The sequence below is a fragment of the Methylobacterium sp. E-012 genome (assembly GCF_057836545.1).
The window spans coordinates 113,071-333,238 of the sequence record NZ_JBYQEY010000001.1 but is presented as its reverse complement, the minus strand read 5'-3'; the positions used below and the strand labels follow the sequence as shown (position 1 = coordinate 333,238).

General features: G+C 71.5%; 211 protein-coding genes, 2 tRNA genes, 2 other RNA genes and 3 pseudogenes (1 of these 218 cut by a window edge). 122 read left to right on the top strand and 96 right to left on the bottom strand.

The annotated features are described in order from the left end of the window. Positions 1 to 44: 44 nt before the first annotated feature. The 4 genes from AC3IF1_RS01590 to AC3IF1_RS01575 all read right to left on the bottom strand — a co-directional run bounded on the left by AC3IF1_RS01590 (position 45) and on the right by AC3IF1_RS01575 (position 3,013). Complete coding sequence (locus AC3IF1_RS01590; RefSeq protein WP_489215334.1) at positions 45 to 353, bottom strand: BrnA antitoxin family protein; 309 nt, start codon at positions 351 to 353, stop codon at positions 45 to 47. Beyond that, entirely contained in the window at positions 346 to 618 is a 273-nt protein-coding gene (locus tag AC3IF1_RS01585; protein ID WP_243971107.1) for a BrnT family toxin, read from the bottom strand. The genes AC3IF1_RS01590 and AC3IF1_RS01585 overlap by 8 nt, the downstream gene beginning before the upstream one ends. 92 nt (positions 619 to 710) lie before the next feature. After that, positions 711 to 932 carry a YbdD/YjiX family protein gene (locus AC3IF1_RS01580; RefSeq protein WP_243971109.1) on the bottom strand — a complete coding sequence of 74 codons (222 nt, stop codon included), beginning with the start codon at positions 930 to 932 and terminating at the stop codon, positions 711 to 713. Between the two features lie 8 nt (positions 933 to 940). Further along, positions 941 to 3,013: a carbon starvation CstA family protein gene (locus AC3IF1_RS01575; protein WP_489215331.1), complete on the bottom strand. Its 2,073-nt coding sequence runs from the start codon at positions 3,011 to 3,013 to the stop codon at positions 941 to 943. A gap of 216 nt (positions 3,014 to 3,229) precedes the next feature. Here AC3IF1_RS01575 and AC3IF1_RS01570 point away from each other — a divergent pair, with 216 nt between their 5' ends. From AC3IF1_RS01570 to AC3IF1_RS01560, 3 genes are read left to right on the top strand one after another with little or no spacing between them, the layout of a single operon-like run. After that, positions 3,230 to 3,427: a DUF3311 domain-containing protein gene (locus AC3IF1_RS01570; protein ID WP_243971113.1), complete on the top strand. Its 198-nt coding sequence runs from the start codon at positions 3,230 to 3,232 to the stop codon at positions 3,425 to 3,427. After that, positions 3,417 to 4,907 carry a monocarboxylate uptake permease MctP gene (gene mctP / locus AC3IF1_RS01565; protein ID WP_489215329.1) on the top strand — a complete coding sequence of 497 codons (1,491 nt, stop codon included), beginning with the start codon at positions 3,417 to 3,419 and terminating at the stop codon, positions 4,905 to 4,907. Before AC3IF1_RS01570 ends, mctP begins: the two co-directional genes overlap by 11 nt. A 53-nt stretch (positions 4,908 to 4,960) precedes the next feature. Continuing rightward, positions 4,961 to 5,830, top strand: a complete 870-nt coding sequence (locus tag AC3IF1_RS01560) for an NAD(P)-dependent oxidoreductase (RefSeq protein WP_489215327.1) — start codon at positions 4,961 to 4,963, stop codon at positions 5,828 to 5,830. Positions 5,831 to 6,070: 240 nt separating this feature from the next. Here the strand turns inward: AC3IF1_RS01560 and miaA are convergent, their stop codons facing one another. Beyond that, positions 6,071 to 6,985, bottom strand: a complete 915-nt coding sequence (gene miaA, locus AC3IF1_RS01555) for a tRNA (adenosine(37)-N6)-dimethylallyltransferase MiaA (RefSeq protein WP_489215325.1) — start codon at positions 6,983 to 6,985, stop codon at positions 6,071 to 6,073. A gap of 14 nt (positions 6,986 to 6,999) precedes the next feature. Between miaA and serB the strand changes: the two genes are divergently transcribed. Beyond that, on the top strand, positions 7,000 to 7,893 hold the full coding sequence (gene serB, locus AC3IF1_RS01550; RefSeq protein ID WP_489215323.1) for a phosphoserine phosphatase SerB: 894 nt from the start codon (positions 7,000 to 7,002) through the stop codon (positions 7,891 to 7,893). Here serB and AC3IF1_RS01545 read toward each other — a convergent pair. From AC3IF1_RS01545 to AC3IF1_RS01515, 7 genes are all read right to left on the bottom strand, one after another. Continuing rightward, positions 7,841 to 8,338: a DUF1640 domain-containing protein gene (locus tag AC3IF1_RS01545; protein ID WP_489215321.1), complete on the bottom strand. Its 498-nt coding sequence runs from the start codon at positions 8,336 to 8,338 to the stop codon at positions 7,841 to 7,843. The genes serB and AC3IF1_RS01545 overlap by 53 nt on opposite strands. Positions 8,339 to 8,690: 352 nt before the next feature. Then, entirely contained in the window at positions 8,691 to 10,229 is a 1,539-nt protein-coding gene (locus tag AC3IF1_RS01540; RefSeq protein WP_243971124.1) for a Do family serine endopeptidase, read from the bottom strand. Between the two features lie 115 nt (positions 10,230 to 10,344). Further along, a complete protein-coding gene (hflC, locus tag AC3IF1_RS01535; RefSeq protein WP_489215318.1) occupies positions 10,345 to 11,310 on the bottom strand; it encodes a protease modulator HflC in 966 nt (321 codons plus the stop codon). After that, entirely contained in the window at positions 11,307 to 12,488 is a 1,182-nt protein-coding gene (gene hflK, locus AC3IF1_RS01530) for an FtsH protease activity modulator HflK (RefSeq protein WP_243971128.1), read from the bottom strand. The genes hflC and hflK overlap by 4 nt, the downstream gene beginning before the upstream one ends. 371 nt (positions 12,489 to 12,859) lie before the next feature. After that, on the bottom strand, positions 12,860 to 13,351 hold the full coding sequence (locus tag AC3IF1_RS01525; RefSeq protein WP_489215316.1) for a dihydrofolate reductase: 492 nt from the start codon (positions 13,349 to 13,351) through the stop codon (positions 12,860 to 12,862). Beyond that, entirely contained in the window at positions 13,348 to 14,142 is a 795-nt protein-coding gene (locus AC3IF1_RS01520) for a thymidylate synthase (protein ID WP_489215314.1), read from the bottom strand. Before AC3IF1_RS01520 ends, AC3IF1_RS01525 begins: the two co-directional genes overlap by 4 nt. A 64-nt stretch (positions 14,143 to 14,206) precedes the next feature. Further along, positions 14,207 to 15,052, bottom strand: coding sequence for a CPBP family intramembrane glutamic endopeptidase (locus tag AC3IF1_RS01515; protein ID WP_489215312.1), 846 nt, complete (start codon positions 15,050 to 15,052; stop codon positions 14,207 to 14,209). Between AC3IF1_RS01515 and ssrA (AC3IF1_RS01510) the strand changes: the two genes are divergently transcribed. Together ssrA (AC3IF1_RS01510) and AC3IF1_RS01505 are read left to right on the top strand one after the other, a co-directional pair. Further along, positions 15,044 to 15,426, top strand: a transfer-messenger RNA (tmRNA) gene (gene ssrA / locus AC3IF1_RS01510). The two genes, AC3IF1_RS01515 and ssrA (AC3IF1_RS01510), sit on opposite strands and share 9 nt — an antisense overlap. Positions 15,427 to 15,492: 66 nt before the next feature. After that, on the top strand, positions 15,493 to 16,119 hold the full coding sequence (locus AC3IF1_RS01505) for an SspB family protein (RefSeq protein WP_489215310.1): 627 nt from the start codon (positions 15,493 to 15,495) through the stop codon (positions 16,117 to 16,119). Between the two features lie 380 nt (positions 16,120 to 16,499). Here AC3IF1_RS01505 and AC3IF1_RS01500 read toward each other — a convergent pair whose 3' ends face one another. Continuing rightward, positions 16,500 to 16,691 (bottom strand): hypothetical protein, encoded by a 192-nt coding sequence (locus tag AC3IF1_RS01500; protein ID WP_489215308.1) that lies wholly within the window; start codon positions 16,689 to 16,691, stop codon positions 16,500 to 16,502. A gap of 171 nt (positions 16,692 to 16,862) precedes the next feature. After that, complete coding sequence (locus AC3IF1_RS01495; protein WP_489215306.1) at positions 16,863 to 18,251, bottom strand: cytochrome P450; 1,389 nt, start codon at positions 18,249 to 18,251, stop codon at positions 16,863 to 16,865. A 120-nt stretch (positions 18,252 to 18,371) separates the two neighbouring features. Between AC3IF1_RS01495 and fumC the strand changes: the two genes are divergently transcribed. The 6 genes from fumC (at position 18,372) to AC3IF1_RS01465 (ending at position 22,386) form a co-directional block, all read left to right on the top strand. Beyond that, a complete protein-coding gene (gene fumC, locus AC3IF1_RS01490) occupies positions 18,372 to 19,781 on the top strand; it encodes a class II fumarate hydratase (RefSeq protein ID WP_243971141.1) in 1,410 nt (469 codons plus the stop codon). Between the two features lie 63 nt (positions 19,782 to 19,844). After that, complete coding sequence (locus AC3IF1_RS01485; RefSeq protein ID WP_489215303.1) at positions 19,845 to 20,048, top strand: DUF4169 family protein; 204 nt, start codon at positions 19,845 to 19,847, stop codon at positions 20,046 to 20,048. Continuing rightward, positions 20,045 to 20,290, top strand: coding sequence for a ribbon-helix-helix domain-containing protein (locus AC3IF1_RS01480; RefSeq protein WP_243971144.1), 246 nt, complete (start codon positions 20,045 to 20,047; stop codon positions 20,288 to 20,290). The genes AC3IF1_RS01485 and AC3IF1_RS01480 overlap by 4 nt, the downstream gene beginning before the upstream one ends. An 81-nt stretch (positions 20,291 to 20,371) precedes the next feature. Further along, positions 20,372 to 20,989, top strand: a complete 618-nt coding sequence (locus AC3IF1_RS01475) for a ParB-like protein (protein ID WP_243971146.1) — start codon at positions 20,372 to 20,374, stop codon at positions 20,987 to 20,989. 255 nt (positions 20,990 to 21,244) lie between these two features. Then, positions 21,245 to 22,177 (top strand): penicillin-insensitive murein endopeptidase, encoded by a 933-nt coding sequence (mepA, locus tag AC3IF1_RS01470; protein ID WP_243971148.1) that lies wholly within the window; start codon positions 21,245 to 21,247, stop codon positions 22,175 to 22,177. 50 nt (positions 22,178 to 22,227) lie between these two features. Beyond that, positions 22,228 to 22,386: a hypothetical protein gene (locus AC3IF1_RS01465; RefSeq protein ID WP_243971150.1), complete on the top strand. Its 159-nt coding sequence runs from the start codon at positions 22,228 to 22,230 to the stop codon at positions 22,384 to 22,386. A gap of 3 nt (positions 22,387 to 22,389) precedes the next feature. On the opposite strand, the gene msrA is transcribed toward AC3IF1_RS01465, so the two are convergent. Continuing rightward, positions 22,390 to 23,046, bottom strand: a complete 657-nt coding sequence (gene msrA / locus AC3IF1_RS01460) for a peptide-methionine (S)-S-oxide reductase MsrA (protein ID WP_489215300.1) — start codon at positions 23,044 to 23,046, stop codon at positions 22,390 to 22,392. Positions 23,047 to 23,203: 157 nt separating this feature from the next. Between msrA and AC3IF1_RS01455 the strand changes: the two genes are divergently transcribed. Continuing rightward, positions 23,204 to 23,716 (top strand): PAS domain-containing protein, encoded by a 513-nt coding sequence (locus tag AC3IF1_RS01455; RefSeq protein WP_489215298.1) that lies wholly within the window; start codon positions 23,204 to 23,206, stop codon positions 23,714 to 23,716. Positions 23,717 to 23,729: 13 nt separating this feature from the next. Here the strand turns inward: AC3IF1_RS01455 and AC3IF1_RS01450 are convergent, their stop codons facing one another. Further along, positions 23,730 to 24,050: a PetM family of cytochrome b6f complex subunit 7 gene (locus tag AC3IF1_RS01450; protein ID WP_489215296.1), complete on the bottom strand. Its 321-nt coding sequence runs from the start codon at positions 24,048 to 24,050 to the stop codon at positions 23,730 to 23,732. 197 nt (positions 24,051 to 24,247) lie between these two features. Between AC3IF1_RS01450 and AC3IF1_RS01445 the strand changes: the two genes are divergently transcribed. Further along, complete coding sequence (locus tag AC3IF1_RS01445) at positions 24,248 to 24,925, top strand: HAD family hydrolase (RefSeq protein WP_489215294.1); 678 nt, start codon at positions 24,248 to 24,250, stop codon at positions 24,923 to 24,925. A 395-nt stretch (positions 24,926 to 25,320) separates the two neighbouring features. Then, the gene (locus AC3IF1_RS01440; protein ID WP_489215292.1) at positions 25,321 to 25,608 is read left to right on the top strand and encodes a hypothetical protein; all 288 of its coding nucleotides are present in this window, start codon (positions 25,321 to 25,323) and stop codon (positions 25,606 to 25,608) included. 49 nt (positions 25,609 to 25,657) lie between these two features. On the opposite strand, the gene AC3IF1_RS01435 is transcribed toward AC3IF1_RS01440, so the two are convergent. Then, positions 25,658 to 26,380 (bottom strand): invasion associated locus b family protein, encoded by a 723-nt coding sequence (locus AC3IF1_RS01435; RefSeq protein WP_489215290.1) that lies wholly within the window; start codon positions 26,378 to 26,380, stop codon positions 25,658 to 25,660. 106 nt (positions 26,381 to 26,486) lie between these two features. After that, positions 26,487 to 26,768: a hypothetical protein gene (locus AC3IF1_RS01430; protein ID WP_243971161.1), complete on the bottom strand. Its 282-nt coding sequence runs from the start codon at positions 26,766 to 26,768 to the stop codon at positions 26,487 to 26,489. Positions 26,769 to 26,889: 121 nt separating this feature from the next. Between AC3IF1_RS01430 and AC3IF1_RS01425 the strand changes: the two genes are divergently transcribed. Next, entirely contained in the window at positions 26,890 to 27,051 is a 162-nt protein-coding gene (locus tag AC3IF1_RS01425; RefSeq protein ID WP_489215288.1) for a hypothetical protein, read from the top strand. A 773-nt stretch (positions 27,052 to 27,824) separates the two neighbouring features. Beyond that, positions 27,825 to 28,319, top strand: a complete 495-nt coding sequence (locus AC3IF1_RS01420) for a DUF305 domain-containing protein (RefSeq protein WP_489215286.1) — start codon at positions 27,825 to 27,827, stop codon at positions 28,317 to 28,319. A gap of 269 nt (positions 28,320 to 28,588) precedes the next feature. On the opposite strand, the gene AC3IF1_RS01415 is transcribed toward AC3IF1_RS01420, so the two are convergent. Both AC3IF1_RS01415 and AC3IF1_RS01410 read right to left on the bottom strand, forming a co-directional pair. Beyond that, on the bottom strand, positions 28,589 to 29,269 hold the full coding sequence (locus tag AC3IF1_RS01415) for a peptidoglycan-binding domain-containing protein (protein ID WP_489215284.1): 681 nt from the start codon (positions 29,267 to 29,269) through the stop codon (positions 28,589 to 28,591). A gap of 27 nt (positions 29,270 to 29,296) precedes the next feature. Beyond that, positions 29,297 to 31,189, bottom strand: a complete 1,893-nt coding sequence (locus AC3IF1_RS01410) for a PAS domain-containing sensor histidine kinase (protein ID WP_489215282.1) — start codon at positions 31,187 to 31,189, stop codon at positions 29,297 to 29,299. A gap of 295 nt (positions 31,190 to 31,484) precedes the next feature. Here AC3IF1_RS01410 and AC3IF1_RS01405 point away from each other — a divergent pair, with 295 nt between their 5' ends. Next, positions 31,485 to 31,790, top strand: coding sequence for a hypothetical protein (locus AC3IF1_RS01405; protein ID WP_489215280.1), 306 nt, complete (start codon positions 31,485 to 31,487; stop codon positions 31,788 to 31,790). 11 nt (positions 31,791 to 31,801) lie between these two features. Here the strand turns inward: AC3IF1_RS01405 and AC3IF1_RS01400 are convergent, their stop codons facing one another. The 4 genes from AC3IF1_RS01400 to AC3IF1_RS01385 all read right to left on the bottom strand — a co-directional run bounded on the left by AC3IF1_RS01400 (position 31,802) and on the right by AC3IF1_RS01385 (position 34,540). Then, a complete protein-coding gene (locus AC3IF1_RS01400; RefSeq protein ID WP_489215278.1) occupies positions 31,802 to 32,932 on the bottom strand; it encodes a DUF2336 domain-containing protein in 1,131 nt (376 codons plus the stop codon). A 155-nt stretch (positions 32,933 to 33,087) separates the two neighbouring features. After that, positions 33,088 to 33,441 (bottom strand): hypothetical protein, encoded by a 354-nt coding sequence (locus tag AC3IF1_RS01395; RefSeq protein WP_243971172.1) that lies wholly within the window; start codon positions 33,439 to 33,441, stop codon positions 33,088 to 33,090. 71 nt (positions 33,442 to 33,512) lie between these two features. After that, positions 33,513 to 33,974, bottom strand: coding sequence for a GNAT family N-acetyltransferase (locus tag AC3IF1_RS01390; RefSeq protein WP_243971174.1), 462 nt, complete (start codon positions 33,972 to 33,974; stop codon positions 33,513 to 33,515). A gap of 38 nt (positions 33,975 to 34,012) precedes the next feature. Further along, positions 34,013 to 34,540: a cupin domain-containing protein gene (locus AC3IF1_RS01385; RefSeq protein ID WP_243971176.1), complete on the bottom strand. Its 528-nt coding sequence runs from the start codon at positions 34,538 to 34,540 to the stop codon at positions 34,013 to 34,015. 204 nt (positions 34,541 to 34,744) lie between these two features. Between AC3IF1_RS01385 and AC3IF1_RS01380 the strand changes: the two genes are divergently transcribed. Beyond that, positions 34,745 to 34,930, top strand: a complete 186-nt coding sequence (locus AC3IF1_RS01380; protein ID WP_489215275.1) for a hypothetical protein — start codon at positions 34,745 to 34,747, stop codon at positions 34,928 to 34,930. Between the two features lie 49 nt (positions 34,931 to 34,979). Here AC3IF1_RS01380 and AC3IF1_RS01375 read toward each other — a convergent pair whose 3' ends face one another. Continuing rightward, the gene (locus AC3IF1_RS01375; protein ID WP_243971180.1) at positions 34,980 to 35,483 is read right to left on the bottom strand and encodes a Ros/MucR family transcriptional regulator; all 504 of its coding nucleotides are present in this window, start codon (positions 35,481 to 35,483) and stop codon (positions 34,980 to 34,982) included. 396 nt (positions 35,484 to 35,879) lie between these two features. Between AC3IF1_RS01375 and AC3IF1_RS01370 the strand changes: the two genes are divergently transcribed. After that, complete coding sequence (locus AC3IF1_RS01370) at positions 35,880 to 36,290, top strand: PaaI family thioesterase (protein ID WP_243971182.1); 411 nt, start codon at positions 35,880 to 35,882, stop codon at positions 36,288 to 36,290. A gap of 48 nt (positions 36,291 to 36,338) precedes the next feature. Here the strand turns inward: AC3IF1_RS01370 and AC3IF1_RS01365 are convergent, their stop codons facing one another. Next, positions 36,339 to 37,043, bottom strand: coding sequence for a glutathione S-transferase family protein (locus AC3IF1_RS01365; protein WP_243971184.1), 705 nt, complete (start codon positions 37,041 to 37,043; stop codon positions 36,339 to 36,341). 168 nt (positions 37,044 to 37,211) lie between these two features. Here AC3IF1_RS01365 and hemF point away from each other — a divergent pair, with 168 nt between their 5' ends. Then, complete coding sequence (gene hemF, locus AC3IF1_RS01360; RefSeq protein ID WP_489215272.1) at positions 37,212 to 38,144, top strand: oxygen-dependent coproporphyrinogen oxidase; 933 nt, start codon at positions 37,212 to 37,214, stop codon at positions 38,142 to 38,144. Positions 38,145 to 38,154: 10 nt separating this feature from the next. After that, complete coding sequence (locus AC3IF1_RS01355; protein WP_243971188.1) at positions 38,155 to 39,273, top strand: ATP-dependent DNA helicase; 1,119 nt, start codon at positions 38,155 to 38,157, stop codon at positions 39,271 to 39,273. A 781-nt stretch (positions 39,274 to 40,054) separates the two neighbouring features. On the opposite strand, the gene AC3IF1_RS01350 is transcribed toward AC3IF1_RS01355, so the two are convergent. Then, positions 40,055 to 41,392, bottom strand: a complete 1,338-nt coding sequence (locus AC3IF1_RS01350) for an NRAMP family divalent metal transporter (protein WP_489215269.1) — start codon at positions 41,390 to 41,392, stop codon at positions 40,055 to 40,057. Positions 41,393 to 41,632: 240 nt separating this feature from the next. Between AC3IF1_RS01350 and AC3IF1_RS01345 the strand changes: the two genes are divergently transcribed. The 7 genes from AC3IF1_RS01345 to AC3IF1_RS01315 all read left to right on the top strand — a co-directional run bounded on the left by AC3IF1_RS01345 (position 41,633) and on the right by AC3IF1_RS01315 (position 49,591). Beyond that, positions 41,633 to 42,046: a hypothetical protein gene (locus AC3IF1_RS01345; RefSeq protein WP_489215267.1), complete on the top strand. Its 414-nt coding sequence runs from the start codon at positions 41,633 to 41,635 to the stop codon at positions 42,044 to 42,046. A 557-nt stretch (positions 42,047 to 42,603) separates the two neighbouring features. Further along, positions 42,604 to 42,680 (top strand) — tRNA-Arg (locus tag AC3IF1_RS01340). Between the two features lie 853 nt (positions 42,681 to 43,533). Beyond that, complete coding sequence (locus AC3IF1_RS01335; RefSeq protein WP_489215265.1) at positions 43,534 to 44,349, top strand: FAD binding domain-containing protein; 816 nt, start codon at positions 43,534 to 43,536, stop codon at positions 44,347 to 44,349. Next, a complete protein-coding gene (locus AC3IF1_RS01330) occupies positions 44,346 to 47,051 on the top strand; it encodes a molybdopterin-dependent oxidoreductase (RefSeq protein ID WP_489215263.1) in 2,706 nt (901 codons plus the stop codon). The genes AC3IF1_RS01335 and AC3IF1_RS01330 overlap by 4 nt, the downstream gene beginning before the upstream one ends. Continuing rightward, positions 47,048 to 48,004: an antibiotic biosynthesis monooxygenase gene (locus AC3IF1_RS01325; protein WP_489215261.1), complete on the top strand. Its 957-nt coding sequence runs from the start codon at positions 47,048 to 47,050 to the stop codon at positions 48,002 to 48,004. The genes AC3IF1_RS01330 and AC3IF1_RS01325 overlap by 4 nt, the downstream gene beginning before the upstream one ends. Before the next feature lie 277 nt (positions 48,005 to 48,281). Further along, entirely contained in the window at positions 48,282 to 48,494 is a 213-nt protein-coding gene (locus tag AC3IF1_RS01320) for a hypothetical protein (protein ID WP_489215259.1), read from the top strand. Continuing rightward, a complete protein-coding gene (locus AC3IF1_RS01315) occupies positions 48,491 to 49,591 on the top strand; it encodes a YeiH family protein (protein WP_243971201.1) in 1,101 nt (366 codons plus the stop codon). The genes AC3IF1_RS01320 and AC3IF1_RS01315 overlap by 4 nt, the downstream gene beginning before the upstream one ends. A gap of 15 nt (positions 49,592 to 49,606) precedes the next feature. On the opposite strand, the gene AC3IF1_RS01310 is transcribed toward AC3IF1_RS01315, so the two are convergent. Together AC3IF1_RS01310 and AC3IF1_RS01305 are read right to left on the bottom strand one after the other, a co-directional pair. Further along, positions 49,607 to 50,044: a GFA family protein gene (locus AC3IF1_RS01310; protein ID WP_489215257.1), complete on the bottom strand. Its 438-nt coding sequence runs from the start codon at positions 50,042 to 50,044 to the stop codon at positions 49,607 to 49,609. Positions 50,045 to 50,196: 152 nt separating this feature from the next. Continuing rightward, complete coding sequence (locus AC3IF1_RS01305) at positions 50,197 to 50,634, bottom strand: Ros/MucR family transcriptional regulator (RefSeq protein ID WP_489215255.1); 438 nt, start codon at positions 50,632 to 50,634, stop codon at positions 50,197 to 50,199. Positions 50,635 to 51,063: 429 nt separating this feature from the next. On the opposite strand from AC3IF1_RS01305, the gene AC3IF1_RS01300 reads away from it, so the two are divergent. The 4 genes from AC3IF1_RS01300 (at position 51,064) to AC3IF1_RS01285 (ending at position 52,803) form a co-directional block, all read left to right on the top strand. Then, positions 51,064 to 51,453 (top strand): hypothetical protein, encoded by a 390-nt coding sequence (locus tag AC3IF1_RS01300; RefSeq protein WP_489215253.1) that lies wholly within the window; start codon positions 51,064 to 51,066, stop codon positions 51,451 to 51,453. Positions 51,454 to 51,639: 186 nt separating this feature from the next. Continuing rightward, positions 51,640 to 52,056 carry a cupin domain-containing protein gene (locus AC3IF1_RS01295; protein WP_489215251.1) on the top strand — a complete coding sequence of 139 codons (417 nt, stop codon included), beginning with the start codon at positions 51,640 to 51,642 and terminating at the stop codon, positions 52,054 to 52,056. A gap of 115 nt (positions 52,057 to 52,171) precedes the next feature. Beyond that, positions 52,172 to 52,432 carry a hypothetical protein gene (locus tag AC3IF1_RS01290; RefSeq protein ID WP_243971211.1) on the top strand — a complete coding sequence of 87 codons (261 nt, stop codon included), beginning with the start codon at positions 52,172 to 52,174 and terminating at the stop codon, positions 52,430 to 52,432. A 179-nt stretch (positions 52,433 to 52,611) separates the two neighbouring features. Then, on the top strand, positions 52,612 to 52,803 hold the full coding sequence (locus AC3IF1_RS01285) for a hypothetical protein (protein ID WP_243971213.1): 192 nt from the start codon (positions 52,612 to 52,614) through the stop codon (positions 52,801 to 52,803). A gap of 26 nt (positions 52,804 to 52,829) precedes the next feature. Here the strand turns inward: AC3IF1_RS01285 and AC3IF1_RS01280 are convergent, their stop codons facing one another. Continuing rightward, positions 52,830 to 55,781 carry a bifunctional [glutamine synthetase] adenylyltransferase/[glutamine synthetase]-adenylyl-L-tyrosine phosphorylase gene (locus AC3IF1_RS01280; RefSeq protein ID WP_489215248.1) on the bottom strand — a complete coding sequence of 984 codons (2,952 nt, stop codon included), beginning with the start codon at positions 55,779 to 55,781 and terminating at the stop codon, positions 52,830 to 52,832. A 337-nt stretch (positions 55,782 to 56,118) separates the two neighbouring features. Between AC3IF1_RS01280 and chpT the strand changes: the two genes are divergently transcribed. From chpT to AC3IF1_RS01235, 9 genes are all read left to right on the top strand, one after another. Next, positions 56,119 to 56,829: a histidine phosphotransferase ChpT gene (gene chpT, locus AC3IF1_RS01275; protein ID WP_243971216.1), complete on the top strand. Its 711-nt coding sequence runs from the start codon at positions 56,119 to 56,121 to the stop codon at positions 56,827 to 56,829. A gap of 102 nt (positions 56,830 to 56,931) precedes the next feature. Then, complete coding sequence (locus tag AC3IF1_RS01270; RefSeq protein ID WP_489215246.1) at positions 56,932 to 59,655, top strand: hybrid sensor histidine kinase/response regulator; 2,724 nt, start codon at positions 56,932 to 56,934, stop codon at positions 59,653 to 59,655. Between the two features lie 43 nt (positions 59,656 to 59,698). Then, the gene (locus AC3IF1_RS01265) at positions 59,699 to 60,193 is read left to right on the top strand and encodes a chemotaxis protein CheW (protein ID WP_243971220.1); all 495 of its coding nucleotides are present in this window, start codon (positions 59,699 to 59,701) and stop codon (positions 60,191 to 60,193) included. Between the two features lie 11 nt (positions 60,194 to 60,204). Next, entirely contained in the window at positions 60,205 to 60,597 is a 393-nt protein-coding gene (locus tag AC3IF1_RS01260; RefSeq protein ID WP_243971222.1) for a response regulator, read from the top strand. A 51-nt stretch (positions 60,598 to 60,648) separates the two neighbouring features. Further along, positions 60,649 to 61,836: a chemotaxis-specific protein-glutamate methyltransferase CheB gene (gene cheB, locus AC3IF1_RS01255; protein ID WP_489215243.1), complete on the top strand. Its 1,188-nt coding sequence runs from the start codon at positions 60,649 to 60,651 to the stop codon at positions 61,834 to 61,836. Further along, entirely contained in the window at positions 61,833 to 62,699 is an 867-nt protein-coding gene (locus AC3IF1_RS01250) for a CheR family methyltransferase (RefSeq protein WP_489215241.1), read from the top strand. Before cheB ends, AC3IF1_RS01250 begins: the two co-directional genes overlap by 4 nt. Before the next feature lie 165 nt (positions 62,700 to 62,864). Further along, complete coding sequence (locus AC3IF1_RS01245) at positions 62,865 to 63,494, top strand: hypothetical protein (RefSeq protein WP_243971228.1); 630 nt, start codon at positions 62,865 to 62,867, stop codon at positions 63,492 to 63,494. 121 nt (positions 63,495 to 63,615) lie between these two features. Next, complete coding sequence (locus AC3IF1_RS01240; RefSeq protein WP_489215239.1) at positions 63,616 to 64,644, top strand: asparaginase; 1,029 nt, start codon at positions 63,616 to 63,618, stop codon at positions 64,642 to 64,644. Positions 64,645 to 64,649: 5 nt separating this feature from the next. Next, complete coding sequence (locus AC3IF1_RS01235; protein WP_489215237.1) at positions 64,650 to 65,180, top strand: isochorismatase family protein; 531 nt, start codon at positions 64,650 to 64,652, stop codon at positions 65,178 to 65,180. Between the two features lie 16 nt (positions 65,181 to 65,196). On the opposite strand, the gene AC3IF1_RS01230 is transcribed toward AC3IF1_RS01235, so the two are convergent. The 15 genes from AC3IF1_RS01230 to AC3IF1_RS01160 all read right to left on the bottom strand — a co-directional run bounded on the left by AC3IF1_RS01230 (position 65,197) and on the right by AC3IF1_RS01160 (position 85,214). Further along, positions 65,197 to 65,793, bottom strand: coding sequence for a sigma-70 family RNA polymerase sigma factor (locus AC3IF1_RS01230; RefSeq protein ID WP_243971233.1), 597 nt, complete (start codon positions 65,791 to 65,793; stop codon positions 65,197 to 65,199). Next, positions 65,790 to 66,032 carry a NepR family anti-sigma factor gene (locus AC3IF1_RS01225; protein WP_489215235.1) on the bottom strand — a complete coding sequence of 81 codons (243 nt, stop codon included), beginning with the start codon at positions 66,030 to 66,032 and terminating at the stop codon, positions 65,790 to 65,792. Before AC3IF1_RS01225 ends, AC3IF1_RS01230 begins: the two co-directional genes overlap by 4 nt. Before the next feature lie 752 nt (positions 66,033 to 66,784). Next, complete coding sequence (locus AC3IF1_RS01220) at positions 66,785 to 67,327, bottom strand: c-type cytochrome (protein WP_489215233.1); 543 nt, start codon at positions 67,325 to 67,327, stop codon at positions 66,785 to 66,787. Continuing rightward, on the bottom strand, positions 67,314 to 68,555 hold the full coding sequence (gene soxC, locus AC3IF1_RS01215) for a sulfite dehydrogenase (RefSeq protein WP_489215231.1): 1,242 nt from the start codon (positions 68,553 to 68,555) through the stop codon (positions 67,314 to 67,316). The genes AC3IF1_RS01220 and soxC overlap by 14 nt, the downstream gene beginning before the upstream one ends. Positions 68,556 to 68,659: 104 nt before the next feature. After that, positions 68,660 to 69,601, bottom strand: coding sequence for an NAD(P)-dependent oxidoreductase (locus tag AC3IF1_RS01210; protein ID WP_489215229.1), 942 nt, complete (start codon positions 69,599 to 69,601; stop codon positions 68,660 to 68,662). A gap of 442 nt (positions 69,602 to 70,043) precedes the next feature. After that, a complete protein-coding gene (locus AC3IF1_RS01205) occupies positions 70,044 to 71,141 on the bottom strand; it encodes a protein-glutamate methylesterase/protein-glutamine glutaminase (RefSeq protein WP_489215227.1) in 1,098 nt (365 codons plus the stop codon). Further along, on the bottom strand, positions 71,138 to 71,983 hold the full coding sequence (locus AC3IF1_RS01200; protein WP_489215225.1) for a CheR family methyltransferase: 846 nt from the start codon (positions 71,981 to 71,983) through the stop codon (positions 71,138 to 71,140). Before AC3IF1_RS01200 ends, AC3IF1_RS01205 begins: the two co-directional genes overlap by 4 nt. Before the next feature lie 22 nt (positions 71,984 to 72,005). Further along, on the bottom strand, positions 72,006 to 72,479 hold the full coding sequence (locus tag AC3IF1_RS01195) for a chemotaxis protein CheW (RefSeq protein WP_489215223.1): 474 nt from the start codon (positions 72,477 to 72,479) through the stop codon (positions 72,006 to 72,008). 138 nt (positions 72,480 to 72,617) lie between these two features. After that, entirely contained in the window at positions 72,618 to 74,684 is a 2,067-nt protein-coding gene (locus tag AC3IF1_RS01190) for a HAMP domain-containing methyl-accepting chemotaxis protein (RefSeq protein ID WP_489215221.1), read from the bottom strand. A gap of 73 nt (positions 74,685 to 74,757) precedes the next feature. Beyond that, a complete protein-coding gene (locus AC3IF1_RS01185; protein ID WP_489215219.1) occupies positions 74,758 to 76,686 on the bottom strand; it encodes a methyl-accepting chemotaxis protein in 1,929 nt (642 codons plus the stop codon). A gap of 182 nt (positions 76,687 to 76,868) precedes the next feature. Further along, positions 76,869 to 78,785, bottom strand: coding sequence for a methyl-accepting chemotaxis protein (locus tag AC3IF1_RS01180; RefSeq protein WP_489215217.1), 1,917 nt, complete (start codon positions 78,783 to 78,785; stop codon positions 76,869 to 76,871). Positions 78,786 to 78,967: 182 nt separating this feature from the next. After that, positions 78,968 to 81,136: a HAMP domain-containing methyl-accepting chemotaxis protein gene (locus AC3IF1_RS01175; RefSeq protein ID WP_489215215.1), complete on the bottom strand. Its 2,169-nt coding sequence runs from the start codon at positions 81,134 to 81,136 to the stop codon at positions 78,968 to 78,970. A gap of 18 nt (positions 81,137 to 81,154) precedes the next feature. Beyond that, positions 81,155 to 81,616 carry a chemotaxis protein CheW gene (locus AC3IF1_RS01170; RefSeq protein ID WP_489215213.1) on the bottom strand — a complete coding sequence of 154 codons (462 nt, stop codon included), beginning with the start codon at positions 81,614 to 81,616 and terminating at the stop codon, positions 81,155 to 81,157. Continuing rightward, positions 81,616 to 83,724, bottom strand: coding sequence for a chemotaxis protein CheA (locus tag AC3IF1_RS01165; protein WP_489215211.1), 2,109 nt, complete (start codon positions 83,722 to 83,724; stop codon positions 81,616 to 81,618). The genes AC3IF1_RS01170 and AC3IF1_RS01165 overlap by 1 nt, the downstream gene beginning before the upstream one ends. A gap of 374 nt (positions 83,725 to 84,098) precedes the next feature. After that, positions 84,099 to 85,214, bottom strand: a complete 1,116-nt coding sequence (locus tag AC3IF1_RS01160; protein WP_489215209.1) for a methyl-accepting chemotaxis protein — start codon at positions 85,212 to 85,214, stop codon at positions 84,099 to 84,101. A gap of 447 nt (positions 85,215 to 85,661) precedes the next feature. Here AC3IF1_RS01160 and AC3IF1_RS01155 point away from each other — a divergent pair, with 447 nt between their 5' ends. Beyond that, complete coding sequence (locus AC3IF1_RS01155) at positions 85,662 to 85,955, top strand: STAS domain-containing protein (protein ID WP_489215207.1); 294 nt, start codon at positions 85,662 to 85,664, stop codon at positions 85,953 to 85,955. A gap of 23 nt (positions 85,956 to 85,978) precedes the next feature. Next, entirely contained in the window at positions 85,979 to 86,344 is a 366-nt protein-coding gene (locus AC3IF1_RS01150; protein ID WP_489215205.1) for a response regulator, read from the top strand. A gap of 343 nt (positions 86,345 to 86,687) precedes the next feature. Here the strand turns inward: AC3IF1_RS01150 and AC3IF1_RS01145 are convergent. Both AC3IF1_RS01145 and AC3IF1_RS01140 read right to left on the bottom strand, forming a co-directional pair. Continuing rightward, positions 86,688 to 86,762, bottom strand: a tRNA-Thr gene (locus AC3IF1_RS01145). 324 nt (positions 86,763 to 87,086) lie between these two features. Next, positions 87,087 to 87,275, bottom strand: coding sequence for a hypothetical protein (locus AC3IF1_RS01140; protein ID WP_243968552.1), 189 nt, complete (start codon positions 87,273 to 87,275; stop codon positions 87,087 to 87,089). 249 nt (positions 87,276 to 87,524) lie between these two features. Between AC3IF1_RS01140 and AC3IF1_RS01135 the strand changes: the two genes are divergently transcribed. Continuing rightward, the gene (locus tag AC3IF1_RS01135; protein ID WP_243968554.1) at positions 87,525 to 87,836 is read left to right on the top strand and encodes a hypothetical protein; all 312 of its coding nucleotides are present in this window, start codon (positions 87,525 to 87,527) and stop codon (positions 87,834 to 87,836) included. Positions 87,837 to 87,860: 24 nt separating this feature from the next. On the opposite strand, the gene AC3IF1_RS01130 is transcribed toward AC3IF1_RS01135, so the two are convergent. Further along, entirely contained in the window at positions 87,861 to 89,390 is a 1,530-nt protein-coding gene (locus AC3IF1_RS01130) for a trypsin-like peptidase domain-containing protein (RefSeq protein WP_489215202.1), read from the bottom strand. 271 nt (positions 89,391 to 89,661) lie between these two features. Between AC3IF1_RS01130 and ssrA (AC3IF1_RS01125) the strand changes: the two genes are divergently transcribed. Beyond that, positions 89,662 to 89,832: a transfer-messenger RNA gene (ssrA, locus tag AC3IF1_RS01125) on the top strand. Positions 89,833 to 90,097: 265 nt separating this feature from the next. Here the strand turns inward: ssrA (AC3IF1_RS01125) and AC3IF1_RS01120 are convergent. The 3 genes from AC3IF1_RS01120 to AC3IF1_RS01110 form a co-directional block, all read right to left on the bottom strand. Next, positions 90,098 to 90,382, bottom strand: coding sequence for a hypothetical protein (locus AC3IF1_RS01120; RefSeq protein WP_489215200.1), 285 nt, complete (start codon positions 90,380 to 90,382; stop codon positions 90,098 to 90,100). Between the two features lie 77 nt (positions 90,383 to 90,459). After that, positions 90,460 to 91,104 carry a hypothetical protein gene (locus AC3IF1_RS01115; RefSeq protein WP_489215199.1) on the bottom strand — a complete coding sequence of 215 codons (645 nt, stop codon included), beginning with the start codon at positions 91,102 to 91,104 and terminating at the stop codon, positions 90,460 to 90,462. Between the two features lie 5 nt (positions 91,105 to 91,109). Continuing rightward, a complete protein-coding gene (locus AC3IF1_RS01110) occupies positions 91,110 to 91,745 on the bottom strand; it encodes a glycosyltransferase family 29 protein (protein ID WP_489215197.1) in 636 nt (211 codons plus the stop codon). 121 nt (positions 91,746 to 91,866) lie between these two features. On the opposite strand from AC3IF1_RS01110, the gene AC3IF1_RS01105 reads away from it, so the two are divergent. Next, on the top strand, positions 91,867 to 92,820 hold the full coding sequence (locus AC3IF1_RS01105) for a glycosyltransferase family protein (protein ID WP_489220299.1): 954 nt from the start codon (positions 91,867 to 91,869) through the stop codon (positions 92,818 to 92,820). Here AC3IF1_RS01105 and AC3IF1_RS01100 read toward each other — a convergent pair. Both AC3IF1_RS01100 and AC3IF1_RS01095 read right to left on the bottom strand, forming a co-directional pair. Next, entirely contained in the window at positions 92,808 to 94,013 is a 1,206-nt protein-coding gene (locus tag AC3IF1_RS01100; protein WP_489215195.1) for a glycosyltransferase family 4 protein, read from the bottom strand. The genes AC3IF1_RS01105 and AC3IF1_RS01100 overlap by 13 nt on opposite strands. After that, positions 94,013 to 95,053 (bottom strand): glycosyltransferase family 4 protein, encoded by a 1,041-nt coding sequence (locus tag AC3IF1_RS01095; protein WP_489215193.1) that lies wholly within the window; start codon positions 95,051 to 95,053, stop codon positions 94,013 to 94,015. The genes AC3IF1_RS01100 and AC3IF1_RS01095 overlap by 1 nt, the downstream gene beginning before the upstream one ends. A gap of 60 nt (positions 95,054 to 95,113) precedes the next feature. On the opposite strand from AC3IF1_RS01095, the gene AC3IF1_RS01090 reads away from it, so the two are divergent. The 7 genes from AC3IF1_RS01090 to AC3IF1_RS01060 all read left to right on the top strand — a co-directional run bounded on the left by AC3IF1_RS01090 (position 95,114) and on the right by AC3IF1_RS01060 (position 103,658). Further along, positions 95,114 to 97,165 (top strand): HAD-IIB family hydrolase, encoded by a 2,052-nt coding sequence (locus AC3IF1_RS01090; RefSeq protein ID WP_243965310.1) that lies wholly within the window; start codon positions 95,114 to 95,116, stop codon positions 97,163 to 97,165. Beyond that, positions 97,155 to 98,042, top strand: a complete 888-nt coding sequence (locus AC3IF1_RS01085) for a glycosyltransferase family 2 protein (protein WP_489215190.1) — start codon at positions 97,155 to 97,157, stop codon at positions 98,040 to 98,042. The genes AC3IF1_RS01090 and AC3IF1_RS01085 overlap by 11 nt, the downstream gene beginning before the upstream one ends. Before the next feature lie 22 nt (positions 98,043 to 98,064). Beyond that, positions 98,065 to 99,189, top strand: coding sequence for a glycosyltransferase (locus AC3IF1_RS01080; RefSeq protein ID WP_489215188.1), 1,125 nt, complete (start codon positions 98,065 to 98,067; stop codon positions 99,187 to 99,189). Between the two features lie 142 nt (positions 99,190 to 99,331). After that, a complete protein-coding gene (locus tag AC3IF1_RS01075) occupies positions 99,332 to 100,279 on the top strand; it encodes a glycosyltransferase family 2 protein (RefSeq protein ID WP_489215187.1) in 948 nt (315 codons plus the stop codon). Continuing rightward, positions 100,276 to 101,334, top strand: a complete 1,059-nt coding sequence (locus AC3IF1_RS01070; protein ID WP_489215185.1) for a glycosyltransferase — start codon at positions 100,276 to 100,278, stop codon at positions 101,332 to 101,334. Before AC3IF1_RS01075 ends, AC3IF1_RS01070 begins: the two co-directional genes overlap by 4 nt. Positions 101,335 to 101,725: 391 nt before the next feature. Continuing rightward, a complete protein-coding gene (locus AC3IF1_RS01065) occupies positions 101,726 to 102,364 on the top strand; it encodes a hypothetical protein (protein ID WP_489215183.1) in 639 nt (212 codons plus the stop codon). Beyond that, complete coding sequence (locus AC3IF1_RS01060) at positions 102,333 to 103,658, top strand: DNA-packaging protein (protein ID WP_489220298.1); 1,326 nt, start codon at positions 102,333 to 102,335, stop codon at positions 103,656 to 103,658. Before AC3IF1_RS01065 ends, AC3IF1_RS01060 begins: the two co-directional genes overlap by 32 nt. 174 nt (positions 103,659 to 103,832) lie before the next feature. On the opposite strand, the gene AC3IF1_RS01055 is transcribed toward AC3IF1_RS01060, so the two are convergent. Continuing rightward, a complete protein-coding gene (locus AC3IF1_RS01055; protein ID WP_489215181.1) occupies positions 103,833 to 104,735 on the bottom strand; it encodes a hypothetical protein in 903 nt (300 codons plus the stop codon). Positions 104,736 to 104,765: 30 nt separating this feature from the next. On the opposite strand from AC3IF1_RS01055, the gene AC3IF1_RS01050 reads away from it, so the two are divergent. From AC3IF1_RS01050 to AC3IF1_RS01040, 3 genes are all read left to right on the top strand, one after another. Continuing rightward, on the top strand, positions 104,766 to 106,010 hold the full coding sequence (locus AC3IF1_RS01050; RefSeq protein ID WP_489215179.1) for a phage portal protein: 1,245 nt from the start codon (positions 104,766 to 104,768) through the stop codon (positions 106,008 to 106,010). 358 nt (positions 106,011 to 106,368) lie between these two features. Beyond that, the gene (locus AC3IF1_RS01045; RefSeq protein ID WP_489215177.1) at positions 106,369 to 106,875 is read left to right on the top strand and encodes an HK97 family phage prohead protease; all 507 of its coding nucleotides are present in this window, start codon (positions 106,369 to 106,371) and stop codon (positions 106,873 to 106,875) included. 42 nt (positions 106,876 to 106,917) lie between these two features. Beyond that, complete coding sequence (locus tag AC3IF1_RS01040) at positions 106,918 to 108,210, top strand: phage major capsid protein (RefSeq protein WP_489215175.1); 1,293 nt, start codon at positions 106,918 to 106,920, stop codon at positions 108,208 to 108,210. A 54-nt stretch (positions 108,211 to 108,264) separates the two neighbouring features. Here AC3IF1_RS01040 and dps read toward each other — a convergent pair whose 3' ends face one another. From dps to AC3IF1_RS01025, 3 genes are all read right to left on the bottom strand, one after another. Further along, a complete protein-coding gene (gene dps / locus AC3IF1_RS01035) occupies positions 108,265 to 108,810 on the bottom strand; it encodes a DNA starvation/stationary phase protection protein Dps (protein WP_243973982.1) in 546 nt (181 codons plus the stop codon). 126 nt (positions 108,811 to 108,936) lie between these two features. Then, positions 108,937 to 109,860, bottom strand: a complete 924-nt coding sequence (locus AC3IF1_RS01030) for a S1 family peptidase (RefSeq protein ID WP_489215173.1) — start codon at positions 109,858 to 109,860, stop codon at positions 108,937 to 108,939. 548 nt (positions 109,861 to 110,408) lie between these two features. Continuing rightward, positions 110,409 to 111,155: a S1 family peptidase gene (locus AC3IF1_RS01025; RefSeq protein ID WP_489215171.1), complete on the bottom strand. Its 747-nt coding sequence runs from the start codon at positions 111,153 to 111,155 to the stop codon at positions 110,409 to 110,411. A 27-nt stretch (positions 111,156 to 111,182) separates the two neighbouring features. On the opposite strand from AC3IF1_RS01025, the gene AC3IF1_RS01020 reads away from it, so the two are divergent. From AC3IF1_RS01020 to AC3IF1_RS00975, 10 genes and pseudogenes are all read left to right on the top strand, one after another. Continuing rightward, on the top strand, positions 111,183 to 111,746 hold the full coding sequence (locus AC3IF1_RS01020) for a head-tail connector protein (RefSeq protein ID WP_489215169.1): 564 nt from the start codon (positions 111,183 to 111,185) through the stop codon (positions 111,744 to 111,746). Positions 111,747 to 111,769: 23 nt separating this feature from the next. Further along, positions 111,770 to 112,123 (top strand): head-tail adaptor protein, encoded by a 354-nt coding sequence (locus AC3IF1_RS01015; RefSeq protein ID WP_489215167.1) that lies wholly within the window; start codon positions 111,770 to 111,772, stop codon positions 112,121 to 112,123. Further along, positions 112,120 to 112,536 (top strand): DUF3168 domain-containing protein, encoded by a 417-nt coding sequence (locus AC3IF1_RS01010; RefSeq protein WP_489215165.1) that lies wholly within the window; start codon positions 112,120 to 112,122, stop codon positions 112,534 to 112,536. The genes AC3IF1_RS01015 and AC3IF1_RS01010 overlap by 4 nt, the downstream gene beginning before the upstream one ends. Positions 112,537 to 112,547: 11 nt before the next feature. Next, on the top strand, positions 112,548 to 112,958 hold the full coding sequence (locus tag AC3IF1_RS01005; protein ID WP_489215163.1) for a phage major tail protein, TP901-1 family: 411 nt from the start codon (positions 112,548 to 112,550) through the stop codon (positions 112,956 to 112,958). Between the two features lie 4 nt (positions 112,959 to 112,962). Further along, positions 112,963 to 113,280: pseudogene (locus tag AC3IF1_RS01000) on the top strand (gene transfer agent family protein); the annotation flags it as partial. Between the two features lie 141 nt (positions 113,281 to 113,421). Beyond that, positions 113,422 to 113,772, top strand: coding sequence for a phage tail assembly chaperone (locus AC3IF1_RS00995; RefSeq protein WP_489220297.1), 351 nt, complete (start codon positions 113,422 to 113,424; stop codon positions 113,770 to 113,772). A 14-nt stretch (positions 113,773 to 113,786) separates the two neighbouring features. Next, positions 113,787 to 114,359: a phage tail tape measure protein gene (locus AC3IF1_RS00990; protein WP_489215161.1), complete on the top strand. Its 573-nt coding sequence runs from the start codon at positions 113,787 to 113,789 to the stop codon at positions 114,357 to 114,359. Between the two features lie 40 nt (positions 114,360 to 114,399). Next, the gene (locus tag AC3IF1_RS00985; RefSeq protein ID WP_489215159.1) at positions 114,400 to 115,041 is read left to right on the top strand and encodes a phage distal tail protein, Rcc01695 family; all 642 of its coding nucleotides are present in this window, start codon (positions 114,400 to 114,402) and stop codon (positions 115,039 to 115,041) included. Between the two features lie 130 nt (positions 115,042 to 115,171). Then, entirely contained in the window at positions 115,172 to 116,047 is an 876-nt protein-coding gene (locus AC3IF1_RS00980) for a DUF2163 domain-containing protein (RefSeq protein WP_489215157.1), read from the top strand. After that, positions 116,044 to 116,598, top strand: coding sequence for an NlpC/P60 family protein (locus tag AC3IF1_RS00975; RefSeq protein ID WP_489215155.1), 555 nt, complete (start codon positions 116,044 to 116,046; stop codon positions 116,596 to 116,598). The genes AC3IF1_RS00980 and AC3IF1_RS00975 overlap by 4 nt, the downstream gene beginning before the upstream one ends. Here AC3IF1_RS00975 and AC3IF1_RS00970 read toward each other — a convergent pair. The 3 genes from AC3IF1_RS00970 to AC3IF1_RS00960 form a co-directional block, all read right to left on the bottom strand. After that, entirely contained in the window at positions 116,529 to 116,813 is a 285-nt protein-coding gene (locus AC3IF1_RS00970; protein ID WP_243968974.1) for an addiction module antidote protein, read from the bottom strand. The genes AC3IF1_RS00975 and AC3IF1_RS00970 overlap by 70 nt on opposite strands. Further along, complete coding sequence (locus AC3IF1_RS00965) at positions 116,813 to 117,112, bottom strand: type II toxin-antitoxin system RelE/ParE family toxin (RefSeq protein WP_489215153.1); 300 nt, start codon at positions 117,110 to 117,112, stop codon at positions 116,813 to 116,815. The genes AC3IF1_RS00970 and AC3IF1_RS00965 overlap by 1 nt, the downstream gene beginning before the upstream one ends. A 70-nt stretch (positions 117,113 to 117,182) precedes the next feature. Next, positions 117,183 to 118,340, bottom strand: coding sequence for a methyl-accepting chemotaxis protein (locus AC3IF1_RS00960; RefSeq protein WP_489215151.1), 1,158 nt, complete (start codon positions 118,338 to 118,340; stop codon positions 117,183 to 117,185). A gap of 239 nt (positions 118,341 to 118,579) precedes the next feature. On the opposite strand from AC3IF1_RS00960, the gene AC3IF1_RS00955 reads away from it, so the two are divergent. Continuing rightward, positions 118,580 to 122,476 (top strand): baseplate multidomain protein megatron, encoded by a 3,897-nt coding sequence (locus AC3IF1_RS00955; RefSeq protein ID WP_489215149.1) that lies wholly within the window; start codon positions 118,580 to 118,582, stop codon positions 122,474 to 122,476. Positions 122,477 to 122,491: 15 nt separating this feature from the next. Further along, positions 122,492 to 123,748 carry a DUF2793 domain-containing protein gene (locus AC3IF1_RS00950; RefSeq protein WP_489215147.1) on the top strand — a complete coding sequence of 419 codons (1,257 nt, stop codon included), beginning with the start codon at positions 122,492 to 122,494 and terminating at the stop codon, positions 123,746 to 123,748. A gap of 4 nt (positions 123,749 to 123,752) precedes the next feature. Here the strand turns inward: AC3IF1_RS00950 and AC3IF1_RS00945 are convergent, their stop codons facing one another. Beyond that, on the bottom strand, positions 123,753 to 124,307 hold the full coding sequence (locus AC3IF1_RS00945) for a GDSL-type esterase/lipase family protein (protein ID WP_489215145.1): 555 nt from the start codon (positions 124,305 to 124,307) through the stop codon (positions 123,753 to 123,755). Between the two features lie 130 nt (positions 124,308 to 124,437). On the opposite strand from AC3IF1_RS00945, the gene AC3IF1_RS00940 reads away from it, so the two are divergent. From AC3IF1_RS00940 to AC3IF1_RS00845, 20 genes are all read left to right on the top strand, one after another. After that, positions 124,438 to 124,947, top strand: coding sequence for a phage tail tip lysozyme (locus AC3IF1_RS00940; RefSeq protein WP_489215143.1), 510 nt, complete (start codon positions 124,438 to 124,440; stop codon positions 124,945 to 124,947). 150 nt (positions 124,948 to 125,097) lie between these two features. Continuing rightward, positions 125,098 to 125,535 carry a hypothetical protein gene (locus AC3IF1_RS00935; RefSeq protein ID WP_489215141.1) on the top strand — a complete coding sequence of 146 codons (438 nt, stop codon included), beginning with the start codon at positions 125,098 to 125,100 and terminating at the stop codon, positions 125,533 to 125,535. A gap of 37 nt (positions 125,536 to 125,572) precedes the next feature. Continuing rightward, positions 125,573 to 125,932 (top strand): hypothetical protein, encoded by a 360-nt coding sequence (locus tag AC3IF1_RS00930; protein ID WP_489215139.1) that lies wholly within the window; start codon positions 125,573 to 125,575, stop codon positions 125,930 to 125,932. A 1-nt stretch (position 125,933) separates the two neighbouring features. Beyond that, positions 125,934 to 126,155, top strand: coding sequence for a hypothetical protein (locus AC3IF1_RS00925; protein ID WP_243968990.1), 222 nt, complete (start codon positions 125,934 to 125,936; stop codon positions 126,153 to 126,155). A gap of 189 nt (positions 126,156 to 126,344) precedes the next feature. Beyond that, entirely contained in the window at positions 126,345 to 126,716 is a 372-nt protein-coding gene (locus AC3IF1_RS00920; protein WP_489215136.1) for a PepSY domain-containing protein, read from the top strand. Positions 126,717 to 126,751: 35 nt separating this feature from the next. Next, entirely contained in the window at positions 126,752 to 127,429 is a 678-nt protein-coding gene (locus AC3IF1_RS00915; RefSeq protein WP_489215134.1) for a response regulator transcription factor, read from the top strand. A gap of 2 nt (positions 127,430 to 127,431) precedes the next feature. Further along, on the top strand, positions 127,432 to 128,586 hold the full coding sequence (locus AC3IF1_RS00910; protein WP_489215132.1) for a 2-methylaconitate cis-trans isomerase PrpF family protein: 1,155 nt from the start codon (positions 127,432 to 127,434) through the stop codon (positions 128,584 to 128,586). Between the two features lie 241 nt (positions 128,587 to 128,827). Further along, entirely contained in the window at positions 128,828 to 129,319 is a 492-nt protein-coding gene (locus AC3IF1_RS00905) for a DUF2335 domain-containing protein (RefSeq protein WP_489215130.1), read from the top strand. After that, complete coding sequence (locus AC3IF1_RS00900; RefSeq protein WP_243968998.1) at positions 129,316 to 130,734, top strand: ATP-binding protein; 1,419 nt, start codon at positions 129,316 to 129,318, stop codon at positions 130,732 to 130,734. Before AC3IF1_RS00905 ends, AC3IF1_RS00900 begins: the two co-directional genes overlap by 4 nt. A 166-nt stretch (positions 130,735 to 130,900) precedes the next feature. Next, on the top strand, positions 130,901 to 132,391 hold the full coding sequence (ccmI, locus tag AC3IF1_RS00895) for a c-type cytochrome biogenesis protein CcmI (RefSeq protein ID WP_489215127.1): 1,491 nt from the start codon (positions 130,901 to 130,903) through the stop codon (positions 132,389 to 132,391). A gap of 170 nt (positions 132,392 to 132,561) precedes the next feature. Further along, positions 132,562 to 133,065, top strand: a complete 504-nt coding sequence (ccmE, locus tag AC3IF1_RS00890) for a cytochrome c maturation protein CcmE (protein ID WP_243969004.1) — start codon at positions 132,562 to 132,564, stop codon at positions 133,063 to 133,065. A 10-nt stretch (positions 133,066 to 133,075) separates the two neighbouring features. Next, positions 133,076 to 135,076: a heme lyase CcmF/NrfE family subunit gene (locus AC3IF1_RS00885; protein ID WP_489215125.1), complete on the top strand. Its 2,001-nt coding sequence runs from the start codon at positions 133,076 to 133,078 to the stop codon at positions 135,074 to 135,076. Positions 135,077 to 135,318: 242 nt separating this feature from the next. Then, the gene (locus tag AC3IF1_RS00880) at positions 135,319 to 135,732 is read left to right on the top strand and encodes a cytochrome c-type biogenesis protein (RefSeq protein ID WP_243969031.1); all 414 of its coding nucleotides are present in this window, start codon (positions 135,319 to 135,321) and stop codon (positions 135,730 to 135,732) included. Positions 135,733 to 135,829: 97 nt separating this feature from the next. Continuing rightward, positions 135,830 to 136,486: a glutathione S-transferase family protein gene (locus AC3IF1_RS00875; RefSeq protein ID WP_489215123.1), complete on the top strand. Its 657-nt coding sequence runs from the start codon at positions 135,830 to 135,832 to the stop codon at positions 136,484 to 136,486. A gap of 316 nt (positions 136,487 to 136,802) precedes the next feature. Beyond that, positions 136,803 to 137,276, top strand: a complete 474-nt coding sequence (locus AC3IF1_RS00870) for a formate dehydrogenase subunit gamma (RefSeq protein ID WP_243969009.1) — start codon at positions 136,803 to 136,805, stop codon at positions 137,274 to 137,276. Next, entirely contained in the window at positions 137,273 to 138,832 is a 1,560-nt protein-coding gene (locus tag AC3IF1_RS00865; protein WP_243969011.1) for a formate dehydrogenase beta subunit, read from the top strand. The genes AC3IF1_RS00870 and AC3IF1_RS00865 overlap by 4 nt, the downstream gene beginning before the upstream one ends. Before the next feature lie 9 nt (positions 138,833 to 138,841). Continuing rightward, complete coding sequence (fdhF, locus tag AC3IF1_RS00860) at positions 138,842 to 141,703, top strand: formate dehydrogenase subunit alpha (RefSeq protein ID WP_489215120.1); 2,862 nt, start codon at positions 138,842 to 138,844, stop codon at positions 141,701 to 141,703. 4 nt (positions 141,704 to 141,707) lie between these two features. After that, positions 141,708 to 142,001, top strand: coding sequence for a formate dehydrogenase subunit delta (locus AC3IF1_RS00855; RefSeq protein ID WP_243969015.1), 294 nt, complete (start codon positions 141,708 to 141,710; stop codon positions 141,999 to 142,001). A 570-nt stretch (positions 142,002 to 142,571) separates the two neighbouring features. Next, on the top strand, positions 142,572 to 144,233 hold the full coding sequence (locus AC3IF1_RS00850; protein ID WP_243969017.1) for an OFA family MFS transporter: 1,662 nt from the start codon (positions 142,572 to 142,574) through the stop codon (positions 144,231 to 144,233). 96 nt (positions 144,234 to 144,329) lie between these two features. Continuing rightward, positions 144,330 to 145,247, top strand: coding sequence for a LysR family transcriptional regulator (locus AC3IF1_RS00845; protein WP_489215117.1), 918 nt, complete (start codon positions 144,330 to 144,332; stop codon positions 145,245 to 145,247). Positions 145,248 to 145,256: 9 nt separating this feature from the next. Here the strand turns inward: AC3IF1_RS00845 and AC3IF1_RS00840 are convergent, their stop codons facing one another. The 7 genes from AC3IF1_RS00840 to AC3IF1_RS00810 form a co-directional block, all read right to left on the bottom strand. Next, on the bottom strand, positions 145,257 to 145,385 hold the full coding sequence (locus tag AC3IF1_RS00840) for a hypothetical protein (RefSeq protein ID WP_279598148.1): 129 nt from the start codon (positions 145,383 to 145,385) through the stop codon (positions 145,257 to 145,259). A gap of 199 nt (positions 145,386 to 145,584) precedes the next feature. After that, positions 145,585 to 145,752 (bottom strand): 50S ribosomal protein L33, encoded by a 168-nt coding sequence (rpmG, locus tag AC3IF1_RS00835; RefSeq protein WP_058192064.1) that lies wholly within the window; start codon positions 145,750 to 145,752, stop codon positions 145,585 to 145,587. A 106-nt stretch (positions 145,753 to 145,858) separates the two neighbouring features. Beyond that, a complete protein-coding gene (locus tag AC3IF1_RS00830; protein ID WP_489215114.1) occupies positions 145,859 to 147,046 on the bottom strand; it encodes an MFS transporter in 1,188 nt (395 codons plus the stop codon). Further along, positions 147,043 to 147,726, bottom strand: a complete 684-nt coding sequence (locus AC3IF1_RS00825; RefSeq protein ID WP_489220296.1) for an NUDIX hydrolase — start codon at positions 147,724 to 147,726, stop codon at positions 147,043 to 147,045. The genes AC3IF1_RS00830 and AC3IF1_RS00825 overlap by 4 nt, the downstream gene beginning before the upstream one ends. Positions 147,727 to 147,742: 16 nt before the next feature. Beyond that, a complete protein-coding gene (locus AC3IF1_RS00820; RefSeq protein WP_489215112.1) occupies positions 147,743 to 148,201 on the bottom strand; it encodes a DUF983 domain-containing protein in 459 nt (152 codons plus the stop codon). Positions 148,202 to 148,224: 23 nt separating this feature from the next. Beyond that, positions 148,225 to 150,546 carry a ribonuclease R gene (rnr, locus tag AC3IF1_RS00815; RefSeq protein ID WP_243965326.1) on the bottom strand — a complete coding sequence of 774 codons (2,322 nt, stop codon included), beginning with the start codon at positions 150,544 to 150,546 and terminating at the stop codon, positions 148,225 to 148,227. Between the two features lie 133 nt (positions 150,547 to 150,679). Next, on the bottom strand, positions 150,680 to 151,018 hold the full coding sequence (locus AC3IF1_RS00810) for a hypothetical protein (protein ID WP_489215109.1): 339 nt from the start codon (positions 151,016 to 151,018) through the stop codon (positions 150,680 to 150,682). A 117-nt stretch (positions 151,019 to 151,135) separates the two neighbouring features. Between AC3IF1_RS00810 and ydiJ the strand changes: the two genes are divergently transcribed. Both ydiJ and AC3IF1_RS00800 read left to right on the top strand, forming a co-directional pair. Continuing rightward, positions 151,136 to 154,219: a D-2-hydroxyglutarate dehydrogenase YdiJ gene (ydiJ, locus tag AC3IF1_RS00805; RefSeq protein WP_489215107.1), complete on the top strand. Its 3,084-nt coding sequence runs from the start codon at positions 151,136 to 151,138 to the stop codon at positions 154,217 to 154,219. After that, the gene (locus AC3IF1_RS00800; RefSeq protein WP_489215105.1) at positions 154,216 to 155,112 is read left to right on the top strand and encodes a ketopantoate reductase family protein; all 897 of its coding nucleotides are present in this window, start codon (positions 154,216 to 154,218) and stop codon (positions 155,110 to 155,112) included. The genes ydiJ and AC3IF1_RS00800 overlap by 4 nt, the downstream gene beginning before the upstream one ends. A 133-nt stretch (positions 155,113 to 155,245) precedes the next feature. Here AC3IF1_RS00800 and AC3IF1_RS00795 read toward each other — a convergent pair. Then, a pseudogene (locus AC3IF1_RS00795) lies at positions 155,246 to 155,578 on the bottom strand (DDE-type integrase/transposase/recombinase); the annotation flags it as partial. A 319-nt stretch (positions 155,579 to 155,897) separates the two neighbouring features. On the opposite strand from AC3IF1_RS00795, the gene motA reads away from it, so the two are divergent. Both motA and AC3IF1_RS00785 read left to right on the top strand, forming a co-directional pair. Next, positions 155,898 to 156,761, top strand: a complete 864-nt coding sequence (gene motA / locus AC3IF1_RS00790; protein WP_489215103.1) for a flagellar motor stator protein MotA — start codon at positions 155,898 to 155,900, stop codon at positions 156,759 to 156,761. A gap of 22 nt (positions 156,762 to 156,783) precedes the next feature. Then, complete coding sequence (locus AC3IF1_RS00785; protein ID WP_489215101.1) at positions 156,784 to 157,644, top strand: flagellar motor protein MotB; 861 nt, start codon at positions 156,784 to 156,786, stop codon at positions 157,642 to 157,644. A gap of 387 nt (positions 157,645 to 158,031) precedes the next feature. Here the strand turns inward: AC3IF1_RS00785 and fghA are convergent, their stop codons facing one another. Next, complete coding sequence (fghA, locus tag AC3IF1_RS00780) at positions 158,032 to 158,865, bottom strand: S-formylglutathione hydrolase (protein ID WP_243965337.1); 834 nt, start codon at positions 158,863 to 158,865, stop codon at positions 158,032 to 158,034. Between the two features lie 133 nt (positions 158,866 to 158,998). Continuing rightward, on the bottom strand, positions 158,999 to 160,147 hold the full coding sequence (locus AC3IF1_RS00775; RefSeq protein WP_243965339.1) for an S-(hydroxymethyl)glutathione dehydrogenase/class III alcohol dehydrogenase: 1,149 nt from the start codon (positions 160,145 to 160,147) through the stop codon (positions 158,999 to 159,001). Positions 160,148 to 160,396: 249 nt separating this feature from the next. Here AC3IF1_RS00775 and AC3IF1_RS00770 point away from each other — a divergent pair, with 249 nt between their 5' ends. Together AC3IF1_RS00770 and AC3IF1_RS00765 are read left to right on the top strand one after the other, a co-directional pair. Further along, positions 160,397 to 161,521 (top strand): FAD-binding domain-containing protein, encoded by a 1,125-nt coding sequence (locus AC3IF1_RS00770; RefSeq protein WP_489215098.1) that lies wholly within the window; start codon positions 160,397 to 160,399, stop codon positions 161,519 to 161,521. A 429-nt stretch (positions 161,522 to 161,950) separates the two neighbouring features. After that, positions 161,951 to 164,605, top strand: a complete 2,655-nt coding sequence (locus AC3IF1_RS00765) for an MHYT domain-containing protein (RefSeq protein ID WP_489215096.1) — start codon at positions 161,951 to 161,953, stop codon at positions 164,603 to 164,605. Between the two features lie 426 nt (positions 164,606 to 165,031). On the opposite strand, the gene AC3IF1_RS00760 is transcribed toward AC3IF1_RS00765, so the two are convergent. Continuing rightward, entirely contained in the window at positions 165,032 to 166,006 is a 975-nt protein-coding gene (locus AC3IF1_RS00760) for a GlxA family transcriptional regulator (RefSeq protein ID WP_489215094.1), read from the bottom strand. Between the two features lie 119 nt (positions 166,007 to 166,125). Between AC3IF1_RS00760 and AC3IF1_RS00755 the strand changes: the two genes are divergently transcribed. The 3 genes from AC3IF1_RS00755 (at position 166,126) to AC3IF1_RS00745 (ending at position 168,684) form a co-directional block, all read left to right on the top strand. After that, entirely contained in the window at positions 166,126 to 166,938 is an 813-nt protein-coding gene (locus AC3IF1_RS00755; RefSeq protein WP_489215092.1) for an SDR family NAD(P)-dependent oxidoreductase, read from the top strand. Positions 166,939 to 167,024: 86 nt separating this feature from the next. Continuing rightward, a complete protein-coding gene (locus AC3IF1_RS00750) occupies positions 167,025 to 167,951 on the top strand; it encodes an alpha/beta fold hydrolase (RefSeq protein ID WP_489215090.1) in 927 nt (308 codons plus the stop codon). A 118-nt stretch (positions 167,952 to 168,069) separates the two neighbouring features. Then, positions 168,070 to 168,684: a DUF302 domain-containing protein gene (locus tag AC3IF1_RS00745; RefSeq protein ID WP_489215088.1), complete on the top strand. Its 615-nt coding sequence runs from the start codon at positions 168,070 to 168,072 to the stop codon at positions 168,682 to 168,684. An 11-nt stretch (positions 168,685 to 168,695) separates the two neighbouring features. Here AC3IF1_RS00745 and AC3IF1_RS00740 read toward each other — a convergent pair. The 5 genes and pseudogenes from AC3IF1_RS00740 to AC3IF1_RS00720 all read right to left on the bottom strand — a co-directional run. After that, positions 168,696 to 169,034: pseudogene (locus AC3IF1_RS00740) on the bottom strand (acetyl-CoA C-acyltransferase); the annotation flags it as partial. 115 nt (positions 169,035 to 169,149) lie between these two features. Beyond that, positions 169,150 to 169,692 (bottom strand): TetR/AcrR family transcriptional regulator, encoded by a 543-nt coding sequence (locus AC3IF1_RS00735; protein WP_489215086.1) that lies wholly within the window; start codon positions 169,690 to 169,692, stop codon positions 169,150 to 169,152. Positions 169,693 to 169,911: 219 nt separating this feature from the next. Then, positions 169,912 to 173,019 (bottom strand): efflux RND transporter permease subunit, encoded by a 3,108-nt coding sequence (locus tag AC3IF1_RS00730; protein WP_489215085.1) that lies wholly within the window; start codon positions 173,017 to 173,019, stop codon positions 169,912 to 169,914. Then, positions 173,016 to 174,101: an efflux RND transporter periplasmic adaptor subunit gene (locus tag AC3IF1_RS00725; protein WP_489220295.1), complete on the bottom strand. Its 1,086-nt coding sequence runs from the start codon at positions 174,099 to 174,101 to the stop codon at positions 173,016 to 173,018. The genes AC3IF1_RS00730 and AC3IF1_RS00725 overlap by 4 nt, the downstream gene beginning before the upstream one ends. A gap of 291 nt (positions 174,102 to 174,392) precedes the next feature. Beyond that, complete coding sequence (locus tag AC3IF1_RS00720; protein WP_489215083.1) at positions 174,393 to 175,796, bottom strand: MATE family efflux transporter; 1,404 nt, start codon at positions 175,794 to 175,796, stop codon at positions 174,393 to 174,395. Positions 175,797 to 176,002: 206 nt separating this feature from the next. Here AC3IF1_RS00720 and AC3IF1_RS00715 point away from each other — a divergent pair, with 206 nt between their 5' ends. Continuing rightward, the gene (locus tag AC3IF1_RS00715) at positions 176,003 to 176,470 is read left to right on the top strand and encodes a MarR family winged helix-turn-helix transcriptional regulator (protein ID WP_489215081.1); all 468 of its coding nucleotides are present in this window, start codon (positions 176,003 to 176,005) and stop codon (positions 176,468 to 176,470) included. Positions 176,471 to 176,713: 243 nt separating this feature from the next. Here the strand turns inward: AC3IF1_RS00715 and AC3IF1_RS00710 are convergent, their stop codons facing one another. The 4 genes from AC3IF1_RS00710 to AC3IF1_RS00695 all read right to left on the bottom strand — a co-directional run bounded on the left by AC3IF1_RS00710 (position 176,714) and on the right by AC3IF1_RS00695 (position 181,278). After that, a complete protein-coding gene (locus tag AC3IF1_RS00710) occupies positions 176,714 to 177,016 on the bottom strand; it encodes a plasmid stabilization protein (protein WP_489215079.1) in 303 nt (100 codons plus the stop codon). 17 nt (positions 177,017 to 177,033) lie between these two features. Beyond that, entirely contained in the window at positions 177,034 to 178,653 is a 1,620-nt protein-coding gene (locus AC3IF1_RS00705; RefSeq protein ID WP_489215077.1) for a hybrid sensor histidine kinase/response regulator, read from the bottom strand. A 183-nt stretch (positions 178,654 to 178,836) separates the two neighbouring features. Next, entirely contained in the window at positions 178,837 to 180,813 is a 1,977-nt protein-coding gene (locus AC3IF1_RS00700) for an AI-2E family transporter (RefSeq protein ID WP_489215075.1), read from the bottom strand. 84 nt (positions 180,814 to 180,897) lie between these two features. Next, positions 180,898 to 181,278: a response regulator gene (locus tag AC3IF1_RS00695; protein ID WP_243965372.1), complete on the bottom strand. Its 381-nt coding sequence runs from the start codon at positions 181,276 to 181,278 to the stop codon at positions 180,898 to 180,900. 185 nt (positions 181,279 to 181,463) lie between these two features. Between AC3IF1_RS00695 and AC3IF1_RS00690 the strand changes: the two genes are divergently transcribed. After that, positions 181,464 to 182,114, top strand: coding sequence for a glutathione S-transferase family protein (locus AC3IF1_RS00690; RefSeq protein ID WP_489215073.1), 651 nt, complete (start codon positions 181,464 to 181,466; stop codon positions 182,112 to 182,114). A gap of 7 nt (positions 182,115 to 182,121) precedes the next feature. Here AC3IF1_RS00690 and AC3IF1_RS00685 read toward each other — a convergent pair whose 3' ends face one another. Next, complete coding sequence (locus AC3IF1_RS00685) at positions 182,122 to 183,039, bottom strand: pyridoxamine 5'-phosphate oxidase family protein (protein WP_489215071.1); 918 nt, start codon at positions 183,037 to 183,039, stop codon at positions 182,122 to 182,124. 8 nt (positions 183,040 to 183,047) lie between these two features. Further along, positions 183,048 to 183,674: a glutathione S-transferase family protein gene (locus AC3IF1_RS00680; RefSeq protein ID WP_489215069.1), complete on the bottom strand. Its 627-nt coding sequence runs from the start codon at positions 183,672 to 183,674 to the stop codon at positions 183,048 to 183,050. Positions 183,675 to 183,772: 98 nt separating this feature from the next. Here AC3IF1_RS00680 and AC3IF1_RS00675 point away from each other — a divergent pair, with 98 nt between their 5' ends. The 3 genes from AC3IF1_RS00675 to AC3IF1_RS00665 all read left to right on the top strand — a co-directional run bounded on the left by AC3IF1_RS00675 (position 183,773) and on the right by AC3IF1_RS00665 (position 187,086). Continuing rightward, a complete protein-coding gene (locus AC3IF1_RS00675) occupies positions 183,773 to 184,672 on the top strand; it encodes a LysR family transcriptional regulator (protein ID WP_489215067.1) in 900 nt (299 codons plus the stop codon). A gap of 174 nt (positions 184,673 to 184,846) precedes the next feature. Next, positions 184,847 to 185,761 carry an amino acid ABC transporter substrate-binding protein gene (locus AC3IF1_RS00670; protein WP_489215065.1) on the top strand — a complete coding sequence of 305 codons (915 nt, stop codon included), beginning with the start codon at positions 184,847 to 184,849 and terminating at the stop codon, positions 185,759 to 185,761. Positions 185,762 to 185,844: 83 nt separating this feature from the next. Next, the gene (locus AC3IF1_RS00665; RefSeq protein WP_489215063.1) at positions 185,845 to 187,086 is read left to right on the top strand and encodes an MFS transporter; all 1,242 of its coding nucleotides are present in this window, start codon (positions 185,845 to 185,847) and stop codon (positions 187,084 to 187,086) included. Positions 187,087 to 187,093: 7 nt separating this feature from the next. Here the strand turns inward: AC3IF1_RS00665 and AC3IF1_RS00660 are convergent, their stop codons facing one another. Further along, a complete protein-coding gene (locus AC3IF1_RS00660) occupies positions 187,094 to 188,335 on the bottom strand; it encodes an NAD(P)/FAD-dependent oxidoreductase (RefSeq protein WP_489215061.1) in 1,242 nt (413 codons plus the stop codon). Beyond that, positions 188,332 to 189,279, bottom strand: coding sequence for a LysR family transcriptional regulator (locus AC3IF1_RS00655; protein ID WP_243964731.1), 948 nt, complete (start codon positions 189,277 to 189,279; stop codon positions 188,332 to 188,334). Before AC3IF1_RS00655 ends, AC3IF1_RS00660 begins: the two co-directional genes overlap by 4 nt. Before the next feature lie 180 nt (positions 189,280 to 189,459). Here AC3IF1_RS00655 and AC3IF1_RS00650 point away from each other — a divergent pair, with 180 nt between their 5' ends. The 4 genes from AC3IF1_RS00650 to AC3IF1_RS00635 are packed head-to-tail and all read left to right on the top strand — an operon-like array spanning position 189,460 to position 192,887. Next, on the top strand, positions 189,460 to 190,515 hold the full coding sequence (locus tag AC3IF1_RS00650) for a class 1 fructose-bisphosphatase (RefSeq protein WP_243964733.1): 1,056 nt from the start codon (positions 189,460 to 189,462) through the stop codon (positions 190,513 to 190,515). Between the two features lie 22 nt (positions 190,516 to 190,537). Beyond that, a complete protein-coding gene (locus AC3IF1_RS00645) occupies positions 190,538 to 191,398 on the top strand; it encodes a phosphoribulokinase (RefSeq protein ID WP_243964734.1) in 861 nt (286 codons plus the stop codon). Positions 191,399 to 191,418: 20 nt separating this feature from the next. Continuing rightward, a complete protein-coding gene (gene rpe, locus AC3IF1_RS00640) occupies positions 191,419 to 192,105 on the top strand; it encodes a ribulose-phosphate 3-epimerase (protein ID WP_489215058.1) in 687 nt (228 codons plus the stop codon). Then, positions 192,099 to 192,887, top strand: a complete 789-nt coding sequence (locus tag AC3IF1_RS00635) for an HAD-IA family hydrolase (RefSeq protein ID WP_243964738.1) — start codon at positions 192,099 to 192,101, stop codon at positions 192,885 to 192,887. Before rpe ends, AC3IF1_RS00635 begins: the two co-directional genes overlap by 7 nt. Here AC3IF1_RS00635 and AC3IF1_RS00630 read toward each other — a convergent pair. Together AC3IF1_RS00630 and AC3IF1_RS00625 are read right to left on the bottom strand one after the other, a co-directional pair. After that, a complete protein-coding gene (locus AC3IF1_RS00630) occupies positions 192,848 to 193,822 on the bottom strand; it encodes an MBL fold metallo-hydrolase (RefSeq protein ID WP_489215055.1) in 975 nt (324 codons plus the stop codon). The two genes, AC3IF1_RS00635 and AC3IF1_RS00630, sit on opposite strands and share 40 nt — an antisense overlap. Before the next feature lie 103 nt (positions 193,823 to 193,925). After that, positions 193,926 to 194,969 carry an SDR family oxidoreductase gene (locus AC3IF1_RS00625; protein ID WP_489215051.1) on the bottom strand — a complete coding sequence of 348 codons (1,044 nt, stop codon included), beginning with the start codon at positions 194,967 to 194,969 and terminating at the stop codon, positions 193,926 to 193,928. A gap of 207 nt (positions 194,970 to 195,176) precedes the next feature. Between AC3IF1_RS00625 and AC3IF1_RS00620 the strand changes: the two genes are divergently transcribed. Both AC3IF1_RS00620 and ada read left to right on the top strand, forming a co-directional pair. After that, positions 195,177 to 195,923: a YebC/PmpR family DNA-binding transcriptional regulator gene (locus tag AC3IF1_RS00620; protein WP_243964741.1), complete on the top strand. Its 747-nt coding sequence runs from the start codon at positions 195,177 to 195,179 to the stop codon at positions 195,921 to 195,923. A gap of 112 nt (positions 195,924 to 196,035) precedes the next feature. Continuing rightward, positions 196,036 to 197,145, top strand: coding sequence for a bifunctional DNA-binding transcriptional regulator/O6-methylguanine-DNA methyltransferase Ada (ada, locus tag AC3IF1_RS00615; RefSeq protein ID WP_489215048.1), 1,110 nt, complete (start codon positions 196,036 to 196,038; stop codon positions 197,143 to 197,145). Positions 197,146 to 197,242: 97 nt separating this feature from the next. Here ada and arsH read toward each other — a convergent pair whose 3' ends face one another. Continuing rightward, complete coding sequence (gene arsH, locus AC3IF1_RS00610) at positions 197,243 to 197,989, bottom strand: arsenical resistance protein ArsH (protein WP_489215046.1); 747 nt, start codon at positions 197,987 to 197,989, stop codon at positions 197,243 to 197,245. A 50-nt stretch (positions 197,990 to 198,039) separates the two neighbouring features. On the opposite strand from arsH, the gene AC3IF1_RS00605 reads away from it, so the two are divergent. Genes AC3IF1_RS00605 through AC3IF1_RS00590 form a run of 4 tightly spaced genes read left to right on the top strand, consistent with a single transcriptional unit; the run spans position 198,040 to position 201,329 of the window. Beyond that, complete coding sequence (locus AC3IF1_RS00605) at positions 198,040 to 198,399, top strand: ArsR/SmtB family transcription factor (RefSeq protein ID WP_489215044.1); 360 nt, start codon at positions 198,040 to 198,042, stop codon at positions 198,397 to 198,399. Beyond that, positions 198,392 to 198,829 carry an arsenate reductase (glutaredoxin) gene (gene arsC / locus AC3IF1_RS00600; protein ID WP_489215042.1) on the top strand — a complete coding sequence of 146 codons (438 nt, stop codon included), beginning with the start codon at positions 198,392 to 198,394 and terminating at the stop codon, positions 198,827 to 198,829. The genes AC3IF1_RS00605 and arsC overlap by 8 nt, the downstream gene beginning before the upstream one ends. Positions 198,830 to 198,863: 34 nt before the next feature. Continuing rightward, positions 198,864 to 200,159, top strand: a complete 1,296-nt coding sequence (locus tag AC3IF1_RS00595) for an arsenic transporter (RefSeq protein WP_489215040.1) — start codon at positions 198,864 to 198,866, stop codon at positions 200,157 to 200,159. A 6-nt stretch (positions 200,160 to 200,165) separates the two neighbouring features. After that, positions 200,166 to 201,329: an MFS transporter gene (locus AC3IF1_RS00590; RefSeq protein WP_489215038.1), complete on the top strand. Its 1,164-nt coding sequence runs from the start codon at positions 200,166 to 200,168 to the stop codon at positions 201,327 to 201,329. Positions 201,330 to 201,549: 220 nt separating this feature from the next. On the opposite strand, the gene AC3IF1_RS00585 is transcribed toward AC3IF1_RS00590, so the two are convergent. Both AC3IF1_RS00585 and AC3IF1_RS00580 read right to left on the bottom strand, forming a co-directional pair. After that, complete coding sequence (locus AC3IF1_RS00585) at positions 201,550 to 202,878, bottom strand: DUF5666 domain-containing protein (protein ID WP_489215036.1); 1,329 nt, start codon at positions 202,876 to 202,878, stop codon at positions 201,550 to 201,552. Between the two features lie 11 nt (positions 202,879 to 202,889). Continuing rightward, positions 202,890 to 203,735 (bottom strand): DUF6502 family protein, encoded by an 846-nt coding sequence (locus AC3IF1_RS00580; RefSeq protein ID WP_243973381.1) that lies wholly within the window; start codon positions 203,733 to 203,735, stop codon positions 202,890 to 202,892. A 151-nt stretch (positions 203,736 to 203,886) separates the two neighbouring features. Here AC3IF1_RS00580 and AC3IF1_RS00575 point away from each other — a divergent pair, with 151 nt between their 5' ends. From AC3IF1_RS00575 to AC3IF1_RS00565, 3 genes are all read left to right on the top strand, one after another. Next, a complete protein-coding gene (locus AC3IF1_RS00575; RefSeq protein WP_489215034.1) occupies positions 203,887 to 204,213 on the top strand; it encodes a hypothetical protein in 327 nt (108 codons plus the stop codon). After that, positions 204,210 to 204,344 carry a hypothetical protein gene (locus AC3IF1_RS00570; RefSeq protein WP_279598654.1) on the top strand — a complete coding sequence of 45 codons (135 nt, stop codon included), beginning with the start codon at positions 204,210 to 204,212 and terminating at the stop codon, positions 204,342 to 204,344. Before AC3IF1_RS00575 ends, AC3IF1_RS00570 begins: the two co-directional genes overlap by 4 nt. 442 nt (positions 204,345 to 204,786) lie before the next feature. Beyond that, entirely contained in the window at positions 204,787 to 205,176 is a 390-nt protein-coding gene (locus AC3IF1_RS00565) for a phospholipase A2 family protein (RefSeq protein WP_489215031.1), read from the top strand. A gap of 18 nt (positions 205,177 to 205,194) precedes the next feature. Here the strand turns inward: AC3IF1_RS00565 and grpE are convergent, their stop codons facing one another. From grpE to AC3IF1_RS00550, 3 genes are all read right to left on the bottom strand, one after another. Next, on the bottom strand, positions 205,195 to 205,818 hold the full coding sequence (gene grpE, locus AC3IF1_RS00560) for a nucleotide exchange factor GrpE (RefSeq protein ID WP_243973384.1): 624 nt from the start codon (positions 205,816 to 205,818) through the stop codon (positions 205,195 to 205,197). 88 nt (positions 205,819 to 205,906) lie between these two features. Beyond that, positions 205,907 to 208,699 (bottom strand): [protein-PII] uridylyltransferase, encoded by a 2,793-nt coding sequence (locus AC3IF1_RS00555; RefSeq protein ID WP_489220294.1) that lies wholly within the window; start codon positions 208,697 to 208,699, stop codon positions 205,907 to 205,909. 87 nt (positions 208,700 to 208,786) lie between these two features. Beyond that, complete coding sequence (locus AC3IF1_RS00550; protein WP_489215029.1) at positions 208,787 to 210,208, bottom strand: TAXI family TRAP transporter solute-binding subunit; 1,422 nt, start codon at positions 210,206 to 210,208, stop codon at positions 208,787 to 208,789. Positions 210,209 to 210,432: 224 nt separating this feature from the next. On the opposite strand from AC3IF1_RS00550, the gene AC3IF1_RS00545 reads away from it, so the two are divergent. After that, positions 210,433 to 210,960: a regulatory protein RecX gene (locus tag AC3IF1_RS00545; protein WP_489215027.1), complete on the top strand. Its 528-nt coding sequence runs from the start codon at positions 210,433 to 210,435 to the stop codon at positions 210,958 to 210,960. 57 nt (positions 210,961 to 211,017) lie between these two features. On the opposite strand, the gene AC3IF1_RS00540 is transcribed toward AC3IF1_RS00545, so the two are convergent. Both AC3IF1_RS00540 and AC3IF1_RS00535 read right to left on the bottom strand, forming a co-directional pair. Further along, the gene (locus tag AC3IF1_RS00540; protein ID WP_489215025.1) at positions 211,018 to 211,410 is read right to left on the bottom strand and encodes a BrnA antitoxin family protein; all 393 of its coding nucleotides are present in this window, start codon (positions 211,408 to 211,410) and stop codon (positions 211,018 to 211,020) included. After that, the gene (locus AC3IF1_RS00535) at positions 211,385 to 211,672 is read right to left on the bottom strand and encodes a BrnT family toxin (RefSeq protein WP_489215023.1); all 288 of its coding nucleotides are present in this window, start codon (positions 211,670 to 211,672) and stop codon (positions 211,385 to 211,387) included. Before AC3IF1_RS00535 ends, AC3IF1_RS00540 begins: the two co-directional genes overlap by 26 nt. 192 nt (positions 211,673 to 211,864) lie before the next feature. Here AC3IF1_RS00535 and AC3IF1_RS00530 point away from each other — a divergent pair, with 192 nt between their 5' ends. The 5 genes from AC3IF1_RS00530 to polA all read left to right on the top strand — a co-directional run bounded on the left by AC3IF1_RS00530 (position 211,865) and on the right by polA (position 218,552). Then, complete coding sequence (locus tag AC3IF1_RS00530; protein WP_243973392.1) at positions 211,865 to 213,076, top strand: putative DNA modification/repair radical SAM protein; 1,212 nt, start codon at positions 211,865 to 211,867, stop codon at positions 213,074 to 213,076. Between the two features lie 89 nt (positions 213,077 to 213,165). Further along, positions 213,166 to 214,695 carry a UdgX family uracil-DNA binding protein gene (locus tag AC3IF1_RS00525; protein ID WP_489215021.1) on the top strand — a complete coding sequence of 510 codons (1,530 nt, stop codon included), beginning with the start codon at positions 213,166 to 213,168 and terminating at the stop codon, positions 214,693 to 214,695. A 63-nt stretch (positions 214,696 to 214,758) separates the two neighbouring features. After that, the gene (locus AC3IF1_RS00520) at positions 214,759 to 215,055 is read left to right on the top strand and encodes a nucleotidyltransferase family protein (protein ID WP_243973394.1); all 297 of its coding nucleotides are present in this window, start codon (positions 214,759 to 214,761) and stop codon (positions 215,053 to 215,055) included. Continuing rightward, positions 215,036 to 215,395, top strand: a complete 360-nt coding sequence (locus AC3IF1_RS00515) for a HepT-like ribonuclease domain-containing protein (protein ID WP_243973395.1) — start codon at positions 215,036 to 215,038, stop codon at positions 215,393 to 215,395. The genes AC3IF1_RS00520 and AC3IF1_RS00515 overlap by 20 nt, the downstream gene beginning before the upstream one ends. Positions 215,396 to 215,417: 22 nt before the next feature. After that, positions 215,418 to 218,552: a DNA polymerase I gene (gene polA, locus AC3IF1_RS00510; protein ID WP_489215018.1), complete on the top strand. Its 3,135-nt coding sequence runs from the start codon at positions 215,418 to 215,420 to the stop codon at positions 218,550 to 218,552. A 156-nt stretch (positions 218,553 to 218,708) separates the two neighbouring features. Here polA and AC3IF1_RS00505 read toward each other — a convergent pair whose 3' ends face one another. Further along, on the bottom strand, positions 218,709 to 220,168 hold the 3' portion of the coding sequence (locus tag AC3IF1_RS00505) for a TonB-dependent receptor (RefSeq protein WP_489215017.1). 703 nt of this gene lie beyond the right edge of the window; 1,460 of the gene's 2,163 nt are visible here — the last part of the coding sequence; the start codon falls outside the window, past its right edge; the stop codon is at positions 218,709 to 218,711.

Sequence of the window (220,168 nt, the reverse complement as noted above, 5' to 3'; positions counted from 1 at the left end):
GTTTCGACCGTTGCGAGCCGCGCCCGCGAAGCCGGCGATCACGCTTACGTCAGCGACCGCGCGGCCGCCCGCAGGGCGTCGTTCATCCGGGTCTGCCAGCCCGGTCCCGTGGCCTTGAAGGCCTCGACGGTCTCGGCATCGAGCCGCAGGCTCACGAGCTGCTTGGTCGCCGCCTTCTGCGGTCCGCGGGACCGGCGCAAGGTGGCGGCCAGTTCGGGGAACGCCTCGGCGAAGGGACGCGCGTCACGCGCCTGTTCGGCGGTGACCTCGGGGCTGTCCGGATCGGCGGCGATGCCGGCCTGGATCCGAGCCTCCTCCGCATCGGTGATCGGCGGCAGGTCGAGCTTAGGCATTCTCGTAGATCCTCCGTTCCGCACGGCTCGCCGGACGCAAACTGATGAGCGACAGCGCCTCCGATCCCAGCGGGGCCATCACCGCCGCAACGAGGAGCCCGTCCAGCACGCCTATCGCCACGAAGCGGGCTCTGCCGTCCCGCGCGGGATAAGACGGCACGATCACCGAATCCTCAAACAGAAAGCGGTCGCGGGCATCCGCGAAGTCGAGGCCGTGCTTTGCGAAATTGATCTCCCGCTTCCGCTCATCCCAGACGACGCGCATGCCGAGATCTACGATCCGAACCGCGATTGGTCAATCTGATCGTAGATACAATTTGCGATCGCCTGTTGAGAGATCGCGGCTCTCCGCCGTCTTCAACAGCAGCGGAAGCCGGAGGTATTCCCAACCCCGAAGCGGGCGTTCTCGCGATTGCGAAAAAACTCGACCTCGGTCATCGGCGCCCGGTCCGGATGGGTGCGGCGGAGGTGCTCGGCATAGGCCGCGTAGTCCCCCTGCCCGACCATCAGCCGGGCGCCGTCGCAGACGCATTTGGACAGCGTCCGGAGGCGATCCCGCAGGTTTGGCTGCTGCAGCATGACGCGCCCTACTCCGCCGCGGCCAGGCGCGGCTCGGTCTCGCTGGCGGTCCAGCGGTCGGCGCGCCACGCCTTGAGGCAGGCGGCGATGCCGAACCCCGCGATGGCGACGACGAGGCCGATGAACAGGGCCGCCAGCACCGCGTCGATCCGGTCGTTGAGGATGATCTGGCTCATCTGGTCGGCGGTCTTGGCCGGGGCCAGGATCTTGCCGTCCGCGGCGGCGGCCGCGTAGCGCTCGGCATGGGCCAGGAACCCGATCTTGGGGTCGGCGGACATGATCTTCTGCCAGCCGGCCGTGAGGGTGCACAGGCACAGCCACGCGGTCGGGAGGATGGTCACGAACGCGTAGCGCTCGCGCTTCATCTTGAAGATCACCACGGTGCACAGCGTCAGCGCCACCGCGGCCAGCATCTGGTTCGAGATGCCGAACAGCGGCCACAGGGTGTTGATGCCCCCCAGCGGGTCGGTGACCCCCTGGTACAGGAAGTAGCCCCAGGCCCCGACCGAGATGGCGGTGGCCGCGATGCTCGGCCCCCAGGAGGTGGTGTTCTTGAACGCCGGCACGGCGAGCGCCACGAGATCCTGCACCATGAACCGGCAGGCGCGCGTGCCCGCATCCACGGCCGTGAGGATGAACAGGGCCTCGAACAGGATCGCGAAATGGTACCAGAAGGCCATCATCGCCTTGCCGCCGATCGCCGAGGAGATGATGTGGGCCATGCCGACCGCCAGCGTCGGCGCGCCGCCGGCGCGGGAGATGATCGTGCGCTCGCCGACATCCGCGGCGGTCTGGGTGATGATGTCGGGCGTGGTACTGAACCCGAGCTTGGTGACGGCGGCGGCCGCGGTCTCCGGCGTGGTGCCGATGAGCGCCGCGGGCGAGTTCATGGTGAAGTACACGCCCGGGTCGATCACGCAGGCCGAGACCAGCGCCATGATCGCCACGAAGGATTCCATCAGCATGCCGCCATAGCCGATGAAGCGGGCATCGGCCTCGCTGGCGATCAGCTTCGGGGTGGTGCCCGACGCGATCAGGGCGTGGAAGCCCGAGACCGCGCCGCAGGCGATGGTGATGAACAGGAACGGGAACAGGCTGCCCGCCCACACCGGACCGGTGCCGTCCACAAACTTGGTCACTGCCGGCATCTGCACGTGCGGCGCGACGACCGCGATGCCGAGCGCCAGACCCACGATGGTGCCGATCTTGAGGAAGGTCGACAGGTAGTCGCGCGGGGCGAGCAGCAGCCAGACCGGCAGGATCGAGGCGACGAAGCCGTAGCCGATCAGCATCCAGCAGAGCTGCGGGCCCGTGAAGGTGAAGGCCGGCCCCCAGACCGGGCTCGCCGCCACGGAGCCGCCGGCCAGGATCGCCAGCATCAAGAGGACGAAGCCGAGGATCGAGACCTCGCCGATCCGGCCGGGGCGGAGATAGCGCGCATAGACCCCCATCAGCATGGCGATCGGGATCGTCGACATCACCGTGAAGGTACCCCACGGGCTCTCGGCCAGCGCCTTGACAACGATCAGCGCCAGCACGGCGAGCAGGATCACCATGATCAGGAAGGTGCCGAACAGGGCGATGATGCCCGGCACGGTGCCGAGCTCGGCCCGGATCAGCTCGCCGAGCGAGCGCCCGTCCCGGCGCATCGACACGAACAGGACCATGAAGTCCTGCACGGCGCCGGCCAGCACGACGCCCGCCAGGATCCAGAGCATGCCGGGCAGGTAGCCCATCTGGGCGGCCAGCACCGGACCGACCAGCGGGCCCGCCCCCGCGATCGCCGCGAAATGATGGCCGAACAGCACGCCGCGGTTGGTGGGGACGTAGTCGAGCCCGTCATTGTGGCGCACCGCCGGGGTCACGCGCTTCGGGTCGAGGCGCATCACCTTCTCGGCGATGAACTTGGAATAGTAGCGATAGGCAATCAGATAGACGCAGACCGCGGCGACCACGATCCAGAGGGCGTTGATCGTCTCGCCCCGCTGGGTCGCCACGATCGCCAGAGCCGCGGCGCCGAGCGCGCCCACCAGGGCCCAGGGCCCATGGTCGCGGAGTTGCCTGCCGAGCGCCGTACCCATGTCGTTCCTCCCAGAACGCCGCCTCGGGCTCGGGCGGCTCCGGGGAGCCGCCGGCCGGGATTCGTTGATCCCGTGCGACAGGTCCGGTTTATCCTATCGGCCTCCCGTTGACGCAAGCGATCTGAACTGTGATGCAGCGCGTCAGACCGCACGATGACCGCCGCGTGTAACGGCGGATATCCGTCGCCGAGCCGTTTTCCTCGACCGGGCCGAACCATGGAATCCCGACGCCGCTCGCCGCTGATGTGGCTCCTGCTGCTGCCCTTCCTGGGGCTCCTGTGGGTGCCGTTCTACAACCAGCGCGATCCGATGCTGTTCGGCTTCCCGTTCTTCTATTGGTACCAGCTGGCCTGGGTGCCGCTGACCTCCCTGATCCTCTACGTCGTCTACCGGGCCGTGCGCGATGACCGCTGATCTCGATATCCCGGCGCTGTCGGTCTTCCTGTTCTTCTTCGTGCTCGTGACCGTGATGGGCTTCGTCGCCGCCCGCTGGCGCCGGCCCGAGACGCTGGCCCATCTCGACGAATGGGGCCTGGGCGGGCGCAAGTTCGGCACCTGGATCACGTGGTTCCTGATCGGCGGCGACTTCTACACCGCCTATACGGTCATCGCGGTGCCGGCGCTGGTCTATGCTGTCGGCGCCTACGGGTTCTTCGCCCTGCCCTACACGATCATCGTCTACCCGTTCGTGTTCGCGGTGATGCCGGTCCTGTGGCAGGCCGCCAAGGACAAGGGCTACGTCACGGCGGGCGACGTCGTGTACGGCACCTACGGCTCGCGGGCGCTCGAACTGGCGGTCGCCGTCACGGGCGTGGTCGCCACCATGCCCTACATCGCGCTCCAGCTCATCGGCATGGAGGTGGCGATCAAGGCGTTGGGCCTGCACGGCGAGATTCCGCTGATCCTCGCCTTCCTGGTGCTGGCCTTCTACACCTACTCGTCGGGCCTGCGGGCCCCGGCGCTGATCGCCTTCGTCAAGGACATCATGATCTACGTCGTGGTGCTGGTGGCGGTGGCGATCGTGCCGTCGAAGCTCGGCGGCTACGCCGCGGTGTTCGACGCGGCCGACGCCGCCTTCAAGGCCAAGGGCTCGGGCGGCACGCTGCTCAGCCCGGCGCAGATCCTGCCCTACGCCTCCCTGGCGCTCGGCTCGGCGCTCGCCGCCTTCATGTACCCGCACACGCTCACCGGCATCTTCGCCTCCTCGGGCGGCAACACGATCCGCAAGAACGCGGTGCTGCTGCCGGCCTACACGCTGCTCCTCGGGCTGCTGGCGATGCTCGGCTACATGGGCCACGCCGCCGGCATCAAGGTGGCGAGCAACAACGACGTGGTGCCGGTCCTGTTCAAGACCCTGTTCCCGGGCTGGTTCGCGGGCTTCGCCTTCGCGGCCATCGCCATCGGCGCCCTGGTGCCGGCGGCGGTGATGTCGATCGGCGCCGCCAACCTGTTCTCGCGCAACGTCTGGAAGGCCTACGTCAACCCGAACGTGACCCCGTCCGGCGAGGCCCAGGTCGCCAAGATCACCTCGATGCTGGTCAAGATCGGCGCCCTGGTGGCGATCCTGGTCCTGCCGACGCAGTTCGCCCTCGATCTGCAATTGCTCGGCGGCCTGTGGATCCTGCAGACCCTGCCGGCCCTGGTCTTCGGCCTCTACATGTCGTGGTTCCGGGCGCCGGCCCTGCTCGCCGGCTGGGCGGTGGGCTTCGTCGCCGGCAGCGCCATCGCGTGGTCGGACGGGCTGAAGCCCCTGCACACCCTGACCTTCGGCGACGCGAAGCTCACGCTCTATACCGGGCTCCTGGCGCTCGCCGTGAACATCGTGGTGGCTGTCATCGTCAACGCGGCGCTGACCCTCGGGGGCCGGAACCCGGCCGTCGCCGCCGGCCGCTGAGCCACCGTTCGGGATCGCGCCGGAGCGATCCGGCGGACGTTGAGGAGAGCACAATGGCGAAGGTCGCATTCCTGGGCCTCGGCGTGATGGGCGGCCCGATGGCCGGCCACCTCGCCAAAAAGGGTGGCCACGACGTCACCGTCTACAACCGCACGACCCCCAAGGCGGAGGCCTGGGTGAAGACCTATGGCGGCGCCTCCGCGGCCACGCCCCGGGAGGCCGTCGCGGGCGCCGAGATCGTGTTCGCCTGCGTGGGCAACGACGACGACCTGCGCAGCGTCGTGCTGGGCGACGACGGCGCGCTCGCCGGCATGAAGCCCGGCGCGATCTTCGTCGACCACACGACGGCCTCGGCCGAGGTCGCCCGGGAACTCGCCGCCGCCGCCGAGGCCAAGGGGGTGGGCTTCATCGACGCGCCCGTCTCCGGCGGCCAGGCCGGCGCCGAGAACGGCGTGCTCACCGTGATGTGCGGCGGCGCGCCGGCGACCTACGCCAAGGTCGAGGGGGCGATCGGCGCCTTCGCCCGGGCCTGCCGGCTGATGGGCCCGGTGGGCTCCGGCCAGCTCACCAAGATGGTTAACCAGATCTGCATCGCCGGTCTGGTCCAGGGCCTGTCCGAGGGCGTCCACTTCGCCAAGCGCGCCGGCCTCGACGTCGAGGCGGTGCTCGACGTGATCTCCAAGGGGGCCGCCGGCTCCTGGCAGATGGAGAACCGCGGCAAGACCATGAACCAGGGCCAGTTCGAGTTCGGCTTCGCGGTCGACTGGATGCGCAAGGATCTCGGCATCCTGCTCGACGAGGCCCGCCGCAACGGCGCCAAGCTCCCGGTCTCGGCGCTCGTCGACCAGTTCTACGCCGAGGTGCAATCCATGGGCGGCAACCGCTGGGACACGTCGAGCCTGGTGGCCCGGCTGGAGCGCTGAGCGCTCTTTTCGCGCGTTGCGAAACCGCCCCCGCTGCGTCTCCCTCTCCCCTCTGCGGGAGAGGGTGGCCCGCGAAGCGGGTCGGGAGAGGGGAGCGACGGCGCAGAACAAAGCTCTGCCCCTCATGAAAGACGCGCCTTTTCCGGGGCCCGCGCTCCCCTCTCCCGACCCCTGCTGACGCAGAGGGCACTCATTGGGCCACCCTCCCCCGCAGAGGGGGGAGGGAGAGATGCGGTAAGCTCACAGTTCGGTCTGAGCCGCCTCCGGATCCATCCACCGCCAGCCCTCCCCCATCTGATGGCGGAACCACGTGAACTGGCGCTTGGCGTAGGCGCGCGTATCCGCCTGCCCCCGGACGATCGCCGCCTCCAGATCAATCGCCCCGTCGAGATGGGCGATCAGGCCCGGCACGCCATGGGCGCGCATCACCGGCAGCATCGGATCGAGCCTTCGCGACCGCAGGCGGGCGACCTCGTCCAGCGCGCCCTCCGCGATCATTGCCCGGAAGCGGGCGTCGATTCGGGCGCGCAGCACCGCGCGATCGGGCGCCAGGAAGATTCTTTTGAGACTCCAGCCGGCCAGGGGGCCGGGCACCGGGTCGCCGTAAAAGCTGGCGATCGGCCGGCCAGTGGCAAAAAAGATCTCCAGGGCGCGCATCACCCGCATCCGGTCGCTCGGGCGCAGGCGGGCGGCACCCTCGGGGTCGTGCCGGGCGAGGTCGGCGTGCAGCGCCTCGGTGGGGCGCCCCTCGGCCTCCTCCCGCACCCACGCGCGCACCGCCTCGGGCACGGGCGGCAGCTCCGAAAAGCCCTGCTCCAGCGCCCGGAAGTACAGGCCGGTGCCGCCGACGAAGACCGGCAACCGCCCGTCGAGCGCCGCGAGCAGCGCCGCCGCGTCGCGGGAAAAGTGCCCCAGCGAATAATTCACCGCCCCGTCGACATGGCCGTAGAGGTGGTGGGGCACCCGGGCTTCCTCATCCGGTTCGGGCCGGGCGGTGAGGCGGCGCAGGTCCGCGTAGACCTGCATGGAATCGGTGTTGATCACCACGCCGCCCTGGCGCAGCGCCAGCCGGGCGGCCAGGGCCGACTTGCCCGACGCAGTGGGCCCTGCGATGAGGATCGCCGCCGGGCGCCCCCCGTCCCCCCGGTTTGGCAAGGCGAACCTCCACGATGCTGGTCGCGGTCCTGATAGCAAACCCGGATCGGCCGTCCATCACCGACGCGGTCCTGGCCGAGACGCGCGCCGTGCTGCGGACGGAGCACCAGCCCCGGATCCTGCACGGGGAGGTCGCGGCCGAGATCCTGGTCCCGGGCGAGCCCGCCGCGGCCGCGTCCCTCACGGAGCGGCTGCGGACGGCGTTCGCGGGGGAGCCGATCGACCTCGCCGTGCTGCCCGCCGACCCGCACCGCCGCAAGCGCCTGTTCCTCGCCGACATGGACTCGACCATGATCGAGCAGGAATGCATCGACGAACTCGCAGGCACCCTCGGCCTCAAGGACCACGTGGCCGCGATCACCGAGCGGGCGATGCGCGGCGAGATCGCCTTCGAGCCGGCCCTGCGCGAGCGCGTGGCGCTCCTGAAGGATATCCCGGTCGCGGCGGTGGACGGTCTGATCGCCGATCAGCTCAGCCTGACCCCGGGCGGCCCGACGCTGGTGCGGACGATGCGGGCGCACGGCGCCCGGACCTGCCTGGTCTCGGGGGGCTTCACCCTGTTCACCGGCCCGATCGCCGGGATGATCGGGTTCGAGGCGCACCGGGCCAACGTGCTCGGCGTCGCTGACGGGCGCCTCACCGGCACGGTCGAGGACCCGATCGTCGGCAAGGCCGAGAAGCGCGCGGCGCTGATCGAACTGCGCGACGCCCTCGGGCTCGGCCCCGCCGAGACCTTGGCGGTCGGCGACGGCGCCAACGATCTCGACATGCTGGCGGAAGCCGACCTCGGTGTCGCCTTCCGGGCCAAGCCCGCGGTCGCGGCCGCCGCCCGGGTCCGGATCGAGCATGGCGACCTCACCGCGCTCTTGTACCTGCAGGGGTATGGGGCGGCCGAGTTCGTGGCTTGAGGGGGCAGTGGAAGGTACGGGCGAGGGTCACGACCGCACCCATGAGAGCCACCGTCTGAAAGCCGATCGCACCGAAGATCCAGCGCACCATCTCCACCTTAGCAGAGGCAATCGCGCCTTTCGTCGTTTCGATATCCGCCTTCATCTTGAGTCCGAGAGCCTTGATATCGGCTTTGGTGGAAACGCGGAGATTCTCGCTATCCGCCTGCGTCGTTAGCCGCAGAGCCTCGATATCGGCGCGAGTCTGGATCTTCAGCGCTTCGATATCGCCGCGAACGGCCTGGATTTCAGCCTGAACGTCGCGGATGTCAGCCTTCGTCGCGAGGGTTCCGTCAAAGACATCGACCAGCGCATCCGCCAAGCCCTCGGCCTGCTCGGGTGACAGCTTCGCCTTCTCGCGCAGGGCGCGGGCGAACTTCAAGGTGTCGAAGGCGACGGCCGTCATGGGGTTCGAGAGAGCTCGAGCCGGATCGACTCACGGCCCCAGTGTGCTGCACGGATCCGCCGCGTCAATGCGGCCTCCCAGCTCCTGTCGAACCGCTTCGCGGCGCATCCCGTGCTGGGTCCCGGATCAGGTTCCGCTTCGCTCCACCTGTCCGGGAAAGGGGGGCGGGGCAAGATGAAACGTCAGGCCCTTTCCCGGGCGCATGCAGCGCCAGCGGAGTGCGACCCGGGACCCAGCGCAAGACTTGCCGCGAAGCGGCTCTCCCTGAAGGCGCCCAGCCCTGTCCCGAAAACGCGAAGGCCGCCGCATCCTTTCGGAGCGACGGCCCTCGGCCTCTCGATGCGGAGCCGGTCTACTCGAGCCCGACCGCCACGAACCGCACGTCGCCGGTGGCGCTGGCCACGAGGAGCAGCACCGACTTGCGCCCGTCCTTCTTGAGGGCGTCGATCCGCTTCGTCACATCCGCCGGGGTATTCACCGATTCCTGGCCGACCTCGACGATCACCTCGCCGGGCTGGATCCGCTTGTCGGCCGCCGTCGAGTTCGGATCGACGCGGGTGACGACCACGCCCTTCACGGTGTCCTTGATGGCGTATTTCTTCCGCAGGTCGTCGGTCATGCCGGACAGGTTGAGCCCGAGCGCCTGACGGGTCGCGCTCTCGGGCTCCGGCTGGCGCAGATTGGCGAGCTGCGGCTTGTCGCTGTCCTCCAGGCGGCCGAGGGTGACGGGCTTGGTCACCTCCTCGCCCTTGCGCACCACCACCACGTCGACCTTCTGGCCCACGGGGGTCGAGGCGACGATCCGCGGCAGGTCGCCCGAGGCCTTCACGGGGGCGCCGTTGAACTTCACGATCACGTCGCCGACGTCGATCCCGGCGGTCTTGGCCGGGCCCTTCTCGTCGACGCCGGCCACGAGGGCGCCCCGGGCACCGCCCTTGAGATTGAGCGCCTCGGCGGTGGTGTCGTCGACGTTCTGGATGCGCACGCCGAGCCAGCCGCGCCGGACCTCGCCGAAGTCGCGCAGCTGGTCGATCACGGGCTTGGCCGTGTCCGACGGGACCGCGAAGCCGATGCCCACCGAGCCGCCGGTGGGCGACAGGATCGCCGTGTTGATGCCGATCACCTCGCCGTCCATGTTGAACAGCGGACCGCCGGAATTGCCCTTGTTGATCGCCGCGTCGGTCTGGATGTAGTTGTCGTAGGGTCCGGACTCGATGTTCCGCCCCCGGGCCGAGACGATGCCGGCCGAGACCGAGCCGCCGAGTCCGAACGGGTTGCCGATGGCGATGACCCAGTCGCCGGGCCGCATCGTGTCGGAATTGCCGAACGGCACCGCCTTCAACGGATGATCGGCCGGAGGCTTCACCCGCAGCACCGCGAGGTCGATCTTCGAATCCTTGCCGACGATCTCGGCCTTCAGCTTGGTGCCGTCGTGCAGGATGACCTGGATGTCGTTGGCGTCGCCGATGACGTGGTTGTTGGTCACCACGATCCCGGACGCGTCGATGATGAAGCCCGAGCCGAGGGAGTTCGACTTGCGCTGCTGACGCGGCGCGTCGTTGTCGCCGCGCTCGCCGCCCTTGCCGCCGCGGCGGTTGAAGAACTCCTCGAACAGGTCCTCGAACGGGGTGCCCGGGGGCACCTGCGGCATGGCGCGCCCGCCCCGGGCCTCGACCGTGGTGGAGGCGGAGATGTTCACCACCGCGTCGGTCACCTGATCGGCGAGGTCGGCCAGCGAGGCCGGCCCCTTGGCGAAGGCCGGGCGCGGCACGGCGGCGCTCGCCACCGAGGCTCCGAACAGGACAGCCGCCACGAGGGCGCGGGTGCGGGAGCGGGGCTGCGCCTTCGCGCGGCCGAAGGGCGCCACGGGGGCGCGCGCGACGGGGTGCATGATCGACCTCTTCAAGACCGCGTTTCCGGCGTCGCGGGCCCCTGATCGATGATCGGGGCCCGCGTATCGACGTGCAAGGTAGTCTTCCGGTGCCCGCGCGCCAACGCGCGTCCGATCAGCGCGCCGTCCCGGCGGTGGAGCCGGTGGTGGCGCTTGGATCGGCCGGTCCCCGCGGGGCCCGCGTCGCTGCGGCCGCCGCCCGGCCCTGCGGATCGCTGAAGTAGCGGAAGAAATCCGTGTTCGGGCTGATCACCAGCCGCGTGTCGGACCCCTTCAGGCCGGTCTCGTAGGCCTGCATCGAGCGGTAGAAGCTGAAGAAGTCCGGGTCCTTGCCGAACGCCTCGGCGAGGATGCGGTTCTTGTCGGCATCGCCCTCGCCGCGCAGCTGCTCGGACTTCTGCGTCGCCTCGGCCAGGATCACCGTGACCTCGCGTTCGGCCTTGGCGCGGATCGTGGCGGCGCTCTGGTCGCCGTTGGCACGGATGTCGGCGGCCTCGCGCTCGCGCTCGGTCTTCATCCGCCGGTAGACTGCGGCCGAGTTCTGCGCGGGCAGATCGACGCGGGTCATGCGCAGGTCGACGATCTCGACGCCCAGCGCCTTCGCCTGCCGGTTCACGTCCTCCTGGATGTTGTGCATCAGCTGGCCGCGCTCGGTCTTGACGATGGCGTCGCGGGTCGAGCGGGCGAGCACGTTACGCAGGCTCGAATTGGTGAAGCTGGCGAGCCGCTGGTTGGCCAGCCCGATATTGCCCACCGCCTGATAGAAGCGCAGCGGATCGAGGATCCGGTAGCGGGCGAAGGCGTCCACCTCCAGGTTCTGCCGGTCGGCGGTGAGCACCGTCTGCACCGGCAGGTCGAGGTCGAGCACGCGCTTGTCGAAGATCACGACGTTCTCGACGAACGGCACTTTGAAGTAGAGGCCGGGCTTCTCCTCGCCGGTGGCGTTGAGCACGGCGCGGACACGGCCGAATTGCAGCACGAGCGCCTGCTGCATCTGGCCGACCGTGAAGATCGAAGCGTAGAGCCCGATCGCGACGATCGCGGCGACCGCGATCAGGCCGGTGCGGAAGGCCTGTTTCATCGGGCGGCTCCCGCCTGAGCCGGGGACTGGGCGCGCGCACCGAATTCGGTGAGCGGCAGCACGGGCAGGACCCCGGCCGCGGTGGCGCCGCCCGGCTGCGCGCCGTTCTGATCGATGATCACCTTGTTCACGGAGCCCAGGACCTTCTCCATCGTCTCCAGGAAGATCCGCTCGCGGCTGATCGCCGGGGCGGCCTTGTAGGAGGCGTAGACCTCGCTGAACCGGGCCGCCTGGCCGGTGGCGTCGGCCGTCGCCTTGGTCCGGTAGGCCTCGGCCTGCTGGAAGATCTGGGACGCCTTGCCCCGGGCCTGCGGCACTTCGCGGCTGGCGTAGGTCTTGGCCTCGTTCTGCGCCGTGTCGGCGTCCTGCTGCGCGGCGTTCACGTCGATGAAGGCGGGACGCACCTCCGGCGGCGGGTTGACCGAGACGAGCTGCACCACCTCGATGCGCACGCCGGCGCCGTACTCGTCGAGCGCCTTCTGGACCATCTCCTTGACCTCCTGGGCGATGCTCGACTGCTCGTTGGTGAGGATCGCCTGGATGTTGCGGCGGCCGATCACCTCGCGCATCGCGCTCTCGGAGATCGCCTTGATGGTGCCCTCCGGGTTCTGGAGGTTGAACACGAAGTCGGAGGCCTTGAGCGGGTTGATCCGCCACTGCACCTCGAAGTCGAGGTCGACGATGTTCTCGTCGCCGGTCAGGATCAGGCTCTCGTCCGGCACGTCGCGGTTGCGGCCCTGGCCGCCGGGACCGGCGCGGAAGCCGATCTGGATCGAGTTCTGGGAGCCGACATCCGGCTTGACCACCCCGCCGATCGGGTAGGGGAAGTTGTAGCGCAGGCCCTCGCCCTTGGTGCCAACATAGCGGCCGAAGATCGTCTCGATGCCGACCTGACGCGGGTAGACGGTGTAGAAGCCGGTGGCGAGCCAGACCGCGACGGCGAGCGCCGCGATGACCGCCGCGCTGCGGCCGCCGCCGAAACCGGTCGAGCCGCCGCCGCTATAGCCACCGCCGGTGCCGCCCCCCCCCGGGATCAGGCCACGCAGGCGATCCTGCCCACGGCGGAGCAGGTCCTCGAGGTTCGGCGGAGTCTTGCCGCCGCCGCCCCAGGGGCCGCCGCCGTTGCCGCCGGGTCGGCCCCAGGGACCCCCGCCGCCGCTCTGATTGCTCCAAGGCATCCTAGCCGTCGTCTCCCGCCTGTCCGCGCCCGGCCCGATCCCGGCGGGCGCCCCCCTGCCTGAACGGCCACGCTCGCCCGTCTAGTCCCGGATGGCCGGGCGATCCGGCCCCTCGCAGGCCTAGCGCATCATCCTGGATATCGGAACCAGGACGACGCGTAGGTCTTTGGTTTTGCATCATCTTTTTCCGAAAGCCGGAAACCGCCTCTCGGGATGATGCTCTAAGCGCTTGCACGGGCGCATCGTCCCGCAAGATGTGCAAGCCTGCGGTGAGCGCACGCACCCGATTGGCACCTGCGGGCGCGCCCCCCATGCTGTCAAGGCTGGCAGGTGGGCATGCGCGACGCCAAAGGCAAATGCGGCGGCGCGCCTCAGCGCACCCGCTCCCAATCGACGAACGCGAACGCGTGCGCGTCGCGGAGGCCCGCCGGGTGCTGCTCGCGGAAGGTTTCGCGGAAGCGGGCCCGGTCGAAATCCGGGAATCGCACGTCGCCCTCCGGATCGGCCGCGACCTCGGTGAGGTGGAGCCGATCGGCCCGCGGAAGCGCGATTGCGTAGATCTCGGCGCCGCCCACCACCATCAGCTCCGGCCCGGCGGCAGCCGCCAGCGCGGAATCCCAATCGTGGACGATCTCAGCGCCCTCCGCCCGGAAGGTACGGTCCCGGGTGAGCACCAGCGTGCGGCGGCCCGGGAGCGGCCGGCCGATCGAGTCCCAGGTCCTGCGGCCCATCAGCATCGGCTTGCCCAGGGTCAGGGCCTTGAACCGCTTCAGGTCGCTGGAGAGATGCCAGGCGAGGCCGTTGTCGCGGCCGATGACGCCGTTGCGGGCGATGGCTGCCACCAGCGCGACGATCGGGCTCATACCGCCACCGGGGCGGCGATGGCGGGGTGCGGGTCGTAGCCCGCGACGGAGACATCCTCGTACCGGAAGGCGAACAGGTCGCGGACCTCGGGATTGAGCCGCAGCTGCGGCAGCGGGCGCGGGGCGCGGGCGAGCAGGGTGCGGGTCTGCTCCAGGTGGTTCCGGTAGAGATGCGCGTCGCCGAAGGTGTGGACGAAGTCGCCGACGCCGAGGCCGGTCACCTGGGCGATCATGTGGGTGAGGAGCGCGTAGCTCGCGATGTTGAACGGCACGCCCAGGAAGGCATCGGCCGACCGCTGGTAGAGCTGACAGGAGAGCCGCCCGTCGCTCACGTAGAACTGGAACAGGCAGTGGCAGGGGGCGAGCGCCATCCGGTCGAGGTCGGCCGGGTTCCAGGTCGAGACGATCAGGCGGCGGGAGTCGGGGTTGCGGCGGATCTCGCCCAGCACCCAGGCAATCTGGTCGACGGTGCCGCCGCCGGGCTTCGCCCAGGAGCGCCACTGCTTGCCGTAGACCGGGCCGAGGTCGCCGGCCTCGTCCGCCCACTCGTCCCAGATCGTCACGCCGTTCGCCCGCAGGGCGGCCACGTTGGTGTCGCCGGTGAGGAACCAGAGCAGCTCGTGGATGATCGAGCGCAGATGCAGACGCTTGGTGGTGACCAGCGGGAAGCCGGCCGACAGGTCGAAGCGCATCTGGTGGCCGAACACCGAGAGCGTGCCGGTGCCGGTGCGATCGTCCTTGGCGGCGCCCGCGTCGAGGATGCGCCGGAGCAGGTCGTGATAAGCGTCCATCGGCCCTTCCTGCGCGCCGGCGCGGCGCCCGGCAAGCGCGGCGCCGACATATGCACCGCTCCGCTCAGGGCGGCCACAGCAGGTAGGTCACGAGGGCGAGGTTCGACCAGCCGTGGAGGGCGATGCCGGGCCAGAGCCGGCCGGTGCGCCAGCGCAGCCAGCCGAGCGCCAGGGCGAGGGGCAGGAGCGAGACGGGCCGGGCGAGCCCCCAGGACGAGACGTGGGCGGCCGCGAAGATCACGGCTGTGACCAGGATCGCCCCCGCCGGCCCCAGGGCCGCGTCGGCGCGGGCATAGGCCTCGCCGCGCAGCAGCAGTTCCTCGGCCACCGGGGCCAGGATCGTGAGATAGGCGAGCCATGCCGCCACCGCGGCCTGGCTCATGAACGGCGACAGCCGGACGTGCTGGCCAAAGCTCGCGCCGAACAGCTCCGCGGTGCCGGTCACCCAGGCGATGTGCAGCACCGGCCAGACCAGGAGCAGCCCCAGCAGCGCCACCGGCCGCATCCCGTTCTGGCGTTCCCGGTCGAGGGCGAGGCGGCGGCGCCACCCGGCCCGGTCCCGCCACCACGCGCCGCCGAGCACGAAGGCCGCGAGGAAGACCTGGCGCAGGGCGTCGACCGCGAAGGCCCGGTGGGCGAGTTCCACCGCGCTGAGGAACTGGCGCCGCTCCGGCGGCAGGAACGGGTCGATCCCGTTCCACAGGTCGAACCCGACGCGCACGCTCGCCAGCGAAAGCAGGCTCGCGGCGCCGAGGTAGAGGATGACGAGCCCGATCAGGACGGCGAGGCGCCCCATCGCGGACCAGACGCGCCCCGGCCGGGGGCCGCCGCCCGGGGACTGCGCGCTTCCCGCAACAGCCTCGCCGAGAGACTTGCCATGAGACAGCGACGCGACACGATCGGGCTTCAAAACCGGACCGATCCCCTCTATATCTTGGGTGCCGGTCGCGAGGCCGGCTATGGCGATAAACGTTCTTCGCAATAAACCTATCGGACCCGGGGGCGGTACCCGGCGCCTCCACCCGAACCCAGGACATGCTGCCGCAAGGCGCGTGACGGGAGCCTGGGCTCCGGCGGGGGCGAAGTGAGGATCGACGAGGGCGTAAAGGTTGGACTTTCGCTCGGCATGGTTCCGCCGTTATCGGGCCTCTGCAACAGTTGCCAACGACAACTTTGCTCCGGTGGCGGTGGCCGCGTAAGCGGTCCCCAATATCGATCTGAAGTCCTAGCGGGTAGCACCGCATAGGCGGGGTCCGGAGGCACCTGGCACCAAAAGCCTCCACTTCATTCCTCGGTCCGGCCATCCGCGGCGGGGCGCCGGGCACAGACCGGGCTAGAGCGCGACCGCAGATGGCAGACGACCTGATCCGCTACGATCTCCTGGTACAGGACGCCCTGCGCGGCGTCGTGCGCAAGGTGCTGACCGACGCGGCCCGCGAAGGGCTGATGGGGGAGCACCATTTCTACGTGTCATTCCGGACGGAGGCGCCCGGCGTGCGGATGTCGCAGGCCCTGCGCGAGAAATACCCGCAGGACATGACCATCGTCCTCCAGCACCAATTCTGGGACCTCAACGTCACCGAGCACGCCTTCGAGGTCGGCCTGTCCTTCTCGGGCGTCCCGGAGCGGCTCCTGGTGCCGTTCGACGCCCTGTCGGGCTTCTTCGACCCCTCCGTGCAGTTCGGCCTGAAGTTCGACCTGAGCGAGGCCGGCGAGACCCCCGAGGAGGCCAACACCGCCCCGGCCAAGTCCGGCCCGCGCGGCGCGGGCTCCGAGCCCGGCGAGGTCCGCCCCAAGGGCTCCGGTCTCGCCACGATCGGCGCGGCCGCGCCGAAGGGCCTGCCGGCCCCCGCGGCCCAGGGCGACAAACCCACCGGCAAGCCGGACGAGAAGGCCCCCCGCCCCGCCGCCAAGAAGGAGGGCGAGGAGGCCGGCGCCGAGGTCGTGAGCCTCGACGCCTTCCGCAAGAAGAGCTGAACGCTCCGGGTCGAATCGATGGCCCGGGCACTCAGGAGTGGACGAGGGGATCGCGCGGCTAGGGCTGTCGGCGAGCGAGCGGAAGCACCGCGCGAAGCGCTTCTAAGCGCTTCAGATCTTGGCCCTCGCCGTAGCCGTGTCGGCCCTCGGCCTCGGCGGTCTCTTCATTGCGTCACGGCTCTACGACCGCAAAACCCGTCAGCTTGAGGCGCGTCAGGGCGAGGAGCGTACGTTCGAACGACGGTCTGAAGGCTTACCCGATCGCCGGCATCGATCGCTCAGGACGACCTGCTCGATGATCGCCCGGAGAGCTGGCGCGCGACACCGGCAGGATTTTAGACCGCGCCGACGCCAAGAGGCTTGTCGTGCCCTGTAGCTGATCACGGGCTCAGCAGTTTGACGCAGGCGGCGCCCGCGCCGAAGAAGGCCGCCACTGCCGCCATGCCGGCCAAAGCGATGGAGAGCGGGGCCAGGATACGGTCCCGACCGAGTTCAAGCGTCTCGGCGCGCAGCTTCACTGCCACGGCCTGAAGCTTGGTCTGCTCGTCGATGAGCTTACGCTGCTCGGCCACGAACGTTTCCGTTTCGGCATTGGAGCGCAGGAGGCGGGCGACCTGCTCGCCGTAGCCCAGCGTGGCGGGAGCAAGGGTATCGGCCGTCGCGGTTCGTGCCTGAGTCCAGCCTGAGCGAAGTTTTCGTCTCGGTCAGCGCTGTGAGAACGCACCGGGAACCCGTTGACCCGCTCAGGCCCGCCCCTCGGCCTCCATGCGCAGCCCGTGCTCCGGCCGCAGCGTCACCCGGTGGAGCGGCGTGACCGGTGGGTGATCCGCCGGCAGGTGGAACCGCACCGCCCGCACGATGTGGGCCAAGAGGATCACCGCCTCCTGAACCGAAAAGCTCTGGCCGATGCAGACCCGCGGCCCGGCGCCGAACGGCAGATAGGCGAAGCGCGGGATGCTGTCGCGGTTCTCGGGCAGGAACCGCTCCGGCACGAAGGCCTCGGGATCCTCCCACAGCAGGTGGTGCCGGTGGAGCACCCAGGGCGCCACCATCACCAGCGAGCCCCGCGGCACCTTGATCCGCCCGAGCCGGTCGTCCCGGACCGCCTGCCGGCTGAGGAAGGGCACCGGCGGGAACAGCCGCATCGCCTCCTCGATCACCGCCCGGGTGAAGGGCAGCCGCTCCACGGCGAAATCCCCCGGCCCCGCGGCATCGACCTCGGCCTCGATCCGCGCCTGCGCGGCGGGATCCTGCGACAGGCAGTAGAGCGTCCAGGTCAGGGAATTGGCCGTGGTCTCGTGGCCGGCGGCGATGAAGGTGACGATGTTGGCCTTCACGGCGAGATCCGAGAGGCCGGTGCCGGTCTCGGGATCCTGCGCCGCCAGCAGCAGGGTCAGCAGGTCCCGGGGCGCCTCCCCCTGCGCCATCAGCCCCTTGCGCCGGGCGATCAATTCGTCGACCACCTCGGCGAAGAAGCGCCCGGCCGGCCGCGCCCGCAGGCGGCCGATCCGCGGCACGAAATCGGGCACGCCGAACACGTCGAGGGGGTCGATCGGCCCCACCGCCTCCAGGAAGCGCGTGATGGCGCGGCCCAGCGCGTCCGGGTCGCCCGGCAGCCCCTGCGTGAAGATCGTCCGTTCCAGCACGTCCAGGGTGACCCGGGTCATCTCCAGGGCGACGTCGACCCGCTTGCCGGCCCGGCGGGCGAGGCGCCGCCCGAGCTTGGCGCCGGCGGCATTCATGGCCTCGGAAAAACCCTGGACGGTGCGGGCGTTGAAGATCGGCGCCAGGGTCCGGCGCTGGAGCCGCCACTCGTCGCCCTCGGCGCTCAGCAGGCCGTTGCCGAGCCCCGGGGCCAGGACCCGCCGCTGGAGGTCGTCCTTGCGGTAGCCGTCGGCGTTCTCGACGAGCAGGTAGCGGATCAGCGCCGGGTCGCTCACCACGGTGATCCGGCCCATCGCGCCCTCGGCCGCCACGACCGGCAGCTTGAAATGCACGTCCATCCAGGTGGTGATCGGGTTCTTCCGCGCCGCCCGCAGGAACTCGAACAGGCCCAGCGGCTCGCGCAGCGGCGGCGGCACGGCGGGGCGGAACCGGGTGACGGGCTCGGGGAGATCGATCGTCGCGCTCATCGGCTCCTTCCGGCGGGAACAGAGCCCCGCCCTTGTCGGTGCGCCGGGGAAAACCGGCATCGCGATTCACCCGCGCCTCATTTAAGTAGGCACCGCACTGCACCAGACGTAGAGGCCACGATGTCGCCCACCGAGACCGCCACCCGCACCGAGTCCGACACCTTCGGTCCGATCGAGGTCCCGGCGCATCGCTATTGGGGCGCGCAGACCCAGCGCTCGATCCAGAACTTCAAGATCGGCACCGACCGGATGCCGGCGCCGCTGGTGCACGCGCTCGGCCTCGTGAAGCAGGCCGCCGCCCTGGTGAACAAGGATCTCGGCGCCCTGGAACCGAAGCTCGCCGACGCCATCGCGGCCTCGGCCGCCGAGGTGGTGGAGGGCCGCTACGACGACGAGTTTCCGCTCGTCATCTACCAGACCGGCTCGGGCACCCAGTCCAACATGAATGCCAACGAGGTGATCGCCAGCCTCGCCAACGAGCGGCTCGGGGCTAAGCGCGGCGGCAAGTCCCCGGTCCACCCGAACGACCATTGCAACCGCGGCCAGTCCTCCAACGACACCTTCCCCACCGCCATGCACATCGCGGTGGCGCGGGAGATCCAGGGCCGCCTGCTGCCGGCCCTGAGCCACCTGCACACGGCCCTCGACGCCAAGGCCCGGGCGTTCGCCTCGATCGTCAAGATCGGCCGCACCCACCTGCAGGACGCGACCCCGGTCTCCCTCGGCCAGGAATTCTCCGGCTATGCCGCGCAGGTGGCTCTGGGCGGCGCGCGCGTCGCCGCGACCCTGCCGGGCGTGCTGGCGCTGGCCCAGGGCGGCACCGCGGTCGGCACCGGCCTCAACGCCCACCCGGAATTCGCCGACCGGTTCGCCGCCAAGGTCGCGGACCTGACCGGGCTGTCCTTCACCTCGGCCGAGAACAAGTTCGAGGCGCTGGCCACCCACGACGCCCTGGTGTTCACGCAGGGCGCGCTCGCCGCCCTCGCCGCCGGCCTGTTCAAGATCGCCCAGGACATCCGCTTCCTCGGCTCCGGCCCGCGCTCCGGCCTCGGCGAGCTGTCCCTGCCCGAGAATGAGCCCGGCTCCTCGATCATGCCCGGCAAGGTCAACCCGACCCAATGCGAGGCGCTGACCATGGTCTGCGCCCAGGTGATCGGCAACGGCACCACGGTGAGCTTCGCCGGCAGCCAGGGCAATTTCGAGCTCAACGTGTTCAAGCCGGTGATTGCCAACGCGGTCCTGCAATCGATCCGGCTGCTCGCCGACGCCGCGGTGAGCTTCACCGACAATTGCGTGGTCGGCATCAAGGCGAACGAGGACAAGATCGCCGACCTGATGAGCCGCTCCCTCATGCTGGTGACGGCGCTCGCCCCCTCGATCGGCTACGACAAGGCCGCCGAGATCGCCAAGACAGCGCACAAGAACGGCACGACCCTCAAGCAGGAGGCCCTGCGCCTCGGCTACGTCACCGAGGCGGAGTTCGAGCGCGTGGTCCGGCCGGAGACCATGCTGGCCCCCAGCGCCGACTGATTTTTTTTGGGATCTGGCCGGCGCGTCTCTCATGCGCCGGTCGCCACCATCGGGAGGCGATCCGTGGCTGAGATCATCAACCTGCGTCAGGTCCGAAAGGCGAAGGCCCGCGCCGGGGCCGACGCGAAGGCCCAGGCCAACCGGATCGCCTTCGGGCAGCCGAAGAAGGCCAAGACCCTCCAGCAGCGGCGCAAGTCCCTGGAGATCGAACGCCACGAGGGCCATCGCCTCGACCGGCGCGAGCCGGATCCCGATTCGGCGGAATGACCGGTCCCTCCGTGGGCGCGGGCGTCACCAAGCGCTCCGTGATGATCGCCGGGCACCGCACCAGCATATCCCTGGAGGAGCCGTTCTGGGCGGCGTTGCGCGAGGTCGCGGCGGCGCGGGGCCAGTCGGTCCAGGCCCTCGTCGGGGCCATCGATGCCGGGCGCGGCGGGCAGAACCTGTCCTCGGCGATCCGGGTGTTCGTGCTGGACGCGGTGCGCCGGCCGCCGCTGCAGCAAACGTGAGCGCCCGCGGGCCGGCTTGGCCTTTCAGGCTGCGGCGTTGTGTGACATCCCCATGACAAGATCACGCAGGAAGCACGACTCATGACCACCCGCGAACCGCTGCTCAAGCCCGTCCCGATCGCCGAGTTGCGGCCGACCCAGATGACCGTGGGCTACCGGGAAGTCGCGGAGAAGCGCCGCCGCTGGCGGGCCTATGACGGCGACAAGAAGCGGGAATTCCTCGGTGCCCACCAGATCCCGACGGTGCTGGGCCCCAAGAAGCGCCACTACGTCGTCGATCATCACCACCTCTCCCGCGCCCTGCAGGAGGAGGGCGTCAAGGATGTGCTGGTGACGGTGATCGCCGACCTGCACCATCTCGAGAAGGACGCGTTCTGGACGGTGTGCGATCACAAATCCTGGGTCTATCCCTACGATGCCGAGGGGGTGCGCCGCGACTTCAAGGACCTCCCGAAGACGATCGCCGACCTCGCCGACGATCCCTTCCGCAGCCTCGCGGGCGAATTGCGCCGGGCCGGCGGCTTCGCCAAGGACACGACGCCGTTCAGCGAGTTCCTGTGGGCGGATTTCCTCCGGCGCAACATCAAGGAGAAGCGTGTCGAGCACGATTTCTCGGCGGCGATGGAGAAGGCCATGGCGTTGGCCAAGTCCAAGGATGCCGGCTACCTGCCCGGCTGGTGCGGCCCCTCGGAGGGCTGAGGCGCCCTCGGATCCCCCGATAGGGCGCCGCGTCGCCGCGGCGGTGGATCTGTTCCTCCCGGGCGCCGTCCGTGGCCGGATCGGTGTCCTCGGGGCTGCGGGCCGGGGCGGCGCACATCTGAGCCGATCGCCCAGTCGCCGTCATCGGTGCCGCCCGAGCTGTCGTGCGCGTCTGCCCGAAAAACGCCCCTTGCTGGGGCCACGTTCCGGCGCGCGCCCGCGCCCGCCCTCCCGATGACGGACGAACAGCCCCGCATGCCGATGCCGCGCCCTGCCATCCCTCTGGCCAAGAGCCTGATGCTCGCCGCCCTGCTCCTGCCCGCCGCCGCGCACGCCCAGGACCTCGGCAGCGTCAACCCGAAGCCCCTGCCGCCGCTGGAGCATCCGGACGCCCCATCGACCCCCGCCAAGGCCCTGTTCGGGCGCGTCACCCGGGGCTCGTCCGGGCCGGCCCATATCTACGGGTTCTACGCCAAGGGCTGCTTCGCCGGCGGCGAGGCCCTGCCGCTGGACGGGCCGAGCTGGCAGGTCATGCGCCCGTCCCGCAACCGGATGTGGGGCACGCCGTATCTTGTCACCTTCCTGGAGCGGCTGTCGCAGAAGGCCGGCCGGGTGGGCTGGCCGGGGCTGCTCGTCGGCGACATGGCCCAGCCCCGGGGCGGCCCGATGATCACGGGCCACGCCTCGCACCAGATCGGCATCGACGCCGATGTCTGGCTGACGCCGATGCCCGATCACCGCATGAGCCGGGCGGAGCGCGAGGAGACCTCGGCCACCGACATGGTCCGGCCCGACCGGCTCGACATCGACCCGCAGGTCTGGACTCCGACGCATCTGCAATTGATCAAGCTCACCGCCGAGCAGCCGGAGGTGGAGCGCATCTTCGTCAACGCGGCGATCAAGAAGGCGCTCTGCCGCGAGGCCGCGGGCAGTTCCTGGATGTCCAAGGTGCGCCCGATGTACGGGCACAACTACCACTACCATATCCGGCTCTCCTGCCCGGCCGGCCAGGAGGATTGCCAGCCGCAGGCCCCGCCCCCGGGCGGCGACGGCTGCGACGACCTCGGCTACTGGTTCTCGGACGCGGTGCTCCATCCCAAGCCCGCCAAGACGCCGGCCAAGCCGAAGCCCGCCATGACCATGGCGGCCCTGCCGGCCGCCTGCCGGACGGTGCTCAAGGCGCCGTGAGGCGATCGGCGGCGGTTCGCGAACCGGGCATGCCGTGCTAACGCCCCGGAATGCCCCGCTGGCTTTTCCTCATCCTCGCCACCGCCGTCGCCCTCTCGGTCCTGGGCAGCGTGCTGATCGTGCTGCGCAGCCCGAACAGCACGCCGCCCCTGGGGGGCAGCGCCCCCGCGGCGGCAGGCGCACCGCCGCGGCCCGGCGGCAACCCGTGAGGCTCAGGCCGCGACGCCGGTCCCCACCGGGCAGCTGACGCCGGTGCCGCCCAGGCCGCAATAGCCGCTGGGGTTCTTGGCGAGGTACTGCTGGTGGTAGCCTTCCGCGAAGTAGAACTGCTCCAGCGGCCGGATCTCGGTGGTCACGTCCGGGTAGCCGCGCGCCTGCAGGGCCTCGGCATAGGCCGTCCGCACCGCCCGGGCGGTCGCCTCCTGCGCCGGACCGGTGGTGTAGATCCCCGACCGGTACTGCGTGCCGACATCGTTGCCCTGGCGCATGCCCTGGGTCGGGTTGTGGCTCTCGAAGAAGGTCCGCAGCAGCGCGTCCAGCGGCAGGACCGCCGGGTCGAAGGCGACCAGCACCACCTCGTTGTGGCCGGTCTGGCCGGAGCAGACCTCTTCGTAGGTCGGGTTCGGGGTTAAGCCGCCGGCATAGCCCACGGCCGTCACGAACACGCCCTGCGGCACTTGCCAGAACCGGCGCTCGGCGCCCCAGAAGCAGCCGAGCCCGAGGACGATCGTCTCGGTGCCCGGCGGATAGGGCCCCTTGAGCGGGTTGCCGTTGACGTAGTGGGTCTCGGCGGTCGGGAGCGGCGTCGGGCGGCCGGGCAGGGCGTCGGCGGGGCTCGGCATCTCGGGGCGCTTGCGGAACAGGAACATCGGCTTGCCTTCCGGTCACTCGGGTCCCGCCAATATGGGGACGCGCCCGTCGACGAGAAAGCTTCCGGGCTCTTCGAAGCGCGAAACCTAGACGAAGGACTGGACCTCGCTGACGATTTCCGGCTTGTAGCCCGCAGGGGGCGGCCCGGGTGCCGCCATGCGGGGGCGGGGCCGGATGGAGACGGGCGGGAGTGCCACGGGCCACGTGCCGGACAACCTCAAGATGGAGGCGCACCGGGGCGATCCCTTCGCGGCGGCCGTCCGCGCGACCCGGATGCCGATGATTATCACGGACCCGCGGCAGCACGACAATCCGATCGTGTTCGTGAACGACGCCTTCCTGAAGCTCACCGGCTATACCCGGCTCGACGTGACCGGCCGGAACTGCCGCTTCCTCCAGGGGCCGGAGACCGATCCGGCGGCCGTCGACCGGCTCCGCGACGCCATACGGCAGCAGGCGGACATCCGGGTCGATCTGGTCAATTACCGCAAGGACGGCTCGACCTTCCACAACGCGCTCTATGTCGGGCCGGTGCGGGATGCGGCCGGCACGGTCGTCTACTACTTCGCCTCGCAGATCGACGTGAGCGAGCGCTACGCCCTGACCGCCGAGATCGAGCGGCTGAAGGGCGAGCTCGCCGAGGCCAGGGCCCGGCTCGATCAGCGATAGGGGCGCGGCGCGCTCAGGGCTTCGTCAGGAAGCCGATCGGCTCGCGGCCGGGCTGGCCGAGCCAGAGCAGCACCGCCCCGAGCCCCAGCCCGATCAGCGAGGCCGGCGCCAGGGTGAGCGGCAGACCCAGCACGTGCCACAGCCAGGGTGCCGCCCCCTCGACGCTGCCCTGCAGGGCGCCGGCCCGGTCCTTGAACAGGGTGGCGATCACCTCGGAGAGCGCCGTCACCCGCAGGCCGTTATTGGCGATGGAGCGGGCACCGTCATAGACCAACGCGACGAAGCCGCCGGCCATCAGCAGGAAGCCCAGGACGCGGACCAGGAAGCGGAGCATCGCGGATTCTTCCGAAGCCTTCTTGCGCGCCCGGCCGGCGCCCGCCCAGGGAGTATGAGGCCGGGCCGCCGGGTGCAAGGGCGGCCACGGGTCGTGGGCTCCGCGCGGCGAAGCGTCGACCCCGCGCGGTTGCCGGTCCGGGGAGCCCGTGTCACAGGGGCGGGCGGCGGCGGGCCGTGGGGGAAGAACGGTCGGTCTTGGACGCGCGTGCGAAACAACTCGGCCTCGTGATCTTCGATTGCGACGGCGTCCTGGTCGACAGCGAGCCCCTGAGCCTCGCCTGCCTCACCGCCGGCCTCGTCCGGATCGGCGTGGCGATCGACCTCGCCACCGTGCGGAGGCGCTTCACCGGCATGGCGATGCCCTCGATCATGGCGCAGGTCGCCCAGGATTACGGGGTCACGGCGCCCCCGGATTTCGTCGCGGCGGTCAAGGAAGAGACCCTGGCGCTGTTCGATGCGGACTTGAAGGCGATGCGCGGCGTCGCCGCGGCGGTCGCGGCCCTCGGCCTGCCGTCCTGCGTGGCCTCGAGCAGCGATCCGGTGCGCCTGCGCCATTCCCTGACGCTGACCGGGCTGCTGCCTCTGTTCGGCGCGCACGTCTTCTCCTCGTCCCAGGTGGCCCGCGGCAAGCCCTTCCCGGACCTGTTCCTGTTCGCCGCCGCCCGCATGGGGGTCGCCCCCGGGGCCTGTCTGGTGATCGAGGACAGCGTGCCCGGCGTCACGGCCGCCCGGAGCGCCGGCATGCGGGTCGCCGGGTTCACCGGCGGCGGTCATTGGGGCCACGACCCCGCGGGGGCCGACCTCGTGCGCGCCGGCGCCGCCCCGATCTTCTCGGATTTCTCCGATCTCGCCGCCATCGTCGAAGGCGCCTGACGGATCCCGTCTTCCCGGAGCCCGATCGGGGCCGCGCCCTTGCCAGAGGGGCCCCGAAAAACGGAATTCGGTTCCGTTGACGGGGCGCGGCGGCGGCGCCATCTTCGGTGGTGCCGCGGAGGGGTCGTCCCCGCCGCGGCCGCGGTGATTTGAGAAGCGTCGCTTGCGCCGCGTCATCAAACGCTAAAGCACTGCGACGGCCCCAGCGCCGCGCGGTCCTTCAGTCTGGAGGACATCCGATGTCGAGCCGGCTTCACCCCGACGCCCACGCGCTCCCGAACGCGCCCTGCTCCCGCGCTCAAGACCGGCGCTGTCGACGCTAGCGCGCCGACCATCATGCAGCAGTCATCGCGTTCCGGCATGGCTTCACGCCGGCCCAGGGAGTTCCAAGTGCCATGCACAGTCTCTTCACAGAGCCCACGCCCGGCGACCGCCTTACCCCCGCCGAGCTGCCGTCGCCGGCTGAGCCGCCGCGGGTGATCGAGATCGGCGAGATCACCGCCGGGATCGCTGTGCCCGAAGGGCGCGGGGTGCGGTTCTTCTCGTCCGCCCGCGATTTCGACGGGCTCGACGGGGCCCTGTTCCGCACCGCCGAGCAGGCGGCCCGCGCGGCCCGGGCGCGGATGCGCCCCCGGGCTCAGGCCGACGCCCGGCAGGCTCAGCCCCGCCTCCGCCGGGCCTGACCCGAGCGACCGGCGCGTCGGCCCCGCCCGGATGATCCGGCCGGGCGGTCTACCGGCCGCACTCGTCGCGGGTGCGCTTCATGGCTTCGGCGAAGCCGCCGAGGGCGTATTCGTCGCTCGTCGGGTTGCCGTGCATCGAGGTGGTCTTGATGACGAGCTTCGGGTTGCGGGCGCTCATTTCGGAGACGACCCGTCCTTCCTCGGCGGGGTTCTGCAGCCACGCGTTCCCGTCCTTCACCACGAGGCCGTAGCGGCTGGCGCCGAGATTGAGGCTCGGATCGGTGGGCGCGGCGGCCGAGCCGGGCTTGAGTTGCGCGGCCGCGGGCTTCGACGGGAAGCCCAGCATCACCGCCACCTCGTTCTGGACGTTCTCGCCCTTGCGCACGCTCACGAACAGGTAGGCGGTGTCGCGCTTCAGGGTCTTGGGCGAGCGCGTCTGCGGCTGCGCGATGGCGTAGCAGAGCTTGCCGCGGCCGTCGCCGTTCACGAACACGTTCCAGTCGCCGAAGATCGCCACCGGCGTGGCCTGCTGCATGCCGGGGGGCGTGGCCGGCTTCCGCTCGGTGCGGCTCGGCCGCTGGCGGCCGCGCCGGCGCCCGCGCGTGGCAGGGGCGGCATCGTCGGCGCTCGTATCGGGGGCGGCCTCCTGCGCCTGAGCCACCGTCGCGGCCAGGCCGGCCGCGCCGACCAGGCCTCCGGGGAGGCCGGTGACGAGCCCGGATGAGAGCAGGATGAGGGCTCCGGCCGGGAGCAGGCGGGGGACGCGGACCATCTTCACTTCCTGACGACGGGCGGCCTCATCAGGAGCCGCACCGGGGACGAGGATTAGTGAAGCTTGCGTAAAACGTCGGCAAGATGGCGAGGCGGCTCAGCCGAGGTCAGATCGCCCGGGCCTCCGCGGCCTGGGCGGCGATCACGACGGCCACCGCGGCGACCGGCTCGACCGCCGCGCCGACAGGGCAGGGCACCGCGTTCGGCTGAGCCGGGGCGGCGCGTTTGCGGGGCGGGTCGTTGTACGGGGTGTTGTATCCCTTCCGCACGGCCGCCCAGTAGCAATCCCGCGCCAGGTCCGAGCCCGTGAGGGCGGCGTCGATCATCGCTGTCGCCCGTGCTGCGAGATCCGGTACCTCGTCCGGCTTCAGCCAACTCTCGACATGCATCCGGCGCACTCCGTTCCACACGGCGAAGCTTGTACCTGATCGGACTTAGCCAGATGGTGAACGCGCGGCGCCGGAGATGGTTGCGCTGCACAATTCCGGTTCGTGCCTGTGGGTAAGCGGGATGCTGGCCAACCAGACCGCCCGGGCCACCGACGGGATCGCGGCCCAGATCGGCGGGATCCAGGGGGCGACCCTGGACGCGGTCCTGGCGATCACCAGGATCGTCACGCGGATCACCGACCGCGATGGCGTGTCGGCCGCCCTTGCGGCATGGGCGCCGTGAACAGGGTCCCGGCGGTCGAGGGTCTGAACGCAATGCGCTTGGCTATCTGAGCGGCTGGTTCCGACCCAACCGAGCCGCCCGGACCGCCGTCGGCGCTTCTCCAAAGCGGCTCTTCGTCAGCCCTCCGGCAACTTCGGCTTGGGGTGGGAAGCGGCGGTTGAAATCGGATCAGTTGATATCGGTTCTCAGCCCTGTAGCCCACAAATTGACGCCAGCCTGGGCCCACTGTTACGTCCCCAGCATCTGAACCTGGATGCCCGTCAAAGGCTGAGCTTGGGCCTTATCGCGTACCTGACAAGGATCATCGTTCTGGCCGTCATGCTGACGGCCGGCGGCGTTGTCGCGTCCGCGCAGGCTCACGAAGGCCATGGCGGAACCCACGCTGTCAGGCACGACCATTCGGGAGACGTCGGCGCCGCTGCGGGGGGGGGCGCGGCCGCGGCTACCATCGGGGCGAGTGCCACCCACCACGGGTGTCCCGACGGGCGGCCTGGTTGCCCGTCCTGCAACCTTGGGTCAGCGTGCTGCTCGCCAGCCGTGACCGGTGACGTCGCCGGTCTCGCGGGTCCGAGCGATCGTGGTTGCCGGATCGCCTTCCCAGAGCCGCCGGTCCTGTCCGGGCGCGAGCCCGAGCGTCCGGCTGAGCCCCCGAGACCGCTCGGCGCCTGAGCCGCCGCCGGCGCGGGTCGTCGCGGCGCATCCCCGACAATCCCAATTCTTCGCCCGCGATCCGCCGTCGAGCGGCCGATGGGGCGTATGCCATAGGACGTACCATGCGATATCTTATTGCCGCAGCCACGCTGCTGGCCGCCACCACGGCTGCGTGGGCCCAGCACCATGGTCACGACGCCAGACCGAAACCGGCCGCGGCGCAGACACCGGCCACGCAAGAGTTCGTGGCGGCCCATCACAGGATGATGGCGGCGATGGAACAGCCGTACACGGGCGATCCGGACGCGGATTTCCGCATCCAGATGATCCCGCACCACCAGGGCGCCATCGACATGGCTCGGGTTGCGCTGAGCCGTGCCAAGGACCCGTGGACGCGTCAGCTCGCCGAGGCAATCATCGTCGAGCAGCAGCGCGAGATCTACGACATGCGCAACTGGCTGGCCCGGCACGGCTACGCCGCGCCTCCCGGTGGCGAGCCGGTCCATGTGATCGGTTGGAACTCCTACCGGACCCTGCCGCCGAGTGAGGGCTCCCTGGAGGAGACACAGGGCCGGTCGTGGGCTCCTGGGTCGGGGCTGCCTGAACAAGGCCGGTAGCCGAAGATTGACACGGCGGGACGGTGACGTCCCGCCGTGTTCAAGGGCTGGCCCTGAAACTATCGTCAGATGCGATGAATGAGATATAACATCTTTGCTTTGGGCGATGCGCGGGAGCGAAGATGACGTCCGCTTCAAGTCGTGGCTTCTCGAAAGCGGACTGACGGAAATCCACCCGTTGCGGACATCGCCACGGCCAAGCTGATTGAGTTCAGACCCTGGAATGATGCCGTGGCGGTGACAGGCCGGGCTTTGTCCGGGACGATGCCCTAACCGTGGCCCGCCCGGGCGACCAGTTCGCGCAGCGTCCGGCCCGTGGCCGCGCCGGTGACCGGCAGCTTGGCGCCGCGCTCGAACGTCTCGATCGCCGCCCGGGTGCCCGGACCCATCGCGCCGTCCGGCTTGATCGGGTAGCCGAGCTTCGACAGGGCCCGCTGGGCCCGCAGCACCGGATCCGCGTCCGGCGCGGGCTTCGTCTTGAGGGCCGGCTTCGCGGCGGTCCGGGCCGGGGCGGCCTTCGGAGTCACCGACGCGGTGGTCTCGTCGGCGCGGATCAGCGCGCCGATCGCGTCCCGGGGCTCCGGCTTGGCGGGGGCTGGCGGCGCGGAGCGCTCCGGTTCGGTGCGGACCGGCTCCCGCGCGATCTCGCGCACCGGCTCCCGAACGGCCTCCCGCGCGGCGGGCGCCTTCTGGGCGAGCTTGGGCAGGATCGGGGCCGGATGGCGCCCGGCCTGGTAGCCGAGGGCGTTGACGCAGATGAATCCCGCCGCGCCCAAACCCACGAGGCTGCCGAGGACGGTGCCCGGGCTGTTCCGGCAGGTGGTGCCGGTCGCCCGCAGGGCACCGACGAGGACGGACCGCCAGTCGCCGGGGACCGCGGCGCGGCGCAGGGCGGGGCGACGCGCGCGGCCGGCTTCGCCCGGTACGGTGATCTCTCGGTAGCCTGACATCGGGTCTCCTTCCGGGGGATCTGTGGCTCAGCCGGTGCGGCGCAGGACCGAACCCGACGGGGCCGACTCGGGGCCCGGTTCCGCGTCGAACAGGCCGAGCGGCAGGCGCACCACGCGGCGCGGCGGGGGGGCGCCCCGCACGGCGGTGCGGATCGGGGCCGGGCTGCCTTCGGACGCCGGCGTCCGGCACAGGCGGGGCAGGGTCACGGTGACCACGGTGCCGGCCTGCGGCGCGCTCTCGATCAGCACCGCGCCGCCGTGCAGGCCGACCAGGCCCTGGACCACCGAGAGGCCGAGGCCAGTCCCCTCGTGGGGGCGCTTGTAGCCGCCGGCCCCGGCCTGGAAGAACGGCGTCCCGAGCTTGGGCAGGTCCTCGGCGCCGATCCCGAGCCCGGTATCGGCGACGACGATGTCCAGGCCGTCGATGCCGCCGCGCAGGGACAGGTCGACCCGGCCGCCGCGCGGGGTGAACTTCACGGCGTTCGAGATCAGGTTGATCAGGATCTGCCGGCAGGCGCCGGGGTCGGCGGTGATCTCCACCGGGCCGGAGGCGGAGACCGCGAGGGTGAGGCCCGCCGCCTCGGCCTTGAGGCGCATCAGGTCGCAGCAGGACCGCAGGAGCGACGCGATGTCGAAGGTCTCCGGCGCGTAGTCGAAGTTGCCGCTCTGGATCCGGCTCATGTCGAGGAGCGTGTTGACGACGCCGAGGAGGTGGTGGCCGGAGGCGCCGATGATCCCGGCATAGTCCCGCGCCTGGTCGGGGCCGAGGCTGAGGGCGCCTTCCCCCGCCAGCACCTCGGAGAAGCCGATGATCGCGTTGAGCGGCGTGCGCAGCTCGTGGGTGACGTTGGCCAGGAACCGGCCCTTGATCGCGTCGGCCCGCTCGGCCTCGGCGCGGGCGCGCTCCAGCTCCTCGGCGTGGCGGTGGTGCTCGGTCATGTCGCGGGTCACCGCCACCACCGCCAGGGCGGCGTCGTGGGACCCGTGCAGGATGCGGTGGGCGCGCATCTCCGCGTGGATCAGGCGCGCCCCGTCGGTCCGGCCGGCGCCGGCCTCCACGTGCAGGCGCAGCGGCAGGGTGGCGGGCCGCCCGGTCGCGGCGACGTCGCTCACCGCCTTGAGGAAGGCCGGCCGGTCCGCCACGTGGACCCGCTCCAGCAGGCCGTGGCCGCACAGCCGCGCCGGCGCGCTGCCGAGCAGCCGGGTCGCCGAGACCGAGGCCTCCAGCACGCGGCCGTTGCGGTCGTGCCAGGTCACGAGATCGTCGATCGCCGAGAGCAGCAGCCGGTCCCGGGCCTCGTTGTCGCGCAGCCGGGCGCGCCACGCCCCCTCGTTGCGCAGGTGCTCGAGCACCTGGGCGGCGACGTGGCCGATCGCCGTGATCGCGAAGGCCGGCAGGGCGAGGCCGGCGGAGATGTCCATGACCGGCAGGGCGCCCGCGACGGCGCCGAGCCCGACCACCGCCAGCACCCCGAGGATCGCCATGGCGGCGGCCGCGACCGTCGCGCGCAGCGATCCGGAGACCAGCGCCTCCACGGGGATCGCCACCAGCCAGACCGCGGCCGGGGAGGCGGTGCCCCCGGTGATGCTCGCCAGCGCCACCACGACCCCGGTCAGCCCCGCCGCGGAGACCGCGTGGGCGAGCCACAGGGATCCGGTGCGGACGAGCAGCACGGCGGCGAAGACCGGCAGCAGCAGGCTCGCGATCGTCAGCACCTCGACGCCCGACGGCACCCCGCGCCAGAGCAGGTAGGGCGGCAGCGCGGCCATCATCACGGCGCCCGTGGCGAGGCGCGACACCAGGAAGCGCTGGTGGCGGGCCCGGGCGGCCGCGTCGTCCGCGACGGTGGCGTGAACCAGCCCCGCGAGACGGTCGTCGATCAAGGAAGTCAGGACTTTTTTAATGGGCAAGGCTGGCACACGCCGCGATGTATGCGTTTCCGCATCCCTCGCGCCTCCGGTTCGACTTCGAACGACTTCCGGACGGTCGCAGAGCCGGCTTAAACGAGTGTTGCGCGACTTGCCCGAACGGTTAGGATGCTTTCCGCGAGGTAACCAAGCGTTCTGAGACAAGCTTCATTCACCATCGCGCGCGAAAGCCCGAACCGGTTGAGGGCCGGTTCACGAAACCCGTCGAATCCTCGCATCCGCGCCCCGTGCCGGAGGCCGGCCTTCGGGCGGAGCGGCGCGCGACACCGAGCGGAGAGACGAATCCATGACCGTCCTGCTGCGCGCCGTTCTGGTGATCGGCGTGCTCTCGTATCTCGCGCTGATGCGGAGCGGCGCCGATCCCGCCGGCGAGGCCCGCAAGCTCGCCGGGGCGGTGCCGGGCGCCGGCGCGGCGCTGCCGGCGGCCCTCGACGCCCTCCCGCCCGAGAGCCGTGAGCGGGCCGTCCGCGCCGTGCTCGCCCGGGGCCTGATGGCGGAACTGAGCCGCCGGGCCGGGGAGCCCCCGGCCTCGATCGACACCCTCGAGGAGGCCGACAGGCAGCCCGCCTGGCGGGGCGTCGCCCCCCGCTGACGGCTCTCTGGTCAGCCCGCCTTCGCGCTGGACGCGACCCCCGCCCGCCCCGGTGCGGGCGCGCGCTGCCCGGCTCCGCGTTCGGCGCCCTGGCGCAGCTTGGCCTCCGGTCCGTGCAGCGGCTGGTGCGGCTCGCTCCGCACGCGCTCGGCGAGCGGCCGGTCGAGGAGCGCCGCGACGAGGTCCCGGGCCGCCGGCCGGCTCACGGTGCGGAACAGGCGGACGAGGTCGGAGACGCGCTCGGCGGAGCGCGCCACCCCCTGGTTGAGGGTGAGGAAGACGTAGACCGCCTCCTCTTCGTGCAGGCCGGCGGCGCGCAGGCCCAGGGTCAGGAGGTCGTAGCGGGCGCTGGCGTCGGCCACCACGGTGAGGAAATCGCGCGGCAGGCCGAGGCCGTCCGCCAGGGCCGCCACGAAGGCGCCGACATCGTGCGCCGCCGAGAGCCCGGTCAGGACCGCGCCGAGGTCGCGGGGCGGCGGCGGGCACGGGCGCAGGGCGGCGGTCGCCTCCACGGCCCGGCCGATCACCGCGCGGCGCATCGGGTCGGCGTGCAGGTAGAGGGGCACGAGATCGGCCGCGGAGACGTCGGGGCGCACCAGGAGCAGCCGGGCGAGGTCGGCGGCGCCGCGGCCCCGGTCCACGAGCCGGGTCAGAGCGGCGCCCCAGAGGGTGATTCCGAGGTTGGCGGCCAGCGCCCGGTCGATCTCGGGCCGGCCCTCCCGGGAGAGGTCGTCCACCGCCTCGCGGCTCAGCCCGGCCCGGGCGGCGATGCGGGCGGCGATGTCGGAGCCGTCGGCGAGGGCGGCCTCGATCAGGCCGCGGCTCAGCACCGGGGCCAGCTCCACCACCGCGTCGCGGGCGCCGCCGCCCCGGAATGCGAGCGCCTGCAGGACCGCCGGCGGCGTCTCGGGGCAGGGGGCGAGCTTCCGGGCGACCACCCGGGCCGTCTCCTCGTCCACCGTGGGGATCAGCCCGCAGGCCAGGGACTCGAAGATCTCGATCGCGTTCCGGTCCCGCACCGATGCCCGCACGAACAGATCGGTCTGCACCCGCAGGATCACGGGCTTGAGATCGAGATTCTCGATGCGTGAGAGTTCGAGGAGCCCGGACAGGTCCGGCGGAGCATCGACGGATGAGGGCATGGAGGATCGGTTTACGCAGGACTGCAGTAAGCTCACGCTAACCGCATCGACGTGAATCGACCTTTAAGGCGGCGCTGACGGGACCGTGCCGTCCTGCACCATCGCGGGCCACGGGCGGCGCATCCGCACCGCCGGCCACCGTCCGGCGCGGGGCCTCAATGCGTCAGCCAGAGCCCCAGCGCGAGCGCCACCGCCACCAGGACGATCACCCCGATGAAGGCGGGCACGACCCAGCTCTGCCGCTGGCGGGCGCGGCCCGCCGCGGCCTTCTCCGAGGGCGCCCGCTCGTTCTGCCGGGCGAGCCGGACCTCCTGCGAACTCGGCGGCGTCCCGCCGGCCTCCTCGCAGGTCCCGAGCGGCGCGGCCCCGACATCCAGGTGCGGGGCCTTGTCGGCGGTGCGGCCGCTGTCGATGTCGGCCTTGAGCTGGGCGGAGGTCGGCGTATCCGAATCCGGCGGGGGATCGGCCGGGAGATTGGCGGGCGGCGGCGGGGTCTCGGCGCGCAACATGGTCGGGGTCTCCTGCGTATCCCGGTCAACGCCCGGACGGGCCGTCGGCTGCGGTCAGGATGTCGCGGGGCTCAGACGTCGCCGGATCCCCGCTTCAGGAGCGGGCGGGCCAGGAGCCCGGCCGCCGCGACGAAGCCCGCCGCGGCGCAGAAAGCCTCCAGCGTGTCCTGGCCGGGCCCGACGCTCAGGAGCAGCCGGTCGCAGCCCGCCTGCCGCGCCGCCCGCCCGGCCGCCTTCAGCAGCACCCGCCCGATGCCGCGGCGCCGGGACTCGGCGGCGACCAAGAGGGTCGTGATCAGGCCGGCGGGCCGGGGGGCGTCGAGGGTTCGGACGGGGGTGAGGGCGATCAGCCCGCTCGGCGGTCCCCATTCCACGGCGACGAGGGCGGTGCCGCCGTCCCGCTGCAGCCCCTCGAGCCGGGCCGCGAGATCGGCGGCGCCGACCGCGAGGCCCGCCTCGCCCAGCAGCGCCGCGAGGCCGGCGGCGTCGGGGCCGGCGGCCGCGCGGATCTCCAGCCCGTATCGATTGCCCAATGCGCGCCCCGCCCGGTCTCAGCCCGATCGATCGCCCGTCAGACCCGGCGCCAGCCCGGCTGCGACGGGTCGACCAGCCTGTAATTGACCGGCGCCATGCCGCAGATGGCGATCACCGCGGGCTCCGGCCCGTCGCGGACCACGCCGTCGTAATGCGGCGTCCCCGCGACCCGGCGCACGAAGCTGCCGGCCTTCACCGGCACGCAGGCGGCGGGATCGAAATCCGCCCCGCTGTTGCACCACCACGTGCCGGACAGGACCATGCAGAACCGGTCGGAGGTGTAGGTGTGCGGCGCGCTCATGTAGCCCGGCCACCAGCGGATCAGCGTATAGTACAGGCCGGTGCCGTTGAGGTCGCCGGTGAGCGTGCACCGGTCGACGCTGCGCTCCGGGTAGTCCTTCGAGGGCTGCCACGGGAGATCGCCGGGGGCACGGATGATGGTCTGGTCGGGGTTCAGCGGGCTGCCCGTCGCCCCGTTCGCCAGGAGCAGCGGGAGCGTCCCGAGGAGCGAGGCCGCCAGCAGGTCGCGCCGGCTCGCCTCCGCCCGAATATGCGTCTCCGTCATCGCAGGATCCGTCCCTGTCGCCGGCGGCCAGCCCGCCGGCATCCGCACGGGCAACGCAGACGCCCGGGTTTCTCTCCCGGACCGGGCCCCCGCACGGTTTCAATCGCGCGGCGCTCTCAGCGGATCGGCCGGGCGTGGAACGCGCGGGGCGCCAACGGCATTGCTCCGCAGGATCGGCGGGGATGGGTCCGGCGGGGGTGGGTCATGGCGGATCGGGTGCGGGACCAAGTTCCGGACGAGCCGGACGGCAAGGATCCGAAGGCCGGGCCGCCGGAGCGCAGGCCCGGCGACGCGGCCGCGCCCGCCGAGGCCGAGCCCAGCGAGCGCCGGAAGGCCGAGACCGAGATCGCCGCCGGAGACGTGGCCGACGACCTCGCCGATTTCGCGTAAGGGGGACGGCCGGCGTGGCGCGCGCCGACCCCCACGGCGCGGCTTGTCGTCAGGCCGTTTCCTTGGCCTTGCGCGGACGGGCTGCGCGCTTCGGCTTCTCGGCGACTTCCTCCTCGGCGGGCTCCGGGGCCGCCGCGGACTTGCGGCGCTGCTGGCCGAGGCCGAGGCTGCGGGCGAGTTCGGAGCGCTGGGCGGAATAGCTCGCGGCCGTCGACGGATAGTCCCGCGGCAGCCCGAAGCGCTCGCGATACTGCTCGATCGTCAGACCGTTGCGCGAGAGATGGCGCTTGAGCGTCTTGTACGGCTTGCCGTCGATGAAGGAGATCAGCGCATCCGAGGTCACCGACTTGCGGATCTGGGCCGGCGTCGGCTTGTCGGCCGCCTCGGTGACGGCCGCCGCGGGGGCGGACAGCTTCGCCAGAGCGGCGTGGACGCCGGCGAGCAGACCGGGCAACTCGCTGATCGGCACGGAATTGTTTGAGACATACGCTGAGACGATGTCCGAGGCTTGCTCGATAAAGGTCTGCTGCTGCTCAGTGGCGTTGTCGTCCATCGATGATTCCCTCTATCCGGCGGTGGTGAGACAGTTCTAACGTCTGTGCAGCAAAATCAAGTCGTCGTCGAGCATTTCCCTGCACAGCGTGCCGCCCGTTAACACGCATATTATTCAAGCGCGGGGTCGAGCTGAAATCGTTGCCGGTGAAACCCGGTCGGCGGGACGGGCACTTTCACCAGTTCGCGGCCCTCGGCGCTCTGCCCGCGTGCCTCTGACGGGGATCAGGCCGGTCGCTTCGATTGCGAAGATCGGTTGTCGGTCTGACGAGACGCGTAAAATCTCGCGGCGCGTCCTGCAAAGGATCTTGGGCAAAGGATCTTGGGCACAGGATCTTGGGGCCGCGCGGCGCATGCGTCATAACGGGCCGGGCGGGACAGGACCGGGACGGTGGGCGTGGATCAGCAATCGGAGCCGGGCACCGTCTTCGGGGCCCATATCCCGTTCGTGGATTTCTGCGGGATCGAGGCGCTCGACGTGGCGGAGGGCCGGACGCGCCTGCGGCTCGTTTTGCGTCCGGAGCATGCCAACAACCTCGGCATCGCCCATGGCGGCGTGCTCTGCACCCTGCTCGACGTCGCCCTCGGGACGGCCGCCCGCCTCCGGGCCGGGCGGCCGGTGGTGACCCTCGACCTGCAGGCCCGGTTCCTCAATCCCGCCCGGGGCGAACTCGTGGCGGAGGGGCGCGTCACCCGGGCCGGGCGCGCGGTGATCTTCTGCGAGGCCGAGATCCGCGACGCGGCCGGGACGCTGGTGGCGAGCGCCACCGGCCTGCTCAAGCCGGTGGGCGAGGGCGCGCCCCGCTGACGCCCGGTCCGGCGCAGGCCTGCGCCGGACCGGGGCCTCAAAACCGTCCTAGGCAGTCTTGAGATGGTCGAGTTCCGTCAGCCCACTGCCGCCATCGGCGTAGGCCGCCTTGAAGCTCGCCCGCGCCTGCCAGCGCCGCCACAGGGCGTCGAGCTGCTCGAACCGCTCGTCGAGCGGGGTGGCGCAGACCGGGAATTTCGAGAACGCGATCGCCGTGCAGAGCGTGATGTCGGCGAAGGTCGGCTCGTCGCCGCCGAGCATCCAGGCGCGGCCATCCGCGAGGTGGCGGTCGACCAGGCCGGCATGCGCCAGCGCCTCCTTGCGGCAATGCTCGCCCCATTGCGGGTTGTGCGTCAGCTCCAGCTTCGGCCCGAGCCCCTGGTTCAGCACGTGGAACATCGTGGTGATCCGGTAGAGGATGTGCACCCAGATCCGGTTGTCCCACATCGTGTCGAGCCCCTGCTCCAGAGGCGTCTCGCCGGTGAGGCGGCGACCCGGATGGGCCGCGTCGAGGTAGCGCACGATCGCGGCCGTCTCGGACAGCACGGTCCCGTCGGCGAGCAGGAGGGTCGGCGTCTCGCCCCAGGGATTCATCTTGAGATGGCGCCATTGCCGCTGCTCGCCCCCCGGCGCCATGTCGTAGACCACCTCGTCGAACAGGTGGGCGATGCCCTTCTCGTGCGCGAACAGGCGCAGGCGCTGCGGATTCGGGAAGGCGGAGGGCGAGGTGAAGAGGCGAAGGGTGTCGGCCATGGTCTCGGGCTGTCCTGACGGTTCGAGGGCGCGCCGCACGGGCGCATGACCGGCGGATCTAGGGCGGCGATGCCGTGTCGGCCCGGGACTGAGGCGCAGGGCGATGCGGCGCGCCGATTTGGCGCCCGCCGATTGACGCCCCAGCGGCGCAGTGGGAAAGCCTACCGCATGACGATGCCGGACGACGCCCGCGCAGCCCTGACTGCCCCCCTGTCCGAGGCCGACGTGACGGCCATGAAATCCGAGGCCGCGGCCTGGTTCGCGACCCTGCGCGACCGCATCCTGGCGGCCTTCGAGACCCTGGAGGCCGAGGCCGAGGGGCCGTTCCACCCGGATGCGCCCGCAGGCGCCGGGACCTTCGAGAAGACGCCCTGGAACCGCACCGACCATACCGGCCAGCCCGGCGGCGGCGGCGTCATGGCGATGCTGAAGGGCCGGATCTTCGAGAAGGCCGGGGTCCATATCTCCACGGTCCACGGCGAGTTCGCCCCGGAATTCCGTGCCCAGATGCCCGGGGCGGCCGAGGATCCGCGGTTCTTCGCCACCGGCATCTCGCTGATCGCCCATCCGTGGAACCCGCATGCGCCGACGGTCCACATGAACACCCGCTTCGTCGCGACCACGAAGGCGTGGTTCGGGGGCGGGGCCGACCTCACGCCGGTGCTGATGCGGCGGCGCAACCAGGACGATCCGGACAGCCGCCATTTCCACGCCTGCCTGGCGCGTGCCTGCGCGGCCCACGGCGTCGACCATGCCCGCTACAAGGCGTGGTGCGACGAATACTTCCACCTCAAGCACCGCAACGAGCCCCGCGGCATCGGCGGCATCTTTTATGACTATCGCTGGACCGGCGATGCGCAGGCCGATCTCGCCTTCACCCGCGACGTGGGGGGCGCCTTCCTGGAGGCGTATCCGAAAATCGTCCGCGACAATGTCGGGACCGCCTGGACCGAGGCCGACCGCGAGGAACAGCAGGTCCGGCGCGGACGCTACGTCGAGTTCAACCTGCTCTACGACCGCGGCACGATCTTCGGGCTGAAGACCGGCGGCAACGTCGCCTCGATCCTGTCGTCCCTGCCGCCGACGGTGCGCTGGCCGTGATGGGGGCCCCGTGAGCGCCGGGCTGCCGGCCGCCTACGCCCCGCAGCAGGACGCGGCGCTGAAGGCGATCGCCGCGTGGCGGCGGGAGGGCGGATCCCAGGTGTTCCGGCTGTTCGGCTATGCCGGCACCGGCAAGACCACGCTGGCGCGCCGGATCGCCGAGGATGTCGACGGCACGGTGGTCTACGGCGCCTTCACCGGCAAGGCGGCCTCGGTGATGCGCCAGAAGGGCTGCTACGACGCCGCCACGATCCACTCGCTGATCTACCGTACCAAGGAAGCGGAGGAGGGCGGGCCGACCTTCACGCTGAACCGGTCCGGGCCGGCCGCGAAGGCGGACCTGATCATCATCGACGAATGCTCGATGGTGGATTCCGACCTCGGCAACGACCTGCTGTCGTTCGAGCGGCCGGTGCTGGTCCTGGGCGACCCGGCGCAGCTGCCGCCGGTGCGCGGCGGCGGCTTCTTCACCGAGGCCGAGCCGGACGTGATGCTCACGGAGGTCCATCGGCAGGCCAAGGACGACCCGATCGTCCGCATGGCGATGACCATCCGCGAGGGCGGCCGGCTGGACCTCGGCACCTTCGGCCAGAGCCGGGTGGTGTCGCGCCGCGCCCTGGACCCGGCCGAGGTGCTCGAATGCGACCAGGTGCTGGTCGGCCTCAACAAGACCCGCCGCCTCTACAACGGGCGGCTCCGGGAACTCGCCGGCCACACCGATCCGATGCCGGCGATCGGCGAGAAGCTGGTCTGCCTGCGCAACGACCGGGTGAAGGGCCTGCTCAACGGCTCGACCTGGACGGTACAGGCCCTGCGCGCGCCGCCGCGGCCGGACCTGATCCGCCTCGACGTGGTGCCGGAGGACGACCCGGGCCTGCGCCGGAAGCCCACCGACATCAAGGTCCTGCGCGCGATGATTTCGGGCTCGGACGAGGAGATCCCGCTGTTCCTGCGCCGGGAGACCGACGAGTTCACCTACGGCTACGCGCTGACGGTCCACAAGGCGCAGGGGTCGCAGTGGGACCGGGTGACGCTGTTCGACGAATCCTACGCCTTCCGCGAGCACCGGGCCCGCTGGCTCTACACCGGGCTGACCCGGGCCGCGCAGGCGATCACCGTGGTGGTCTGATCCGTCGCCGGGGTTTTCCGCGGGACGGCGCCACGCCCGACGCATCGCTCCGGAGACCGCGCGGTTCCGGGCGCGGGCGTGCACGACAACCGAGGCCGCCGGCACGGGGCGGCCTGCTGCGGAGGCAGGCGATCGCGTGACCTGACCCGCCAACCGAGCGGTCACAGCCCGAGACCGCGCAGAGGACGTGGGCCACGAACCAAGTCCATTCCACCCCGCCGATGCAGGCCTATCGAACCTGGGCCGTCGGATCGGGTCCGGCTCTCATCAACGATGGGTACAAGTAACTCATCGGCCGCTGAATGTATAGTTGTGGTGACGAGGAGCCTTAAATCTAAATATTCCGATGAAGATTCATAAAAACACGATTTTGCTTCGGTTCAGAATCGAACGATAGACGCGGGACCGATCAAGCTGCGGCCGTGATTTTCCATCGCTGACGCTGGTGGGCCTCTCGCACGATGCAGTTTGCTCGACGTTCGGAGGGACATCCATGTGCAGGCTCACCTGTACGGCACTTGTTCTCATCCCAGTCGCCGCTCCGGCCCGCGCACGGGCCTGCGAGGGCGTGAGCGCGCGCAACGCCGGGACGGATATCGCGTCCGCCCAGCGGCAGCAGGCCGAGTTCACCCGCGCGCGGGCTCAGCCTGATCGCGGGCGGGCTTGGCGGGACGAGAATGCCTCCGTCAACGCGGAGCGCGATGCGTGGAGTGCGCGCCGGTTCGATACGCGCGGATCCATTTCGAAACGCGGATCCATCGCGGGAGGCCGCCGGCATCGGTCACAGGACGAAGAAACCGACGCTGGCGACCGTCATGATGGCGGTGGCCAGCCATCCGCCCACCCGCATCGGCGTCGACAGGCTCAGGCGCCCCATGATGCGGCCGTTGCAGGCGACGAGCATCAGCGCGGCCATGACCGGCGCCGCCAGGATGCCGTTGACGACGGCGGCCCAGTACAGCGCCTTGACCGGATCGAGCGCGGTGAAGTTGAGGCCGACCCCGGCCAGGGTCGCCACCGAGAGCGTCGCGTAGAAGGCCTTGGCCTGCCGAAGGCGTCGGTCGAGGCCCCCGGTCCACCGGAAGGCCTCCGAGAGGGCGTAGGCCGCCGATCCGGCCAGCACCGGCACCGCGAGCAGGCCCGTCCCGAGGATGCCAACGGCGAAGAGCGCGAAGGTGAAGATGCCGGCGATCGGCCGGAGGGCCTCGGCCGCCTGCGCCGAAGTCTGGATGTCGGTGACCCCGTTCGCGTGCAGCGTGGCGGCGGTCGCGTAGATGATGAAGATGGCGATGACGTTCGAGACGCCCATCCCGACCACCGTGTCGGTCCGGATGCGGGCGAATTGCGGGCCCGCGTCCCGCGGCGTGCGCCAGAGGGGTTGGGCGCCGCGCTTGATCCGGTCCTCCACCTCCAGCGCCGACTGCCAGAAGAACAGGTACGGGCTGATCGTGGTGCCGAGGACCGCCACCAGGGCGGTCGCGTGGACGGCGTCGAAGCGCAGGTGCGGCACGAGGGTGGCGAACAACGCCGCGTCCCACGGGACGTGCACGGTGAACACCACGGCGACGTAGGCGAACAGGGACAGGGTCAGCCATTTGAGCAGGCGCGCATAGGGCGCGTAGGGCACGACGATCTCGGCGACCACGCACAGGATGCCGAATCCCACGGTGTAGAGCCTCGGATTGCCCCCCAGGAGCAGGGTGAGCGCCGCGCCCATGGCCCCGAGATCCGCGCCGAGGTTGATGACGTTGGCCACGAGGAGCACGGTCACGACGGTGCGCACGAGCCACGCCGGATAATGCCGGCGCAGGTTCGCCGCGATGCCGCGACCGGTCACGCAGCCGATACGTCCGCTGATCTCCTGGATCATCACCATGAAGGGCAGGCTGAACAGCATGGTCCAGGCAAGGCCGTACCCGAACTGCGCGCCGACCTGGGCGTAGGTGGCGATCCCGCTGGGATCGTCGTCGGCGGCTCCGGTGATCAGGCCGGGCCCGAGACGTCGGACCATGCCGATGGCGGAGGCCGAGCCGGGATCGGATGCGACGCCCTCGCCCGACCCGGTGGCCCGGATCGGGGGACCGGATCCTCCGTGAGCGATCGAGGCGCGGCGCGGCATTGCGGGCTTCCAGCGGCGCGGTCGGATGCGAAGGATGGCCCAGCCGGTCCTGCCCGTCCCCGGACGGGGATGCGAGACGTCCGGGCCGCGGGGCCTGCCCCCGCATCCCTCGCATGTAGGGACCGATCCGAAGCCGGTCCTTGATCCAGCGCAAGGACGCCTTCGGAGTTCCCCCTATGCTGAGCGCCACACCCGCGAGGGTCGGCGCTCGCGTTCGGCCGGGGTGTAAAGGAACCGGTGATGATCTCTCCGCGCGCCGTCTTGGCCTTGGCCAAGCAACAGGACCGCCTCACCGAGTTGCTCCGCCTGATCGACAATGGGCGGTGGTGGGCCGGGGACGAAGCCTCCCTGATCGACGAGGACGAGGTCTGCCTGCAGGCCGACAGGATCGGAAGCGCCCTGGACGTGGTCGAGCGTCTCGCGAACGAGATGGCCGCCGAGGACGGCATGGGCACCGGATCGCAGCTCGCGTCCAGGCCGGGGCATGCCCTGCCGCGCCCGACAGGTCTGGCGTCCGGGAACGAGGCCGTCCCGGAAGGTCTGGGTCCGTTCTCTCCGGGCCAGGTCGGGCCCCTCCATGACCTGATCCACGAGTCGGGCGGTTACGAGCAGAGGGCCTGGGGGTTCTCCGGCGGTACCGCGAAGCTGGTCTGACCCGCCGGCGCCGGCCCGGCGATGGGCGCCACGATCACCGGCTCCGATACCGGACCCGCCGGATCCCGACCCCGGGTCGGGATCCGTGAACTTTCGTATGAGAGCCCGTCTGACCGCGCGATTGCGGTCGCGCGATGGTTTTGACTGACGGGTCTCCCGATCCTCTCCGGGGCCTTCGAGGGTTCCGTTCCGCCACGGGTCATGGGCTGCAGGTTCTGCACCGCCCCGTGCCGGCTGGGGCGGTCACGGCAGGCCCGGGATGGTCCAGGTCACAGCGCTCCGGAGGGAGCCCACCCTGATCCGGGGTTCAGGGCCATCGCGCCCCGCAGGGCCGCCGCCTCGAAGGCCGGGAGGTAGCTCCGGCGGGTAGGCTCGCCCGTCATCGCGCCGGATCCGCGGCGATCCTGGCGGCCGTCAGGCAGAGAGTCCACGCAGCCCCGCCCTGCAGACGCCCGGAGCCATCGCTCAAGCAAGCGCTCGGACGCGTCTTCTCACGCGTCGAGACGAGTCCTTGACCCCGGACGGCACCCGTGGCTTCTGGGGCCGGCTGGTACCCTGACTCCGTAGCTCAGCTGGATAGAGCAGCCGCCTTCTAAGCGGCAGGTCGTTGGTTCGAGCCCAACCGGGGTCGCCAGCAAGCACCGCCGCTCGCACGTCGAAGCGGTCGGCATCCTCGATCACGTCCAGCGCCACGCAGTTGCTCCCGGGCGGCGTTTCGACGGGCGAAGGCGGCCTCTCGGACACTGACGGTGGCCGTCCGTGCGGGACGACACGCCCGGCCTGCCTCGGGTTGCTCGAACGATTCGTCGGCCCCGGGTGCGCCGACCCGGTCGATCCGCCCACGCGTGATCGGGATTGGCCCGATCGTCTGGTCTCGGGGCCCCAATCCGGCGACGAGCCGAGCAGAACAGCCGCGATCCGCGTGGCCACGCCCGTTATTTCTTGTCGGTCCGTCTCACCGACGCCGTCATCGGCGCCCCCCGTTCGGATCCGACATATCATATCGGTCGCGAAGAGCTCGTCATCGTGTGTGATATCAAATTCAATTCCGTCTATGTATTCGACAAATTGATATATCGGCACCAGCGATAAATAATACTTGTGTATTGCCGGAAAGCTTGACAATAAGCACGTGATCATATCTACTACATTAGAAGTGGTTTATATCGATTAACACTGTGCTCTGAGCACTGTCGAGACGGTCGGCTCGGTTCGTTCTAACCGGGATGGTGGTTCGAGGCCGTCGCGGGGCGTGCGGGAGGCACGTCGGTCTCGGCGGGACGGGATCCGCGCGGCGTCGCTCGTGCGTCAGCCGCACGCGGGAATGCCCAGGACCCGATCGCGTCCGGTTCGGTCGCCGCGTTCACGGGTTGAGACAATACTAAATCATCAAACATAAAATTAATTCCAAAATTTAATCTATATTTGTTGTAAAAATATCTCAAATTCCGTCGAAATATCGCCGGTTCGACAGATGAAAGACTGATATGAACTTGTCGACCATCGTCGAAGTCCGGCGCCCGGCGTCCCTCGCCGACCTGCGGGACTGGCATGCGGGGTGCTCCTGGCTCGCCGGAGGCACGTGGCTGTTCTCCGAGCCGCAGGTTGCGGTCGATACGCTGATCGACCTCGACGCCCTGGGCTGGACACCCCTGACGGTGACCGAGGCCGGGCTCGAGATCGCCGCGACCTGTCGCGTTGCGGAGCTTCACGCCTTCGCGGGTCCGCCGGAATGGCGGGCGGTGCCGCTGTTCCGGCACTGCATCGACGCGTTCCTGATGTCGTTCAAGATCTGGAATGCCGCCACGATCGGCGGCAACCTCTGCATGTCGCTGCCCGCCGGCGCGATGATCTCGCTGACCGCGGCGCTCGAGGGCGTCTGCACCCTGTGGCCCCGCGCGGGCGCGCCGCGGACGGTCCCGGTCGTCGACTTCGTGACCGGCAACCACGCCAACATCCTCCAGCCGGGGGAACTGCTGCGCAGCATCCACCTGCCGGCCTCCGCCCTGGCGAAGCGCACGGCCATGCGGCAGGTCTCGCTGACCAAGCTCGGCCGCTCGGCCGCCCTGATCGTCGCCACGGTCGGCGCGGACGGCTCGGATTTCCTGCTGACCGTCTCGGCCGCCACCCCCCGGCCGGTGCAGCTGCGCTTCCCCGCCTGCCCCTCGGCCGAGGCCCTGCGCGGCGCCCTCGATGCGCGCCTGCCGCGGGACGCCTATTTCGACGACGTGCACGGCTCGGCCCCCTACAAGCAGCACGTCACGCGATACCTCGCCGAACAGATCCGCTCGGAGCTCGCATGACCCGCTACGCGATCGACGGCCGGGGCTACGAGGCCGAACCGGCCCCGGGCCAGTGCCTGCGGACCTTCCTGCGCGACCTCGGCGTGTTCGGCGTCAAGAAGGGCTGCGACGCGGGGGATTGCGGCGCCTGCACGGTCCATATCGACGGCACGCCGTTCCATTCCTGCCTCGTCCCGGCCTTCCGGGCCGCGGGCCGCACGGTCACCACGATCGAGGGCCTGTCCGCCTGCGGCGACGATCTGCATCCCATGCAGCAGGCGTTCCGCGACGCGCAGGCGTTCCAGTGCGGCTTCTGCGCGGCCGGCATGATCATGACGGCCGTGACCCTGACCGAGGCGCAGAAGGCCGACCTGCCGCACGCGCTCAAGGGCAATCTCTGCCGCTGCACCGGCTACCGGGCGATCGATGACGCCCTGCACGGCCGCTGCAACATCGCGGCGGACCTGCCCGGCCAGGCCCTCGGCGCCAGCCTGCCCAATCCCTTCACCGACGCGATCCTCACCGGGCGCGCCCGCTACACGATGGATGTCGCGGTCCCGGATCTGCTGCACCTGAAGGTCCTGCGCTCGCCCCACGCGCATGCGCGCCTCGTCGCGGTCGACAGGGCGGCGGCGCTCGCCGTGCCGGGGGTCGTGGCGGTCTATACCTGGGAGGACGTGCCGAAGCGCCGCTTCACCTCGGCGCTGCACGAGGACCACCTCGTGGATCCCGACGACATCCTGCTGCTCGACAGCGTCGCGCGCTTCTGCGGCCAGCGGGTCGCGGCGGTCGTCGCCGAGTCCGAGGGGGCGGCCGAGGCCGGCTGCCGGGCCCTGCAGGTGACCTACGCGGTCCTGCCGGCGGTGTTCGATCCGGTCGCCGCGATGGCGCCCGACGCGCCCCTCCTCCACGACAAGGACCACGTCGAGGCCAGCAGCAACATCTATTGCACGCTCCAGGGCGAGATCGGCGACGTGGCGCAGGGCTTCGCCCAGGCCGACGCGGTCTACGAGCAGACCTATGCCACCACCCGCGTCCAGCATGCGCATCTGGAGACGCACGGCTCGATCGCCTGGAAGGGCGAGGACGGCCGCTGGCACGTCCGGACGAGCTCGCAGGCGCCGTTCGTGGTGCGGACCAAGCTCGCCTACGTGATGGGTCTGTCGCCCCGGGACATCCACGTTTTCACCGAGCGGGTCGGCGGCGGCTTCGGCGGCAAGCAGGAGATGGTCTCGGAGGATCTCGTCCTTTTCGCCACGATGAAGCTCGGGCGCCCGGTGAAGTGGGAATGGACCCGGGAGGAGGAGTTCATCGGCGCCACGACGCGCCACCCGATGACCACCCGCGTCAGGATCGGCGCCCGCCGGGACGGCACGCTGACGGCCCTCGACGTCGAGGTCGTCTCCAACACCGGCGCCTATGGCGGCCACGGCGGCGAGACCCTGGCGGCCGCGATGGCGAGCCCGCTCGCCGCCTACCGCTGCCCGAACAAGAAGGGCATCGGCCACGCCGTCTACACCAACATGGTGCCGGCGGGGGGCTTCCGCGGCTACGGCGCCTCGCAGACCACCTTCGCCATCGAGTGCGCGATCGATTCCCTCGCCCGGCAGCTCGGCATCGATCCCTTCGCGATCCGGCGCCGGAACGTCGTGCAGCCCGGGGACACCGTCGAGTCGATCTGGAAGGAGCCGAGCGACGCGAGCTTCGGCAGCCACGGCATCGGCGAATGCCTCGACATCGTCGAGCGCGAACTCGCCACCGGCAACGGCCTCGCCCGGCCCGAGGGGGCGGACTGGGCCGAGGGCCGGGGCGTGGCGCTGGCCATGCTCGAATGCGGGCCCCCCACCGAGCACCGCTCGGGTGCCGAGATGCGCCTGCTGCCGGACGGGACCTACCACCTCGCCTGCGGCTCCACCGAGATGGGCAACGGCATCACCACGGCGCACAAGCAGATCGCGGCCTCGGTCCTGGGGACCCGGGCGGACGCGGTCGCCATCATCAACGCCGACACGGACCGCACCCCCTACGACACCGGCACCTTCGCCAGCACCGGCACCGTGGTCGGCGGCAAGGCGGTGCATCTGGCCGCGCAGGCCATGGAAGAGGACATCCTGGACTTCGCCAGCCGGCATACCGGCGTGCCGCGGGATCAGTGCCGGCTGGAGGAGAGCGGGGTCCTTTGCGGCAACCGGCGCATCGCCCTCGCCGATCTCCACGCCGAGGGGACCAAGGTCGATCACCGGTTCATGGTGACCCGGCGGGCCTATCTCTCGCCGCGGACCATCGCCTTCAACGTGCAGGGCGTGCGCCTCGCGGTGCATCGGGTGACCGGCGAGATCCGGGTGCTGCACAGCGTCCACGCCGCCGATATCGGCCGGCCGATCAACCCGATGCAGTGCCGCGGCCAGCTCGATGGCGCCGTCGCCATGGGCTACGGCTGGGCGCTGGTCGAGACCATGGTGCATGACGGGGCGGGCCGCATGGTCAACCCGCAGCTGCGCAACTGCCGCATCCCGACCTTCGCCGACACGCCGCGCACCGAGATCCACTTCGCCGACACGACCGACCGCATCGGGCCGCTCGGCGCAAAGTCGCAGGGCGAGTGCGGCATCAATCCCGTGGCGCCGGCGGTCGCGAACGCCCTGGAGGACGCCACCGGGGTGCGCTTCACCCACCTGCCGTTCACGCCCGACCGCCTGTTCGCGACGCTGTCGGCGGCATGAGCGGGTGCGCATCCAGCGTCAGCATCGTGACGCAGACCTCGGTGCGGCCGGATTGCGCCGACGCCTTCGCCCAGTGGCAGGGCGGGACCAGCGCGGTGATCGCGTCGTTTCCCGGCTTCATCGAGCAGCGCCTGATGCCCCCGCATCCGCCGCTGCAGGTGGATTGGGTGATCCTCCAGCGGTTCAGGAGCGTGGACCAGGCGAAGGCCTGGCTCGGCTCCCCGGAGCGGCAGGCCCGGATCGAGGGCGCCGTCCCGATGCTCCTGGGCCGCGACGACGTCCACATCGTCCGGGACGATGCCAGCGCGGCCCGGACCGCCCCGGCCAGCGCGGTGATCAGCACCCGCGTGAAGCCCGGCCTGGAGGCCGAATACCTCCGGTGGGAGCAGAAGATCGCCGCGGCGCAGTCGAAGGCCCCCGGCCTGCAGGGCTACCGCTTCGAGCCGGCCCTGCCGGGGGTGCAGGAGGACTTCGTCGCGATCCTGCGCTTCGACAGCGAGGCGAACCTGCGCGCCTGGATGGACTCGCCCGCGCGGCAGGCCCTGGTCGCGGAGGCGGCGCCGCTCACCGCCGAGTTCCACGCCCGGACGGTGCAGAGCGGCTTCGAGCAATGGTTCCGCGACGCCACGCCGGCCGGGGCGCCGGCGCCCGCGGCGTGGAAGATGAACATGATCGTCCTGCTGACGCTCTACCCGACCGTGTTCCTGTGGGGGCTCCTGGTCGGCACCCCGATCCTCAGCCGGACCCTGGGGCTGGATTTCCCGATCGCCCTGTTCCTCGGCAATGTGTTCAGCGTGCTGCTCACCGCGCAGCTGGTGCCGTGGACGGCCAAGCGGCTCGGCTGGTGGCTGTCCCCCGCTCCGGAGCGGCGCGCCCGCGCCGATCTCCAGGGCGCCGGTCTGCTGATCGCCGCCCTCGCGGCCATGATCCTCGTCTTCCGGATGCTGTCTTGACCGGCGCCCTCGCCGGGACGGGGGCCGCTGCGGCGGCGCCGCGGCGCCCAGGACGGCTTCGTTGAGCCGGTCCGCGTCGGGCGCGCGCGTTGCGTCCGGGTTTCCGTGATGGGTGCGCTCACCCACCCGATCGGGCGCGGTCCGGTGCGGTTGACCTTCCGGGTGCCGAACGCCATCACGGCCTACCCGGTGACGGCGTGGCCGGTGCCGGACCCAGCCTTCGGCCGGTTCCCGGCCACGGTGATGGGGATGTCGTTCCTGCGCGGGGGCAATCGGCATGGTCAGATTCACCGTGGTGGCCGGCTCCATCGCCCGGGAGCAGTCCCGGACGGGCCCGGCCTTCCGGGACGCCGGGGGCGCCACGATGATCACGGTCTACCGCGCCCCGATCGAGGAGCCAGGGGCGAGGGCCATCGCGGCCTATCTCGGGGCGGCCTATCTCGGGGCGACCGACCGAGTGGCGGCGGCGGACCAGGGGGCCATGCCATGACAGCCAGGAGCGCCGGACGCATCGGGGCCGGGACAGGGCCCGCCGGCCGCGACCGCGGGTTCGCCCGGGTCGGGGCGGCCGGCAGCCTGCTGCCGGGGCTGCTCCTGTGCCTGGCCATCACCGGGGTGGCGCAGGCGCTGCAGGCCGGCGAAGAGAGCCTGACCGGCCATCCCTATGTCGAGGCCCTGGTGCTGGCCATCCTCCTGGGCACGGCGCTGCGCACCGCCTGGGTGCCGGGGGCGCGGTTCAAGGCCGGGATCGCCTTCTCGGCCAAGCAGGTGCTGGAGGTGGCCGTGACCCTGCTCGGCGCCTCGGTGAGCCTGGGGGCGATCGTCGCCTCGGGTCCGGCGCTGCTCGCCGGCATCGTCGGGGCGGTGGCCCTCACCATCCTGGGGAGCTGCGCCATCTGCCGCGGCCTCGGCCTGCCCGTGCGCATGGCACTGCTGATCGCCTGCGGCAACGCCATCTGCGGCAACTCGGCCATCGCCGCGGTGGCACCGGTCATCGGCGCCGACAGCCGGGACGTGGCGGCGGCCATCGCGTTCACCGCCGTGCTCGGCGTGCTGATGGTGCTCGGCCTGCCGCTGTTCGTGCCGCTGGCCGGCTTCGGCGAGCACCAGTACGGCGTACTGGCGGGGCTCACCGTCTACGCGGTGCCGCAGGTGCTGGCCGCGACCGTGCCGGTGGGCCCGCTCGCCACGCAGGTCGGCACGCTGGTCAAGCTCGTGCGCGTGCTGATGCTCGGCCCCGTGGTGGTGGCCCTGTCGCTGATCGCGCCGCGCCTGCCGGCGGAGGGCACCGGGGGGGCTGCCGCCCCGGGCCGGCTCGGCTTCTTCAAGCTGGTGCCGTGGTTCATCCTGGGCTTCCTGGCGCTGGCCACCCTGCGCTCGCTCGGGCTGATCCCGGACGGCTGGGTCGCGCCGCTGTCGCGGATCGCGGGCTTCCTCACGATCGTGTCGATGGCCGCGCTGGGCCTGGGCGTCGATGTGCGCGTCCTCGCGCAGGTCGGCGGCCGGGTGACGCTGGCGGTCACCGCCTCGCTGCTCGTGCTCCTGGCCATCGCGGTCCTGCTCATCCGCGGCCTCGGGATCGGTTGAGGGCGCGGCGCGCGGTCAGTCGGCCGGCGTGTAGCGGAGCGTCCCGGCGCGGCGCGTGGGCTGGCCGGTATCGTTCGTGTGGTTGACGCCGTCCATCACCGGCACCGCGCGGAAATCGAACGGACTGACGCCCTCCAGGCAGGCGACGTTGACGGCGTACAGGGTGGTGTCGGAGCGCCGTTGATGGTGCGTGTAGATCCCGCAGCGGGAGCAGAAGAAGTGCTGCGCCGCGCCGGTGTGGAAGCGATAGGCGGTCAGCACGTCCGCGCCCGCCCGGATCCGGATCCCGCCCACCTCCGCCATGGCGACGACGGCACCGCGCATGCGGCAGTAGGAGCACGTGCAGCGTCGGACCGACTGGAAGCCGTCGCTGAGCGCCACCTCGAAACGCACCGCGCCGCAATGGCACTGGCCGGCGCGCAGGCGCGTCTCGGCGTCCGTATCGGCGTCCATGTCGCCCGGGCCTCCTGTGCGGTTCGCGGGGCCAGGGTATCGCCGAAGCGCGGGAGGGACAATCGCGGGCTCGTCACGCATCGCGTGAGTTCCCCTCACACGGGACGGCGGCGCAATGCCGGAGCCGCTCCCCCGGCGGTCCGCGGCCGGGTTCAGGCCGTCCTGTGGCCGAGCTGGATCGCTTTCGCGATCTCCGAGCGCTGCGCGGCGTAGCCGGGGGCCGTCATCGGGTAATCGTTCGGCAGGCCGTAATGCGCGCGATACCGCTCGGGCGTCAGGCCGTGGGCGGTGAGGTGGCGCTTCAGGGTCTTGTAGGAGCGGCCGTCGATGAAGCTGATCAGGCCGTCGGACTGGATCGACTTGCGGATCTCGGCCGGTGTCGGCGGCTCGGGGCTGGGACCGGCCTCGGACCTGGCCGCGGCCGGCCTTGCGACCGCGGCCAGTGCCGCGTGGACGTTGGCCAGGAGTGCTGGCAGCTCGGTCGGTGGCACGGCATTGTTGGACAGATAGGCCGCGACGATGCGCACCACGAAGGCGCGAATCGCCGATCGAAAATCGTCCTCAAACCCGTCAATGTCGACCAGTTCCATGCCGAGCGTCCTCTAAAAACCCATACAATTCCGGATTACTCCTACATTACTGGATGTCAACGCCGAAGCGCGCCCGGCGCAGCGCCGATCCGCGCAAGCAACGGGTCCGCGGCGCCCCCGGGCTCGGACCTCCCGGCGATCGTGGCCCGCAGCCCGCGCGGCGGATGCCGCACGGCGTACCGGGCCTCCGCCCTCCGGGCGGCGCGATACCCGCCGGGCCGGATCGGACGCAGCTGGATCGGGCCGGACGGGAGCGGGACAGGCAGCGCGTGCCGCTTTCGCCGAACCGGTCTTCGTGATCCAATACAGGTCCCGCGTAGCGCGAAGCCTCTCCAGGGAGACGATCCGCTGTCCTCGTGTCCCCAGGTCGAAGGTCCGGCCCTCACGCGGGCACCGCGCCGCGCCGTCGTGGGCACCGGGCGCGCCGGCGTGAGGGTCGCGCCGCTGGTGGCGCTCCTGCTCGCGCCGCCCGCCCTCCACGGACAGGAGGCGCTCGGGCTGATCGCCCCGGGCCCGCCCGGTTTCGGCGCGCCGCCCGAGGCGGAGATGCGGGCCAGGGTCGCCGCAGAGTTCCCGGACGCGCCCCTCGTCCGGTTCCGCAAGGTCAGGCCGATGGCGGGCGAAACCGGCGATGCCGTGGCGTTCTGCGGCCAGGTCAGCGCGACGGCGCCGGACCAGCGGGAGCAGAACTTCCACCTGTTCCTGTACGGCCGCACCGCCGAAGCCGAGACCGTTCACATTCTCGGATCCGAATCCCTGAACGGCTACCGGATCGGCCGCAAGCTGATCGGCGCCCTGCGGCGCATCGGCTGTCTTTAGCGCGCCGTGATTCCGCGTAAGACGGCCCTCAGCAGTCGGGGGCAGTCCGTGCGGCGGCCGATCCACTGGGACTTCGGTATCGCCCGGCATGGGGCAATCACGAAGACTGTAACCGTTGCCTCCGGACCGGTCGTTCCCGGTTGCCACAGGCCGTGCCATGCTGTCCGAAACATCCGGGAGGACGCCATGGACCGCCGCCGCATTCTCGCCCGGGGATACCAGGCTTGGGTCCCGCTGGGCGCGGCGGGCGCCCTGGTCCTCGCGGGGGCGGCCGCGGCCCAGGAGGTCAAGCGGACCGAACTCGGCCGCCAGCCGGTCTCGGGCGACGAGAGCCGGGAGATCGTCAAGCAGCTCGTCGAGATCCCGCCGGGCGCGACCTCGCGGCGGCACTTTCACAACGGCGAGGAGGCCTTCTACGTGCTCGAGGGCGGCCTCGCCCAGATGCCGGGTCAGCCGTCGAAGGAGCGGCCCGCGGGCGAGCGCGGCATCAACCGGCGCGGCGTCCCCCATGCCGGCTACACGGTGGTCGGCGACAGGACCGTGAGGATCCTGTCGGTCTACGTCGTCGACAAGGGCAAGCCGCTCCAGGAGGCCGCCGACTGACCCGCCTGCCCCACACGTGGCGAGATTGCGGCAGAAACTTGACTGTTGTGATCGAATCAGTATACAGCTTGACCGTTGCGTTGCAGATACACCCCCAAAGCGTCTGGAGGTTTCGATGTGCGCGCGGAAGACCTTCTATATCTTCGCTAAGGCGTCCGATGCCCAGCAGTTCTGCGCCGTTCGGCAGGATCAACCGATCCCGCCGATGATCGACGGCGTGAACTGGCGTTATGTGAGCTGCATCGACACGTCACGGGACAGGCCGTTCGGCTTCGACATCGACGCTGCGCATCGCGCGATGCGGCGTTGCGGCGTGTACGTCTACAGGCGCGAGTTCATCTTCTCCCAGCCCGGAGTCCTGTTGGAAGCTGCCTGAGTATCCGTCCGGGCGCCGGATCTCCGTCCGGACCGTCCCGGCATCGGCGTCGCGGCGTTCCGCGCCGTTCCAGAACGACGAAACCCGTCTGGTCCGGCCGCCTCCCGACGACGCGGTGGCGCGGGCCAGGGACGCGGCGCCCGTGCCGGCACCGTTCGGCCGCGGAGGCACCGTCGGAGATGGCCAGATTCAAGTCTGGGACACGCCTCCTCGCCGTCATCGCGGGCGGGCAGCGTGTCGCGATCCTGCACGGTGGCCGGCATGACGGCGAGCGCCAGGACGTGGCCTTCGGCATCGACCAGGGCCGCGCCGTCAGGGTGCGCCTGTCGAACCATGGCGCCCGACCGGCGTCACCGGCCGAGCGGCCCTGAGATCGCGGTCCGGACGGGGCCTGTCGTCATCGCGGCCGATGGTCCGGCGCGTCCGGACGCGCGGGCGCCTGGGCCCGCCGGATCCGCGCCATCAGGGCCAGGCTCCGGCGCCGGTGGCGGCGCAGCTCCGCGGCGAGGCTGCGCGCGTCCGGCAGGCCCACGGCCTTGGCGATCTGCCGGGACGCGGTCTCGGACGGGTCCGCGGCGGGATCGGCCATCACCAGCCGCTGCCATTGAAAGACCGCGTCGAGGAACCCGTAGGTCTCGGCGAGGGCGTCGGCCGCCTCGGCCGGCAGCAGGCCGCGAGCCGCCGCCCCGCGGAAGACCGCCTCCGCGCCGAGGCCGATGCAGCCCGGCCAGACGCGGGCATGGCTCAGCACGATCGCCTGGGCCAGGAAATCGAGATCGAACAGGGCCCCGGGGGCGAGCTTCAGGTCGTAGGGGCCGGCATGGCCGCGCTCCCGGGCGACGAGCGCCCGCATCGCCCCCGCCTCGGCGCAGACGGACGCCGGATCGCGCGGGCGGGCGAGGATCGCGGCGATCTCGGCCAGGACGGCTGCCCCGAGGGCGGCGTCGCCGGCCACGACCCGGGCGCGGACGAGGGCCATGTGCTCCCACGGCTCCGCCGCCTCGCGGTGATAGGTCGTGAAGCCGGTGCGCTGCACGGCGGGGGGGCTGTGGCTGCCGTAGGGCCGCAGCCGCAGATCGACCGCGTAGAGCCGGCCGCGCCGGGTGGCCGCGGTGAGCGCCGCGTAGAGGCGCTGCGCCAGGCGGTTGTAGGCCACGACCGCGTCGAGGGGGCGCGGGCCGTCGCTGATGCGGTCTTCCGGATCGAAATCGTAGAGGAACACGAGGTCGAGGTCGGATTCGGCGCTGAGCTGCCGGGAGCCGAGCCGGCCGAGCGCCAGGACGCAGCACCGCCCCTTCGGCACGGCGCCGTGGTCCCGCGCGAAGCGGCGTTCCTCCGCCTCCAGGCTCAGCGCCACCGCGGCCTCGGCGATGGCGGTGTAGGCCTCGCCGGCCTGGCGCGGCGTCAGGATGCCCGACAGCAGGCGCGCGCCGGTCACGAAGCTCAGCTGCCGCGTGGCGTCCCGGCAGCGGTCCAAGAACTCCTCGTGGCTCGCCGGCCGGCCGACCAGGGCCCGGTACTGGGCGCGTACCGCGTCGGCATCCGGGGGCGGCGCCACGAAATCCGGGTCCAGCACGGTGTCGAGGACGTGCGGGCTCAGGCCCACCGTGTCGGCGAGGCGTGGCGCGGTCCCCAGGATGTCGGCGAACAGCAGGCGCAGGCGCTCGTGCGCCCGCAGGATCGCCAGCAGCTCCGCCACGGCCGGCATCCGCGCGAAGGCCCGATCGAGGGTGAGCAGCGCCGCGTCCGGGTCGGCGGTGCTGCCCAGCGCCCGCAGCAGCGCCGGGAGCGTCTCGGCCAGGATCTCCCGGGCTCGGGCCGTGCGCAGCGCCGCGCGGCGCCCGCGGTGCCAGCCCTCCACGGTCTCCCAGGCCCGGGCTGCGTCCCGGAACCCGAAGGCGGCGAGCCGCGCCAGGGTCTCGGGCTCCGGTGCCTCGCCCGCGCCGAACACGAGGCCCGCCTCGGCGGCGGGGTCGTCGGCCTCGAACAGCAGGGCGTAATGGGTCTGGACCCGGCCGGCATGGTGGCGGAGCGCCGCCTCGAACGCCGCGAGGTCGGGAAAGCCCGCGAACAGGGCGAGGCCGGTCAGCGCCGCCGTGCCGGTGGGCAGGCGCTGGGTCTGCTCGTCGCGGACCATCTGGAGGCGGTGCTCCAGGGTGCGCAGGAAGCCGTAGGCGGCGGTCAGCTCGTCCCGGGCTTGCCCGTCGATCCAGCCCGAAGCGGCGAGGCCGTCGAGCATCGCCACGGTGCCGCGGCCCCGCAGGGCCGGCTTGCGGCCGCCGAACACGAGCTGCTGGGTCTGGACGAAGAACTCGATCTCCCGGATCCCGCCGCGGCCGATCTTGATGTCGTGGCCGGCGACCGCGACGGTCTCGTGGCCGCGGACCAGGTGGATCTGCCGCTTGAGCGCGTGGATCTCGGCGATCGCCGGGAAGTCGAAGTGCCGCCGCCAGATGAACGGCGCCAGCTCCGTGAGGAACGCCGCGCCGGCCGGGAGGTCGCCCGCGATCGGCCGCGCCTTGATGAAGGCGGCCCGCTCCCAGTTCTGGCCGAGGGTCTGGTAGTAGTCGAAGGCGAAGACCGTCGAGAGGGCCACCGCGGTGGAGCCCGGGTCCGGCCGCAGGCGGTAATCGATGCGGTGGACGTAGCCCTCCGCGGTCCGGTCGGACAGGAGCTTCACCAGCCCCTGCGCGAGCTTGACGAGGAACGGTTTGGGATCGCCCCCGGTCGCGGCCGCGGCCACCGCGGAATCGTAGAAGACCACCAGGTCGATGTCGCTCGAATAGTTCAGCTCGCCGCCGCCGAGCTTGCCGAGGCCCAGCACGATCAGCCCCGACCCGTCCTGCGGTGCCGCCGGATCCGGCGGCCGGAACCGCCCGGCCGCGATCCCCTTCCGGAGCAGCGCCTCGGTGGCCGCGCTCACCGAGGCGTCGGCGAAGTCAGACAGCGCCCGGGTGACCGTGGCGAGGTCCCAGCCGCCGCCGAGATCGGCGAGCGCCACGAGGAGCGCGTGCGCCGCCCGGTTGGCGCGCAGCCGCCGGCCGACCTCGGCGAGGTCGGGATCCGCCCCGCAGGCGGCGCCGACCGCGCGCTGGCGGGCGACGAGATCCCGGTTCGCCGCGTCCGGCGGCTGATCGAGCAGGGCGACGAGGCGGTCCGGCGCGCGCAGGCACGCCTGCCAGAGGAAGGGGGAATGGTCGGCGAGCCCCAGGAGCAGATCGCGGCAGGGCGGCGTCAGGAACCCCGCCGGGAGGGACGGCGCGATCTCGGCGAGCCGGGCCCGCGCCGCCCCGGGATCCGCGAGCCGGAGGCGGGGGCGCAGGCGCGCGTGCAGGGAATCTTTCCGCATCGGGCGGCTCAGAGCGGCCGGCGGCCGGAACCGCGTCGTCCGGTGTCGCGTGTCATGCCGCATCCTCCCCGGGGCGGCCGGCCCGGCACCGCACCGGTCCGGGCGCCCGGTCCGGCCGCCGATTCGAGGGCCCGCCCGCCGGTCCGTCAATCCCGGTAACGCTTTTCAAAGGCGGGCGTGGCGTTTATCCGTGCGGACCGGTCGTCGCCCGGGTCCGGCCAGCCGGCCGTGCGGATTCCTGCGGGCGACTCGAACGCCGGACGCGGCGGCCGAAAACCGGCAGCCAGTCGGGGCCCCGGCCCGCAGACGCCCGAATCAGATCCGCCCGGAGCGCACCATGTCGTCCCCGAACTCGCCGACCCTGACCCTCGACGGTCTCGACCTCGCCGCCCTGCTCTGCTCCCGCGTCTGTCACGACGTGATCAGCCCCGTGGGCGCGATCGTGAACGGGCTCGAGGTCCTGGAGGACGATCAGGACGAATCGATGCGCACCTTCGCGCTGGAACTGATCGGGAAGAGCGCCCGGCAGGCCTCCGCGCGGTTGAAGTTCGCCCGGATCGCCTTCGGGGCCGCGGGATCGGCCGGCGCCTCGATCGACCTCGCCGATGCCGAGGGCGTGGCCAAGGGGATGTTCTCCGACGACAAGACCAAGCTGACCTGGAGCGCCCCGCAGGCCCTGTTCCCCAAGAACAAGGTCAAGCTGCTGCTCAACCTCGTGATGATCGCCACGACCGCGATCCCGCGGGGCGGCGCGATCGACGTCGTGGTCTCCGGCGACGGCGCGGCGCCCACCTTCGTGTTCAAGGCCAAGGGCTCGCATGCCCGCATTCCCCCGCACGTGGAGGAGCTGATGGCCGGCAGCCCCGAGAGCGGCACCGTCGATGCCCACGGCATCCTGCCGTTCTATGCCGGCCTCGTCGCGCGGGCCGCCGCCATGGATGTTCGATTCGCCATTCAGGATGACGAGGTGACGATCACGGCCGGACCGACAGTGATCGAAGCATCCGAGGACGCCGCTGAAGAGGCTTCGGGCGCGGAGCAGGGGTGAAACTTTGGAAACCCGGGGCGCGGGGAGGAATCGAAACACTTCCCTAACCGCGCCCGAGTAAGTACGATACGTGAGACATTCTCCCCGTTACGAGTAGCGCCTATGGACGACCTGCTTCGCGAGTTCCTGACCGAGAGCGGGGAGCATCTCGACACGGTCGATGCAGAGCTCGTCCGATTCGAGCAGGACCCGAACAACGAGACGATTCTTCGGAACATCTTTCGGCTCGTCCATACGATCAAGGGAACCTGCGGATTCCTCGGCCTGCCGCGCCTCGAAGCCTTGGCGCATGCCGCAGAGACCTTGATGGGGCGGTTCCGGGACGGGCTGCCCGCCACCTCCGCCTCCGTCACGCTGATCCTCCTGACCCTGGACCGGCTGAAGGAGATCCTGGCCGACCTGGAAGCCACCGGCACGGAGCCGGCGGGATCCGATGACGACCTCATCTCCGCCCTGGAGCGCATGGCCACGGGCCCGGCCGCGGTTGCTTCGCCGCCCCCGCCCGAGCCGGTGCTGCCCGAGCCGGTGTCCCGGGAGCTGAAGCCCGGCGAGGTGTCCCTGGACGATCTGGAGGCCGCGTTCCTGTCGGCCCCGGGTCCGGACGAAGCCGATTTCGCCCCGCCTCCGGTCGCGGCCGCCGCGCCGGCGCCCGCCGCCGCCCCGGCGGTGCGCCCGGTGCCGAAGGCGGCGCCGCAGATCGAAGCGGTGCAGGCCGAACCGGCGGAGGCCGAGCCGGCGCGCGTCGAGAAGGCCGAGGGCGCCGAGGGGGAGACGGCCGCGGCGTCCAAGAACCAGACCATCCGGGTGAGCGTCGACACGCTCGAGCACCTGATGACGATGGTCTCGGAGCTGGTGCTGACCCGCAACCAGCTCCTGGAGATCGCCCGCCGCCACGAGGATTCGAGCTACAAGGTGCCGCTGCAGCGCCTGTCCCACGTCACGGCCGAGCTGCAGGACGGCGTGATGAAGACGCGCATGCAGCCGATCGGCAATGCGTGGCAGAAGCTGCCGCGGGTGGTGCGCGACCTCTCGGGCGAACTCGGCAAGCAGATCGAGCTCGTCATGGTCGGCGCCGAGACCGAGCTGGACCGGCAGGTCCTCGAGGTGATCAAGGATCCGCTGACCCACATGGTCCGCAATTCGGCGGATCACGGCCTCGAATCGACCGCCGAGCGCGTGGCGGCGGGCAAGCCCGCCCGCGGCACGATCCGGCTGGCCGCCTACCATGAGGGCGGCACGATCACGATCGAGATCGCCGACGACGGCAAGGGCCTGAACCTGGCGGCGATCCGCAAGAAGGCGGTGGAGCGCGGGCTCGCCTCCCAGGCCGACGTCGACCGGATGACCGACGCGCAGGTCGCCAAGTTCATCTTCGACGCCGGGTTCTCGACGGCGGCGGCGGTCACCTCGGTGTCGGGCCGCGGCGTCGGCATGGACGTCGTCAAGACCAACATCGAGACCATCGGCGGCCTGATCGACATCGCCACCACGGCGGGCCGGGGCACCACCTTCACCATCAAGATCCCGCTGACGCTGGCCATCGTGGCGGCGCTGATCGTGCGGGCCGGCGAGCATCGTTTCGCCCTGCCGCAGGTGGCGGTGCTGGAGCTGGTGCGGGTCGATGCCGGGGCCCAGCGGGTCGAGCGCATCAACGGCGCGCCGGTGCTGCGCCTGCGCGAGCGGCTGCTGCCGATCGTCTCGCTGACCGGGCTGCTCGGCCAGGCGGCGGCCGGCGCGGAGACCGAGCAGGCCGGCTTCGTGGTGGTGGCCCAGGTCGGGCGGGAGCGCTTCGGGATCCTGGTGGACGAGGTCTTCCACACGGAGGAGATCGTCGTGAAGCCGATGTCGGTGAAGCTCCGGCACATCCCGATGTTTGCCGGCAACACGATCCTGGGCGACGGCGCCGTGGTGCTGATCGTCGATCCCAACGGCGTGGCCCGTCAGGTGGCTCAGGGCAGTCAGGGCACCGGCGGACACGCGGATTCGGATGCCGACGAGTCGATCGAGGTCACCGACAGCAAGACCACGCTCCTGGTGTTCAAGGGCGGCCAGGACAGCTTCAAGGCGGTGCCGCTCTCGCTGGTCACCCGTCTCGAGGAGATCGAGTGCGCGAAGGTCGAGTGGCTCGGCGGCCGCGCGCTGATCCAGTACCGCGGGCGCCTGATGCCCCTGGTCCCGGCCGACCCGGCGATCACGATCAAATCGGAGGGGACCCAGGCCCTGGTGGTGTTCTCCGACGGCGAGCGCGCCATGGGTCTCGTGGTCAACGAGATCGTCGACATCGTCGAGGAACGCCTCGACATCGAGATCGCGGCGGATCGCTCCGACCTGATCGGCTCGGCGGTGCTGCGGGGCCGGGCGACCGACATCATCAACATCGCCCATTTCCTGCCGCTGGCCTACGACGACTGGGCGCGCGGCCTGAAGCGGCCCGAGCAGCTCTCGACGGTCCTGCTGGTCGACGATTCGGACTTCTTCCGCGACATGCTGAGCCCGGTGCTGAAGGCGGCGGGCTACCAGGTGATCACGGCGGCGAGCGCCGACGCCGCGCTGGGGATCCTCCACGCCGAACCGCAGATCGCCGTGGTGGTCACCGACCTGGAGATGCCGGGCCGCAGCGGCTTCGATCTCGTCGCCGCGATGCGCCGCGCCGACGCGCGGATCGCCGGCCTCCCGGTGATCGGCCTCACCGGGGCGATCGGCGCCGACGCGGTGGAGCGGGCCCGGGCTCTCGCGATCAGCGACCTCGTGGCGAAGTTCGACCGCGCCGGACTGATCGCGGCGCTCGCCGAGATCGGCCCCGCGGCGGTCTCGAAAGCCGCCTGATCCCCGCCGCCGGCCCCGAAACGATCGAATCCGGAGAGTTGTGATGCAGGCTGCCAACGCCAACGGCACCGAGACCGGTGCCACCGACGACTTCGTCACGGTCTATGTCGGCGAGACCCTGTTCGGGCTGGCGATCGAGCGGGTCCACGACGTGTTCGTCCCCTCGGGGGTGACGCCGGTGCCCCTGGCGCCGGCCGAGATCGTCGGCCTCCTGAACCTGCGCGGCCGCGTGGTCACGGCCATGAGCCTGCGCCGGCGCCTGGGGCTGCCCGACGCCGAGCCCGAGGCGGACGGCAAGGCCAGTCCGAAGATGGCGATCGGCCTGGAGCAGGGCGGCGAGACCTTCGCCCTCGTGGTCGACGGCGTCGGCGAGGTGCTCAAGCTCGGCGCCGACAGCCGCGAGGCGGTGCCGATCAACCTGGATCCGCGCTTCCGCAACCTCGCCATCTGCGTCCACCGTCTCGACGGGCGCCTCCTGGTGATTCTCGACGTGGATGCGCTCCTCGGCTTCACGGCTGCCGGCGCCAAGGCGGCTTGAGGGAGGGGGCAATGAAGGCGCCGCACGAGACCACCTGCCTGGTCGTGGACGATTCCGCGGTGATCCGGAAGGTCGCCCGGCGGATCATCGAGGATCTCGGCATGAACGTCAGCGAGGCCGAGGACGGCAACGCCGCCCTGGTATCCTGCGCGGCCCACATGCCCGACGCGATCCTGCTCGATTGGAACATGCCGAACATGGACGGCTACACCTTCCTCCAGGCCCTGCGCCGGAGCGAGGGGGGCGGGGTGCCGAAGGTCCTGTTCTGCACGACGGAGAACGATGTCGGTGCGATCGCCCGGGCCCTTCGGGCGGGGGCGGACGAGTACATCATGAAGCCCTTCGACCGCGACATCCTGACGGCCAAACTCGAACAGGTCGGGCTCTTCGCCGACGCGGCCTGAGCCCGCCCCGCACGTCCCCGCATCCGCGACCCTGTACCCGAGGCAAGCATCATGGCCCTGAGCCCCGCGGTCGCACCGCTGCGCACGCCGCCAACCCAGAGTACCTCCGGGTCCGCCGCGGCGATCCGGGTTCTGGTGGCCGACGATTCCGCCGTGGTCCGGGGCCTGGTGGCCCGCTGGATCGGCGAGGCCGGGTTCACCCTCGTGGGAACGGCCTCCAACGGGCGCATCGCCCTGGAGATGATGGCCAAGCACGACCCGGACGTGGTGCTGCTCGACATCGAGATGCCCGAACTCGACGGCACCACGGCGCTGCCCCGCATGCTCACCATGAGCCCGAGCGTGCAGGTCGTGATGATGTCGACCCTGACGACCCGCAATGCCGACATCTCGCTGAAATGCCTCGCCCTCGGGGCGGTGGACTATATCGCCAAGCCCGAGAGCAGCCGCGGCGTCACCACCTCGGACACGTTCCGGGCGGAGCTGATCGAGCGCGTGCGCGTCTTCGGCGCCGCCCGGGCCCGGACCCGGCGTCCGGCCTCCGCCCCCGCGGCGGCGCCCGCGGCCCCGGCGCCGACAGCCCACGCGGCCGCGCCCGCACCGCGCCCCGCGACGCCCTTCACCCTGCGGCCGAAGGTCCGCAGCCGCACCGCGCCCCGCGCCCTCCTGATCGGCTCGTCGACGGGCGGGCCGCGGGCGGTGGGCGAGATGCTGGAGGGGATCGGCGCGGCCACCCTGCGCCGCCTGCCGGTGCTGATCGTGCAGCACATGCCGCCGATCTTCACGGCGGTGTTCGCCGAGCACCTCACCACCCGCACAGGCGTCCAGGCAGCGGAGGGCAAGGCCGACGAGCGGATCGAGCCGGGGCGCATCTACGTGGCCCCGGGGGGGCGCCACATGGGTCTCGCCGCGGGACCGAACGGCCCGGTCATCAAGCTCACGGACGGCCCGCCGGTGAATTTCTGCCGCCCGGCGGTGGACGTGCTGTTCAAGGACGCGGCGGTCATGTTCGGGGCCGCCACCGCGACCGTGATCCTCACCGGCATGGGTTCGGACGGCACCAACGGCGCCCGGGCCCTCACCGAGGCCGGCGGCCCGGTCCTGGCCCAGGACGAGGCCACCAGCACCGTCTGGGGCATGCCGGGCAGTGTCGCCCGGGCCGGCCTCGCCGAGGCCGTGCTGCCGCTATCCGACCTCGCGGCGGCGCTGCGCACCCTGATCACGGGTCAGTCGGCATGACCGAGCTCGAATTCGAATTCCTGCGCGGCTTCCTCAAGCAGCGCTCCGGCCTCGCGCTCACCGCCGAGAAGCGTTACCTCGTGGAGAGCCGGTTGACCCCGGTCTGCCGCCGCTACGGGCTCGGAAGCCTCGGCGAGCTGATCGGCACGCTCAAGCTCGGCCGGGACGGCGCGATGGAGCGGGACGTGGTCGAGGCGATGACCACGAACGAGACCTTCTTCTTCCGCGACCGGATCCCGTTCGACCTGTTCCGCGACACGCTGCTTCCGGGGGTGCTGGTGCGTAACGCCAGCCGGCGCCGGCTGCGGATCTGGTGCGCGGCCTCGTCCACCGGGCAGGAGCCGTACTCGCTCGCCATGCTGCTGCAGGAGGCCGCGCCCCGGATGCCCGGATGGCAGGTCGAGATCGTGGCCACCGACCTCTCCACCGAGGTGATCGAGAAGGCCAAGCTCGGACTCTACAGCCATTTCGAAGTCCAGCGCGGCCTGCCGGTCCAGTGGCTGATCAAGTACTTCACGCAGGTCGGCGAGCAGTGGCAGATCGCCCAGAGCCTGCGGTCCATGGTCGATTACCGCCAGCTCAACCTGCTGCACAGCTTCGCGTCGCTCGGCCAGTTCGACGTGATCTACTGCCGCAACGTGCTGATCTACTTCGACGCGCCGACCAAGTCGGATGTCCTGGCGCGGCTTGCCGCGCAGCTCGCCCCGGAGGGCGCGCTCCTGCTCGGGGCCGCGGAGACGGTGATCGGACTGACCGACCGGCTCTCCCCGCATCCGAAGCATCGCGGCCTCTACAGTCACGCCGCGCCCGCTTCGCGCCCGGGCGAGATCGTACCGCCGCTGCGGGTGGCCGCGGGCGTCTGACGGACCGCGACGGCCGGGCACCCCACGCGGGGCAGGGCCCGGCCGCCGATCCGATCCGGCGCAATGCGGGCAGGACGGAAACGCGGTCTTAAGGGACGCGTGGGTATTTTGCACACGGACCCGCAGCCGGGCGATTCCGGCAGATCCGTGCCCCCGAGCGTTTCCATGAGCACCGTCTCCGCCACCACGACCGCGCAGCTCTACGCGCAGCGAAGGTCGACGCAGGACAGTCCCAAGACGCGGATGTCCGATACGATCAGCAGCGAGCTGTCGGCCGGCACCCTCAGCAGCACCGACGCGACCGCCCTGACGAGCGCCCTGTCGTCGATCGATTCGAGCCTGTCGGCCGACCGCACCAGCGCGAGCGCCAGCGGCACCCAGGCCAAGCTCGACCCGTCCTCGATGAAGGACCGGATCGACGGCCTGATCTCCGACCAGGTTAGCAGCGGCAGCCTGACCAGCGATCAGGCCACCGAGCTGAAGACCCTGTTCGCCAGCCACGGGCAGAGCACCCAGGCCTCCGACGCCACCGCGGATGACGGCAGTGTGTCCGGCGCCGGCGGCCCGCCCCCCGGTCCCCCGCCCGGCCCGCCGCCCGGCGACGCCACGTCGGGCAGCGGCGCGTCCAGCGCGTCCAGCACGTCGAGCAGTTCCAGCACCGCGTCGGCGAGCGACCTGCTGTCCAGCTTCCTCCAGCAGCTCCAGAGCAGCCAGTCGTCCAGCGTCGGCTACGGGGCGAGCGGCACGAACAGCAGCACCAACATCTCGGCCCTGCTGTTCGACTTCAAGAGCTGACACCGGCGCGTTCGTGGCCCCGTCGCCGGGCGCATCGCCCGCCTGCGCCCGGCGGGGTCGACCCCGGCCGCGCGCCGGGGCATCGTCCGGCCCACGCATTCGCGGGGCCGGGAGACGGGGCATGGCGGCAGGAACGGCGGCGGCGCACGGGGCCGGGTTGCCCAAGGTCGCGTTCATCGGCACCGGCGGCACGATCGCGTCGCTGGGGCGCGACGCCCTCGACATCCTCGATTATTCCGCCACCGACCGGCGCCTGGAAGCGGGGGCGATCCTGGAGGCGGTGCCGGAACTGGCGGCGGTCGCCACGATGGTGCCGGTCCCGTTCCGGGCGGTGCCGAGCCCGGCGATCGGGTTCCCGGAGTGGCGCGACCTCGTCCTGCTGTGCGCGCAGACCGCCGCCGCGCATCCGGACCTCGCCGGCCTCGTCATCGGGCACGGCACCGCCACCCTGGAGGAGACCGCCTACGCCCTCAGCCTGACCCTGACGGTGGACCTGCCGGTGGTGCTGGTCGGCTCCCAGCGGCCCATGAGCGCGCTCTCCACCGATGCCAAGCTGAACCTGGTCGCCGCCGTGCGCACCGCGGCGGCGCCCGAATCCCGCGGGCGCGGCGTGCTCGTGGTGCTCAACGACGAGATCCAGGCCGCCCGGGAGGTGACCAAGACTTCGGTGGCCCGGCTCCAGACCTTCCGGAGCCCGGATTTCGGGGTGCTCGGCCAGGTCGACGGCGCGCATGTCCGCTACTATCGCCGCTCCGAGCGGGCGCATGCGCCGGGCACGCCCTTCGACATCCGCAGCCTCGCTGCGCTGCCGCGGGTCGACGTGTCCTACGGCTACGCCGATGCCGACGGCACGGCCGTGCGCGCGTTCGTGGCCGCGGGGGCGCGGGGCCTCGTCTCGGCGGGGCTCGCCCCGGGCATGACCCCGCCCGGGGAGGCCGAGGCCCTGGAGGCGGCGGCCGCCGCCGGGCTCGTGGTGGTGATGTCGACCCGGGCCGGGAGCGGCGTGGTGCCCCTCACCACCCGCCTGCGCAGCCGCGGCATCCTCAGCGCCGACAACCTGACGCCGCAGAAGGCCCGGATCCTGCTCGCCCTGGCGCTGACCGTCACGCGCGAGCCGGACGCGGTCGCGCGTTTCTTTGCCACTTACTGACGCCGATGGCGCTGATCGATCCGACCCGCGCGCTCCTGCTGATCATCGACGTCCAGGTCCGGCTCATGCCGGCCATCGCCGGAGGCGCCGGGGTGATCGCCAATGCCGGCCGCCTCGCCGCGGCGGCGCGGCTCCTCGACGTGCCGGTCCTGATCACCGAGCAGAATGCCGGCGGCCTCGGGCCGACCGTGCCGGACCTCGCCCCGGAAGCCGGCACGGCCTTCCCCAAGATGCGTTTTGGCGCCGCGCAGGCCCCGGGCTTTCTCGACCAGATCGGGGACCGCGACTGCGTGGTGACCGGCTGCGAGGCGCATATCTGCGTGCTGCAGACGGTTCTCGGGCTGCGCGAGGCGGGGCGGCGCGTTCACGTGGTCGGCGATGCCGTCGGCGCGCGCCGGGTCGAGAGCCGGGACGCGGCGCTTGCCCGGATGGCGGCCCACGGCGCCGACATCGTCACCGCCGAAATGGTGGTGTTCGAGTGGCTGGGCACCGCCCGCCACCCCCGGTTCCGCGACGTGGTCAAGCTGATCAAGTAGGGGGCGCCGCGGCCGGTCAGGGGCCGTTCAGGGCCGCGCGGGTCTGCGCGTCGGGGCCGATATCATCGGTCCCGCTCATGCCCAGCACCGCGATGAGGCGCATCCGGGCGCGGCTGACCCGGCTCTTGATCGTGCCGACGGCCACACCGCAGATCGCCGCGGCCTCCTCGTAGGTGAAGCTCTGGGCCCCGACCAGGACCAGCGCCTCGCGCTGGGCGGCCGGCAGGGTGTTCAGGGCGCTCTGGAACTGCGCCATCTCCATCCGGATCTCCTGCTCCGGCAGGGCGGTCAGACGGCCGGCATGGACCCCGTCGGCATCCTCGACCTCGCGCTTGCGCTTGCGCTGCTCGGAGTAGAACAGGTTGCGCAGGATCGTGAACAGCCACGCGGTGAGGTTGGTCCCCCGCCGGAAGCTCGCGGCGTTGATCCAGGCCCGGACCAGGGTGTCCTGCACGAGGTCGTCCGAGCGGTCGAGATCGTAGGTCAGGGAGAACGCGAAGGCCCGCAGGGCCGGGATCGAGCCGAGCAGGAGGTCGCGCATCTCGGCGTCGGCACCCGATGGGGCCGGGCCGGCGCCGCACCCCGCGGGGGCCGCTTTGAGCATCAGGGTCATGGCTGGGCCTCCGTGTCGGAGCGGGCGGCGAGGGCGTCGAGGAGCGTCCGGAGCCGGTCCGGGACCGGCAGGGCCAGGACGCCGGCGTAGTGCACGCGCAGGCCGCGCCCGATCCGGTCCCGGACCGCCGCGTCGATCGCGCGGCGCGATGCGCGCGCCGCCCTCTGCGGGATCGCGACGCCCGGCCCGTCCGCCACCGCGGCGCCGGGGATCGCCCGCTCGTCCTTGGTCCCCGTCATGGCCGCGCCCCGTGCCGTGCGCGATGCGGCCCCGTGGGGCCCTGCATTCCACCGCGCCGGTCCCGTGACCGGCCGCCGCGGAGACGCGTCTCATCGCCTTCCGACAGCGCTGATAGGCGCCACGGATTTAATCGGCTCTGAATTACGCATTCAGGGAATTTTAATCTTCCGACAGCCCAGCTTGACTGTGGTCGACAAGAATATATCTGCAGTTACAATTCAGAAATACTGGTCTATAGCTTGGCCGTGGCGAATATCGACCTTTCAGTCTGAACGCCGGATGAGCGCCGGGGCCGGGCGCGATCGGCCCCGGCTCCGCGCGTCTCCGTCCCCTGCGACGATGGGCACAGATCGGCCTGGACGGGCCGCGACACGCCCCCTCTCCCGTGCGGGCGACCGGATCCACACGTCGCAGTCTGACACCAGCATCATGAAGACAAAGCGCTTTTCCCCTCCCCCTTGCGGGGAGGGGCCAGGGGTGGGGGTGGTGCAGACGGCGCCGCACCGCTCGACCCTGCACCACCTCACCTCCGGCTCCTCCCCGCAAGGGCTACGGGCGACACAGGTTCAGGGCACGCGGCTCATGACGCAGCGCGACAGGCCCCCGCTCCCGCACGGGAGAGGGGGCCCGAGCCCCATCCTGAGGCCACGTCGCCAAAGCCGATCCGTGAATCCGGTAGCCCGCGGGGGGGAGGGAGGGCGCGTGGGTTGCGGGCCAGCCGTCCCGGCAAACCGCCGGGATCAGGGGCCCGTCAGCGGCCAACATCCGGCCGGGGATCCGCGACGAAGCCGTCGCGGTTCGGCATCCGGATCGCCGCCAGGCCGGGGGCGTCGAGCACGGCCCCGTCCGGGACGAGCCCGTTCAGGTTCAGGATGTAGGCCGAGACCGCGTAGACGTCGTCGGAGCTGAGTGATCCCGGGGCGTTCATCGGCATGGCCCGGCGGATGTAGTCGAACAGGGTCGGCGCGTAGGGCCAGAAGCTGCCCACCGTCTTGACCGGCTTGGCCGTGGCCAGGGTGCCCTGGCCGCCGACCAGCGGATCGCCGATCCCGCCCTCGCCGTGGGCGCCGTGGCAGGCGGCGCAGTGCGCCTCGAACACCGCCCGGCCCTGGGCGACGCTGCCGCGGCCCGGCGGCAGCTTCCGGCCCTCGCGGTCGATGTCGATGTTCCAGGCCGCGATCTCGGCCGGCGTCGCCGCCCGGCCGATGCCGTAGCGCTCCGCGGCCCGCGCCGCGCCGGCCGCGCCGAGCAGGAGGAAGGCGACCGCGAGCGCGCGGGTGCTACGCGTAGCCATTGGCCACCTCGCCGGTCTCCGCGACGCGCCAGGGGACGATCGCGTTGTTGTGGTAGAAGGACTTGAGCCCGCGCACCGCCGTCAGATCCGAAAAACCCGGCTGGACGTAGCCGGTCTCGTCGATCGCCCGGCTCATGATGGTCGTCGGCGTGCCGTCCCAGCTCCAGGGCAGGCGGAACCGCGTCAGCGCCCGGGTCAGGACCGGCGCCTGCAGGGCCGCGTCCGCCCAGGTCCGTCCGTCATCGACCGAGACCTCGACGCGCTGGATCCGCCCGCGTCCGCTCCAGGCGATCCCGGTGATCTCGTTGAAGCCGCGGACGATCCGCTGGGTGCCGGAGGGCCGGGTGATGATCGACTTCGCCTCCATTACGAAGGTGAATTGCCGGGCCGTGCCGTCCGGCATGGAATCCGTGTACTTGGCGGTCTCCTCGCGGGAATAGGCCGGCTCCGCCGTCACGTTGAGGCGGCGCAGCCACTTCACGTTCATGTTGCCCTCGAAGCCGGGCAGGAGCACCCGCAGCGGGTAGCCCTGCTGCGGGCGCAGCCGCTCGCCGTTCTGGCTGTAGACCAGCAGGGCGTCGTCGAGGCACTTCTCGACCGGGATGCTGCGGGTCAGGGCGGCGGCGTCCGCGCCCTCTGCGACCACCCACTTGGCCTCCGGCTTGAGCCCGGCCTCGCGCAGCACCGTCGCGAGCCGCACGCCGGTCCACTCGGCGCAGCTGACCAGCCCGACGAGGTCCGAGGCCGTCTGGCCCTTGATCGCCTCGAAGCTCGGATTGCCCGAGCATTCGAGGAAATGGATGTGGGATTCCGACGGGAAGCGCCGGATGTCGTCCATCGTCAGGACCAGGGGTGTCTCCACCAGCCCGTGGATTATCAGGCGGTGCCGGGCGGGGTCGATGTCGGGGATGCCGCCGTGGTGGCGCTCGTAGAACAGGCCGTTGGGCGTGAGGATGCCGTCGAGATCTTGGAGCGGCGTGCGGCTCGACGCCGAGATGTACTGCTTGAGGCCCTTGGGCACGTTGCGGATCACGTCCGCCTCGAAGCGCGAGGGCGTCCCGTAGGTCTGGCTGCCGACATCGGCGCCCGGCACGGTCATCCATTCCGGGGTGCCGGGGGGCATCGCCTCCTCCGCCCGGGCGGCGCCGGCCAGCGCGCCCACGGCCGCGGCCGCGCCCTGGACGAGGAAGCGCCGCCGCGCCGGCGGACCGTCAGGGTCTCGGGTCATCGCATCGCGCTCCAGCCTGGGGGTCGAAGATCACCCTCGTGCCGGCAAAGCCTACAGGAAAACCGGCCTCCTGCCAGGCAGCAGGGCCTCGGCCTCCGCGAGGGTCAGCGTTCCGTGAGGTGGCGGCGCACGGCCCGCGCGGTGACGGCCGAGACGCGCACGTTCGATTCCCGGGTCACCCCGGCGATGTGCGGCGTCAGGATCAGGTTGGGCACGTCGGTGAACACCGCGCCGGCCTCCGCATCGAGGGGCTCGCGGTCGAACACGTCGAGGGCCGCGCCGCCGAGATGGCCCGCGCGCAGGGATGCCGCCACGGCGGCTTCGTCCACGATCCCGCCCCGGGCGGCATTGATCAGCACGGCGCCCGGGGGCATCCGGGCGAGGGCGTCGGCGCCGATCAGGCCGCTTGTGGCGTCGGTGAGCGGCACGTGCAGGGAGAGTACGTCGCTCCCGGCGATCAGCGCGTCGAGATCCCGGCGCGCCACCGGGCCGGACGGCGGCGTCCAGGCCGGGTCCCCGGGGGCGAGGAACGGGTCGTGGGCCGCGACCGTCATGCCGAGGGCGGCAGCCCGGCGGGCGGTCTCCCGGGCGATGGCCCCGAAGCCCAGGAGGCCGAGGCGCTTGCCGCCGATCTCGCGCCCCATCAGGGCGGTGCGGGGCCAGGTGCCGGCGGCGACCCGGGGGGTGGCCCCGTAGGCGCCGCGCAGCAGCAGCAGCGCGGTGGCCACGACGTATTCCGCCACCGCGCCGTCATTGGCGCCGGTCGCCGGGTAGACCGCGATGCCGCGGTCCCGGCAGGCCGCCACGTCGATGTTGTCGAGCCCGACGCCGAGGCGGCCCACCACCTTGAGTTCCCGCGCCAGGTCCAGCAGGGCGCCGCGCACCTGGGTCCGGTTGCGCACGATCAGGGCATCGGCACCGGCGAGGGCCGCCGCCAGCGCCGCGGGGCGGTCGACGAGGCCGGGATCGTACAGGGTGTCGAAGTCGGCGAGTTCGTCGGCGATCGCCGCCTCGTCCATGAACTCGCTGATGACGACCTTGCGCATGGGATGTCCTTCTCAGGTCGCCGGCACGGCGGCCGGCAGGGGGCTGCGTGCGCCTCTTCGCCCGGGCCGTCCACTGCGAGGGGGCGGGCCCGCGCCAACGCGTTCCCCGCGTGATCCGGGCCCGCCGGCACCGGACGGGCGCGTCAGGCACCGCGGTCGAGCTTCGTCTTCGCGAAGTCCCGGGGGGGGCCGATCGACTTGGCGGTGCGCATCGCCAGGGCGATGATAATCCGCTGCGCCGGCATTCGGTGCTCCGATACCGCTCCCCCGTCGTCCACGAACAGGAGAGCCGGGCCGACCCGTCGCCGGCGGCTCTGTGCCGCCAAGTCCCGTCACCGTCCAGGGAGCCGCGGCCATCCCACCGCCGGGGCGCCGCGTTTTTCGGACCCGCCCGGCGTCCCGCTGCGCGGCGGCTGACGGCAGGCGCCGCGGCCCAGGCGCCTCACGCCGGCTGGCGCTGCACCGGGGCGAGGCCGAAGCGGATGATCTCGTGGGGCAGGCGGTCCAGCGGCAGGACCTTGACGGCGGCGTCGCGCTCGATCGCCTCCTTGGGCATGCCGAACACCACACAGCTCTCCTCGTCCTGCGCCACCGTGAGCGCGCCGGCCCGGCGCATCTCCAGGAGGCCGTTGGCGCCGTCGTCGCCCATGCCGGTCATGAGGATGCCGAGCGCGTTGGCGCCGGCGCATTGCGCGGCCCCGCGGAACAGCACGTCCACCGAGGGGCGGTGGCGCGAGACCAGCGGGCCGTCCTTCACCGCCACCGTGTAGCGATTGCCGCTGCGCTGGAGCAGCAGGTGCCGCCCGCCCGGCGCGATCAGGGCCTGGCCGGGGCCGACCGCGTCGCCGTCCTCGGCCTCCTTCACCGCGATGGCGCAGAGCCCGTCGAGCCGCTTGGCGAAGGCCGCCGTGAAATGCTCGGGCATGTGCTGGACGATGACCAGGCCCGGGCAATCGAGCGGCAGCACCTCGAGCACGTCCCGCAAGGATTCCGTGCCACCCGTGGAGGCGCCGATGCAGACGATCGGTTCGGTCCCGGCCAGGGTCCGGGGGCGGCCCGAGGGCGGCAGCACGGCGTCGGCGGTGAGCTTGGCCTCGATCGGCCGGAAGGCCGGACGGCTCGCGCGCAGCTTCGCCCGGGCGGCGGCCCGGACCGCGTCGCAGACCCGCACCGAGGATTCGGTCAGGAACTGACGGGTGTCGACGCGGGGCTTCGGGAGGACGTCGACGGCGCCCGCCTCCAGCACCTCGAACAGGGTCCGCGAGCCGTCGTCGGTGAGCGTCGAGCAGATGATCACCGGGATCGGCCGCTGGGCCATGATCTTGCGCAGGAAGGTCAGCCCGTCCATCCGGGGCATCTCGAGGTCGAGGATGATGACGTCCGGGACCTCGTCGTGGATGCGCCGGGCCGCGATGAACGGGTCTGCCGCCGTGCCCAGCACCGCGATGTCGGGGGCCGCCTCGAGGATGCCCACCAGGGTCTGCCGCACCGAGGCGGAATCGTCCACGATCAGGACGCGGATCGGAGGGATGCGGCTCACGCGACCGCGCCCTTCACCGCACCGAAGATCGTCGAGGAGACCTGCTCCAGGCCCGGCACCCCGGCCCCGGCCATCGATTCCGAGTGCCCGACCACCAGGAAGCCGCCGGGCCGCAGATGCGTGGCGAGCCGGGACAGCACCGCCCGCTGGGTGTCCTTGTCGAAATAGATCAGGACGTTGCGGCAGAAGATGATGTCGATGTCGTGATCGACCGGGTACTGGGCGTTCATCAGGTTCAGGTGCTTGAAGCGCACGCGGGCCCGCAGCTCCGGGACGATCCGCCCGACCTTCCAGGTCGGGTCCCGGGCCTCCATCACGTAGCGCCTGCGGAAATGCGGCGGCACCGCCTGGAGGACGTCCTCCGGGTAGATGCCGTCGGCGGCGACCCGCAGGACCTCGGTGGAGACGTCGGTGCCCAGGATCGCGTAATCGAGGGCGTGCCCGGCCATCGCCATGTCGTGCAGCACCATCGCCAGGGTGTAGGCCTCGGCCCCCGTGGAGGCGGCGGCACTCCACAGCTTGAGGCGCGCCTGGGTGGCGCCGTTCCGGCGCAGCATCGGCACCAGCTCGTCCCGGAGCTGGTCGAAATGCGCCGGCTCGCGGAAGAAATCGGTCTTGTTGGTGGTGACGCAATCGATGATGTGGACGAGTTCCTGGGCGAGGTGGCCCTCCTCGAAGACGTGCCGCCCGTAGGCCGACAGGGATTCGATATCGAGGGCGCGCAGGCGCTTGCGCAGCCGTCCCTCCACCATGGTGCGCTTGGCCGCCGGGATCTGGATCCCGACCCGGTCCTGGATCAGGTCGGCGACATTCTCGAAATGTCGGTCGCTCAGCTGCGGCATGGCATCGATCCTCGTCCGGCGTTCAGGCTGCGAGCGCGGGGAGCAGGAGGGCCGGGTCGTCGCCGGCCATCAGCGCCTTGAGGTCGAACACGACCACGAAGGCCTCGCCCCGCCGGCCGATGCCGGCGATGTAGGTCGAGCGCCAGCGGCCGCCGACATCGGGGGCGGGCTCCAGATCGGCGCTGTCGAGCTCGGTGACCTCGATCACCCGGTCGGCCACGAAGCCGACCCGCATCTCGCGCGTCCCCATGGGGATGTTGAGCAGGATGATCCGGGTCGCCGGGGTCACGCCGGTCGCCGGGAGGCCGAGCTTCGTGCGCAGGTCGATCACCGGGTAGCTCTGCCCGCGCACGTCGATCATGCCGACCAGGAACGGCGGCGCCTGCGGCAGGGCCGCCGGCGCGCGGTAATCGAGAATCTCGTGCACGGATTCGATGGCGATCCCGAAGATCTCGCGATCGAGGCCGAGGGTCAGGTATTGCCACACGCTGGACATGCTCTGGTCTCCGGCTGGGCCGCTGCCGGCCGGGTCCTGCCCGATCCGGGGGACACGGGCCTTCACCGCGGCACTCTGGGGTCGGTCGTTTCAGGGAGGGGCACCGCGCGAAAGACGCCCGCGCGGTGCCGGGGCCGCTCAGGCGGCGCGGATGAAGTCGGCGTCCCGGGCGTCGCCGTCGCCCATGTCGAGGTCGAAGCCGCTCCCCGAAGCCAGGGTCGGCCGGCCGGCGCGGGCCTTGCCGCCGGCCTTCACGCCGGCCTTGGCCTTGGCCGGCGTGCCCATCCGGGCCGCCGTCGCCCGCAGCCGCGTCGCCGCCGCGGTCACGTCCGCCCCCGCCGCATCGACGCGGAAATACGCGATCGTCGCCTGCAGCCGCTCGGCCTGAGTGGCCAATTCGTCCGAGGTCGCCGAGACCTGTTCGGACGCGCTGGCGTTCTGCTGGGTGACCTTGTCGAGCTGCTGGATCGCCTGGTTGATCTGCGCCGAGCCGACATCCTGCTCCCGGCACGCCGCCGAGATTTCTTCCACCAGGATCGCGGTCTTGCGGATGTCCGGGACCAGCCGCCCGAGCATCTCGCCGGCCTGCTGGGCCGCCTTCACCGTGTCGGCCGAGAGCGTGCCGATCTCGGCCGCCGCCGCCTGGCTGCGCTCGGCGAGCTTGCGCACCTCGGACGCCACCACCGCAAAACCCCGGCCGTGCTCGCCGGCGCGGGCCGCCTCGACGGCGGCGTTGAGCGCCAAAAGATCGGTCTGTCGGGCGATCTCCTGCACGATGGTGATCTTCTGGGCGATGGTCTGCATGGCATCGACCGCCCGGCCGACCGCGACGCCGCTGGCCTCGGCGTCCTGGGCCGACTGGCGCGCGATGGCCTCGGTCTGGCTGGCGTTCTGGGCGTTCTGCTTGACGTTGGCGGCCATCTCCTCGACCGAGGCGGAGGCTTCCTCGGTGGAGGCGGCCTGCTCGGTGGAGCCCTGCGACAGCTGCTCGGCCGAGGACGACAGCTCCTGAGAACCCGCCGACACGTGGGTGGTGGCGGCGATGACCTGGGTCACGACCTCGCGCAGCTTCAGGTTCATCGCCTGGACGGCGTGCAGCAGATCGGTGATCTCGTCGCGGCCGGACCCGACCACGTCCCGGGTCAGGTCGCCCGCGGCGACGCGGGTCGCGGCATCGACCGCCCGCTGCAGGCCCCGGGAGATCGCGATCGACAGCCAGACGGCCATGGCGAACCCGATCGCCACCGCACCGGCGATGACGCCGCCGAGCATCAGGCGCGTGGATTCATAGGCGGCCTGGGTGTCGCGGACGTAGCTTTGGGCCACGTCCTCCTCGTAGGCGCGCAGCTTCGCGGCCTCGCCGGTGACCGCCGCCCGGGCCTGGGTGAACGGGCCCACGATGATCTGCAGCGCCTTGGCGTCGGTGTTGGCGAGACCGAGAGCGAAGATCCGCTCGCCAATCGGCTCCCAGGTCTTGACCGCGGCCGAGATCGCCCGGACCGCGTCGAGGAAGCCGTTGGCGCGGCCGGCCTCGGTGAGCCGGGCGAGATCCTGATCGAGCTGGCGGCGATGCTCCTGATACTCGCCGGCGAACGTCGCGAGCTGCGCCTCGTCGCTGATCATCACCTCGCGGTAGATCTCGGCCACGAGGCGGGTCACCCGCAGCTCGATGGCATCGACGAGGCGGCGGTTCTCCACCGACAGGTCCGGGCGGGAGGCCAGTTCCTCGATCCGGGCCATCACGGCTCCGTAGGCGGCCATCTGCTCATTGCCGGCGATACCGATGGCGGTGTTGTTGCCGTTCTTGGTCGACAATTCCATGCCCTTGGCCGCGACCTCGTTCAGCTGGTTCCAATGGTCCTGCAGGGGCCTGATCCGGGCACGCTCCTCCGGCGTGGCCCGCTCCGTGAGCTCAGCCAGGAGTGCGCGGAACCGGCCGTCCTGGGCCTTGAAGTCGAGGGTGAGCTGCGCCCGCCCGGCATCGGTCGGCTCCAGCAGCGTGCGGTTCATGATGCGCGCCGCCTCGACCGAGAGGGTCTCGACGCGCAGGATGCGCTGGACCTGCGCGAACGGGCCGGACGCAAAGGCCTGCATCCGCTCGTTCGAGGCGCTGAGGCTCGCGATGGCCAGGTAGCCGGCCCCGCCCAGGAGGACCAGGATCAGGCCGAAGCTCAGAGCCAGTTTGGCTCGGATCGTGAAACGCATGGGTGTGACCTTCTCGATGGGTCCGGATCGATCGGCACCGCGCGGGGCGTGGCCCGCGCGGTGCCGGGGCCGCTCAGGCGGCGCGGATGAAGTCGGCGTCCCGGGCGTCGCCGTCGCTCATGTCGAGGGCGAAGCCGCCCCCGGCAGCCAGGGTGGCCCGGCCGGAGCGGGCCTTGCCGCCGGCCTTCACGCCGGCCTTGGCCTTGGCCGGCGCGCCCATCCGGGCCGCCGTCGCCCGCAGCTGCGTCGCCGCCGCGTCGCCGTGTGTCTCCGCCGCGTCGACGCGGAAATACGCGATGGTCGCCTGCAGCCGCTCGGCCTGAGTGGCCAGCTCGTCCGAGGTCGCCGAGACCTGTTCGGAGGCGCTGGCGTTCTGCTGGGTGACCTTGTCGAGCTGCTGGATCGCCTGGTTGATCTGCGCCGAGCCGACATCCTGCTCCCGGCACGCCGCCGAGATTTCTTCCACCAGGATCGCGGTCTTGCGGATATCCGGGACCAGCCGCCCGAGCATCTCGCCGGCCTGTTGGGCCGCCTTCACCGTGTCGGCCGAGAGCGTGCCGATCTCGGCCGCCGCCGCCTGGCTGCGCTCGGCGAGTTTCCGCACCTCGGATGCCACCACCGCAAAACCCCGGCCGTGCTCGCCGGCGCGGGCCGCCTCGACGGCGGCGTTGAGCGCCAGAAGATCGGTCTGGCGGGCGATCTCCTGCACGATGGTGATCTTCTGGGCGATGGTCTGCATGGCGTCGACCGCACGTCCCACCGCGACGCCGCTGGCCTCGGCGTCCTGGGCCGACTGGCGCGCGATGGCCTCGGTCTGGCTGGCATTCTGGGCGTTCTGCTTGACGTTGGCAGCCATCTCCTCGACCGAGGCCGAGGCCTCCTCGGTGGAGGCGGCCTGCTCGGTGGAGCCCTGCGACAGCTGCTCGGCCGAGGACGACAGCTCCTGCGAACCCGCCGACACGTTGCCGGCGGCGTTGGCGGCCTCGGACACCACGGCGCGGAGCTTCTCCAGCATCTGCTCCAGGGCGATGCCGAGCACGTCCCTGTCGGACAGGCGCTTGGCCTCGACGGTCAGATCGCCCGCCGCGATCGCCGTGGCGACGCCGGCGATCACCTGCAGGTTGTCAGTGGTGGCGCGCAGATTGGTCTGGACCTCGCTGCTGAGGCCGCCGAAATCCTTCGACAGGGTCTTGGTGAAGTCGCCCGCCGAGGCGGCGGCGAGGACCTCCGAGATCTCCCGGAACGCCTGCTCGACGGCCTGGGCGGTGCCCTGGATCCGGCCGACCTCGTCGAGGCGCCCGGTCTCGAACGGCGTCGCCAGGGTCGCCAGGCGGGCGCTGATCGCGGTCACGGGCTTGGCCACGGTGCGGACCAGGAGCAGGCCGATGGCGATGGCAATCACCAGGTTGGCCGTGATACCGAGCAGGATCATCTGCGTGGTGGTGTCGAAGGCCGCGTTCTGCGCGTCCTGGCGGGTCCGCATCAGATTGTTCTCGACGCCGACCAGGTCGGCGACCTCGGCGCGCAGGCCGTCCATGGCCTCCTTGCCGGCACCGGCGATCTCGGTCTGGCGCGCGGCCTCCCGCGTCTCCGGATTGGCCATGGCGGCGATGCCCTTCTCGGCGACGCCGGTATGCCAGGCCTCCGCCTGCCGCCGGATCGTCTCCAGCCGCTCCTGCTGGGCCGGATTGTCGGAGGTCAGCTCCTTGGCCTGCCGCCAGGCCGCGTTGAACGTCTCCCAGCCCTTCTGGTAGGGCGCCAGGAACTTGGCGTCGCCGGAGAGCAGGAAGCCGCGATAGCCGGTCTCCTGGTTGACCATGCCGGCGAGCGCCCGGTCGGCGGCGTCGATCACCTTGATGGTGTGGTCCGTCCAGTTCACCGACTGGCGGATCTCCGACGATTTCCAGTAGACGACGCCGTCGATGCCGAGGCCGACCAGCAGCATCAGCGTGAAGGCCAGAAACAGTTTTCGCGGTATCGAGATGTTGTCGAGCAGGTTCATGGCCTTCGTCCTTGGAGGCGGGGATCTCGGTCGGGAGCACCCTGCGGTTGGCCTGGTCCGGCTGGACCCGGATGGGGATCTGATCGTGGCTGCGCCCGGGGGCGCAGGTCGGGTGTCACGGGCGTCGTTCCGGACACCGGATCCGGACGACGCCCCGAGGGCCTGATCGGCCGCGTCCCCGCTCAGGCGGCGCGGACGAAGTCGGCGTCGCTGGCGTCGCCGCTGCCCATGTCGAGGTCGAAGCCGTCTCCCGACGCCATGGTCGGCCGGCCGGCGCGGGCCTTCACGCCGGCCTTGGCCTTGGCCGGGACACCCATCCGGGCCGCCGTCGCCCGCAGCCGCGTCGCCGCCGCGGTCATGTCCGCCCCCGCCGCATCGACGCGGAAATACGCGATGGTCGCCTGCAGCCGCTCGGCCTGGTTGGCCAGCTCGTCCGAGGTGGCCGAGACCTGCTCGGAGGCGCTGGCGTTCTGCTGGGTGACCTTGTCGAGCTGCTGGATCGCCTGGTTGATCTGCGCCGAGCCGACATCCTGCTCCCGGCACGCCGCCGAGATTTCTTCCACCAGGATCGCGGTCTTGCGGATATCCGGGACCAGCCGCCCGAGCATCTCGCCGGCCTGTTGGGCCGCCTTCACCGTGTCGGCCGAGAGCGTGCCGATCTCGGCCGCCGCCGCCTGGCTGCGCTCGGCGAGTTTCCGCACCTCGGATGCCACCACCGCAAAACCCCGGCCGTGCTCGCCGGCGCGGGCCGCCTCGACGGCGGCGTTGAGCGCCAGAAGATCGGTCTGGCGGGCGATCTCCTGCACGATGGTGATCTTCTGGGCGATGGTCTGCATGGCGTCGACCGCACGTCCCACCGCGACGCCGCTGGCCTCGGCGTCCTGGGCCGACTGGCGCGCGATGGCCTCGGTCTGGCTGGCATTCTGGGCGTTCTGCTTGACGTTGGCAGCCATCTCCTCGACCGAGGCCGAGGCCTCCTCGGTGGAGGCGGCCTGCTCGGTGGAGCCCTGCGACAGCTGCTCGGCCGAGGACGACAGCTCCTGCGAACCCGCCGACACGTTGCCGGCGGCGTTGGCGGCCTCGGACACCACGGCGCGGAGCTTCTCCAGCATCTGCTCCAGGGCGATGCCGAGCACGTCCCTGTCGGACAGGCGCTTGGCCTCGACGGTCAGATCGCCCGCCGCGATCGCCGTGGCGACGCCGGCGATCACCTGCAGGTTGTCAGTGGTGGCGCGCAGATTGGTCTGGACCTCGCTGCTGAGGCCGCCGAAATCCTTCGACAGGGTCTTGGTGAAGTCGCCCGCCGAGGCGGCGGCGAGGACCTCCGAGATCTCCCGGAACGCCTGCTCGACGGCCTGGGCGGTGCCCTGGATCCGGCCGACCTCGTCGAGGCGCCCGGTCTCGAACGGCGTCGCCAGGGTCGCCAGGCGGGCGCTGATCGCGGTCACGGGCTTGGCCACGGTGCGGACCAGGAGCAGGCCGATGGCGATGGCAATCACCAGGTTGGCCGTGATACCGAGCAGGATCATCTGCGTGGTGGTGTCGAAGGCCGCGTTCTGCGCGTCCTGGCGGGTCCGCATCAGATTGTTCTCGACGCCGACCAGGTCGGCGACCTCGGCGCGCAGGCCGTCCATGGCCTCCTTGCCGGCACCGGCGATCTCGGTCTGGCGCGCGGCCTCCCGCGTCTCCGGATTGGCCATGGCGGCGATGCCCTTCTCGGCGACGCCGGTATGCCAGGCCTCCGCCTGCCGCCGGATCGTCTCCAGCCGCTCCTGCTGGGCCGGATTGTCGGAGGTCAGCTCCTTGGCCTGCCGCCAGGCCGCGTTGAACGTCTCCCAGCCCTTCTGGTAGGGCGCCAGGAACTTGGCGTCGCCGGAGAGCAGGAAGCCGCGATAGCCGGTCTCCTGGTTGACCATGCCGGCGAGCGCCCGGTCGGCGGCGTCGATCACCTTGATGGTGTGGTCCGTCCAGTTCACCGACTGGCGGATCTCCGACGATTTCCAGTAGACGACGCCGTCGATGCCGAGGCCGACCAGCAGCATCAGCGTGAAGGCCAGAAACAGTTTTCGCGGTATCGAGATGTTGTCGAGCAGGTTCATGGCCTTCGTCCTTGGAGGCGGGGATCTCGGTCGGGAGCACCCTGCGGTTGGCCTGGTCCGGCTGGACCCGGATGGGGATCTGATCGTGGCTGCGCCCGGGGGCGCAGGTCGGGTGTCACGGGCGTCGTTCCGGACACCGGATCCGGACGACGCCCCGAGGGCCTGATCGGCCGCGTCCCCGCTCAGGCGGCGCGGACGAAGTCGGCGTCGCTGGCGTCGCCGCTGCCCATGTCGAGGTCGAAGCCGTCTCCCGACGCCATGGTCGGCCGGCCGGCGCGGGCCTTCACGCCGGCCTTGGCCTTGGCCGGGACACCCATCCGGGCCGCCGTCGCCCGCAGCCGCGTCGCCGCCGCGGTCATGTCCGCCCCCGCCGCATCGACGCGGAAATACGCGATCGTCGCCTGCAGCCGCTCGGCCTGAGTGGCCAGCTCGTCCGAGGTGGCCGAGACCTGCTCGGAGGCGCTGGCGTTCTGCTGGGTGACCTTGTCGAGCTGCTGGATCGCCTGGTTGATCTGCGCCGAGCCGACATCCTGCTCCCGGCACGCCGCCGAGATTTCTTCCACCAGGATCGCGGTCTTGCGGATATCCGGGACCAGCCGCCCGAGCATCTCGCCGGCCTGTTGGGCCGCCTTCACCGTGTCGGCCGAGAGCGTGCCGATCTCGGCCGCCGCCGCCTGGCTGCGCTCGGCGAGTTTCCGCACCTCGGACGCCACCACCGCGAAACCCCGGCCGTGTTCGCCGGCGCGGGCCGCTTCGACGGCGGCGTTCAAGGCCAAAAGGTCGGTCTGTCGGGCGATCTCCTGCACGATGGTGATCTTCTGGGCGATGGTCTGCATGGCGTCGACCGCGCGGCCGACCGCGACGCCGCTGGCCTCGGCGTCCTGGGCCGACTGGCGGGCGATGGCCTCGGTCTGGCTGGCGTTCTGGGCGTTCTGCTTGACGTTGGCGGCCATCTCCTCGACCGAGGCCGAGGCTTCCTCGGTGGAGGCGGCCTGCTCGGTCGAGCCCTGCGACAGCTGCTCGGCCGAGGACGACAGCTCCTGAGAGCCCGCCGACACGTTGCCGGCCGCCGCGTTCGCCTCCGTCACCACGGCGCGGAGCCGCGCCAGCATCGTCTGCAGGGCGAGACCCATCGTGTCCTTGTCGGAGAGCGGCTTGGCCTCGACCGTGAGATCACCTTCCGCGATCGCGTGGGCGAGGGACGCGGTCTCCCGCAGATTGTCGGTCATCCGGGTCATGGCGGTGATCAGGTCGGCGACCTCGTCGTTCGAGGTCACCGCGATCGTCTGGCCCAGATCGCCGACCGCGACGGCCTCGGCGAGCGAGACGGCCCGCGCCATCCCCCGGGCGATCGAGACCGCCAGCCACCCTGCGATGCCGAGGCCCAGGAGAAGCGCGCCGGCCAATGTGGCGAGCATCAGCGTCTGGCTCTCTTGCGACGCCGCCTTCGCGTGCTCGACCGCCTCCGCCATCTGGCGATCCTGATAATCGGACAGGGTGTCGAAGGCCTGGTTGGCGGCAATGGACGCGGCGCTGTACTCGCCCGATATGAGTTCGATCGCGTGAATCGGCGCGCCGGGCTCGATCTTGGCCAGGGCCCTCTGGAACGAGGCCGACCAGGTCTCGAAGCTCTGGCGGAGCGCTTCGGTGGGGATCTTCAGGGCCCCGCCGACGCGGAGCAGATCCTCCAGGCGGTGCGCGATCTCGTCGCGGAGCCGCTTGGTGTCGGTCACGTGCTCGTTCAGCCCGGCGACGCTGACCGCGCCCGTGGCGGCCTGCAGGCGGCCCCAGGCCCGTTCGAGGGGGATCTGGAAGGCCAGCACCGCCTTGATCAGATCGCCGGAACGCCCGTCGGCCTTGGCCGCGAGGGCCTCCAGGTCCGTCCGCAGCGCGCCGATGGCCGGGCGCCCCACGCCGATGATCTCGGCCCAGGCCCGGGCATTGGCATTCATCCGGGCCAGGTCCGCGATCCTGTCGCCCAGGGCGACCTGCGTCTCGTAATTCTGGTCGAGGTCCCGGACGAGCCGGCCGCCCTCCTCGGTCGAGGGGCTGGCCTTGACCTTGGCGACGGCCTCCCTTGCATGCTTGCGGGCCTCGAGGGCGCGCTTGAGGGCATCCGCGATCTGCGCGTCGTCCACGGTGATCACCGCGGAGCGCAGGTTGGAGGTGCTGCGGTTGGCATTGCCCTTGGCGTCCAGCACCAGGGCCTGCATCTCCGCGCGGCCGCGGAGGAACGCCAGGGTCCTGTCGGAGTCCATCAGGCCCCGGTAGCCCACCCCGCCGGCCACGCCCGCGAGCACCAGCAGCGCGCCGAACCCGCCGGCCAGCTTGGCCTTTATCGAAAGACGCATATCCTTAGCCCCTGCCGATCAGTTCAGGATTGCCTGCATGTCCGGGATGATGACGAAGTCATCCCCGGACTTGACGATGGAGCGGATGTATTCGGGCCGCCACGACGTGCCGATCTTCGGCGCCGGCTGGCGGGTCTCCAGGGCGACCGCGGTCACCTCGAACACCTTGTCGGCCACCAGCGCGACCAGGGTCGGATCGCCGTCGAGATCGAGCTCGACGACCACGAAGCGCGTGTCCGGCGTGGCCGCTGCCATCGGCATGCCGAAGCGCTCCCGGATGTCGGCCAGCGGCACGACGTTGCCGCGCACGTTGACCACGTGGCCGAGATGCGGGCGCGCCCCGGCGACCCGGGTGGTCGGGATCGGGTCGATGATCTCGCGCACCATCCCGGCCCCGAGCGCGAAGGTCTCGGTGCCGATGCGCATCATCACGACCTGCAGGGCGCGGCCCTGCTCGATGGCCTCGACGAAATCGGTCATCACGCCACCTCGCGGTATTCGCGCAGCCCGTCCGGGGCGGCGCCGATCTGTCCGCCGGCCATCAGCTGGGCCGGGTCGATGATGAGCGCCGCGGTGCCGTCGCCCAGGATCGTGGCGCCCGAGAAGGTCGTCACGTCGGCGTGCAGCTTCGACAGCGACTTGATCACCGTCTGGTGATTGCCGAGGATCTGGTCGGCCACGAGCCCGAACCGGGTCTCGCCCACCGAGACGACGATCACCTTCTGGTACGGGTCGGGCTCGCCGGTCGCCGCGAACAGGCTGCGCAGGCGCAGGAACGGCACGAGGTCGCCGCGGATGTCGAGGAAGTCCCGACCGCGCTCGCTGCGCCCGCCCTCGGGCAGCTCGACGCATTCCTCCACGGCCGCCAGCGGCAGCACGTAGCGGCCGTCGCCGACCCGGATCAGCAGGCCCTCGATGATCGCCAGCGTCAGCGGCAGGCGCAGCACGATCGCGGTGCCCGCCCCCGGCTCGGTGGTGATGTCGATCGAGCCGCGCAGGGCCTCGATCGTCTTCTTGACGACATCCATCCCGACGCCGCGGCCGGACAGCGCCGAGATCTGCTGCGCGGTGGAGAAGCCGGGGGCGAACAGGAACTGGTAGACCTGCTGGTCGGTGAGCGGGGTGCCGGGGGCGACGAGCCCGCGCTCCTCGGCCTTGGCGCGGATGCGCGCCACGTCGAGGCCGGCGCCGTCGTCGCGCACGGTGACGTGGACCTGGGCGCCGACATGCTCGGCGGCGAGCGAGATGCGCCCGGTGGCGTCCTTGCCGGAGGCGCCCCGGCGGGCGGGGTCCTCGATGCCGTGATCGATGGCGTTGCGGATCAGGTGCACCAGCGGATCGGCCAGGCGCTCGATCACGGTCTTGTCGAGTTCGGTCTCCTCGCCCTCGGTGACGAAGGTCACGGGCTTGCCGAGATCCCCCGACAGGTCGTGGACCAGGCGCCGGAACCGGCCGAACAGGGCGCCGATCGGCACCATCCGGATGCTCATGGTGGTGTCACGCAGCTGCGCCGAGAGCCGCTCGATCTCCTCCGCGATGGTCTGGAGCCCGGCATCGGCATGGTGGCCGGCCAGCTGGCTGAGCCGGGCCTGGGCGATCACCAGCTCGCCGACCCGGTCGAGCAGCTCGTCCAGCCGCTCGGCCTCGACCCGCATGGTGCTGGCCACGCGCGGCTCGGTGCCGCGGGCCGGGCCCCGGCGCTCGGCCTCGGCGGGGGTGGCGGGCGGCCTGGCCGACGGTCGGGCAGGCACCGGCGCAGGCACTTGGACAGGCACCGGCGCAGGCACCTGGACCAGCACCGGGGCAACGGGCTCGGCGACCGGCGCCGGCACGGCCGGCCTGGGCACGGGGACCGGCGCGTCGGGAGCCGGCGCGACGTCGTCCAGCGGCGCCAGGGTCAGGACCATATCGTCCCGCACGAACAGGAAGACGTCCTCGATCGCCTCCCGGGTCGCGGAGCCGCGCAGCGTCACGTCCCAGCCGAGCGCCAGGCTCTCCGGATCGAGGGCGGCGAGGGCGGGCAGGTCGCCCAGGCGCGGCACGACCGTGCAGGCCCCCAGCTCGCGCAGCTCGTCGAGCAGCGCCAGCGGGTTGGTGCCGTTGCGCAAAACCTCCGGGGCGAAGGCGATCCCGATCCGCCACCCGGCGGTCCCGGCATCCGGTATCTCCGGGTCCGGCGCCCCGGGACCCGGCTGCGCGGCCGGCTGGGCCTGGGCCCGGCCCACCAGCCGCTCGAGTTCCGCCAGGATCGCCTCGCCGATCACCGGGGCGGTGGAATCCGGATCCTCGATCAGGGTGCGGATGTAGTCCTTGGCCGAGAGCGAGATGTTGACCAGATCGGCGCTGATCGGGACCTCGCCGCGCCGGACCAGGTCGAACGCGGTCTCGAAATCGTGCGTGAAGGCCGCGACCCGGTCGAAGCCGAACATCGCCCCCGACCCCTTGATCGTGTGCAGGGCCCGGAACGCCGTGTCGACCAGCGCCGAGTCGCCGGGCCGGTCGCCGAGGTCGAGCAGCGTGGTCTCCAGCCGGTCGAGAAGCTCGTTGGCCTCCGCCAGAAACACCTCGCGTGGATCGTGATCAGTCATCGTCGAGCGGATCCAGTTGCGCCGTCTTCGGGGGCATCGGGACGATCACGCGCCGATTAGGCGCAAGCCGAAGGCTAGATCGCGCGATCAACCCAAGACTCGGGCCATCGATCAGGGGCCATTCTAATTTGAGGGTGTTAAAAAAAGAAGATGGAACCTCCTTAAAAACTTTCCCGGTCCGATTTTACTCAGAAAATGCTTTTTCGAACGAAACAAGTTTGGAACTCTGGTCCAAAAACCAATCTTAGAAGATAGCAAATCTCGAATTTTACGATTTTTGTGCGATATATATACTGTGTCATCGCGCTTCGATGCGTAAACAAAGGCAAAATTACACATTGCTACAGTCGAGATGCATCGAAAGCAGTCGTGGATCAGAACAGGTCGATGCCCGCGAGCGGATCGTCCTCGCGCCCGCGCGTCGACGCCGCGGTGCCGAGCAGGCGGCGGGACATCCGCTCCCGGACCTCCCCGAGGGTGCAATCGGCGATCATCGCCGCCGCCCAGTCCCGCTCCGCGTCGGCGCCGCCCGCCGGGGCCGTCCGGAGGGCGCGCAGGATCGCCTGGAGGTTCTGCATGCGCTGCTTGGCGAGATCCTGGAACTGCATCGCCACGATGGCGCCCGAGACGTCCTGCGTGATCGCCTCGGTGGTCTGCACGGTCTGGCCGAGCACACCGGCAAACCGCGAGCTCTGCTCGACCAGGGCCTGCATCACCATGCGCACCCGGGCGTCGGCATTCCGGCTCTCCTCCGACATGTCGATGGTGGCGATGTCGTGCAGCAGCGCATGGCTGCTGCGCAGGCCGGTGGCGATCGCGCCGATCTGCTGCTTGATCACCCCGGACAGCGCGTTGATCGCCCCGGCCAGGCTGCGCACCTCGTCGGCCACCACCGCGAAGGCCCTCCCGGCCTCGCCGGCGCGGGCCGCCTCGATCTTGGCGTTGAGCGCCAGGAGGTTGGTCTGCCGGTTGATCTTCTCGATCTCGGCGACGCTGCCGTCCACCGAGGACAATTCGCCCAGCACGCCGTTCAGCGCGTCCTCCATGGTGGCGCCGCGGGTCGACATGAAGCCGATCCTGTCGTTGAGCATCGCCAGGATCTCGCCCAAAGCCGCCGCCACCTCGGCGAGCGGCCGCTCGGTGCCGTCGATCCGCACCGACTGGATCGACGCCACCAGTCCCTGCACGATCTCGGACTGGCCGCGGGTGGTCGCGGCGATCCGCTGGAACCGCTCCGACAGGCCGTGCACGTCGGTCTCGACATCCGCCGAGACGATCCCGATCTCGTCGATCAGGGCATCGAGGGCCTTGCGCTGGACCTCCGACAGGCCGAGCCGCGCCTGGAGCACGTCCGCCGCCGCGAGCGGCCGCCCCGGAGGTGCCGCCGCCGGATCGGGGGCGGCCGCGTCATCGTCCGGGGCGAGCGCGATCGGCGGATCCGACGCGTCCGCGTGATCCGGCACTCGATTCGCGCGCCCCCAGAAGGCCATCGATATGTCTTCCTCGGACACTGCCGGTTCTCGCCGGGTACAGGCACGAACTTACGGCCGTGGGGAGCCGTTTTCTAAGCCGGTCATCTGAATGAAGAGTTATGCCGTCCGTTCTTTGTGCGGCGTGTCGCGCATTTTATGTGATCGAAAACCTGCAGATTCCACGACGAGACTTAGTTTTATCAATATAAATACATACAAGATAGTAATACCATTGTATCATTGAATACCAGAATATCTTGAAACGAATTCGGGATCAACGGACGCGTCTATCACCCAATACAAAATCACTCCCCGGCCGGACCTACACGGTTTTCAACAGGAAACGTCGTCGGGATCATCGGCGGTGTTGCCGCGATGTGATCGGCTCAAGGAAACTTTAACCGTCCGGTTCTCTTAAGAGATCGACTGCAGCCAGTCTGGCCGCGCAACAGCAGCGGATTCCTCATGGCCGAGCCCGTCACCCTCACGATGCCGCCGGACTGCACGCTCCGGACGGCGCAGGCGCTCCGGGCCGATCTGCTGGCGGCCCTGGACGGCGCGGCCCGCCTGGTGCTGGATTGCGCGGCGATCGAGACGGTGGACGTCACCTTTGTCCAGCTCGTCGTCGCGGCCGCCGGGTCCGCGGCGGCGCGCGGCGCCACCCTCGACCTGACCAACCTGCCCGACGCGGCCGCGGCGGCGTTCCGGCGCGCCGGCATCGCGCCGCGCCCGCCCTTCGCGGCCGCCCCCGACCTCTGAACCCCCAGGACCGGATCACCCCCATGGCCACCGTTCTCGCCGTCGACGATTCGCCGAGCATCCGCCAGATGATCAAGATCGTGCTGGGCCCCGCCGGCCACACCGTGATCGAGGCGGCCGATGGCGCCGAGGGCCTCGCCAAGGCCAAGGCCGGGGCGATCAACCTGGTGATCACCGACCTCAACATGCCGGTGATGAACGGCATCGAGATGATCAAGCAGCTGCGCACCGTGCCGTCCTGCGCGGGCGTGCCGATCCTGTTCCTGAGCACGGAATCGGACGAGAGCATCAAGCAGCAGGCGAAATCGGCCGGGGCCACCGGCTGGATCACCAAGCCGTTCAAGCCGGAGCAGCTGCTAGCGGTGGTGGCCAAGCTGATCCGCGCCTGAGCGGCCAGCCCCTGCCCGGCGCGCCCCTGCGGGCCGGCGGATCCACGACACCGGGTTCGGCTTCAAGCATCGGAAAGGCTGCGGGCTTCGCTCCGGCCTGCGGGTAAGAGCCAGGGATGGGGGCGGCGTCGGATCGCGCGTGACGGCGCCTTCCGGGGCGCCTCCGACGGCTGCCCGTAACGGCTACGGGCTACACAGGTTCGCGGCGCAGGCACGGGTGCGGGCCGCAACTGCACGCGGCTGTCGGCGACCGTCGCGACGGTGAAGCCGGACGGCCCTGCGCACCGGCGGGCCGTGCAATCCTCGATACGATCGGTCGTTTGCCCGCCTCGTCGGCGAGCGCTGGTGCCGGTGGAGAGGATCGAACTCCCGACCTTCGGTTTACAAAACCGCTGCACTACCGCTGTGCTACACCGGCGGGCGCCTTGAAACCGTTGAGAAATCTTGCGGTTTCAGGGCGTCAGGGGGACTTTTGACTACGTTTGAGGGCGCTTCGTCAAGGCACAGATCCCGGCACGGTCCGTCCATGGCCCGGCCGCGTCGCGCTGCGGGCGCGTACGGACGGTCGGCGCTCCGGGACATCGGGGGGCGCCACAGCCTGAACGATCCGCGATCCGACGGTCTCCGTCCGCGTCACGGCGAATCTGGCCACCGCCGGGGGGCAATCGATGCCACCGCTGCCGGCCGCGGCACCGGATCGCACCCGCTCCGCGTTCCTGGACCGCTGGATGCCGGCGGGCGGCTAAAGCTGCGTGCCGTCGCCGCGCAGCGGCGCATCCCAGACGGGGTCTGCCGGCGTCAGCGGGACCACCGGTGCGCACGCCACGAGCAGCGCGATCATCGCGGTCCGTGAGCCGAGCAGGACCGCCGGCGGCTCGCCCGTGAGGATCCGCCAACCCAGGACGAAGGCCTCGACCGGCAGGTCGGCCAAGGTGTCCGTCGCGGGCGGGGGGTGATCCGCCGGGGCAGGCGCGGGCGTGTCCATGTCCCCTCAACGGGATCGCCCCGCCTTCGGGCGACCCGTTCGCGCCGGATGGTGAAGAGACGGTGATGCGGCTCCGGGGAACCGGGCCCCCGGTGTGCGGCCGCGCCGGCGCGGATTGCGGGGCGCGGCGCGACCCGCCACCAAAGCCCGGCTCGCGCGTTGTCGGGAGGATCCATCCTCACCTGAGAGCGCCCGATGCTCGCCCGATCCGCGTTGCTGCTCGCCCTCCTCACGTCGAGCGCCCACGCCGCCGCCTTCGACGACCTGAAGGGGTACCTCGCCTCCTGCCTGCGGTTCGAGATGAGCGGCACTCCCGCGCAACGGGGTATGCCCCTGTCGTCCCGGGTCCACACCGCACTCGATCGCTGCTCCGACGACGTCGCCCGGCTGGAACGGGCCGATGGGCGGCGCCTGCGCGGCGATGGCGGCCTCAGCCCGTCGACCAAAGCGGTGATCCAGGGCGTCGTCGGCCGCGGCGACAGCGGTTTTCGCGACGTGCGGTACTGAGCGCTGCGGGTCCGCGCGCGAGACCTACTGGCACGCCACGAGGCCGCTGACCGTCTTGGCCGCGTCCGCAAGGTCGGCCGGATCGAGCTTCGCCCCGGTGATTGAGCCGGGCATAATCGTAACCCCGTTGCTTTCCAGGAACGACGCCAGGATCGCCCCCTTAATCGCAAAGTTGATGTTTTGTGGGAAGTCGCCGGACGCGATCGCAACTTTGAGAACGTTCAGCTTCGATTGAACGACGCCGGCCACGTTGCCAAAATTGTCAAGCACCGGGCCGCCGGAATTGCCGGCCTGGACTGGTGCAGAGATCTGGTAGAACCGTGAATCGTCGTTCACCCCGGCAAGGGCAGTGACATTGCCGAGCGTGAAGTTGCCGGTGTTGGCCAGCAGGTCGAGATGAGGGTAGCCGAACGTCGCGATGCCTTCGCCGAGCCGTGCGCCGAGCCGCAGCGGCGGGAATTTGTGACCCTCGGCTCCTGTGACCTGAATCAAAGCCATGTCGTTGGCCGCATCAGTCGCCCTGACGGCTGCCTTCCGGATTTGTCCATCCGGCGTCTTCACGACGACATCCTTGCACGTCTCGATGACGTGATTATTTGTGATGAATCGCCCCTGCCCGTCGACGAAAAACCCACTGCCGGTCGAGATCTTGTCCTCCGGCTTAGCCCGAGCCACTGGCGGCGGTGCGGCCGGGTTCGGCACGGGTGCGAGCACATTGGGCGCCGGGGGGATGACGGCCGGATCCGGCCGGCTTACCGGCACGACGGCCGGCGCCGCGGCAACGCGGGCGGGCTCCTCGTCCAGGAAGCCGGGCGGCTCGACGAAGGGCCGGCCGTTCATCACCGAACCGAGCGAGGCCGACATGAGGACGGCGATGCGCTCGCCATTCACCACGCCCTTCGCGTTGTTCCAGAAGGCCGCGAAGCCCAAGATACCGTCGCCGTCCGCGTGATACCGGACGTACTCGTCATCCCCGTCTCCCGTCGTCGCGGAGATGACGAACCAACCATCCTTGAGAACCGAATAATGGATGACGGTGCCGTTGCCGCGCATCTTCTCCAAAAGGCCGGCATACACGGCCTCCGGCGTCGTTCCGGAGAAATAGTTGTAGGACACTTGGACCCGATCAGTGGCGTCGCGGTAGGTGAGGCCGTTTCTATTGGGATAGGGGCGAAGGCCCATGCCCTGGGGTATCCAGATAGGCCGCCCCCGCGTCGGATGTCCGATCTGGCGGAAGCCCCACATGTTGAACATGGGGCGCGCCACGGCGAACAATCTGTCTGAGGTTGCCTTGTCCAAGCTTCCCGACGGCGTAAGACTGTTGGCGATCTGAAAGTCTCGGATAGCGTTAAAGGTGTGAAGGGTGAAGCGCTCAGTGGGGACGGCATTCTGGTAACCCGCGCTGATCAGCATCGTCTGCGCGATGACGCGCTCCCGCAGAGCGTAGCTTGAATTGAAGCCCTCTTCGGCAGAGTAATAGGCCGGCGGCCGCGGAGCAGCATTGACCGGCGAGGCGGCCAGGGCCGCGACTAGAACGAGCGATCCGCACCGCATGTCAGCACCCTCGTCCTATGGTCGATGCCACATTCTCGCCACAAAATCTGAAGTTGCAACAGCAGAGTTTGCGCAGTCGCGCGCGTTGGTTACTCCTGCTGGGTATCGTCAGTCGGCATGCGGCTCAGGGCGATGGTCACGAACCGGTCTGCCGGAAGCTGAACTCGGATCGGGATGGAGCCCGCCTCGGTGAGCCCTGGGCGTCTGGAGCCCATCAACCCTGTAGACCCGGGGGGCACTTCTGGCGTAGGGTGCGCGCGAGGTTGATGACCGGTTCATAATAACGCTTCAGGACCCGGGGGCGGTACCCGGCGCCTCCACCAGAAGCACCTTGCCCCGCTACCGTTCGGGGACGGGGCGCGCATCCGGCGTTTCGGATCGCGGGCTGCCAGGGTGCTTCTGCTGGGGGTGAAACAGGTTCGACTGGGCGGTAAAGGGATCGCGAGTTCTGTCCCGCTTCGGCGGGGTAAGATGCGGCTTTCGGTAAGGACTCGACCGGTTCGGCGCGGGCAACCCTCGTTCCGAGCACCTGACCAAAACTCTAAATGCCAACGACAACGTCGGCATGGAGATGCGCCTCGCGGCGTAATCTTCCGGGGCGTGGGCACGCCTAGCAACAGAACCCGGGGCTTCGGCCTCGGGGCCCGTCATTCCCGCCACCGGACACGCGAGGCGCTTCGGCCGCAGCCGGACACCACGCCGCCGGTTCAGGCAGGCGGCGGCCGGCGATGCAGCGCGTGCCGCCCACCCACCCGTCGCGCACGCGTCTCGGCCCGCCGCCGCGCGGCCCGGACGCGCTCGATGTCGGCGATCCCGATCGGCCGCGGCGGCGCCGCGCGGGTGAACGGCATCCGGTCGCGGACATCGCCGTAATAGTCCGAACCGCCCATCCCGAAGCTGCCACCCGTCACGGGCCCGTCCTTGGGCGGCTCCCCGGCCCATGCGGGTGCGGCGAGGCCGGCAAGCAGGGCGGCGGCGAGGACTATGCGCATGCCCGGACGAGGCACGGCCGCGTGGGCCTTGGCAAGGCGAATCCGATAACGATGTCGTCGGCGCCCGAGAGCGCCGGTCAGGTGCCGGTCCAGGCCGCGTGGACCGCGCCGGCGGCCGTGTCGGGCTTGGCCGCGCCGATGAAGATCACGACCGGGCCGTGGGCGTCGCGCCGGGGGTCGTAGAAGTCGAGCAGGCCCGGATGGATCCGCTGGAGGAAGTCCGGATGCCGGCCGCTCCGGCGGAGCAGATGGTCGATGACGACCTGATCGCCGTGGACCCCGTTGGGCACCGGGCCGCAGGATCCCGGCCTCATCCAGCGCTCGGGATCCGCCGCGAAGGTCTCGTAGAGCGCGGCGAGTGCATCGCCGTCCCAGCGCAGCAGGGCGCTGGAGAGCCGCCCGGTGTGGAAGTAATCCTCCATCGCGGCAAAGCCCGGCGCGGCCAGGGCGTCCGCCGGCCCGGTCAGGACCGTGTCGAGGTCGCACAGGAGCGTCGGGCCCTCGGTCAGCCCGGGGCGGAACGCCTCCATCTTGGCCCACCAGGCCGGCCAGTTGTGCCGCAGGGGCACGCGCTCCACCCCGGCGACCGCGAGCGGCAGGTCCGTGAGGCAGAGGATCCGCCCGAAGGCCGGTGCGTGGCGGCGCACGCCGCGGGCGAGGCGTTCCACCCAGGTCGCGTCGTAGCGCCCGCCGCCCTTCAGGACCGTGATCAGCGTCGCCATGACTCTCAGCCTTCGGTCGGGTGCAGGCGGAGGCGCCCGGAGGCCGCGGCGGCGGCGAACCACGCGCGCTCCGCCGCCCAGGGATGCCCCGGCCAGCCGGCGAAGCCGAAGCCGTAGGCGTCCGCCGGGAGCCCCGGCCCGGGGCGGTCCGGCACGAGCGCCAGGGTCACGAGGAAGCCGGTGCTCGGGTTCGGGCATTCGCCCGTCCGGGATCCGAGCAGGCCGTGCGCCCGCCGGTGCAGGGTCTCCGGCAGGACGTGGATCGGGCGCCCCAGGGGCCACAGCAGCGCCAGGATCTCGCGGGTCCAGCAGATCGGGTCCGGGACGTTCTGCGCCGCCGGCAGCATCGGGAACGGCAGGATGAAGGCCCCGGCCGTCCGGACCACCGGGCGCTCCAGGAAGCGCCGGTCCATCAGCCATTCCCGGGTCTGGCCGCCGCGGTTGACCAGGGCGAGGTGGGTGACGCGTCGGCCGGTCCGGTCGCCGAAGCCCGCCGCGTTGTTGAAGCGCACCACGCAGTCCGCCGCATCGATCGCCGGCCCTACATCACCGGTCCCGGGCGCGTTGCCGACGATGGCGAGGGACGATCCGGCCGGCAGGATCGGGCCGTCGGCACGGGAGGGATCGAGGTCGGATGACACGGAAACCGGGGATCGCGGGGAGCCGCGGAGTTAAGGCGCCAGGCCGGGACGACCAGGGCGCGGCCGGGTCGAACGTGTCGACGTGACGGGCCCGCGCCGGTGCTTCCTCTGCGCGGCCGACATGCTCGGGGCCAGCGCGCGGGGCCTGACCTATCCGGACGGCCGCCGCCGTACCTTCGCGCGCGCCTGCGGCTCCTGCGGCGTCCTGCTGGCGGAGGCGGCGGACCCGGCCGCCTGCCGGGAGCACCTGGACCGGCACCTCGCCGCGCCGGCCTTCCTGTCCGACCCGGATGCGCCCTACGGCCTCGACCTCTACACCCTGCGGACCGCCGCGACCCGCCTCGGCCGGGGCACGCGCCCGCTCGATGACGCGGGCCGCGCGGACCTCCGGCACCCCCACGGGACCCGGGCCGCCGCGGCGGAACTCTACGCCCTCGACGGCGCCGGCGGGCGCCCGGTCTCCCTCGGCCTGCTGTGCCGCCCGGCGGACCTCGCCGCGGTGCTGGCGTTTCTGCCCGCCCAGGCCGGCTGGACGGACGATGTCGCGATCCTCCTCGACGGGCCGGCGCGGGCGGCCCGCATGGTTCCGGTCGCCGGGTTTCCGGAGGGGGCGGTGCGGGTGGCCGCCCGGCCCCTCGACGGCGATTTCGCCGCGCAGCGGAACGCGCTCCAGGACCTCGCCCGCCACGCCTGGATGCTGCAGCTCGACGCCGACGAATCCATCGAACCCGCCACCGGCGCGCGCCTGCCGGCCCTGGCCGCTGCGGCCGAGGCGGCGGAGGTCGTGTCGATCGGGCTCGCGCGGGCCAACCGGGTCGACGGCGTCCTGTCGGATGTCTTCCCGGACGTCCAGTACCGGTTGAACCGGACGCGGGTGCGCTTCGCCGGCCGGGTGCATGAGCGGCCGGTTCTCGACGGCGGCTGGCCGCGCAGCTTCCTGACGCTGCACGGGGTCATCGCGCATCGCCTGAGCCGCGCCCATGTGCGGGCGCGGTCGCGCCGCTACGAGGCGCTCGATCCCGGACGCGGCCGTCCCGAGGAGGCGACGGCGCTGTTGCGTCCCTATGCCGACTGACGGGTCGCTCCGGCGCCCCCCGCCGCCGCGATCGCCCGCCGGTAGAGCGCCAGGGTCTCCCCGCCGAGGCTGGCCCGGTCGAACCGGCCCGCGGCGATGAGGGCGCGGGCCCTGTAGGTCCGGCGCAGGTCGGGATCGGCGAGGAGCGGGCGCAGGGCATCGGCCAGCGCCTTTCCGGTGGCGGCCTCCGCGAGCGGCCCGGCCCCGGGGGCGCCGACGAAGGCTCGGGCGCTGGCATCCTCCGCGCAGGCGACGACCGGCCGGCCGTAGGCCAGGGCCTCCTGGTAGACCAGGCCGAAGCTCTCGTAGCGGGAGGGGGCGACCACCGCGTGGGCCTGCGCGTAGGCCTGCGCCAGGGCGGGGCCGTCGATCCGGCCGCGGGCGCGGATGTGCCGCCGCGCCGCCCCGGGCAGATCGGCCGGCAGATCCTCCGGCGCCACCCCGACGAGGTCCAGCTGGAACGGTGGCAGGCCGTCCCGGTCCCGCGCGCCGCCGAGGATCGCGACCGCGTCGAGGAGCGCGTCGAAGCCCTTGCGCGCCTCCGCCCGCCCGACGAAGAGCAGGCGCACCGGCGCCTCCGCCTCCGGATAGGCGGCGGCGCGGGCACCCGTCGCGACCTCGGGCGGCAGGCTGAGGCCGATCACCGCGGAGGGCTGCCGGCCGGTGAGCCCATAGGCCCGCGTGATCACCGCGCCGTGCGCGGCGGTGTTGGCGATGAGGCCGGCGCTGCCCCGGGCCTGCCGGCGTTCCAGGGCGTCGGCACTCCACCCGTCGAGGCGGTCGCGCAGGGCACCCCCCGGCCCGCGCGTGAACACCGCCGGGGTCGAGCTGCGCGTCACCAGGGGCAGGGTCCGGCGGCCGGCGAGCAGCGCGGCCGGCGCGTACCAGTTGGTCGCCTCCACCACCGCGAAGGGGGTGCGTGCGTGGGCGGCCAGCACGGCGCGCCGGAAGGCCAGCGGCGCCGCGAGATGCCCGGCCGAGCCCCAGCGGCGCAGGCGCGCCAGGGCGCCCCCCTCCGGCAGGCCGAGGCCCACGATCGTGACGCCTGCCACCCGCGCGCGGCCGGTCCGGTCGAGGGTGAACACCGTGACCTCGGCGCCCGCCTCCGCGAGGCTCTCGGCGATCTCGCGGGCCGCGGTCGAGAGGCCGCTCGGCGCGGGCGGGTAGTCCCAAGCCAGGAGGGCGGTGCGCATCAGGCGTCGAGGAGGCGGCGGTAGAGCGCGAGATAGTCGCGCGCCATCCGCTCGGCGGTGAACCGTGCCTCGAACCGGCGACGGATCCCGGCGCGATCGAGCTGCCCGATCCGGGCGAGGGCCGCGACCGCCTCCGCCTCGCTCGCGACGACGAACCCGGTCACGCCGTCCTCGACGATCTCGGGGACCGAGCCGCGGTCCCAGGCCACGACCGGCGTCCCGCAGGCCATCGCCTCGATCATCACCAGGCCGAAGGGCTCGGGCCAGTCGATCGGGAACAGGAGCGCCCGGGCGCCGCCCAGGAGCTCGCCCTTCCGGGCATCGTCGACCGGCCCGAGATAGGTCGCGTCGGCGCCGAGGAGCGGGCGCACCTGCCGGTCGAAATAATCCGGGTTGCCGACATCGACCGTGCCGCCGAGCCGGATCGGGAGACCGGCGGCGCGGGCCACGCGGATCGCCGTGTCGGGCCGCTTCTGGTCGGTCATCCGGCCGAGGAAGGCGACGTGGGCGTCCGGTTCCGCGCGGAAGGCGTAGCGGTCCCGATCGATGCCGTGATGCACGATCCCCGCCCGGTTCGCCGCGGGGATGCCGGCTTCCTGCGCCGCCGAGATCGCCGCCACCGGCAGGTCGGGGAAGCCCGCGAAGAACAGCGCCCGGTCGAGCTCGTCCACCCGCCAGTGGATCGTGGTCAGGCTGCGCCGCCGGCGCCCGCCCAGGAGCGCCGCATGGGCGAACTCGCCGTGGCAATGGACGATGTCGTAATCGTCGAGCCGCAGCCGCAGCGCCTCCAGCTGCAGGGCATCCAGGGCCGCCGGCACCCCGGGCGCGACGGGCCCGTGGCGCCGCTCGAGCGCCGAAAGACTCGGATAATCGCCGACGCGCGGCAAGTCTGTCGCACTGTCCGAGGGGGCGAAAAGTGTTACCTCGACGCTCAAGCTTCGCAGCGCCGTGCTCAGATCATGCACAACCCGCTCGGTGCCGCCGTGATGATCTGGGGGAACGGGAAAAATGTTCGGTGCGACCTGGGCAACACGAATCACGACGCTCTCTTCACATAAGTTAAGTTTATACGGGCGCCCGACAGCTTCAGCCCACGCCTGATGTTCGTCCTGCACATCGCCCTGCAGGGCTGCCTGCGCGGCGACGGCGTCGTCTACGGGATCACCGCCGATACCGGCGGCCATATCCGCTACCTGCTCGATCTGGTCTCGGCCTCGGCGCAGGATCGCGACCTCGCGCGGATCGCGGTGGCGACGCGCCTGTTCCACGGCCCGCTCGGCGCCGCCTACGCCGTGCCTGAAGAGCGGATCGCCGACAAGGTCACCCTCGTGCGGCTGGCAAGCGCGTCCCCGGACTACCGCGCCAAGGAGGAGATGCACGCCGAGGTGGCGCGCTTCGCCGAGAACCTCGTCGCCTGGATCGGCGCGCAGGCGCGGGCGCCGGACCTGATCCACGCCCACTACGCGGACGCGGCCGCGGTGGCGGCGCTCGTGGAGGACCGGCTCGGCATCCCCTTCGTGTTCACCGCCCACTCGCTCGGCCGGGTGAAGGCCGCGATGCTGGGCGAGGCCGTCCTTCGCCCCGACCTCGCCCGCCGGATCGCCACCGAGGAGGACGCCCTGGCGCGGGCGCGGCTCGTGATCGCCTCGTCCCGCGACGAGGCGGAGGTGCAGTATGCCGGCTATGCGGCCTACGATCCCGGCCGCGTCCGCGTCCTGCCCCCGGGCAGCGACCTCGCCCGCTTCGCCGCGGCGTGTCCCGAGCCCCGGGTCGACGCCGCGATCGACCGGTTCCTGGCCGACCCGGGCAAACCGGCGATCCTGGCGCTGGCCAGGCCGGTGGCACGCAAGAACCTCGCGGCCCTGGTCCGGGCCTACGGCGAGAGCCCCGCGCTGCGCGCCCGCGCCAATCTCGTGATCGTGGCCGGCACCCGCGCGGATATCGACGCCCTCGATGGCGACATGGCCGCGACGATGCGCGAATTGCTGGTCCTGATCGACCGCTACGACCTCTACGGGCACGTGGCCTATCCCAAGACCCACCGCCCGCAGGACGTTCCGGCGATCTACGCCTATGCCCGGGCGCATGGCGGCGTCTTCGTCAACCCGGCCCTCAACGAGCCCTTCGGCCTGACGCTGCTGGAGGCCTCGGCGGCCGGCCTGCCGCTGGTCGCCACGGACAGCGGCGGTCCCAACGACATCGTCGAGACCTGCGGCAACGGGCTGCTGGTCGATCCCCGCGCCCCCGGCGCGATCGCCGAGGCCTGCCTGCGGATCCTGGGCGATACGGCGCTCTACGCCCGCTGCGTCGCGGGCGGGGCCCGGGCGGCGGCGGCCTACGACTGGGACCGGCACGCCGCGCGCTACCACGTCCTGCTGCGCGCGCTGCTAGCCCCGGAGCCGCCCCTCCGGAGGCCCCGGCAACTCCTGGTCTGCGACATCGACAACACGCTGGTCGGCTGCGACGCGGCGCTGGGGATCTTCCGCCGGTGGCGCAGCCGGCAGGCGGAGCTGGCCTTCGGCGTCGCCACCGGCCGGTCCTTCCACAGCGCGATGGCGGTGCTGGAACAGCAGGCCAGCCCGCGGCCGCAGGTGATGATCACCTCGGTCGGGTCCGAGATCTACCATCTCGACGCCAACGGGGTGACCTACACGGCGGATGCGGCCTGGCGCGGGATCATCGCTGCCGGCTGGGACCGGGAGGCGGTGCGCGCGGCGCTCGCCGGGCTCGACGGGCTCGCCCCCCAGGGCCCCCTGGAGCAGCGGGCGCTGAAGCTGAGCTATTTCGGCGATGCGGCGGCGGCGCGGCGCGTCCGCGCGCGGCTCGCGCTGGCCGGCCTCCCCGCCCGGGTGATCCACAGCCACGGCCGCTACCTCGACGTGCTGCCGGAGGCGGCCTCGAAGGGCACCGCCGTCGACCATGTCCGGGCCCTGTACGACCTCCCCGAGCAGGCGGTCTTCGTGGCCGGCGATTCCGGGAACGACATCGAGATGCTGGGCGCCCGGGTGCAGGCGATCATCGTGGCGAACTATTCGGACGACCTCGCCAACAACGCCGCGCTGAAGCATTCCTACGTCGCCCGGACCGCCCATGCCCGGGGCATCATCGAGGGGGTGTCGCATTTCCGGCGGATGCTGGCCGATGTCGGCTGAGCCCGGGGGCGGCCCCGCACCGAGCGTGCTGACGCTGGTTCGCGGCCGGGCCGACCGCCTGCGCAACCTGATGCGCGGGCTCGCCCGCCAGACGATGCCGCCCCGCGAATGCGTCATCGCCTGGATGCAGCCCGAGCCGGCCGCCGACCTGCCCGATCCCGGCTGCCCCGTGCGCCACCTCCATGTGCCGGGCGCGGCGCTGCCGCTCGCGGCCGCGCGCAACCGGGCGGCGGAGGCGGCCGCGGCGGACCTCCTCGTCTTCCTCGACGTGGATTGCATCCCGGGCCCGACGCTGGTGGCGGCCTATGCCGCGGCCGCCGCGGCGGCCCGGGGCCTGTTCCTGGGCGAGGTCCTCTACCTCCCGGACGGGGCGACCGCCGGCGGCGTTGTGGATCCAGCCGCGCTCGACCGGGTCGGGCGCCCCCATCCGGCCCGCCCGCCCGTACCGGAATCCGGTTCGCGGCCGGAGCCCGATCCGGGCCAGCTCTGGGGCCTGTCCTTCGCCCTGGCGGCCTCCGCCTGGCGCGCGGTCGGCGGCATGGACGAGGCCTATTCGGGCTATGGCGGCGAGGAGACCGACTTCGCCGCCCGGCTCGCCGCGACCGGGCTGCCGACGTTCTGGGTCGCGGGCGCGCGGGCCTACCACCAGCACCACCCGGTCCACGTGCCGCCGCTCCAGCACTTCGCGCCGATCCTCGCCAACGCGGCCCGCTTCCGGGCCCGGCACGGACGGTGGTGCATGACCTACTGGCTCGATCAGTTCCGCGCGGCCGGGCTGATCGACTGGGATTCCGACGCGGCCGCGATCCGCCTGATCCGACCGCCGACCCGGCACGAGATCGCCGCCGCCCTGCGGCCCGACGCCCTGTTCTCCTGAGAGCGAGCCCGAACCGCCGGCCATGAAGCGACCCATCGCGTTCTTCGTCCATCACCAGGGCCGCGGCCACGCCAACCGCACGATGGCGGTGGCGGCCGCGTTCAGCCACGACCGCCCGGTCTCGGTGCTGACCGCGGATCCGCACCTGTTCGACGGCTTCGCGCGCGACATCGAGATCGTGGCGCTGCCCAACATGATCGGCGCCGCGGTCCCGACCGCGCGGCTCTACGCGGAGCCGACGCCGCAGGTGATGCACTGCGTCCCCCTGGGCCTGTCCGAGATGCGCCGGACCATGCGGTGCATCCTCGACCACCTCGACGAGCGCGGGATCGGGCTGTTCGTCGTCGACGTCTCCGCGGAGATCGCCCTGCTCGCGCGGATCGCCAGCGTGCCCGCGGTCCAGATCCGCATGCACGGCGACCGCTCCGACATCGGCCATATCGGCGCCTACGAGGCCTGCGTGGGGATGCTCGCCCCCTTCGACGCGCGCCTGGAGCAGGACGAGTACCCCGCGCGCCTGCGCGCCAAGACCTTCTACAGCGGCGGCCTGTGCACCAGCGTCGACCGGGTGCCGGAGCGCGCCGAGGCGCGGGCGCGGCTCGGGCTCGATCCGGAGCGCGAGATCGTCGTGGCGGTGACCGGCGGCGGCGGCAGCGGCACGCCCTACGCGCCGCTGACGGTCGCGGCCCGGGCCGCCCCGGACGCGCTCTGGCTGACCCTCGGGCCGACCCACCGCGAGGGCCACGAGACCGACTTCGCCAACCTGCGCGAGCTCGGCTGGGTCGCCTCGGTCACCGCCTACCTCGCGGCGGCCGACATCGTCATCGCCTCGGCGGGCGACAACACGGTGCACGAGGTCGCCCGGGTCGGCGGCCGCCTGATCGTGATGCCGGAATGGCGCTATTTCGCCGAACAGACCCGCAAGGCCGAAGCCCTGGTCCGCTTGGCCGCCGCCGTGCAGGCCCCCGCCTGGCCCGGCGATTTCCAGACCTGGCGCGACCTCCTGGCCCGGGCCCGCGCCCTCGACGGGACCGCCCTGCGCAGCCTCTACGCCCCGGACGCCGCCGCCCGCGCCGCCGACTGGCTCGAAGGGCTGACCGACACGCTGTGGTCCGGTCAGCTGATCGACGCCGCCGCGGCCGGATGAGCGCCGCCGTCCCACACCGTTGGAGCCGCCCCCGATCGCGTCGCGATCGGGGGCAGATCCCCGTTCTTGATTCAACCCGCTCGCCGCCGCCGGACCGGCGTCCGTTTCGGCGGCGAGCGCCCCAGCCGGAGCCCGATCTCGGATGTCCACCGTTTCCGTCGTGACGCTCGCCAAGGGCCGGCCGGCGCATCTGCGCAACGTGCTCCTCGGCCTCGCGCGCCAGACCCGGCCGCCCGCCGAACTCATCGTCGCGGTGATGCAGGACGCGCCCTACGACCTGCCCGAGGTGCCGTTCCCGGTCCGCCAGATCCTGGTGCCGGGCCGCGAGCTTCCCCTGGCGGCGGCGCGCAACCGCGGCGTGGCGGCGGCGTGCGGGGAGGATGTCGTCTTCCTCGACGTCGACTGCATCCCGGCACCGAGTCTCGTTGCCGACTATGCACGGGGCCTCGCCGCCCTCGACGGCCTGCTGATGGGCGAGGTGCTGCACCTGCCCGAGCGCGCCACGGCGGGCGACTGGCGCTACGCGGATCTCGACGCCGTCGCCGAGCGGCATTCCGATCGCCGCGGCCCCCCGGCCTCCGGCATCGAGATCTGCAACGATTACCGCTGCTTCTGGTCGCTCAACTACGCCATCCGCCGGGCGACGTTCCTGGACACCGGCGGTTTCGACGAGCGCTATACGGGCTATGGCGGCGAGGATACGGATTTCGGCAAGCTCCTGGCCACGCGCGGCATCCCGATCGCCTGGATCAAGGGCGCGCGCGCCTATCACCAGTACCATCCGCACCACATGCCCCCGGTCCATCACCTCGACAGCGTCGTGCGCAATGCCGAGCTGTTCGCGTCCAAATGGGGCTACCGGACCATGGGCCACTGGCTCTACGCGTTCCGCGTCATGGGCCTGATCGACGACGCGCCCGACCGGCCGATCCGGATCCTGCGCCGCCCCGATGCCGGGGATCTGGCCCTCACCGGCCAGCAGAGCCACCAGCCCTACACCAATTCGGCCTCCGTCATCCGGACCCTCGAGGCGCGGCAGGTCGAGGGCGCCGCCATGGCCTCCGGCGTGCCCGCGCCCGCGACGGCATGAGGATCGCGCTCCTCGCCCATCTCCGCCACCCGATCGCGCCGCCCTTCGCGGGCGGCCTGGAAGCCCAGACCTGGAGCCTCGCCGACGGTCTGACCGCGCGCGGCCACAGGGTCGTGCTGTTCGCCTCCGGCGACAGCGACCCGCGCTTCACCCTCGACCCGGTGATCCCGGTCCACCACGAGCGCCGCTTCCCGGGCCTGGAGCACCGGGGCGATGCCGGCCTCACGGCCCACCTGGACGACGGCTACGCCGCCGCCTGCGCGCGGATCGCCGCCGGGGGCTTCGACGTCCTGCACAACAACAGCTTGAGCCGCCTGCCACTCGAACCGCGCGCCACGGCGGCGACCCCCACGGTCACCTCGCTGCACGTGCCGCCCTACGACGCGCTCCGCTGGTTCGTGCATGCCAGCGCCACGCCGGGGCACCGGATCACCGCGACCTCCCGGGCCCAGCTGCGGGCCTGGTGGCCGGACGGCGCGCCGGCGACGGCCTCGGTGCTCCACAACGGCATCGATCCCGCCGCCTGGCCCTACGTCGCGCGGGGCGACGGCAGCGCCGTCTGGTGCGCGCGCCTCGCGCCGGTCAAGGGCGCCCACCACGCGATCGCGGCGGCGCGCCGGGCCGGCCTGCCCCTGACCCTGTTCGGCCCGGTCGAGGAGCCGGACTACTTTGCGGCGCGGATCGCCCCGGCGCTCGGCGGATCGATCCGCTACGGCGGCCACCTCGGCGGCGCGGCTCTGGCCGCGGAGGTCGGCCGCGCCTCGGTGTTCCTGTTCACCCCGTGCTGGGACGAGCCGTTCGGGCTGGCGGCGGTCGAGGCGATGGCCTGCGGCCTGCCGGTCGCCGGCTTCGCCATGGGCGCCGCCCCGGAGGTCGTCGGCGAGGCCGGACGCCTCGTCCCCTGTGGCGACGCGGATGCCCTGGCCGGGGCGATCGACGCCGCGCGGGTGATTCCGCGGCCGATCCCGCGCGACCGCGTCCTGCGCCTGTTCACCCGCGACCGCTGGCTCGACCGCTGCGAGGCGCTCTACGCGCAGGCCCGCGTCGGCGGCTGACCCGGGCCGCTCCTCGCGGATCACGCTCCGGATTTGGGATCATCGCCCGGCCGGCCCAAGGCGCGTCTCCCTCCCCCGCAGAGGGGGGAGGGAGGACGCTTGCCAGCTCTGGACCGCAACACCCGTCGACCGGGCGATGATTCCGAACGCGATCTATGAATCCGCCAGCCCACAGCGGGGGCAGGGACGGCGCCCGGCTCTGGCGTACCCCGCATCGGGAACCGATCGCCGGCGCTGGCCGAACCGCTGCGGCGCACCTCCGCCCGCCGCAGACCCGGCCGGCGCCTCAGCCCAAATTCCTAATCGGCCATAAAATAGGAAATAAGGCTTGACAGCGGCGCGCTGCCGGGCTATCCCTGAGGCACGGTCGAAACGTGTGCGGAGAGCGGCGATGCGGCTACGCGAGGCCCACCCGGTCGAGCGGCGCACGGAGGTGACGCGGCTCCTGCGCGAGACCGACCTGCCGATCCGCGAGATCAGCGCCCGCACCGGCCTCAGTCCGCGCACGATCCTGACCTGGAACGCCCGGGCCGGCTGGGTGCGGCCGCCGCGCTGGCGCTGCGTCGTCGCGCGCTGGCCCGAGGCGCGGCGCCTCGCGGTCGCCCGGCTCCTGAGCCTGCCGGGCAGCGATCCCGCCGATGTCGCCGCGGCGCTGGGCTTCGGGCGCGAGCGGCCGGAGCTGATGGTCGCGGCCTTCCGGCAGGTGCCGAGGGAGCGGCGGACCCGGCGCGAGGCCGCGCCGGTGATCGATCCGCCGACCCTGCGGGCGCATCTGCACGCCCACATCGCCCGGCAGATCGCCGCCTACGACGCGGCTCTGGGCCGGGACGGGGTGGCGCTGGGCGAATCCGCCCGGGTCCTGCGCGACCTCGGCGGCCTCAAGCGGCTGCTCGACGAGGTCAGGGCGGACGGCGTCCAGCCCGCGGCGGGGGAGGGGGGCGATGACGGCACGGAACGCGATCTGCCTTCCCTCCGCGCGGAGATCGCGCGACGCTATGATGGCTTTGTCCGCGGCGGGGCGCCTGCCTGACTTCCTCGCGACCCTGCCGCCCGGCCTGCTCCGGGCGCTCGACCGCGACTGGCTGCACCGCGCCCGCGCCGACCAGCTCCCGCCGCCCGAACCGGACGCGGCCGGAGCCCCGATCGAACCCTGGACCACCTGGGCGGTGATCGGCGGCCGCGGCAGCGGCAAGACCCGCACGGGGGCCGAATGGGTCGACGCGCTCGCCCGGGGCGATCCGGCCTTCACCCCCGAGCCGGTCGGGCGCATCGCGCTCGTGGGCGAGACGCATTGCGACGTGCGCGAGGTGATGATCGAGGGGCCCTCGGGGATCCTGAACCTGCCCCGGGGCGGCCGGGCCTGGCCGGTCTGGTCGCCGAGCCGGCGGCGCCTCGAATGGGCCGACGGCGCGGTCGCCCTGGCCTTCTCGGCGGAGGAGCCCGACGCGCTCCGCGGTCCGCAATTCGGCGCCGCCTGGTGCGACGAGGCCGCCAAGTGGCGCCGGCCCGAGGCGGCCTTCGACATGCTGCAATTCGGCCTGCGCCTCGGCGCCCGGCCGCGCAACCTCGTCACCACGACGCCGCGGCCGGTGCCGCTGATCCGCCGCCTGCTCGGAGACCCGCGCACCGTGGTGAGCCGCGCCCGGACCCGCGACAACGCCGACAACCTCGCGCCGGACTTCCTCGAGCGCGTGGTCGGGCGCTATGCCGGCACCCGCCTCGGCCGCCAGGAACTCGACGGCGAACTCATCGCCGACCGGGACGATGCCCTCTGGGACCGCGCCGGCCTGGAGGCGGGGCGGGTCGCCGCCGCCCCCGACCTCGGCCGGATCGTCGTGGCGGTCGATCCGCCCGCGACCTCGGGGGCGCGCTCGGATGCCTGCGGGATCGTGGCGGCGGGGCGCGCCGGGCCCCAGGCCTACGTGCTGGCCGATGCCAGCCTGGCCCGGGCCACCCCGCAGGCCTGGGCCGGGGCGGCCCTGGCGCTCTATCACCAGCTGGCCGCCGACACCCTGGTGGTCGAGGTCAACCAGGGCGGCGAGATGGCCGCCGCCGTGCTGGCGCAGTGCGACCCCGCCGTGCCGGTGGTCCGCGTCCACGCCACCCGGGGCAAGTATCTGCGGGCCGAGCCGGTCTCGCTCCTCTACGCCCGCGGCCTCGTCCACCATGTCGGGGCGTTCCCGGCGCTGGAGGACGAGCTGTGCGATTTCGGGCCGGAGGGCCTGTCCGGGGGCGGCTCGCCGGACCGGCTCGACGCCCTGGTCTGGGCGCTCACGCACCTGATGCTGGAGCGGCGGGCGGAACCGCGGATCCGGCGCCTGTGAGGGACGCCCGAAACAATACGGCGCGCCTCTGCTGGAAGCGCGCCGGGAGTCGGTTCGTGGTCTCAGGAACGAACTGCATCCTGTATACACGATTTCGTGCGCCACACTGTGGCGTCCGCACCACGGCGTCGCACGCAGCGCGGGTTGGACCCGTCTTTTTTCGGTCGGATCTGCTTATTCCGGGGCGGTCAGGCTCCGCAGGGCGGCGCGCACGTCGGTGAGCGAGCCGACCAGCGCGTAGCAGGCGAAATCGTGGGCGCCGGATGCGGCCTGCGCGACCCGGAACACGCAGCTCAGGCGGGTCGCCCCCGGGACCGGCCGAATCGCGAAGCCGGCCCTCGGGGCATCGGCCTCGCCCGCCGGGGGGGCCGGGCTCCAGATCCCCAGGGCGTGCGAGCCCTCGGGCAGGGCCAGGATCACGGGTTGCGGCCGTTCACCGGGGGCGGAGTCGAGCCGATCGAGCCCGCCGGTCGCCGGGTCGAAGCGCCAGGCCTCGGTGAACTCCGCCGGTACGGTGGCCGAGAGCGGCTCGAGCCGCACCGCCGCGGCGGGCCGGGACAGCACGAAGCCCGCCTGGACCTCGATGGCGTTGCTGAGGCCCGGCAGGCCGAGGGCGATCCGCTTGTGCAGGATCACGTCCGGGCCGGCCGCGGCGCCCGGGCCGTCCCAGGCCAGGGGCGCCACGGTCTCGGCCCAGCTCCGGCCGGCGCGGAGGGATCGGACCCGCGCTGCCGCGGGCTCGCCCCGCGGGTCGCCGGCCTCGCTCGCTTGGCGGCCGTCTGCCTCCGGATCGAGGGTCAGGCGCGCCTGGAGGGCGTCCCCGACCCCGGCATCGGCCAGGAACGCGACGCCGTTCCAGGTCAGCGTATCCGCGGCCCCGGCGACCCGGCGCGACAGGCGCAGGGCGATCTCCGAGCGGCCGAAGGGACGCGCCAGGACGAGGGTGCCGTCCGGCTCCGGCCAGGCGGGGGAATCCTGCGCCCGGGCGGCCGCAGCGGGCATCGCCGCGGCCAGGAGCGCCGCCGGAAAACACCCGCCTCGGGCGGCGCGGGACCGCGCGGGGAAGCGGCTCTGCATCGTGCAACCATAACGCAGGACCAGACCGGCATGTCGACCCTCCTCGAACGGCTGGCGCGGGTCGCCCGCCGCGGCGCCGGCGGCCGGGCGCCCGCCACCCAGGCCGCCAGCATGGCCGACTCCAAGGCCGCCAGCATGGCCTACACCAAAGCCGCGATGGCCCCCGCCTTCGCGCTCTACGCCGAGGGCCGGGCGAGCTGGACGCCCCGCGACCCGGCGGCGCTCGCCCGGGCCGGCTACCAGGGCAATCCGGTGGTCCACCGGGCGGTCCGGCTGGTCGCCGAGAGCGCCGCCGGCCTGCCGCTGATCGCCACCGGGCCCGGGGCCGAGCGGGCGTCCGATCTGCTGGCGCTGCTCGCCCGGCCGAACCCGCGGGAGAGCGGCACGCATCTCCTGGAGACGGTTTATGCCGACCTCCTGCTCGCCGGGACCGCCTATCTGGAGGCGGTCGCCCTCGACGGCCGGGTCGCGGCCCTCCAGGCCCTGCGGCCGGGGCGGATGCGGATGGTGCCGGGGCCCGACGGCTGGCCGGCGGCCTACATCTACACCGCGGGTGGCCGCAGCCGCCGGTTCGACCTGCCCGCTCCCGGCACCGAGGCGGTGGCGCCGATCCTGGCGCTCGCCCTGTTCCACCCGGAGGACGAGACCGGCGGCCTCGCCCCCGTCGAGGCGGCGGCGGCCGCCCTCGACATCCACAACGCCGCGAGCGCCTGGAACAAGGCGCTCCTCGACAACGCCGCCCGGCCCTCCGGGGCGCTGGTCTTCGCCGGGGCCGGGCTGTCCGAGCCGCAATTCGAGCGGCTGAAGGGGGAGCTGGAGGCGAACTACCAGGGCGCCGCCAATGCCGGTCGGCCGCTGCTGCTCGAGGGCGGCCTCGACTGGAAGCCGCTCGGCCTGTCGCCCCGGGACATGGATTTCGTCGAGGCCAAGAACGCGGCGGCCCGGGAGATCGCCCTGGCCTTCGGGGTTCCGCCCCTGCTGCTGGGCCTGCCCGGCGACAGCACCCACGCCAACTACGCCGAGGCCAACCGGGCGCTCTACCGCCAGACCCTGATCCCGCTCGCGGCCCGCACCGCCCAGGCGCTCGCCGTCTGGCTGGAACCCGCCTTCGGGCCGGTGGACCTGGAACCCGATCTCGACCGGATCGAGGCGCTGGCCGGCGAGCGGGAATCCCTGTGGCGCCGGGTCCAGGCCGCGGATTTCCTGTCGGTCGCCGAGAAGCGCGAGGCGGTGGGCTACCCGCCGGAGCTGCCCCGGGGGGCGGACGCCTCGTGATCGGGGGCTGGATGGGCGCCTCGGTGTCGGAGACGCAAGTCCGCCACCGCCGGGCCTCTCCCGCCCCCGTCTGCGGGCTACGCGATGCACACACCGCCTGCTGCGAGCCGCGATAAGCGCTCCTCCCCCCGTGCGGGGAAGCGTTGGAGGTGGGGGGCAGGACGACGCGTGGCGGTGCCTCCTGCACCACCCCCACCCCTGACCACGCCTCGCAAGGGGGAGGGGAAAAGGCGCGGCGTTCCAAAAGTTTGCCGCCGAACGCGATGCGTGGATCCGCAAGCCCCCCCTGCGGGGGAGGGAGACGCGTCTCGGGCCCGACCCAGCCTCCCCCGAACCGCTTTCAACCCGAGGACCATCCATGGACGGCCATTTCACCGGCTATGCCAGCGTCTTCGGCGTGCCCGATCTCGGGCGCGACATCGTGGTGCCGGGGGCCTTCGCGGCGAGCCTGGCGCGGCGCGGTCCGGCCGGCGTGCGCCTGCTGTTCCAGCACGACCCGGCCGAGCCGATCGGCCGCTGGCTCTCCCTGCGCGAGGACGCCACCGGCCTGTTCGCCGAGGGCCAGCTCAACCTCGCGGTCCAGCGCGCCCGGGAGGTCGATGCCCTGCTGCGCGGCGGCGGGCTCGACGGCCTGTCGATCGGTTTCCGCACGCTGCTCGCCCGCCGGGGCACGGGCGGCGAGCGCCGGCTGCACCGGGTCGATCTCTGGGAGATCTCGCTCGTGACCTTCCCGCTGCAGCCGGGGGCCCGGGCGAGCCCCGACCCGGACCCCTTGGCCGAGGAGATCCGCGGCCTCGCCCGCCGGATCGCCCCGGTCCGGGGCGTGAGACCCGGACTCCGGCTCCCGCCGGCCGCCCGGCCCTGACGTCCAAGCACCCCGCTTTCCACCCCCGACCACGAGGCCCCGATGGACGCCCAATCCCCGCTCGCACGCACCGCCCTCGAGACGAAGGGCGGATTCCCCGACCTGGAGAACAAAGCCGCCCGGCCCGAGGGCGCCCCTGTCCGCTCCGCCTTGGACGAGCTCTCCACCGCCTTCGCGGCGTTCAAGGAGACCAACGAATCGCGCATCGGCGCCATCGAGGGGCGCCTGGGCGTCGACGTGCTCACCGAGGAGAAGCTCGCCCGGATCGACGCGGCCCTCGACGCCGCCCGCACCCGCCTCGACCGGATCACCCTGGAGCAGGCCCGGCCGCCGCTGGGCCAGCCGGGGCCCCGGGTCGACGCGGGCGCCCAGGAGCACAAGGCGGCCTTCGACCTCTACGTCCGGGCCGGCGAGAGCGCCGGCCTCAAGCGCCTGGAGGCCAAGGCCCTGTCGGCCGGTTCGGGCCCGGATGGCGGCTACCTCGTGCCCGACACGATCGAGCGGACCGTGCTGATGCGCCTCGGCCAGGTCTCGCCGATCCGGTCCATCGCCAGCGTCCAGCAGATCTCGGGATCGCAGTACAAGCGCGCGGTCTCGGTGGGGGCGCCGGTCACCGGCTGGGCCGCCGAGACCGCGCCGCGGCCCCAGACCGACGGGCCCGCGCTCACCGAGATCGCGTTCCCCGCCATGGAACTCTACGCCATGCCGGCGGCCACGCAGACGCTGCTGGACGATGCCGTGGTCCATCTCGATGCGTGGCTGTCGGCCGAGGTGGAGACCGCTTTCGCCGAGCAGGAGGGCGTCGCCTTCGTGTCCGGCAACGGCGCGAGCCGCCCGCGCGGCTTCCTGAGCTACGACACGGTCGCCAATGCCGCCTGGGTGCCGGGCAAGCTCGGAATCGTGGCCACCGGGGCGGCCGGCGCCTTCCCGTCCAGCAACCCGGGCGACGTGCTGTTCGACCTGATCTACGGCCTGCGCGCCGGCTACCGCCAGAACGCCGGCTTCGTGATGAATCGGCGCACCCAGAGCGCGATCCGGAAGTTCAAGGATTCGGAGGGCAACTACCTCTGGCAGCCGCCGCTCGCTGCCGGCCAGGGCGCGACCCTGGTGGGCTTCCCGGTCACCGAGGCCGAGGCCATGCCCGATCTGGGGAAGGACAGCCTGTCCGTAGCCTTCGGCGATTTCCGGCGGGGCTATCTGGTGGTCGACCGGACCGGGATGCGCGTGCTGCGCGACCCGTACTCGGCCAAGCCCTACGTCCTGTTCTACACCACCAAGCGCGTCGGCGGCGGGGTGCAGGATTTCGACGCGATCAAGCTGCTGAAGTTCAGCTGAGTGGTCGCGCCCCGCCCGATCACGGGTGGGGCGCGACGATCTCGGGTCCGGTTCTCAGCGGCCCGGGTTGCCGTCGCGCAGGGCGCCCGTGGGCTCCTGAACGTGGGCCTCGAGGAACCATAGCTGCTTGTCCACGGCGCGGGAGATCTCGGTGAAGAGATCGGCCGTGCCGGGATCGCCCGCCTCGTCGGTCTCGTCGATGTTCTCGCGCACGGCGTTGGCGTAGCCGGCGAAGCTGTCGATCAGCGCGGCGATGTGGTCGGCGATCGCGTAGATGCCGGTCGGGTAGGGCGGCAGCTTCGTGCGCTCGGCGACCGCCTGGGTCGAGCCGAAAGCCGTGGCGCCGAGCTGCACCGCGCGCTCGGCCACCTTGTCGTTGAGGTCGTCGAGTTCCGTGCGGAACCCGTCGAGCATCTCGTGGACGCCGATGAATTGCGGCCCCTTGAGATTCCAATGGGCCTGCTTGATCGCCAGGGCGAGATCGATGCCGTCCGCCAACCGGGCGTTGAGGGCCTCGATCGAGACCTTCTTGGCGTTCGAATCGGTGTCGTTCCGGGTCTTGTGCGCCCGGGGGGTGTTGCTGATTTCGGTCGCGGCCATGCTCTCGCTCCGTGTGCCGGAAGGGTTCGGATGCGAAAGTGCCGATGGGGCCTCAGGTTCCCGCAGATGCGCAGGATCCACCGCATGGCAGGGCCCCGCGTCGGTTCGAGCTCCCCGATTCGGCGCCTACCGACGGCGCGGGCGCGCCGTCCAGACGGACCCGTCGCCGCGCGGCAGGGCGTCGCTCACCTGGATCCGCGACAGCTCGGCCGAGCGCGCGGAGATCCAGCCGGCATGCTCGGCCACCGGTGTCACCGCGGTGAAGCCGCCGCAGGCGGTCCGGCGGGCTCCCTGCTGCAGGGCGCCGCTCGACCAGCTGACCACGCCGACGATCCGGTAGCCGCCGGGGCCGCCGGTGAGGATCGGGCCGCCGGAATCGCCCAGGCACGCGCCGGCCCCCGAGGTCTCGGCCATGCGCCGCCGGTCGGTGACCACGGTCACCCGGTTGGCGACCTGCAGCGAGCCGATCGAGACGAGATGCGCCAGCCGCAGCACGCGGGCCGAGCCCCGCCGGTTCTCGGCCACGACGCCGAAGCCCGCGATGTCGACGGCCTCGCCGTTGCCGATCGCGCCGGCGCCCCGCGGGTCGAGGGGCATGTAATCGGCCCCGAGGGGCCGTTCGAGCTTGAGCAGCGCCAGATCGACCCCGGGCTGTTCCTCGGGCGTCGTGCCGGGGACGAAGTCCGGATGCATCGTCGCGGCGATCACCTGCGTCCGGTGCTGGCGGAAGCCGCGGTCGACGCTGATCACCGTGTAGCCCGCCGGGCGCATGACGCAGTGGGCGGCGCTGAGGACGAGGTCCGGGGCGATCAGGGTGCCCGAGCAGATCTCGCCCTCGGTGCTCTCGATGCGCACCACGAAGCTGCGCGCCCCGTCGGGATCGCGGGTGGTCGTGCCGTTGATCACGGCCGCGGCGGGGGTGGGACGCTGGCCGGCCAGCGCGCCGAGGAGCGCCGCGCCCAGCAGGCCGCCCCGGAGAAGGCCACCCCCGAGGCGACCGCGCGCCGGGCGCTCGCGAAGGCCGGCCTGGCGGATCGGGCGAGGGAACATCGGGCACTCCGGGGGCGCAGGTGACGGCCGTCTTGGACGAGCGGGCGGCACGACGAGCCTAGAGTAAGGGAATGACCTGGCCAAGCTGAGGTTCCCTGCGGAGACGAGGGTCCCGGGGACGGGGTTGGGCTGTCGGATGCCCGGATCGAAGTCCGGATCGTTCCGGGTTCGAGCGAACAGGCATGCCGGAGCACCCACGGACCGTCCCGCCCCCGCAAAGGCCACCGGAGTCACACGTCGCAGTCTGACACCAACACCATGACAACGGAGCGCTTTTCCCCTCCCCCTTGCGGGGAGGGGCCAGGGGTGGGGGTGGTGCAGACGGCATCGCACCGCTCCATCCTGCACCACCCCCACCTTCAACGCCTCCCTGCAAGCTCGAGCGATCCCGGGCAAGCCCAGGATCGCCAAGGGAGGAGAGAGCGTCTCGGCCAGCGATCGGTGAATAGCGTCGCGCAAAGGGGGGAGGGGGACGCGCGCCTGGGTCCGGCCGTTGCCCGTATCCGGCGGCGATCTGATTCACAGGTCGCCCGGAACCCGCGGGGCGCTCAACCCGCCCAGCGCGCGCTCCGGCCCCAGCCCTCCAGCACCCCGTCGATCCAGCCGCGCTGCGGCCCGACGAGGACGCCCTGGGTCAGACCTCCGCAGGCGCCGCCGATCCAGGCGGCGAGCGCCCGCACGCCGTCCGGCCCGGCGATCGGCCCGCCGGAATCGCCCTGGCAGGCGCCGCCCGTGCCGCCCCGCAGCCAGACCAGGATCCGGCTCGGCCCGTAGGGCTCGATCACCGGGAGGGTGAGGCTGCGGTAGGTGCCGGTGGAGCGCGGGTCGCCGGGCCGCGCCGCGCCGTAGCCCCCGAGGGTCAGGGCCTCCCCGGCCTGCGGCGGCGCGGCGCTCAGGGTCGCCGGCGCGAAGCGCGGCGGCAGCGGCGTCGCGGTGCGCAGCAGGGCCAGATCGATCGAGCGCCGCCGGGCCTTCGCGGCGCCGGCATCGTAGCCCGGATGCACCGCCCGCGCGGCCACCTCCACGAGGACCGGCGCGCCCGCGGCGTCGCGGAAATGGATGCGGTGCTCCGGGGCGTCGGCCGCGCAATGGCCGGCGGTGAGCACCGTGTCGGGGGCGAGCACCACGCCGGTGCAGACCCCGCCCTTCGAGGACAGGACCATCACGGCACCGCCGGCGGGGGCCTCGGCGCCGCCGACGATGGCCCGCGCCGGCACGCCGGCGAGCGCCAGGGACGCCGCGGCGACGGCGAGAGCCGCCGGGCGGCGGATCGAGACCCGCTTCGAGACCAGCATTCGGACCACCCGCGAGAGGAACGCGCGATGATCCCGTTACGCATCGATGCCGCCGCCGTCGAGCTGGTGGGCGTGGCCGAGCTGCGCGCCTATCTGCGCTTCGATTCCGACGATGGCGGCGCCGAGGATGCGCTGCTCCAGGCCCTGATCACGGCCGTCCGGGCCAGCCTGGAGATCGAGACCCGCCGGATCCTGGTCCCGGGCCGCTACCGGATCGCGCTGGCCGCCTGGCCGCCGGACGGGGTGCTGCCGCTGCCGCTGAGCCCGCTCGTGGCCCTGGTCCGCGCCGGGCTGGCGGATGGGCGGGGCGGCGTCACCGAACTCGATGCCGGGCTGGTGCGCCTCGGCCCCGACCCGGTCGAGGCGCCGTCCCTGCGGGTCGATCCGGCCGTGCCGGACCCGGCCGGGCGCACGATCCTGATCGAGGTCGCGGCCGGGTTCGGCGGCGACGGGCCGCCCCTGCCGGAGCCCCTGCGCCTCGCGATCCTGCGGCTCGCCGCCGCCCGCTACGAGCACCGCGGCGACGAGCCCGACGCCGCCCGCACCGATGCCGCCGACCTCGCCGCGCCCTTCCGCCGGATGCGGCTGTGACGGCCTCTCCCGGAGGACACCCGATGGCGACCCCACCCCACACGCCGCCGCTGGGCGCCCGGCGGCGGCGCTTCGTGCTGGAACGGCCCCTGGAGGAGCCGGACGGGTTCGGCGGGGTGCTGCGCCGCTACGTGGCCGGCCCGGTCCTGTGGGGCGCCCTGGCGCCCGCGGGGGTGGTCGAGCGCCCCGCGGGCGGCCGGACCGACACGCTGCCCGCCTATCGGGTCACCCTGCGCGGCCGGGCCGAACTCGACCCGACCATGCGGCTCGCCGCCGGCCCCCGCCGCTTCGCGATCCGCGCGGTCACCGACCCCGACGGGCGCGGCCGCGACCGCGTCTGCCATGTCGAGGAACTGCCCGGGGAGAGCCGGTCGTGACCGATCCGAGCCCGCTGCTGGCGTTCCGCGCCGGCCTGATCGCGCGCTTCACCCCCGACGCCGCCCTCGCGGCCCTGCTGGGTGGCCGGGTCCGGCTCTACGACGAGCCGCCCCGGGGGGCGCTCCCGGTCTACGCCCTGTTCGGCGATGCCGAGATCCAGGACGATTCCGTCGACGGGGCCGAGCGCCACCGCCACAGCCACGACGTCGCGGTGATCGCGCGACCCGGCTCGGTGCGCACCGCCCTCGACGCCGCCGAGCGCATGGCGGCGCTCCTGGCCGATGCGGCGATGCCGCTCGCCGGCTGTCGCCTCGTCACGCTGCGGGTGCGCGCCATCCGGGTTCACCGCGACGCCCGGACCGGCGAGGGCCGGGCGAGCCTGACGGTCGAGGCCGTCACCGAGATCCAGTGAGGAGAGGGCCGATGGGCGCGCAGAAGGGCAAGGACCTGCTGATCCGGGCCGGGGACGGCGCGGGCGGCTTCGTGGCGGTGGCGGGCCTGCGCAGCCGCCAGATCACCCTCAACGCCGAGACCGTGGACGTCACCAACGCCGATTCCGCCGGGCGCTGGCGGGAGCTGCTGGCCGGCGCCGGAGTCCGCCGGGCCGCGATCGCCGGTTCCGGGGTATTCCGCGACCAGGCCTCGGACGCGCGCCTGCGGCTGATCTTCTTCGAGGGGGCGATCGAGACCTTCCAGATCGTGGTGCCGGCCTTCGGGATCCTGGAGGGGCCGTTCCAGATCGCGAGCCTCGAATACCGGGGCGACCATGCCGGCGAGGTGACCTTCGACATGAGCCTCGATTCGGCGGGCGCGCTCGCCTTCTCGGCGGCCTGACGCCATGGCAAACCGGATCCGCGGCGCGGTGCCGCTCGACCTCGGCGGCCAGCGCTACACCCTGTGCCTGACCCTCGGGGCCCTCGCCGAACTGGAGGATCTGCTCGGGGCCGGCGATCTCACCGGCCTCGCGGCGCGCTTCAGCGCCGGCCGGCTCTCGGCGCGTGACCTGATCGCCCTGCTGGGCGTCGCCCTGCGGGGCGGCGGCCACGATCTCGACGACGGGGCGGTGGCAGGGTTGCCCCTGGCGGGCGGGATCGAGGCCGTCACGACGGCCCTCGGGGCGGCGCTCGCCGCGGCCTTCGGGGAGGCGCCGGCAGCTCCTCAGGGCCGCTCCCGATCCCCTGACGACACGAGTCATGACAGTGGCGCACCGACGCCTCTGGCGGGCGCGACGGGCTCCCTCTCCCGAGCGGGAGAGGGTCGGGGTGAGGGAGGAGGAGCATCAGGACAGAGCGCGCGATTGCCGCGCGTTCGGGTCGCGCCTCCTTCGGCAAAACCGGATCCCTCACCCTGTCCCTCTCCCGCACGGGAGCGGGGACCCGCGCTTCAGTCGGAGAAGGCGGCATCCCCGTCGGCGGAGAGCGGCCCGGGCCCGGAGCCGGATGCACCGGTCCAGACCTGCATCCCGAGAGCCTTTCCCTGGGACGATGCCCTGGCCCTCGGCCTCGGCGCGCTGGGCTGGCGCCCCGGCGACTTCTGGTCGGCGACCCCGCGGGAATTCGCCGCCGCCCTCGGCCGGCGTGCCCGGCCGGAACCGCTCAGTCGGGAGGCCTTCGAGGACCTGCTCGCCGCCTATCCCGACCGGACCTGAGACGGGGCTGACCGATGCTCGATACCGACACCGATACCCAGGATTCCGCGCGGGTCGAGCGGCTCCAAACCCTCGACCGGCTGGCGCAGAACTTCGGTCGGAGCCTGGACGCGGCGCTGACCCGCGGCGCCGCCTCGGGGCGCAGCCTCGACGGGGTGCTCGGCCTGATCGGGACCCGGCTCGCCGGTGCGGCGACCCGGGCGGCGGCCGGATCGCTCCAGTCCGGGGTCACCGGCCTGCTCAACGCCGTGCTCGGGGCCGGGTCCGAGCCCGGTTTCGCCCGGGGCGGCGTGTTCCGGGGCGGGCGGGTGCAGCCCTTCGCGGCCGGCGGGGTCGTGGCGGCGCCGACCTACTTCCCGATGGCCGGCGGCGCCGGGCTGATGGGCGAGGCCGGCCCGGAGGCGATCCTGCCGCTGAACCGCGGCCCCGACGGCCGCCTCGGCGTCGCGGCCGGCGCCGCCCCGGCCCGGCCGGTCTCCGTGACGGTCAATATCGCGACCCCCGACCCGGCGGCCTTCCGCCGCTCCGAGGCCCAGGTGACCGCGAGCCTCGCCCGGGCGGTGGCGCGGGGCCAGCGGGCGACGTGAGCGCCCGGGCCACCCCCTGCCTCCAACCCCCGGGACCGCCATGGCCGACGATTTCCACGAGGTGCTGTTCCCCCTCGATGTGTCGCTGCGCGCCGGCGGCGGCCCGCAGCGGCTGACCGAGATCGTCACCCTGGCCTCGGGCCGGGAGCACCGGAACGGCCGCTGGGCCGATTCCCGCCGCCGCTACGAGGCCGGGTTCGGGCTGCGCGGCCTCGACGCGCTCCACGCGGTGCTGGCCTTCTTCGAGGAGCGGCGCGGCCGGCTCTACGGCTTCCGCTTCCGCGACCGGGTCGACGGACGCTCCGGGCCGCCCGGCCGGGCGATCGGCCCCCTCGACCAGCCGCTGGGCACCGGCGACGGCGCCACCGCGACCTTCCCGCTGGTGAAGACCTACGGGACCGGCTTCGCGCCCTATCGCCGCCGGATCGCCAAGCCGGTGGCCGGCAGCGTCCGGGTGGCGGTGTCGGGCCGGGAGGTCGGGTCCGAGGCCTTCGCCTGCGACCCGACCACCGGGCTCGTCGCCTTCACGTCCGGCCATGTCCCGGCCGCGGGCGAAGCCGTGACCGCGGGCTTCGCCTTCGACGTGCCGGTCCGCTTCGACACCGACGACCTGACCATCGACCTCGCGGCCTTCACAGCGGGCGAGATCCCGAAGGTGCCCCTCGTCGAGATCGTCCCCTGATACCAGTGGCCTATGAGGCTGACGCCTCACAGGCGAGCCGCCGCACGCGCGGCGACGCGCGTTCGCGCTGGCCGACGGCCGATCGCCGTCGAGAGTCGTTGTCTCCGGCCGTCGGTATGAGAGGTCAGCCATGCGCGACATCCCGGCGGCCTTCGCGGCCCATCTCGCGGGGGGCGTGACCACCCTGTGCCGCTGCTGGTCCCTGCGGCGGCGGGACGGGGTCGCCCTCGGCTTCACCGACCACGACCGCGACCTGACCCTGGCGGGCCTCGTCCACGCCGCCCGGACCGGGCTGGAGGCCGCCGAGGCCAGCGCCGAGCTGGGCTTCGCGGTCTCCGGCGGCGACGTCGCCGGGGCGCTGAGCAGCCTCGGGCTCACCGAGGCCGACATCGCCGGGGGCCTCTACGACGGCGCCACCGTGGAGACCTGGCTGGTCGACTGGGCCGACCCCGAGACGCGCCTGCTCCTGGACCTCGCCACGATCGGCGAGGTGCGCCGGGAGGGCGACGCCTTCGTGGCGGAGCTGCGCGGCCTCGCGCACCGGCTCGACGCGGAGCGCGGCCGGACCTATCGCGCCACCTGCGGCGCCGATCTCGGGGATGGGCGCTGCCGGGTCGACCTCGCCCCCTGGCGGACCACCGGCACGGTCGTCGATGTCCCGGAACCGGCGACGCTCGCGGCGGCGCTGGCGGGGACTGTCCCGGACGAGCTGTTCACCGGCGGCCGCCTCGCCTGGACCGGGGGGGCCAATGCCGGCCTCGCGGCGGATGTGCGCCTCCAGCTCGGCAGCCTGATCGAACTCTGGACCGCGCCGCCCCGGCCGGTCGCGGCGGGCGACGGCTTCACCCTCACGGCGGGCTGCGACAAGCGCCTCGCCACCTGCCGGGACCGCTTCGCCAACACGGCGAACTTCCAGGGGTTTCCGCACATGCCCGGCAACGACGCGGTGATGCGCCCGGTGCCGGCCTCGGACCACGTCCTCGACGGCGGGAGCCTGTTCCGATGAGCGCGATGCCGAGGGAGAGCGGCCACGACATCGGTGCGGCGGCGCTCGGCGAGGCCCGCCTGTGGCTGGGAACGCCCTACCGGCATCAGGCCTCCCTGCGCGGGGTCGGCTGCGACTGCCTCGGGCTGCTGCGCGGGGTCTGGCGCGGGCTCTACGGCGCCGAGCCGGAGGCGGTGCCGCCCTATGCGGGCACCTGGGCGGAATCGGCCCCCCCCGGCACAGACCCGCTCGCCGCGGCGGCGGCGCGCCACCTCGTGCCGGTACCCGGCCCCCTCGCCGAGGTCGTGCCGCGGGCCGGCGACGTGCTGCTCTTCGCCTTCCGCCGCCACCTGCCGGCCCACCACTGCGCCATCGCCACCGGGGACGGCGCCATGATCCACGCCCATGACGGCGCGGTCGTCGCCGAGGTGGCGCTCACCGGATGGTGGCGGCGGCACCGGACGGGGGTCTTCCGGTTTCCGGCGGGCGGGTCAGGCCAGGCTTACGACGATCCGGTCGCGACAGTCAGCTTGACGCCCAGGACGTCCATGACCTTGCGGACGGTCTCGTAACGAAGCTTCGAGCCCGGCGTCAGGGCCTTGTAGAGGCTCTCCCGGCCCAGGCCCGCCTCACGGGCGATCTGTGACATGCCGCGGGCTTTGGCGACGTCGCCGAGGGCGGCGATGAACAGTTCGGGATCGGGATCATCGAGGGCTGTGGCGAGGTACTCGGCGATGGCCTCCTCGCTGTCCAGAAACTCCGAGGCGTCGAAGGGGGTGAAACGCATCAGGCAATCCCATCAAGCTTGTCAGCCATGGCTTTGGCTCGCTGAATGTCCCGGCTCTGACTGGACTTTTCGCCGCCGCACAGCAGCAGATACGTCACCTCGCCGCGGCGAACGTAATAGATCCGGTATCCAGGGCCATACGGGATCCGCATCTCGAAAACGCCCGCGCCGACAGGTTTGACGTCGCCGAGATGACCCAGCCCTGCGGCGCGGATCCGGGCTGCGATGCGAGCCTTGGCGCGATGATCGCGCAAGCCCGCGAGCCACGTCCGGAACGTGTCGGACAGCAGAATCGTCACGCAGGGATCGTATCCGGTCGGATACATCGTGGCAAGACGGCGTCGGGGGAGAGGCGGCCCGGAACCACCCTCACGCCGCCCGCACGGTGGCCAGGAAACCGGCGACCTCGCCGCGCAGCGCCTCGGATTGGCGGGACAGCGCGTCCGCCGCGCCGAGCACCTGACTGGCCGCGGCGCCGGTCGCCCCGGCCGCCTCGGCGACATCCGCGATGGTCCGCGTGACATCGCCGGTCGCGGGGGCCGCCTGGGACGTGTTGTGCATGATCTCCCGGCTGGCGACGCCCTGCTGCGTGATCGCCGCCGCCATCGCGCTCGCGACGTCGCTGATCTCGCGGATGCGCGCCCCGATCGTCTGCATCGCCTGCGCCGCGAGGCCGGTCGAGCTCTGCACCTGGGCGATGCGCTGGCCGATCGCCTCTGTCGCCCGCGCGGTCTGGGCGGCGAGTTCCTTCACCTCGTTGGCCACCACGGCGAAACCGCGACCGGATTCCCCGGCCCGGGCGGCCTCGATCGTGGCGTTCAGAGCGAGCAGATTCGTCTGCCCGGCGATCTGCGCGATCAGGTTGGCGACGTCGCCGATCTCGGTCACGGCGGAGTTCAGGGCGGAGACGTGCTCGACGGTCCGCTCGGCCTCGGCCACGGCGGCCTGGGCGCGGCGCGCGGAATCGCCGGCCTGCCGGCCGATCTCGGAGACCGAGGTCCCGAGTTCCTCGGCTGCGGCGGCCGCCGCGCTCACGGTCTGCGCCGTCTGCGCGGCGGCGCTCGCCACCGTGACGGATTGCGCGGCGGTTCCGCTGGCGGCGGTGCTCATGGCCGAGGCGGTCGCCTGAAGTTCGGTGGCCGCGGACGAGACCATGCCGACGATGCCGCCGATCGCGGCCTCGAACGAATCGGCGAGGGCCTGCACGTCCGCGGCGTCCGCGACGAAGCGGTCTGCCCGCGCCCGCACCGCGTCGATCGCGGAACGCAGGTCCGGCATTTCGGCGTCCAGCATGACGAAGTCCTGCCGGAGTTCGGCCACCGTCGTGTTCAATTCCGCGCTCGCCAGCCGGATCTGGTGCTCATCGGTCTCCGCGATGGTGCGGTAGACAGTATAATTGATCTGGTAGATCAGGCGAATGACGCTCCGCGCGACCTGCGCCGCCTGCGCATCGTGGGCGACGAATTGCCCGTAGCGCGCGCCGATCGCGGTCAGGCGGTCGGTCGCATGCCATACGCATGCGAACACGATGAGTCCGATCGTGAGCACGATCGTCAAGATTTTATGGATTGTTTTCAAGTGAATGCGCGGGATCATTCGCCATATCCTGAATAATGTAAGCTTATTGACTGGATTAAATCTTTTCGCGCTGCGCCATTCTTGCTGACGATCGAACGGGATAATTTTTAAGTCTGTCGATCAGATGACCGGATCCCTGTGGGATCGGGCCCGAGAGGCACAGAAATCGTTGGCACTGGAGTCCCGCCATGGCGACCCTGATCCTGTCCTCCGCCGGCGCGGCCGTGGGCACCGCACTCGGGGGGCCGATCGGGGCGGTGGTCGGGCGGACGCTCGGCGCGGTCGCGGGCTCGGCCCTGGGCGGCGCCCTGTTCGGCTCCGGGCGGCATACGCGCTTCGTCGAGGGGCCGCGGCTCGCCGACGTGGCCGGGCTCACCTCCACGGAGGGCGATCCGATTCCCCGGGTCTACGGTCGCGCCCGGATCGGCGGCACCCTGATCTGGGAGACGCGCCCGCTGGAGGTGGCCAACACCACGGTGGCGGGCGCCGCCGCGCCCGCCAAGGGCCTGGGCGGCCAGAGGACGGTCACCACACGCTACGCCTATTTCGCCAACCTCGCGGTCGGGCTGTGCGAGGGCGAGATCGCCTATGTCCGCCGGATCTGGGCGGACGGCAAGGAGATCGACCAGGCCGGCCTCACCCTGCGGGTCCATACCGGCGGCCCCGACCAGGCCCCCGATCCGCTGATCGTCGCCAAGGAGGGGGCGGCCGACGCCCCGGCCTATCGCGGCCTCGCCTACGTGGTGTTCGAGGGCCTGCCGCTTGCCGATTTCGGCAACCGCGTCCCGCAATTCGCCTTCGAGGTGATCCGCCCGGTCAATGGCCTGTGGCGCCGGATCCGCGCCGTCGAGCTGATCCCCGGCGCCAGCGAGTTCGGCCTCGATCCCGCCCGCGTCACCGTCGATCTCGGCTTCGGCCGGACCGAGGCCGCCAACCGGCACCAGCTCCAGCGCGCCACCGACGTCCTCGCCTCCCTCGACGCTCTCCAGGCCCTGTGCCCGAACCTGCGGCGGGTCGCCGTGGTGGCGACGTGGTTCGGCACCGACCTGCGGGCCGGGGCCTGCCGGGTGGTGCCGAAGGTCGAGGCGACGCAGAAGCGCGCCGTGCCGGAGGATTGGCGCGTCGCCGGGATCCCCCGCGCGAGCGCCGAGGCGGTCTCGCTCCTGCCGGACGGCAACCCGGCCTATGGCGGCACCCCGAGCGATGCCGGGCTGACCCGGCTGGTCGCCGAGCTGGTCCGCCGCGGCCTGGAGGTGCTGCTCTACCCCTTCGTCATGATGGACGTGCCGGCCGGCAACGCGCTCCCCGACCCGCGCGTGCCCGGCGCGACCCAGCGGCCCTATCCCTGGCGCGGCCGCATCACCTGCGATCCGGCCCCGGATCTCCCGGGCAGTCCGGACGGGACCGCCGCCGCCGACGCGCAGGTCGCGGCCTTCTTCGCGGGCGGATACAACGCCGAGGTGCTGCACTACGCCGATCTGGCTTCCCGGTGGGCGGCCTCCGGGGTTCGGATCGCCGGCTTCGTGATCGGCAGCGAGTATGTCGGCCTGACCCGGGTGCGGGGCGCCTCCGGCTACCCGGCCGTGCAGGCCTTGCGGGCGCTGGCCGCCGCCGTGCGCGAACGCCTCGGCGCCGGTGTCGCCCTGGTCTACGGCGCGGACTGGACCGAGTACGGCGCCCATATCCGCGACGGCGGCGCCACGATCCGCTTCCCCCTCGACGATCTGTTCGCCGATCCCGTCATCGCGGCGGTCGGGATCGACTGGTACGCACCGGTCTCGGATTGGCGGGACGCGCCGGAGCATGCCGACCTCGCGCTGGCGGGCGACATCGCCGACCGCGCCTACCTCAAGGCGCGCGGCGCGTCGGGCGAGGGCTTCGACTGGTACTACGCCGACGCGGAGGGCCGCGCCGCCCAGGATCGCCGCCCGATCACCGACGGCGCCGCCGGCAAGCCCTGGGTCTACCGGGCCAAGGACCTCGTGGCGTGGTGGTCGAACCCGCATGTGGAGCGGGACGGCGGCGTCGAGACCCGCACCACCGCCTGGGTGCCGGGCGCCAAGCCGATCTGGCTCACCGAGGTCGGGGTGCCGGCGGTGGACAAGGGCACGAACGGCCCCAACGTCTTCCCCGACCCGAAATCCGTCGAGAACGCAGTCCCGCCCGAATCCCGGGGCCTGCGGGACGAGCTGATCCAGCTCCGCGGGCTGGAGGCGGTGATCGCCCGGTTCGATCCGGCGGTGCCGGGCTTCCGGGAGGCCGACAACCCGGTCTCGCCGGTCTATGGCGGCCGGATGGTCGACCCGGCCGGGATCTTCGTCTGGGCCTGGGACGCCCGGCCCTTCCCGGCCTTTCCGACCGTGCGGGGGGTCTGGGCCGATACCGGCAATTGGCGCATCGGCCACTGGATCACCGGGCGGATCGAGGGCTGCGACCTCGACCTGCTGGTCCTGGCGATCCTGGCCGATTTCGGCTTCGACGCGGCGGTCTCCGTGGAGGCGGCGGCCTATCTCGACGGCTACGTCGTCGACCGGCCGCTCTCGGCGCGCGGCGCCCTGGAGACCCTGGCGCAGGTCTACGGCCTCGACGTCTCGGCGGTGGCCGGCACCCTGCGCCTGCGCGGGCCGCGCCGCGACCGGCCGGTGGTGCTGGCGGAGGCCGATCTCGTCCGGCTCGCCGCGGAGCAGCCCGTGCTGCGCCAGGTCCGGGCTGAGGAGAGCGCCCTGCCGCGCACGGTGGAGCTCGGCATCACCGAATCCGAGAGCGCCGAGTACCGCCGCGCCGCGGCCGCGGCCGTGCGGCCCGTCGGGGAGCGGCGGCGCGAGACCCGGATCGAGACGGCGATCGTCACCCGCCGCGAGACCGGCGACGGGCTCGCCGAGGCGCTGCTCGACCGGATCATCGCGGCCCGCGACAGCGCGGTCTTCACCCTGAGCCCGCGCCGGGTGGAGCTGGAGCCGGGCGACCTCCTGGCGGTACCCGCGGCCGTGCCGGGCGGCACGGTCCTGCGCCGGATCGACCGGATCGACGACGCCCCCACGGGCCGCCGGATCGAGGCGAGCGGGGTGCCGCCCCGGGCCGGGCCGGGGCGCGGCCTGTCCCGCAGCCCGGCTTTGACCGCGGTGGCGCCGCCGGCCTTCCCGGGGCCGCCGCTGGCGCTCGCCCTCGACCTGCCGGTGGACCGCGGCAGCCCCACGATCCTGCAATACCTCGCGGTGGCGGCCGAGCCCTGGCCCGGCACGGCCGCCATCTGGCGGGCCGAGGGGTCGGGACCGCTCGCGCTCCAGGGTTTCGCCGATTACCCCGCCTGCCTGGGGCGGACCCTCACGGCGCTGCCCGCCGGGCCGCTCTGGCGGATCGACCGGCACCGGAGCCTCGACGTCGGCCTGCGCCGGGGCGGGACGCTCGCGTCGATCGGCGAGGCCGCGATGCTGGCCGGGGGCAACCTGTTCGCCCTGATCGGCCCGGACGGGGCCGTGGAACTGCTCGGCGCCGCGAACGCCGTGCTGATCGGGGCCGACACCTACCGGCTCTCCGGCCTCCTGCGCGGGCTCGCGGGCAGCGAGGCGGCCGCCGGCCGGGCGGCTCCGGCGGGCAGCCTGATCGTGCGCCTCGACGACGGCGCCGTGGTGCCGCTGGTCGACCGGCTCGACGCGGTCGGCCGCGGCTTCCGCTACCGGATCGGGCCGGCGGATCGCGATCCGGGGGATCCGGCCTTCACGGAGCTCGCCGCCACGGCCGGGCTCGGCGCGCTCGCGCCGCTGCGGCCGGTCCACCTGCGGGCCCGCCGGGAGGCGCAGGGCGTGCGCCTGTCCTGGATCCGGCGGGTGCGCCGCGACGGCGATGCCTGGGAGCCGGCCGAGATCCCGCTCGACGAGCCCGAACGCTACGCGGTCACGGTGTTCTCGATCGCCGGCACCCCCCTGCGCACGCTCCGGGCCGAGGCCCAGACCCTCCTCTACGCCGACGAGGCCGCCGATTTCGGTGGCCCGCAGGCCGTCCTCGACGTGGCCGTTGCGCAGATCGGCGCCGTCGCCGGCCCCGGACCCGCCTGCCGCGCCCGCATCCCCGTCCGCTCGGCCTGACCCTCGGGAGCCCCCATGTCCGACGCCACGCCCCATCTCGGCCTGCCGCTGATCGCCGCGAGCCAGGCCCAGAAGCACGTCACCCACAACGAGGCTCTGGGCCTCCTCGACGCGCTCGTGCAGCTCGCCTGCCTCGACAAGGACCTCACGGCGCCGCCTGCGCGCCCCGCCGAGGGCGACCGCTACCTCGTGGTCGCGGCCGATCCGGGGGGCGCCTGGGCGGGGCTCGGCGGACAGGTGGTGCGCTACGCCGACGGCGTCTGGACCGGCGCGGTCCCCCGGGCCGGCTGGTTCGCCTACCTGGTGGACGAGGCCGACCTCTACGTGTTCGACGGCGCGGCCTGGACGAGCTTCCGCCGCACGCTGACGGCGATCCAGAGCGTGAGCCGCCTCGGGATCAACACCGGGGCGGACAGCACCAACCGCCTCGCCGTCAAGTCGGATGCCGCGCTGCTCACCTGGGACGACGTCACGCCCGGCTCCGGCGACATGCGGATCGCCGTGAACAGGAAGGACGCGGCCCGCGACGCCGCGCTGGTCTTCGAGACCGGCTACGCGGCCCGGGCGCTCCTGGGAACGCTCGGGAGCGACGACTTCGCCCTGAAGGTCTCGGCCGATGGGGCCGCCTTCGCCACCGCCCTCACCGCCGCGGCGAAGACCGGCGGGATCGACTTCGCCTCGAGCGAGACCGCGCTCGCCGCCGCGGCCACCACGGATCTCGGCGGCACCGGCACCCGGCGGGTCCTCGTCACCGGCGCGGCCCGGATCGCAAGCTTCGGCGCCGTGCCCGACCGTGAGCGGTTCGTGCGCTTCGCGGCCTCCGCGACGCTGGTCCACGATGCCGCGACGCTGGCGCTGCCGACCCGGGCCGACATCGTGACGGGGGCCGACGACACCTGCATCGCCACCTCGGACGCGGCGGGCCGTTGGCGCGTGCGCCATTACCAGCGCGCCGACGGGACGCCGCTGGCGGTCGGCGCGCAGACGCTCGCGGCCAACGGCTCCGTGCGGTTCGCGGGCGGGCTGATCCTGCAATGGGGGCTCGTCACCCCGTCCGATCCGCAGGCCGCGGTGTCGTTCAACCGCGCCTTTCCGAGCGGCTGCGTCGGCATCTGGACGCAGGCGGCCGCCAACGAGGACGGCGCCCTCTACGCCGCGCAGGTGACCGACCTCACGGTGACGGAGTTCACGATCCGCCTGCGCCGCGCCGCGTCCGGCTCGGTCTCGGGGGCGAAGAACGTCTCGATCTTCTGGCTGGCGCTGGGTTTCTGAGCCTTCAGCCGGGGTCGAGGGCCGCCAGCATCACGGGCTCGATCGCCGCGTAGCCGGCGGCGTTCAGGTGGATCCCGTCCTCGGTGAATGCGCGTCGCAGCGCCCCGGATTCGGTGGCGAGGGGGGCGTGATAGTCGATGAAGCGGGCGGCACCCGCGGTGCAGCAGGCGTGCAGCCACGCGTTCAGGGCGCGGATGCGCGCCGCCGGCCGCAATTCGGGGCGCCACCCCCAGAAATCGCTCGGCATCACGGAGCCGCTCGCGAGGGGCAGCCCGGCCTCGAACGCCATCCGCCCCATGGCCAGGATGTTCCCGGCGATCGCCCGGTCGGAGACCGGGCCGCCGATCGCCGCGATGTCGTTGATCCCGCACAGCAGATGGATCCCGCGCGCCCCCGCGGTGTCCCGGAGGAACCGCGCGCGGATCTGGCCGCTCGTCTCGCCCGGGACGCCCCGGGCCAGGAACCCGCGGTGCGCGAAGGTCTCGGGGCACGCCAGGCCCCAGCCCGCGGTGATCGAGTCTCCGATGAACACCAGCGGCCGGTCCCGTCCGCGTCCCACGCCGTCCCCCCTCCGCGCCGGTCCGCTCCGTCATCGCACGGGCGAGAACCGCGTCGCAACGGGCGCGGGAACCGAGACCGGGACGAGGCCCGAACCGGCGTCAAACCCGCCACCGAACGGAGAACCGCCCATGCCGAATGCCGCAGCGGAGAAGAGCCGGGAGACTGGCTTCGCGGCCGAATGCCGTCGCCTCGGACCCCGCCTGATGCGCGACCTCGGGCTCACCGACATCCAGGCCGCGGGGCTCCTGGGCAATCTCGGCCATGAGAGCGGGGGCTTCCGCCAGATCCAGGAGATCGCCCCCACCGTCCCGGATTCCCGCGGCGGCTGGGGCCTCGCCCAATGGACCGGCGCGCGGCGTGACGCCATGGAGGCATGGTGCCGGGCGCACGGCCTTGACCCCGCCACCCGGGAGGCGAATTACCGCTATCTCTGTGCGGAATTGCGCACCGCCGAGGCCCCGGCGCTCGCCGCCCTGCGGGCCGCCGCGACCCTCGAAGCCGCCACCGAGACGGTGTGCCGTCGCTACGAGCGGCCGGGCATCGTCGCCCTGTCCAGCCGCCTTGGCTGGGCCCGCCGGGCGCTCGCGGCCCTGCGCGACCGTCCCGCCGGCACGACCGGCCCGCACGGGCGGCGCTGAGCCCCCACAGGTTCCCGAGCCGGCCGGGTCCGCCGCGCGATCACCGATGGAGACCGATCATGACGCACCGCTTCCGCGCGGGGGCTCGCCCTCGCCTGCGCGGCCTTCCCGGCCGCCCTCGTATCCCCGGCCCACGCCGCCGCGGCCGGCGTGACATTGCCCTGGGGCGACTGGCTGACCGCCCTGCTCCAGCCGGTCTCGGCGGTGCTCGTGCCGCTCGCCGCCGCCGCCGTGACCGCCGGCATAGCCCGGGTCGCCCCCTGGGCGGCCTCCGTGATCACCCGCGACCGGGTCGAGGCCGCGATCCGGGCCGGCGCCGAGTTCGGCCAGAACGCCGTGGCCGGCGCCGCCCGGGGCCGGACCGTCAGCGTCGATCTCGGCTCCGCGGTGGTGGCGGCCGGCGCCCGCCACGTCCTGGCCCATGCCCCCGCCCGCGTGGTCCGGACGGCCGGCGGGGCCGAGGGCGTCGCCGCCCGGATCTTCCGGGCCCTGCCCCTCGATCCCCAGGCGAGCGCGGCCAACGTCCTCGCCCCCGCGCTGCGGCAGCTGCGGGAGGAGGATCGCGCGCCGGCCGCGCGGCAGGGCTGAGGCCGGGCCGGCGCATCCTTCGGGGGAGATCGCGACCATGACGCATGTCCGCATCCCGCCCCGCAGGCGCGCCGGCCCTGTCGCCGAACCCTCCGAGGACGAGGCCGGGCCCGGCATCGCCCTCGGGGGCCGGGCGCGGGCGATCCGCTTCCCGCCGTTCTGGCACGCGTGGTTCGCCCGCCAGACCGAGGCGCGGCTCGCCGCCCTCGACGAGCTGGTCGACGCCCATGTCGAGCGGCGGGCGCTGCGCCGCTACCTCCGCCGGCTCAAGCACGCCACCGTGCTGGCCTTCCTCGCGGCGGCGGCGGTGGCGCACTGGTTCTCGGATCAGATCGCGTGGCTCGCGGAGCGGATCCCCGCCCTGCGAGCCGTCTGGAACCTCGTCGCGGGAGGGTGAGATGGGACTGACCTTCGACCGGATCCTCGATCGCCTCTGGCTGGTCCTCGCCGGCGCGGCGGCCCTGGCCCTCGCGCTCCACGGGGGCGCAGAACTCGGGCTGCGCGGCTGGTCCTCCGGGGCGCCGGTCCAGACCGCCCAGGCGGCCGCCCCGGCCGCGCCCGGCCGCACGGACCGACCCGGCGCCGGGTGCCGGGACGGGGGCGCCGATCCGGTCCGCTGAGGCGGGCCGCGTCCTCCTCCGCGCGGGGGGCGGCGCCCGGGAACCGGGGGGCGCCTCGGCCGTAATGACGGCACCATGCCGTCCGCGATCCGCACGTCCGCACTCCGCCCGCCCGATGCGCCCGCCGCCGGAGGCCAACGGCTACGTATTCAGGGGGCATTCAGTGCCCTCGGCCCACATCTCCTGCCAATGCGCTACGCCATCGCCCTCGTCGCCATCAGCCTGACCGCCGCGGCCCTCGCCGCGGGCGGCCTCGGCTCCATGGCGGATGACGGCCCGGCCCCGCAGACCGGCGCCGTCTCGGGCCCGGCGCCGATGCGGATCGAGACCTGCCTGTCCCCCGCCGACATGCGCGAGGAGGTCGGCGAGCGGCGGGTGATCCCGCCCGTGGCGGCGATCCGGGCGGCCCGCTCGGTGATCCCCCGGGCCGAGATCCAGCGGGCGAGCCTGTGCCGGCACGACGACACCCTCGTGTACATGCTGACCGCCTTGCGCCGGGACGGGCATTTCGTGCACGTCATCGTCGATGCGCGCACCGGCAGCGTGGCGGGACAATATTGAGCGGGCGCCGAAACCGTCTCGGAGGGGAGTGAGCCGTGCGTCTGCTCGTCGTGGAAGATGACAAGGACATCAACCGGCAGGTGGTCTCCGCCCTGGAGGAGGCCGGCTACGTCGCCGACAAGGCCTATGACGGCGAGGAGGGCGGCTATCTCGGCGAGAGCGAACCCTACGACGCGATCATCCTCGACATGGGCCTGCCCAAGGCCGACGGGGTCACGGTGCTGCAGAAGTGGCGCCGGGCCGGGGTGAAGACGCCGGTGATCATCCTCACCGCCCGGGACCGCTGGTCCGACAAGGTCGACGGCTTCGATGCCGGCGCCGACGACTACGTGACCAAGCCGTTCCACATGGAGGAGCTGATGGCCCGGGTCCGCGCGCTCCTGCGCCGGGCCGCCGGCCACGCCTCCAGTCAGATCACCTGCGGGCCGGTCACCCTCGACACCCGCTCCGGCAAGGTCTTCGTCGACGGCGCCCAGGTGAAGCTGACCAGCCACGAATACCGTCTGCTCTCCTACCTGATGCACCATACCGGCCGGGTCGTCTCCCGGGCGGAACTCACCGAGCATCTCTACGACCAGGATTTCGACCGGGATTCCAACACCATCGAGGTGTTCGTCGGGCGCCTGCGCAAGAAGCTCGCGGTCGACCTGATCCAGACCGTGCGCGGCCTCGGCTACCTGGTCGATCCCAACCAGCCGCCGGCGCGGGTGTGACCGTGAGGCCGGTGCCCGGCACGCTGCCGGCCGTGTTCATGCGCGGCGGCACCAGCAAGGCGCTGATGCTGCACCGCCGGGACGTGCCGGGGGACCTCGCCGCCTGGGAGCCGGCCTTCCTGTCCGCCATGGACAGCCCCGACCCGTTCGGGCGCCAGCTCAACGGCATGGGCGGGGGCGTGTCGTCGGTGTCGAAGATCTGCGTGGTCGAGCGCTCGGCGCGGCCGGAGGCCGATCTCGATTACACCTTCGTGCAGGTGGTGGTCCGCGAGGGGCGGATCGACCTGTCGGGCAATTGCGGCAACATGCTCGCGGCGGTGGGGCCGTTCGCGGTGGACGAGGGGCTCGTGCAGGTCGCGGACGGCCCGGTGTCCCTGCGGATCTACAACACCAACACCCGCAAGCTGATCGAGGCCGGCTTCGCGGTCCGGGACGGGCGGACCGTCTACCGGGGCGACCTCGCGATCCCCGGCGTCACCGGCACCGGGGCGCCGATCCGCCTCGACTTCGTCGATCCGGGCGGCGCCACCACCGGCCGGCTGCTCCCCACCGGCGTGGTCCGGCAAACCCTCGCCGTGCCCGGCCTCGGCCCGGTCGAGGCCTCGCTGGTGGACGCGGCCAATGCCTGCGTGTTCGTCCGCGCCGCCGATCTCGGATTGTCCGGGACCGAGCTGCCCGCCGCCCTGGAGGCGGTGCCGGGCCTCCTCGACCGGCTGGCGCGGATCCGCCGGGCCGCCTCGGTGGCGATGGGCATCGCCCCCGATCTCGAGGCCGCCGCGCGGATCGTCCACGTGCCGTTCGTGGGCCTCGTCGCGCCGCCGCGGGAGGCCGGCAGCCTGTCCGGTGAGCGCGTCCGCGCCGGGGATGTCGATCTGACCGCCCGGGTGATCTCCAACGGCGTGCCGCACCAGGCCCTGCCGCTCACCGCCACCCTGTGCCTCGCCGTCGCCGCCCGGATCGACGGCAGCCTCGTCCACGAGGCCGCGCGCCCCACCGGCGCGGCCCTGCGGGTCGGCATGCCGTCGGGCATCCTCACCGCCGACGCCGCCGTGGCACGGGACGGGGACGGATGGCGGGCGGCGCGCGGTTCGTTCTTCCGCACCGCGCGGCCGCTGATGCGGGGGGCGGTGTACTATGATGCGCTGGCGCCGGTTTGAGCCGGCGGCGGTGTTGTGGCCCTGACACCAAACGTTCTACATGGCTCAGGCCAGCGCCACGGATCCGCCCGCGTCATGACTCCCGCCGAAAAACCCGGTCCGATGCCGCGGACACGCTCGTTCAGCGCCTGGAGCGGTCTGAGTGCCCTGGCCTCGCTCTGGCCCGTCGCCTCCGAGCCCATCCGGTATCCGCATCGTGACGAGACCGAGGCCCTGTGCGGCGACTTTTCCCGAATCGGTGATGAACTGCGGGGCATCATCGAGCGTGAGGCGGCACGTGGGCCGGTCAGGCAGGACTAGAGCGCCGGCGCGCCAACCTGTTCCGACCGACCAGGGTGCATCCGCGAGCCGAAGCGAGTCCTCGGCGGAGGTCGGGCGTGGCAGCTACTGGCGGGGGCCGCTGCCGCCACCGGCTGTGTTGGAGAGCTTCGCGCGATTGGTCCCCGACGCGCCTGAGCGCATCTTCCGTCAATGGGAGACGGAAGCCGAACATCGGCGGGCCTACGAGCGACAGGCCTTGGAGGCTGCAATCCGGCGCGATGGACGCGGTCAGATCAGCGCACTTGTCTTCGCGGTGGCAGCCCTGTCGGTATCTGCCTTCGCGCTCTGGCTCAATCAGCCCTGGGTCGCGGGGACGATTGGCGGCGGGACCATCGCCTCCGTCGTCGGCGCATTCCTCTATCAGCGCGTGACGGGGAAGAAGACGCTACCCCTATCGCCGGCCGATCGATGATCGACCTCATCGCCCTCTTCTCCCTGCGCCGCCGCTCCATCGCGGTGCGGCTGGCCGTGTCGGCGTTCCTGTCGAGCTCGGCGATCCTGCTGATCGCGGCCTGGATCCTCACGACCCTCTACCGGGAGAACACCGAGCGGTCCTTCGACAGCCGGCTCCTGGTTTTCGCCAACAACCTCGCCACCGATCTCGTCTCGCCCAACGACCCCGAGAGCCGGACCTTCTCGCTCGGCGATCCGCGCTTCGACCTGCCCCTGTCGGGCTGGTACTGGCAGGTCGGCAAGCCCGACGCGAAGCCCCGGGACGTGCGCACCTCCCGCTCCCTCGTCGGGGTGCCGCTGCCCGCGGCCACGGATTCGGACGGCAAGGTCGGGATCGGGCAGATCCGCCAGGGCTACGGCAAGGGCCAGGACGGGCGCCTCCTGCGCATCATGGAGCGCGACGTCGATCTCGGCGAGGAGGGCCGCTACACGGTGCGGGTCGCCGGGCCCGCCGACGAGATCGTCAACGACGTCGACCGGTTCCGCAATTCGCTGACCATCACCTTCGGCCTGCTCGGCCTGTCGCTGGCGCTCACCACCCTGCTGCAGATCCGGTTCGGCCTCGCGCCGCTCAAGAAGATGCGCGCGGCTCTCGGCGCGGTCCGCCGGGGCGAGGCCGACCGCATCACCGGCACCTACCCGCGCGACATCGCCCCGCTCACCGGCGAGGTGAATCTCCTGATCGAGACCAACCGAGAGATCCTGGAGCGCGCCCGCACCCAGGTCGGCAACCTCGCCCACGCCCTGAAGACGCCGCTCTCGATCATCGTCAACGAGGTCGGCGCCTCGGACGCCCCGGAGGAACTGTCCCAGAAGATCCGCGAGCAGGCCGCGGTGATGCGCGACCAGGTGAACTATCACCTCGACCGCGCCCGCGCCGCCGCGCTCGCCGGCACGCTGGGCACCTCCACGGAGGTCGAGCCGGCCCTGGCCGGGCTCGTGCGGACGTTCGGAAAGATCTACCGGGACAAAGACATCGCCTACGACGTCCACGTGCCGCCGGGCCTGCGCTTCCGGGGGGAACGCCAGGATTTCGAGGAGATGGTCGGCAACCTCGTCGACAACGCCTCGAAATGGGCCCACGGCCGGGTGGCGATCCGCGCCGAGGCGGTGGCCAAGGACGATTATCCCCACCTTCTCGTCGCCATCGAGGATGACGGGCCCGGCCTGCCCCCGGAGGCGCGCCAGGCGGTGCTCGGCCGGGGGCGGCGGCTCGACGAATCCAAGCCCGGCTCCGGCCTCGGCCTGTCCATCGTGGCGGATCTCGCGACCCTCTATCGCGGGCGCTTCACCCTGGAGCAGGCGGCGCTCGGCGGCCTGCGGGCGGTGCTGGAGGTGCCGGGCGACGCACCGGTGGGGGCGGCAACCCTCTGACGCGGGCCGGGGCGATCGGAGACCTGACCCCTCGTCTCTGCCCCCTTGTCATCGCGCGGGAGTTGCGTGACACCGTGCCGCCGCCGGGGGGTGTCGTGGCGTCCCGCCGCCGGCTCCACATGGCGTGGGGAGGCGCGGGCCGGTCGGGCCCGCTGGCGAAGGTTCGATGACGGCGATCTGGTTCATCCTGGCGGCCATGACCGCGGCGGCCGTCCTCGGCCTGCTCTGGCCGATGTCGCGGCGCGCCGCCGTGCCGGCCGGCGAGGCGGGCGGGACCGCCATCGCAACCGAGACCGCCTTCTACGAGGATCAGATCGCCGAGATCGCCCGCGATCTGGAGCGCGGCCTGATCGCCCCCGAGGAGGCCGAGTCGGCCAAGGCCGAGGCGGCGCGCCGCCTGCTCCGGGCGAGCCGCGAGGCGCAACTCGAGGCCGAGGATGCCGGGGCCGCCGAGGCGGCGCGTCCGGCCGAGCCGCGCCTGCGCCGGCGCCGGGCGGCCTCCGCCTTCGCGGTCTCCACCATCCCCCTCGTGGCGCTGATCGCCTACGGCCTCTACGGCTCCCCGGAACTGCCCGCCCAGACCCCCGCCGACCGCGCGGCCGCCCGCGGCGGCACCGACGAGCTGATGAAGGCGGTGGGACAGATCGAGGCGCGGCTCGCCCGGGATCCGAACGATGTCCGCGGCTGGGCGGTGCTCGCCCCGGTCTACATGCGCACCGGCCGCTTCGACGACGCCGCCCGCGCCTACGCCAACATCGCCCGGTTGAAGGGCGAGACCGCCGACCTCCTCGCCGACCAGGGCGAGGCGCTGACGGCGGCGTCCGACGGCACCGTCTCGCCCGAGGCGAAAGCGCTGTTCGAGAAGGCGCAGGCCAAGGACCCGAACGCCCCCAAACCCCGCTTCTATCTCGCCCGGGCGGCCGAGCAGGCCGGTGATACCGGCGCGGCGATCGGCCAGCTCACCACCCTCGAAGCGTCGAGCCCGCCTGACGCCCCCTGGCTCGGGATCGTGCGCCAGACGCTCGCCCGCCTCAAGGGCGAGCCGCCGCCGCCGGCCGCGGCGCCGCAGGCCGCCCCGAAGATCCCGGCGGAGCAGCAGGCCGCGATCCGCGGCATGGTCGACGGGCTCGATGCCCGGCTCAAGAGCGGCGGCGGCACGCCGGACGAGTGGCTCCGGCTCGTCCGGTCCCGGGCGGTGCTCGGCGAGCCCGATCAGGCGGCCGCCGCCCTGACCCGCGCCCGCGCGGCCCTGGCCGGCGATCCGCAGGGTCTGGCCCAGGTCGAGCAGGGCGCCCGCGCCATCGGCCTCGATTCGGAGGGGGCTCCCGCCCGGCCGGCCGCTCCCGCCCCGCCCGGGCCGGCGGCCCAGGCCGAGACCGAGGCCGCGATGGCGGCCGTGCGCGCCATGCCGCAGGCGGAGCGCGACGCGGCCATCCGCGGCATGGTCGAGGGCCTCGACCGCCGCCTGGCCGCCCGGGGCGGCACCCCGGACGAGTGGCTGCGCCTCGTGCGCTCCTACAGCGCGCTGGGCGACCGCGACCAGGCGATCAAGACCCTGGACCGCGCCCGGATGGCGCTCGCCGCCAACGGCGAGGCGGTGGCGCGGCTCGATGGACTCGCCCGGGAACTCGACCTGCCCGGCAAGCCCGATCCCTGACCCCGCGGCGGCGCAGGGGACCCCGCCGCGGCACGGCCGATACGACAATCGGTCCCGATGGCTGCCCTTGACCCACGCCGCTGCGGGGTCGACACCCTGATAAGATAGAATGAGAACGGTTCGGGTCTGGGCGGCGATCCGCCCGCCGGATCCCCTGGGGTGGACGTAACGTGACGCGAAAGAGCCGCCGCCTGATCCTGATCGCCGCCTGCGGCAGCGTGCTCGCCCTGGCCGTGGGGCTGATCCTATTCGCCATGAGCGGGTCGATCGTGTTCTTCCGCTCGCCCTCCGACATCGCCCTCCAGGGCATCGCGCCGGGCACCCGGCTGCGGCTCGGTGGCCTCGTGAAGGACGGATCGCTCAAGCGCGGGCCCGACCAGACGGTGGATTTTTCCGTGACCGACACCAACGCCACCGTCGAGGTCCAGTACAAGGGTCTGCTGCCGGACCTGTTCCGCGAGGGGCAGGGCGTGGTGGCCGAGGGCATGCTGGAGCCGGGCGGGCGGTTCCGGGCCGACACCGTCCTGGCCAAGCACGACGAATCGTACATGCCCCGGGAGGTCGCCGACGCGCTCAAGGCGCAGGGGCGCTGGCAGGAGGGCGGCAGCAACGGAAGCCCGAAGGCCGTCACCGCGTCGACCGAAAAAACCCTCGGCCCCCGCAGCGAGCGGTAAGAGACCCCGCATGATCGTCGAGACCGGCCATTTCGCGCTCGCGCTCGCGCTCGCGATCTCCCTCGTCCAAACGGTGATGCCCGTCTGGGCGGCGCGATCGGGGGACCCGGCGCTCCGCCAGACCGCCTCGCAGGCGGCGCTCGGGGCCTTCGCCTGCGTGCTGTTCGCCTTCGCGGCGCTCACGTACGCGCACGTCACCTCGGACTTCTCGGTCCAGAACGTCGTCGAGAACTCGCACACGCAGAAGCCGCTGATCTACAAGATCTCCGGCGTCTGGGGGAACCACGAGGGCTCGATGCTCCTCTGGGTCCTGATCCTCACCCTGTTCGGCGCCTGCGTGGCGGTGGCGAGGAATTCCGTGCCGCCGCGTCTGCGCGCCAACACCCTGGGCGTGCAGGGCCTGATCACCGCGGTGTTCGTGCTGTTCATCATCACGACCTCGAACCCGTTCAGCCGGGTGATCCCGGCGCCGCTGGAGGGCAACGATCTCAACCCACTGCTGCAGGATCCCGGCCTCGCGATCCACCCGCCGCTCCTCTACATCGGCTATGTCGGCTTCTCGATCAGCTTCGCCTTCGCGGTCGCCGCGCTGATCGACGGGCGGATCGACGCCGTCTGGGCGCGTGCGGTGCGGCCCTGGACGCTCACCGCGTGGTGCTTCCTGACGCTGGGCATCGCGATGGGCTCGTACTGGGCCTATTACGAACTCGGCTGGGGCGGCTGGTGGTTCTGGGACCCCGTCGAGAACGCCTCCCTGATGCCCTGGATCGCCGGCACGGCGCTGCTGCACTCCACCGTGGTGATGGAGAAGCGCGACGCCCTGAAGGTCTGGACGGTGCTGCTCGCGATCCTGACCTTCTCGCTCTCGCTGATCGGGACCTTCCTGGTCCGCTCGGGCGTCATCACCTCGGTCCATTCCTTCGCCACCGACCCGACCCGGGGCGTCTTCATCCTGGCGATCCTGATCCTGTTCATCGGCGGCTCGCTGACGCTGTTCGCGTGGCGGGCGCCGCTGCTGCGCCAGGGGGGGCTGTTCGCGCCGATCTCCCGGGAGGGCTCGCTGGTCCTCAACAATCTCTTTCTCGTGGCGGGCTGCGCCACCGTGCTGGTCGGGACCCTGTACCCGCTGCTGCTGGAGATGCTGACCGGGGAAAAGATCACGGTCGGTCCGCCCTTCTTCAACGCCACCTTCGTGCCGCTGGCGATCCCGCTCCTGCTGATCGTGCCGTTCGGACAGGCCCTGGCCTGGAAGCGTGGCGACGTGCTCGCCGCCGCGCAGCGCCTGTTCGCCGCCCTGGCGGTGGCCCTGGCGATCGGCTTCGCAGTCTTGGCCCTGACCTGGGGCGGGCCGGTGATGGCGCCGGTCGGCATCGGACTCGGCGCCTATCTGCTGATCGGCTCCGCCCTGGAGATCGTCTCCCGCGCCCGGGGCTACGGGGCGAGCCGGGCGCGCTCCCTCGGCCAGATCGGACGCCGCGCCGCGGGCCTCCCGCGCTCGGCCTGGGGCACCGCGCTCGCCCATGCCGGCGTCGGCGTGGTGGTGATCGGCATCGCCGCCCAGGGCTGGGCGACCGAGGGGCTGGCGACCCTCAAGCCCGGCCAGACTCTGGTATCGGGACCCTACGTGGCGACCCTCGACCGGGTCGGACCCCGCCAGGGCCCGAACTACGAGGAGGCCGCCGCCACCCTCACGATCCGGACGCGCGCCGGCGACGAGGTCGGGCAGGTGGAGACCGGCAAGCGCTTCTACCCGAGCCGCAAGATGGCGGTGACGGAATCGGGCCTGCTGACGATCGGCGTGAGCCAGGTCTATGCCAGCCTCGGCGAGATGGGCCAGGACGGCGGCGTCGGCCTGCGCCTCTACTACAAGCCGCTGGTGCTGCTGATCTGGCTCGGCGCCGTGGTCATGGCCCTGGGCGGCGGCCTCTCGCTCACCGACCGCCGGATGCGCGTGGGCGTCCCTGCCAAGGCGAAGGCCCGGCCGCTCCCCGCCGCTGTGCCGGCCGAGTGAGGGCGGACATGATGGCCGATGCGGTTTTCCCTCCCCCCTCTGCGGGGGAGGGTGGGCCGGCCGTCAGGCCGGGTCGGGAGAGGGGAGCGCCGTATCCGGAGATGTCGCACCGGAAGCCCCATCCTGTACCGTCGCGCTGCCCCTCTCCCCCCCTGCTTCGCCGGGTACCCTCCCCCGCAGAGGGGGGAGGGGCGCGCGCGCGGGTCCGTCTCGCTTTCGCGCTCTTTGCGGCCCTCGCGCTCATCACCCCCGCCCACGCGGTCCAGCCCGACGAGGTGCTGAAGGACTCCGCCCTGGAGCACCGGGCCCGGGAGATCTCCGCCGAGCTGCGCTGCCTCGTCTGCCAGAACCAGTCGATCGACGATTCCGACGCGCCGCTGGCCAAGGATCTGCGCCTGATCGTGCGCGAGCGCCTGCAGACGGGCGACAGCGACCGGGCGGTGCTGGACTACGTCGTCGCGCGCTACGGCGAGTTCGTATTGCTGCGGCCGGTCTTCGCCCTGCACACGCTGCTGCTGTGGCTGACGCCGGTGCTGGCGGTCCTGCTCGGCGGCTTCGGCCTCTGGCGCCTTGCCCGCCGCCGGCCGGCCGCGCCGGTCCGGACCCTGTCGCCCGCCGAGGAGGCGGAGGTCGCCGCGCTGCTGCGGCGGGAGTAGACTCGGGCCGGGTCGCGATTCGCCGGCATCGGGCGGCACAAGTCTTGGATCGGGGATCGCAGACCGCAGGATCGGCGACGTGCCCGGGGGCAGGACGATGACGGCTGCTACGCTCACCATCTCGAGCTGCAACTACTCCTCCTGGTCCCTGCGGGGTTGGCTGATCTGCCGGATGGCCGGGCTCGATTTCGACACGGAGGTCCTGTCCGGCGCCGATGCCGGCAGCCGGGCGGAGTTGCTGCACCTGTCGCCGTCCTTCCTCGTGCCGCGCCTGCGCCACGGCGACGTGGTCGTCTGGGACACGCTGGCCATCGCCGAATATCTTGCCGAGACCTTCCCGGAGGCCGGCTTCCTGCCCGGCAGCGTCGCGGAGCGGGCCCATTGCCGCTCGATTTCCGGCGAGATGCATTCCGGCTTCGTGAACCTGCGCTCGGCCCTGCCGATGAACCTGCGCGCCTTCCACCCGGGCTTCCGGGTATTCAACGGCGCGAAGGCCGATATCGACCGCATCTGCACGATCTTCGACGATTGCCTCGACCGCTACGAGGGGCCGTACCTGTTCGGCGCCCGGCCCGGCCTGGCCGATGCCCTGTACGCCCCGGTCTGCACCCGCTTCCGCACCTACGACGTCGCTCTGCCGCCCCGCGCCGCCGCCTATCGCGACACGATCCTGCACTGGCCGCTGATGGTCGAGTGGGCCGAGGCCGCCGCCGACGAGCCGGACGAGATCGAAGAGCTGGAAATGGAGTTCTGAACCGGCGGCCCGATGGGCGCGACCCGGGGCGCTCCCGGTGCGTGCAGCGTCACCGCGGGACGGCGAGCCTCCGGGGCAGCATGCAATTTCTTGCAGGGCACAAAGCCTTGTTGCGGTGCAAGAACGTTTCTCCGGCAGTAGGCCGGTTCTAAGAACGCGTTCTGTGACAGCCATTTACCGACGCCCTTGCTGCGACCGTACGGCAGGTGACAGTTCGACAGGCGTCCTTTGTCGAGCGACCGGACAGCACGATTGAAGCCGACCGGCATTTCTGTTCCTCTTCGCATTAGAAAAGGAACAGACTGGGTTGGAAATCATGGCGCGTCACGAGCCCTGGAGCGCGGAACGCGCCACCGGGATCATCGCCGAACATACCCATCTCGAAGGGGCGACGCTGCCGATCCTGCACGCGCTGCAGGAGACCTTCGGCTACGTCGACCAGGGGGCCGTGCCGCTGATCGCGGAGGCGCTGAACCTGTCGCGCGCCGAGGTGCATGGCTGCGTCACCTTCTACCACGACTTCCGCGCGCATCCGGCCGGCCGCCACGAGGTGAAGCTGTGCCGGGCCGAGGCCTGCCAGGCCATGGGTTCGGACAAGCTCCACCGGGAGATCCTCGGCCGCCTCGGCTGCGGCTGGCACGAAACCACCGCCGATGGCGGCGCCACGGTCGAGCCGGTCTACTGCCTCGGCCTCTGCGCCAACGGCCCCGCCGCTTTGGTGGACGGTGAGCCCCTGGCGCACCTGACCGCCGACGCCCTCGAAGCTGCCCTGACGGAGGTGCGCCAGTGAGCGTCACGCTCTACGTTCCCCGCGACGCCGTCGCCCTCGGCCTCGGCGCCAACAAGGTCGCCCGCGCCCTGTTCGCCGGCGCCGAGCGCCGCGGCCTCGACGTCACCATCGTGCGCACCGGCTCCCGGGGCCTGACCTGGCTGGAGCCGATGGTCGAGGTCGGCACGCCGGAGGGGCGGATCGCCTACGGCCCGGTGAAGATCGAGGACGTCGACGCCCTGCTCGACGCCGGTCTGACCACGGGCGGCGACCACGCCCTGCGCCTCGGCGACCCCGAAAAGATCCCCTACCTCGCCCGGCAGCAGCGCCTGACCTTCCACCGCTGCGGCGTGATCGATCCGGTCTCCGTGGACGATTACCGGGCCCATGGCGGCTATCGCGGCCTCGAGGCCGCGCTGAAACTCGACGCCGAGGGCATCGTCGCGGCGGTGCGCGAGTCCGGCCTGCGCGGCCGGGGCGGCGCCGGCTTCCCGGCGGGCATCAAGTGGAACACGGTGATGCTCGCCAAGGGCGAGCAGAAATACGTCGTCTGCAACGCCGACGAGGGCGATTCCGGCACCTTCGCCGACCGGATGATGATGGAGGGCGACCCCTTCAACCTCATCGAGGGCATGACCATCGCCGGGATCGCGACCGGCGCCACCCGCGGCTACATCTACCTGCGCTCGGAGTATCCGCAGGCGTTCGCGACGCTGAAGGAAGCGATCGCCAACGGTATCAACGCCGGCGTTCTCGGCGACGACATCCTGGGTTCGGGTAAAAAATTCCACCTGGAGGTGCGGCTTGGAGCCGGCGCCTATATCTGCGGTGAGGAGACCTCGCTGCTGGAGAGCCTGGAGGGCAAGCGCGGCATCGTCCGGGCCAAGCCGCCGATCCCGGCGCTCAAGGGTTTTCTGGGCAAGCCGACGCTGGTCAACAACGTCATGACCTTCACGGCCGTGCCGTGGATCCTGGAGCATGGCGCCCAGGCCTATGCCGATTACGGCATGGGCCGCTCCCTCGGCACCCTGCCGATCCAGCTCGCCGGCAACGTCAAGCACGGCGGCCTGATCGAGATGGCCTTCGGCATCACCCTGCGGCAGGTGATCGAGGAGTTCGGCGGCGGCACCCGATCGGGCCGGCCGGTCCGGGCCGTGCAGGTCGGCGGGCCGCTCGGGGCCTACTTCCCCGATCACCTGCTCGACACGCCGCTGGATTACGAGGCGATGGCGGCCCAGAAGGGCCTCGTCGGCCATGGCGGCATCGTCGTGTTCGACGACACCGTCGACATGGCGAGCCAGGCCCGCTTCGCCTTCGAGTTCTGCGCGACCGAGTCGTGCGGCAAGTGCACCCCGTGCCGCATCGGCGCGACCCGGGGCGTCGAGACGATGGACAAGGTGATCGCCGGCATTCGGCCGGAGGCGAACCTGAAGCTGGTCGCGGACCTCTGCGAGGTCATGACCGACGGGTCGCTCTGCGCCATGGGTGGGCTCACGCCGATGCCCGTGATGAGCGCGATCACCCACTTTCCCGAGGATTTTCGCCGCGCGGGCTCGCTGCCTGCGGCGGCCGAGTGAGGTAGCGCCATGGCCCTCATCAAAGAGATCGACTACGGCACGCCGATCCGCGTGGCGGAGCAGACCGTCACCCTGACGATCGACGGCATGAGCGTGACGGTTCCGGCCGGCACTTCGGTGATGGCGGCGGCGATGCATGCCGGCACGCAGATCCCGAAGCTCTGCGCCACCGACTCGCTGGAGCCCTTCGGCTCCTGCCGCCTCTGCCTCGTGGAGATCGAGGGACGGCGCGGCACGCCGGCCTCCTGCACGACCCCGGCCGAGAACGGTATGGTGGTGCACACGCAGAACGAGAAGCTCGCCAAGCTCCGCAAGGGCGTGATGGAGCTCTACATCTCCGATCACCCGCTGACCTGCCTGACCTGCGCGGCCAACGGCGATTGCGAGCTGCAGGACATGGCGGGCGTCGTCGGCCTGCGCGACGTGCGCTACGGCTACGAGGGCGACAACCACGTCGCCCCGACCGCGGAAAAATACCTGCCGAAGGACGAGTCGAACCCGTACTTCACCTACGACCCGTCGAAGTGCATCGTCTGCAACCGCTGCGTCCGCGCCTGCGAGGAGGTGCAGGGCACCTTCGCGCTGACCATCGCGGGGCGCGGCTTCGACAGCCGCGTGGCGGCCGGCCCGACCAACTTTTTCGAATCCGAGTGTGTCTCGTGCGGCGCCTGCGTGCAGGCCTGCCCGACCGCGACGCTCCAGGAAAAATCGATCCACGAATTCGGCCAGCCCGAGCACGCGGAGGTCACGACCTGCGCCTATTGCGGCGTCGGCTGTTCGTTCAAGGCTGAGATGCAGGGCGAGCGCGTCGTCCGTATGGTTCCCTACAAGGGCGGCAAGGCCAATGAGGGCCATAGCTGCGTCAAGGGCCGCTTCGCCTACGGCTACGCCACCCACAAGGACCGCATCACCAAGCCGATGATCCGCGAGAAGATCACGGATCCGTGGCGCGAAGTCTCCTGGGAGGAGGCGATCGATCGCGCCGCGAGCGAATTCAAGCGGATCCAGGCCAAGTACGGCAAGGATTCGGTCGGCGGCATCACCTCGTCGCGCTGCACCAACGAGGAGGCCTACCTCGTCCAGAAGCTCGTGCGCGCCGCCTTCGGCAACAACAACGTCGATACCTGCGCCCGCGTCTGCCATTCGCCGACCGGCTACGGCCTGATGTCGACGCTCGGCACCTCGGCCGGCACCCAGGACTTCAAATCGGTCGAGAATTCCGACGTGATCCTAGTGATCGGCGCCAACCCGACCGATGGCCATCCGGTCTTCGGCTCACGGATGAAGAAGCGCCTCCGGCAAGGCGCCAAGCTCATCGTCGCGGACCCGCGCAAGATCGACCTCGTGAAGTCGCCCCACATCAAGGCCGACTTCCACCTGCCGCTGAAGCCCGGCTCCAACGTCGCCTTCATCAACTCGCTGGCGCACGTGATCGTCACCGAGGGTCTGGTCGACGAGGCCTATATCCGCGAGCGCTGCGACCTCGCGGAGTTCGAGTCCTGGGCCCGGTTCATCGCCGAGGACCGCCACTCCCCGGAGAACCAGCAGCAATTCACCGGCCTGGACCCGGCGGAGGTCCGCGGGGCGGCCCGGCTCTACGCCACGGGCGGCGCGGCCGGCATCTACTATGGGCTGGGTGTCACCGAGCACAGCCAGGGCTCGACCATGGTCATGGGCATGGCCAACATCGCCATGGCCACCGGCAACATCGGCAAGCTCGGCGCCGGCGTGAACCCGCTGCGCGGCCAGAACAACGTCCAGGGCTCCTGCGACATGGGCTCGTTCCCGCACGAGCTCACCGGCTACCGCCACGTCTCGGACGACGCCACCCGCGAGAGCTTCGAGGCCCTGTGGGGCGCCAAGCTCGACGGCGCGCCGGGCCTGCGCATCACCAACATGCTGGACGAGGCCGTCGAGGGCTCGTTCAAGGGCATGTACATCCAGGGCGAGGACATCGCCCAGTCCGACCCCGACACGCACCACGTCACCGCCGGCCTGATGGCGATGGAGTGCATCGTCATCCAGGACCTGTTCCTGAACGAGACCGCCAAATACGCCCACGTCTTCCTGCCGGGCGCCTCGTTCCTCGAGAAGGACGGGACCTTCACCAACGCCGAGCGCCGCATCTCGCGGGTCCGCAAGGTCATGGCGCCGCTCGGCGGCTACGGCGACTGGGAGGGCACGGTGCTGCTCTCCAACGCGCTGGGCTACAAGATGGAATACAGCCACCCGTCCGAGATCATGGACGAGATCGCCGGCCTGACGCCGAGCTTTACCGGTGTGTCCTACGCCAAGCTCGACGAACTCGGGTCGGTGCAGTGGCCCTGCAACGAGAAGGCACCGCTGGGCACGCCCATGATGCACGTGGACCGGTTCGTCCGCGGCAAGGGCCGGTTCATGATCACCGAGTTCGTGGCCACCGAGGAGCGGACGGGGGCGAAGTTCCCGCTGATCCTCACCACGGGCCGGATCCTGTCCCAGTACAATGTCGGCGCGCAGACCCGGCGCACCGAGAACTCGCGCTGGCACGAGGAGGACGTGCTGGAGATCCACCCGTTCGATGCCGAGCTGCGCGGCGTCGTGGACGGCGACCTCGTGTCCCTGGAGAGCCGCTCGGGCGACATCGCGTTGAAGGCCAAGGTCTCGGAACGGATGCAGCCCGGCGTGGTCTACACGACCTTCCACCACGCCAAGACCGGCGCCAACGTCATCACCACCGACTTCTCGGATTGGGCGACCAACTGCCCCGAATACAAGGTGACGGCGGTACAGGTCCGGCGGACCAACCGGCCGTCCGACTGGCAGGCGCAGTTCTACGAGGAGGATTTCTCGCTGACGCGCATCGCCCAGCGCCTCGACGCGGCGGAGTGAGGCGATGAGCGCGCAGACCCAGGAGGACAAGCTCCTCCGCATGGCCAACCAGATCGCCACCTTCTTCCGGTCCTACCCGGAGGAGGAGGCGGTGGCCGGAATACACAAGCATATCGTGGCCTTCTGGACGCCCAAGATGGTCTCGAGGCTCGAAGCCGCCCTGCCGGCGATGGGTGACCGGGCCGACGATCTCGTGCAGCGGGCCCTGCGCGGCGCCGAGCCCCAGGCCGAGAGCCCGGTGCGCTCGGCGACCCGCGACCCGCAGAAGCTCGGCGAAGGCGCCAGCGACGCCGGCTGACGCGGCCGGCAAAGACGTCACGGCGTGGTTGTGATCGCGACCCCGGTGCCAGGATCCTGCGGGCGCCGGGGCTTTTTTTATCGTGCCAGCGCGTAGGGAACGCTTCGGCTGCCGGTCTCGCATGAAGGGCTGACCCGATATGCGGGAGCCCAGGGTCCACGGCACGAATCGAGACGGCTCGGATCGGCTGTCCAGCCATCGGACCTCATCCTGAGGTGCCGCGGAGCGTAGCGCAGGCCTTGAAGGAGCCCTCCACATGCCACGGCTATCCCTGGGGCCCTCCGTCGAGCCCCGCTGACGCGGTCACCTCAGGATGAGGAGGGGAGACGGGATTCGTCCGGTCGCCGCTTTACCGGTCGCTGGCGTGTGCTGTAGCGGCGCCTTCGAGGTCGCGGCAGACCGCGGGCTGCCCTTCGGGCAATCTTCGGCGCGGAGCGGTTCGCCTACAGATTGCGCAGTTTGAGAGGAAATCTGTCCACTCAGCGTGCATCGCGCTAGCACCGTGTACACAGATCGCGCATCCTGCGGCATCGAGCGGTCCATCGACGTGATCGCCGCGGGGAGTGAATCATGGGTGCTGGAGTGGCGGGTGTGGTCGCACCCGGCGATACGCCGGGTCTGCTGTCGCGGGAGCGGATCGTCGCCAAGCCGGGCTTCAACCGGTGGCTGGTGCCGCCGGCGGCGCTGGCGATCCATCTCTGCATCGGCATGGCCTACGGCCTGTCGGTATTCTGGCTACCGCTGACCCGGGCGCTCTCGGTCGGCAAGCCCGCGCCGGCCGCCTGTCCCGACATGGGCGTGATGACCGCCCTGTTCACCACCACCTGCGACTGGCGCGTCAGCGACCTCGTCACGGTCTTCTCGATCGGCATCGTCGTGCTCGGCCTGTCCGCGGCCCTGTTCGGCGGCTGGCTGGAGCGGGCCGGCCCGCGCAAGGCCGGTATCGTGGCAGCCCTGTGCTGGGGCGGCGGCTTCCTGATCGGCGCCCTCGGCGTCTACCTCCACCAGCTCTGGCTGGTCTGGCTCGGCATGGGCCTGATCGGCGGCATCGGGCTCGGCCTCGGCTACATCTCGCCGGTCTCGACGCTGATCAAGTGGTTCCCCGACCGCCGCGGCATGGCCACCGGCATGGCGATCATGGGCTTCGGCGGCGGCGCGATGATCGGCTCCCCGCTGGCCGACGGCCTGATCAAGACGTTTCGCAGCCCCGATTCGGTCGGGGTCTGGCAGACGCTGGCCGTGATGGGCCTGGGCTACGTCGTGTTCATGCTGGGCGGCGCCTTCGGCTACCGGGTGCCGCCGGCCGGATGGCGTCCGGACGACTGGACGCCGGCCGCCTCCAAGAGCGCCATGATCGCCTCGGGCCACGTCCATCTTCGGGACGCGCACAGGACCCTGCAGTTCTGGATGATCTGGCTGGTCCTGTGCCTCAACGTGTCCGCCGGCATCGGCGTCCTGGCGCTCGCCTCGCCGATGCTCCAGGAGATCTTCGGGGGCTCGCTGATCGGCCTGCCGGGCACCGGCTTCGCGGCGCTCGATCCCGGCCAGAAGGCGCAGGTCGCGGCGATCGCGGCCGGCTTCGTCGGGCTGCTGTCCCTGTTCAACATCCTGGGCCGGTTCTTCTGGGCCTCCATGTCGGACCGGATCGGCCGCAAGCTGACCTACGCGACCTTCTTCGCGCTGGGCGGCCTGCTCTACGCGGCCGCGCCCTGGGCGGCGGGGATCGGCTCGCAGGCCCTGTTCGTGGGGATCTTCTGCGTGATCCTGTCCATGTATGGCGGCGGCTTCGCCACGGTCCCGGCCTATCTCGCCGACGTGTTCGGCACGCAGTTCGTGGGCGCGATCCACGGCCGCCTGCTGACCGCGTGGTCGACGGCGGGCATCGTCGGGCCGTTCGTGATCACCAAGATCCGCGAGGCCCAGGCGGCGGCCGGCGTCCAGGGCGCGGATCTCTACGGGCGGACCATGTACGTGCTCGCCGGCTTTCTCGCCGTCGGCTTCGTCTGCAACCTGCTCGTCCGCCCGCTGGCCAGCCGGTGGTTCATGTCCGATTCGGAGCGCGCCACCCTCGACGTCCGCGCCGGCGCCGCGGCGGCCGGGCCGTCTGGTTCCTTCGGCATCGGCCGTGGCGGGTTCTCCCCGGCGGCCGCCCTGGCCTGGGCCGTGGTCGGCATCCCGATCGTCTGGGGCATCGGCATCACCCTGTCGAAGGCGTTTATCCTGTTCCGCTGAGTGCCCGGATCCGCCGCCTGTTGTGGCTCGGGCGGCGGGTCGCTACGCTCCGGCGTGCTGCGCCGTGCCGGCCTGCGCCGTTCGGAATGCCTCTTGGTGATCGACAAGCTGGACTTCCTGCTCGCGCTCGCCCGCGAGCAGCATTTCGGCCATGCCGCCGAGGCCTGCGGGGTGACCCAGCAGACCCTCTCGGCCGGCGTGAAGCAGCTAGAGAACCGCTTCGGCGTCCAGCTCGTGCTGCGCGGCTCGCGCTTCCAGGGCTTCACCCCCGAGGGCGAGCGGGTCCTCGCATGGGCACGGCGGATCGTGGCCGATGCCCGGGCCATGCATGAGGAGGTCACCGGCCTGCGCCGGGGCCTGACCGGGCATCTGCGCATCGCCGCGATCCCCACCGCCCTGCCGATGATCGTCGATCTCACCACGCCCTATCGCGAGCGCCATCCGGACGTGCGCCTGACGGTCGAATCCGCAGCCTCGGCCGACATCTTCTCGCTGATCGAGAACCTGGAGGCGGATGCCGGCCTCACCTACCTGGACAACGAGCCCCTCGGGCGCGTGGTCTCGGTGCCGCTCTACCGCGAGCGCTACCGCCTCGTGACCGCGATCGGCGGGCCCTTCGATGGCCGCGCGAGCGTGACCTGGGCCGAGACCGGCCGCCTGCCGCTCTGCCTGCTCACCCCGAACATGCAGAACCGGCGGATCATCGACCATCAGATCCGGGAATCGGGGGCCGAGCCCGCCGCGACCCTCGAATCGAACTCGATGATCGTGCTCCTGACCCATGTGCGCACCCTGCGCTGGGCCTCGATCATGCCGGAGATCCTGGTCGACGCCCTCGGACCCATGGAGGGTGTGCGCGCCATCCCGATCACCGCCCCGGACCTGGAGCACACGATCGGCCTCGTCGCGCCGCGGCGCGAACCCTCGACTCCGATGGTGACCGCCCTCGTGGCCGTCGCCCGGTCGCTGGCGCGCACCCTCGATCCGGAGTTGGCGGGATCCGGCTCGGTCTGACCGGCGCGCTCAAGCCGGGGCGCGGCGCCCCGAGAACAGCCGGCGGATGGCGCGGACGCCGTGGACCGGCAGCATCAGGACGAGCCAGGTCGCGAGCGTCGCCGCGGTGACGAGGACCAGCAACAGGATCCTGAGCATCGAACCGCCCTCCAGGCTGACCGGGGCCGGGGACGAACCTCCGCCGGGGGATCGGGCAGCGCCTGGGGTAAGCGCGTTAACGGTCCGGGCTGGGGCCGGGCTGTCGTCGGACGGGCGCCGCGGCGCGGGCATGAAAAAAGCCGCCCCGTCCCCGGAGCGGCTCCCCGTCGGCGGCGGGGCCGCGCTGCGGCCGCCGGCCTTACTTGATCTTGGTTTCCTTGAAGTCGACGTGCTTGCGCGCGACCGGGTCGTACTTGCGCATCGTCAGCTTCTCGGTCTGCGTGCGGGAGTTCTTCTTGGTGACGTAGAAATAGCCGGTGTCGGCGGTGGAGATGAGCTTGATCTTGACGGTGACGGCCTTGGCCATGGCGCGGCGCTCCTGCAGGGTGCGGCATTCCGCGTGAGCGAAACGCAAATGGCCGGGCGAGCCCGGCCGAATACGGGCGGGTGAATGCCCGATCGGGCCGGGCAGGTCAAGAGCGGGCGGCGGCCCGCTCCGTCGCGGCCAGCCACCCGGCGAAGGCCAGGAACAGGGTGAGGAGCGCCAGCGCGAAGCCGTGCGGCGGCACGAGGTCGAGCCCGCCGCCGATGAGGGGCGGACCGAGCATCAGGCCGACATTGTAGAACACCACGAAGGCCGCGTTGGCGCCCGCGAGGTCGCTCGCCGGGGTGCGGTCGCCGAGCATGGTCAGGCCGACCGTGTAGAGGGTGCCGGCGATGCCGCCCCAGACCAGGAGGAGCAGCCCGAACGCCAGGGGGTTGCCGGCCGCGAGGGGGATCAGGGCCGAGCCGGCGGCGCCCCCGAGGCTCGCCGCCAGCAGCACCGCGCTGCGGTCGAGGCGGTCGGCGAGCCAGCCGAACGGGATCTGGAACAGCACGTTGCCCAGCGCGACGAGGCTGACGAGGCCGGCCGCGCCCTGCGCGTCGTAGCCGAGGCGCAGGCCGTAGAGGGGCAGGATCGCGAAGATGCCGGTCTCCACCGCCCCGTAGGCGAGGGCGGCCGCCAGCGCCCCGGGGGCGAGCCGCAGATAGGCGCGGATGCCGAGCCCCGAGCCCGGTTCGATCGTCGGCGACAGCCCCCGGGCCAGCACGATCGGCAGGCCGCCGGTGAGCATCAGCGCGGCGCCGGTGACGTAGGGGGCCCACCCCTCCGTGCCGACGAGCGCCAGCAGGAGCGGCCCGACCGCGAAGCCCGCCGCCAGGACCGTGGCGTAGATGCCCATCACGAGGCCCCGGCGCTCGGGCGGGGCGGCGGCGTTGATCCAGTATTCGGACAGGACGAACAGCGCGCCGAGGGTCGCCGAGAAGACGAAGCGCAGGGGGAACCACGGGGCGATGCCCGGCACGAGCGGGAACAGCGCGAGGCTCGCCGCCCCGACCACGAGGGCGAGACAGATCAGCGGGGCGACCCCGATCCGCGCCGCGAGCCGCGGGACGAACGGCACCGTGCCGATGCTGGCGAGGCCCGCCACCGCGGTGTTGAGGCCGATCAGCGTGCTCGACGCGCCGCGGCGCTCCAGCTCGATCGACAGCAGCGGGATCGACAGGCTCAGCCCGATGCCGACGACGGTGACGCAGGTCACGGCCGCCGAGATCGCCGCCACGTCCTCCGCGCTGATCCCCCGCCGCGCCTCCCGTCCCGGGTTTCCCGGGCGGCTCACAAGGCCACCCGCTCGCGGCGGCCGTAGCGCTCGTAGTGGAACGGGATCATCCGGTGCGGGGCGAAATCGGCGGCGATCTGCGCCTCCAGGTCGTCGAGGATCGCGCGGGTGATGAAGGGCAGGTCGAGCTGTCGCGCGGCGTCGAGGCGGACCCAGGCGAGTTCGGTGAACTCGGCGTCGGCCGTCACGCGCCCCGGCTCCTCGGCCGCCACCATCCGCCGGTCGATGGCGAAGAAGCGCGTGTCGAACCGGCGCACGCGCTTGGGCGGAGTGATCGCCCGGGCCACGAGGTGCAGCGCCTCGAGATCCGGCAGGATTTTGTGGTGGGCGAACCCCTCCCAGCCCGCCGGGGGATCCTCGGGGGCGCCGTGCTCGCGCGTCCCGAGCAGCAGGCCGGTCTCCTCGTAGGTCTCGCGGATGGCCGCCAAGGCCAGGGCACGTCCGAGATGGTGCGGCGGCCGGGAGACCTGCCGGGTCAGCGCCGCCTCCGCATAGTCGGGTAGCGCCCCGGCGACAGGCATGTGGCGGTCGCCGAGCTCGATCCGGCCGCCCGGGAAGACGAACTTGCCCGGCATGAAGGCGAGGTTCGGGTTGCGCCGGCCCATCAGGACCTTCGGGCCGCCCTTGCCCCGCCGGTCGATCACGATCATGGTCGCGGCGTCCCGCGGCCGCAGGCGCATTGTCGCGGGCTTCCGCTCAGGGGTGATCGCGGTCTCCGAGTCCGGCTGCGGCAAGGCGGGTCTCCTCCGGCCCCGGGGCGGGCCGGCCCCGCGGTAGCGTGGCGAAGCCTTGCATGCCAAGGGCGTATTGCAGGCCGACGACGGCGCCCTTGACCGGCTGGAGCAGCGCCAGGGCCATCGCCAGCGTGACCACCGGCCACACGCCCATCTCGACCCACAGGGGCACCTCGTAGGCGCTCTCGGTCTCCAGGATCAGGTAGCCGACGATGTGGCCGACGATGAAGATCACCGCGTAGGGCGGCAGGTCGTCGGCCCGGTGGTGGTGCAGTTCCAGGCCGCAGGCGTCGCATTCGGGCCGCACCTTGAGGAAGCGGCCGAAGATCCGCCCCCGGCCGCAATGCGGGCAGCGGCCGATGAAGCCCCGGGCCATCGCGGGAACGAGGCGGGTGCGCAGGGGAATCGCGGCGTCGGCCATGCCCAGGCTCTACACCGCCCGGGTCAGCGGCGCGAGCCGCGGTGACGCGTGCCGGCGTTGCGGATGCCGGCGGGGCGGCCGGGCGCGGCGGCCTTGAACGGTCGGGCGCCGGGCTTCTGGCCCGGGTCCGGCTTGCGGGCGCCGGAGCGGGTCCGGCCCTCGCTGAGCAGTTCGAAGCGGAGCGCGCCGGCCACGGGCGCGGCCTCCACGAGCCGCACCTCCACCGGGTCGCCGAGGCGGAAGGTCTGCCCCGTCCGCTCGCCCACCAGGGCGTGGCGGCCCTCCTCGTGGCGGAAATAGTCGGCGCCGAGCTGGGAGATCGGCACGAAGCCGTCGGCCCCGGTCCCGTCGAGCTTGATGAACAGCCCGGCGCGGGTCACCCCCGCGATCCGGCCCGCGAAGGTGGCGCCGATCTGATCGGCGAGGTGATGGGCGATCAGCCGGTCGATGGTCTCGCGCTCGGCCGCCATGGCCCGGCGCTCGGCCGCCGAAATCTGCTCGCCGATCTGCGCCAGTTCGCCCGCCGCGATGTCCGGGGCGAGCCCATCCGCCCCGAGCCGGCAGGCGGTGATCAGCGCCCGGTGGACGATCAGGTCCGCGTAGCGCCGGATCGGCGAGGTGAAGTGGGCGTAGCGGCGCAGGTTCAGGCCGAAATGGCCGAGATTCTCGGCGGCGTAGACCGCCTGGGCCTGGCTGCGCAGGATCACCTCGTTGAGGAAGACGCCGTGCTCGGTCTCGGCCGCCTGAGCGAGGATCCGGTTGAACAGGGCCGGGCGCAGCGCACCCTCCTTGGGCAGCTTGATGCCCACCGAGGCCAGCACCTCGCCGAGCGCCCGCACCTTCTCCAGGGCCGGCTCGTCGTGGACCCGGTAGATCAGCGGCTGGCGCGCCTGTTCCAGGGTCTCGGCGGCGGCGACGTTGGCCTGGATCATGAACTCTTCGATGAGCCGGTGGGCGTCGAGACGCTCCGGCACGACCACGCGGTCGACCGCCCCATCCGGGCTCAGCAGCACCTTGCGTTCCGGCAGGTCCAGGGCGAGCGGCCCGCGGCGGTCCCGGGCCTCGCGCAGGGCCGCGTAGGCCGCCCAGAGCGGGCGCAGAGCCGTGTCCAGGAGCGGCCCGGTCGCGGCGTCCGTCTGCCCGTCGATGGCGGCCTGCGCCTGCGCGTAGGCGAGCTTGGCGCGGGAGCGCATCATCACCCGGTGGAAGCCGTGGCGGCGCTTCTCGCCGTCGGCGGCGATGACCATGCGGACGGCGAGCGCCGGCCGGTCCTCGCCCTCGCGGAGCGAGCAGAGGTCGTTCGAGATCCGCTCCGGCAGCATCGGCACGACCCGGTCGGGGAAATAGACCGAGTTGCCCCGTTCCAGCGCCTCGCGGTCGAGGCTCGAGCCGGCCCGCACGTAGGCCGCCACGTCGGCGATGGCGACGGTGAGGATGAAGCCGCCGGGATTGGCCGGGTCGGGATCGGCCTCCGCCATCACGGCGTCGTCGTGGTCCTTGGCGTCCGGCGGGTCGATGGTCAGCAGCGGCCGGTCGCGCCAATCCTCGCGACCCTTCAGAGCGGCGGGCTCGGCGGCGTCCGCCTCGGCCAGGGTCGCATCCGAAAAGACGTGCGGGATGTTGTGGAGGTGCAGCGCGATCAGGCTCACGGCCTTCTCGGAGCCCAGCGAGCCCAACCGCTCCTTGACCCGGCCCCGCGGCAGGCCGAAGCGCGTCTCGCGCTCCAGGGAGACGCTCACGAGGTCGCCGTCGCGGGCCTCTCCCTCTTCGCCGGGCGGGATCAGGATCTCGCGGCCCTGGGAGCGCTTCTCCACGGGCACGATCCGGCCGCCCTGCGCGCCGGCCCGGTAGACGCCGATCACCTCGGCCTTGTTCTTGCCGATGACCTTGACGACCCGCCCCGTATAGCCCCCCTCGGCGTCGCGCTCGACGCGGATCAGGGCGCGGTCGCCGATCCCGGCGGCCGGCCGGTTGCCCTTGCGGGGACCGCGCGGCTGGCTGAGCACGATGGCGGGCGGCTTGCCCGATCCGGTCCATTCCACCGGGACCGCCAGGAAATCGCCGTGCCGGTCCCGGGCGCGGATATCGGCCAGGACCACCGGCGGCAGGTGACCGGCCGGGGCGAGCCCGCCGCGTCCGCGATCGATGGCGCCCTCCGCCTCGATCTCCTTGAGGACGCGCTTCAGATCGATCTTGGCGGCGCCGGTGATGCCGAAGGCCTTGGCGATCTCCCGCTTGCCGACGCGCTCCTTGGACTCGGCCACGAAGGCGAGGATCTGCTCACGGGTGGGGAGGGGCGCAGGGGCGGCGGGGTCGGCCGCCGGGGCGGTGATGCGTCGTGCCAAAAGGGGGGTGCCGGACGATTCTCGGGGGTGGGGCCCGGGGGCGGGCGTCGGATCGGGATCCCGGTCCTGTGATCCCAAGATGGGGCCCCGGGCCGGCCGCGGCAACGCCGCGCGCCCCGTCCTCAACAGGCGCTCAGCCCGTGGAGGCGATCTTCCGGATGTGATCGACCGCCCGATCGACATCGAAGCCGGGCGCGAGGATCTCCGCCAGGGTGAACGGGCAGGCGCGCGGCAGGGTCAGGTTCACCTGCCCCTCCAGCGCGGCGAGTTCGGGCGTCTCCGCCGCCTGGATCGCCAGGGTCCAGGCGCCGTCCATGCGCAGGCTGTCCGGATCGGGCGGGTCGCCGGCCAGCGCCGCGAGCTTGGCATGCCCCGCATCCCGGCAGCTGAGACCGCGCGCGTCGTCGGAGATGAGCGCGGCCTTGATCAATTCGGCCAGGGCGTCCCTGACTCGTTCGACGCTCGCGTTCATAGGCCGGCATTCCTCGACATCCCGCCGGAGTGGCAAGCGGGATGCCAGCCCGCCCCCGCGGCCGCGTGACAGAAGCGCCGGTCTTTCCTCCCGATCCGCCGGGTGTAGAAGACGGGGATGATCCCGGTCCTGACCCGCCACCGAGAGGCTGTGCCGCTCTACGCCGCGGCCTGCGCCGAGCTGCACTTGCGTGGCTTCGAGGGTGACCTGACTCTGTCGGAGGCCGACCGCACGGTCTTCGCCACCGACAACTCGATCTACCAGGTCGAGCCGGGGGCCGTGGCCTTCCCGCGCTCCCGCGACGACCTCGTGCGCATCGCCAAGCTGCTGGACGATCCGCGCTTCACCGCGCTCGTGATCCGCCCGCGCGGCGGTGCCACCGGCACCAACGGCCAGTCGCTCGGCCACGGCCTCGTGGTCGACACCTCGCGGCACATGAACCGCATCCTGGAGATCGACGCCGCCAACCGCACCGTCCGGGTCGAGCCGGGGGTGGTGAAGGACCAGCTCAACCGGGAACTCGCCAAGCACGGCCTGTTCTTCGCGCCCGAACTCTCGACCTCCAACCGGGCGACGCTGGGGGGCATGATCTCCACCGATGCCTGCGGGCAGGGCTCGTGCCTCTACGGCAAGACCCGGGACCACGTCCTGGCGCTGACCTGCGTGCTCACCGACGGCACGGTCTGGACCGCCGAGCCCCTGGACGAGCCCGGCCTCGACGCCGCCAAGGGCCGCAACGACCGGGTCGGGGCGATCCACCGGGCCGTCGACGCCGTGGCCACCGAGAATGCCGCGCTGATCGCCGAGCGCTTCCCCAAGCTCAACCGCTGCCTGACCGGCTACGACCTCGCCCATCTCCGGGACGCGGCCGGCCGGTTCGACCTCAAGAGCGTGCTCTGCGGCTCGGAGGGCACGCTGGCGCTGATCGCCGAGGCGCGGCTCAACGTGCTGCCGATCCCCAAGGCCGCGGTGCTGGTGGCGCTCTCCTACGTCGATTTCGACGCGGCCCTGCGCGACGCCCAGGCGTTGCTGCCGTTCGGCGCGGCGTCCGTGGAGACCATCGATTCCACCGTCCTGGGCCTCGCCCGCAAGGACCCGATCTGGGCCGAGGTGCGGGCCTTCTTCCCCGACGACCCGGCCGGGCGGCCGGTGGACGGGATCAACCTCGTGGAATTCGTGGGCGACGACGCGGCCGGCGTGGAAGCCACCCTCGGGCGGCTCACCGCCCTGCTGGAGGCCGAGCGCGGCACCGATACCAAACGCCTGGGCTTCACCATCGCCCGGGGCGCGGCGATCGAGACGCTCTGGACCATGCGCAAGAAGGCGGTGGGCCTCCTCGGCGCCGCCCAGGGCGAGGCCCGGCCGATCCCCTTCGTGGAGGATACGGCGGTGCCGCCGGAGCGGCTCGCCGACTACATCGCCGAGTTCCGGGCGCTCCTCGACGGCAAGGGGCTGCGCTACGGCATGTTCGGCCACGTCGATGCCGGCGTGCTGCATGTCCGGCCGGCGATCGACCTGAAGGACCCGGCCCAGGACGGCCTGATCCGCGCGGTGACGGAGGGCGTGGTGGCGCTCACCGCCAAGTATGGCGGCCTGCTCTGGGGCGAGCACGGCAAGGGCTTCCGCTCCGAATTCGTACCCGCGACCTTCGGGCCGCTGATGCCGGCGCTGGAAGCGGTCAAGCGCGCCTTCGACCCCGGCGACCGGATGAACCCGGGCAAGATCGCCTCGGCCAAGGGGGAAGAACTCACCCGGATCGACGGCGTGCCGCGCCGGGGCGAGCGGGACCGCACCATCCCGGCGCCGGTCCGCGCGGATTTCGACGCGGCGCTCCACTGCAACGGCAACGGCGCCTGCTTCAGCTACGACGCCGACGAGGCGATGTGCCCGTCCTGGAAGGCGACTCGGGAGCGGCGGCACTCGCCCAAGGGTCGTGCCGGGCTGATGCGCGAGTGGCTGCGCCTGGCAGCCGACGCGGGGGTCGATCCGGCCGCCGAGCTGAGACGGCAGCGCGCCGGGTGGCTCGGCGACCTGTGGGCGACCGTGCGGAGCGGGTTCCGGCGCGCCTCCGATGCGGACGACTTCTCCCATGCGGTCAAGGAGGCGATGGACGGCTGCCTCGCCTGCAAGTCCTGCACGGGCGCCTGCCCGATCAAGGTCGACGTGCCGAGCTTCCGGGCGAAGTTCCTGGCGCTCTACCACACCCGCTACGCGCGGCCCCTGAAGGACCACCTCGTGGCCGCCCTGGAACCGCTGCTGCCCCTGGCGGCCCGGGCGCCGCGCCTGAGCAACGCGGTCCTGACCCATCCGCTGGCCCGGTGGATCCTGGCCAGGGCCGGGCTGGTCGCGATTCCGGCCCTGTCGCCCGTTGCCCTCAAGGGGCAATTGGCGCGCCTCGGCGTGGCGGTCGCGACCCCGGAGGCGCTGGCGCGGCTCGATCCGCGGGAGCGGGAGAACGCCGTGCTGGTGGTGCAGGACGCCTTCACCAGCCACTTCGACGCGGAGGTCGTGGCCGACAGCTGCACGCTCCTGATCGCGCTCGGCTTCACGCCCTGGCTGGCGCCCTACCGGCCGAACGGCAAGCCCCTGCACGTTCACGGGTTCCTGGCGCGGTTCGCCGCCGTCGCCCGCGCGAACGCCGCGATGCTGCGCGATCTGGCGCGGACCGGCGTGCCCCTCGTCGGGATCGACCCGTCGATGACGCTGACCTACCGTTCGGACTACGCGCAGGCGCTGGGCGGCGACCTGCCGAAGGTGCAGCTCCTGCAGGAATGGCTGGCGACCCGGCTCGACCGGATCCCGCCGCGCCGGGGCGGCGGGACCCTGCGGCTCCTGCCCCATTGCACCGAGCGCACCAACGCGCCGGGCGCCGTCCGGGACTGGCAGGCTCTGTTCGCCCATCTCGGCCTGCGGCTGGAGGTGCCGGCGGCCGGCTGCTGCGGCATGGCTGGGACCTACGGGCACGAGGCGGCCCACCGCGCCACCTCCGAGGCGATCTACGGCCTGAGCTGGGCCCGCCACGTGGCCGAGGCCCCCGGCGGCACCCTGCTGGCCGACGGCTATTCGTGCCGGTCCCAGGCCAAGCTCGTCGACGGCGTGCGGCTGCGCCACCCGGTCCAGGCGCTCCTGGACCATCTCGGTGCCGGTGAAGCGGGGGCGGCGCCGTTCCACCCCGAGCGCGCGGCGGCGGTGTCGCGATGAACGTCGCCGTTCTCGGGGCCGGGGCGGTCGGCTGCTATTACGGGTTCCTGCTCGCCCGAGCCGGCCACGCGGTGACGCTGATCGGCCGCACCGCCCTGGTCGAGGCGGTCGAGGCCGGCGGGCTGGTGCTGGAGAGCGCGGCCGGGCGCGCCACCGTCCCGGTGCGGGCGACAGCCGCCGGTGACGGCGTCGCCGGGGCGGACCTCGTGCTGGTCTGCGTCAAGTCGGGCGACACCGAAGCCGCCGGGGCGATGATCGCGCCGCATCTGACGGCTTCGGCCACGATCCTCAGCCTCCAGAACGGCGTCGACAACGCCGAGCGCCTCGCCGCCGTGCTCGGCCGTGCCGTCGTACCGGTGGCGGTCTACGTCGCCACCGAGATGGTCGGGCCGGGCCAGGTCCGCCACAAAGGCCGGGGCGACCTGATCCTCGGCGCCTCCGCGGCGAGCGCGCGGATCGCCGCGGCGTTCACGGCCTCCGGCATCCCGGCCACGGTCTCGGACCGCGCCCTGGACGCGCTCTGGGGCAAGCTGATCCTCAACTGCGCCTACAATGCCCTCTCGGCCCTGAGCCAATTGCCCTACGGCCGTCTGGTCCAGGGCGAGGGCGTGGTCGCGGCGATGACCAACGTGGTGCAGGAATGCGTCGCGGTGGCGAACGCTTCGGGCGTATCGGTGCCCGACGACATCCTCGACACGGTGCTCGCCCTCAGCCGCACCATGGCTGACCAGCGCTCCTCCACCGCTCAGGACTTGGCCCGGGGCCGGCCCAGCGAGATCGACCACCTCAACGGCACCGTGGTGCGGACCGGCGCGGCGCTCGGCATCCCGACGCCGGCCAACCGGATGCTGCACACGCTGGTCAAGCTGGTCGAGGGGCGGGATCGGGGGTGAGGGGGGCGGCGTGTCGTTGCGTCTGGTTGCGTCCCAACCAAGTCGTACGCGGGCGATCGCACACCTCTCGACCGTAGACGGGCCTGCCGCAAACTCGGTTTTGAGCCGCAGAGGGGCATCTAGCGCGCCGTCTTCACGCTGTGGTCGCCGCGGGACCTCCCAAGCAGTGGGCCGGCATCCGGTTCTGCCCGTGTACGGTCCCATGTACCGGCAAAGCCGAAGCTCCTGCGCAGCGCCAGCATGGCGTCCAAGCCGCAGATCGTGCGCCGGGCCGTGTTGAAGGATCGGAACCTGCCCCACCCGCGGTATCGCCCGGTTCACCCGGACGTGGATCACGCTCGATCCCTTGCTGCGGGTGTCGGGTGACGCCGCGGGTCGGGGGCCGGGGTCGCAGGCCCTGATCCCGGCCCTCGGCGATGGCTGGCGGGTACGGGCCAACACCATCCGTGCCGATGCGATCTGGGGCGGGCATTCCAGCCGGACGTCGCCGCGAGCGTCTCGCCCCTGATCACGAGCAGGCGGTGAGGATCATGGGCCGGCTCCGGGGATGGCGCGGCAGGCTCGACGGCTATGCCTAACGACCGGTGAAAGCCGGCGTGATCGTGTTTGGGACACGCCTGCGCCCCTCAGTTCAGGTCAAGCCCGCGGCACCCAATGCCGGGACCGGATATCTGCGAATCCTCCGACCCCAGCTCTAAACGCGCCGTTAACCTTAATCAGTGATTTACCGGGCCAGTAGTGGCTCAGCGCGGACTGTACCTGCCGCCGCGCATGGATGGCGAATTATGCGGCTGATCGTCGGCACAATAATGGTGTTCGCCTGCGTCTTCGGCAGCTACGCGGCGATGGGCGGTCACCTGCTCGTCCTTTGGCAGCCGTTCGAGTTTGTCATCATCCTCGGTGCAGCGATCGGTGCCTTCATCATCGGCAACACCGGGCCGGTGCTCAAAGCCGTGCCCGCCATGCTGGGCACGCTCGTGAAGGGCCCCAAATACAACCAGCAATCCTATGTCGAGCTGCTGGGAATGCAGTATTCCTTGTATAAGCTCGCGAAGCAGAAGGGTTCGATGGCGCTCGAGCCGCACATCGAAGATCCGGGCGAGTCGGCGCTGTTCAACGCCTTCCCGACCTTTGCCGCGAACCATCACGCGGTCGAGTTCGTCTGCGACTACATGCGCATGGTGACGCTGGGCGCCAACAACGTCCACGAGATCGACGCGCTCATGGATGAGGAACTGGAGACGCACCACCAGGAGCAGGAGCGCGTCGTTTCGGCCATGCAGGCGCTCGCCGACGGAACGCCGGCGCTGGGCATCGTCGCCGCCGTGCTCGGCGTGATCAAGACGATGGGGGCGATCAAAGAGCCGCCGGAGGTGCTGGGACATCTGATCGGCGGCGCGCTCGTCGGTACCTTCTTCGGCGTTTTCGTCGCCTATGGCTTCTTCGGGCCCATGGCGCAGTCGCTTAAGGGCCTCTTCGAGGCCGAAGCCAAATACTACCTTTCGCTCAAGGCGGGTCTCCTCGCCCATATCGGCGGCCAGCCGCCGGTGATGGCGGTCGAATTTGCCCGCAAGTCTCTGATGAGCGACGTCCGCCCGACCTTCAGCGAAGTGGAAGCGGCAACCGCCGCTCTGCCCGCCCAGAACTGATCCGATATCCGGCAGGGACTCGATGGCCACGATCATCATCAAGAAGGTCAAGAAGGCCGCTCACGCCCACCACGGCGGGGCCTGGAAGATCGCCTATGCGGACTTCGTGACCGCCATGATGGCGTTCTTCCTGCTGATGTGGCTAATCAGCATGACGACGCAGGAGCAGAAGGTCGGTTTGGCGGAATACTTCGCGCCGGCGGCTTTGAGCCCTGCAAGCAGTGGTGCTGGCGGCATCATGTACGGCAAAGCCCTCGACACGTCAGGCAACAAGCCGTCCACGCCCCGCGACGCGGAGCGGGGCTCTGCCGAGCAGGCGGACAAAGCGCGCTCGACCACGCCGGGCCGCGCCGGCGAGCTCGATGCCAGCCAATCGTCCGCCAGCGCGCAGGCCAACTACAGCGCCATAGCCAGCCTTCGGCAGGCGCTCCAGACGATGCCCGACATTGCCGAGCTGTCGCATAACATCGTGATCGAGCAGACCAAGGAGGGCGTGGACGTGTCCCTCGTGGACGAGGACGGCCGCTCCATGTTCCGCGAGGGCTCCGTCGACCCCTACGACCGCACCCGTCGCGTGCTGGAGGCGCTAGCGCCCGCCCTGCGCCGGCTGCCCAATCGCCTGTCCATAACCGGCCACACGTCCGTCGCGCGTCCGGGCTCGGCGCGGGCCGTCGAACCCTGGAACCTCACCGCCGGGCGTGCGCTCTCCGTCCGCGAGATCCTGTCGGGCGCCGGGGTTCCCAACGACAACTTCGCTTCCGTGGTGGGACGCGCCGACACCCAGCCGTCTTTCCCCGACAATCCCTACATCGCGCCGAACCGACGGGTGACGATCACGCTGCTCAATGCGAGCCCGCCGGTGCCCCCGAATATTTTCCGCTGACGACAAGGCGCCGCGCCGCCTCAGAGTCCGTTTGAGATCGAGATCGGCGCGGGCCAGCTCGTGCGCCTGGGCGGCGGCCAGGTCGAGAGCCCGAACCGGGACCTCCACGTCATCTGCTGCCGCGAGCGGGATGGCACACTGCAGAAGATCCAGGCCTTCCGCCACTGGCTCCCGGCGGCGGAGGAGGCGAGCCGGGCCCGACCGCATCCGCCCGCACGCGATGGCCCAGGGTCACGGCGATCCCAGCGCCGGCCTTTGCCGGGTAAGGCTGCCGGTCAGGGGCGCTCGGCAGTGGATGGATCGGGCCCTAGCAAGTGCCAAGGGCGGCGTCCCCCACCCAAGGTCGGGAAGCATTGCTTCCCGACTGCGCCGAGGGCCCGGACAAGATCACTTCAGGCGGGCGGCAGCCCAGGCGATGTGGTCGGCCATGAAGGTCGAGATGAAGAAGTAGGAGTGGTCGTAGCCCTCGCGCATGTTGAGGGTCAGCCCGATCCCGGCCTTCTTGCAAGCCTCTTCCAGCAGCCAGGGGCGCAGGCCGTCCTGCAGGAAGCTGTCGGCGGTTCCCTGATCGACCAGGAATTCGGGGAAGCGCTTGCCGTCCTCGATCAGTGCGGTCGCGTCGTGGGCGCGCCAGGCGGCCGGGTCGGAGCCGAGGTATTTCTCGAAGGCGGGCTTCGACCAGCCGGCCGTCGAGGGCTGGGCGATCGGCGCGAAGGCGGAGCAGGACTTGAAGCGCTCCGGGTAGGTCAACGCGATGGTGAGCGCCCCGTGGCCGCCCATGGAATGGCCGAGGATGCCCTGGCGGGTCATGTCGGCGGGGAACTCCTTCGCGATGAGGGCCGGCAACTCCTCGGTCACGTAGCTCCACATCTTGTAATTCGTCGCAAAGGGCGCCTGCGTGGCGTCCAGATAGAAACCGGCGCCGGAGCCGAACTGCCAGTTGCCGTCCTCGTCCGGGATACCGGGGCCGCGCGGGCTGGTATCGGGGGCCACGACGATCACGCCGTGCTCGGCGGCGGCCGCGCGGTACTCGCCCTTGTCCATGACGTTGGCGTGCGTGCAGGTCAGCCCGGACAGGTACCACAGCACCGGGACCGGGCCGGTCTCGGCCTGGGGCGGCACGAACACCGCGAAGGTCATCGGGCATCCCGTGGTCTGCGCGTCGTGCTTGTAGACGCCCTGCGTGCCGCCGTGGGCGCGGGCCTTCGAGACGGTTTCCATCAGCTGTGATCTCCTGCTCGGGCGGCGAGAGCCCCGCTCGGGGCCGGGTCGCGGGCCCGGGGCTTCGAGAGTGCGGGGGACATACGCCGGGGCGCCCCGGCCTCGCTGGCGGGGAGCCCCGGATCGGTCTTTGTCAGTAGACGACCACGGACCGGATCGACTTGCCCTCGTGCATGAGGTCGAAGCCGTGGTTTATGTCCTCCAGCGGCATGGTGTGGGTGATCAGATCGTCGATGTTGATCTTGCCCTCCATGTACCAGTCGACAATCTTCGGCACGTCGGTGCGGCCGCGGGCGCCGCCGAAGGCCGAGCCCCTCCAGACCCGGCCGGTGACGAGCTGGAACGGACGGGTCGAGATCTCGCGGCCGGCCTCCGCCACGCCGATGACGATCGACTCGCCCCAGCCGCGATGGCAGCACTCGAGGGCCTGGCGCATCACGTGGACGTTGCCGGTGCAGTCGAACGAGAAGTCGGCGCCGCCGCCGGTGAGATCGACGATGGCCTGGACCACCTTGTCGGTGCCGATCTCGCTCGGGTTGATGAAGTCGGTCATGCCGAACTTGCGGGCCATGGCCTGCTTCTCCGGGTTGATGTCGACGCCGATGATCTTGTCGGCACCCACCATCCGGGCAGCCTGGAGCACGTTGAGGCCGATGCCGCCGAGGCCGAACACCACCACGTTGGCGCCGGGCCACACCTTGGCGGTGTAGATCACCGCGCCGATGCCCGTGGTCACGCCGCAGCCGATGTAGCAGATCTTGTCGAAGGGGGCGTCCTCCCGGATCTTGGCGAGCGCGATGGCGGGCAGGACCGTGAAGTTCGAGAAGGTCGAGCAGCCCATGTAGTGGAACACGGTGCTCGATCCGCCAGAATTACCGCCCGGGCTGCCGCCGGTGGAGACGCAGGAGAAGCGGCTGGTGCCGTCCGGCATCACGCCCTGGCCCTGGGTCGCCCGGATCGCGGTGCACAGGTTGGTGCGTTGCGACAGGCAGGACTTACAGTTGCGGCATTCCGGCGTGTAGAGCGGGATCACGTGGTCGCCGGGCTTCAGCGTGGTAACGCCGGCGCCGACCTCGCGGACGATGCCCGCGCCCTCGTGGCCCAGGATCGCCGGGAACTTGCCCTCGGAATCGAGGCCCGAGAGGGTGTAGGCGTCCGTGTGGCAGATCCCGGTGGCCATCAGCTCGACGAGAACCTCGCCGGCCTTGGGCCCCTCGATGTCGATGGTCTCGATGGTGAGAGGCTTCTTGGCCTCCCACGCGACCGCGGCGCGCGTCTTCATCACGTGTTCCTATTGTCTGGACGATCACGGACGGCGTCGAAGGGCCGACTCTTCGGCGCACCTCGCTCGAGGGCAGCGCACCGAACGGTCCGAAAATCTGCCGCGTGTGTGATGCTTCTCGCGCCGGGATGCAACGTCTGCGTCCGCGTTTCGACCGTGGCGTCCCCGGTCCGGAAGGTCCGGGGAATGGGTCGCATCCGCGCCCCGTGCGTCGCGCGCTAACTCCGACGCATGGATCGCACCTTCCCCATGACTCGGAATGCCGGGATCGACCGCCTCTCCGCCTTCCTGGCGGGGGCCGGCGCCGATTACGCGGCGTCCCGCAACACCGACCGTGGCCCCGGAGTCGAGCCGACCACGTCGGCCCTCTCGCCCTACCTGCGCCGGCGCCTGATCACGGAGGCCGAGGTTGCGGCCGCTGCCGAGCGCGCGTTCGGCGACGGCGGTGCCGACAAGTTCGTCTCCGAGGTGTTCTGGCGAACCTACTTCAAGGGCCACCTGGAGACCCACCCGGCGGCCTGGACCGGCTACCTCGCCCTGGCCGCGGCGGACCGGGAGCGGCTCGCCGCCGAGCCCGGGCTGCACCGGATCTACGCACAGGCGGTCGAGGGCCGGACCGGCATCGACGGCTTCGACGACTGGGCCCGCGAACTCGTCGAAACCAACTGGCTGCACAACCACGCCCGGATGTGGTTCGCGTCGATCTGGATCTTCACCCTGCGCCTGCCGTGGGCGCTCGGCGCCGACTTCTTCATGCGCCACCTCGTCGACGGCGACCCGGCGAGCAACACGCTGTCCTGGCGCTGGGTGGCCGGCCTGCACACACGGGGCAAGCACTACGTCGCCCGCGCCGAGAACATCCGGCGGTACACCGACGGTCGCTTCGATCCCAGCGGCCTCGACGCGTATCCGGACGCCCTCGACGAGGCGATGCCGCCCCGCGAAGTGGCGCTGCCGCGGGCCGATGCCGGGCCGGCCGGTGATGTCGCGCTGCTGCTGCACCTCGACGACCTGCATCCGGAGAGCCTGCCCCTGGCCGGCGCCCGCGTCGTCCGCGTCGGCGGCCTGCTGGCCCACGCCCCCGGTGCGTCCGATCGGGTCCGCGCGGCCGACGCGGCAGCGATGGCCGATGCCCTGGACCGTTCGGCGGCGCATTTCGGCTGCGCGGCGCGGCTGGTCGACCGCGACTGGGCCGGCGACCATCCCGTGGTCACGGCTTGGGCTCCGGTGGGGCCGTCGGCCGATGCTCTACCCGACGGTTGCATCCGGGTCCGTCGCCGATGGGACGAGACGGCGTGGCCGAAATCGACGCGTGGCTATTCCCGCCTCCGCTCGGCCATTCCCGCGGTGCTGACGGCATCCGAATGCGCATGAGCCCGCCGCCCATCCCTGCCTCGGGCCCCTGCCGGTGACGACGGCGTGAGGGAGAACGACCCGCGTGCGCGCTCGTCGGCGGATCCCGCGCTCCGACGATGCGGGTGCGACCAGCGCCCGGATTCGCGCGTTCGCGCAGCGCGTGGATCGTCCGTCCGCGAAAAAAGGCATCAGGCGTGCTCCGAGCGGCCACACCACCTTGGCTGTGCCGGTCCGCACGCGTGAGACGCCGTCCGCCGCGTTATCGAAAGCCCTGTGAGCCGACCGCTTCACGGCGGTCGTCGAGCGTCAAATCCGCGCTATCGGCCTCCCGCGCGGGCGGATGCCGGAGCCAAACGCATCGGTGAGTGGACAGGCATCGTCGCCGCCCGCAGATTCGCCCGCATTCCCGGGCGCCCGACGCCCGACCTCTCCCTGGTCGATCCTCGTATGGTCCATACCGGCTACAGCCCGGCCCTCGTGGCGCTCTCGATCGTGATCGCGGTGTTCGCATCCTATGCGGCGCTCGACCTCGGGGCGCGCATCCGCCGGCCCGATTTCGGCCCGCGCTGGGCCTGGGGCGCCGCCGCCGCGGTCGCCATGGGCGGCGGCATCTGGGCCATGCACTTCGTCGGGATGCTCGCCTTTGAGATGGGCATGCCGGCGCGGTACGACCTCGGCACGACCGTCCTGTCGCTGATGATCGCGGTGGGCAGCACGGCGGCGGCCTTCGCCTGGGTGGCGCGGGCGGGCACCGCCACCGCGTCGCTGCTCGTGGCCGGCACGGCGATGGGCCTCGGCGTGGCCGCGATGCACTATACCGGCATGGCCGCGATGCGGGTTCCGGGGAACATGGCCTACGACCCGCGGATCGTCGCCGTGTCGGTCGCCATCGCGGTCAGCGCGGCGACCGCCGCCCTGTGGCTCACCTTCCGGCGCAACCGCCCCTGGCAGAAGCTCATGGCCGCCTGCGTCATGGGTCTGGCGGTCGCCGGCATGCACTACACCGGCATGGCGGCGGCGACCTTCACCGCCGAGGAGGCGGGGGCCCACGCGGCCCACGCGGCCACCCTGTCCACCGGTCAGCAGGACCTCGCCCTGGCGGTGGCCGGCGTCACCTTCGTCGTGCTGTTCCTGGCGATGATGGCGGGTTCGCTCGACCAGCGGCGCACCCAGCGGCGCCTGCACGTCAGCGAAGCGCGCTTCCGCTCCGCGGTCCGCGCCGTCGATGGCGTGATGTGGACCACGGATGCCGGCGGCGACTTCATCGAGGAGCAGCCGGGCTGGGAGCAGATCACGGGGCATACCTTCGCCGAGTACCGCGGGCGCGGCTGGGCGAAAGCGATCCATCCGGAGGACCTCCCCGAGACGAACCGGATCTGGCTGGAGGCGGGCCGGACGGGCGGCGCCTACGCGGTGGAACATCGCGTCCGCGCGTCGGACGGCGGCTGGCGGCACTATGCGGTGCGCGCCGTACCCGTGCGGGATGCGGACGGGGCGATCCGCGAATGGGTCGGCGTCCATGCCGATGTCAGCGCCCGTCACGCCCACGAGGCCGCCCTGCGGGACGCCCGGGATGCGGCCGAGGCAGCCAACCGCGCCAAGAGCGCGTTCCTCGCCAACATGAGCCACGAGCTGCGCACGCCGCTCTCGGCGGTCATCGGCTACGCCGAGATGCTTCAAGAGGAAGCGGAGGATCTCGGGCAGGACACGTTCCAGGCCGATCTCGGCAAGATCCGCTCGAACGCCCAGCACCTGCTCGGGCTGATCAACGACGTGCTCGATCTCTCCAAGGTCGAGGCCGAGAAGATGGACGTCCTGGCCGAGAACGTCGCCGTCGAGGCCTTCGTGCGCGACGCCGCCGCGACCGTCGAGGGTCTCGTGGCCAAGAAGGGCAACCGCCTCGTGCTCGACCTCGCCCCGGACCTCGGCCAGGCACAGACCGATGCGGTGAAACTGCGCCAGTGCCTGTTCAACCTGCTCGGCAACGCCGCCAAGTTCACCGAGGGTGGGACCGTGACGTTGCGGGTCCGCCGCGAGCCCGGACCCGACGGTGACCGGCTGACCTTCGCCGTCTCGGATACCGGCATCGGCATGACGCCGGGGCAGCTCGCCGGGCTGTTCCAGAGGTTCGTGCAGGCCGACGGGTCGACGACGCGCAAGTACGGCGGCACGGGACTGGGCTTGGCCTTAACCAAGGCCTTCGCCAATCTGATGGGCGGCGACGTCTCCGCGGACAGCGCCGAGGGTCGGGGCACGACCTTCACGCTCACCCTGCCCGCGATGATGCCCGGGCCCGAGGTCGCGGATGGGCATCTCCCGGCCGTTCACGCGGGCACGGCGGAGGGCACGCGCGGGCTGGTCCTCGTCGTCGATGACGAGTCCAGCCAGCGCGAATTGATGATCCGATTTCTGACCCGGCAGGGCTTTGCGGCCCATGCTGCGCTCGACGGGCGGTCGGGTCTCGAACTCGCACGCCGGCTGCAGCCCGTCGCGGTGCTGCTCGACGTGATGATGCCGGAGATGGACGGCTGGGCCGTGCTGGCCGCGCTGAAGCACGACGACGCCACCCGCGACATCCCTGTGATCATGGTCAGCTTCGTGGCCGACGCCGCGCTCGGTGCCGCGCTCGGGGCGACCAGCTCGCTCGCGAAGCCGGTGGATTGGAGCCGCCTGAAGGGGGTGCTCGACCGGATCGGCGCGGGTGCGGGCGACGTCCTGGTGGTGGACGACGACGCCGAGATGCGCCGCCGCCTCCGGACCGTGCTGGGGCGACAGGGGTTCGCGGTTCGGGAGGCCGGCGACGGGGCCGAGGCCCTGGCCAGCGTGCGCGCGGCCCGCCCGAGCCTCGTGCTCCTCGACCTGACCATGCCGGTGATGGACGGCTTCACGTTCCTGCGCGCCCTGCGGGCGATGCCGGGTGGCGACGAAGTTCCGGTGGTCGTCCTCAGCGCCCGCGACGTCTCGGAGGAAGAACGTCATGATTTGTCCGCGGCCGACCGGATCTTGCGCAAGGGCGACGCCAGCTTGCAGGACGTTGCCGCGGAGGTCAGCCGGCTCGGCCGACTGACCCCGTCCATCCCGGTGACTTCGCCGGGCGGTTGATCGAAACCCAGGGCGTACGTCCCTCGACAAACGGCATCGCCGGGGTGCCCTTTGCCGGGACGGTCCCGGGGCATCGCCGCCCTTCTGGCCGGAACCAGAACGCTGGCAGCACCGGTTGAGGCGAAACCAGCGCCCCCGCCCCATCGGACACGTCGGACGGATAGGCAGGGCGATCCAGGCTCACGCCCCACGATGCACAACCCCGGCATCTCGCTCACAGCACGCTCTAGTCAGACGGCTTCCGCACTTTGAGATGTGAAATATTCGGCGAGGAATGCGTGATGACCTGCGATCACGCCATCCAAGACAAACAGTTTGTCCCAATTTTTTGGGATCGGCGCGTCATTCTGCTTCCGTATTCAGTCTGAATGTGCTCAGCATATCATGGATATGGTTCGGCATGGGCATTCAATGCCGTGGGCTGTGTCACGGTAAGGGCTGGGGTGCCTCAAAAGTCCTCGTCTGCCTTTCGGTTCGCGCGTTCCTGCGAATGACTTGAGGGGGTTGGCCGAAGGAACGGATGAAGGATCTCCGCATCCGCTCGCGGTCGGCGAAACCGGTTTCCTGTGCGACCACGTCGATGGGCAAACGTCCCTCCTCCATCATGGCACGGGCGGCTTCCAGACGAAGGTGCTCGACCGCCTTGGCCGGGGACTGGCCGGTCTCCTGACGGAAGACACGACTGAACTGCCGCGGGCTGAGCCGAGCCGCATCCGCCAATTCATCCACCGACAGCTCCTTGCGCAGGTTCGCTCTCGCATAGGAGAGGGCAACCTGGATGCGGTCGGATTTCGGCTGCAGTTCCAGCAACTCCGAAAACTGCGATTGGCCGCCCGACCGTCGGTGATAGACCACCAGCTTCTTCGCGATGCCCTTTGCCATCTCCGGGCCGAGATCGTCCTCGACCAACGCAAGCGCGAGGTCGATACCGGCGGTCATGCCGGCGGATGTCCAGACGTTTCCATCCGTGATGAAGATGCGATCATCGTCCACCTTCACCTTCGGATAAAGGCGCTCGAGCTCACGGGCATGTGCCCAGTGCGTCGTCGCCCTGCGCCCGTCGAGCAGACCCGCCTCCGCCAGCACGAATGCCCCGGTGCAGGTGGCGGCAACACGTCTTGCGAGCCCTCCCGCCCGGCGAACGTGCTGGACGAGACCGGGTGACGATGGACCGACGTCGAGGGTCCCCACGACGATCAGCGTATCGAAAGTCCGCTCCCCGAATGGCTCGGTGTCCATGGTCAGCCCGATCGAGGTCCTGATCGGGCCGCCTCGCTCCGAGAGGAATGACGTCCGGTAGACCTCGTGACCCCGCGTCAGGTTCGCGAGCTCGAAGGCGGTCAGGCCCCCAAGGTTCATGACCTGGAAATCCGGGAAGAGAACGACGCCGATGTCTCGCATGGGATGCAGCCCCCGACCCGTGACCTAAAAGGTGGCAAATACGACATATGGGATATCCATTCGGACGTCTAGGTTCCGGCAGTCCGCTTCCGCCGCGACAGACATCGATGGAGATCGTCATGCTCGACACGAAGAACCTTGGTACGGCCCTCATCACCGGCGCCTCCTCCGGCATCGGGGCGATCTACGCCGACCGCCTCGCGGCCCGCGGCCATGATCTGGTCCTCGTCGCCCGGAACAAGGAGCGGCTCGACGCCGTCGCCGACGACCTGAGACGTCGCCATGGGCGCGACGTGCGCATCATGGCCGCCGATCTCACCGCGGCGGCAGAGCTTGCTGAAGTCGAGGGCCTGCTGCGCGACGACGCCAGCATCACGACGCTCGTCAACAATGCGGGATTCGGTGCAGCCGGTCCCCTGCTCGGATCCGACGTCGAACGCATGGTCGAGATGATCGCCATCAACGTCACGGTTCCCACCCGCCTGACCTACGCCGCCGTACCAGGGCTGGTGGCGCGTGGCGGGGGCACGGTGATCAACATCGCCTCCATCGTGGCGATTGCGCCGGAACTCCTCAACGGCGTCTACGGCGGCTCGAAGGCCTTCGTTCTCGCCTTCTCGCAGTCGCTGCGGAAGGAGCTGTCGGACAAGGGCGTCAGGGTTCAGGCGGTGTTGCCCGGGGCGACGGCCACGGAATTCTGGGAGATCGCCGGGAGCCCGGTGAGCAACCTCCCGCCGAGCTGGGTGATGTCGGCCGCGGACATGGTCGATGCCTCTCTCGCGGGCCTCGATGCGGGTGAGTTCGTCACGATCCCCTCCCTACCGGAGGCGGCGGATTGGGAGGCCTACGAGGCGGCCCGCCAGGCGCTCATGCCGAACCTGTCCGCAGCCAAGCCCGCGTCCCGCTACGCGCCCCGTCGCGTCGCCGCCTGAGCGGGCGGCCGGAACATCGGACCGTTCCCGATTCCGAATGTCCGAAGCCGTCCGCCAATCCGGCACACGGCGCGAACCCGTCGGCAATGCCTCGCTCGGCCAATGGAAATCACATCATGACAACGAAACCGCCGGTCTCCGCACATGCGGATGATTGGATCTACACACGCCGCTGGCTCAAAGCGGGCGAGACCGCCTTTGCGACCCTGAAGGACGGAACCCGCATCCGTTACGTCCGGGTCGGAGAGGGACCGGACCTCGTCCTCACACATACTGTGCGGACGCAACTGGATATCTTTCAATTCGTGATTCCGCTGCTGTCCGAACACTTCACGGTCTACGCCCTCGACCTGCCGGGGTTCGGATGGTCGGACCTCAAGCCCGACAGCGAGAAGGACGAACCCACCCTCCGGGCCCAGCTCAGGGAATTCATGCAGGTCCTTGGCATCGAACGCCCGATCCTGGCCGGCGAGTCGATCGGGGCGACCCTATCCCTCTCACTCGCCGCTGAACTCGGCGACAGGGTTGAACGGGTGGTGGCGTACAACACCTACGATTACCTGCCCGGCCTGGAACGCGCCAACCTCCTCGCCTCGATCATCATCAAGGGCGTGCGCGCACCGATCGTCGGTCCGATCTTCGCGTCGAAGGAGAACCGAGCGATCACCGGCGGCATCATCAGGGGAGGCTTCCATGACCCGAAGACGTTGCCCGATGACCTGCTCGACGAATATTCCCGCGTCGGCAACCGCCCCGGATACGGGAAAGGTATGAGACGGCTTCTCAAGTCGCTGTCAAGCTTCGTCGCGGCACGTACGCGATACCGCTCGATCAGGGCGCCGGTGACGCTGGTCTGGGGCGACAGCGATTGGTCCTCCCGAGAGGATCGCGCCGGCGTCGAACGAAGCGTCCCGTCACCGAAGGTCATCACCCTCGAACGCACGGGCCATTTCAGCGCCGTCGAACGCCCCCGGGACTGGGCGGACATCATCATCGCGGCGGCGACGCGGTGAGCCTCGGTCATGTCGGTGCCAACGGGTCCGTCACCGTGAGCATGAACACGCCCATCGGCGTTGTCTTCGGCGATGTCGCCGCGTGGCAAGCTCTCGCCTCACTCCGTCAGGTCCATCCATGAACGGTCTCAGGGTCGGCCGACTTTCGCGCCGCGTGGCGTTGCTTGTCGGCGCAGCCTTCATCGCGTCCCGGGGCATCGGCCGTGTCGCCGCCATCCCTTCGAAACCCTCAGGAGTTTCACCCTTGCCAGCGCAACTCGACGCGACCGAAGTCGCGATGCAGCACGTCACGATCCATGCCACCAAGCCGTTCGAGGCGGTACGGATAGCCCTCGAAGCGGCCCTACCACCCCTCGACCATTCCTATGAGGAGTTCCTCCGGTCCGGCAACGCGACAGAAGCGCGGGACCGTATGGAGCGACTGGCGCCGCTCTCCATCTTCGGCATGCGGGACCATGGCAGCCTGCTCCTGGTGGCCGGGTCCCGACAGAAGGCGATCCAATACGACATCGGAAATCCGCTGACGGCCTCACGGATGACGCGGCATGTCCTCTCCGCCGCGCTGTACGCCCCCATCAGAGTGCTTCTGCGCGAGGCGGCTGACGGTAACGCGGCCTTCGAATATGATCGCCCCAAGACGAGCTTCGGCCAATTCAGCGACAAGGACGTCGATGCGGTGGCGGACGAGCTCGATCGGCGGCTGCGCGAGACCCTGTTGGCGGCGGCATCCTGACCCGCAGCGGATCAGACCGCCTCCAGCGCGAGGGCGATACCTTGCCCCCCGCCGATGCAGCGGGTGACCGATCCACGGCGGATGCCGTCCCAGCGCATGGAATGGAGCAGGCGGGACGTCAGCACCGCACCGGTCGCGCCGATCGGATGCCCGTGGGCGATGGCACCGCCCTCGACGTTGACGATGTCCTCGGGCAGGCCGAGTTTCTTGGCCACGGCCAAGGGAACGACGGCGAAGGGAACGACGGCGAAGGCCTCGTTGCTCTCGACGCGCGCGACGTCGCCGCGCGACCAGCCGGCGCGCTCCAGGGCCTGACGAACGGCTGGCACGGGGCCGAGGCCGACTATGCCATCGGGAAGCGCGTGGAGAGGCGGCGCGCGCGGTGTTCGGATCGCGTCCTTGATCCCGTCGATCCGGGCTTTCGGGGCGGGAACTCCGCGGTCTCGGCGTCCGTGCCCGTGAATGTCAGCCGGCGACCGAGGAATGCGCCGCTTGGAGCAGGTCATTCGCCAGCTCCTCGTCGCTGACGGCCCGTGCCAACACGACGGCTCCGACGAGCATCGACAGCGTTGCAAGGGACTTTTGCCGCCGGCGCTCCCGCGATGCCTTCGGCGTCAGGTTGGCGAGGATGGAGGCCAGACGCTCGACACCCTGCGTGAACCGGGCCCGAACGGGGCTGCCCGGCGCTTCCCGCGAGATGTCGTTGGCCAGGGCCGCGAGGGGACATCCCTTCCCGGGGGTCTTGACGTGCGCGAGAGACAGGTAGTTCGTGAGGACGGCGTCCACGTCCCCGCGCCGGTCCTCGTTGACCGCGGCGTCGAACGCCTCGGCGGCCAGCGCCTCCTTGTTGGCGAACTGGCCGTAGAAGCCGCCATGGGTCAGGCCGGCGGAGGCCATGATGTCGGCGACGCCGACGCCGTGCAGGCCACGCTCACGGAACAGGGTCGCCGCGACCTCGACGACGCGCTGACGGTTGAGCTTGGCCTGCTCCTGCGAAACTCTCGGCATACTCTGATCCTTCAACCTTCCGACGTTCTGTATAGATGAAACGCGTCATCTAAAGAAGTGCGGACCCTCCGGCGTTCCCCGCGACACCTCCGGGAGACGACAAGCGACCGGCCGGCGCAGGGGGCCGGAGCGCAGGCCGGTCGTCGTCCCACACGCCCGGTCGCCCGGCGCGCGATCCTGGGATGTCCCTCGGGTGGGACACGAACGTCTTCCGTCGCTTCAAGACTTGGCCGGGAGCGGCATCGCGCCGGAACCGGCTGCGGCTCCGTCCTTGCGGGGTTCCCGCGCCACCCGGAACCACAGGGCGTAGAGCGCCGGCAGGAACAGGAGCGTCAGCAGGGTCCCGACGCCGACGCCGCCGATCAGCACGTAGGCCAGGGCCCCCCAGAATACCGAGTGGGTGAGCGGGATGAAGGCCAGCATCGCGGCGGCCGCGGTGAGGATCACCGGACGGGCCCGCCGCACCGTCGACTCGACGATGGCGTCGTAGTCCGACAGGCCCGAGGCGCGGTCGTGATGGATCTGATCGACGAGGATCAGCGTGTTACGCATCAGGATGCCCGACAGGGCGATCAGGCCCAGGATGGCGTTGAAGCCGAAGGGCTGGTGGAAGGCGAGGAGCGTCGGCACCGCCCCCACGAGGCCCAGCGGCGCGGTGGCGAAGACCATGAACATGGTCGTGAACGACCGGACCTGGATCATGATGACCGTCAGCGTGACGATGAGCATCAGCGGGAACACCGCCACCAGGGCGTTCATCGCCTTGGCGCTCTCCTCCACGGCCCCGGCCGTGTCGATACGGTAGCCCGGCGGCAGCTTGGCCTTGATCGCGTCGAGCCGGGGAAAGATCTGCGCGTGGACATCCGGCGGCTGCTTGCCGTCGAGGACGTCGCCCTGGACGCGGATATAGGTCTCGCGGTTGTAGCGCTTGAGCACCGCGTCCTCGCTGCGGCTCTCCAGGCGGGCGACCTGCGAGACCGGCACCTGCCGCCCGTCATGCGTGGTCAGGGTCAGGTCGCCGATCTCCCCGAGGGAACGGCGCTCCGGCCCGGGGCTGCGCAGCAGCACATCGACGGTGCGCAGGTTCTCGCGGACCTGGGTCGCGGGCGTCCCGGTGAGGTAGCTCTGGAGCTGCTGGCCGGCCTCCTTGGGGGTCAGGCCGATCAGGCGCAGGCGCTCCTGATCGAGGGCGAGATGCAGGCTCGGGGTCCTGTCGCCCCAGTCGAGGTGGACGAGCCGCATGTTGGGGTTGGCCATCATGACGTCGCGGACCTCCTCGGCGATGCCGCGGATCACCTCGGGGTCGGGTCCGACCACCCGGAAGGCGACGGGGAAGCGGATCGGCGGCCCGAACACGATCTGGAGCACCCGCACCCGCGCCTCGGGGAAGAGCCCGTCGCTCACGAGCGTGCGCAGCTTGATCCGGAGCGCGTCGCGGGTGGCCGCATCGGCGGTCTGGACGACGATCTGCGCGAAGGCGGGGTCGGGCAGTTCGGGATCGAACGAGAGCACGAAGCGCGGCATGCCCTGGCCGATATAGCTGGTGATCGCCCGCGCCTCCGGCAGCGCGCGCACGGCCGCCTCGACCTTCCGGACGCTGGCCTCGGTGGTGGCGAAGGCGGACCCGGTGGGCAGGGTCACCTCGACGATCAGTTCAGGACGCTCCGAATTCGGGAAGAATTGCTGCTCGACCTTGCCCATGCCGACCACCGCGAGGGCGAACAGCGCCACGGTGACGCCGGCCGCCAGCCACTTGTGGTCGACGGAGGCTCTCACGATCCGACGCAGGCGCCGGTAGTTCTTCGTGGCGTAGATCGCGGCGTGCCCGCCTTCGACGCGCTTGATGTTCGGCAGGAGCTTGACGCCGAGATAGGGCGTGGCGGTCACGGCCACGATCCAGGAGACGATCAGCGAGAAGCCCACCACCCAGAAGATGTTGCCGGCATATTCGCCCGCCGTCGAGGCCGCGAAGCCCACCGGCAGGAATCCCGCGATGGTGACGAGGGTGCCGGTGAGCATCGGCGCGGCGGTGGCGCTCCAGGCATGGGTGGCCGCCTCGATCCGGTCGGCGCCCTCCTCCATGCGCACCACCATCATCTCGATGGCGATGATGGCGTCGTCCACCAGCAGGCCGAGGGAGATGATCAGGGCGCCGAGCGTGATGCGGTCGAAGTCGCGGCCGGTGACCATCATGACCACGAACACGGCCGCGAGGGTCAGGGGCACCGCGAGCGCGACCACGAGGCCGACCCGGAAGCCGAGCGCCACCAGGCTGACCACGATGACCACCGAGAGCGCGGTGAAGAACTTCACCATGAATTCGTGGATGGCCTCGTCGATCACCTTGGCCTGATCGGTGATCTTCGTGAACGCGACGCCCGTTGGCAACGCGTGGTGGATCGCCACCTCCTCGGTGTTCAGGGCCGCGCCGAGGGAGAGGCCGTTGAATCCCGGCTTCATCACCAGCCCGAGCATCAGGGCGGGCTCGCCGTCGTTGCGAATCGCGAACACCTTCGGGTCCTCGTAGCCGCGCTTGACCTCCGCGATGTCGCCGAGCTTGAGGCTGCGGTCACCGGCCGCCACCGGCAGGTCGCGGATCGCGTCGAGGCTGTCGAGGGTGCCGTCGAGGCGCAGGTAGACCCGCGGGCCGGTGGTCTCGACGAAGCCCGCCGGCGTCACGTCGTTCTGGTTGCCGAGGGCCGCGAGCAGCTGCTGTCCGGTGATGCCCAGAGTCGCGAGGCGCTGGTACGAGATCTCGACGAAGATCTTCTGGGCCTGCTCCCCCAGGATGTTGATCTTCTCGATGCCGGGGACGCGCAGCAGGCGCTGCCGCAGATCCTCGGCCGCGAGCACGAGATGCCGGTGCGGCATATCCCGGGCCTGGAGGGCGTACAGGGCGAAGTAGACGTCGGAGAACTCGTCGTTGAACAGCGGCCCCATCACCCCGCGCGGCAGGGTGGGGGCCTGGTCGGAGAGCTTCTTGCGGGCCTGATAGAACTCCCCCTGCAGCTTGGCCGGCGGCATGCTGTCCTTGAAGTAGACCTTCATGAGCATCAGGCCGGGCCGGACCGTGGTCTCGACCCGGTCGTAATAGACGAGCTCCTGCAGGCGCTTCTCCAGCGGGTCGGCCACCTGCCGCTGGATCTCCGAGGTGGTGGCGCCGGGCCAGGCGGCGGAGACCGCCATCGTCTTGACCGTGAAGGCCGGATCCTCGGCGCGGCCGAGCCTCTGGAACGCGAAGACGCCGGCGGCGGTCACCGCGATGATCAGGAAGAGCGTGACGGCCCGCTCCCGGACCGCCAGGGCGGAGAGGTTGAACCCGGTCATCGCGCGACTCCCGTCAGGCTCGGGGGGGCCTGCCGCACCGTCTGGCCGGCCTTGAGGAGATGGGCGCCGAGCGACACGATCCGGTCGCCCGGCTGGAGGCCGGACACGACCTCGGCCGCCTCTTCCGACATGCGGCCCAGGGCGACCGGCTGTTGGGTGACGGTCCTGGTGTCGGTGTCGAGCTTCCAGACCGCCGAACCGTGCCCGATGTCGAAGAGGGCGCCGAGCGGCACGTCGACTGGCGCCGCGCGTCCGGACTCCGCCGGCTTGAGCCGGAGCGTCACGGTCGCCCCGAGCGGCGCATCCTCGCCGCCGCCCGAGAGGATGTAGCGCCCCCGGTAGGTCCGGGTGGCCGGGTCGGCGGTGGCCGAGAGCTCGCGCAGCCGGGCCGGATAGGTCGCCTCGCCCTCGGCATAGAGCGTCGCCGAGGCCACGCCCCGGGCCAGGCGCCGGCTCGCCTCGGGCAGGAAGACCTCCGCCTCGCGGGCCCCGTCACGGGCCAGCTTGACCACGGTCTGGCCGGCGGCGACCACCTGACCGGGCTCGGTCGGGACCTCCATCACGACGCCGTCGGCATCGGCCTGGAGTTCGGAATAGCCGGCCTGGTTGGAGACCTGGCTCGCCTGGGCCTCCGCATTGGCGAACTGAGCGATGGCGGCATCGGCCGCGGCCTTGTTCTGGTCGTAGGTCTGTTTCGAGGTCCAGCCATCCCCGACGAGCTTGCGGCTGCGCTCCTCGTCGGCCTTGGTCTTGATCATCTGCGCCCGGGCCGCCTCGACCGAGGCGCGCGCCGCGTTGAGCGCCAGGGTGAAGTCGGTCCGGTCGAGGCGCATCAACGGCTGCCCGAACCGGACGTGGTCCCCCGGATCGACGAGGCGCTCGAAGATCTTGCCGCCGACGCGGAAGCCGAGATTGCTCTCGGTGCGCGCGCGGATGACGCCGGTGTAGCGCGCGACCGCCCCGGTCCCGGGGGCGACCGCGACGGTCTGGACCAGCGGCGGCTCAGGGGTCACGGCGGTCTCGGCCGGCGAGCACGCCGCCAGGGCCAGACCTGTGAGACCCAGGATTATTCTCGCATCCATCATCGGCCCGCGAGCTCCGCTTGCATCGGCATCAAAGATTATGACCATCATCTATTATGGCGCGGATGCCACGTCAAGGGCGACGGCGGTGCCGTGTCGCGATGCGGTCGCTCTTTTGCGAATTCAGGGATGCGCGTTGGACGAACGGACGGTCATCGATGTCCGCCCGGATCCCCGGCCCTGTGGAGCGTCCGGCGACCGGCCTGTGAGCCGGGCCGAACGAAATCATGACGGGTCAAGGACCGGATCTGTCGGTCATGATCAAAGGACCATGACCTTGGAAGAACACGCTCAGGATTTCGCCGGGGCGGGATAGTCGTCGGCTCGGCCCGTGACGGGTCGGGAGGCCGGACCCGGGGGCAGCCACGCGCCGAAGGCCAGCGATGCGGCGTTACCCGTTCCCATCGCGGCCAGTCCGAGACCGAGGGCGAGGAAGAGGCCGTTCGTCCCCCCGCCGAGGCGGAGCGCCAGGGCGCCGCCGCCGAGGGACACGAGGACCCGGAGGATGCCGGAAGCCAGGGGCCAGCCGACGCGGCCGGCACCCTGTGCGGCGAAGTACAGCGCCAGGCCAAAACCGAAGAAGCCGTAGAAAGGCCCGACGATGCGCAGGTACGCGGCCCCTGTCGCCAGCATCGCGGCATCGTCGCCGAACAGGCGCAGCCACGCATCCGGCTCCAAGGCCGCGGCGATGCCCAGCACCTCCGTGACGCATCCCGAGAGGATCGCCCCGGTCCAGGCCGCGCGTCGCGCGCGATCGACGGCGCCGGCACCCGCCGCCGTGCCAACCATGGCCGAGAGCGGGGCGCCGAAGCCGAACACGATCGGGACCAGGAGATATTCGAGGCGCACGCCGGTGCCGTAGCCGGCGACCGCTCCCGGTCCCTGCAGTCCCACGAGACCGGTCGCCGTCGCGATGGTGACGTTGGTGGTGACGGTGACGAGCGCCGAGACCATGCCGACCCGGAGGATCGAGCCGAGCGCGGCACCGGACAGCGCCGGTGGGCGCAGGGGCGGCCGGAGCACGCCGCGCCCCGACCAGAGGTAGGTGGAGAAGATCGCCACGCCGACAGCGTAATAGGCGAGCACCGCGACGCCACCACCGAAGATGCCGAGCTGTGGGATCGGCCCCCAGCCGAAGATCAGGGCCGGCGACAGGGGGACGAGCGCGACCACTCCCCCGCACGTCACGGTGGCCGGCAGGGTCATGTTGCCGGTACCCCGGATCACCGCGGCGAGCGCATTGAACAGCCAGACCAGCAACGCCCCCGAGAACACGACGGCGGAATAGGTCGTGGCCGCATGGAGAGAGCCGCCCGTGCCGCCCATGGCCCGGTACAGGGCAGGCCCGAACGCCAGTGCCGACGCCGTGGTGAGGACGCCGAGGGCCGCCGCGATGGCCATCGCATGCCATACCAAGCCGTTCGCCTCGTCCTGGCGACCGCCGCCGAGCGCACGCGAGATCGCCGAGAGGATCCCGCCGCCGATCGCACCGGCGGACACCATCTGCACGAACATCAGGATCGGGAACACCAGGGCCATGCCCGCGAGGGCGTCGGTGCCGAGTTCGGCCACGAAGTAGGTCTCGATCAATCCCACCGAGGCCTGCACCACCGACATCAGGACGTTCGGGGCTGCGAGGCGCAGCAACGTCGGCGTGACCGGATCGTGAAGCAAGGCACGTGTGCGCGCGTCCATCGTGTGACCTCGACGGCGATGGGTCCCGGCCCCGCGACAAGGCGGCGATGGCCTGCATCCGGAACCGGGCCTATAAAGATGCATATGCAAGTTTTTAGCGTTTGCATAGGCATCCTCTCAAGCGGACGGGGCAAACCGGTGGCCCAGCCTGTGTCGGGAAAGGGCAGCGCGTGTACCCGGCCGCGCGATCGCGATAGGACGCGCCCATGACCGACGATCCCAGCACCTGCAGCAACGCCGTCCTGCGGCAGGCCATGCGCCGCATCGGCCAGCTCTACGACGACGCTCTCGCGCCAAGCGGCCTGCGCGCCACGCAGCACGGGTTGCTCGCGACGGTTCGGACGATGGGCGCGCCGACGATGCGTGAACTCGCCGAACGAGCGGTCATGGACCTGTCCGGCCTCAGTCACACCCTGAAGCCGCTGACGCGGGACGGCTATCTTCAGCTCATGCCCGATCCGCGGGATCGTCGCGCCCGACGTATCACGCTGACCGACAAGGGCGAGAACAAGCTCGCCGAGACGGCGAAGCTATGGCGCGGGGCCCAGGATCGTTTCGAAGCGGTCTTCGGCAAGGAGCGAGCGGTCGCACTCAAGGCCGAGCTGGGATTCCTGATCTCGCCGGCATTCCAGGACGCGTTCAACAAAGCCGGGACGGAGACGGGAACGAGCTGAGCGACCGGCTGGTATGACGGTGCGGCGGCGTCCATCCGCCCGCACAGGGTCCTGGGTGATCCAACGCCGGCATACAAATCTTGCCCAGCGCCGCGAAGCGACGGCATCGCCCGCCGAGCGTGAGAGCGGCTCAGTCGTGGCGGCCGATCCGCAACCCGGCGCATGGGCGCTGCCGGGCCAGCGTGAGGCCCCGGATCACGCCGCAGGCGTTCCCCGTGCGGAAGCCCGGCTTCGCCCCACCGATCACCCCCGCCCCGCCGCATTCGCCCTCCGGGTCGCCGCGGCTTTTTTCGCGGATGCCGAGCGCTGTTCCGCCGTCCGGCCTGCGGAGACCGCCCCGCCCTGGTGGGCCGCTGGATGTCCGGTCGCCTTGCCCCGGCCCGAGCCGCCGGGCTTCTTGCCGCCGCCGTCGTCCTTGTTGACGGTCGCCCAGGCGCGGGCTTCGGCCTCGGTCTCGGGGACGCCGCGGGCCTCGTAGGACTCGGCGATATGCGCGGCCTTGCGCTTCTGCTTGTCGGTGTATTTCGCCTTGTCGCCCTGCGCCATCGCCCGTCTCCCGAAATTCAGCTCACCCCGGTCGGCCCGTCGAGGATCGCCCGCACGCGGCGGACCAGCTCGGTGCGCCGGTAGGGCTTGTTGAGGAGATCGAACTCCGAGCCGCCGATATCGGTTCGCTCCAGGCTCGCCTCCGCGTAGCCGGTGGCGAGCAGCACCTTGAGCTTGGGCTGGCGCCGTACGGCCTCCCGGGCGAGCAGCACGCCGTTCATGCCGCCGGGCATGATCAGGTCGGTGAACAGGAGGTCGACCCGCTCGCTGGAATCCAGGATCTCCAGGGCCTCGCGGGCATTGCCGGCCATCAGGGTCACGTAGCCGAAATCCCGCAGGATGGTGCGGGCGACCTCGGCCACGTCCGCGCGGTCGTCGACGATCAGGATCGTCTCGGTGCCCTGCCGGTCCACGGACCGCAGGGACACCTTGGGGGGCGTGTTGACGGCGCCGTCGGTGGCCGGGAACGAGAGGCGCACGGTCGTGCCGGCACCGACCGCGGATTCGATCTGCGCCGCGCCGCCCGACTGCTTGGCGAAGCCGTAGACCGTGGAGAGGCCGAGGCCGGTCCCCTTGCCCTCCTCCTTGGTGGTGAAGAACGGGTCCATCACCCGGGCCAGCACGGCCTGCGGGATGCCCATGCCGGTGTCCCGGATCGCGATGCTGACGTAGCGGCCGTCGCGGAGCGCCCCGATCTCCCGGTCGCGGAGGGCGACCTCGATGTTCTCCGTGGAGATCCGCACCGTGCCGCCGTCCGGCATCGCGTCGCGGGCGTTGATCAACACGTTCAGGATTGCGACCTCGGCTTGGGTCGGGTCCACGCGGCAGTTCCAGAGATCCGCGGCGAGGTCGAGTTCGACCTTGACCGCCTCGCCCACCGCGCGGGCGACCATCTCGCCCATGCCCTCGACCAGGGTGTTGAGATTGACGGCGCGCCCCTCCAGCCGCTGCTTGCGGGCGAAGGCCAGGAGCTGCTGCGTCAGCGTCGTCGCGCGCTCGGCGGCCTGGCGGATGTTCTCGGCGGCGCGCCCCAGCCGGGCGCGGTCGGCATCCGGCTTCTCGAGGCCGGCCGCCAGGATGTCGATGTAGCCGACGATCACCTGCAGGAGGTTGTTGAAATCGTGCGCGATGCCGCCGGTGAGCTGGCCGAGAGCCTCCATCTTCTGCGCCTGGCCCAGGGCGTCCTCGGCGTCGCGGCGGCGCGAGACGTCGAGCTGCGAGCCGAAATAGTACACGAGCTCGCCGTCGGCGTTGTAGACCGGCGAGACGAACAGCGCGTTCCAGAAGGTCGAGCCGTTCTTGCGGTAATTCAGGATCTCAGTGGCGAATTCGCGCTTCTCGGCGATGGCGGTGCGGACCTGCGCGATGGTCCCGCGGTCGGTGTCGGGCCCCTGCAGGAAGCGGCAGTTGCGCCCGACCAGCTCCTCCGGCGTGTAGCCGGTCATCGCCAGGAAGGCCCGGTTGGCGAAGATGATCGGGTTGTCGGGCTGGCGCGGATCGGTGACGATCATCGGCATCCGCGTCGTCTCGACCGCGGCGAAGAAGATGTCGCTCCTGCGGTCCGTGACGTCGCTCGGCGCGCTGTCCTGGACCTGGGGACCGGGTCCGGAGGGCGGGGTTTCTGGGGTCTCGGACATGCGCGGCGGTCTTCACCCTTCAGGCCGTGGACGCAGGCGGCGCGCGGATCATCGCGACCTGCGTGGGCACCGCTCGATCATCGTCCCGATCGGTGGCCGCCGGCTTTCCGGACGACCCCAATCAGAAAGCGAGCGCAGCATGACGGTTCCGTTCTCCGGCACGATGCGCGATCGGGCTGCGGCTCAGGCGGTCGCCGCCGTTCGGGCCGGACCGGGCAGCGGGATCGGCGCCGCCGGGACGGTCCGCGGACGGGCGTGCTCGCGGCAGGCGCCGAGCACCGCCGACAGCGCCTCGTTGAGCGAGGTCACCAGGAAATCCGCCGAGGTCGCCCGGCGCAGACGGTCCAGGGTGGCCGGATCGCGCTCGCGCCAGAAGCCCACGAGGATGCGCACCCCCGGCACGGCGGCCCGCGCCTGACGGACGGTGAAGCGGATCTGCGAGAGGCTCACCGGCTCCAGATAGGAGAAGCAGATCAGCGCGAGGTCGTCCGGAGCGTCGGGGCGCTCGCCGGCGCGGATCGCCGCCATCGACAGGGTCTGCGAGGCGAGCCCGTGCCGGCCGAGGATCTGGCTCAGCATCAGCGTCGCCGCCTCGTCGAACGGGCCGCGGCTTGACACGCACAGGACCGGGATGTCGCTGCGCCATTGCGGCGCCAGATCCTCGCGGCCCAAGACGATGCCGGCGATCTGCCGGTCGGGCCCCACCGCGGCCAGGGCCGCGGCCGTCTCCGTGTCGGGACCGCGTCCCGATCCCCGCCGGGCCCGCCGGGCGACCGGCGCGGTCCCCAGCCGATCCACCACGGTGCGGAGCGCCGCGCCGACCTCGCTCTGGCGGGCACGGTCCAGGGTACCGCGGGACAGGTCCTCCTGCGCCAGCAGCAGGCCGGCGAGGGCGACCTCGTCGTAGTAGGTGATCAGCGCGCGCTCCTTCAGGAACTGCCAGCCCTGGTCGATCGCCTCGGCCGGGTCGCCCGCCAGCATGCGCTGGTAGAAGATCTCGGGGGGCGACAAAGCGGGCTGATCGCCCAGGAGCACGTCGAGGTACCAGAGCCGCTCCACGTGCCGCCCGAGCACCACGAGACAGACGGTGAGCGGGGTCGCCAGGACGAGGCCGATCGGGCCCCACAGGAACGTCCAGATCGTCGCCGCCAGGATAACGGCGATCGGCGACAGGCCCGTGGAATGGCCGTAGAGCAGCGGCTCGATCACGTGGCCGCAGATCGGTTCGACGATCAGGAACAGGGCCGCGGTGGCGATCACCATCGACCAGCCGGGATCGACCGCGGCCGCGAGGATCAGCGGCAGCAGGGCGCTGATCGCGGCGCCGATATAGGGCACGAACCGCAGGATCGCCGCCACCACGCCGAACAGGGTCGGGCTCGGCACGCCGATGATCCAGAGGCCGAGGCCGATCACGAGGCCGAAGGCGATGTTGAGGGCGAGCTGGGCCAGGAAGAACCGGCTGAGCCGGCTCGTGGCGTCGTCGATCGCCGCCGTGGTGCGGCGCAGGTCCCCCGAGCCGCCGGCGAGCCGAATTGCCCGGTTCCGCAGATCCTCGCGCTGGAGCAGGATGAAGATCGTGAAGATCAGGATCAGGCCGGTCGTGGCCAGCGGGTGCAGGAGGGGGCCCGCGAAGGTCTGGAGCGTGTCGACCACGCTGGCGCGGGCGGGGGTGATCTCCACGGTGAGCGGATGGGTGCGCGTCCCGGGCTCGCCGCGGACCTCCGCGGCCGGCGGCGGCTGCAGGGTCGCGCTGAGGTCCTGGACCATGTCGACGATCCGCGAGAGGCTGCCGCTCCCGGCGGTCGCGCCGCGCAGGTCCTTGATCTTCGCGCTCATGGTCTGGGTGTAGCGCGGCAGGTCGCTGGCGAGCTGCGAGGCCTCGCTGGCGATCAGGCTGCCGATCCCGAACAGGGCGCCGAACACCGTCACCACCACCAGGAGAACCGCGGCGGCGCGGGGCACGTGCAGCCGCCGGAGCATCCGGACCGCCGGCACCAGGACGAAGCTCAGGAGGATCGCCAGCGTCACCGGCACCAGGATCTCGCGACCGAGATACAGGGCCACCATCGTCGCCACGACGAGGAGGAGCGAGGCCAGCGCCACGAAGACCGGAAGGCCCTCCCGCAGGCGCTGGGCGGTGACGGGATCCTCGCTCACGGACACGCTCCAGGTACTCACGCTTCGGGTTCGGCCGCCTGTGCGGCCGCGGTGGGAACGGCTGCGGGCGCGTCCGGATCCGCCTCAGCTCGCCGCCGCGGTCTCGCCCAGGGCGGCGCTGATCTGGCTGAGCAGCTTCGAGAAATCGACGGGCTTGGGATGATAATCGTCGCAGCCGGCCTGAATCGCCTTGTCGCGGTCGCCCGACATGGCGTGGGCGGTCAGCGCGATGATCGGGATCGCCCGCGTGTCGGCCCCCGATTTGAGCGTGCGCGCGACCGACCAGCCGTCGAGGACCGGAAGGTTCATGTCGAGGAGGATGACGTCGGGCTGGCCCGAGCGCGCTTGGCGGACGCCGGCCTCGCCGTCATGGGCCAGGATCACCTCGTAGCCGCGCCGCTTGAGGCGCCGGGACAGGAAGTCCCAGATCTCTTCATGGTCTTCAACCAGCAGTATCTTCGCCATCAGAACTCGAACCCCAGGCTCGCGGCGTGCCGGCCGACATCGTAACGCGCGGCATTGCACAATCGCCCAACGCTCCTGCCGCGATTCCGGTCCCAGGAGAAGTGGGCTTCGCGCTTCGGTTGACCCGGCCCACCCGCGGCTTGAGCGTGCTACCGTGCGAATCGACAAATCCCAGGGAGGAACCCATGGCGGAGAAGCCCGATATCGAGTTCTATCATGCGCCCAACACCCGCTCGTCGGGGGTGCGCGTGCTGCTCGAGGAACTGGGCGTCCCGTACCGGCTGCACGCTCTCAACATGCGCGCCGGCGAGCATCTCGGGGATGCCTACCGCGCCATCAACCCGATGGCGAAGGTGCCGGCGGTCCGCCACGGCGAGGCCCTGGTGACCGAGCAGGCGGCCATCTACCTCTACCTCGCCGATCTGGTCCCGGAGGCCGGCCTCGCCCCGGCCGCCACCGACCCCGCCCGGGCCACCTACCTGCGCTGGATGGTGTTCTACGGCTCCTGCTTCGAGCCCGCGCTGATCGACCGCCACCTGAATCGGGAGCCCGGCCCAAGGGCCATGTCGGCCTACGGGGACTATGCGAGCGTGATCGCCCGGGTGACCGAGGCGCTGACCCCCGGCCCGTACCTCCTCGGCGCGCGCTTCAGCGCCGCCGACATCCTGTGGGGCAGCGCGCTCGGCTGGACGATGGGCTTCGGCCTGGTCGCACCCGATCCCGTGCTGACGGCCTATGTCGAGCGCGTCCGCGGCCGCCCGGCCTTCCAGACGGTCCTGGCCGCCGACGCGCAGCTCGCGGTCGAACACGAGGCGGCCGCGCCGGCCCAGGCCTGAGCGCCGCTCACGCCGGCTCCGGCCAGAAGCCGGTGCGCGCGATCTGCTGCGCCGGCTCGGGGGCGCTCCATTGCAGGGGGACCGCCGCCCGGCGCCGCCACCCGCCCGTGACGGTGAACGACCACGCGCGCTGCGACCCCGCCGGAGCGGCGGCTTCCGCGCCGCTCCAGTCGATCGCGGTCCGGCCCTGCAGGACGAGGAGGTCGCCGCGGGCGAAATCGAGGATCAGCAGCGCCGCCCGCGGTTCGCCGATCAGGTTGCCCAGGGTGTTGAAGTAGCGGTTGCCGGAGAAGTCCGGCACCGTCAGCACGTCGCCCCGGAGCCGCACGAAGCCCGGCCGGCCGCCCCGGTGCGAGAGGTCGGCGCCCCCATCCGCGAGGCCGTCCCGGGCGCGGCTCGCCACGAACAGCGTGTCCGTGCCCCGGATCAGCGCCGCGGCCTCCGCGTCGAGGGCGGTGAGGATCTCGACCGGCCCCACCGGGCGCCGGATCGGCTCGGCCACCCGCCGCTGGATGTATTGCGGGCAGTTGCCGAAGCTCTGGGCGACCGCGACCGTCAGCCCGTCCGGATCGCGGCGGACCGCGCGGCCGTTGGCCCGGTTGCGCCGGCGCGTCGCGAAGTCGATGCTCAGGATCCCGACCTCGGCGCCGGGCACGAGGGACCGGGCCGCCGGATCGGCCGGATCGAGGGCCGCCGCGACGGCGAGATGCGTCGCATCGGGGGCCTGCACGAAGCCGGGCGGCCCCGTCAGCACGGTGGCGACGGGCGCGCCGGCGCCGTCCACGGTGCCGACGAACAGGTATGGCAGGCCGGAGAAGAACGCGCGGTGCTGCTCGGGCATGAACGGCCGGATCGCCGGGGTCTCGCCCAGGACGTGGCCGGCGCGCTCCTGGGCGAGCCGCTCGTCGGCGTGGAAGCTGGCCATGGCGCGGCTCACGCGGGTTCGGGGATCGGGGAGGCCGGCATCGGGACGAAGCCCGGCAGGGCTTCCATCCGACCGATCCAGGCGCGCACGGCCGGGTAGGGCGCGAGCGAGACGCCGCCCTCGGGCGCGTGGGCCACGTAGGAATAGCAGGCGATGTCGGCGAGCGTCGGCCGGTCGGCTGCCAGGTAGGCGCGATCGGTCAGGTGATCCTCCATAAAGCCGAGGATCCGGGCCGCGGCGGCGTGCACGGTGGCGCGCTCGCCCGGGGCGCCGAACACGACCATGAGCCGGGCCTGGGCCGGCCCCGCCCGCACCTCGCCCGCCGCGATGGAGAGCCAGCGCTGGACCTGGGCGGCGCCGAGCGGATCCCGGGGCATCCAGCCGCTGTCCGGCGCGTAGCGTGCGGCCAGGTAGATCAAGATGGCATTGCTGTCGGGGATCACCGCCGGGCCGTCGGTCAGGACCGGGATCTGGCCCAGGGGGTTGAGGCGCCGGAACGCCGCGGCTCCGCGCTGCTCGGGGCTCGCCACCGCGACGAAGCGATAGGGAAGCCCCAGCAGGGACAGGAACAGTTCGGCGCGGTGCGAATGGCCCGACAGGCGCAGGCCGTAGAGGGTGAGATCGGGATCGGACATCGGGACGGTCTCCGGCAACGACCGGAGAGTGGCCCTTGCACCCCGCGCCGGAAATCCCGAGACTCTGACAATCAGAATTTCAGTTTTTGCAGCAATCGATGGATCGGCTGGACGAGCTCTCCCTCTTCGTGGCGATCGTCGATGCCGGGAGCCTCGCCGGCGCGGCGCGCCGTCAGCGCCGCTCCGCCGCCGCGGCGACCCGCGCCCTCGCCAGCCTCGAGGCGCGGGCCGGCACGCGCCTGGTCGAGCGGACGACCCGGCGCCTCGCTCCGACGCCGGCCGGCCTCGAACTCGCCGAGCGCGCCCGCCTGGTCCTTGCGGGCTACGCGGCGGCCGTGTCGGGGGCGTCCCCCGATGCCGTCCGCGGCCTTGTGCGGGTCACGGCACCGGTGCTGTTCGGGCGCATACACGTGGCGCCCCTGGTGTCGGGGTTCCTGGACGCCTATCCGGAGACGCAGGTCGAACTGCTGCTCGCCGACCGCAATCTCGACCTCGTGGAGGAGGGGATCGACGTCGCCGTGCGGATCGGCCAGCTCGCGGAATCGCGCCTCGTCGCGCGCCGGGTCGGACAGGTGCGCCAGATCGTGGTGGCGAGCCCGGACTACCTCGCCGCCCGGGGCACGCCGCGCGGGCCCGCGGATCTCGGCGACCACGACACCATCCAGGGATTTGTGCGCGCGGGCCAGCGGGAATGGCGCTTCGGGGCGAACCGGGTGCGCCTCGCCCCGCGCCTGATCGTCAACGAGGTCGAGGCCGCCCTGATCGCCGCCCGGGCCGGCCGCGGCATCGCGCGGGTCCTGTCCTATCAAGCCGCCGAGGACATCGCGGCCGGACGGCTCGTGCGCCTGCTCGCGGCCTACGAGCCGGCGCCGCTGCCGGTCCAGCTCGTGACGCCGAGCCAGGACTTCCGGCCGGCGCGGGTGAATGCCGTCCTGGATTTCGCCACCGACGCGTTGCGGGCTCTGCGAGTCCTTCGGCCGAACGAGGGCGAGGAATAACCCCCGGGCGCGCCGCGCATACTGACCAAAACAGATCGTCGTTACAGTCCCCGGTGTCATCGCGGCCGGACTCTTGCTGGTGGGCTTCGCGGAGCCTGAACCGGCGCGCATCCGGGCTCCGCCGGCCAGTCCGGACGGCGACCCAGCCGCGCGACGAACGGACCCAGCCCGCCCATGCGTTTGCTCACCCCGCTCCTCGCCCTCCTCGTCGCGCTTCCCCTGGCCGCACCGGCCCGGGCCGACGCGCTGACCGGCACCCTCAAGAAGATCAAGGACAGCAACCGGCTGGTGCTCGGCGTCCGCGATACCGCGACGCCGTTCAGCTACCTGGATCAGAACCAGAAGGTGGTCGGCTTCGCCGTCGACATCTGCCTCAAGATCGCCGAGGCGGTGAAGCGCGAGCTAAAGATGCCGGGCCTCGAGGTCGGGATGGAATTCGTCAATTCCTCGTCCCGCATCCCGCTGATAACCAACGGCACGATCGACCTCGAATGTGGGACCACCACCAACAACGCCGAGCGCAAGAAGCAGGTGGACTTCACCAACACCCACTTCCTGACCGCCACCCGCTTCGTCTCCAAGAAGGACCAGCACATCGCCGGCCTGGATGACCTGCGCGGCAAGACGGTCGCGTCGGTGGCCGGTTCGACCAACATCCTGATGCTGATCAAGGCCAACAACGAGCGCAGGCTCGGCATCACGGTGATCGCCGCGAAGGACGTTCCGGAGGCCTTCCTGATGGTCGAGACCGGCCGGGCGGCGGCCTTCGTCATGGACGACGTGCAGCTCAGCGTCATCGCGGCCCAGTCCAAGGACCCGTCCGCCTACGAGGTCAGCGACGAGACCCTGTCCAACCCGGAACCCTACGGGATCATGCTGCGCAGGGACGATCCGGCCTTCAAGGCGGTGGTGGACCGGGCGACCGCCGACCTCTACCGCAGCCCCGAGATCCTCACGATCTACGACCGCTGGTTCCTGAAGCCGGTGCCGCCGCGCGGCCTGACCTACAACGTGCCGCTCTCCTCGGCCCTGCGCTGGGCGTTCGCCCATCCGACCGACAATCCGGATCCGGCCTTCTACGCGCACTGATCTGTCGCGCGGCGGGGTTCCGCTCCGGCCGGGGAGATGCGATGCCGCGGGTCTGATTTGGCCCGCGTCGCGAAGCGTTCCCCATGCCCGACAGCACAGAGCCGGTTCGCGCACCAGCCGCGGCGCTCCCCGCACCGCCGGCCACGTCGATTCCGCGCCTGATCGTCGTGCTGGCCTGCGCGGGGTTCGGCAGCACCTTCGCGCTCCGTTCGGTGGAGCCCCTCGTCGGCGTGCTCGCCCGGGACCTCGCCAGCAACGCTCACACGGTGGCGCTCCTCTCCACCGCGTTCGCGCTGCCCTACGCGTTCATCCAGCCGGTGCTCGGGCCGATCGGTGACGCGCTCGGCAAGGAGCGGGTGATGAGCACCTGTCTGGCGGTGCTCGCCGTCGCCCTCACCCTGTGCAGCGTCGCCCCCGATATCGGCAGCCTGTTCGGCCTGCGGATGCTGGCCGGCGCGGCGGCCGGGGGCTGCATCCCGCTGTCCCTGGCGCTGCTCGGCGACCGCGTGCCGATGGCGAGCCGGCAGGTGGCGATCGGGCGCTTCCTGGTGGCGGTGATCCTCGGCCAGCTCTCCGGCTCGACCTTCGCGGGCCTGATCGAGGCCGCGATCGGCTGGCGCGGCGTCTTCGCGGTCACCGCCGCCGTGGCGGCCTGCGCCTGCGCGGCGACCGTGTTCGGCTTCGACCGCGCCGGCCGGGCCCCCGCCCGCCGCCCGGCCTTCGGCGAGGCGGTGCGGCGCTACCGGACGATCCTGGGCAATCCCCGGGCGCGGGTGCTGTTCTCGGCGGTGTTCATCGAAGCCATCGCGATCTTCGGCGTCTTCCCCCACCTCGCCCCGCTGATCGAGGCCCGGGGCGAGGGTGGACCGCGCGAGGCCGGCCTCGTGCTGGCGGGGTTCGCGGTCGGCGGCCTGCTCTACTCGGCGCTGGTCGGGCTGCTGGTGCGGCTCCTCGGCCTGCCGCGGATGCTCGTCGGTGGCGGCCTGATCTGCGGCGCCTCGCTTACCGTGGTCGGGCTCGCCGGCACGTGGCAGGTCGATTGCGCCGCGCTCACCGCCATGGGCCTCGGCTTCTACATGCTGCACAACACCTACCAGACCCAGGTCACCGAGGTCGCGCCCGGGGCGCGCGCCTCCGCGGTGGCGCTCCACGCCTTCTCGTTCTTCTGCGGGCAGGCGCTCGGCGTCGCGGTGCTGGGGGAGGCGCTGATCCGGCTCGGCCAGTTCGGGGCGCTCTTCGGATGTGCGGTGACCATCCTGGCGCTGGGTATCGGCACGGCCCTCGCCCTGCGGCAGAAGCCGGTGCCGGTGGCATTCCCGGGATGACCCGGCTTCAGGGCCGCTGCAACGCCAGGGCCTTGAGGTCGAAGGCCGGATCTTCCGCCTGATCCGGGGTCAGGGGCGTCCCGGCGGCGAGGAGGCGCCGGGCGATCATGTGGTCGCCCGCCCGGTCGACCGATTCCACCGCGCTCAAGGCCCCGTCGCGGAAGCGGAACACCGAGAAGGCGGGTCCGGAGCCGCGGATCACGCTGGCGTCGGAGGGCCCCGACAGGCCGGCGATCTGCAGCTTGTGCGGGCCCTGATCGCTCCAGAACCAGGGCAGCGCGCCGTAGGCCGCGGGCTTCCCGGTGAGCCGGGCCGCGAGGCAGCGGCCCTGGTCGATGGCGTTCTGGACGGATTCGATCCGCACCGTGCCGTCCGGCGTGAGGCCGCGGGCGAAGGGGCTGGGGAAGCGGGCGCAATCGCCGATCGCCGAGATGGCGGGATCGGGCGTCGCCAGGAAGGCGTCGACCTGGACGCCGTCCTCGGCCGGCAGACCCGCCTCCGCGGCGAGTTCGCGGTTCGCCAGCACGCCGATGCCGATCAGGACGAGGTCGGCGGGAAGTTCACGGCCGTCCGCCAGGCCGATTCCGGCAACCCGGCCCGCGCGCCCGAGGATCGCGGTGACGCCGGCCCCGAAGGCGAAGCGCACGCCCATCGCCTCGTGGGCGGCGCGGAAGAAAGCTCCCATCTCCGGCGAGACCGCCCGGGCCATGGGCCGCCCCGCCGCCTCGATCACCGTCACCGGGAGGCCGCGCGCGGCCGCGACGGCAGCGAATTCCAGCCCGATGAACCCGGCGCCGACCACGACGATCGCCCGGGCCGCTTCGATCTCCGCCTTGAGGGAATCGGCATCCGCGAGGCCGCGCAGTTGGTGCACCCCGGCGAGGTCCGCCCCGGGGACGGGCAGGGGCCGGTTGCGTGCGCCGGTGGCGAGCACGAGATGGTCGTAGGCGAGGCTGTCCCCGTCCGACAGGCGCAGGCGGCGCTCCGCCCGGTCGATCGCGACGGCGCGGATTCCCGGCCGGTGGGCGATGGCGTGCTCGGCGAAGAAGCCGGGCTGGCGCAGGAACAGGCCCGCTTGGTCGGTCTTGCCGGCGAGGTAGGCCTTGGACAGGGGCGGCCGCTGGTAGGGGAGGGCGGTCTCGTCGCCCACCAGGGTGATCGGCGCCCGGAACCCGCCCTCGCGCAGGGAGGCGGCGAGCTGGAAGCCGGCCTGGCCCGCCCCCGCGACGACGATTCCGGCCGCGCTCACGCCTTGGCCCCCGCCAGGGCCAGGCCGCTCTGCGCGACGCCGGGCAGGCTGCGCGCGCCGTCGGACATCAGGTAGGACCAGACCGCGGAGGCCGCCGGCCCCAGGACCTTGTCGGCCCGGCGGACCGCGTACCAGTCGCGGCGGATCGGCAGGCCGTTCACGTGGAGGAGGACGAGGCGCCCGCTGTCCAGCTCGGCCGCCACCGAGTGCACCGACAGCAGGGCGATGCCCAGTCCGGCCATCACCGCCTGCTTGATGGTCTCGTTCGAGCCGGTGTCGATCTCCAGGGGCGCCCGCTTGACCAGCACGCCGCTCATGAACTCCTCGAACACCATGCGGGTGCCGGATCCCTCCTCGCGCAGGAAGAACGGCTGGTCGGCGAGATCCTCCCGGCCGAGGCCGCTCCGCCCGGCGAGCGGATGGTCGGGGGCGGCGATCAGCACGATCGGGTGCGGGCCGAAGGTGGCGGCCTCGATCGGGAAGTCCCGGGGCGGGCGGCCCATCAGGGCGAAGTCGATCTCGTAGCCGCGCAGGGCCTCCACGGTCTGGCCGCGGTTGCGCACCGACAGGCTGATCTCGACGCCGGGATGCTTCTTGACGAAGCCGGCGATCACCTGGGGCGCGAAGTACTTGGCGGTGGAGACGACGCCGAGCGCCACGCGCCCGCCCTCGGCGCCGCGCAGGGTCCGCAGCCGGTCCGTGCAGGTCTCCAGAACCGTGTTGATGCTGTCGATGGCCCAGAGCATCTCGCGGCCGGCATCGGTCGGCTTGAGGCCGCCGGGGGTCCGGTCGAACAGCAGGAGCCCGGCCTCTTCCTCGAGCTGGCGGATGCGCGCGTAGAGGGCGGCCGAGGTGACGTTCAGTTCCTGCGCCGCCCGGGTCATGGTGCCGAGCCGGGCCACCGCCGCCACCGCCTGGAGCTGCTTGAGGGAGAGGTTGCGCATGGCGGAGGTCTCGTATTTTTTGTGCTTTGACACAAGATCGCGCAGAAATCTTGAACGCCGGGCCGGCAGTCCCTTCGATCCGGCGCCCGGGACCGCTATCGTGACGGCGGTGCGGCCGCTACAGAACCCGCGCGGACGCGCGATCCCGGCAGGCGGGATCCGACCAGGAAGGATAGGCCGATGGCAATCTCAGCGGCGATCGGAACGCCCCTCGATGCCTGCCTGGCGCAGGCCGTAGCGGCCGACCCGGCGCTGAAGGATGCCGCCGCGGTGATCGCCGCGGTGGCGCGCTCGGCGGTGGAGATCAGCGAGCGGATCGGGCGCGGGGCGCTCGGCGGCGACCTCGCGGCGGCGGGCGATCACAACAGCGACGGCGACGTCCAGAAGGCGCTCGACGTCATCGCCCACGAGAGCGTGACGGCGGCCCTGCGGGGCGCCCCGGTCGCCGAGGTCGCCTCCGAGGAGGCCGAGGCGGTGATGCGGCTGAACCCGGACGCGCCGCTGGCCGTGGCCATCGACCCGCTCGACGGCTCGTCCAACATCGGCGTCAACATGGCGGTGGGGATGATCTTCGGCATCCGCCCGTCGATCAAGGACCCGGCCAACCCGCTCGCCTCGTTCACGACGCCCGGCACGGCGCAGATCGCGGCCGGCTTCGTGACCTACGGCCCGGCCACCGCGCTGATCCTGACCCTGGGCGACGGCACCCAATCCTACGTCCTCGACCGCGCCGAGGGCCGGTTCCGCCTGACCAACCCGGCCATGGCGGTCCCGGCCTCCACGAAGGAATTCGCCATCAACGCCTCGAATGCCCGGCACTGGGACGCCCCGGTGAAGGCCTATATCGAGGATTGCCAGCGCGGCACCGAGGGCCCGCGCGACAAGGACTACAACATGCGCTGGCTCGCCTCCCTGGTGGCCGACATCCAGCGCGTGCTGACCCGGGGCGGCGTGTTCCTGTATCCGGGCGACGCAAGGAAGAACTACGCCCGCGGCCGCCTGCGGCTGCTCTACGAGGTCGCTCCCGTGGCGATGCTGGTCGAGCAGGCCGGCGGCGCCGCGACCGACGGGCAGACCCGCATCCTCGATCTCGTGGCCACCGGCATCCACGACCGCGCGCCGCTGGTCTGCGGCACCCCCGAGGAGGTCACCTGCGTGGCCGCCTATTATGCCGGCGGCAAGCCCGATGCCGGCCGCTCGCCGCTGTTCGGCCAGCGCGGATTGATGCGGTCGTAGACGCAACGCGAAGTCCAACACCATGTCGGCGCGGCACCCCATCATCTCGGTGACCGGCTCCTCCGGGGCCGGCACCACCTCGGTGCGCAACACCTTCGAGCAGATCTTTCGCCGGGAGGACGTGCGGGCGGTGTTCATCGAGGGCGACGGCTTCCACGCCTTCGACCGCGACACGATGCGGGCCATGATGGCGCGCGAGCCGACCCTGTCCCACTTCGCGCCCCGGGCGAACCTGCTGCCGGAGCTGGAAGCGGTGTTCCGCAGCTACGCCGAGTCCGGGACCGGCCGGACCCGCCACTACGCCCACGATCCGCACGACGCCGAGGCCTACGGCATCCCCGAGGGCAGTTTTTCGGATTGGGAGGCGTTCCCGCCGGATTCCGACCTGCTGTTCTACGAGGGCTTGCACGGCTGCGTCGCCGACCCGGATGTCGACATCGCCCGCTACGCCGATCTGAAGATCGGCGTCGTGCCGGTGATCAACCTGGAGTGGATCCAGAAGCTGCACCGGGACCGCTCGTTCCGCGGCTATTCCACCGAGGCGGTGACCGACGTGATCCTGCGGCGGATGCCCGATTACGTGCAGACCATCTGCCCGCAATTCTCGTTCACCGACATCAACTTCCAGCGGGTGCCGACGGTCGACACCTCGAACCCGTTCATCGCCCGCTGGATCCCCACCGCCGACGAATCGATGGTGGTGATCCGTTTCAAGGATCCGAAGGGGATCGACTTCTCGTATCTCGTCTCCATGATCCACGACAGCTTCATGAGCCGGGCCAATTCCATCGTGATCCCGGGCGGCAAGCTGGATCTCGCCATGCAGCTGATCCTGACGCCGATGATCATGCAGCTCGTCGAACGCCGCAGACGTCTGGCCTGAGCCGATCCCGAGAGTTGCCCATGCTCACACCCGTCATCGCCCCCTCGATCCTCTCGGCGGATTTCTCGAAGCTCGCCGAGGAGACCCGCGCCGTGGACGCGGCCGGGGCCGACTGGATCCACCTCGACGTGATGGACGGGCACTTCGTGCCCAACATCACCTTCGGGCCCCCGGTGGTGAAGGCGCTGCGCCCGCACACGGAAAAGTTCTTCGACGTGCACCTGATGATCGCCCCGGCCGACCCGTATCTCGCGGCCTTCGCGCAGGCCGGTGCCGACGGCATCACGGTCCATGCCGAGGCCGGGCCGCATATCCACCGCTCGCTCCAGACCATCCGCGACCTCGGCAAGCGCGCCGGCGTGGCGATCAATCCCGGGACCCCGGCGGCGATGGTCGAGCCGGTGCTCGACCTCGTGGACCTCGTGCTGGTGATGACCGTCAACCCCGGCTTCGGCGGCCAGAGCTTCCTGAAGAGCAGCATGGACTCCGTGGCCCGGGTGCGGGCGATGGTGGCGGGGCGCGACATCCGCATCCAGGTCGATGGCGGCATCGACCCCGAGACCGTCCGGGCCGCGAGCCGGGCGGGCGCCGACACGTTCGTCGCCGGCAACGCCGTGTTCAGCGGCGGCCCGGACGCCTACGCGGAGCGCATCGCGGCGATCCGGGCCGGCGCGGAGGGCGCCTCCGGCCGCGATCTGTCGTGCTGAGGGCGCTGATCTTCGACGTCGACGGCACGCTGGCCGAGACCGAGGACCTGCACCGGCAGGCGTTCAACCGCGCCTTCGGGGAACTCGGCCTGGCCTGGCACTGGGATGCGGCGCTCTACGCCGAGCTGCTCACCGTCATGGGCGGCAAGGAGCGCCTCGCCCATTACATCGCGACGCGGCGCCCGGCGGAGCTCGCCGCGCTGCAGGCGCTGGCGCCGGAGATCCACGCCCGCAAGACTGTCGCGTATGGCGACCTCGTGGTGGAGAGCCGCCTGCCGCTGCGCCCCGGCGTTGCCCGGCTCGTCGCCGAGGCCCGGGCGGCGGGGATCCGGCTCGGCGTGGCCACAACCACCAGCCGGCCGAACGTCGACCGGTTGCTGAGCGTGAACTTCCCGCCCGGCGCCACACCCTTCGACGTGATCGCGGCCGGCGACGCGGCGGAGCGGAAGAAGCCCGCCCCCGACATTTTCCTCCTGGCGCTCGCCGGCCTGGATGTCGCGGCCACGGAGGCCGTGGCCTTCGAGGATTCAGCGGCCGGCATCGCATCGGCCCGCGCCGCCGGCCTGCCCGTCCTGGCGACCCGGAGCCGCTACACCGACAGCCACCGGCTCGACGGCGCCTTCTCGGCGGTCTCGGATCTCGGGGAGCCGGGGCACCCGCACCGGCACCTCGCCGGCGTGGAATGGCCGGGTGGCGTGGTCGACCTCGCCGGCCTGATCCGGTGGCACGAAGCCCTGCGGGATCAGAGCGCCGCGCTCCAGGCGATGGGCACCAGCCGGTAGCCCGGCCCGTCGCGCTCGACATGACCGAGCGACGGGAAGGGGAAGTGGTAGCCCACCACGAGGGCCTTCTCGGACGCGGCCATGTCGTAGAAGCGATGGCGCGTCGCCTGCGCCTGATTGGCGTCGTAATCGTACATCACGTGCCAGTCCGGGTGCTGCAGGAAGAAAGCCGGGATGTTGGTCACGTCGGACTGGACCAGCAGGCGGTCCGATCCGGACGCGACCGCGAAGGCGGTGTGGCCCGGCGTGTGCCCGGGGGCGGCCAGCGCCGTGATCCCGGGCGCCACCTCCTCGCCCCACGCGAAGGTGCCGATCCGGTCCCTCAGGTCGCCGAGCACCCTGCGGGTATTGGCGAAGTAGGCCTGTGTCACCGGATCGGCGGCCTGGGCCATGGTGGCGTCGCTCATCCAGAACGACCAGTCGGGCGCGGCGGCCCGGATCTCGGCCTTCGGGAAGGTGAGCGCCCCATCCGCTGTCTTCAGTCCGTTGGTGTGATCGGGATGGAGATGCGAGAGCAGCACCAGGTCGATGTCCTCGGGCTCGATCCCGGCCGCCGCGAGGTTCGCCGTGAGGCGACCGACCGGTGCGCCCTGAACCTGACCGTTGCCGGTATCGATCAGGATCAGCTTCGAGCCGGTATTGATCAGCGTCGGGTTGAACGGCACCGTCACCTGGCCCAGCGGCATGTAAGCCGCCTGGGCGGCCCCGAGTGCCTCGTCCCGGGGGATATTGCGCACGAAGCGATCCGGCATCGGGAAGCTTCGGGCACCGTCGTTGAGGATCGTGATCTCGCAGGTGCCGAGACGGGTCCGGTAGAAACCCGGCGCCTGCTTCCCGCCGAGGGTGGCCGCGGCGCCGGCGCGACCGCCAAGACCGAGGACCGCACCCCCGGCGAGCACACCCCGCACAAGGTCACGACGGGTCGATGCTGGCATCAGATCCTCCCGGAAGCGCCGGACTGTAAGGGGTGAAACACGCCGCTTTCGGCAAGCCTATCGGACTTCCGATGCCGCGCGGAAGTCCCGCGGGGCGGGCTGATCACCGTCCGCCCGATCGACGCATCGCGCGTCCTTCGCTGCGCCCCTGCGCCTCGGTGGCGAACAGCATCGTGCCGGCGACGACACCCAGCGCCGCCGCGATCCCGAGCTTCAGCCAGCGCGGATCGGCCGCCGCGACGTGGGCGGTCGAGCGCGCGTCGAAGCGGCCATGCGCCCCGGGATCGGTGTCGACCGGATCGTAGAGATTGTCGGGGCGGTTCTTCTGGGCCTGCACGCTGGTCATCTCCCCACGATAGCCGTGCCGGGCGAGGTATCCGTCGATCCAGCCCGGGATCAGCATGTTTCCGACGATCGCCTTCCAGGCCGAGGCGCCGATCCACAATTCCCGCGGCGCGTCGTGAGCCGCCCGGAACACGTGGCGGGCGATCGCCTCGGGCTGGTAGATCGGCGGCACCGGTTCGAGCTTGCGGGGGAGCCGGGAACGCGCCCAGTCGAATTGCGGCGTGTTCACCGCCGGCAGCTGCACCATCGTCAGACGCACCCGGCTGCCGTCGTGAAGCAGCTCGCTGCGGAGCGCGTCGACGAAGCCGCGCACGGCGGCCTTGGCGGCGCAGTAGCTCGCCTGGAGCGGGATCGAGCGGTAGGCGAGCGCCGAGCCGATATGCACGATCGTGCCCCGGTCGCGCGGCACCATGTGCCGGAGCGCCGCCAGGGTGCCGTGCACCTGCCCGAGATAGGTGACCTCCGTGGCCCTGCGGAATTCCTCCGGGCTCGTCTCCTGCACCGGTGCGTAGACCGTCACCATCGCGTTGTTGACCCAGACGTCGATGCGCCCGAACGTCTCGGCCAATTCGTCGGCGGCCTGTGCGACGGCGTCGGCATCGGCCACGTCGGCCGCGAAGGCCAGCGCTTGGCCGCCGGCCCGCTCCACGTCCCGGATCGTGCCCCGGAGTCCGGCCTCGCCCCGGGCGATGAGCCCGACATTCCAGCCGTGCCGGGCGAATTCATGCGCCACCGCCCGGCCGACGCCGGCGCTCGCGCCCGTCACCATCACGGTCGGTCTTGTGCTGTTCCGGTGCGCCATCGGGATTCCAGGTCGGGGATTGCCTGCGCCAACGCCCGTCCGCGGAAATCTTTCCGCCTCCACGCCCTTGCGCCGGGGCAGGCGCTCCGCCGATGGCCGCCCGCGTTGCTTCGTCGAAACGGGGCGGCCTATAACGCGGCGACCTCACAGCCGCGACGGCGGGGTCCTGAACGCCCGCCCGCGCCAACGAACAAAGTCTCACACGCCATGGCAGGCCATTCGCAGTTCAAGAACATCATGCACCGGAAGGGCCGGGTGGACGCGGTCCGCTCGAAGGTGTTCGGCAAGCTCGCCCGCGAGATCACCGTGGCGGCCAAGCTCGGCACGCCCGACCCGGCCATGAACCCGCGCCTGCGCGCGGCGATCATCGCGGCCCGCGCCGAGAACATGCCCAAGGACAATATCGAGCGCGCCATCAAGAAGGCCGCCGGGGCCGACGGCGAGAACTACGAGGACATCCGCTACGAGGGCTACGGGCCCGGCGGCGCCGCCCTCATCGTCGAGGCGCAGACCGACAACCGCAACCGCACCGCGTCCGACGTGCGCTCGGCCTTCACCAAGTCCGGCGGGAGCCTGGCCGAGACCGGCGCCGTCGCCTTCATGTTCGACCGCGTCGGCGTCATCGCCTACCCGGCCGGCGTGGCCGATGCCGACACGATGCTGGAGGCCGCCATCGAGGCCGGGGCCGACGACGTGAGCTCCGGCGAGGACGGCCACGAGGTCGTCTGCGCCCAGGATTCCTACGGCGAGGTCGCCAAGGCGCTCGAGGCCCGGTTCGGCGAGCCGCGCCGGACCGGCCTGATCTGGAAGGCGCAGAACACCATCGACGTCGACGACGAGACCGGCGAGAAGCTGATCCGCCTCGTGGAGGTGATCGAGGATCAGGACGACGTCCAGAACGTCTACGTGAACTTCGCCCTGTCGGACGCGCTGGTGGCCAAGCTCGAGGCCTGACCCGATCGCGGCCGCCGGTCCGGCCGAATTCGGCAGCAAGGAGCGGGATGCCGGAACGGCGGCGGGCGGGCAGGGTGGAACGCGCGCTATCGCCCGATCGACAGGTCCTCTCATGCCCCTTCCCACGGCGCCCGCCGGGCCGCATCGTGACCCCGCGCTGAGCGTCGCCCCGCGGACGGACCCCGGCGACGCCCAGCGTTGGGCGGCCCTTGCCGCCCGCGACGCCCGGGCGGATGGCAGCTTCGTGTACGCGGTCCGCACCACCGGGGTGTATTGCCGGCCGAGCTGCGCCGCCCGGGCGGCCCGGCCCGAGAACGTCTCGTTCCACCGGACCTGCGCCGAGGCCGAGGAAGCGGGCTTCCGGCCGTGCCGGCGCTGCCGCCCGGACGAGCCGGGCCTCGCCGCCCGCCGGGCCGAGGCCGTGGCCCGCGCCTGCCGGCTGATCGAATCGGCCGAGACGATGCCGTCGCTCGCCGAACTCGCCCGGGCCGCGGGCCTGAGCCCGTATCACTTCCACCGGGTGTTCAAAGCCGCCACCGGCGTGACGCCGAAGGCCTACGCCGCCGCCCGGCGCGCCGCCGGCCTGGCCGCCCGGCTGCCCCGGGCGGGCTCGGTCACGGAGGCTTTGTACGAAGCCGGCTACGGCGCGGCGAGCCGCTTCTACGCGGAGGGCGCGCCGCGTCTGGGCATGCCGCCCGCGGCCTATCGGAAGGGCGCCGCCGGCCTGCGCATCCGGTTCGGTATCGGTGCCTGCTCCCTGGGGGCGATCCTGGTGGCGGCGACCGATGCGGGCGTCTGCGCGATCCTGCTCGGGGACACCCCCGAGCCACTCCTGCATGATCTCCAGGATCGGTTCCCGGGGGCGGAGATCGTCGGCGGCGATCCGGCCTTCGAGGACTGGATGGCCCGGGTCATCGGCCTCGTGGAGGCGCCGGGCCGCGGCCTCGACCTGCCCCTCGATATCCGCGGCACCGCCTTCCAGCAGCGGGTCTGGGAGGCCCTGCGGCGGATCCCCGTGGGCTCGACCGCGACCTACGCGGAGATCGCCCGCGCCATCGGCCTGCCCGCCGCGACCCGGGCGGTCGCCGGCGCCTGCGGGGCGAACCCGATCGCGGTGGCGATCCCCTGCCACCGGGTGGTGCGCTCGGACGGGGCCCTCTCGGGCTATCGCTGGGGCGTGGCGCGCAAGCGGGACCTGCTTGCGCGGGAGGCCGGGGGCTGACGCCGGTCTCGGCGTGGGGACGGCGGGGATCTGGAGGGTGACGCGGATCCTCCGCCCTTTCGATGGGAACGTCCGAATGCGGTTGGAAGCGGACGACCTAGCGCTTCGCAAAGCCCAGGTCGGCCGCCACGCCTGCCAACCGCTCGGGCTCACGCTCCTTCCGCTCGCTGTAGCGGTCAACCAGGTCGTCGGCACGCTCCCGGGTCAGCAGCGTGAACTTCATCAGTTCCTCGCACACGTCCACGACGCGCTCGTAGAGCGGCCCCGGCTTCATCCGGCCGGCTTCGTCGAAGGCGTCGTAGGCCATCGGCACCGACGACTGGTTCGGGATGGTGATCATCCGCATCCAGCGGCCGAGGATGCGCAGGGCGTTCACGGCGTTGAAGCTCTGCGAGCCGCCGGACACCTGCATCACGGCGAGGGTGCGCCCTTGGGTCGGCCGCACGCTGCCCTCGGAGAGCGGCAGCCAATCGATCTGGCTTTTCATCACGCCGGTGAGGGTGCCGTGCCGCTCCGGTGAAACCCACACTTGGCCCTCGGACCAGATCGAGAGGTTGCGCAGTTCCTGCACCTTCGGGTGATCGGCGGTCGTGTCGTCGGGCAGGGGCAGGCCGTGGGCGTCGTAGATCCGCACCGCGCCGCCCATCGCCTCCAGGAGCCGGGCGGCCTCGTAGGCGAGGAAGCGGCTGAACGAGCGCTCGCGCAGGGAGCCGTAGAGGATCAGGAACCGGGGTGCGTGCGTGAACGGCGCCGCGGCCTGCACGCTCTCGCGGGTCGGCACCACGAAGTGCGCCGCGCTCAGGTTCGGCAGGCCATCGGTGAAGGGCTGTGCGGGCTTGTCCAAGGATCGGCTTTCTCGTATCTTCAAACGATAGTTTGAAGATTGTAACGAAAATGGACGAACTGCAAGCCCTCGCTGCGTTCGCGGCGCTCGCACAGGAACACCGTCTCCGCTTGGTGCGGGCGCTCGTCACCGCCGGCCCGGACGGCTTGGCCTCGGGCGTGCTGGCCGAGGCAATGGGCATCTCCGCCGCCGCCGTGTCCCATCACCTCAAGGAACTGAGCCACGCGGGCCTTGTCGCCTCCCGGCGCGAGGGCCGCTCGATCATCTACAGCGCCGCCTACCCGGCTCTGTCCGACCTGATCGCCTTCCTGATGCGCGACTGCTGCCAGGGCCACCCGGAGGTCTGCACACCGGCGATGGCCGTGCTGGCGACCTGTTGCCCCGCCACCGGAGAAACCGCCCGTGCCTGAGCCGTTCGACATCGTGATCTACCACAACCCGGACTGCGGCACGTCCCGCAACACCCTGGCGATGATCCGCAATGCCGGCGTCGAGCCGCACGTGATCGAGTACCTCAAAACCCCGCCCGCTCGGGCGCTGCTGATGGAACTCCTCGCCCGCGCCGGCCTGTCGGTGCGGGACGTCGTGCGGGAGAAAGGCGCGCCGTTCGCGGCGCTGAACCTCGGCGATCCGGCGCTGACGGATGCGCAGCTCCTGGACGCCATCGAGGCGCACCCGATCCTCCTCAACCGCCCGCTGGTCGTCACGCCCAAGGGGGTCCGCCTGTGCCGACCGTCGGAAGCCGTGCTCGATCTCCTGCCGGTGCAGCAGGGCGCGTTCGTCAAGGAAGACGGCGAGCAGGTCGTGGACGAGCACGGCCGCCGCGTCGCCACCGCCTGAGCCCCGCACCAACCCATGAAACGAAAACGCCCGGATGCTCGCGCTCGCCCTTTTCCTTGCCACCCTCGTGTTGGTCATCTGGCAGCCCGCGGGCCTCGGGATCGGGTGGAGCGCCCTGGCCGGCGCGGGCATCGCCCTCGCCACGGGCGTGATCCATCCGGGCGACATCCCGGTGGTCTGGCATATCGTCTGGGACGCCACCTTCACCTTCGTGGCGCTCATCCTCATTTCCCTGCTGCTCGACGAGGCCGGGTTCTTTCACTGGGCGGCCCTGCACATCGCCCGCTGGGGGGGTGGGCAAGGCCGGCGGCTGTTTCCGCTGGTCGTGCTCCTGGGTGCGGCCATCGCGGCCATATTCGCCAATGACGGCGCCGCCCTGCTGCTGACCCCGATCGTGCTGGCGATCCTGCTCCGGCTCGACTTCAAGCCGGAGGCCGCGCTGGCGTTCATCGTCGCCTGCGGGTTCGTGGCGGACAGCACCTCGCTGCCGCTGGTGATCTCCAACCTGGTCAACATCGTCTCCGCCAACGTCTTCGACGTGACCTTCGGCCGGTACGCCGCCGTGATGGTGCCGGTGAACCTGGTGTCCTTGGCGGCGACGCTTGTGGTTCTGTGGACCTACTTCCGGCGCGACGTGCCGGCGGCCTACCCGATGGACGCGCTGGCGCGTCCGGCTGGCGCGATCCGCGATCCGCTGGTGTTCCGGGCGGCGTTCCCGTTGCTCGGCGTGCTCCTGCTCGCCTACTTCGTCACCGCGCCCTTCGGCGTGCCGGTATCGGCCGTCACCTGTGCCGGCGCGGCGGTGCTCCTGCTGCTCGCCAACCGGGGCGGAATCATCCCGATCCGCAAGGTCCTGACCGGCGCCCCCTGGCAGATCGTCGTGTTCAGCCTCGGCATGTACCTCGTGGTCTACGGCCTCCGAAACGCCGGCCTGACCGACGAGCTGGCGAAGGGGCTGGTCTGGCTGGCCGGGCATGGCCCGTGGGTCGCCACCATCGGCACCGGCTTTGCCGCCGCGCTCCTGTCGTCGGTGATGAACAACATGCCGAGCGTGCTGACCGGGGCGCTCGTGATCCAGCAGGCCCCGGACCTGCCGCCGCTGATCCGCGAACTGATGATCTATGCCAACGTGATCGGCTGCGACCTCGGGCCGAAGTTCACGCCGATCGGCAGCCTCGCCACGCTGCTCTGGCTGCACGTCCTCGCCGGTAAGGGCCAGAGGATCACCTGGGGCCAGTACATGAGGGTCGGCCTGGTCATCACCCCGCCCGTGCTGCTGGTCACGCTGCTGGCGCTGGCGGCATGGCTGCCGCTGCTCGGCGCCCGGTAGCCGTCCGTGTCCGAGGCCCGGCGCTGGCCGGTGATCTCCGCCCTCGGCGTGGTCGAAATCCTCGCCTGGGGGTCCTCGTTCTACCTGCCGGCGGTGCTCGCCGGTCCGGTTGCCGAAAGCACCGGCTGGCCGTTGTCCTGGGTGGTCGGCGGCCTGTCCGTCGGTCTGCTGGTCGCCGCCATCGCCTCGCCGCATGTCGGGGCGGCGATCCACCGCCACGGCGGCCGCCCGGTCCTGGCACTGGCGGCGCTGCTGCTGGCGGCCGGACTGACCACGCTGGCGCTCGCGCCGGTCTTGCCGGTCTACCTCGCCGGCTGGCTGCTGCTCGGCCTCGGCATGGGGTGCGGATTGTACGACCCGGCGTTCGCCACCCTCGGCCGGCTCTACGGCGCGGAGGCGCGGCCGGCGATCACCACCCTGACCCTGTGGGGCGGGTTCGCGAGCACCGTGTGCTGGCCGCTGTCGGCGTTCCTGGTCGCCCATGTCGGCTGGCGCGGCGCCTGCCTGGCCTATGCCGGCCTGCACCTCGGGGTAACCCTGCCGCTGGTGCTGCTGCTGATCCCGAACCCCCCGGGGCTGCCGGCGGCGGCGGAGCACCACAAGGCGAACACCGGTCCGCTGTCGGTTCAGGAGCGGCGGGCGTTCCTGCTGTTCGCCGGGGTGCTGATCCTCGGCGGCGCGATCCTGTCGCTGGTGTCGGTCCATCTCTTGACGCTCTTGCAGGCGCGGGGCGTGGCCCTGGCCGCGGCCGTCTCCTACGGGGCCTTGATCGGCCCGGCGCAGGTCGGCGCCCGGATCGTGGAGATGTCGTTCCAGGGCCGGCATCATCCGCTCTGGACCCTGACCGCTGCCCTGGGGCTGGTCGCCCTCGGCCTAACGCTGCTCGCCTACGGCCCCCCCGGCGTTGGGATCTGGCTGGTGCTCTACGGCGGCGGCAACGGGATCTATTCGATTGCGCGGGGCACGGTGCCCTTGGCCCTGTTCGGCTCCGTCCGCTACCCCTTGATGGTCGGCCGCCTGGCCCGGCCGGGGCTGGTCGCGCAGGCGCTTGCCCCACCGGCCGGCGCGTTCGTGCTGACCCAGGCCGGCCCGGATGCCCTGTGGGGGCTCCTGCTCGCCCTGAGCCTCGCCAACCTCGGCCTCGTCGGAGCGCTCTGGCGGACGCGGTAGCGCGCTCGCAATGCATCGTCCGCTCCCGCCCCTGACCCGGACCCTCCGCCCCTGATCACCGAACGCCCGCCCCCCGCCACACCAGACCTATGCCGGGCCACGCCGATCGCGTGCCGATCCCGGCGCCGCGTCCCGGGCCGGGAACCGGAGCGATGCGGGCGATCGCCGATCCCGCATCGTCTCGTCCCAAACGCCGGTGGCCGCCTCCCGGCATGCGCCTCTAGCGCCGGCCCCCCGGCGGCCCTGCGGGTCCGCCGCCGAACCCGCCGAACCCGCCCGGACCGCCGCCCCCCGGCCCACCGGGTGGCCCGCCGAAGCCGCCGGGGCCGGCCGGGGGAGCGCCGGGGCCGACCGGGAAGGTGCCGGGCGGTGCTCCGCCGAAGCCGCTTCGCGGGGCTCCGAACCCGCCTTGTCCCACGGCGCCGGGGATCGGGCCGGATCCCGAGCGGGTGTCGATGCCGGGCCCGCGCGGTTCGCCCATCCCGCCGAGGCCGTCCGCCCGCCCGCCGGGCTCGGCGCCGAAGCGTCCCGGCAGCTCGTCGGGCAGGTTGCGCAGGTCCAGGCGGTCGCGTTCCCGCTCGAAGCGCGGGGCGTCCGGCTGCGGCGGCTCGGGGGCGATGCGCTCCTCGATCCGCAGCCGGTCCACCGTCAGGTTGCCGTCCGGCGCGATGGCGGCGGTCAGCACGGCCCGGACGCTCCCCTGCCGCGGAACCTTCGGGCCCGGCCGGCCCGTGGCCCGGTAGCCGGAGCCGATATCCAGGCCGGTGCCCGTGCGGCCGATATAGGCCTCGATGGAGACCTGCTTCAGCCCCGGCGGGAACGGCAGGCCGAGTTCCGCGGCGTTGGTCGCGGTGAGGGTGCCGTCGGCCCCCGTCCCGGTCACCAGGGCGCGCCGGCCCGGCGGCAGGGCGTCGGCCCCCGTCAGGCGCAGGCCGCCGATCATGAGGGCGCCGTTCTCCCCGCGCCGGACGGGCCCGGCGACGCGGTCCGGTCCGGCCGCGCGCGGCTCGACGAGGCTCGCCACGATCACCCCGTCCGGCCGGCGCAGGCCGCTGACGGCGACCCGCGTCCCCGGCGTCCAATCGCCGGACAGGCCCGCGGTCGAGACCCGCTGCCCGAGCACGATCATCCGGCCCGGCGCGACCGAATCCACCGGCCCGACCACCTCGCTGGTCACGTCGATCCGGCTCGTGGCGAGGCCGCCGCCCTCCGGCCGGGCGATCACGTGGACGACGTGCCCGATCTTCAGGTCGGTCGCCTGCGCGGCCGCGCCGTCGATGCGCACCGCCACCTCCGGCGGATAGGCGATGCGCAGGTCGTTGACGATGATCGAGCCGAACCGGCGGATCGTGCCGATCACGCCGGTGCCGCCGATGCCGCGGTCGCCCTCGCCGAGGGGATCGTTGCGCGGCGCATCGGTCCGCATCATGCCGGTGCCGCCGATGCCCTGATCGCGCGGCGCCTCCTGCGGGCGGAGGGAACCCGGCCGCAGCATCGCTGCCCCCGCGAGGAGGCGCAGGACGAACCGGCGGTTTGGCGGGGATCGCACCGGCCGGCCTCTCAGCGCTCGTCCGTGGGGCGCGCGGGCGGGGCGGCTTCCGCGTAGACGTAGAGACCGAAATTCCAGCGGTGATCGCCGCCCGGATCGGTCTGGCAGGCGGCGTGCGCCTCGCGGTTGGCCTGCTGCAGCGCCGCCATGGCGATCTCGCGCGCCCGCGCCTCGAGCTTCACCGCGAGGTCCTTCGAGAGCCCGTCGTAGTGGACGGCCCGTTCCAGGAACCGCGGCGTGTCGCCGACGATGTTGGCCACGGCGGCCGCGATGTGGTCGTGCAGGTTGCGGCCGAAATAGTAGAGCTGCGGCCCCTCGGCGCCGTCACCCTTGGGCACGTAGGCGGCCTCCGCCAGCACGATCCGGTCCTGCGCGTCCGTGAAGGCCAGGCCCCGGTCGAGCCACTCGTCCAGGACCGCCCGGGGCCGCAGGTCGCGGGTGACGCCGGCGACGAGGCTCTCGAAGGAGGCGGCGTCGCCCTCGGCGGTCCGCGGCAGCGGCAGGGGATGGCCCTGCGCATCGGTGAAGGCCGGATCGGCGATCCAGCGGGCGATGATCCGGCTCGTGCGCGAGACCACGGCGGGCACCGCGCTCACCGGCGCACCGGCCCCGCGCAGGCGCCGGACCTCCTTGCGGTGGATGCCGGTGAGCAGGGAGACGCGGCTGTCGGTCTGCTCCTTGCCGGACAGCGCGAAATCGTACTCGGCCACGTTCACGTAGAGCTCGCGCAGCAGGTCTGTGAGGGCCGGGAAGGTGATCCCGCGGGCCACCAACAGGCGCACCAGCGGGCGCAGGAGCCGCGCCAGCGGCGCGTGCAGGCTCGCGCCGTCTCGCGGTGTATCGGCAGTCTCGGACATGGCCGCATCGTTATCGCATGTGGCGTGGGAGACAATCCCACAGCGTGCGCGGTCGCACATGGACACACGATTTCCGAATTGACGTGGGATTTTTGCACACGTAAACGAAATGCGTGGTCAAATTTCCCACACGAACCGCGGAGCCTGGATCATGACGGTCGAGACGCGCCTTCTCGTCCCGCAAGCGTTGCCGCCCCTCACGATCCCGCCCGCCGCCGCCCGCCGGATCCGGCAGGGTGATCCCATGCCGCGGCTCGGACGCATCCTCTGCGTCCTGGCCGCCCTCGCGCTGCCCGCCTTCGGCATCGCTGTCGCGGATATGGTCCACCGCGCCGGCGAACCGAGGGCGTCGCAGGCCGCCGCTCCCGTCGTCCCCTCAGACGGGGCGGCGGCACCCCAGGGTGCCGGCACGCCGGTTCGGGCCTTGAGAGCCGTCAGGACCGCGAACGCCACCGGGACCGGGGAGGTGCGGTCGTGATCGCCCTGTCCGAGCCCGGCCGCGCCGATCCGGCGCCGGCTCCCGATTGCGGCGGCGCCCCGGTGCTCGACCTCGCGCTCTGCCTGATCCTCGCGGTGACCGTCGTCGGCCTTCTCCTCCTGGCCCTCTGACCCCGCCCCGCGGACGAGACCCCCAAGACGGCAGGCGTTCAACCGCGCTCCTCGTCCCTCGGACCGGTTGCGCCGCGGGCGGCGGCATCGCGTATGCCTGCAACGATAAGCTGTCGGCCCGGGTCGAGGCCCTGTATCGCCATCGTCGCCGAGCTTTCGTCGGAACGGCACACTACAACGTCGGTGCCCCGGCGTATTATGATGCCGGCAAACAGGATTCCCGGTCCGTCCTTCTCAGGGCGGGGATGAACTCTGGTTTCTAATCAATATTGATCGCGGCGGATCTTGACGGATCGGCCGGTCTGAGTCGCTATGCACGGCGTTCGGCTTCGGGCCGTCGTCAGCCGGTCGCGCTTGGCCATGACCGGTTCGGGATCGTCGATGCCGGATGCCGCGCGGGCGTCACCGTGCGGTGACGGGGGCATCTCCGACAGGATCGGCCGTGACCACGCCCAGACACACGCACCGCCCGCACGCCGCCGCAGCGGCGCTTCTTGTCCTCGGACTGGTGGCCTGCGCCGCAACGGCGCGGGCCCAGGAGATCATCCCGCCCGGGCCCTCCGGCCGGGGCGCGGTCCTGATCTACGGCAACTTCTGCGGACCGGGTAACCGCGGTCCCGGCTACAAGCCCATCGACGCCCTCGACCGGGCCTGCGCGCACCACGATGCCTGCTCGGCCGATCCCCTGTCGGGAACCCTGACCCATTGCGCCTGCAACCGCCGCCTCGAGGCCGAAGCGGGCGCGGTCGCCCGCGACAGGCGGGCGCCGGCGCAGACCCGCGAGACGGCCCAGTTCATCGCCGACTTCGCGACGGCGCTGCCCTGTCAGTAGGACCGCGCCGCGCGCCGATCAGGCGGCGTCGGCCGGGTTCGCCGCCTTGGGCCCGCCCTTGGCCACGCCGACCAGGGCCGGCCGGAGCACGCGGTCGCCGATGACGTAGCCGGACTGCACCACCTGCACGACGGTGCCGGCCGGGACCTCCGGGTTCGGCACCTCGAACATGGCCTGGTGGCGGTTCGGGTCGAACTTCTGGCCCTGCGGCTCGACGATCTTCACCCCGTGGCGCTCCAGGGTCTTGCCGAGGTCCCGCTCGGTGAGTTCGATCCCGTCGATCAGGCCCTTCAGGGCGCCGTCGGTCCCGGCCTTCGCGTCCGCCGGGACGCTGTCGAGGGCGCGCCGGATGTTGTCGGCGACGTTGAGGACATCCCGGGCGAAGTTCGTCACCGCGTAGGCGCGGGCATCGGCCACCTCGCGCTCGGTCCGGCGGCGCAGGTTCTCCATCTCGGCGAGCGTGCGCAGCATCCGGTCCTTCAATTCGTCCCGCTCGGCGGTGAGCAGGGCCAAGGCCTCCGCGACGGGATCGACCGAACCCTCGGCGCGCGAACCCGCGGCCGCATTGTCCTGGGCCGCGCCGGCACCGGCTTCGACCGTGGTCTGACGCTGGTCGTCCTGGGGCATGTCGTTGCTCGTCATCGTCTTTCAGTCGTCCGGCGGAGGGCGGCTCGGGCAATCGGAACCGGCGCTGATATCTGGCGAGGGGCCGGCGAAATCAACCCGGTGCTCATGCCTCCCGCGGCGGCGGCGCCGCGACCAGGGCCTCGAGCCCCTCGGCCTTCAGGGCGGCGACATCCCCCGCGAACACGTCCATCACGGCGCTGCGGATCGCGGCCTGCCGGTCGGGCTGCGTCACCCGCGTGCCCGTGAGGTCGGTGACGTAGAAGACGTCCACGGCCCGCTCGCCGAAGGTCGCCACATGTGCCGAGGTGATGTTCAGCGACAGCCGGCCGAACGCCGTGGTCAGCTCGTACAGCAGGCCCGGCCGGTCGAGGCCCGTGACCTCCACCACGGTTTCCCGGCTCGACAGGGCGTTGTCGAGGGTGACGTCCGGCGGCACCGGGAAGGTCTTGGCGCGGGCGCTCGACGGCGGGTGCTTGTCGGCCACGAGGTCGGCGATGCGGATCTCGCCCTTCAGGGCACGCTCGATCGATGCCGTGATGCGCCGGGTCCGGCGCAGCTCGTCCTCGTCCCGCTCGAAGGCCCGCGAGATGAAGATCGTGTCGAGGGCGAAGCCGTCCGTGGAGGTGAAGATCTGCGCGTCGACGATGTTGCTGCCCGCCGCCGCGCAGGCGCCGGTGATGATGGCGAGCAGGCGCGGATGGTCCGGCGAGTAGATCGTGATCTCGGTGACGCCGCGCACGGGGTCGAGGGCCACGTCGGTCGCGCTGGTGCGGCCGTCGGCGAGGGCCGCGCGCAGGAACATCGCGTTCTTGAACTGGCGCGTGCCGTCGACCTTGAGCCAGTAGGCCTGCCCGTGCCGGGCCGCGTAGGCGTCGAACTCCTCCGAGGTCCAGCCGGGCAGCTGCTCGCGCAGGCCCATCTGGACGAGGCGCACCCTGTCGGTCCGGGCGATCTCGGAATGGCCGCCCGAGAGGAACACCTCGGTCTCGTCGTAGAGCGTCCGGATCAGGGTGCCCTTCCAGGCGGTCCAGACCCCGGGGCCGACCGCCGTGATGTCGGCCACCGTCAGGATGGTCAGGAGCTTCAGCCGCTCCAGAGTCTGCACCCGGGCGGCGAAGCGCTCGATCGTCTTGGCGTCCGAGAGGTCGCGGCTCTGCGCGGTCATCGACATGAGCAGGTGGTGCTCCACCAGCCAGCGCACGGTCTCGGTCTCGGCCTGGTTCAGGCCGAAGCGCGGGCAGAGCTTCTCGGCGATGGCCGCGCCCGCGATCGAGTGATCCTCCGGCCGGCCCTTGGCGATGTCGTGGAGCAGGATCGCCACGTAGAGCGCCGTGCGGTTGTGGATCGTGTGCACGAGGCGGGAGACCAGCGGGTAGGTCTCCTGGCTGCGGCCCGATTCGATGTCGGCCAGCACGCCGACCGTGCGCAGCAGGTGCTCGTCCACCGTGAAGTGGTGGTACATGTTGAACTGCATCATCGCGACGATGCGGCCGAAATCCGGGATGAACCGGCCGAGCACCCCGGCCTCGTTCATCTCGCGCAGGGCCTCCTCCGGGGCGTTCCGGGAGGTGAGGATGTCGAGGAAGAGGCGGTTCGCCTCGACGTCGACCCGCAGCGTCGGGTTGACGAGGCGCAGGGAGCGGCTCGCCAGCCGCTTGGCGTCCGGGTGGATCGCGAGGTTGTGCCGGTCGGCGAGCCAGAACAGGCGGATCAGGTTCACCGGGTCGCGCTCGAAGGCGTCCTCCGCGCGCAGGTTCACCCGGCCGTGGTCGATCCAGAAATCCTCCGCCTCCATGGCGGTGGCCCGGAAGCGGTCGCGGAACCGGCCGATCCAGCGGTCGAGCACCGGCGTGCGCTTGGCGTGGCGCGCCTCCAGCTCCGCGCAGACGATGGCGGTGAGGTCGCCGACATCCTTGGCGAAGCGGAAATAGGCCTTCATGAACCGCTCGACGCCCGACAGGCCGCCGCGGGCCTCGTAGCCGAAGCGCTCGGCGATCCGCGGCTGCAGGCCGAAGGACAGCCGCTCCTCCGACCGCTTGGTCACGAAATGCATGTGGCAGCGCACCCGCCACAGGAACTCCTCGCAGCGCTCGAACAGCGCGTATTCCTCGGGGGTGAACAGGCCGGCGCTGATCAGCTCGATCTGGTCGCGCACCCGGTAGGTGTACTTGGCGATCCAGAACAGCGTGTTGAGATCGCGCAGGCCGCCCTTGCCGTCCTTGACGTTGGGCTCCACGAGGTAGCGCGACGAGCCGGCCTTCGAGACGCGCAGGTCGCGCTCGCGCAGCTTGGCGTCCACGAACTCGGCCGCGGAGCCGACCACCAGCTCGGCGTCGAAGCGCGTGACCAGCTCCTCGTACAGGATCCGGGTTCCGAACAGGAACCGGGCCTCCAGGAGGGCGGTGCGGATCGTCATGTCGGCCCGCGCCTCGCGCAGGCATTCCTCTACGGACCGGGTGGCGTGGCCGACCTTCAGCTTCAGGTCCCAGAGGACGTAGAGCATCGCCTCGACGACGCTCTCCGACCACGCGGTCTGCTTGTAGGGCAGCAGGAACAGCAGATCGATGTCCGAGCCCGGCGCCATCGTACCCCGTCCGTAGCCGCCGGTGGCGACCACGGCGAGCTGCTCGCCGGTGGAGGGGTTGTCGTTGGGGTAGAGCCGCCAGACCACGGCGTCGTGGATGGCCCGGACCACGGCGTCCGTGAGATTCGAGAGCGCCTGGGCGCAGCGCAGGCCGTTGCGATCCTCGAGAAGCTGGGCCTCGGCGGCGCGGTGGCCCTCCTCGATCACCCGGCGCAGATGCGGGACGAGTGCGGCCCGGAGCTTGGTGGGCTCCCGGGCCTCGCGGTCGAGGCCTTCGAGGACCGTTTCAAGGGCTGCGGCGGGATCGAACATGGCTCCCGTTAGCATGATATCCCTACGCCGCCAGCCACGCGGCGACAGCCGCGGCGTTCCGAGGCCGCGGGGCGCCGAAGCCGGTCACTACTCCGCCGCCGGCAGGTCGAGGGCCAGGAGCCGCGCCGTCCGGTTGCGGGTGGCCGCCGACGGCTCGGTCTGCCCGGCCTGCCGCCGCGCATCGGCGATGGCGGCGTGCACCCCGTCCACCGCCAGGATCAGCGCGCTCACCGTGCGGGCGTCGATGCTGCGCTCCCGGGCGTAGCAGACCACGTCGGCCACGAGGCCGTCGGTCTCGATCGCGATGGCGTCGAGTTCGGCGGTGTTCGTCGAGGCGCGCACCTCGCGTAGGATGTCGAGCAGGCGGTCGAGGACGTAGTCGACCCGCTCCCGGCGCTTGCGGGCGAGGCGCTGCCCGATCCAGGCGAAGCCGGAGCCGATGGTGCCGCCGAAGAACGCGAACAGGTAGATGTAGTCCTCGTACCGGTCGAGGAAGGTCTGCTGCTCGCGCTCGAAATAATCGACCGCCCCCGGGTGATTCGGCAGCCGCGCCGAGGTCGCCGCCACCGTCGTGTCGAAGTCCGGGGCCTTCATCAGCTTGGCTGCCGGGGCCGCCGCGGCGAGCCGCGAGCGCCACTCGAACAGGTGCTGCGTTGCCGAGGCGACCGCGACCCGGCTGACCGTGCCCCGCGCCATCAGGCGGTAGGAGGCGCCGACGGTGCGGACCTCCTCGTCGGGGCGCTTCGGACGGCCGCCGAAGGTCCCGGCCGGGATGGTCACCGATTGCAGCTCCGGGAAGCGCTGCAGGATCGCGTCGCCATCGGGGATCGAGACGAAGCCGACCTTGTGCTCCGGCGATCCGAGTTCCACGGCGCGCACCACCGCGGCCGCGGTCTTTGAGGCGGGGCTCGCGATCACCGCGACCGCGTCGACGCGCTTGTCGGTGAGGGCGGCCGTGACTTCCCCGACCTTCAGGGGCACCACGACGACGTGGCCGGCCTCCGCCTCCTCGGCGCCGGGGCCGTTCTCGGGGGCCGCCTCGCCCCGATTGTCCGGCGCGAGGTCGTAGAACGAGAGCAGGTTCGTGAGGAAGGGCAGATCGGCGCTGTGCCGCACGACGATGCCGAGTCGCTTGCGCGCCAGATCGGGCACGTCGTCGATCCCGGCCGCCTCTGGGCCCACGATGACCAGGGCCTCGTCGTGCAGGATCGCCAGAGTCAGGCCGTTCTCGGGGAGGAACACGTCGGGACGGACCACCGCGAGGTCGGCGCGGTTCCGCTGGAGGGCCATGGCGCTGTCGCGGACGTCGTCGTAGCGCACCACCTTGAGGCGGACATCCTCGCGCGCCCGATCCAAGGCCTGGGCGTAGGCCTCGATCAGCGCGGCCTCGGGGCCGTCCTGGGGACCGACCGCGACCGTGAGGGTATTGGGACGCGACAGGTAGACGATCGCGGCCGCGACCGCGGCCAGGCCCAGGGCCACGAGGACCAGGAGCCACTCGCGCCGCATCAGGGCTGTCGCCGCGGCGCGGAGGCGTCTCCGCCAGGGGCCACGGCTGCGGTCGGGCGGAGAACGGGGGTCCGGGCCATGGCCGAGCCTGTCGCGTTGCGCGCGTTCCATACCCATTGCATGGAACGGAAACCTGTCGAGATCGTGAAGAACCGGTGAAACCCCCATTCGTTGCAGAATCCGCGCCAGAACGCCGCGACCGGGAGATCAGGCCGCCCGGCCCGGTGAGCGCGGCCTGGCTCGAACGCGCGGCGCTCCACTATCTGGAGCGCTACAGCGCCTCGACCGAGATGCTGCGTCGGACCCTGGCGCGGCGGGTCCAGAAGCGGGCCCGGGCCCGGGGCGAGGATCCGGAGGGCTTCGCGGACCTCGTCACGGCGACCGTGGCCCGGGCGGTCTCAGCCGGCCTCGTGGACGATGCGCGCTTCGCCGACACCCGCCTGGCGACGCTGCGCCGCCGCGGCACGTCGAGCCGGGGGGTCTCGGCCAAGCTCGCCGCCAAGGGGGTTCCGCGGGAGGTGGTCGAGGCCGCCATGCGGGCGGAGCGCGACGCCATGCCCGACGGGGCGGCGGAGGCGATCGACGTTCAGGCCGCGAAGGCCTACGCCAAGCGCCGGCGCCTCGGTCCGCACCGCCGCCCGGACCAGCGCGCCGCCCACCGCGACCGGGACCTCGCCGCCCTGGCCCGGGCCGGCTTTTCCTACGACCTCGCCCGCCGGGTGGTCGACGGGGACGGGGATCCGCCGATGTGACTGGCGCGCCTGGGACGGCGCGCCGATCGGATCGTGGCCGTCGCAGCCAGGAATGCGTCAGGCGTGGGCCTTGGATCCCTTCGGCGCGCGCCGGCCGATGCCGCGCCGCGCCGCCACGTCCGCGGTCTCGGCGCCCCTCCGCGCCGCGGATGGCTTGAGCCCGCCGGCCAGGATCTCGTGCATGCGTACCTGCCAGCCGTCGCCGGTCGCCCGATAGGCGTCCAGAAGCGCCGGGTCGATCCGCATCGTGAAGTTGACCTTGGCATCGGCCCGCTTCGGACGCCCGCGTCCGCGCTTCGGCAGCAGCTTGAACACCTCCGGCACTTCCCGGGCGGGGCGTAGCGCGGCCAGATCCGCTTCCATCAGCTTCGGGTTATCGGAGACCTCGTCCCAGTCCTCCTGCGAGTAACCCGGACCGGACTCTTCAGGCTTCGGTGCGGTATCGGGCATAGGCTTCCCTTTCGTCAGGGTCGGCGATGCGGAGGCTGACGAGAGACAGCACTTCCGTGCCGAGGGGTGAGACGATGACGGCGACGACGCGTTCGCCATTCCAATCACCGATCAGCCTGTCGCGTGCGCGGCCGGTGCGGCCCGCACGGGCCGGGTGGATCAGCGCCGTCTCGCCGTCGAAACAGGAGTCGAAGTCGGCGAAGTCCAAGCCGTGCTTGGCGAGGTTCGCCAGACGCTTCGGCTCGTCCCGCGTCGTCGGCATCGAAATATCGTAGGGGCGTTTATTCTGCGAGGCTAGGCCTTTGAACGCGCAGACCGACTCGTTCGGTTCGTTCAGGGCGAGCGTGGCCGCCGGCGAGATCCCGCTCGATCCTCGCCGGGGTGCGGCATCGCGGCCCGGGGCGAAAGGCCGGCTGGCCTTGCACCTTCGGGCTCGTCGTTCATTGTCTGTTCGATGGACGAGACCCTCGCCAAGAAGCTGCGCATCCTGGCCGATGCCGCGAAATACGACGCCTCCTGCGCGTCCTCGGCGGCGCCGAAGCGCGCGGCCGGCAAGGACGGTTTGGGCTCCACCACCGGGGCCGGGATCTGCCACGCCTACACGCCGGACGGGCGTTGCGTCTCCCTGCTCAAGATCCTGCTGACCAACTGGTGCCTGTTCGACTGCGCCTATTGCATCAACCGGCGGTCCTCGAACGTCCGGCGGGCCAAGTTCACCGTCGAGGAGGTCGTCAACCTCACCCTGAACTTCTACCGGCGCAACTACATCGAGGGCCTGTTCCTGTCGTCGGGCATCATCAAGTCGCCCGACCACACCATGGAGCTGCTGACCCGGGTGGCGAAGTCCCTCCGGCGCGATCATGGCTTTGCCGGCTACATTCACCTCAAGTCGATCCCCGAGGCGAGCCCCTGGTTGATCGAGGAGGCCGGCCTCTACGCCGACCGGCTCTCGATCAACGTGGAATTGCCCACCGAGGCCAGCTTGGAACGGCTCGCCCCCGAGAAGGACGGGGCCGCGATCCAGAACGCCATGGCGCAGATCGGCGAGCGCATCGTCGAGGCCAAGGCCGAGAAGCGGCGCTTTTCCCCGGCCGGGCATTCGACCCAGGTGATCGTCGGCGCCGATGCCACCACCGATGAGGCGCTGATCCGCAAGAGCGCGCATCTCTACGGCAGCGTCGGGCTGAAGCGGGTCTATTACTCGGCCTTCAGCCCGATCCCGGACGGATCAGCGATCCTGCCGCCGAAGCCGCCGCCGCTCCAGCGGGAGCACCGGTTGTACCAGGCCGATTGGCTGCTCCGGTACTACCAGTTCACCCCCGATGAGGTCGCCGACGCCTCGGAGGGCGGCATGCTCGCCCTCGACATCGACCCCAAGCTCGCCTGGGCGCTGAAACACCGCGAGAAGTTCCCCGTCGACGTGAACAAGGCCGACCGGGAATGGCTGCTGCGCGTGCCGGGCCTCGGCGCCCGGGCGGTAGACAAGATCATCACGGCGCGCCGCCACGCGACCCTGCGCCTCGACGACGTCGCCCGGCTGACCTCGGGGCTGAAGCGGGCGCGGCCGTTCCTCGTCGCCGCCGACCACCGCCCGGTCGGGCTGACCGACCGGCTCGACCTGCGCGCCCGGCTGGTCGAGCCGGCGACGCAGCTGAGCTTATTCTGATGAAAGCCGGAACCGCGCCTTTCCCTCCCGCCTCTGCGGGGGAGGGTGAGCCGGCCGTCAGGCCGGGTCGGGAGAGGGGCAGCGCGACGATGCAGGATGGCGCGGTCGTCGCGACTCTTCAGGAGGCGGCGCTCCCCTCTCCCGACCCCCTCCGGGGGCCACCCTCCCCCGCAGAGGGGGGAGGGAATGCGCGCGCGCCGCAAAGCATCCTCCTGCGCCCGGGCGCCGATCTCACCGGCTTCCGCGACGCCGCGCGCCGGCTCGTCGCGCAGGGCGTCCCCCCCGAGGCCGTGGCGTGGGCGGTGACGGATTCCCCCGGCCTGTTCGGCACCGAGACCGCCCAGGCCCCCGCCGCGCCGCTCGCCCTGCCCAAACCCGTCGCCGCCCTGATCCCGCAGGTGATCCCCCACCGCGACCCGGAGCGCTACGGGCTGCTCTACGCCCTGATCTGGCGGGTCTGCCACGGCGAGCGGCACCTGATGGAGGTCGGCAGCGATCCCCTGGTTCACCGCCTGCACCGGATGGCCAAGGCGATCGGGCGCGACCTGCACAAGATGCACGCCTTCCTGCGCTTCCGCCGCGCCGAGGACGCGACCGGCGAGCATTTCGTGGCGTGGTTCGAGCCCGACCATCACATCTTGGAGGCGGCGGCGCCATTCTTTGTCGCGCGGTTCCGCGGCATGCGCTGGTCGATCCTGACGCCGGAGGGGTCGGCCCACTGGGATACCGAGACCCTGACCTACGGGCCGCCGGGGGACCGGGCGTCGCTCCCCGAGGGCGACGGCTTCGAGGCCGGTTGGCAGACCTATTACGAGAGCACGTTCAACCCGGCCCGCACCAACCTGAAGGCGATGCGGGCGGAGATGCCCAAGAAATATTGGCACAACATGCCCGAGACCGCCGCGATCCCCGCCCTGGTCCGGGCGGCGGCGGGGCGCACCGACGCCATGATCGAGAGGGAGCCGACCTTGCCCACACGCCGCGAACCCGCCCGCGCCGTCGCCGCCATGGCCGATCAGGACCCCAAAACCCTCGAGGCGCTGAACGCGATCATCAAGCGCACCGAGCCGCTGGTGCCGGGCGCTACGCAGGCGGTGCTCGGCGAGGGGCCTGTCGGGGCCACCGTCGCCTTCGTGGGCGAGCAACCCGGCGATCAGGAGGACCGGCAGGGCCGCCCCTTCGTCGGGCCGGCGGGGCAGTTGCTCTCCCGGGCCATGGCGGAGGCCGGGATCGACCGCGGGGCGAGCTATCTCACGAATGCCGTCAAGCACTTCAAGTTCGAGGAACGCGGCAAGCGCCGCATCCACCAGAAGCCGACGGCCGGCGAGGTCAGCCACTATCGCTGGTGGCTCGATCGCGAGCTCGATTTCGTGGCCCCGAAGCTGGTGGTGGCGCTGGGCGCGACAGCGGTGCTTGCGCTGACCGGCAAGGCGGTCCCGATCACCCGGGCGCGGGGCCCGTTCCGGTTCGACCGGTTCGAGGACCGCGTCCAGGGTTTCATCACGGTCCACCCGTCCTACCTGCTGCGTCTGCCCGACGAGGCAAAAGAGGAGGCCTACGCGGCCTTCGTGGACGACCTGCGGCGGGTGGCGGAGATCGGGCGCGAACTCACGGCTTGACCCGCTAGGGTCGCGCGGTTGTGCTATGCTGGGCGGTGCCGAATCCCCTCCGGTATCGCGACGATGGACAAGCACGCCGCCCTCGACATCCTGCGCGCCAACGAGGCCGAACTGCGCCGTCGCGGGGTGCTGCACGCCGCCCTGTTCGGCTCCGTCGCCCGCGGCGAGGCGGGGCCCGACAGCGACCTCGACGTGATGATCGAGATCGACACGGAGCATGTGCGCGACGTCTTCAGCTATGTCGGCCTGTGTCGCTTCATCGGCGACCTGTTCCCGATCCCTGTCGACGTGGCGGATCGCCAGAGCCTTAAGGCGAGCGTCCGGAAGAGGGCCGAGCACGATGCCGTTCCAGCCTTCTGAGCGGGCGCTCGACGCCTGCGAGGACATCATCACCAATGCTCAATCTGCGGAAACCTTCGTGGCCGGCATGAGCTACGAGGCGTTCGTCGCGGATCTGCGCACCAACTATGCCGTCGTCCGCTGCCTGGAGATTATCTCGGAGGCCAGCCGACGCCTCACCGACGACATGCGCAGCCGTCATCCGAACGTGCCCTGGCGCGACATCGCTGCCGCGGGAAACGTGTATCGTCACGGCTATCACGGGGTGATGCTGGACAACGTCTGGCGGACCGTTCACGAGCGCTTGGCCGACCTCGTCGCGGCCTGCCGTGCCGAACTCGACCGCGTGCCCGAGCCCTGATCGCCCCGAGACGCCTGCGCCCATGACCGTCGAGACCGCCTCCGCCAATCCCAAGAAGGTCGGCCCGGGCGATCAGGTGATCCTGGTCGACGGCTCGTCGTTCATCTTCCGGGCCTATTTCCAGTCGATCAACCAGGACCAGAAGTACAATTCCCGTCCCTCGGACGGGCTGCCCACCGGGGCCGTGCGGCTGTTCTGCACCAAGATCGCGCAGTTCCTCCAGGAGGGCGCGGCCGGCACGATGCCGACCCATCTCGGCATCGTCTTCGACAAGTCCGAGGGCTCGTTCCGCAAGGAGATGTTTCCCGACTACAAGGGGCACCGCCCCGACGCCCCCGACGACCTGAAGCGCCAGATGCCGCTGATGCGCGATGCGGTGCGCGCCTTCGGCCTGCACGCCGTGGAGCTGGAGCGCTACGAGGCGGACGACCTGATCGCCACCTATACGCGGCAGGCGGAGGCGCGGGGCGCGGGCGTCATCATCGTCTCCTCCGACAAGGACCTGATGCAGCTCGTCGGGCCGCAGGTGCGGTTCTACGATTTCGAATCCGGCGCCAAGGGCAAGCCCGGCTACCGGCCCGAGCGCAACCTCGACGTCGAGGCGATCATCGCCAAGTGGGAGGGGCTGCAGCCGAACCAGATCGGCGACGCCCTGGCGCTGATCGGCGACACCTCCGACAACGTCCCGGGCGTCCCCGGCATCGGCCTGAAGACCGCGGCGGCGCTGATCAAGGAATTCGGCAGCCTGGAGGCGCTGCTGGAACGGGCGGGCGAGATCAAGCAGCCCAAGCGCCGGGAGACCCTGCTCGCCAGCATCGATCAGGCGCGGCTCTCGCGCAGGCTGGTGGCGCTGATGGAGGACGTGCCGGTCCCGGTCGATCTGGACGATCTCGGCGTGCCCGAGCCCGACCCGCAAAAACTCGTCGGCTTCCTGAAGGCGATGGAGTTCAACACGCTCACCCGCCGCATCGCCCAGATGCTGCATGTCGACCCCGAGGCGGTGAAGCCCGATCCGCGGCTCCTGCCCGGTGCCCGCCCCCCCGCCAACGGCGACGCGGTGCCGTTCTTCGGTGATCCCGTGCCGCCCGATCCCGAGACCGCCGCGGCCGGGGCCGAGCGCCCGCCGGGCGCCGCCCCGCCGGAGGGTGGCGAGGTCGACCCGTTCGCCGATCTCGACCTGCCCGACGCCCCGGCCAAGCCCCGGGCGCCGGTCGAGGCGACCCCCGGCAACGTGGTCGCGGCCCGGGCCGCGGAGGCGGTGGCGCCGTTCGACACCGCCGCCTACGAGACCGTCGCCAGCCTGGAGCAGCTCGACGCCTGGATTGCCGAGGCCCAGGAGGCCGGGGTGATCGCGGTCGACACCGAGACCGATGCGCTCGATGCCCACAAGGCCGGGCTCGTCGGCGTCTCGCTGGCCACCGCCACCGGCCGCGCCTGCTACATCCCGCTGGCGCATGTGCAGGCCGCCAAGATCCAGGCCGATGCCACCGACCTGTTCGGCGAGGGCGCGACCTCCTCCGACGTGGCCGAGCCGGTGCCGGGGCAGATCCCGCTGAAGGCGGCGATCGCCCGGCTGAAGCCGCTCCTGGAGGATCCGGGCGTCCTGAAGGTCGGCCAGAACCTGAAATACGATTGGGTCGTGCTCGCCCGCTACGGCATCGAGATCGCGCCGTTCGACGACACGATGCTGATCTCCTACGTGCTCGACGCCGGCAAGGGCGGCCACGGCATGGACGAGCTCGCCCGCCGCCATCTCGGCCACCAGCCGATCACCTTCTCCGACGTGGCCGGCACGGGCCGCAACAAGGTCAGCTTCGACCGGGTGGCGATCGATAGGGCCACCGCCTACGCGGCCGAGGATGCGGACGTGACGCTGCGCCTGTGGCGGATGATGAAGCCGCGCCTCGTCGCCGAGCGCCGGGTCGCCGTCTACGAGACCCTGGAGCGGCCGCTGCTGCCGGTGATCGCCCGGATGGAGCAGCGCGGCATCCGGGTCGACCGGGAGATGCTGAGCCGCCTCTCGGGCGACTTCTCGCAGATTCTCGTGCGCCTGGAGGAGGAGATCCAAGACGATGCCGGCGAAAAGTTCTCCGTCGGCTCGCCGAAGCAGATCGGCGATATTCTTTTCGGAAAAATGGGCCTGCCGGGGGCCAAGAAGACGCCCTCCGGGCAATGGGCGACGCCCGCGACCCTGCTGGAGGAACTGGCCCAGGCCGGGCACGAACTCCCCAAAAAGATCCTGGAGTGGCGCCAGCTCGCGAAGCTGAAATCCACCTACACGGATTCGCTCCAGACCCACGCCGACCGCGAGACCGCCCGGGTCCACACCTCGTTCTCCCTGGCGGCGACCACGACGGGGCGGCTGTCGTCGTCCGAGCCGAACCTCCAGAATATCCCGATCCGCACCGAGGAGGGCCGGCGCATCCGCCGGGCCTTCGTGGCGGCGCCCGGCAACCGGCTGATCTCGGCCGACTACTCGCAGATCGAGCTGCGGCTGCTCGCCCATATGGCCGACATCCCGGAGCTGCGAAAGGCGTTCGCGGACGGGATCGACATCCACGCGGCGACGGCCAGCGCGATGTTCGGCGTGCCGCTCAAGGAGATGACCCCCGACCTGCGGCGGCGGGCCAAGACGATCAATTTCGGCATCATCTACGGCATCTCGGCCTTCGGGCTGGCCGACCGGCTCGGCATCGGCCGCGAGGAGGCCTCGGCGTTCATCAAGCAGTATTTCGAGCAGTTCCCGGGGATCCGCGACTACATCGACTCGACCAAGCGCAGCTGCCGCGACAAGGGCTACGTCACGACCCTGTTCGGCCGGGTCTGCCACTATCCGCAGATCCGCTCCAACAACCCGTCCGAGCGCGCCAGCGTCGAGCGGCAGGCGATCAACGCGCCGATCCAGGGCTCGGCCGCCGACATCATCCGCCGGGCGATGACCCGGATGGAGGCGGCGCTGGCGGCGGCCAAACTCGACGTGCGGATGCTGCTGCAGGTCCACGACGAGCTGGTCTTCGAGACCGCCGCGGACGAGGTCGACCGGGCGATCCCGATCATCGCCAGCGTGATGGAAGAGGCGCCGGCCCCGGCCCTGACGCTGCGGGTGCCGCTGGTGGTGGAGGCCAAGGCGGCGGGGAACTGGCAGGAGGCGCACTAGGGTTGGAATGTAACCAGCTTGGCCTTAGCGATGTCCGAGAAGGGGGATTTCCGCCGGTCCGCTTTCGGGCGGCAACGCAAAGGAGCGGACGTTATTGCTGCGCCCGCTCCCGACCCAAAGGCGGCATTCCGAATGTCCGGATGCAGGCGGGTGAGATCAGAACCGACCCGCGATTGTCAGGCGCACGGCGGTGGGCTCCACCGGGTGGAAGACGCGGTCGATCAGCCCCTCGGTGGGCTCGCCCGGCAGGCGCGAGACGTAGGCGTAGGTGATCTGGTCGGACTTGCTGTTCGTCAGGTTCAGCACGTCCAGCGAGACGCTGATGCCATTCTCGAAGTTGTAGCCCACCCGACCGTTGAACAGCGCGGTCGGCCGCGAGCGGATGGAGTTGTCCTCGATCAGCGGGCGCGGTCCGAAGTAGCGAAACCGCAGCGAGCCGAACCAGCCGAGCGGTTCGCCGAAGGTGATGCCCGCCGACGCGATGGTGGTGGGCGCCTCCGGCACCCGGTTGCCGACCGGATCGTAGTCGGAAAAGCGGGCGTTGGTGATCGTCAAGTCGCCTTCCAGCGAGAGCCACGGCGTCACCGCATAGCGGTTGGTCCATTCCACGCCGAAGCGCCGGGTCGGGCGGCTGGGCTCCGTCGTGCCGGTATCGCCCTGGAACAGGTTCTCCGAGGCAAAATCGAGCCGGAACAGCGCGAGGCTCGTCTCCAGCCCGGCGATCGAGCGGTTGCGCAGGCCGATCTCGTAGCCGGTCGAGGGCACCAGGAACGGCGAGCGGGTGGTGTTGAACAACGAACTCGTCGGGTCGATCGTGGCGGTCACGCCGCGCACGTCGTTCGAGTGGAAGCCGCCGCCGTAGTTCACGTAAAGCTCGGTGTCGAACCATGGTCCGAGGGTCAGGCCGAGCTTCGGGTTGACGATACCGTCGCGCGCTCGACCGGAATTGGCCGGCGTGTCCGAGACGACGCTCGCATAGTAGCCATCGGCGCGGAAGCCGACACTGGTGCGCAACCAGTCGGTCCAGCGGACCCGGTTGTCGAAGTAGAAGGCGCCGCTCGTCTCCAGCACGCGGTCGTCGAGCACGCCGGAGCGGTATTGCCGGTTCGTGGTGTTGAACAGGCCGACCCGGATGCTGTCGGTCCGCGTCTGCACGCCGATCTCGTTCTCCATCGGCAGCCCGAACAGATCGCCCTGGAAGATGTGCAGCGCCTCGCCGCCGCCGATGATGCGCTGGTCGAGCTGGTGGAACTGGTCGCCGTTGACCGGGTCGTTCAGGACATAGGTGAAGTCGTTGAATAGGTTGAGTTGTGAGCGGATCACGTAGGCCGAGGCCCGCGTCACGCCGGTGTCGTCTGTCGCGCTGAACTTGCCCGAGAGCGAGACGCGCGAGGTATCGCCGCCGTCCGTAGGGTTGATCGTGCCGTAGCGGCCGATCAGCCCCTCGGTGACCGCGCGCTCGGGGATCTGGTTGGTCGCGGTCCAGCGGGCCGCATAGGCCATGCCGGTGACCGAGAAGCCGTCGAGCGGCGTGCCCTGGCTGTAGCGGGCGACCCCGTTGATCTTGCGCAGCGCGTCCGGGACGACCCACGGCCCATCGTAGACCTGCGCCTCGC

What these genes read in the sequence shown, in the direction of transcription:
- AC3IF1_RS01590 (WP_489215334.1), bottom strand. Translation starts at nt 353, where the DNA reads ATGCCTAAGCTCGACCTGCCGCCGATCACCGATGCGGAGGAGGCTCGG.
- AC3IF1_RS01585 (WP_243971107.1), bottom strand. Translation starts at nt 618, where the DNA reads ATGCGCGTCGTCTGGGATGAGCGGAAGCGGGAGATCAATTTCGCAAAG.
- AC3IF1_RS01580 (WP_243971109.1), bottom strand. Translation starts at nt 932, where the DNA reads ATGCTGCAGCAGCCAAACCTGCGGGATCGCCTCCGGACGCTGTCCAAA.
- AC3IF1_RS01575 (WP_489215331.1), bottom strand. Translation starts at nt 3,013, where the DNA reads ATGGGTACGGCGCTCGGCAGGCAACTCCGCGACCATGGGCCCTGGGCC.
- AC3IF1_RS01570 (WP_243971113.1), top strand. Translation starts at nt 3,230, where the DNA reads ATGGAATCCCGACGCCGCTCGCCGCTGATGTGGCTCCTGCTGCTGCCC.
- mctP (WP_489215329.1), top strand. Translation starts at nt 3,417, where the DNA reads ATGACCGCTGATCTCGATATCCCGGCGCTGTCGGTCTTCCTGTTCTTC.
- AC3IF1_RS01560 (WP_489215327.1), top strand. Translation starts at nt 4,961, where the DNA reads ATGGCGAAGGTCGCATTCCTGGGCCTCGGCGTGATGGGCGGCCCGATG.
- serB (WP_489215323.1), top strand. Translation starts at nt 7,000, where the DNA reads ATGCTGGTCGCGGTCCTGATAGCAAACCCGGATCGGCCGTCCATCACC.
- AC3IF1_RS01545 (WP_489215321.1), bottom strand. Translation starts at nt 8,338, where the DNA reads ATGACGGCCGTCGCCTTCGACACCTTGAAGTTCGCCCGCGCCCTGCGC.
- AC3IF1_RS01540 (WP_243971124.1), bottom strand. Translation starts at nt 10,229, where the DNA reads ATGCACCCCGTCGCGCGCGCCCCCGTGGCGCCCTTCGGCCGCGCGAAG.
- hflC (WP_489215318.1), bottom strand. Translation starts at nt 11,310, where the DNA reads ATGAAACAGGCCTTCCGCACCGGCCTGATCGCGGTCGCCGCGATCGTC.
- hflK (WP_243971128.1), bottom strand. Translation starts at nt 12,488, where the DNA reads ATGCCTTGGAGCAATCAGAGCGGCGGCGGGGGTCCCTGGGGCCGACCC.
- AC3IF1_RS01525 (WP_489215316.1), bottom strand. Translation starts at nt 13,351, where the DNA reads ATGAGCCCGATCGTCGCGCTGGTGGCAGCCATCGCCCGCAACGGCGTC.
- AC3IF1_RS01520 (WP_489215314.1), bottom strand. Translation starts at nt 14,142, where the DNA reads ATGGACGCTTATCACGACCTGCTCCGGCGCATCCTCGACGCGGGCGCC.
- AC3IF1_RS01505 (WP_489215310.1), top strand. Translation starts at nt 15,493, where the DNA reads ATGGCAGACGACCTGATCCGCTACGATCTCCTGGTACAGGACGCCCTG.
- AC3IF1_RS01495 (WP_489215306.1), bottom strand. Translation starts at nt 18,251, where the DNA reads ATGAGCGCGACGATCGATCTCCCCGAGCCCGTCACCCGGTTCCGCCCC.
- fumC (WP_243971141.1), top strand. Translation starts at nt 18,372, where the DNA reads ATGTCGCCCACCGAGACCGCCACCCGCACCGAGTCCGACACCTTCGGT.
- AC3IF1_RS01480 (WP_243971144.1), top strand. Translation starts at nt 20,045, where the DNA reads ATGACCGGTCCCTCCGTGGGCGCGGGCGTCACCAAGCGCTCCGTGATG.
- AC3IF1_RS01475 (WP_243971146.1), top strand. Translation starts at nt 20,372, where the DNA reads ATGACCACCCGCGAACCGCTGCTCAAGCCCGTCCCGATCGCCGAGTTG.
- mepA (WP_243971148.1), top strand. Translation starts at nt 21,245, where the DNA reads ATGCCGATGCCGCGCCCTGCCATCCCTCTGGCCAAGAGCCTGATGCTC.
- AC3IF1_RS01465 (WP_243971150.1), top strand. Translation starts at nt 22,228, where the DNA reads ATGCCCCGCTGGCTTTTCCTCATCCTCGCCACCGCCGTCGCCCTCTCG.
- msrA (WP_489215300.1), bottom strand. Translation starts at nt 23,046, where the DNA reads ATGTTCCTGTTCCGCAAGCGCCCCGAGATGCCGAGCCCCGCCGACGCC.
- AC3IF1_RS01455 (WP_489215298.1), top strand. Translation starts at nt 23,204, where the DNA reads ATGCGGGGGCGGGGCCGGATGGAGACGGGCGGGAGTGCCACGGGCCAC.
- AC3IF1_RS01450 (WP_489215296.1), bottom strand. Translation starts at nt 24,050, where the DNA reads ATGCTCCGCTTCCTGGTCCGCGTCCTGGGCTTCCTGCTGATGGCCGGC.
- AC3IF1_RS01440 (WP_489215292.1), top strand. Translation starts at nt 25,321, where the DNA reads ATGCACAGTCTCTTCACAGAGCCCACGCCCGGCGACCGCCTTACCCCC.
- AC3IF1_RS01435 (WP_489215290.1), bottom strand. Translation starts at nt 26,380, where the DNA reads ATGGTCCGCGTCCCCCGCCTGCTCCCGGCCGGAGCCCTCATCCTGCTC.
- AC3IF1_RS01430 (WP_243971161.1), bottom strand. Translation starts at nt 26,768, where the DNA reads ATGCATGTCGAGAGTTGGCTGAAGCCGGACGAGGTACCGGATCTCGCA.
- AC3IF1_RS01425 (WP_489215288.1), top strand. Translation starts at nt 26,890, where the DNA reads ATGCTGGCCAACCAGACCGCCCGGGCCACCGACGGGATCGCGGCCCAG.
- AC3IF1_RS01420 (WP_489215286.1), top strand. Translation starts at nt 27,825, where the DNA reads ATGCGATATCTTATTGCCGCAGCCACGCTGCTGGCCGCCACCACGGCT.
- AC3IF1_RS01415 (WP_489215284.1), bottom strand. Translation starts at nt 29,269, where the DNA reads ATGTCAGGCTACCGAGAGATCACCGTACCGGGCGAAGCCGGCCGCGCG.
- AC3IF1_RS01405 (WP_489215280.1), top strand. Translation starts at nt 31,485, where the DNA reads ATGACCGTCCTGCTGCGCGCCGTTCTGGTGATCGGCGTGCTCTCGTAT.
- AC3IF1_RS01400 (WP_489215278.1), bottom strand. Translation starts at nt 32,932, where the DNA reads ATGCCCTCATCCGTCGATGCTCCGCCGGACCTGTCCGGGCTCCTCGAA.
- AC3IF1_RS01395 (WP_243971172.1), bottom strand. Translation starts at nt 33,441, where the DNA reads ATGTTGCGCGCCGAGACCCCGCCGCCGCCCGCCAATCTCCCGGCCGAT.
- AC3IF1_RS01385 (WP_243971176.1), bottom strand. Translation starts at nt 34,540, where the DNA reads ATGACGGAGACGCATATTCGGGCGGAGGCGAGCCGGCGCGACCTGCTG.
- AC3IF1_RS01380 (WP_489215275.1), top strand. Translation starts at nt 34,745, where the DNA reads ATGGCGGATCGGGTGCGGGACCAAGTTCCGGACGAGCCGGACGGCAAG.
- AC3IF1_RS01375 (WP_243971180.1), bottom strand. Translation starts at nt 35,483, where the DNA reads ATGGACGACAACGCCACTGAGCAGCAGCAGACCTTTATCGAGCAAGCC.
- AC3IF1_RS01365 (WP_243971184.1), bottom strand. Translation starts at nt 37,043, where the DNA reads ATGGCCGACACCCTTCGCCTCTTCACCTCGCCCTCCGCCTTCCCGAAT.
- hemF (WP_489215272.1), top strand. Translation starts at nt 37,212, where the DNA reads ATGACGATGCCGGACGACGCCCGCGCAGCCCTGACTGCCCCCCTGTCC.
- AC3IF1_RS01350 (WP_489215269.1), bottom strand. Translation starts at nt 41,392, where the DNA reads ATGCCGCGCCGCGCCTCGATCGCTCACGGAGGATCCGGTCCCCCGATC.
- AC3IF1_RS01345 (WP_489215267.1), top strand. Translation starts at nt 41,633, where the DNA reads ATGATCTCTCCGCGCGCCGTCTTGGCCTTGGCCAAGCAACAGGACCGC.
- AC3IF1_RS01335 (WP_489215265.1), top strand. Translation starts at nt 43,534, where the DNA reads ATGAACTTGTCGACCATCGTCGAAGTCCGGCGCCCGGCGTCCCTCGCC.
- AC3IF1_RS01330 (WP_489215263.1), top strand. Translation starts at nt 44,346, where the DNA reads ATGACCCGCTACGCGATCGACGGCCGGGGCTACGAGGCCGAACCGGCC.
- AC3IF1_RS01325 (WP_489215261.1), top strand. Translation starts at nt 47,048, where the DNA reads ATGAGCGGGTGCGCATCCAGCGTCAGCATCGTGACGCAGACCTCGGTG.
- AC3IF1_RS01320 (WP_489215259.1), top strand. Translation starts at nt 48,282, where the DNA reads ATGGTCAGATTCACCGTGGTGGCCGGCTCCATCGCCCGGGAGCAGTCC.
- AC3IF1_RS01315 (WP_243971201.1), top strand. Translation starts at nt 48,491, where the DNA reads ATGACAGCCAGGAGCGCCGGACGCATCGGGGCCGGGACAGGGCCCGCC.
- AC3IF1_RS01310 (WP_489215257.1), bottom strand. Translation starts at nt 50,044, where the DNA reads ATGGACGCCGATACGGACGCCGAGACGCGCCTGCGCGCCGGCCAGTGC.
- AC3IF1_RS01305 (WP_489215255.1), bottom strand. Translation starts at nt 50,634, where the DNA reads ATGGAACTGGTCGACATTGACGGGTTTGAGGACGATTTTCGATCGGCG.
- AC3IF1_RS01295 (WP_489215251.1), top strand. Translation starts at nt 51,640, where the DNA reads ATGGACCGCCGCCGCATTCTCGCCCGGGGATACCAGGCTTGGGTCCCG.
- AC3IF1_RS01290 (WP_243971211.1), top strand. Translation starts at nt 52,172, where the DNA reads ATGTGCGCGCGGAAGACCTTCTATATCTTCGCTAAGGCGTCCGATGCC.
- AC3IF1_RS01285 (WP_243971213.1), top strand. Translation starts at nt 52,612, where the DNA reads ATGGCCAGATTCAAGTCTGGGACACGCCTCCTCGCCGTCATCGCGGGC.
- AC3IF1_RS01280 (WP_489215248.1), bottom strand. Translation starts at nt 55,781, where the DNA reads ATGCGGAAAGATTCCCTGCACGCGCGCCTGCGCCCCCGCCTCCGGCTC.
- chpT (WP_243971216.1), top strand. Translation starts at nt 56,119, where the DNA reads ATGTCGTCCCCGAACTCGCCGACCCTGACCCTCGACGGTCTCGACCTC.
- AC3IF1_RS01270 (WP_489215246.1), top strand. Translation starts at nt 56,932, where the DNA reads ATGGACGACCTGCTTCGCGAGTTCCTGACCGAGAGCGGGGAGCATCTC.
- AC3IF1_RS01265 (WP_243971220.1), top strand. Translation starts at nt 59,699, where the DNA reads ATGCAGGCTGCCAACGCCAACGGCACCGAGACCGGTGCCACCGACGAC.
- AC3IF1_RS01260 (WP_243971222.1), top strand. Translation starts at nt 60,205, where the DNA reads ATGAAGGCGCCGCACGAGACCACCTGCCTGGTCGTGGACGATTCCGCG.
- cheB (WP_489215243.1), top strand. Translation starts at nt 60,649, where the DNA reads ATGGCCCTGAGCCCCGCGGTCGCACCGCTGCGCACGCCGCCAACCCAG.
- AC3IF1_RS01250 (WP_489215241.1), top strand. Translation starts at nt 61,833, where the DNA reads ATGACCGAGCTCGAATTCGAATTCCTGCGCGGCTTCCTCAAGCAGCGC.
- AC3IF1_RS01245 (WP_243971228.1), top strand. Translation starts at nt 62,865, where the DNA reads ATGAGCACCGTCTCCGCCACCACGACCGCGCAGCTCTACGCGCAGCGA.
- AC3IF1_RS01240 (WP_489215239.1), top strand. Translation starts at nt 63,616, where the DNA reads ATGGCGGCAGGAACGGCGGCGGCGCACGGGGCCGGGTTGCCCAAGGTC.
- AC3IF1_RS01235 (WP_489215237.1), top strand. Translation starts at nt 64,650, where the DNA reads ATGGCGCTGATCGATCCGACCCGCGCGCTCCTGCTGATCATCGACGTC.
- AC3IF1_RS01230 (WP_243971233.1), bottom strand. Translation starts at nt 65,793, where the DNA reads ATGACCCTGATGCTCAAAGCGGCCCCCGCGGGGTGCGGCGCCGGCCCG.
- AC3IF1_RS01225 (WP_489215235.1), bottom strand. Translation starts at nt 66,032, where the DNA reads ATGACGGGGACCAAGGACGAGCGGGCGATCCCCGGCGCCGCGGTGGCG.
- AC3IF1_RS01220 (WP_489215233.1), bottom strand. Translation starts at nt 67,327, where the DNA reads ATGGCTACGCGTAGCACCCGCGCGCTCGCGGTCGCCTTCCTCCTGCTC.
- soxC (WP_489215231.1), bottom strand. Translation starts at nt 68,555, where the DNA reads ATGACCCGAGACCCTGACGGTCCGCCGGCGCGGCGGCGCTTCCTCGTC.
- AC3IF1_RS01210 (WP_489215229.1), bottom strand. Translation starts at nt 69,601, where the DNA reads ATGCGCAAGGTCGTCATCAGCGAGTTCATGGACGAGGCGGCGATCGCC.
- AC3IF1_RS01200 (WP_489215225.1), bottom strand. Translation starts at nt 71,983, where the DNA reads ATGCCGCAGCTGAGCGACCGACATTTCGAGAATGTCGCCGACCTGATC.
- AC3IF1_RS01195 (WP_489215223.1), bottom strand. Translation starts at nt 72,479, where the DNA reads ATGTCCAGCGTGTGGCAATACCTGACCCTCGGCCTCGATCGCGAGATC.
- AC3IF1_RS01190 (WP_489215221.1), bottom strand. Translation starts at nt 74,684, where the DNA reads ATGCGTTTCACGATCCGAGCCAAACTGGCTCTGAGCTTCGGCCTGATC.
- AC3IF1_RS01185 (WP_489215219.1), bottom strand. Translation starts at nt 76,686, where the DNA reads ATGAACCTGCTCGACAACATCTCGATACCGCGAAAACTGTTTCTGGCC.
- AC3IF1_RS01180 (WP_489215217.1), bottom strand. Translation starts at nt 78,785, where the DNA reads ATGAACCTGCTCGACAACATCTCGATACCGCGAAAACTGTTTCTGGCC.
- AC3IF1_RS01175 (WP_489215215.1), bottom strand. Translation starts at nt 81,136, where the DNA reads ATGCGTCTTTCGATAAAGGCCAAGCTGGCCGGCGGGTTCGGCGCGCTG.
- AC3IF1_RS01170 (WP_489215213.1), bottom strand. Translation starts at nt 81,616, where the DNA reads ATGACCGATTTCGTCGAGGCCATCGAGCAGGGCCGCGCCCTGCAGGTC.
- AC3IF1_RS01165 (WP_489215211.1), bottom strand. Translation starts at nt 83,724, where the DNA reads ATGACTGATCACGATCCACGCGAGGTGTTTCTGGCGGAGGCCAACGAG.
- AC3IF1_RS01160 (WP_489215209.1), bottom strand. Translation starts at nt 85,214, where the DNA reads ATGGCCTTCTGGGGGCGCGCGAATCGAGTGCCGGATCACGCGGACGCG.
- AC3IF1_RS01155 (WP_489215207.1), top strand. Translation starts at nt 85,662, where the DNA reads ATGGCCGAGCCCGTCACCCTCACGATGCCGCCGGACTGCACGCTCCGG.
- AC3IF1_RS01150 (WP_489215205.1), top strand. Translation starts at nt 85,979, where the DNA reads ATGGCCACCGTTCTCGCCGTCGACGATTCGCCGAGCATCCGCCAGATG.
- AC3IF1_RS01135 (WP_243968554.1), top strand. Translation starts at nt 87,525, where the DNA reads ATGCTCGCCCGATCCGCGTTGCTGCTCGCCCTCCTCACGTCGAGCGCC.
- AC3IF1_RS01130 (WP_489215202.1), bottom strand. Translation starts at nt 89,390, where the DNA reads ATGCGGTGCGGATCGCTCGTTCTAGTCGCGGCCCTGGCCGCCTCGCCG.
- AC3IF1_RS01120 (WP_489215200.1), bottom strand. Translation starts at nt 90,382, where the DNA reads ATGCGCATAGTCCTCGCCGCCGCCCTGCTTGCCGGCCTCGCCGCACCC.
- AC3IF1_RS01115 (WP_489215199.1), bottom strand. Translation starts at nt 91,104, where the DNA reads ATGGCGACGCTGATCACGGTCCTGAAGGGCGGCGGGCGCTACGACGCG.
- AC3IF1_RS01105 (WP_489220299.1), top strand. Translation starts at nt 91,867, where the DNA reads ATGCTCGGGGCCAGCGCGCGGGGCCTGACCTATCCGGACGGCCGCCGC.
- AC3IF1_RS01100 (WP_489215195.1), bottom strand. Translation starts at nt 94,013, where the DNA reads ATGCGCACCGCCCTCCTGGCTTGGGACTACCCGCCCGCGCCGAGCGGC.
- AC3IF1_RS01090 (WP_243965310.1), top strand. Translation starts at nt 95,114, where the DNA reads ATGTTCGTCCTGCACATCGCCCTGCAGGGCTGCCTGCGCGGCGACGGC.
- AC3IF1_RS01085 (WP_489215190.1), top strand. Translation starts at nt 97,155, where the DNA reads ATGTCGGCTGAGCCCGGGGGCGGCCCCGCACCGAGCGTGCTGACGCTG.
- AC3IF1_RS01080 (WP_489215188.1), top strand. Translation starts at nt 98,065, where the DNA reads ATGAAGCGACCCATCGCGTTCTTCGTCCATCACCAGGGCCGCGGCCAC.
- AC3IF1_RS01075 (WP_489215187.1), top strand. Translation starts at nt 99,332, where the DNA reads ATGTCCACCGTTTCCGTCGTGACGCTCGCCAAGGGCCGGCCGGCGCAT.
- AC3IF1_RS01070 (WP_489215185.1), top strand. Translation starts at nt 100,276, where the DNA reads ATGAGGATCGCGCTCCTCGCCCATCTCCGCCACCCGATCGCGCCGCCC.
- AC3IF1_RS01065 (WP_489215183.1), top strand. Translation starts at nt 101,726, where the DNA reads ATGCGGCTACGCGAGGCCCACCCGGTCGAGCGGCGCACGGAGGTGACG.
- AC3IF1_RS01060 (WP_489220298.1), top strand. Translation starts at nt 102,333, where the DNA reads ATGGCTTTGTCCGCGGCGGGGCGCCTGCCTGACTTCCTCGCGACCCTG.
- AC3IF1_RS01055 (WP_489215181.1), bottom strand. Translation starts at nt 104,735, where the DNA reads ATGCAGAGCCGCTTCCCCGCGCGGTCCCGCGCCGCCCGAGGCGGGTGT.
- AC3IF1_RS01050 (WP_489215179.1), top strand. Translation starts at nt 104,766, where the DNA reads ATGTCGACCCTCCTCGAACGGCTGGCGCGGGTCGCCCGCCGCGGCGCC.
- AC3IF1_RS01045 (WP_489215177.1), top strand. Translation starts at nt 106,369, where the DNA reads ATGGACGGCCATTTCACCGGCTATGCCAGCGTCTTCGGCGTGCCCGAT.
- AC3IF1_RS01040 (WP_489215175.1), top strand. Translation starts at nt 106,918, where the DNA reads ATGGACGCCCAATCCCCGCTCGCACGCACCGCCCTCGAGACGAAGGGC.
- dps (WP_243973982.1), bottom strand. Translation starts at nt 108,810, where the DNA reads ATGGCCGCGACCGAAATCAGCAACACCCCCCGGGCGCACAAGACCCGG.
- AC3IF1_RS01030 (WP_489215173.1), bottom strand. Translation starts at nt 109,860, where the DNA reads ATGTTCCCTCGCCCGATCCGCCAGGCCGGCCTTCGCGAGCGCCCGGCG.
- AC3IF1_RS01025 (WP_489215171.1), bottom strand. Translation starts at nt 111,155, where the DNA reads ATGCTGGTCTCGAAGCGGGTCTCGATCCGCCGCCCGGCGGCTCTCGCC.
- AC3IF1_RS01020 (WP_489215169.1), top strand. Translation starts at nt 111,183, where the DNA reads ATGATCCCGTTACGCATCGATGCCGCCGCCGTCGAGCTGGTGGGCGTG.
- AC3IF1_RS01015 (WP_489215167.1), top strand. Translation starts at nt 111,770, where the DNA reads ATGGCGACCCCACCCCACACGCCGCCGCTGGGCGCCCGGCGGCGGCGC.
- AC3IF1_RS01005 (WP_489215163.1), top strand. Translation starts at nt 112,548, where the DNA reads ATGGGCGCGCAGAAGGGCAAGGACCTGCTGATCCGGGCCGGGGACGGC.
- AC3IF1_RS00990 (WP_489215161.1), top strand. Translation starts at nt 113,787, where the DNA reads ATGCTCGATACCGACACCGATACCCAGGATTCCGCGCGGGTCGAGCGG.
- AC3IF1_RS00985 (WP_489215159.1), top strand. Translation starts at nt 114,400, where the DNA reads ATGGCCGACGATTTCCACGAGGTGCTGTTCCCCCTCGATGTGTCGCTG.
- AC3IF1_RS00980 (WP_489215157.1), top strand. Translation starts at nt 115,172, where the DNA reads ATGCGCGACATCCCGGCGGCCTTCGCGGCCCATCTCGCGGGGGGCGTG.
- AC3IF1_RS00975 (WP_489215155.1), top strand. Translation starts at nt 116,044, where the DNA reads ATGAGCGCGATGCCGAGGGAGAGCGGCCACGACATCGGTGCGGCGGCG.
- AC3IF1_RS00970 (WP_243968974.1), bottom strand. Translation starts at nt 116,813, where the DNA reads ATGCGTTTCACCCCCTTCGACGCCTCGGAGTTTCTGGACAGCGAGGAG.
- AC3IF1_RS00955 (WP_489215149.1), top strand. Translation starts at nt 118,580, where the DNA reads ATGGCGACCCTGATCCTGTCCTCCGCCGGCGCGGCCGTGGGCACCGCA.
- AC3IF1_RS00950 (WP_489215147.1), top strand. Translation starts at nt 122,492, where the DNA reads ATGTCCGACGCCACGCCCCATCTCGGCCTGCCGCTGATCGCCGCGAGC.
- AC3IF1_RS00940 (WP_489215143.1), top strand. Translation starts at nt 124,438, where the DNA reads ATGCCGAATGCCGCAGCGGAGAAGAGCCGGGAGACTGGCTTCGCGGCC.
- AC3IF1_RS00930 (WP_489215139.1), top strand. Translation starts at nt 125,573, where the DNA reads ATGACGCATGTCCGCATCCCGCCCCGCAGGCGCGCCGGCCCTGTCGCC.
- AC3IF1_RS00925 (WP_243968990.1), top strand. Translation starts at nt 125,934, where the DNA reads ATGGGACTGACCTTCGACCGGATCCTCGATCGCCTCTGGCTGGTCCTC.
- AC3IF1_RS00920 (WP_489215136.1), top strand. Translation starts at nt 126,345, where the DNA reads ATGCGCTACGCCATCGCCCTCGTCGCCATCAGCCTGACCGCCGCGGCC.
- AC3IF1_RS00905 (WP_489215130.1), top strand. Translation starts at nt 128,828, where the DNA reads ATGAACTGCGGGGCATCATCGAGCGTGAGGCGGCACGTGGGCCGGTCA.
- AC3IF1_RS00900 (WP_243968998.1), top strand. Translation starts at nt 129,316, where the DNA reads ATGATCGACCTCATCGCCCTCTTCTCCCTGCGCCGCCGCTCCATCGCG.
- ccmI (WP_489215127.1), top strand. Translation starts at nt 130,901, where the DNA reads ATGACGGCGATCTGGTTCATCCTGGCGGCCATGACCGCGGCGGCCGTC.
- AC3IF1_RS00885 (WP_489215125.1), top strand. Translation starts at nt 133,076, where the DNA reads ATGATCGTCGAGACCGGCCATTTCGCGCTCGCGCTCGCGCTCGCGATC.
- AC3IF1_RS00875 (WP_489215123.1), top strand. Translation starts at nt 135,830, where the DNA reads ATGACGGCTGCTACGCTCACCATCTCGAGCTGCAACTACTCCTCCTGG.
- AC3IF1_RS00870 (WP_243969009.1), top strand. Translation starts at nt 136,803, where the DNA reads ATGGCGCGTCACGAGCCCTGGAGCGCGGAACGCGCCACCGGGATCATC.
- fdhF (WP_489215120.1), top strand. Translation starts at nt 138,842, where the DNA reads ATGGCCCTCATCAAAGAGATCGACTACGGCACGCCGATCCGCGTGGCG.
- AC3IF1_RS00855 (WP_243969015.1), top strand. Translation starts at nt 141,708, where the DNA reads ATGAGCGCGCAGACCCAGGAGGACAAGCTCCTCCGCATGGCCAACCAG.
- AC3IF1_RS00850 (WP_243969017.1), top strand. Translation starts at nt 142,572, where the DNA reads ATGGGTGCTGGAGTGGCGGGTGTGGTCGCACCCGGCGATACGCCGGGT.
- AC3IF1_RS00840 (WP_279598148.1), bottom strand. Translation starts at nt 145,385, where the DNA reads ATGCTCAGGATCCTGTTGCTGGTCCTCGTCACCGCGGCGACGCTCGCG.
- rpmG (WP_058192064.1), bottom strand. Translation starts at nt 145,752, where the DNA reads ATGGCCAAGGCCGTCACCGTCAAGATCAAGCTCATCTCCACCGCCGAC.
- AC3IF1_RS00825 (WP_489220296.1), bottom strand. Translation starts at nt 147,726, where the DNA reads ATGCGCCTGCGGCCGCGGGACGCCGCGACCATGATCGTGATCGACCGG.
- AC3IF1_RS00820 (WP_489215112.1), bottom strand. Translation starts at nt 148,201, where the DNA reads ATGGCCGACGCCGCGATTCCCCTGCGCACCCGCCTCGTTCCCGCGATG.
- AC3IF1_RS00810 (WP_489215109.1), bottom strand. Translation starts at nt 151,018, where the DNA reads ATGAACGCGAGCGTCGAACGAGTCAGGGACGCCCTGGCCGAATTGATC.
- ydiJ (WP_489215107.1), top strand. Translation starts at nt 151,136, where the DNA reads ATGATCCCGGTCCTGACCCGCCACCGAGAGGCTGTGCCGCTCTACGCC.
- AC3IF1_RS00800 (WP_489215105.1), top strand. Translation starts at nt 154,216, where the DNA reads ATGAACGTCGCCGTTCTCGGGGCCGGGGCGGTCGGCTGCTATTACGGG.
- motA (WP_489215103.1), top strand. Translation starts at nt 155,898, where the DNA reads ATGCGGCTGATCGTCGGCACAATAATGGTGTTCGCCTGCGTCTTCGGC.
- AC3IF1_RS00785 (WP_489215101.1), top strand. Translation starts at nt 156,784, where the DNA reads ATGGCCACGATCATCATCAAGAAGGTCAAGAAGGCCGCTCACGCCCAC.
- fghA (WP_243965337.1), bottom strand. Translation starts at nt 158,865, where the DNA reads ATGGAAACCGTCTCGAAGGCCCGCGCCCACGGCGGCACGCAGGGCGTC.
- AC3IF1_RS00775 (WP_243965339.1), bottom strand. Translation starts at nt 160,147, where the DNA reads ATGAAGACGCGCGCCGCGGTCGCGTGGGAGGCCAAGAAGCCTCTCACC.
- AC3IF1_RS00770 (WP_489215098.1), top strand. Translation starts at nt 160,397, where the DNA reads ATGACTCGGAATGCCGGGATCGACCGCCTCTCCGCCTTCCTGGCGGGG.
- AC3IF1_RS00765 (WP_489215096.1), top strand. Translation starts at nt 161,951, where the DNA reads ATGGTCCATACCGGCTACAGCCCGGCCCTCGTGGCGCTCTCGATCGTG.
- AC3IF1_RS00760 (WP_489215094.1), bottom strand. Translation starts at nt 166,006, where the DNA reads ATGCGAGACATCGGCGTCGTTCTCTTCCCGGATTTCCAGGTCATGAAC.
- AC3IF1_RS00755 (WP_489215092.1), top strand. Translation starts at nt 166,126, where the DNA reads ATGCTCGACACGAAGAACCTTGGTACGGCCCTCATCACCGGCGCCTCC.
- AC3IF1_RS00750 (WP_489215090.1), top strand. Translation starts at nt 167,025, where the DNA reads ATGCCTCGCTCGGCCAATGGAAATCACATCATGACAACGAAACCGCCG.
- AC3IF1_RS00745 (WP_489215088.1), top strand. Translation starts at nt 168,070, where the DNA reads ATGAACGGTCTCAGGGTCGGCCGACTTTCGCGCCGCGTGGCGTTGCTT.
- AC3IF1_RS00735 (WP_489215086.1), bottom strand. Translation starts at nt 169,692, where the DNA reads ATGCCGAGAGTTTCGCAGGAGCAGGCCAAGCTCAACCGTCAGCGCGTC.
- AC3IF1_RS00730 (WP_489215085.1), bottom strand. Translation starts at nt 173,019, where the DNA reads ATGACCGGGTTCAACCTCTCCGCCCTGGCGGTCCGGGAGCGGGCCGTC.
- AC3IF1_RS00725 (WP_489220295.1), bottom strand. Translation starts at nt 174,101, where the DNA reads ATGGATGCGAGAATAATCCTGGGTCTCACAGGTCTGGCCCTGGCGGCG.
- AC3IF1_RS00720 (WP_489215083.1), bottom strand. Translation starts at nt 175,796, where the DNA reads ATGGACGCGCGCACACGTGCCTTGCTTCACGATCCGGTCACGCCGACG.
- AC3IF1_RS00715 (WP_489215081.1), top strand. Translation starts at nt 176,003, where the DNA reads ATGACCGACGATCCCAGCACCTGCAGCAACGCCGTCCTGCGGCAGGCC.
- AC3IF1_RS00710 (WP_489215079.1), bottom strand. Translation starts at nt 177,016, where the DNA reads ATGGCGCAGGGCGACAAGGCGAAATACACCGACAAGCAGAAGCGCAAG.
- AC3IF1_RS00705 (WP_489215077.1), bottom strand. Translation starts at nt 178,653, where the DNA reads ATGTCCGAGACCCCAGAAACCCCGCCCTCCGGACCCGGTCCCCAGGTC.
- AC3IF1_RS00695 (WP_243965372.1), bottom strand. Translation starts at nt 181,278, where the DNA reads ATGGCGAAGATACTGCTGGTTGAAGACCATGAAGAGATCTGGGACTTC.
- AC3IF1_RS00690 (WP_489215073.1), top strand. Translation starts at nt 181,464, where the DNA reads ATGGCGGAGAAGCCCGATATCGAGTTCTATCATGCGCCCAACACCCGC.
- AC3IF1_RS00685 (WP_489215071.1), bottom strand. Translation starts at nt 183,039, where the DNA reads ATGGCCAGCTTCCACGCCGACGAGCGGCTCGCCCAGGAGCGCGCCGGC.
- AC3IF1_RS00680 (WP_489215069.1), bottom strand. Translation starts at nt 183,674, where the DNA reads ATGTCCGATCCCGATCTCACCCTCTACGGCCTGCGCCTGTCGGGCCAT.
- AC3IF1_RS00675 (WP_489215067.1), top strand. Translation starts at nt 183,773, where the DNA reads ATGGATCGGCTGGACGAGCTCTCCCTCTTCGTGGCGATCGTCGATGCC.
- AC3IF1_RS00670 (WP_489215065.1), top strand. Translation starts at nt 184,847, where the DNA reads ATGCGTTTGCTCACCCCGCTCCTCGCCCTCCTCGTCGCGCTTCCCCTG.
- AC3IF1_RS00665 (WP_489215063.1), top strand. Translation starts at nt 185,845, where the DNA reads ATGCCCGACAGCACAGAGCCGGTTCGCGCACCAGCCGCGGCGCTCCCC.
- AC3IF1_RS00655 (WP_243964731.1), bottom strand. Translation starts at nt 189,279, where the DNA reads ATGCGCAACCTCTCCCTCAAGCAGCTCCAGGCGGTGGCGGCGGTGGCC.
- AC3IF1_RS00650 (WP_243964733.1), top strand. Translation starts at nt 189,460, where the DNA reads ATGGCAATCTCAGCGGCGATCGGAACGCCCCTCGATGCCTGCCTGGCG.
- AC3IF1_RS00645 (WP_243964734.1), top strand. Translation starts at nt 190,538, where the DNA reads ATGTCGGCGCGGCACCCCATCATCTCGGTGACCGGCTCCTCCGGGGCC.
- rpe (WP_489215058.1), top strand. Translation starts at nt 191,419, where the DNA reads ATGCTCACACCCGTCATCGCCCCCTCGATCCTCTCGGCGGATTTCTCG.
- AC3IF1_RS00630 (WP_489215055.1), bottom strand. Translation starts at nt 193,822, where the DNA reads ATGCCAGCATCGACCCGTCGTGACCTTGTGCGGGGTGTGCTCGCCGGG.
- AC3IF1_RS00625 (WP_489215051.1), bottom strand. Translation starts at nt 194,969, where the DNA reads ATGGCGCACCGGAACAGCACAAGACCGACCGTGATGGTGACGGGCGCG.
- AC3IF1_RS00620 (WP_243964741.1), top strand. Translation starts at nt 195,177, where the DNA reads ATGGCAGGCCATTCGCAGTTCAAGAACATCATGCACCGGAAGGGCCGG.
- ada (WP_489215048.1), top strand. Translation starts at nt 196,036, where the DNA reads ATGCCCCTTCCCACGGCGCCCGCCGGGCCGCATCGTGACCCCGCGCTG.
- AC3IF1_RS00605 (WP_489215044.1), top strand. Translation starts at nt 198,040, where the DNA reads ATGGACGAACTGCAAGCCCTCGCTGCGTTCGCGGCGCTCGCACAGGAA.
- AC3IF1_RS00595 (WP_489215040.1), top strand. Translation starts at nt 198,864, where the DNA reads ATGCTCGCGCTCGCCCTTTTCCTTGCCACCCTCGTGTTGGTCATCTGG.
- AC3IF1_RS00580 (WP_243973381.1), bottom strand. Translation starts at nt 203,735, where the DNA reads ATGTCCGAGACTGCCGATACACCGCGAGACGGCGCGAGCCTGCACGCG.
- AC3IF1_RS00575 (WP_489215034.1), top strand. Translation starts at nt 203,887, where the DNA reads ATGACGGTCGAGACGCGCCTTCTCGTCCCGCAAGCGTTGCCGCCCCTC.
- grpE (WP_243973384.1), bottom strand. Translation starts at nt 205,818, where the DNA reads ATGACGAGCAACGACATGCCCCAGGACGACCAGCGTCAGACCACGGTC.
- AC3IF1_RS00555 (WP_489220294.1), bottom strand. Translation starts at nt 208,699, where the DNA reads ATGTTCGATCCCGCCGCAGCCCTTGAAACGGTCCTCGAAGGCCTCGAC.
- AC3IF1_RS00550 (WP_489215029.1), bottom strand. Translation starts at nt 210,208, where the DNA reads ATGCGGCGCGAGTGGCTCCTGGTCCTCGTGGCCCTGGGCCTGGCCGCG.
- AC3IF1_RS00540 (WP_489215025.1), bottom strand. Translation starts at nt 211,410, where the DNA reads ATGCCCGATACCGCACCGAAGCCTGAAGAGTCCGGTCCGGGTTACTCG.
- AC3IF1_RS00535 (WP_489215023.1), bottom strand. Translation starts at nt 211,672, where the DNA reads ATGCCGACGACGCGGGACGAGCCGAAGCGTCTGGCGAACCTCGCCAAG.
- AC3IF1_RS00530 (WP_243973392.1), top strand. Translation starts at nt 211,865, where the DNA reads ATGGACGAGACCCTCGCCAAGAAGCTGCGCATCCTGGCCGATGCCGCG.
- AC3IF1_RS00525 (WP_489215021.1), top strand. Translation starts at nt 213,166, where the DNA reads ATGCAGGATGGCGCGGTCGTCGCGACTCTTCAGGAGGCGGCGCTCCCC.
- AC3IF1_RS00520 (WP_243973394.1), top strand. Translation starts at nt 214,759, where the DNA reads ATGGACAAGCACGCCGCCCTCGACATCCTGCGCGCCAACGAGGCCGAA.
- AC3IF1_RS00515 (WP_243973395.1), top strand. Translation starts at nt 215,036, where the DNA reads ATGCCGTTCCAGCCTTCTGAGCGGGCGCTCGACGCCTGCGAGGACATC.
- polA (WP_489215018.1), top strand. Translation starts at nt 215,418, where the DNA reads ATGACCGTCGAGACCGCCTCCGCCAATCCCAAGAAGGTCGGCCCGGGC.